The organism is Alkaliphilus sp. B6464, from assembly GCF_018141165.1.
In the GTDB taxonomy this organism is placed as follows: domain Bacteria; phylum Bacillota; class Clostridia; order Peptostreptococcales; family Natronincolaceae; genus Alkaliphilus_B.
On sequence record NZ_CP058557.1, the window covers coordinates 403,700 to 634,385 of the forward strand.

General features: G+C 32.8%; 195 protein-coding genes, 44 tRNA genes, 9 rRNA genes, 4 pseudogenes, 2 riboswitches and 1 other annotated feature (2 of these 255 cut by a window edge). Of the genes and pseudogenes, 32 read left to right on the forward strand and 220 right to left on the reverse strand.

The features are described 5' to 3' along the window. Positions 1–502: the 5' portion of a PhzF family phenazine biosynthesis protein gene (locus HYG84_RS01860; protein ID WP_212380268.1), read on the reverse strand. 389 nt of this gene lie to the left of the window's left edge; only the first 502 of its 891 coding nucleotides appear in the window; it begins with the start codon at positions 500–502; its stop codon lies off the left edge, out of view. A 178-nt stretch (positions 503–680) separates the two neighbouring features. Here HYG84_RS01860 and HYG84_RS01865 point away from each other — a divergent pair, with 178 nt between their 5' ends. From HYG84_RS01865 to HYG84_RS01870, 3 genes and pseudogenes are all read left to right on the forward strand, one after another. After that, complete coding sequence (locus tag HYG84_RS01865; protein ID WP_212380270.1) at positions 681–1,454, forward strand: YfjL-like protein; 774 nt, start codon at positions 681–683, stop codon at positions 1,452–1,454. Between the two features lie 144 nt (positions 1,455–1,598). After that, positions 1,599–1,725, forward strand: a pseudogene (locus HYG84_RS20220) (IS1380 family transposase); the annotation flags it as partial. A 161-nt stretch (positions 1,726–1,886) separates the two neighbouring features. Then, complete coding sequence (locus HYG84_RS01870) at positions 1,887–2,714, forward strand: polysaccharide deacetylase family protein (protein ID WP_212380272.1); 828 nt, start codon at positions 1,887–1,889, stop codon at positions 2,712–2,714. A gap of 99 nt (positions 2,715–2,813) precedes the next feature. On the opposite strand, the gene HYG84_RS01875 is transcribed toward HYG84_RS01870, so the two are convergent. The 11 genes from HYG84_RS01875 to HYG84_RS01925 form a co-directional block, all read right to left on the reverse strand. After that, positions 2,814–6,341 carry an AAA family ATPase gene (locus tag HYG84_RS01875; protein ID WP_212380274.1) on the reverse strand — a complete coding sequence of 1,176 codons (3,528 nt, stop codon included), beginning with the start codon at positions 6,339–6,341 and terminating at the stop codon, positions 2,814–2,816. After that, positions 6,331–7,551 carry an exonuclease SbcCD subunit D gene (locus HYG84_RS01880; RefSeq protein WP_212380276.1) on the reverse strand — a complete coding sequence of 407 codons (1,221 nt, stop codon included), beginning with the start codon at positions 7,549–7,551 and terminating at the stop codon, positions 6,331–6,333. The genes HYG84_RS01875 and HYG84_RS01880 overlap by 11 nt, the downstream gene beginning before the upstream one ends. After that, positions 7,548–11,141, reverse strand: a complete 3,594-nt coding sequence (gene addA / locus HYG84_RS01885) for a helicase-exonuclease AddAB subunit AddA (protein WP_212380278.1) — start codon at positions 11,139–11,141, stop codon at positions 7,548–7,550. Before addA ends, HYG84_RS01880 begins: the two co-directional genes overlap by 4 nt. Beyond that, entirely contained in the window at positions 11,125–14,523 is a 3,399-nt protein-coding gene (gene addB, locus HYG84_RS01890; RefSeq protein WP_212380280.1) for a helicase-exonuclease AddAB subunit AddB, read from the reverse strand. Before addB ends, addA begins: the two co-directional genes overlap by 17 nt. Before the next feature lie 270 nt (positions 14,524–14,793). Next, a complete protein-coding gene (locus HYG84_RS01895) occupies positions 14,794–15,951 on the reverse strand; it encodes an iron-containing alcohol dehydrogenase (protein ID WP_212380282.1) in 1,158 nt (385 codons plus the stop codon). 486 nt (positions 15,952–16,437) lie between these two features. After that, positions 16,438–16,755, reverse strand: a complete 318-nt coding sequence (locus HYG84_RS20800) for an ATP-binding protein (RefSeq protein WP_212382033.1) — start codon at positions 16,753–16,755, stop codon at positions 16,438–16,440. 317 nt (positions 16,756–17,072) lie between these two features. After that, positions 17,073–17,549, reverse strand: coding sequence for a CPBP family intramembrane glutamic endopeptidase (locus HYG84_RS01905; protein WP_212380284.1), 477 nt, complete (start codon positions 17,547–17,549; stop codon positions 17,073–17,075). A 358-nt stretch (positions 17,550–17,907) separates the two neighbouring features. Next, positions 17,908–19,572 (reverse strand): ABC transporter ATP-binding protein, encoded by a 1,665-nt coding sequence (locus HYG84_RS01910; protein WP_212380287.1) that lies wholly within the window; start codon positions 19,570–19,572, stop codon positions 17,908–17,910. Between the two features lie 79 nt (positions 19,573–19,651). Then, positions 19,652–20,950, reverse strand: a complete 1,299-nt coding sequence (locus HYG84_RS01915; RefSeq protein WP_212380289.1) for a radical SAM/SPASM domain-containing protein — start codon at positions 20,948–20,950, stop codon at positions 19,652–19,654. Positions 20,951–21,115: 165 nt separating this feature from the next. After that, positions 21,116–21,262: a hypothetical protein gene (locus tag HYG84_RS01920; RefSeq protein WP_212380291.1), complete on the reverse strand. Its 147-nt coding sequence runs from the start codon at positions 21,260–21,262 to the stop codon at positions 21,116–21,118. Between the two features lie 140 nt (positions 21,263–21,402). Beyond that, positions 21,403–21,549, reverse strand: a complete 147-nt coding sequence (locus HYG84_RS01925; RefSeq protein WP_212380293.1) for a hypothetical protein — start codon at positions 21,547–21,549, stop codon at positions 21,403–21,405. A gap of 865 nt (positions 21,550–22,414) precedes the next feature. Here HYG84_RS01925 and HYG84_RS01930 point away from each other — a divergent pair. Together HYG84_RS01930 and HYG84_RS01935 are read left to right on the forward strand one after the other, a co-directional pair. Beyond that, positions 22,415–23,746, forward strand: a complete 1,332-nt coding sequence (locus HYG84_RS01930) for a helix-turn-helix domain-containing protein (protein WP_212380295.1) — start codon at positions 22,415–22,417, stop codon at positions 23,744–23,746. A gap of 231 nt (positions 23,747–23,977) precedes the next feature. Next, positions 23,978–24,922, forward strand: a pseudogene (locus HYG84_RS01935) (IS982 family transposase). 245 nt (positions 24,923–25,167) lie between these two features. Here HYG84_RS01935 and HYG84_RS01940 read toward each other — a convergent pair. The 6 genes from HYG84_RS01940 to HYG84_RS01965 all read right to left on the reverse strand — a co-directional run bounded on the left by HYG84_RS01940 (position 25,168) and on the right by HYG84_RS01965 (position 32,765). Further along, a complete protein-coding gene (locus HYG84_RS01940) occupies positions 25,168–26,601 on the reverse strand; it encodes a HAMP domain-containing sensor histidine kinase (RefSeq protein ID WP_212380297.1) in 1,434 nt (477 codons plus the stop codon). Then, positions 26,594–27,280 carry a response regulator transcription factor gene (locus tag HYG84_RS01945; RefSeq protein ID WP_212380299.1) on the reverse strand — a complete coding sequence of 229 codons (687 nt, stop codon included), beginning with the start codon at positions 27,278–27,280 and terminating at the stop codon, positions 26,594–26,596. The genes HYG84_RS01940 and HYG84_RS01945 overlap by 8 nt, the downstream gene beginning before the upstream one ends. A gap of 29 nt (positions 27,281–27,309) precedes the next feature. Next, complete coding sequence (locus HYG84_RS01950) at positions 27,310–28,632, reverse strand: hypothetical protein (RefSeq protein ID WP_212380302.1); 1,323 nt, start codon at positions 28,630–28,632, stop codon at positions 27,310–27,312. Positions 28,633–28,842: 210 nt separating this feature from the next. Beyond that, entirely contained in the window at positions 28,843–30,729 is a 1,887-nt protein-coding gene (locus tag HYG84_RS01955; protein WP_212380305.1) for a M56 family metallopeptidase, read from the reverse strand. Between the two features lie 2 nt (positions 30,730–30,731). Next, positions 30,732–31,100: a BlaI/MecI/CopY family transcriptional regulator gene (locus HYG84_RS01960; RefSeq protein ID WP_212380308.1), complete on the reverse strand. Its 369-nt coding sequence runs from the start codon at positions 31,098–31,100 to the stop codon at positions 30,732–30,734. A 156-nt stretch (positions 31,101–31,256) separates the two neighbouring features. Next, positions 31,257–32,765 carry a DUF1846 domain-containing protein gene (locus HYG84_RS01965; protein ID WP_212380311.1) on the reverse strand — a complete coding sequence of 503 codons (1,509 nt, stop codon included), beginning with the start codon at positions 32,763–32,765 and terminating at the stop codon, positions 31,257–31,259. A gap of 255 nt (positions 32,766–33,020) precedes the next feature. Here HYG84_RS01965 and HYG84_RS01970 point away from each other — a divergent pair, with 255 nt between their 5' ends. Continuing rightward, positions 33,021–34,064: a YeiH family protein gene (locus HYG84_RS01970; RefSeq protein WP_212380313.1), complete on the forward strand. Its 1,044-nt coding sequence runs from the start codon at positions 33,021–33,023 to the stop codon at positions 34,062–34,064. Positions 34,065–34,134: 70 nt separating this feature from the next. Here the strand turns inward: HYG84_RS01970 and HYG84_RS01975 are convergent, their stop codons facing one another. The 7 genes from HYG84_RS01975 to splB form a co-directional block, all read right to left on the reverse strand. Then, positions 34,135–34,779: a site-2 protease family protein gene (locus HYG84_RS01975; protein ID WP_212380316.1), complete on the reverse strand. Its 645-nt coding sequence runs from the start codon at positions 34,777–34,779 to the stop codon at positions 34,135–34,137. Then, positions 34,776–36,647, reverse strand: a complete 1,872-nt coding sequence (ftsH, locus tag HYG84_RS01980; RefSeq protein WP_212380319.1) for an ATP-dependent zinc metalloprotease FtsH — start codon at positions 36,645–36,647, stop codon at positions 34,776–34,778. Before ftsH ends, HYG84_RS01975 begins: the two co-directional genes overlap by 4 nt. A 148-nt stretch (positions 36,648–36,795) precedes the next feature. Beyond that, positions 36,796–37,005 (reverse strand): hypothetical protein, encoded by a 210-nt coding sequence (locus HYG84_RS01985; RefSeq protein WP_212380322.1) that lies wholly within the window; start codon positions 37,003–37,005, stop codon positions 36,796–36,798. Positions 37,006–37,184: 179 nt separating this feature from the next. Beyond that, positions 37,185–38,222 (reverse strand): M42 family metallopeptidase, encoded by a 1,038-nt coding sequence (locus tag HYG84_RS01990; protein WP_212380325.1) that lies wholly within the window; start codon positions 38,220–38,222, stop codon positions 37,185–37,187. 268 nt (positions 38,223–38,490) lie between these two features. Further along, positions 38,491–39,030: a DUF5698 domain-containing protein gene (locus tag HYG84_RS01995; RefSeq protein ID WP_212380327.1), complete on the reverse strand. Its 540-nt coding sequence runs from the start codon at positions 39,028–39,030 to the stop codon at positions 38,491–38,493. Positions 39,031–39,619: 589 nt separating this feature from the next. Continuing rightward, positions 39,620–40,378: an exodeoxyribonuclease III gene (locus HYG84_RS02000; RefSeq protein ID WP_212380331.1), complete on the reverse strand. Its 759-nt coding sequence runs from the start codon at positions 40,376–40,378 to the stop codon at positions 39,620–39,622. Positions 40,379–40,525: 147 nt separating this feature from the next. Further along, positions 40,526–41,548: a spore photoproduct lyase gene (gene splB / locus HYG84_RS02005; protein WP_212380333.1), complete on the reverse strand. Its 1,023-nt coding sequence runs from the start codon at positions 41,546–41,548 to the stop codon at positions 40,526–40,528. A gap of 354 nt (positions 41,549–41,902) precedes the next feature. On the opposite strand from splB, the gene HYG84_RS02010 reads away from it, so the two are divergent. Both HYG84_RS02010 and HYG84_RS02015 read left to right on the forward strand, forming a co-directional pair. Beyond that, on the forward strand, positions 41,903–42,796 hold the full coding sequence (locus HYG84_RS02010; RefSeq protein WP_212380336.1) for an AraC family transcriptional regulator: 894 nt from the start codon (positions 41,903–41,905) through the stop codon (positions 42,794–42,796). A 95-nt stretch (positions 42,797–42,891) separates the two neighbouring features. Continuing rightward, positions 42,892–43,647, forward strand: coding sequence for a class I SAM-dependent methyltransferase (locus HYG84_RS02015; RefSeq protein WP_212380339.1), 756 nt, complete (start codon positions 42,892–42,894; stop codon positions 43,645–43,647). A 199-nt stretch (positions 43,648–43,846) separates the two neighbouring features. On the opposite strand, the gene HYG84_RS02020 is transcribed toward HYG84_RS02015, so the two are convergent. From HYG84_RS02020 to HYG84_RS02030, 3 genes are read right to left on the reverse strand one after another with little or no spacing between them, the layout of a single operon-like run. Next, positions 43,847–44,740, reverse strand: coding sequence for a hypothetical protein (locus HYG84_RS02020; protein WP_212380342.1), 894 nt, complete (start codon positions 44,738–44,740; stop codon positions 43,847–43,849). A 39-nt stretch (positions 44,741–44,779) separates the two neighbouring features. Continuing rightward, entirely contained in the window at positions 44,780–45,490 is a 711-nt protein-coding gene (locus HYG84_RS02025) for a hypothetical protein (protein ID WP_212380344.1), read from the reverse strand. 24 nt (positions 45,491–45,514) lie between these two features. After that, complete coding sequence (locus HYG84_RS02030) at positions 45,515–46,801, reverse strand: SPFH domain-containing protein (RefSeq protein WP_212380346.1); 1,287 nt, start codon at positions 46,799–46,801, stop codon at positions 45,515–45,517. Positions 46,802–47,168: 367 nt separating this feature from the next. Here HYG84_RS02030 and HYG84_RS02035 point away from each other — a divergent pair, with 367 nt between their 5' ends. Together HYG84_RS02035 and HYG84_RS02040 are read left to right on the forward strand one after the other, a co-directional pair. Further along, positions 47,169–47,723: a sigma-70 family RNA polymerase sigma factor gene (locus tag HYG84_RS02035; RefSeq protein ID WP_212380348.1), complete on the forward strand. Its 555-nt coding sequence runs from the start codon at positions 47,169–47,171 to the stop codon at positions 47,721–47,723. 3 nt (positions 47,724–47,726) lie between these two features. Beyond that, positions 47,727–48,767, forward strand: a complete 1,041-nt coding sequence (locus tag HYG84_RS02040; protein ID WP_212380350.1) for a DUF4179 domain-containing protein — start codon at positions 47,727–47,729, stop codon at positions 48,765–48,767. Positions 48,768–48,804: 37 nt separating this feature from the next. Here HYG84_RS02040 and HYG84_RS02045 read toward each other — a convergent pair whose 3' ends face one another. Next, the gene (locus tag HYG84_RS02045; protein WP_212380352.1) at positions 48,805–49,242 is read right to left on the reverse strand and encodes a MarR family winged helix-turn-helix transcriptional regulator; all 438 of its coding nucleotides are present in this window, start codon (positions 49,240–49,242) and stop codon (positions 48,805–48,807) included. A 157-nt stretch (positions 49,243–49,399) separates the two neighbouring features. On the opposite strand from HYG84_RS02045, the gene HYG84_RS02050 reads away from it, so the two are divergent. Next, entirely contained in the window at positions 49,400–50,401 is a 1,002-nt protein-coding gene (locus HYG84_RS02050; protein WP_249168694.1) for a YhdH/YhfP family quinone oxidoreductase, read from the forward strand. A 106-nt stretch (positions 50,402–50,507) separates the two neighbouring features. Here HYG84_RS02050 and HYG84_RS02055 read toward each other — a convergent pair whose 3' ends face one another. The 11 genes from HYG84_RS02055 to HYG84_RS02110 all read right to left on the reverse strand — a co-directional run bounded on the left by HYG84_RS02055 (position 50,508) and on the right by HYG84_RS02110 (position 63,064). After that, the gene (locus HYG84_RS02055) at positions 50,508–51,125 is read right to left on the reverse strand and encodes a hypothetical protein (RefSeq protein WP_212380354.1); all 618 of its coding nucleotides are present in this window, start codon (positions 51,123–51,125) and stop codon (positions 50,508–50,510) included. A gap of 308 nt (positions 51,126–51,433) precedes the next feature. Further along, positions 51,434–52,615, reverse strand: a complete 1,182-nt coding sequence (locus HYG84_RS20595; RefSeq protein WP_330655548.1) for an amino acid racemase — start codon at positions 52,613–52,615, stop codon at positions 51,434–51,436. 246 nt (positions 52,616–52,861) lie between these two features. After that, positions 52,862–54,595: a sigma-54 interaction domain-containing protein gene (locus tag HYG84_RS02070; RefSeq protein ID WP_212380356.1), complete on the reverse strand. Its 1,734-nt coding sequence runs from the start codon at positions 54,593–54,595 to the stop codon at positions 52,862–52,864. Between the two features lie 80 nt (positions 54,596–54,675). After that, positions 54,676–56,511 (reverse strand): HAMP domain-containing sensor histidine kinase, encoded by a 1,836-nt coding sequence (locus tag HYG84_RS02075; RefSeq protein ID WP_212380358.1) that lies wholly within the window; start codon positions 56,509–56,511, stop codon positions 54,676–54,678. Continuing rightward, the gene (locus HYG84_RS02080; protein ID WP_212380360.1) at positions 56,508–57,188 is read right to left on the reverse strand and encodes a response regulator transcription factor; all 681 of its coding nucleotides are present in this window, start codon (positions 57,186–57,188) and stop codon (positions 56,508–56,510) included. Before HYG84_RS02080 ends, HYG84_RS02075 begins: the two co-directional genes overlap by 4 nt. Before the next feature lie 82 nt (positions 57,189–57,270). Then, positions 57,271–58,059: a hypothetical protein gene (locus HYG84_RS02085; protein ID WP_212380362.1), complete on the reverse strand. Its 789-nt coding sequence runs from the start codon at positions 58,057–58,059 to the stop codon at positions 57,271–57,273. A gap of 184 nt (positions 58,060–58,243) precedes the next feature. Further along, positions 58,244–59,410 carry a bis-aminopropyl spermidine synthase family protein gene (locus HYG84_RS02090; RefSeq protein ID WP_212380364.1) on the reverse strand — a complete coding sequence of 389 codons (1,167 nt, stop codon included), beginning with the start codon at positions 59,408–59,410 and terminating at the stop codon, positions 58,244–58,246. Positions 59,411–60,088: 678 nt separating this feature from the next. Continuing rightward, positions 60,089–60,787 carry a transglutaminase-like domain-containing protein gene (locus HYG84_RS02095; protein WP_212380366.1) on the reverse strand — a complete coding sequence of 233 codons (699 nt, stop codon included), beginning with the start codon at positions 60,785–60,787 and terminating at the stop codon, positions 60,089–60,091. Positions 60,788–60,828: 41 nt separating this feature from the next. Next, positions 60,829–61,701, reverse strand: a complete 873-nt coding sequence (locus HYG84_RS02100) for a helix-turn-helix domain-containing protein (RefSeq protein WP_212380368.1) — start codon at positions 61,699–61,701, stop codon at positions 60,829–60,831. An 84-nt stretch (positions 61,702–61,785) separates the two neighbouring features. After that, complete coding sequence (locus HYG84_RS02105) at positions 61,786–62,019, reverse strand: hypothetical protein (protein WP_212380370.1); 234 nt, start codon at positions 62,017–62,019, stop codon at positions 61,786–61,788. A gap of 70 nt (positions 62,020–62,089) precedes the next feature. Next, positions 62,090–63,064, reverse strand: coding sequence for a 3'-5' exoribonuclease YhaM family protein (locus tag HYG84_RS02110; protein WP_212380372.1), 975 nt, complete (start codon positions 63,062–63,064; stop codon positions 62,090–62,092). A 287-nt stretch (positions 63,065–63,351) separates the two neighbouring features. Here HYG84_RS02110 and HYG84_RS02115 point away from each other — a divergent pair, with 287 nt between their 5' ends. Next, the gene (locus HYG84_RS02115) at positions 63,352–63,924 is read left to right on the forward strand and encodes a rubrerythrin family protein (RefSeq protein ID WP_212380374.1); all 573 of its coding nucleotides are present in this window, start codon (positions 63,352–63,354) and stop codon (positions 63,922–63,924) included. A gap of 224 nt (positions 63,925–64,148) precedes the next feature. Here the strand turns inward: HYG84_RS02115 and nagB are convergent, their stop codons facing one another. From nagB to asnS, 23 genes and pseudogenes are all read right to left on the reverse strand, one after another. Then, a complete protein-coding gene (nagB, locus tag HYG84_RS02120) occupies positions 64,149–64,877 on the reverse strand; it encodes a glucosamine-6-phosphate deaminase (protein ID WP_212380376.1) in 729 nt (242 codons plus the stop codon). 107 nt (positions 64,878–64,984) lie between these two features. After that, entirely contained in the window at positions 64,985–66,127 is a 1,143-nt protein-coding gene (gene nagA, locus HYG84_RS02125) for an N-acetylglucosamine-6-phosphate deacetylase (protein ID WP_212380378.1), read from the reverse strand. A 52-nt stretch (positions 66,128–66,179) separates the two neighbouring features. Beyond that, positions 66,180–67,013 (reverse strand): MurR/RpiR family transcriptional regulator, encoded by an 834-nt coding sequence (locus HYG84_RS02130; RefSeq protein WP_212380380.1) that lies wholly within the window; start codon positions 67,011–67,013, stop codon positions 66,180–66,182. A gap of 39 nt (positions 67,014–67,052) precedes the next feature. Next, positions 67,053–68,093: a DUF871 domain-containing protein gene (locus HYG84_RS02135; RefSeq protein ID WP_212380382.1), complete on the reverse strand. Its 1,041-nt coding sequence runs from the start codon at positions 68,091–68,093 to the stop codon at positions 67,053–67,055. Positions 68,094–68,207: 114 nt separating this feature from the next. Beyond that, complete coding sequence (locus HYG84_RS02140; RefSeq protein ID WP_212380385.1) at positions 68,208–69,566, reverse strand: PTS transporter subunit EIIC; 1,359 nt, start codon at positions 69,564–69,566, stop codon at positions 68,208–68,210. Between the two features lie 16 nt (positions 69,567–69,582). Continuing rightward, positions 69,583–70,485, reverse strand: coding sequence for an N-acetylmuramic acid 6-phosphate etherase (murQ, locus tag HYG84_RS02145; protein WP_212380387.1), 903 nt, complete (start codon positions 70,483–70,485; stop codon positions 69,583–69,585). Positions 70,486–70,681: 196 nt separating this feature from the next. After that, positions 70,682–71,581 (reverse strand): phosphatidylserine decarboxylase, encoded by a 900-nt coding sequence (locus HYG84_RS02150; protein WP_212380389.1) that lies wholly within the window; start codon positions 71,579–71,581, stop codon positions 70,682–70,684. Positions 71,582–71,646: 65 nt separating this feature from the next. Continuing rightward, a complete protein-coding gene (locus tag HYG84_RS02155; RefSeq protein WP_212380392.1) occupies positions 71,647–72,090 on the reverse strand; it encodes a hypothetical protein in 444 nt (147 codons plus the stop codon). A 103-nt stretch (positions 72,091–72,193) separates the two neighbouring features. Continuing rightward, positions 72,194–72,781: an orotate phosphoribosyltransferase gene (gene pyrE, locus HYG84_RS02160; protein ID WP_212380394.1), complete on the reverse strand. Its 588-nt coding sequence runs from the start codon at positions 72,779–72,781 to the stop codon at positions 72,194–72,196. 52 nt (positions 72,782–72,833) lie between these two features. Beyond that, positions 72,834–73,748, reverse strand: coding sequence for a dihydroorotate dehydrogenase (locus HYG84_RS02165; RefSeq protein ID WP_212380396.1), 915 nt, complete (start codon positions 73,746–73,748; stop codon positions 72,834–72,836). Continuing rightward, positions 73,741–74,514, reverse strand: a complete 774-nt coding sequence (locus HYG84_RS02170) for a dihydroorotate dehydrogenase electron transfer subunit (protein WP_212380399.1) — start codon at positions 74,512–74,514, stop codon at positions 73,741–73,743. Before HYG84_RS02170 ends, HYG84_RS02165 begins: the two co-directional genes overlap by 8 nt. Before the next feature lie 16 nt (positions 74,515–74,530). Further along, positions 74,531–75,457 carry an orotidine-5'-phosphate decarboxylase gene (pyrF, locus tag HYG84_RS02175; RefSeq protein WP_212380401.1) on the reverse strand — a complete coding sequence of 309 codons (927 nt, stop codon included), beginning with the start codon at positions 75,455–75,457 and terminating at the stop codon, positions 74,531–74,533. A gap of 44 nt (positions 75,458–75,501) precedes the next feature. Beyond that, complete coding sequence (locus HYG84_RS02180) at positions 75,502–76,791, reverse strand: dihydroorotase (protein WP_212380403.1); 1,290 nt, start codon at positions 76,789–76,791, stop codon at positions 75,502–75,504. A 60-nt stretch (positions 76,792–76,851) separates the two neighbouring features. After that, positions 76,852–77,022, reverse strand: coding sequence for a hypothetical protein (locus HYG84_RS02185; protein WP_212380405.1), 171 nt, complete (start codon positions 77,020–77,022; stop codon positions 76,852–76,854). Positions 77,023–77,121: 99 nt separating this feature from the next. Then, a complete protein-coding gene (locus HYG84_RS02190; protein WP_212380407.1) occupies positions 77,122–77,970 on the reverse strand; it encodes a metallophosphoesterase in 849 nt (282 codons plus the stop codon). Between the two features lie 83 nt (positions 77,971–78,053). Further along, a complete protein-coding gene (gene aroD, locus HYG84_RS02195) occupies positions 78,054–78,818 on the reverse strand; it encodes a type I 3-dehydroquinate dehydratase (RefSeq protein WP_212380409.1) in 765 nt (254 codons plus the stop codon). Positions 78,819–78,852: 34 nt separating this feature from the next. Beyond that, positions 78,853–79,929 carry an NAD(P)H-dependent flavin oxidoreductase gene (locus HYG84_RS02200; protein WP_212380411.1) on the reverse strand — a complete coding sequence of 359 codons (1,077 nt, stop codon included), beginning with the start codon at positions 79,927–79,929 and terminating at the stop codon, positions 78,853–78,855. Positions 79,930–79,957: 28 nt separating this feature from the next. Further along, positions 79,958–80,986 carry a low-specificity L-threonine aldolase gene (gene ltaE / locus HYG84_RS02205; protein ID WP_212380413.1) on the reverse strand — a complete coding sequence of 343 codons (1,029 nt, stop codon included), beginning with the start codon at positions 80,984–80,986 and terminating at the stop codon, positions 79,958–79,960. A gap of 29 nt (positions 80,987–81,015) precedes the next feature. Then, on the reverse strand, positions 81,016–82,341 hold the full coding sequence (locus tag HYG84_RS02210; protein WP_212380416.1) for a DEAD/DEAH box helicase: 1,326 nt from the start codon (positions 82,339–82,341) through the stop codon (positions 81,016–81,018). A gap of 415 nt (positions 82,342–82,756) precedes the next feature. Then, on the reverse strand, positions 82,757–84,478 hold the full coding sequence (locus tag HYG84_RS02215) for an FAD-binding protein (RefSeq protein WP_212380417.1): 1,722 nt from the start codon (positions 84,476–84,478) through the stop codon (positions 82,757–82,759). 158 nt (positions 84,479–84,636) lie between these two features. Beyond that, positions 84,637–84,804, reverse strand: a pseudogene (locus HYG84_RS02220) (amino acid--tRNA ligase-related protein); the annotation flags it as partial. A gap of 6 nt (positions 84,805–84,810) precedes the next feature. Beyond that, entirely contained in the window at positions 84,811–86,427 is a 1,617-nt protein-coding gene (locus HYG84_RS02225; protein ID WP_212380419.1) for an ATP-binding cassette domain-containing protein, read from the reverse strand. A gap of 508 nt (positions 86,428–86,935) precedes the next feature. Further along, positions 86,936–88,327, reverse strand: a complete 1,392-nt coding sequence (asnS, locus tag HYG84_RS02230; protein WP_212380421.1) for an asparagine--tRNA ligase — start codon at positions 88,325–88,327, stop codon at positions 86,936–86,938. A gap of 212 nt (positions 88,328–88,539) precedes the next feature. Further along, positions 88,540–88,785, reverse strand: a binding site (T-box leader). 215 nt (positions 88,786–89,000) lie between these two features. Here asnS and HYG84_RS02235 point away from each other — a divergent pair. After that, entirely contained in the window at positions 89,001–89,300 is a 300-nt protein-coding gene (locus tag HYG84_RS02235; protein ID WP_212380423.1) for a hypothetical protein, read from the forward strand. Beyond that, on the forward strand, positions 89,300–89,950 hold the full coding sequence (locus HYG84_RS02240; RefSeq protein WP_212380425.1) for a polysaccharide deacetylase family protein: 651 nt from the start codon (positions 89,300–89,302) through the stop codon (positions 89,948–89,950). The genes HYG84_RS02235 and HYG84_RS02240 overlap by 1 nt, the downstream gene beginning before the upstream one ends. Positions 89,951–90,084: 134 nt before the next feature. On the opposite strand, the gene HYG84_RS02245 is transcribed toward HYG84_RS02240, so the two are convergent. The 10 genes from HYG84_RS02245 to allC form a co-directional block, all read right to left on the reverse strand. Then, positions 90,085–91,707: a PucR family transcriptional regulator gene (locus HYG84_RS02245; protein ID WP_212380427.1), complete on the reverse strand. Its 1,623-nt coding sequence runs from the start codon at positions 91,705–91,707 to the stop codon at positions 90,085–90,087. A 285-nt stretch (positions 91,708–91,992) separates the two neighbouring features. Further along, positions 91,993–92,919: a carbamate kinase gene (gene arcC, locus HYG84_RS02250; RefSeq protein WP_212380429.1), complete on the reverse strand. Its 927-nt coding sequence runs from the start codon at positions 92,917–92,919 to the stop codon at positions 91,993–91,995. A 17-nt stretch (positions 92,920–92,936) separates the two neighbouring features. Next, complete coding sequence (locus tag HYG84_RS02255) at positions 92,937–94,154, reverse strand: dicarboxylate/amino acid:cation symporter (RefSeq protein WP_212380431.1); 1,218 nt, start codon at positions 94,152–94,154, stop codon at positions 92,937–92,939. 58 nt (positions 94,155–94,212) lie between these two features. Next, positions 94,213–95,055: a DUF2877 domain-containing protein gene (locus HYG84_RS02260; protein WP_212380433.1), complete on the reverse strand. Its 843-nt coding sequence runs from the start codon at positions 95,053–95,055 to the stop codon at positions 94,213–94,215. Between the two features lie 22 nt (positions 95,056–95,077). Next, complete coding sequence (locus HYG84_RS02265; protein WP_212380435.1) at positions 95,078–96,343, reverse strand: DUF1116 domain-containing protein; 1,266 nt, start codon at positions 96,341–96,343, stop codon at positions 95,078–95,080. Between the two features lie 16 nt (positions 96,344–96,359). Next, positions 96,360–98,111, reverse strand: coding sequence for an acyl-CoA synthetase FdrA (gene fdrA, locus HYG84_RS02270; RefSeq protein ID WP_212380437.1), 1,752 nt, complete (start codon positions 98,109–98,111; stop codon positions 96,360–96,362). 14 nt (positions 98,112–98,125) lie between these two features. Continuing rightward, on the reverse strand, positions 98,126–99,178 hold the full coding sequence (allD, locus tag HYG84_RS02275) for an ureidoglycolate dehydrogenase (RefSeq protein WP_212380439.1): 1,053 nt from the start codon (positions 99,176–99,178) through the stop codon (positions 98,126–98,128). A gap of 32 nt (positions 99,179–99,210) precedes the next feature. Further along, positions 99,211–100,002, reverse strand: a complete 792-nt coding sequence (gene allE / locus HYG84_RS02280; protein ID WP_212380441.1) for a (S)-ureidoglycine aminohydrolase — start codon at positions 100,000–100,002, stop codon at positions 99,211–99,213. A 35-nt stretch (positions 100,003–100,037) separates the two neighbouring features. Beyond that, positions 100,038–101,279: an MFS transporter gene (locus HYG84_RS02285; protein ID WP_212380443.1), complete on the reverse strand. Its 1,242-nt coding sequence runs from the start codon at positions 101,277–101,279 to the stop codon at positions 100,038–100,040. 17 nt (positions 101,280–101,296) lie between these two features. After that, entirely contained in the window at positions 101,297–102,523 is a 1,227-nt protein-coding gene (gene allC / locus HYG84_RS02290; RefSeq protein WP_212380445.1) for an allantoate deiminase, read from the reverse strand. A gap of 194 nt (positions 102,524–102,717) precedes the next feature. On the opposite strand from allC, the gene HYG84_RS02295 reads away from it, so the two are divergent. Continuing rightward, positions 102,718–103,587, forward strand: coding sequence for an alpha/beta hydrolase (locus tag HYG84_RS02295; protein ID WP_212380447.1), 870 nt, complete (start codon positions 102,718–102,720; stop codon positions 103,585–103,587). Positions 103,588–103,756: 169 nt separating this feature from the next. Here HYG84_RS02295 and HYG84_RS02300 read toward each other — a convergent pair whose 3' ends face one another. Next, the gene (locus HYG84_RS02300; protein WP_212380449.1) at positions 103,757–104,143 is read right to left on the reverse strand and encodes a hypothetical protein; all 387 of its coding nucleotides are present in this window, start codon (positions 104,141–104,143) and stop codon (positions 103,757–103,759) included. Positions 104,144–104,427: 284 nt separating this feature from the next. Here HYG84_RS02300 and HYG84_RS02305 point away from each other — a divergent pair, with 284 nt between their 5' ends. Next, the gene (locus tag HYG84_RS02305) at positions 104,428–105,828 is read left to right on the forward strand and encodes an MATE family efflux transporter (RefSeq protein ID WP_212380451.1); all 1,401 of its coding nucleotides are present in this window, start codon (positions 104,428–104,430) and stop codon (positions 105,826–105,828) included. Between the two features lie 210 nt (positions 105,829–106,038). On the opposite strand, the gene HYG84_RS02310 is transcribed toward HYG84_RS02305, so the two are convergent. From HYG84_RS02310 to HYG84_RS02345, 9 genes are all read right to left on the reverse strand, one after another. Continuing rightward, complete coding sequence (locus tag HYG84_RS02310) at positions 106,039–107,415, reverse strand: FtsW/RodA/SpoVE family cell cycle protein (RefSeq protein WP_212380453.1); 1,377 nt, start codon at positions 107,413–107,415, stop codon at positions 106,039–106,041. Beyond that, positions 107,399–107,737, reverse strand: coding sequence for a PadR family transcriptional regulator (locus HYG84_RS02315; protein ID WP_212380455.1), 339 nt, complete (start codon positions 107,735–107,737; stop codon positions 107,399–107,401). The genes HYG84_RS02310 and HYG84_RS02315 overlap by 17 nt, the downstream gene beginning before the upstream one ends. A gap of 141 nt (positions 107,738–107,878) precedes the next feature. After that, positions 107,879–108,028 (reverse strand): hypothetical protein, encoded by a 150-nt coding sequence (locus tag HYG84_RS20720; protein WP_334301092.1) that lies wholly within the window; start codon positions 108,026–108,028, stop codon positions 107,879–107,881. Between the two features lie 12 nt (positions 108,029–108,040). After that, positions 108,041–108,394, reverse strand: coding sequence for a hypothetical protein (locus HYG84_RS20230; RefSeq protein WP_249168696.1), 354 nt, complete (start codon positions 108,392–108,394; stop codon positions 108,041–108,043). Positions 108,395–108,572: 178 nt separating this feature from the next. Next, positions 108,573–109,112, reverse strand: coding sequence for a hypothetical protein (locus HYG84_RS02325; RefSeq protein WP_212380457.1), 540 nt, complete (start codon positions 109,110–109,112; stop codon positions 108,573–108,575). 281 nt (positions 109,113–109,393) lie between these two features. Continuing rightward, on the reverse strand, positions 109,394–110,671 hold the full coding sequence (locus tag HYG84_RS02330; protein WP_212380458.1) for an MFS transporter: 1,278 nt from the start codon (positions 110,669–110,671) through the stop codon (positions 109,394–109,396). 225 nt (positions 110,672–110,896) lie between these two features. Next, complete coding sequence (locus HYG84_RS02335; protein ID WP_212380460.1) at positions 110,897–112,147, reverse strand: MerR family transcriptional regulator; 1,251 nt, start codon at positions 112,145–112,147, stop codon at positions 110,897–110,899. Between the two features lie 34 nt (positions 112,148–112,181). Next, the gene (locus HYG84_RS02340; protein ID WP_212380462.1) at positions 112,182–112,550 is read right to left on the reverse strand and encodes a VOC family protein; all 369 of its coding nucleotides are present in this window, start codon (positions 112,548–112,550) and stop codon (positions 112,182–112,184) included. 3 nt (positions 112,551–112,553) lie between these two features. Continuing rightward, the gene (locus HYG84_RS02345) at positions 112,554–114,917 is read right to left on the reverse strand and encodes an ATP-dependent DNA helicase (RefSeq protein ID WP_212380464.1); all 2,364 of its coding nucleotides are present in this window, start codon (positions 114,915–114,917) and stop codon (positions 112,554–112,556) included. A 256-nt stretch (positions 114,918–115,173) separates the two neighbouring features. Between HYG84_RS02345 and HYG84_RS02350 the strand changes: the two genes are divergently transcribed. Together HYG84_RS02350 and HYG84_RS02355 are read left to right on the forward strand one after the other, a co-directional pair. Continuing rightward, entirely contained in the window at positions 115,174–115,740 is a 567-nt protein-coding gene (locus HYG84_RS02350; protein ID WP_212380466.1) for a LemA family protein, read from the forward strand. A 50-nt stretch (positions 115,741–115,790) separates the two neighbouring features. Continuing rightward, a complete protein-coding gene (locus HYG84_RS02355) occupies positions 115,791–116,588 on the forward strand; it encodes a TPM domain-containing protein (RefSeq protein WP_212380468.1) in 798 nt (265 codons plus the stop codon). Positions 116,589–116,674: 86 nt separating this feature from the next. On the opposite strand, the gene HYG84_RS02360 is transcribed toward HYG84_RS02355, so the two are convergent. The 10 genes from HYG84_RS02360 to HYG84_RS02405 form a co-directional block, all read right to left on the reverse strand. Beyond that, positions 116,675–117,616, reverse strand: coding sequence for a DUF4179 domain-containing protein (locus HYG84_RS02360; protein ID WP_212380470.1), 942 nt, complete (start codon positions 117,614–117,616; stop codon positions 116,675–116,677). Beyond that, entirely contained in the window at positions 117,606–118,130 is a 525-nt protein-coding gene (locus HYG84_RS02365; RefSeq protein ID WP_212380471.1) for a sigma-70 family RNA polymerase sigma factor, read from the reverse strand. The genes HYG84_RS02360 and HYG84_RS02365 overlap by 11 nt, the downstream gene beginning before the upstream one ends. A 134-nt stretch (positions 118,131–118,264) precedes the next feature. Next, on the reverse strand, positions 118,265–118,564 hold the full coding sequence (locus tag HYG84_RS02370; RefSeq protein WP_212380473.1) for an MTH1187 family thiamine-binding protein: 300 nt from the start codon (positions 118,562–118,564) through the stop codon (positions 118,265–118,267). Positions 118,565–118,845: 281 nt separating this feature from the next. After that, complete coding sequence (locus tag HYG84_RS02375) at positions 118,846–119,547, reverse strand: hypothetical protein (RefSeq protein WP_212380476.1); 702 nt, start codon at positions 119,545–119,547, stop codon at positions 118,846–118,848. A 1-nt stretch (position 119,548) separates the two neighbouring features. Next, complete coding sequence (locus tag HYG84_RS02380) at positions 119,549–120,304, reverse strand: ABC transporter permease (RefSeq protein WP_212380478.1); 756 nt, start codon at positions 120,302–120,304, stop codon at positions 119,549–119,551. Next, a complete protein-coding gene (locus tag HYG84_RS02385; protein ID WP_212380480.1) occupies positions 120,297–121,196 on the reverse strand; it encodes an ABC transporter ATP-binding protein in 900 nt (299 codons plus the stop codon). Before HYG84_RS02385 ends, HYG84_RS02380 begins: the two co-directional genes overlap by 8 nt. A gap of 313 nt (positions 121,197–121,509) precedes the next feature. Further along, positions 121,510–122,151: a pyroglutamyl-peptidase I gene (gene pcp, locus HYG84_RS02390; RefSeq protein WP_212380482.1), complete on the reverse strand. Its 642-nt coding sequence runs from the start codon at positions 122,149–122,151 to the stop codon at positions 121,510–121,512. Between the two features lie 228 nt (positions 122,152–122,379). After that, complete coding sequence (locus tag HYG84_RS02395) at positions 122,380–123,036, reverse strand: 3-oxoacid CoA-transferase subunit B (RefSeq protein WP_212380484.1); 657 nt, start codon at positions 123,034–123,036, stop codon at positions 122,380–122,382. Beyond that, positions 123,036–123,689 (reverse strand): CoA transferase subunit A, encoded by a 654-nt coding sequence (locus HYG84_RS02400; protein WP_212380486.1) that lies wholly within the window; start codon positions 123,687–123,689, stop codon positions 123,036–123,038. Before HYG84_RS02400 ends, HYG84_RS02395 begins: the two co-directional genes overlap by 1 nt. 262 nt (positions 123,690–123,951) lie before the next feature. Continuing rightward, complete coding sequence (locus HYG84_RS02405) at positions 123,952–125,349, reverse strand: sigma-54 interaction domain-containing protein (protein WP_212380488.1); 1,398 nt, start codon at positions 125,347–125,349, stop codon at positions 123,952–123,954. 88 nt (positions 125,350–125,437) lie between these two features. On the opposite strand from HYG84_RS02405, the gene HYG84_RS02410 reads away from it, so the two are divergent. The 3 genes from HYG84_RS02410 to ccsB all read left to right on the forward strand — a co-directional run bounded on the left by HYG84_RS02410 (position 125,438) and on the right by ccsB (position 127,970). Continuing rightward, positions 125,438–125,617, forward strand: a complete 180-nt coding sequence (locus tag HYG84_RS02410) for an ammonia-forming cytochrome c nitrite reductase subunit c552 (protein ID WP_212380490.1) — start codon at positions 125,438–125,440, stop codon at positions 125,615–125,617. A 207-nt stretch (positions 125,618–125,824) separates the two neighbouring features. Then, positions 125,825–127,108 carry a cytochrome c biogenesis protein ResB gene (locus HYG84_RS02415; RefSeq protein WP_212380492.1) on the forward strand — a complete coding sequence of 428 codons (1,284 nt, stop codon included), beginning with the start codon at positions 125,825–125,827 and terminating at the stop codon, positions 127,106–127,108. A 22-nt stretch (positions 127,109–127,130) separates the two neighbouring features. Then, positions 127,131–127,970 carry a c-type cytochrome biogenesis protein CcsB gene (ccsB, locus tag HYG84_RS02420; RefSeq protein WP_212380495.1) on the forward strand — a complete coding sequence of 280 codons (840 nt, stop codon included), beginning with the start codon at positions 127,131–127,133 and terminating at the stop codon, positions 127,968–127,970. A gap of 89 nt (positions 127,971–128,059) precedes the next feature. Here ccsB and HYG84_RS02425 read toward each other — a convergent pair whose 3' ends face one another. The 7 genes and pseudogenes from HYG84_RS02425 to HYG84_RS02455 all read right to left on the reverse strand — a co-directional run bounded on the left by HYG84_RS02425 (position 128,060) and on the right by HYG84_RS02455 (position 135,804). Continuing rightward, positions 128,060–130,000, reverse strand: coding sequence for an ABC transporter permease (locus HYG84_RS02425; protein ID WP_212380496.1), 1,941 nt, complete (start codon positions 129,998–130,000; stop codon positions 128,060–128,062). Continuing rightward, positions 129,987–130,754, reverse strand: a complete 768-nt coding sequence (locus HYG84_RS02430; protein ID WP_212380498.1) for an ABC transporter ATP-binding protein — start codon at positions 130,752–130,754, stop codon at positions 129,987–129,989. Before HYG84_RS02430 ends, HYG84_RS02425 begins: the two co-directional genes overlap by 14 nt. Before the next feature lie 181 nt (positions 130,755–130,935). Beyond that, positions 130,936–131,988: a sensor histidine kinase gene (locus HYG84_RS02435; RefSeq protein ID WP_212380500.1), complete on the reverse strand. Its 1,053-nt coding sequence runs from the start codon at positions 131,986–131,988 to the stop codon at positions 130,936–130,938. Between the two features lie 28 nt (positions 131,989–132,016). Further along, complete coding sequence (locus HYG84_RS02440; RefSeq protein WP_330655555.1) at positions 132,017–132,700, reverse strand: response regulator transcription factor; 684 nt, start codon at positions 132,698–132,700, stop codon at positions 132,017–132,019. A gap of 49 nt (positions 132,701–132,749) precedes the next feature. Further along, positions 132,750–133,247: pseudogene (locus HYG84_RS02445) on the reverse strand (prolyl-tRNA synthetase associated domain-containing protein). A gap of 31 nt (positions 133,248–133,278) precedes the next feature. After that, on the reverse strand, positions 133,279–133,758 hold the full coding sequence (locus tag HYG84_RS02450; RefSeq protein WP_212380504.1) for a DUF418 domain-containing protein: 480 nt from the start codon (positions 133,756–133,758) through the stop codon (positions 133,279–133,281). Between the two features lie 6 nt (positions 133,759–133,764). Next, positions 133,765–135,804, reverse strand: coding sequence for a methyl-accepting chemotaxis protein (locus HYG84_RS02455; RefSeq protein ID WP_212380506.1), 2,040 nt, complete (start codon positions 135,802–135,804; stop codon positions 133,765–133,767). 197 nt (positions 135,805–136,001) lie between these two features. Between HYG84_RS02455 and HYG84_RS02460 the strand changes: the two genes are divergently transcribed. Beyond that, positions 136,002–137,639: an MBL fold metallo-hydrolase RNA specificity domain-containing protein gene (locus HYG84_RS02460; protein WP_212380508.1), complete on the forward strand. Its 1,638-nt coding sequence runs from the start codon at positions 136,002–136,004 to the stop codon at positions 137,637–137,639. 167 nt (positions 137,640–137,806) lie between these two features. Here the strand turns inward: HYG84_RS02460 and HYG84_RS02465 are convergent, their stop codons facing one another. From HYG84_RS02465 to HYG84_RS02850, 78 genes are all read right to left on the reverse strand, one after another. Continuing rightward, the gene (locus HYG84_RS02465; RefSeq protein WP_212380510.1) at positions 137,807–139,120 is read right to left on the reverse strand and encodes a Na+/H+ antiporter family protein; all 1,314 of its coding nucleotides are present in this window, start codon (positions 139,118–139,120) and stop codon (positions 137,807–137,809) included. Positions 139,121–139,521: 401 nt separating this feature from the next. Continuing rightward, the gene (gene nagZ, locus HYG84_RS02470; protein ID WP_212380512.1) at positions 139,522–140,802 is read right to left on the reverse strand and encodes a beta-N-acetylhexosaminidase; all 1,281 of its coding nucleotides are present in this window, start codon (positions 140,800–140,802) and stop codon (positions 139,522–139,524) included. 332 nt (positions 140,803–141,134) lie between these two features. Continuing rightward, a complete protein-coding gene (locus HYG84_RS02475; RefSeq protein ID WP_212380514.1) occupies positions 141,135–141,869 on the reverse strand; it encodes a nucleoside phosphorylase in 735 nt (244 codons plus the stop codon). 1 nt (position 141,870) lies between these two features. Further along, complete coding sequence (locus tag HYG84_RS02480; RefSeq protein WP_212380516.1) at positions 141,871–143,187, reverse strand: FAD-dependent oxidoreductase; 1,317 nt, start codon at positions 143,185–143,187, stop codon at positions 141,871–141,873. Then, positions 143,177–144,088, reverse strand: coding sequence for an ABC transporter permease (locus tag HYG84_RS02485; RefSeq protein ID WP_212380518.1), 912 nt, complete (start codon positions 144,086–144,088; stop codon positions 143,177–143,179). The genes HYG84_RS02480 and HYG84_RS02485 overlap by 11 nt, the downstream gene beginning before the upstream one ends. Before the next feature lie 5 nt (positions 144,089–144,093). After that, the gene (locus HYG84_RS02490; RefSeq protein WP_212380520.1) at positions 144,094–145,146 is read right to left on the reverse strand and encodes an ABC transporter permease; all 1,053 of its coding nucleotides are present in this window, start codon (positions 145,144–145,146) and stop codon (positions 144,094–144,096) included. Continuing rightward, on the reverse strand, positions 145,146–146,681 hold the full coding sequence (locus tag HYG84_RS02495) for an ABC transporter ATP-binding protein (protein ID WP_212380522.1): 1,536 nt from the start codon (positions 146,679–146,681) through the stop codon (positions 145,146–145,148). The genes HYG84_RS02490 and HYG84_RS02495 overlap by 1 nt, the downstream gene beginning before the upstream one ends. A gap of 69 nt (positions 146,682–146,750) precedes the next feature. Continuing rightward, complete coding sequence (locus HYG84_RS02500) at positions 146,751–147,779, reverse strand: BMP family lipoprotein (RefSeq protein WP_212380524.1); 1,029 nt, start codon at positions 147,777–147,779, stop codon at positions 146,751–146,753. A gap of 50 nt (positions 147,780–147,829) precedes the next feature. Continuing rightward, positions 147,830–148,495, reverse strand: a complete 666-nt coding sequence (locus HYG84_RS02505) for a Crp/Fnr family transcriptional regulator (protein ID WP_212380526.1) — start codon at positions 148,493–148,495, stop codon at positions 147,830–147,832. 295 nt (positions 148,496–148,790) lie between these two features. Then, positions 148,791–149,009: a DUF1653 domain-containing protein gene (locus HYG84_RS02510; protein ID WP_212380528.1), complete on the reverse strand. Its 219-nt coding sequence runs from the start codon at positions 149,007–149,009 to the stop codon at positions 148,791–148,793. Positions 149,010–149,238: 229 nt separating this feature from the next. Beyond that, positions 149,239–150,588: a phosphoglucosamine mutase gene (glmM, locus tag HYG84_RS02515; protein ID WP_212380529.1), complete on the reverse strand. Its 1,350-nt coding sequence runs from the start codon at positions 150,586–150,588 to the stop codon at positions 149,239–149,241. 280 nt (positions 150,589–150,868) lie between these two features. Beyond that, positions 150,869–151,411, reverse strand: a complete 543-nt coding sequence (locus HYG84_RS02520) for a 2-oxoacid:acceptor oxidoreductase family protein (RefSeq protein ID WP_212380531.1) — start codon at positions 151,409–151,411, stop codon at positions 150,869–150,871. Position 151,412: 1 nt separating this feature from the next. Continuing rightward, on the reverse strand, positions 151,413–152,159 hold the full coding sequence (locus tag HYG84_RS02525; RefSeq protein ID WP_212380533.1) for a thiamine pyrophosphate-dependent enzyme: 747 nt from the start codon (positions 152,157–152,159) through the stop codon (positions 151,413–151,415). After that, entirely contained in the window at positions 152,159–153,220 is a 1,062-nt protein-coding gene (locus tag HYG84_RS02530) for a 3-methyl-2-oxobutanoate dehydrogenase subunit VorB (RefSeq protein WP_212380535.1), read from the reverse strand. The genes HYG84_RS02525 and HYG84_RS02530 overlap by 1 nt, the downstream gene beginning before the upstream one ends. A gap of 27 nt (positions 153,221–153,247) precedes the next feature. Next, positions 153,248–153,472: a 4Fe-4S dicluster domain-containing protein gene (locus HYG84_RS02535; RefSeq protein ID WP_212380537.1), complete on the reverse strand. Its 225-nt coding sequence runs from the start codon at positions 153,470–153,472 to the stop codon at positions 153,248–153,250. Between the two features lie 94 nt (positions 153,473–153,566). Continuing rightward, positions 153,567–154,238 (reverse strand): nucleotide-binding protein, encoded by a 672-nt coding sequence (locus tag HYG84_RS02540; protein WP_212380539.1) that lies wholly within the window; start codon positions 154,236–154,238, stop codon positions 153,567–153,569. Positions 154,239–154,249: 11 nt separating this feature from the next. Continuing rightward, positions 154,250–155,326, reverse strand: coding sequence for a butyrate kinase (gene buk, locus HYG84_RS02545; protein ID WP_212380541.1), 1,077 nt, complete (start codon positions 155,324–155,326; stop codon positions 154,250–154,252). Positions 155,327–155,495: 169 nt separating this feature from the next. Continuing rightward, on the reverse strand, positions 155,496–156,404 hold the full coding sequence (gene ptb, locus HYG84_RS02550) for a phosphate butyryltransferase (protein ID WP_212380543.1): 909 nt from the start codon (positions 156,402–156,404) through the stop codon (positions 155,496–155,498). A 386-nt stretch (positions 156,405–156,790) separates the two neighbouring features. After that, on the reverse strand, positions 156,791–158,515 hold the full coding sequence (locus HYG84_RS02555) for a sigma-54 interaction domain-containing protein (RefSeq protein WP_212380545.1): 1,725 nt from the start codon (positions 158,513–158,515) through the stop codon (positions 156,791–156,793). Between the two features lie 118 nt (positions 158,516–158,633). After that, positions 158,634–159,857, reverse strand: coding sequence for a CdaR family protein (locus tag HYG84_RS02560; protein ID WP_212380547.1), 1,224 nt, complete (start codon positions 159,855–159,857; stop codon positions 158,634–158,636). Further along, complete coding sequence (gene cdaA, locus HYG84_RS02565) at positions 159,850–160,677, reverse strand: diadenylate cyclase CdaA (protein WP_212380549.1); 828 nt, start codon at positions 160,675–160,677, stop codon at positions 159,850–159,852. Before cdaA ends, HYG84_RS02560 begins: the two co-directional genes overlap by 8 nt. A 189-nt stretch (positions 160,678–160,866) precedes the next feature. Next, the gene (locus HYG84_RS02570) at positions 160,867–161,013 is read right to left on the reverse strand and encodes a hypothetical protein (protein ID WP_212380551.1); all 147 of its coding nucleotides are present in this window, start codon (positions 161,011–161,013) and stop codon (positions 160,867–160,869) included. Positions 161,014–161,543: 530 nt separating this feature from the next. After that, on the reverse strand, positions 161,544–162,626 hold the full coding sequence (locus HYG84_RS02575) for a shikimate dehydrogenase (protein WP_212380553.1): 1,083 nt from the start codon (positions 162,624–162,626) through the stop codon (positions 161,544–161,546). Between the two features lie 4 nt (positions 162,627–162,630). Beyond that, positions 162,631–164,049, reverse strand: coding sequence for an aspartate aminotransferase family protein (locus HYG84_RS02580; RefSeq protein WP_212380555.1), 1,419 nt, complete (start codon positions 164,047–164,049; stop codon positions 162,631–162,633). 117 nt (positions 164,050–164,166) lie between these two features. Next, positions 164,167–164,255, reverse strand: a tRNA-Ser gene (locus tag HYG84_RS02585). An 82-nt stretch (positions 164,256–164,337) separates the two neighbouring features. Then, positions 164,338–164,412 (reverse strand) — tRNA-Glu (locus tag HYG84_RS02590). 4 nt (positions 164,413–164,416) lie between these two features. Next, positions 164,417–164,492: transfer RNA gene (locus HYG84_RS02595), tRNA-Met, on the reverse strand. Positions 164,493–164,567: 75 nt separating this feature from the next. Further along, positions 164,568–164,656, reverse strand: a tRNA-Leu gene (locus HYG84_RS02600). 7 nt (positions 164,657–164,663) lie between these two features. Further along, positions 164,664–164,738, reverse strand: a tRNA-Asn gene (locus tag HYG84_RS02605). Positions 164,739–164,743: 5 nt separating this feature from the next. Next, positions 164,744–164,860 (reverse strand): 5S ribosomal RNA (rrf, locus tag HYG84_RS02610). 171 nt (positions 164,861–165,031) lie between these two features. Then, positions 165,032–167,968 (reverse strand): 23S ribosomal RNA (locus tag HYG84_RS02615). 152 nt (positions 167,969–168,120) lie between these two features. Next, positions 168,121–168,197 (reverse strand) — tRNA-Ile (locus tag HYG84_RS02620). Between the two features lie 179 nt (positions 168,198–168,376). Next, a 16S ribosomal RNA gene (locus tag HYG84_RS02625) occupies positions 168,377–169,905 on the reverse strand. Between the two features lie 308 nt (positions 169,906–170,213). Further along, positions 170,214–170,289, reverse strand: a tRNA-Phe gene (locus HYG84_RS02630). Positions 170,290–170,305: 16 nt separating this feature from the next. Further along, positions 170,306–170,382: transfer RNA gene (locus HYG84_RS02635), tRNA-Ile, on the reverse strand. Positions 170,383–170,392: 10 nt separating this feature from the next. Continuing rightward, positions 170,393–170,467, reverse strand: a tRNA-Gly gene (locus HYG84_RS02640). Between the two features lie 83 nt (positions 170,468–170,550). Next, positions 170,551–170,633: transfer RNA gene (locus HYG84_RS02645), tRNA-Leu, on the reverse strand. 12 nt (positions 170,634–170,645) lie between these two features. After that, positions 170,646–170,730, reverse strand: a tRNA-Tyr gene (locus HYG84_RS02650). Between the two features lie 10 nt (positions 170,731–170,740). Beyond that, positions 170,741–170,817 (reverse strand) — tRNA-Thr (locus HYG84_RS02655). 58 nt (positions 170,818–170,875) lie between these two features. Then, positions 170,876–170,952, reverse strand: a tRNA-Asp gene (locus HYG84_RS02660). A 5-nt stretch (positions 170,953–170,957) separates the two neighbouring features. After that, positions 170,958–171,033: transfer RNA gene (locus tag HYG84_RS02665), tRNA-Val, on the reverse strand. Positions 171,034–171,039: 6 nt separating this feature from the next. Continuing rightward, positions 171,040–171,114, reverse strand: a tRNA-Glu gene (locus tag HYG84_RS02670). 85 nt (positions 171,115–171,199) lie between these two features. Then, positions 171,200–171,275 (reverse strand) — tRNA-Met (locus HYG84_RS02675). Between the two features lie 75 nt (positions 171,276–171,350). Further along, a tRNA-Leu gene (locus HYG84_RS02680) sits at positions 171,351–171,439 on the reverse strand. A 7-nt stretch (positions 171,440–171,446) separates the two neighbouring features. Continuing rightward, positions 171,447–171,521, reverse strand: a tRNA-Asn gene (locus HYG84_RS02685). A gap of 5 nt (positions 171,522–171,526) precedes the next feature. Then, positions 171,527–171,643: ribosomal RNA gene (gene rrf, locus HYG84_RS02690) — 5S ribosomal RNA — on the reverse strand. 171 nt (positions 171,644–171,814) lie between these two features. Beyond that, positions 171,815–174,751, reverse strand: a 23S ribosomal RNA gene (locus HYG84_RS02695). Positions 174,752–174,971: 220 nt separating this feature from the next. Beyond that, positions 174,972–175,047 (reverse strand) — tRNA-Ala (locus HYG84_RS02700). Between the two features lie 61 nt (positions 175,048–175,108). After that, positions 175,109–176,637, reverse strand: a 16S ribosomal RNA gene (locus HYG84_RS02705). The 16S, 23S and 5S rRNA genes sit together here with 43 tRNA genes alongside, the layout of an rRNA operon. Before the next feature lie 205 nt (positions 176,638–176,842). Beyond that, positions 176,843–176,918, reverse strand: a tRNA-Lys gene (locus HYG84_RS02710). A gap of 59 nt (positions 176,919–176,977) precedes the next feature. Next, positions 176,978–177,051 (reverse strand) — tRNA-Gly (locus HYG84_RS02715). Positions 177,052–177,063: 12 nt separating this feature from the next. Continuing rightward, a tRNA-Tyr gene (locus HYG84_RS02720) sits at positions 177,064–177,148 on the reverse strand. A gap of 10 nt (positions 177,149–177,158) precedes the next feature. Continuing rightward, positions 177,159–177,235: transfer RNA gene (locus HYG84_RS02725), tRNA-Thr, on the reverse strand. A 35-nt stretch (positions 177,236–177,270) separates the two neighbouring features. Then, positions 177,271–177,347 (reverse strand) — tRNA-Asp (locus HYG84_RS02730). Between the two features lie 5 nt (positions 177,348–177,352). After that, positions 177,353–177,428, reverse strand: a tRNA-Val gene (locus HYG84_RS02735). A 19-nt stretch (positions 177,429–177,447) separates the two neighbouring features. Beyond that, a tRNA-Met gene (locus HYG84_RS02740) sits at positions 177,448–177,524 on the reverse strand. A gap of 4 nt (positions 177,525–177,528) precedes the next feature. Next, positions 177,529–177,604: transfer RNA gene (locus HYG84_RS02745), tRNA-Phe, on the reverse strand. 13 nt (positions 177,605–177,617) lie between these two features. After that, positions 177,618–177,694: transfer RNA gene (locus HYG84_RS02750), tRNA-Ile, on the reverse strand. A 5-nt stretch (positions 177,695–177,699) separates the two neighbouring features. Continuing rightward, a tRNA-Pro gene (locus HYG84_RS02755) sits at positions 177,700–177,776 on the reverse strand. Between the two features lie 4 nt (positions 177,777–177,780). Further along, positions 177,781–177,856: transfer RNA gene (locus tag HYG84_RS02760), tRNA-Trp, on the reverse strand. A gap of 33 nt (positions 177,857–177,889) precedes the next feature. Next, positions 177,890–177,966: transfer RNA gene (locus HYG84_RS02765), tRNA-Ile, on the reverse strand. Positions 177,967–177,991: 25 nt separating this feature from the next. After that, a tRNA-Pro gene (locus HYG84_RS02770) sits at positions 177,992–178,068 on the reverse strand. Positions 178,069–178,077: 9 nt separating this feature from the next. Next, positions 178,078–178,169 (reverse strand) — tRNA-Ser (locus HYG84_RS02775). Between the two features lie 52 nt (positions 178,170–178,221). After that, positions 178,222–178,310, reverse strand: a tRNA-Ser gene (locus HYG84_RS02780). Between the two features lie 8 nt (positions 178,311–178,318). Beyond that, positions 178,319–178,394, reverse strand: a tRNA-Lys gene (locus HYG84_RS02785). A 4-nt stretch (positions 178,395–178,398) separates the two neighbouring features. After that, a tRNA-Gln gene (locus tag HYG84_RS02790) sits at positions 178,399–178,475 on the reverse strand. A 3-nt stretch (positions 178,476–178,478) separates the two neighbouring features. Further along, positions 178,479–178,555 (reverse strand) — tRNA-Arg (locus HYG84_RS02795). An 8-nt stretch (positions 178,556–178,563) separates the two neighbouring features. Beyond that, positions 178,564–178,637 (reverse strand) — tRNA-Gly (locus HYG84_RS02800). A gap of 5 nt (positions 178,638–178,642) precedes the next feature. Beyond that, positions 178,643–178,719: transfer RNA gene (locus HYG84_RS02805), tRNA-Thr, on the reverse strand. A 58-nt stretch (positions 178,720–178,777) separates the two neighbouring features. Then, a tRNA-Asp gene (locus HYG84_RS02810) sits at positions 178,778–178,854 on the reverse strand. Positions 178,855–178,859: 5 nt separating this feature from the next. Then, a tRNA-Val gene (locus HYG84_RS02815) sits at positions 178,860–178,935 on the reverse strand. A 6-nt stretch (positions 178,936–178,941) separates the two neighbouring features. Then, positions 178,942–179,016 (reverse strand) — tRNA-Glu (locus HYG84_RS02820). Positions 179,017–179,021: 5 nt separating this feature from the next. Continuing rightward, positions 179,022–179,096 (reverse strand) — tRNA-Asn (locus tag HYG84_RS02825). Between the two features lie 5 nt (positions 179,097–179,101). After that, a 5S ribosomal RNA gene (gene rrf / locus HYG84_RS02830) occupies positions 179,102–179,218 on the reverse strand. A gap of 171 nt (positions 179,219–179,389) precedes the next feature. Beyond that, a 23S ribosomal RNA gene (locus tag HYG84_RS02835) occupies positions 179,390–182,326 on the reverse strand. A gap of 220 nt (positions 182,327–182,546) precedes the next feature. Next, a tRNA-Ala gene (locus HYG84_RS02840) sits at positions 182,547–182,622 on the reverse strand. Between the two features lie 61 nt (positions 182,623–182,683). Continuing rightward, positions 182,684–184,212: ribosomal RNA gene (locus HYG84_RS02845) — 16S ribosomal RNA — on the reverse strand. Positions 184,213–184,681: 469 nt separating this feature from the next. Further along, positions 184,682–185,989, reverse strand: coding sequence for a DUF1576 domain-containing protein (locus HYG84_RS02850; protein WP_212380557.1), 1,308 nt, complete (start codon positions 185,987–185,989; stop codon positions 184,682–184,684). A gap of 229 nt (positions 185,990–186,218) precedes the next feature. Beyond that, positions 186,219–186,321: riboswitch (THF riboswitch) on the forward strand. A 75-nt stretch (positions 186,322–186,396) separates the two neighbouring features. Between HYG84_RS02850 and HYG84_RS02855 the strand changes: the two genes are divergently transcribed. Beyond that, on the forward strand, positions 186,397–186,972 hold the full coding sequence (locus HYG84_RS02855; protein WP_212380560.1) for a folate family ECF transporter S component: 576 nt from the start codon (positions 186,397–186,399) through the stop codon (positions 186,970–186,972). A 17-nt stretch (positions 186,973–186,989) separates the two neighbouring features. Beyond that, positions 186,990–187,247, forward strand: coding sequence for a glutaredoxin 3 (grxC, locus tag HYG84_RS02860; protein WP_212380562.1), 258 nt, complete (start codon positions 186,990–186,992; stop codon positions 187,245–187,247). 49 nt (positions 187,248–187,296) lie between these two features. Here the strand turns inward: grxC and HYG84_RS02865 are convergent, their stop codons facing one another. Both HYG84_RS02865 and HYG84_RS02870 read right to left on the reverse strand, forming a co-directional pair. Next, entirely contained in the window at positions 187,297–187,677 is a 381-nt protein-coding gene (locus HYG84_RS02865; protein ID WP_212380564.1) for a DUF4363 family protein, read from the reverse strand. 15 nt (positions 187,678–187,692) lie between these two features. Beyond that, entirely contained in the window at positions 187,693–188,373 is a 681-nt protein-coding gene (locus HYG84_RS02870; RefSeq protein ID WP_212380566.1) for a YetF domain-containing protein, read from the reverse strand. 325 nt (positions 188,374–188,698) lie between these two features. Here HYG84_RS02870 and uppP point away from each other — a divergent pair, with 325 nt between their 5' ends. Next, positions 188,699–189,526, forward strand: a complete 828-nt coding sequence (uppP, locus tag HYG84_RS02875; RefSeq protein WP_212380568.1) for an undecaprenyl-diphosphatase UppP — start codon at positions 188,699–188,701, stop codon at positions 189,524–189,526. Between the two features lie 271 nt (positions 189,527–189,797). On the opposite strand, the gene HYG84_RS02880 is transcribed toward uppP, so the two are convergent. Both HYG84_RS02880 and HYG84_RS02885 read right to left on the reverse strand, forming a co-directional pair. Further along, positions 189,798–191,057, reverse strand: coding sequence for a hemolysin family protein (locus HYG84_RS02880; RefSeq protein WP_212380570.1), 1,260 nt, complete (start codon positions 191,055–191,057; stop codon positions 189,798–189,800). Between the two features lie 222 nt (positions 191,058–191,279). After that, complete coding sequence (locus tag HYG84_RS02885; RefSeq protein ID WP_212380572.1) at positions 191,280–192,044, reverse strand: L,D-transpeptidase family protein; 765 nt, start codon at positions 192,042–192,044, stop codon at positions 191,280–191,282. 136 nt (positions 192,045–192,180) lie between these two features. On the opposite strand from HYG84_RS02885, the gene HYG84_RS02890 reads away from it, so the two are divergent. Further along, positions 192,181–193,125 carry a VanW family protein gene (locus tag HYG84_RS02890; RefSeq protein ID WP_249168697.1) on the forward strand — a complete coding sequence of 315 codons (945 nt, stop codon included), beginning with the start codon at positions 192,181–192,183 and terminating at the stop codon, positions 193,123–193,125. Positions 193,126–193,240: 115 nt separating this feature from the next. On the opposite strand, the gene HYG84_RS02895 is transcribed toward HYG84_RS02890, so the two are convergent. From HYG84_RS02895 to HYG84_RS03010, 24 genes are all read right to left on the reverse strand, one after another. After that, positions 193,241–193,951, reverse strand: a complete 711-nt coding sequence (locus HYG84_RS02895) for an ATP-binding cassette domain-containing protein (RefSeq protein ID WP_249168698.1) — start codon at positions 193,949–193,951, stop codon at positions 193,241–193,243. After that, positions 193,885–194,568 (reverse strand): molybdate ABC transporter permease subunit, encoded by a 684-nt coding sequence (gene modB / locus HYG84_RS02900; RefSeq protein WP_212380574.1) that lies wholly within the window; start codon positions 194,566–194,568, stop codon positions 193,885–193,887. The genes HYG84_RS02895 and modB overlap by 67 nt, the downstream gene beginning before the upstream one ends. A gap of 16 nt (positions 194,569–194,584) precedes the next feature. Continuing rightward, entirely contained in the window at positions 194,585–195,376 is a 792-nt protein-coding gene (gene modA / locus HYG84_RS02905) for a molybdate ABC transporter substrate-binding protein (RefSeq protein WP_212380576.1), read from the reverse strand. 429 nt (positions 195,377–195,805) lie between these two features. After that, on the reverse strand, positions 195,806–197,470 hold the full coding sequence (gene hcp, locus HYG84_RS02910; RefSeq protein ID WP_212380578.1) for a hydroxylamine reductase: 1,665 nt from the start codon (positions 197,468–197,470) through the stop codon (positions 195,806–195,808). A 223-nt stretch (positions 197,471–197,693) separates the two neighbouring features. After that, complete coding sequence (locus HYG84_RS02915) at positions 197,694–198,044, reverse strand: hypothetical protein (protein ID WP_212380580.1); 351 nt, start codon at positions 198,042–198,044, stop codon at positions 197,694–197,696. Beyond that, entirely contained in the window at positions 198,045–198,662 is a 618-nt protein-coding gene (locus HYG84_RS02920) for a peptidoglycan recognition protein family protein (protein ID WP_212380582.1), read from the reverse strand. A 4-nt stretch (positions 198,663–198,666) separates the two neighbouring features. Then, a complete protein-coding gene (locus HYG84_RS02925; RefSeq protein WP_212380584.1) occupies positions 198,667–198,891 on the reverse strand; it encodes a BhlA/UviB family holin-like peptide in 225 nt (74 codons plus the stop codon). 56 nt (positions 198,892–198,947) lie between these two features. Continuing rightward, positions 198,948–199,094, reverse strand: coding sequence for a hypothetical protein (locus HYG84_RS02930; protein WP_212380585.1), 147 nt, complete (start codon positions 199,092–199,094; stop codon positions 198,948–198,950). Between the two features lies 1 nt (position 199,095). Further along, on the reverse strand, positions 199,096–199,428 hold the full coding sequence (locus tag HYG84_RS02935) for a hypothetical protein (protein ID WP_212380588.1): 333 nt from the start codon (positions 199,426–199,428) through the stop codon (positions 199,096–199,098). A gap of 24 nt (positions 199,429–199,452) precedes the next feature. Continuing rightward, on the reverse strand, positions 199,453–200,757 hold the full coding sequence (locus HYG84_RS02940; protein ID WP_212380590.1) for a hypothetical protein: 1,305 nt from the start codon (positions 200,755–200,757) through the stop codon (positions 199,453–199,455). Position 200,758: 1 nt separating this feature from the next. Next, positions 200,759–201,304: a putative phage tail protein gene (locus HYG84_RS02945; RefSeq protein WP_212380592.1), complete on the reverse strand. Its 546-nt coding sequence runs from the start codon at positions 201,302–201,304 to the stop codon at positions 200,759–200,761. Beyond that, complete coding sequence (locus HYG84_RS02950; RefSeq protein ID WP_212380594.1) at positions 201,301–202,374, reverse strand: baseplate J/gp47 family protein; 1,074 nt, start codon at positions 202,372–202,374, stop codon at positions 201,301–201,303. The genes HYG84_RS02945 and HYG84_RS02950 overlap by 4 nt, the downstream gene beginning before the upstream one ends. After that, a complete protein-coding gene (locus HYG84_RS02955; protein WP_212380596.1) occupies positions 202,367–202,777 on the reverse strand; it encodes a DUF2634 domain-containing protein in 411 nt (136 codons plus the stop codon). Before HYG84_RS02955 ends, HYG84_RS02950 begins: the two co-directional genes overlap by 8 nt. Beyond that, the gene (locus HYG84_RS02960) at positions 202,774–203,133 is read right to left on the reverse strand and encodes a DUF2577 domain-containing protein (protein ID WP_212380598.1); all 360 of its coding nucleotides are present in this window, start codon (positions 203,131–203,133) and stop codon (positions 202,774–202,776) included. Before HYG84_RS02960 ends, HYG84_RS02955 begins: the two co-directional genes overlap by 4 nt. Next, positions 203,133–204,080: an XkdQ/YqbQ family protein gene (locus HYG84_RS02965; RefSeq protein ID WP_212380600.1), complete on the reverse strand. Its 948-nt coding sequence runs from the start codon at positions 204,078–204,080 to the stop codon at positions 203,133–203,135. The genes HYG84_RS02960 and HYG84_RS02965 overlap by 1 nt, the downstream gene beginning before the upstream one ends. Before the next feature lie 4 nt (positions 204,081–204,084). Next, positions 204,085–204,741: a LysM peptidoglycan-binding domain-containing protein gene (locus HYG84_RS02970; RefSeq protein ID WP_212380602.1), complete on the reverse strand. Its 657-nt coding sequence runs from the start codon at positions 204,739–204,741 to the stop codon at positions 204,085–204,087. Beyond that, positions 204,734–206,662, reverse strand: a complete 1,929-nt coding sequence (locus HYG84_RS02975; protein WP_212380604.1) for a tape measure protein — start codon at positions 206,660–206,662, stop codon at positions 204,734–204,736. The genes HYG84_RS02970 and HYG84_RS02975 overlap by 8 nt, the downstream gene beginning before the upstream one ends. A gap of 257 nt (positions 206,663–206,919) precedes the next feature. Next, positions 206,920–207,345 carry a phage tail assembly chaperone gene (locus HYG84_RS02980; RefSeq protein WP_212380606.1) on the reverse strand — a complete coding sequence of 142 codons (426 nt, stop codon included), beginning with the start codon at positions 207,343–207,345 and terminating at the stop codon, positions 206,920–206,922. 94 nt (positions 207,346–207,439) lie between these two features. Then, positions 207,440–207,913, reverse strand: a complete 474-nt coding sequence (locus tag HYG84_RS02985) for a phage tail tube protein (RefSeq protein WP_212380608.1) — start codon at positions 207,911–207,913, stop codon at positions 207,440–207,442. Positions 207,914–207,928: 15 nt separating this feature from the next. Then, on the reverse strand, positions 207,929–209,251 hold the full coding sequence (locus tag HYG84_RS02990; RefSeq protein ID WP_212380610.1) for a phage tail sheath family protein: 1,323 nt from the start codon (positions 209,249–209,251) through the stop codon (positions 207,929–207,931). A gap of 1 nt (position 209,252) precedes the next feature. Next, on the reverse strand, positions 209,253–209,435 hold the full coding sequence (locus HYG84_RS02995) for a hypothetical protein (RefSeq protein WP_249168699.1): 183 nt from the start codon (positions 209,433–209,435) through the stop codon (positions 209,253–209,255). Between the two features lie 5 nt (positions 209,436–209,440). Beyond that, on the reverse strand, positions 209,441–209,941 hold the full coding sequence (locus tag HYG84_RS03000) for a phage tail terminator family protein (RefSeq protein WP_212380614.1): 501 nt from the start codon (positions 209,939–209,941) through the stop codon (positions 209,441–209,443). Positions 209,942–209,961: 20 nt separating this feature from the next. Continuing rightward, a complete protein-coding gene (locus HYG84_RS03005; RefSeq protein ID WP_212380616.1) occupies positions 209,962–210,342 on the reverse strand; it encodes a phage scaffolding protein in 381 nt (126 codons plus the stop codon). Positions 210,343–210,733: 391 nt separating this feature from the next. Further along, on the reverse strand, positions 210,734–211,153 hold the full coding sequence (locus HYG84_RS03010; RefSeq protein ID WP_212380618.1) for a helix-turn-helix domain-containing protein: 420 nt from the start codon (positions 211,151–211,153) through the stop codon (positions 210,734–210,736). 243 nt (positions 211,154–211,396) lie between these two features. Here HYG84_RS03010 and HYG84_RS03015 point away from each other — a divergent pair, with 243 nt between their 5' ends. From HYG84_RS03015 to mgtA, 3 genes are all read left to right on the forward strand, one after another. Then, positions 211,397–211,750 carry a helix-turn-helix domain-containing protein gene (locus tag HYG84_RS03015; RefSeq protein WP_212380620.1) on the forward strand — a complete coding sequence of 118 codons (354 nt, stop codon included), beginning with the start codon at positions 211,397–211,399 and terminating at the stop codon, positions 211,748–211,750. 34 nt (positions 211,751–211,784) lie between these two features. Beyond that, positions 211,785–212,243, forward strand: a complete 459-nt coding sequence (locus tag HYG84_RS03020; protein WP_212380622.1) for an ImmA/IrrE family metallo-endopeptidase — start codon at positions 211,785–211,787, stop codon at positions 212,241–212,243. A 212-nt stretch (positions 212,244–212,455) separates the two neighbouring features. Next, positions 212,456–212,615: riboswitch (M-box (ykoK) riboswitch) on the forward strand. A 458-nt stretch (positions 212,616–213,073) separates the two neighbouring features. Next, positions 213,074–215,719 carry a magnesium-translocating P-type ATPase gene (gene mgtA, locus HYG84_RS03025; RefSeq protein WP_212380624.1) on the forward strand — a complete coding sequence of 882 codons (2,646 nt, stop codon included), beginning with the start codon at positions 213,074–213,076 and terminating at the stop codon, positions 215,717–215,719. A gap of 561 nt (positions 215,720–216,280) precedes the next feature. Here mgtA and HYG84_RS03030 read toward each other — a convergent pair. From HYG84_RS03030 to HYG84_RS03045, 4 genes are all read right to left on the reverse strand, one after another. Next, positions 216,281–216,520, reverse strand: coding sequence for a hypothetical protein (locus HYG84_RS03030; RefSeq protein ID WP_212380626.1), 240 nt, complete (start codon positions 216,518–216,520; stop codon positions 216,281–216,283). 184 nt (positions 216,521–216,704) lie between these two features. Further along, positions 216,705–216,920, reverse strand: a complete 216-nt coding sequence (locus HYG84_RS03035; protein ID WP_212380628.1) for a hypothetical protein — start codon at positions 216,918–216,920, stop codon at positions 216,705–216,707. Positions 216,921–217,355: 435 nt separating this feature from the next. After that, positions 217,356–217,586 carry a hypothetical protein gene (locus HYG84_RS03040; RefSeq protein WP_212380630.1) on the reverse strand — a complete coding sequence of 77 codons (231 nt, stop codon included), beginning with the start codon at positions 217,584–217,586 and terminating at the stop codon, positions 217,356–217,358. Positions 217,587–217,801: 215 nt separating this feature from the next. Further along, positions 217,802–218,083, reverse strand: coding sequence for a hypothetical protein (locus HYG84_RS03045; protein ID WP_212380632.1), 282 nt, complete (start codon positions 218,081–218,083; stop codon positions 217,802–217,804). 360 nt (positions 218,084–218,443) lie between these two features. On the opposite strand from HYG84_RS03045, the gene HYG84_RS03050 reads away from it, so the two are divergent. After that, a complete protein-coding gene (locus HYG84_RS03050) occupies positions 218,444–218,635 on the forward strand; it encodes a hypothetical protein (protein WP_212380634.1) in 192 nt (63 codons plus the stop codon). Then, the gene (locus HYG84_RS03055) at positions 218,635–218,976 is read left to right on the forward strand and encodes a hypothetical protein (protein WP_212380636.1); all 342 of its coding nucleotides are present in this window, start codon (positions 218,635–218,637) and stop codon (positions 218,974–218,976) included. Before HYG84_RS03050 ends, HYG84_RS03055 begins: the two co-directional genes overlap by 1 nt. 53 nt (positions 218,977–219,029) lie before the next feature. On the opposite strand, the gene HYG84_RS03060 is transcribed toward HYG84_RS03055, so the two are convergent. From HYG84_RS03060 to HYG84_RS03090, 7 genes are read right to left on the reverse strand one after another with little or no spacing between them, the layout of a single operon-like run. Beyond that, a complete protein-coding gene (locus HYG84_RS03060) occupies positions 219,030–219,251 on the reverse strand; it encodes a YdbC family protein (protein WP_212380639.1) in 222 nt (73 codons plus the stop codon). 29 nt (positions 219,252–219,280) lie between these two features. Then, a complete protein-coding gene (locus tag HYG84_RS03065) occupies positions 219,281–220,000 on the reverse strand; it encodes a M48 family metallopeptidase (protein ID WP_212380640.1) in 720 nt (239 codons plus the stop codon). Between the two features lie 8 nt (positions 220,001–220,008). After that, positions 220,009–223,113, reverse strand: coding sequence for a type I restriction endonuclease subunit R (locus HYG84_RS03070; protein ID WP_212380643.1), 3,105 nt, complete (start codon positions 223,111–223,113; stop codon positions 220,009–220,011). 35 nt (positions 223,114–223,148) lie between these two features. Then, positions 223,149–224,372 carry a restriction endonuclease subunit S gene (locus HYG84_RS03075; RefSeq protein ID WP_212380645.1) on the reverse strand — a complete coding sequence of 408 codons (1,224 nt, stop codon included), beginning with the start codon at positions 224,370–224,372 and terminating at the stop codon, positions 223,149–223,151. Continuing rightward, on the reverse strand, positions 224,353–225,201 hold the full coding sequence (gene dinD / locus HYG84_RS03080; RefSeq protein ID WP_212380647.1) for a DNA damage-inducible protein D: 849 nt from the start codon (positions 225,199–225,201) through the stop codon (positions 224,353–224,355). The genes HYG84_RS03075 and dinD overlap by 20 nt, the downstream gene beginning before the upstream one ends. 13 nt (positions 225,202–225,214) lie before the next feature. After that, complete coding sequence (locus tag HYG84_RS03085) at positions 225,215–226,738, reverse strand: type I restriction-modification system subunit M (RefSeq protein WP_212380649.1); 1,524 nt, start codon at positions 226,736–226,738, stop codon at positions 225,215–225,217. Next, on the reverse strand, positions 226,722–227,333 hold the full coding sequence (locus HYG84_RS03090; RefSeq protein ID WP_212380651.1) for a restriction endonuclease subunit S: 612 nt from the start codon (positions 227,331–227,333) through the stop codon (positions 226,722–226,724). Before HYG84_RS03090 ends, HYG84_RS03085 begins: the two co-directional genes overlap by 17 nt. A 542-nt stretch (positions 227,334–227,875) precedes the next feature. Here HYG84_RS03090 and HYG84_RS03095 point away from each other — a divergent pair. After that, complete coding sequence (locus HYG84_RS03095; protein WP_212380654.1) at positions 227,876–228,217, forward strand: tyrosine-type recombinase/integrase; 342 nt, start codon at positions 227,876–227,878, stop codon at positions 228,215–228,217. A gap of 101 nt (positions 228,218–228,318) precedes the next feature. Here the strand turns inward: HYG84_RS03095 and groL are convergent, their stop codons facing one another. The 3 genes from groL to HYG84_RS03110 form a co-directional block, all read right to left on the reverse strand. Continuing rightward, positions 228,319–229,944 (reverse strand): chaperonin GroEL, encoded by a 1,626-nt coding sequence (gene groL / locus HYG84_RS03100; protein WP_212380656.1) that lies wholly within the window; start codon positions 229,942–229,944, stop codon positions 228,319–228,321. A gap of 59 nt (positions 229,945–230,003) precedes the next feature. Continuing rightward, positions 230,004–230,288, reverse strand: coding sequence for a co-chaperone GroES (gene groES, locus HYG84_RS03105; protein ID WP_212380658.1), 285 nt, complete (start codon positions 230,286–230,288; stop codon positions 230,004–230,006). 247 nt (positions 230,289–230,535) lie between these two features. Beyond that, positions 230,536–230,686 carry the 3' end of a DUF554 domain-containing protein gene (locus HYG84_RS03110; RefSeq protein ID WP_212380660.1) on the reverse strand. Its footprint extends 560 nt past the window's final position, so the window shows 151 of its 711 coding nt (coding positions 561–711); its start codon lies beyond the right edge, outside the window; its stop codon occupies positions 230,536–230,538.

The following is a 230,686-nucleotide window of genomic DNA, read 5'->3' on the forward strand; positions in this document are numbered from 1 at the left end:
CTGTAGATACTATTTCTGGAACAAGATCAAAATTTTCAACACCAATATGGTCTATATTTAATCCCATAATTTTGGCCAGATCATCTATAATTTTGATTTTTGAAATAAACTTAGGTTTGGTCTGAGTCATTAATACTTTTTCAACTCTACTATCATTAAAATGCAATTCTACAGGAAGTACACCTGCATTTGTTTTTTGTCTAACAATTTTTATGCCATTATCACTTTTTATTAGTCCTTTTGTACCTAATAGAAAAAATGATGCAATGGTAGCATGTCCACATAAATCTACCTCCTGAGTTGGAGTGAAAAATCTTATAGTATAATCTGCCGTATCATCATCTGATGGAAAAATAAATGCTGTTTCTGATAAATTCATCTCTTTTGCAATTTTTAGCATTTGTTTTTCATCTAATCCTGTAGCATCAAGTACAACACCAGCTGGGTTACCACCAAAATCCACTTCTGAAAAAGCATCTACTGTATATATTTCTTTTTCCAATTAAATCACTCCTCTCAACCGTCCCTTTGTTCTGTATATTTGTTTTTGTTAGTTTATTTTATATAAAATATTTAACCATCATAAATAGTGTATCATATATATATACTTTAAAATATTTTTATATTATTTGTAACAAAACATGAATTTTTGTGACTAATTAGTTGAGAGGGGGATATTAATGACTAAAAAAAAGTTAATACTAAAAATCATTGCTGGTCTTGTTTCAGTTGCTTTAATTTTACTAATTCTATTTATAACTAATTCCTTTACTGGTAATCCTATTTCTGCCGCTATTGCAAATAAAAATATAAATAGATATTTGGAAGATAACTATTCTTTTATAAATGATCTTGACTATAAGGATAAAAAAACAACTTATAATTTCAAATTTGGTCAATATGGAAAATATGTCCAGTCAAAGTCTAGTCCAGATACAGCTTTTTATGTGACTTATAACAGAAGTGGTAAAATTAGTGATGATTATGATGGTTATGTTGTAGGCAGGTTTAACACCTATACTAGACTTGAAAAAGAGTTTGATTCAGTTGTGGAAGAGATTTTTAAGAAAAATTTTCCTTATGAGACAGATATTTTGATTGCAGGTTTTTCTTTTGACGAGAATGATAGAGATAAACTAGCCCTTAATATGAAATTAGATTTAGATAATTTACCTCTGGAATCTAATCTTTCTGTTTATATATTTTCCGACAAGATTAATTACGAGATTTTATGTGACAGATTGATTGAGGTTGATGAATTAATGAAGAATAATTCCCTTCAATTTAAAAACTACTCTGTTGTAATACGACAACCTAAATCTGATGCGAAAGATTCTCCTCTTGGCGAAAGTCTTCATCTACTAGATTTTCCTGTAGAAAAGATGGAATCTGAAGACTTGATTACTGTCATTAAAGACCATCAAGCTCAATGGGAAATTGAACATGAAAAGTAGTTTACTACCTAAAAAGTAGAGAAGTGAAATACCTCTCTACTTTTAATTTTGTTTGAAATAGATAGAACCACCCCTGCAATTTTTGTTACTCGCTAATATCTATCTCTAGTATAGATTGTTCTTTCGTTAATTACTATCTGTGTAAGTGCAAGTATCGATAGTGATAGTAGTGTAATCAATGTAGAAGGACATCAAGGAGGAGCAACTAAAGACTATAATTCTAAAAAATTAGGAAATCCTTATTATAACATCCTTTGCTTTCTGCAATAAAAATGGTACAATATAGAAGAATTTTGCTAGATTCTACCTAAATTAACTGTAAATCAAGGTAATTTAAATTTGACATGGGGTCTAGGTATTACATAGTTTTAAATATAATAGATGCTATATGATTTTAAAAAATTAAATATTATTTCAAAGGGGTATGTAAAAATGAAATTCAAAATTCTACTGGTTGTTATTTGTCTTTTACTTATAAATCCACTATCAGTTTTAACTTCTAAGTCAATAGTTAAAGATAAGGAGCAAGAGGTAGTAATCCCAATACTGATGTATCATCACTTTGTGGAAGAAACTGTAGTCGAAACAGGAGTTAGTGAGATTATATCTGCCGAACTTTTTGAAAATCAGCTTAATTATTTAAAACAAAAGGGATTCAATACTATTTCAATATCACAATTAAGGGATTATTTGTTTCATGATGAAAAACTACCAGATAATCCTCTAGTAATTACTATTGATGATGGTTATGAGAGTAACTATACCATTGCTTATCCTATATTAAAGAAAAATAATATACCAGCAAATATTAATATAGTTGTAAGCTCTAGAGGAAAAAAACCAGGAAATTATCAACATTTTTCCTGGGAACAAGCTAAAGAAATGCTAGATAGCGGATTAGTTGAAATAGGAAGTCATACATATAATCTGCATAATGAAGATATAAAGCTTAAAGAAACTGATGATACAGATGAATATTATAAGAGAGTTTATGATGATTTTCAATTATCCAAAAATTTAATGGTCCAGAATCTAGAAAAGGAGCCCTTTATTTTTTGCTTTCCTTATGGAAGCTATAATGCATTTTCACAATCTGCTGCTCTTTCATTAGGTTTTGATATTCAATTAAGTGTTGACTATGGAGTTGTAACAAAAAACAGTGATCCTTTAGCATTAGAACGTATAAATGTTAGAGGAGATCAATCACCTGAAGATGTTTATAATAACATAATGAATGCAATAAATGCTGTAAAGATGTAAAGAACGGCTAATATTTTTTTGTTTTAAATGTTTTACAATATTAACTATAAAGGTCAACCGCTGTTTAAGTTGACCTTTATCTTATTAATCAATAAGGAATCATAATACTATCCTAACAGCCGTCCCCTCTCCACCAAACTCTGGAGGTGAAACAATTAGCTTAATAGGAACTCTACTTTTAAGTTCTTCTACATGGCTTATAATTCCAACACTTAACTTTTCTGAGTGTAGTCTTTCTAGGGCATTCATAACAACTTCAAGTAGGTCACTATCGAGTGTACCAAATCCCTCGTCAAGGAAGAAAAACTCTAATGGTGCACTTCCCTTTAGTTGGATATGGGAGGATAGGGCTAATGCAAGTGATAAAGAGGTTAAAAAAGTTTCTCCGCCAGAAAGTGTATTTGTTGCCCTTCTAATTCCACCGTTAAAATCATCTCTCATTATAAAGTTACCGCTACTATCTAACTCTAGCGCATATCTACTTCTTGTAATTTCTTTTAGCCATTTTGAAGCTTCTTTTGCAATATACTTTAATTGGTTAATAGCTACATACTCTACGAACCTATTACCCTCCAGCATTTTGCTTAATTCTAAAAGAAGGTCCAGCTTATGGGTTATTTTCTTTTCCTCTTTTTTAAGCTCTTTTATGGTTTCCAGCTTTTCTTTAACATCCTTAACAACTTGCTGAACTTCTCCAATTTCCTTGGATTTTTCCTCTTGAGTTTGCTTTTTGTTAGCCAATAACTCCTGTATTTGAATCCAAGCCTCCTCTGTTAAGAGCCTACCATCTAAAGCCTTATTAATTCTGCCTAAGTTATGATCAATATTTTTAACCTCATCGTCATAAGCCATAATTCGTTTTTCTAATTTCTTTAATTGTTCTTCTTCAAATAAGTATTCTTTTATTTCCTCTATGGAACCAAAACCCTGTTCCTTAGTATTTTCTTCTAGTTCTAGTTTTTTTAGACCGTAATCATTTGCTAAATTAACTCTGTTATTCTCTGCAATAGCCTTTTCTTCTACCATCTTTTGCTGCAGAGCTTTACCCCTTTCAACCCTTTCTTTAAGCGCTTTTTCTGCTTCTTCTACCTCTTTTATTTTGTTTTCTAAGGCTACCTTATACTCTTTAGGATTCTTGTTTTCAGCAAGTTTTTTTATTCTTTCAATAGATAAAGCTAGTTGTTTTTTATTTTCTTCTAACTGCTGTTTATTTTTTACTATTTCTAAATTTAAGGAATGTAGCTTCTCTTCTAGGCTCTCTCTTTGTCGATTTTCCACTTCTACAATTTCTCTCAATTTTTTTAGTTCTTTTTCTTTTTCCGATCTTTCTCTATCCCAACTTTTCATTTGATTATATTCGACAGCAATATTTTCAATTTTGAGTTCATCTTTTAATTTTTCATATAATAAGGACATATCCTTGATACTTTGCGATAGCTTATCAATCTTATTGCCTAGTGTATTATAGCTTCCACCATCTTTTTGCAGTTCTATATTTAATCCTGCAATTAATGTATTCGTAGTATTTATATTTTCTTTGTTTTTTTCTATTTCCTCTTCTACTTTAGTTTTACTACTAATATATTCTTCTCTCTTCTTAGCTAATTTCTCTAATTCTTCTTCTAATTCTACAACTTCTTTTCTAATATCCTCAATAGACTGATCTTTAACTAGCTTTTCTATATCTTCTAAATTAGTCTTCTTTATATCTTCTTCTTTAACTATCTGGGCTATGGAAATATCTAGCTTTGTTTTCTCTTCCTTTAAAGCAATTAACATTGTCTCAATTCCATTTAACTCATCGGTTTTATCTATTAAGAACTCTGCTTCTTTGTCCTGTGCAGGATGTGGATGCTCTTTTGAGCCACATACGGGACACGACTGATCTTTATGTAAATGTTTAGCTAGTTGTGCTGCAAAGGATTGCATCTCTAAATTTTTAACTTCTGTCTTTAATACTTCTAGATTTCTTTCCGCTTCATTAATTTGTGAAATATACTGTCCTTGCTTTTTTTCCAAGGAGGATTTTACCATTAATAAGTCTTCTATATCTTTAACTAAAGCTGATTTTTGAATTAAATGTTCTTCCAAGGAAGTTAATTCTCCTTTTTTCTTCTCCAGCTCTATCTTATTTGTAAAAATAAAATTTTCATCCTTTAAAGGAGTTTTCTCCAATAACTTTCCATCTTCAATAAATTTACGTAATACTACTTCTAGCTTTTCTTTTTTATCTAATTCTTCCTTTAGTTTTATTTTATTATTTTCTATAATCTTAGATAAGTCCAAAAGAAGTTTATCATTTTCCTTTTTCTCTAATGATACTTTTTCCATATCCTTTTCCAGCCTATAGGCTTCTTCTAGCCCTTCTCTAATATGGGGCCCTATGTATATTTCCTCTAAATATTTCTCTATTTCCTTTGCTTTTAACTGAAGTTCCAACCTTCTGGCTCTTAGTTTTTCTAATATTTTGGATTTATCTTCATTATGTTTAGTGTTACTTATATAGATTTCTTCAAGGACTTTAATTTCTTTTATTAGTATCTGATTTTGTTCCGCCATCTCCTGGGCCTGTTTACAGTTTTCTATTTTAGCTATTAAATTTGGAAACTGTTCTTCTTTATATGCTAAGGCTTTTTGATGATTTTCTTCTACCTCTTTTAGTTTTTCATTAACCCTTGGTAAGTCTTTTTCTAGTTTTTCTAAAGCTAGATTATTAATACTTATTTTTTCGTCTATAGATCTTAAATTTGTAATGTAAGGCTTTAGTAGGTTAGCCTTTTCACCCATTACAAACCTTCTGCGACTTTCCTCTATTTCTAGCTTCTTTTCTTCTAATATCTTTTTAGTAGCTTCATATATCTTTAGTTCTTCTTGCAAACTCCAAATTCTTTTACTATCTTCATATTCCTTATCTAGCCTTTGTATTTCAGTCTTAAGCTCCTTCTCTTCCTCTAATAACAAAGCGAGTTTGTCTGATACTTCTTTATAATAATCCTCAGTAATACCTTCGTAGCCCTTAAGCTGACCTTCTAAATCTATTCGCTTTACATCATATTTTTTTCTTTCAGCATTAATTTTGTCCATTATCTCTTTACCATACTGCTCTAGCCCGAAAATGCGCTCCAGCATATTTCGTCTTTCCCTGCCAGTTAGCTTTAAAAACTCACTAAACTTTCCTTGTGGAAGAACTACAGATCGGGTAAAGTCATCAGAATTAAGACCTATAACCCTTATTACTTCATTGTTAACACTGGTAACCCCTTCAGCAAGTATGTTTATTTCCTCTCCGTCTATTTCCATTATTCTGGCTAGGGAGGTCTCTATACCGCCACCTTTTTTCCGTCTAATTCCTCTTTCTAAGCGATAGATTTTTCGAGCTTTCCCATCTAAAATTTGAAACTCAAAGCTTACCTCTCCTCTGTCAGCTTCTGTATTAATAAACTCTTTAGAGTCTCTTGCAATATTTCCATATAGGGCTAAGGTTATAGCATCTAATATGGAGGACTTACCACTGCCGGTAGGGCCGAAGATTCCAAATAACCCCTTTTCTACTAACCTATCAAACTCAATTATCTGCTCATTATTAAAGCTATTTATTCCCTTTATTTTTAATAGACTAGGCCTCATCTTCTTTCATCTCTCCCTGTACAATTGTACTAAATAGGTCCATTAGCTCCTCTGTAGGATTAACACCATTTCTATATATGTAGTAGTCCTTAAATAAATCTTCAATCCTCATGGATGCAATATCCGCTATATCCTCTTCTTCCTTCTCCATTTCTTTAAATACGGGTTTAATCTCTACTATGTGAGGACGTAGTTTCTTCATTTCCTTAATTTCTGACTGGGTCATTACCCTATCCGTTTCAATCTCTAAATAAACCCAAATATCCCTTTCACCATCATCTTGACATCTTTTTACGGCATCTTCTATACTTTTACATTTCCACACTTCTATAGGCTTGTAGTTTTTCAAATAAACCTCTTCTACTTTTACCTCTTTTCCCACATTAACATCCACCATATATACACATTTACTATAATGGATTTCCTTTTTACTATATTCAATGGGAGAACCCGAATAATAGGCCTTTAATTTTCCACTGCCTACAACTTTTTGTGGCTTATGTAAATGCCCTAGAGCCACGTAATGGGCATTTTGTGGAAGATGATTGGCATCAACTGTTAAGGAGCCTCCTAGTTGGATTGGTCTTTCGGAGCCAACCTCCTCTCCACCCATAACAAAGAGATGAGAAACAGCTAAATTAATAGTATCCTCCCTATATTTTTCTGATAGATTACTGAAAATCTCCCCAATACGTTCTGAATAGGATCTTCTTCTAGCTTCTTCTTCTATTTCCTCTGAAAGTAGCTCGTTAAGTCTTTGTTCACTAGGGTAGGGAAGGGTAAGTACAACTACCCTTTCCCCTTTAACTTCCATCTCTAAAAATCCTTCCCCAGCATCTACAATTTGAAATGAACCATATTTTCCTATTTCAATAGTGCTTTTTGGCTTCCCAAGTAATACAACTCCATGATCATAAGCTAGAGGGCTGGCAGCCACTAGTCTATCTGGGTTATCGTGGTTTCCTGCAACTATAATTACTGGCCTTTCTCCGTTTCTGGAAAGCCTTTTTACACTGTTATAAAAAAGCCTTTCTGCTTGTGCAGGGGGATTGCTGGTATCATAAATATCTCCAGCAATTAAAATAAGATCTATCTCTCTTTCCTCAACTATATTAACTAATTCATCTAAAAATCTTTCCTGTTCTGCAAGCCGACTATTACCCTCTAGGTTTTTACCTAAATGCCAGTCGGAGGTGTGTAGTATCCTCATATTCTCACCCCTTGATCCACATCAAATAAATATAAATAGGTTTCCTTTACCTTTCTTTCTGTAACTCTCTCCAAGGCTTCCCTATAAAGAGATAGCTGTACTTCATATTTTGCCGCTACACTATGGATATCTCCATTAATTACAATATCATTTTTATAATCCACTAGAACTAGACCATCCTCTTCTTCAAAATAGCAGTCAATAATCCCTTGAACAAGAAGCTTTTCCTCTAGTTCTTCCGAGGATCCATTAATTACATCAACAGCAGATTTTTCAATAATAAAAGGAGATTCCCTATATACTTTCTTTGCCATAAGCATTCTTTTGCCTATCTCACTGTTAAAGTAGTTAAGTATTTTCTCCACATTTACTACCTTAGCTTCCTCTTCTGTAATAAGCTCTCTAGCCACCATAAAATTCACCTGTTGATGAATATTATCTTCACTATCAACATTATTCAAATCTAAATGCTGAAGAACAAAGTGGATAATAGTACCTCTTTCCGCCGCTGTAAAGGCCTTTTTACCTTCCATAAACTTAGGGGACTTAACCAAAATCGGTATTTGATGGACAATGGAATCCATCTCATGAAAATTAGCTCTTTTAATATCCGATACGGATAGCTTAGATGGTATAAATATTGCCTGAGGATATTCATACTGCCAGTTTAATCTACTGTCAATTTCATCTTTATATCCAGTATAGCTATTTGGAGAAAAGTCTTCCCTATTAAAATTAATAAGCTTTTCCTTATATTCCTCTTCCTTTAATAGTTTTTCTTGCTCTTCCAGTATTATGGCTTGTCTTCCTAAAATATTTACTGTCCATTTAGAATCCTCATCTTTATATTTAAAATCATCAAAGTCGAAATCTCCAAGCTGTCTTAAAACCTCACCATCAGGATGTTTTATAAGGGCAGCACCTATCCAATCTAAATAATTCCTTGCATTCATTAAGGAATAGGTGTTATCTACCTTATTCCAATTTTTAACTAATTTATCTATGTTTCGTAAAGAACCTACTACAATAAGCTTATCCTTTGGTCTGGTAAATGCAACGTATAAAATCCTCATTTCCTCCGATAAGCTTTCTATCTTGATCTGATCCTTCATAGCAAGCTTTGCAATTGTATCTCTATAGGTTCTTAACTCAGGGTCTACAAACTTTGGCCCTAGGCCTAGGTCCTTATGAAGTAAAACATCTGCGCTGGTATCCCTAAGGTTAAAGTTCTTCCCCATCCCCGCAGCAATTACTACAGGAAACTCTAAGCCCTTACTTTTATGGATACTCATTATTCTAACCACATTATCATTTTCACTAAGTATTTTTGCCGCACCCATATCGCCCTTACTGCTTTGGAGCTTTTCAATAAACTTTATAAAGTTAAACAAACCCTTAATAGAGGTCTTTTCAAACTGACTAGCACGATCAAATAAAATTCTAAGGTTAGCTTGACGTTGAAGTCCACCAGGCATAGCTCCTACATAATAGTAGTAGCCAGTGTCCATAAAAAGCTTCCAAATAAATTGGTCTATTTTTATATATCTAGCCTCATTGCTCCATTTATTTAGCTTTTCAATAAAGGAAGTAAGTTTACTCTTCAAGTTATCATCATTTTCTTCAATATACTTCTCTATTGCATCGTAATAGGTACCACTTTTGTCGTTTATTCTAATGTTAATTAGTTCCTCTGTAGTAAAGTCACCAACAGGAGAACGCATAACACTTAGTAGTGGAATATCTTGCCTTTTATTATCGATTACCCTTAATAAATTAAGAAACATATTTACTTCTATAGCTTCAAAATATCCTGTGTTGGCATCGGCATAGGCAGGTATTCCTTCCCTAACAAATACCTCTAAAAAGCTTTGGGCCCAGTTTTGTGTTGTTCTTAAAAGCACTACAATATCTTTGTATTCTAGTTTTCTATATGCTCCAATTCGTCCGTCATAAATTTCTTCACTTAGTAACTCCTTAATTCTTTTAGCTACAATACGAGCCTCTACCTCGATGTCTGCCAACTCCTGCAATTCCTCTTCTATATCCTCATCTATTTCCACATTTTTTTCTATCAAATTAACTTCTATAGAGGGATCTTCTATAGGCTCAAAACTAACTCCTTGATATAGGGCAGCTCTATCATCATAGTCTATTTCTCCTAGTTCCTTAGACATAATATGCCTAAATATATAGTTAACACCTCTTAAAACCTCACCCCTACTTCTAAAGTTTTTAGCAAGGTCTATTCTTCTATTAATATCTCCTTCTTTTTCTCCAAAGGTCTCGTACTTTTCAATAAATAGGGTAGGATCCGCTAGACGGAAGCGGTAAATACTTTGCTTAACGTCTCCTACCATAAAAAGATTGTTATCTCGCTTAATTGATTGGATAAGAGTTTCCTGCACAATGTTACTATCCTGATATTCGTCTACAAAAATATATTCAAATCTTTCCTTATACTCTTTAGCCACCAGATCATTAGCTAAAATTTTAAGGGCATAATGCTCTAAGTCGTTAAAATCAACAATACCTCTGTCCGCCTTCTTTTCAGCATATATATTTGTAAACCTTGTAATAAGTTTATATAAATAATCCATTAAAGGGGATAGTCTATTTAAATCATCCACATATTCCTCTGGACTAACAGTAAAGATATTGTCTTTTATATCCTTAATAATATCCTTAGCCTTATCCCTTAGCCCCTTAGCCTCTTCCCTTAAAACTTGATCACTTTCCTTTGAGGTCTTTAATCTATCGTGCTTTACGCTGTTTAACCTATCATAAAATGAGATAATAGGCATATGTAAATTACCATAAAGCTCCCTTATTTGGCCTAAGTCCGAAAGTATGGCTTCTTCGTAGACCTCTGGTCCAGTAGGTTGTTGGGCAATAGTAAGTGCATCGTTTAAAAGATCTATAGCACCCTTTAACTGAATTTCAATTCTACCTTTAATAGTTTTAATCCAAGAACTATCATTAAAGCCTTCAATAGATAGGGAAAATTCCTCTACCTTTTCCTTTAGCCATGCTTCTGGATAGGGCTGACTTTGAATAAAACCATATACTTTTAACACTAAATCCTGTAGTGGTCTATCTTCCCTTGTTCCTCCAAAGGCTTCAACTAATTGAAAAAATACATCATTTGCCCCTTCATACTCATCTTCAAACAACTCTTCTAAGGCTTCTAATCTCATAATGCTGGTTTCTGTAACATCTCCAATTCTAAAGCCAGGGTCCACATCAATAATATGAAAGTGCTTTCTTACCACATCTATACAAAAGGAGTGGATAGTGGTTATAGATGCTCTGTTAAGAAGGTTAATTTGTCTTCTTAAATGTTCTTCTTGATTGGTTTTCTTCTCCATTTCCTCCATTATAGCCCCTGCTATTCTTTCCCTCATTTCCCCAGCAGCAGCATTGGTAAAGGTCACTATCAAAAGCTTATCTATATCAATTTTATCCTTTAAAATAATTTGAATAATCCGCTCAACAAGTACAGCAGTTTTACCAGAACCAGCCGCAGCAGCTACTAAAAGATTACTTCCCCTAGCATCTATGGCAGATTGTTGCTCTCTAGTCCAGTTTCTCATCAGCCTTTCCCTCCTTTTTTATCTTTTCAAGGACTTCATCGGGCTTTAATTCCTTAACATTTTTATATTGATTTTCATGGAAGCTATTATCAAATTGACATATGGAAATATAGGTACAATATTTACAAGAAGTATCTTCACCTTTTTTAAAAGGTTCTATTTTAACATTTCCCTTTAGCATTTCCTCTCCAATTTCCTTAATAAGTCCCCTTACATGCTTAAGTAGGGCTTTAAAATCCTCTTCTGGAAGGGCAGAGGATGTCTTAGATATTTCTCCATCCTTTGTTAATCCTGCTGGAATAACATCAGAGGATCTACCTATCTCTTCATCTATCTTTTTAATAATATTTACATCCTTTAGTACTAATCCTCTCATCTTTAGCTTTTTATTTATTTCCTTTTCTACTTCCTCAACTGCCTTTTCTGTAGTTTTAATCATTGGATCATCTATTTTAAAGTAAAATATACCTCCAGGGTGAACCTCTACCTTATGTTTTTGAGATTGACTAGACAATATTGCATCTAAATAAACCATTAACTGAATTTGAAAGCCATAATAAACATCAGAAAGACTAAAATCCTTACTTCCAGATTTATAATCAATTATTTTAACATAATTTCCTTCTTCATCATTTAATATATCAACTCTATCTATTCTACCTTCTAAATAAATTTTCTCTCCAGTTTCAAGTTCAATCACAATAGGAGGTATATCTCCATCAAGACCAAAATTAATTTCATGGCCCATAGGAACAAATTCACCTTTCTTTACATGCTCTGTTAAGGTCCATATAGCCCTTTTGCTAATTCTTTTTAGCCTAGTAACCAAGTACTTATACCTGTGGGTGCTGAGCATAATACCATGTTCAAACTCTGGTACCATTTCGTCTATAACCTTTTCAACTAAATAATCGCTTTGCTTCCTAGTTAACTCCTTCCACTGGATTTGTTCTGCCATCATTTCCTTGGTAAACTGCTCCATAGAATCGTGGAATAATCTCCCTATATCTGGATTAGACAGCTCATATTCTTTCCTCTCCTTTGGTCTTAAGCCATAGGTCACAAAATGAGAGAATGGACAGTTTGCAAATCTTTCAAGCCTAGAAACACTGGATTTAATAGGATTATCATAAAGACTTCTTGCCTTTTTCTCTCCTATGTAGGTGATTTGATTTTGATGGAATAGTCCCTTAACCATAAGATTACGTCTTTCTTCCCATTTAGAATTGTCAGTGTACCAACCATATACATCCCACCAAACATCTTCCATTGGTTTATCGTCCATTTTTAGTCTTATGTTTTCTGTCATATATTTAAATGTACTAACTGGTGTTGTTATAAGATGAAGCTGTCTATCCAAAGTATTTACAACATCACTTTTTATATTTAAATTTTTAAATAGCTTTTTAAAACGGTCTGCTAAAATAGAAGGCCTCATGGCTCTACCTTCCTGATCTGCCAAGGCATAGCTTATCCACAAATATTCTGTAGGCTTTGAGAAGGCAGAGTATATCATAAACTGTTCTTCTAGTAGTGAAGTTTCTAAAGTAGTGCCTATGGGAAGCCCCTTTTTCTCCAAAGATTCCCGCTCATGATCCAACAGTATTCCACCGTCCTCTTTGCCAGAAGGAAGTATTCCATCGTTTACTCCTACTACAAATAAAGCTTTAATATCATGACTTTTTGACCTTTCTATACTACCAACTAGTACCTGATCTACAGTGGAAGGAATAACCCCTACTTCACATGCTGAAAATCCAGCCTCCAAAATCCTCCCATATTCTTTTAATGTAGTGCTTTCCTCAGCTAATATTTCTGTTAACTGGTCAAGTATCTCCATAATTTTATTCCATATTTGGGTGTTTTCATTTACATACTCAAAATATTTTTGTTCTCTAAGCTCTTCAATCCAGCTATCTAGTTTTTCTTCTATGTTAAGGTTCTTCATAAACTCGAACAACGCCTTTGTAATATCTCCAACCTTCTTTTTACGATAAATCTTTTTTTCAAATTTAGTGAAGTTAGAAATAAATCTTTCTCTTAAATCGTTGTATTTTTCAAGTTTCTCTTCATCGCCTTTTGTAAATGCTTCAGAATAAGCCCTTCCTTTAATGCCATATTGAAGAACATAGTTTTCCAGCTCCTCTACCTCATCCTTTGTTAAATCACTAAAACCGGTTTTTAGAAATCTGAATACGTCCTCATACTGATATCCCCTAGCTAGAATTTCTATGCTAGAGAAAATAAGCTCTATCATAGGATTGTTCATAATAGACCTTTTTTCGTCCATAAAATAAGGTATATTGTACTCTTCAAATACCCTTTTCAATATCATACTATATTGATCCAGTCCACCAGAAACGAGGGCTATGTCCTTCCATCTATAGCCTCTATTACGTACTAAATGAATTATTTGAGCAGCCACGTTTTCCATTTCTGAATAAAGGTTAGAGCCAGCAAAAACCTCTAAATTAATAATTTCATCAGTATATTGCTTATATGGATAGCTATACAACTCTCTTTCTATATGCTCAATCTCTTTAACCTTTGGCAATACCTGTCTTTCAGTTATATCTAAATTGATTACCTCTTCCTCTAATCTTAATTTCTGAGCTATTGCCTTTATTTTTAAATATGTTTTTTGGTTAATCTGGAATAAATCCTTATCTTTTTCCTTAGAATTTAACTCCATAGTAAAGGTAATGGTAATGTTTTTTACCTTCTCTGCTAATTTTTCAATAACCCTAAATATTTGGGGAGTAAAAGTCTGAAACCCATCTATCCAAATTTCCGCACCTTCTAAAAATTGAACTCTCTCAATATTCTCAATAAGTAAGTCCACATGGTCTTCATTATCTACATATCTCCCCTTTAAATAATTATTAAACCTTTGATATAGAAGGGTAATATCCTCTAGCTTTCGCCTTAATATTGTATCTTCCTCCATTTCATTAAGCTCCATAGTCAGCTCAATGGGAGTTATATCGTGCTGTTTCATTTCACATATAAGCTCACTTAATTTTTCAATAAATCCATCTTGCTTGGCAATGGATTTATAAATAGAAAGATCCTTAGAAGATTCATCGGCAATCTTTCTTAAAATCATATTTTTACCTAGATCATTAATTAGCACCCTAGTAATTCCACCAACTTCGCTAAATACATGATGGGCAAGTCTAGTAAAGCTCAATACCTCTGCCCTCATAATACCCTTTAGCTCCTGCTTGCCTATTAAGTCCCGTTCTGCTTGTAGGGTAAACTGTTCTGGAACTAAAAGAAATAACTTATTATCCCCTTCTTCTTGTAATCTCTCTTTTATTTCCTCAAGAGCTAAGTAGCTTTTCCCTCTACCTGCCCTACCAAATATGTATCTAATCGCCATTATATTGCACCTCGTTTCAGTACTGTGTATTAACATAATTATATCATATGTAGAACAGATGTTTTAAATAGAAAATAATCCCTAGAAACTAGTGTTTTAGTTTCTAAGGATCGAATCTTACTGTAGATAATGCCATCATTTATTGTATTGTTAATAGCTTCTTCTATAAACTTCCAAAATAGATACCTACTCAACTTCTTGTCTTTATATTAATGCATTTATAATCATTTCCATGTTCTTTTGCGATATAAAAAACCTCATATTTTTCTCTTAAATATTTTTAGCTGTTGTGCCATAAAATGCTGCTTTATAGATTTCTTTTACATTTTCTGGAGAAGATTGTCTTGGGTTGGTTAATGTACATGGATCATTAAAGGCATTTTGACTCATTCTATCTAATACCTCTAAGAATTTTTCTTCAGTGATTTCAACTTCTGTCACTTCTTTTAAAGTTAATGGAATACCTACTTTCAAGTTAAGAGCCTTCAACTCTTCTACGATATTTTTTATTCCAAGACTATTTTCAATTTTAGTAAATTTATCTGTGGATTTTCGATTATATTCTATAATATAAGGCATTAATATTGCATTGGCTAGACCATGAGTGATCCCAAATTCTCCACCGATCTTATGAGCTAAGCTGTGTATAATCCCCAAGGAAGAATTGGTAAATGCCATTCCTGCGATACAAGAAGCATTGTGCATATCTTCTCTTGCTTGGATATTATTTCCATCGATATAAGCGGTTGGAAGCTGTTTGAAAACCAGTTTGATGGCTTCTAATGCTAATGGGTCAGTATAGCTTGAAGCGTTAGTTGATACATATGCTTCTAAAGCATGTGCCATTACGTCCATTCCAGTATGAGCTGTAATGTGAGGAGGCATTTTTGCTGGTAGGTTTGGATCTAATAAAGCAATATCTGGAGTGATTTCGTAAGAAACCAGTGGATATTTAATATGATTTTGCGTATCTGTTATTACAGAAAATGCAGTGATCTCTGAAGCTGTACCACTAGTAGAAGGAATAGCGATAAATTTTGCTTTTGTTCTTAGTTTAGGGAATTTTCCATTTACTAAATCTTCAAATTTGGTTTCTGGATATTCGTAATAAATCCACATGATTTTGGCTGCATCTAAGGCTGAACCTCCGCCGATGGCAATGATCCAATCTGGGTTAAATGCTGCCATCTCTTGACCACCACGAATGACTGTTTCTATAGATGGATTCGGTTCAACACCATCCACGATAGAGACTTCCATTCCTGCTTTTTCTAATTGTTTTTTAGCCTCATCTAAAAATCCAAACCTTTTCATAGAACTTCCACCCGTCACAAGGGTTGCTTTCCTTCCCTCTAAAGTAGATAAATATTCTAATGCTCCCTCTCCAAACACAATATCCCTTGGTACTCTAAACCATTTTAATGACATAATTTTTCATCCTCCTATTTTTTTAAAATTATTTTATAATCTTGCATCGATGATTGATGAATTAGCAACAAAAACATTGGTTTTAATATCATATTTTTTACTCAACCATATCATTTAATTTTTCTTTATACACAATTTGATATATTATGCACAATTTGATATGTTATATACCTTAAAATTATATTATAATAATACAATAACATATAGTTAAAAATATAACAACGTGTTATGTTATAAGTACCAGTTGTTATTTTAAGTATAATGGGCTTAACACAAAATCGCCCCCTCAAAATAAATAAAGGAACGATTCGTTTAATGATTTATATACTTTTAATTTAGATATTGACTATTGCTTGTATCTCTAATAATTTTATCTATATATTCTCTTATAACTAATTTAATTGTAAAATACAATATTCCTAAAAAACAGCTAAGAAAAAATAACTTAATAGACCCTTATCTTTTTTTCTTCAATGAAAAGTCCAATTAACATTGGTAATTCATAAATTCTATACTAAAGCAAATGTTATCTTCTACTATACTGTAAGTTATTTCGGCCTTATTTTTAGATAGTAGCTCTTTACAAATAAATAGCCCCAGACCTGAACTTACCAGTTGTAAGTCTTCATAATTGTATTTGATAAAAGGCTCTAACAAATGGTTCTTTAACTTCTCTGGCATAGGTCTGCAATTATTACATACGGTTATTTTAAAAGGATTTTCATTGTATGATTTAATATATATGTTTTTATCACTACTATATTTAATACCATTTTCTATAAGATTTTTAAAGGCGATTCTAATTTCTTCTTTTCGTTATAAAAAGCATAGTTAAAAAGGTGTGAAGGCGTATAAAAGGGGTAGCTAAAGATACCCAGTAGTACTTAAACTTAATTCTAAAGCTAATTATTAAATATAAATCTAATCCTTCGATTACTGTAATAAAATCCTTTAAATTATCTACTTCTTTGATAGAATATTTACAGGCCCTTGGTATATGTTACCATACCATCATGATTTCGTGATGATAATTAATGATAGGTTAACATAATTGTTAGAGTTTTCTTATTAGTAAGTTTTACTAGCATAATAGGTTATAAATTATACAAATAATATTATGATTAAACATAAGATATTGACAGTCCTATTAAGTCACAAAATCCATGTAGCAAAACACAAGCAGTTAAGGATTTACTCTTTAAATATAAGCTCCCATATAAAAATCCGCTTAAAGTTTGTATACTAACCATAAGTAAGGACCACCATCCAAAATCTTTGTACAAATTTAAATGCATAAGTCCAAATAAAATAGATTGGATCATATTAACATATGTTATATTTAAATTTAAACTATTTAAACCATGTATAAGAAACCCTCTGAATAATACCTCTTCACTCAGAGCAGGATGAATAAAAATGAACAGAACACTTTTTATTGCAATCTTAGATAAATATATATCTCTAAATAAAAAATATCTAGGAATAACTATTGATATTCCAATAATAATAGAAATAATAAATATAAATAAAAATAGATGAAAATTTAATTTCCAATTATAATTTTTAATTTTATCAGTTATTACAATAAAAATTATCATCAGCATTATCATGATGCCAGTAATAAGTTTTTCATTCACTAAATAATTTAGTGAATATAACATTATTACTGCAACCAATAGTAATAACCAAATGAAAGAAATAAATAGTTTTTTCCTACTAGGATTTATGTTGGTATTATCAACAGTAGGACAATAAATTCTTATTATAAAAATACAAAATATTAAAGCAAATAGGTGTACTGTGCTTAATATGAAAAATTTGAAATCAAATGAAAAATGAACTGTCCCTTTTTGTATATATAAAAATGAAACTATTAAATCCGCACATGATAAAAAGATTATAAAAATTATTTCAGATAACGAAAATTTTGATTTTAAATTCACTAAAAATTCCCCCTTAGATATATGAACTAAGAATATTATTTTGTTTTTCTACATCAATATCTATGACCTTATCACAAATATTTATAATTCTTTTGTCATGGCTAATAAGAATAATGATTTTAGATTTTTTAAGATGTAAAATAATACTATTTAACACTGCTACACTTTCTTTATCTAGAGCTGAAGTTGGTTCATCTAAAATAATAACACTTGAATTTTTATATAATGTTCTGGCTATAACAATCCGTTGCTTTTGACCTCCAGAAATGCTCATGTTTTTCTCATCTATTAAGGTTTCTAGACCATTCTCAAGATTTTTTACAAAATCATCTATTTTACATATTTTACATATTTTATCTAATTTAATATTATCTAAGGGTTGATCTAAAATAATATTATTTATTATTTTATCTCTAAACAGTATTGGTTCCTGATCTACAATAGAAATATGCTTATGTAAACTTTTTCTATTAAGTTTTTCTATTGGAATTTTGTTAAATAGTATAGTTCCTTCTTGACTATAGTAATTACCAACTATTAAATTCTTAAGTGTTGATTTACCAGAACCATTTTTGCCAATTATGCAATAGACATTACCTTTTTTAAAACTGCAATTAAAGTTGTCAAATATCTTTACATGCTGATTAGAATCGTAGCTGAATGTAACATTAGATACATCTATTTTTTCTATATCATTTATGCGGCCTATTCCGTTAATTTCTCTTGGAATTTCAAATAATTCTTTTATTCTTTCAAGTGAAACTAAAGATATATTAAAAGAACTAATAATTGTTAATATTGTAATTAGTGGCTCTGTTACATACATTAAAAATGTATTCAAAGCAACAAAATCTCCAAGTGTAATACTGCCAATTATTACTTTGTTTCCGCCTATATATATTAGAACTAATAACCCTAATGATCCAAATAAATTATTTAAAATAGTATATTTAGAGTTTAAGAATAGATGTTGTTTAAATGTGCTAAAATATTTTCTGAATTTTTTTAACAACTGTATTCGTTCTTTAGTTTCCCATGAGTTTGAACGTATAATATTTATCAGATATAAACTTTGTTGTATACCTGAATTAAAATGAGCTGTACATTCTTGTAAATCTTTAAATATACACTTTATTTTAGGAGTAAAGTATTTATAGTTTAAGTAATTAATTATCACTATTATTATGTAGATAAGGCCAATTGTCCTATCTATAGAAAAGGTCATAAATAAACCTAAAATAAGTTTTATTGTAGAAGATATAAGAGACAGGAAACTATCTATTAATATTTGTTTTATTATTGAAGTATCATTAATAATTCTATTAGATACATATGATGCAGAATTATTCTTATGGTAATTAAGGGATATATTTTGTAAATGTTTAAATAAATCCATTCTAATATTGAAAATAGTCATTTCTGAGTACTTACTTGTCATTATATTTGAAAAAAATGAAGATAGGTGATTTAAAAGTAAAACAGAACTTAATATAAGGGAATATTTTTTCAATATGATAATATTTCGGTTTATTAAAGCTTTATCAATGATATCTCTTATTAATATAGGTGTTATCAAGCTAGTTACTGTAGAAAATAAAAATAATACAGTTATGATTCCAATCTGCATTTTATTTTTTATAATGTATTTATTGTAAAATTTAATAAAATAGCTTTTCATTATAATACCTCATTTTCAATAATATGCTATTAATGTATTAAGCGTATATAACAGGTGCATTTTATGCACCTGTTGTATATCAAGCTGATACTTCGGCTTCTTTTTTCTCTTTATGTTTAGCATAAAATATATTAAATATTGCATCTTTCATGTACTTTCTATAATCACATTGATTATCTATATTTCTAATTCTATAATAAGGACATCCACCGCTACATATAGGTAATGATTCACATTCATAACATTCATCTGGAATCTCATGGCTTAACCACTTAGCATTTTCGCTGTTTAATTGAGCACCTGTTTTAATATTACCAACCATATACTGTTCCAAACCAATTTCATTCCAGCATTTAAATAAATCACCTTTTGGATCTATAACATATGCATTAGGAGTTATTGCTCCACAACTTATGATACTTTGTGACGGATATGAGTATAGTGGAAAATCATAACCTTTTTCCCACGCTATGGTGAGTATTTCACTATTAAATGCAGCAAAATCAACTTGTGATAAGCATAGATTTTCTACATGAGAACAGGCTTCTGTATCAGGTCTAATTGGAGCAAAGTATATACTAACCCTATTTTTAAGATTATTTTTTTCGAAGTAATCCAATAATTCATATGCGTCATTTATATTGTTTTTTTGTATATTCACTCTTAAATGTATTTCTATGTCCTCTGCAACCAAATCTACATTTTTTATTATAGTATCAAAACTTCCTACACCTTGATCCTTTAGTCTTCTGCTTTTATCATGTGTATATTTATTTCCATCTAGAGTAACTTGACAATACTCAAGATTTTTATGTTTATTTAATTTATGAACATTTTCTTTTGTTAAGAGTACACCATTTGTAACTATAGCTTGTCTATACTCAACTTCCTTTGATGCGCATAATTCATATATTTTATCATTCAACATAGAAATTTTATCAATTTCTAACAATGGTTCTCCTCCATACCAAGTTACATTAAGTAGTTTTAAATTAAGTTCATCTATTAAACCTTTGATATAATCCAATAGATTAGATATAATTTCCTCGTCCATAGAAATATCTTTCTTCTCTTCAAAACAATAGTAACAGTTCATATTACAATTTAATGTTGGAGCAATCGTAAGAGAAATTGAGTGTCTACCATATCGTGATAAGTTATGTAAAGCCTTAAAATATTGAATTTCATCTAAATCATCTTCAATTAAATATTTTCCATGTATTAAATCCTCTTTTAGTTTATCATCATAAAAGTTGTTATTAAGATATTGTTCATATGATTTTTCATCAATTAATGCTAAAGCCCCTGAGTAGGAGTTAAATATTAGTTTTTTGTCATCCTTAGCGTTAACAATTATATTAAATTTTGATTTTTTCATTAAGTTATCCTCCTTTACATTTCATCTTAAAATGATTGTATATAATTAAAATCTTATTCAATATGCATTATTTATGATGGAAAGAGTTAGTTAAAACAAATACAAAATAACCATTAAATAACAAAAGGCTTGTTAAAGCCTTTTGTTATTTAATGCTTAGTGATTTTAGAAATGAACATAACATGTCTTTGATGCTGCTTTACAACTGCATGTGTAAGATGAGCTATTACATGAACATACATTTGTTTTACCACAATAACCACAGCTACCTCCACCATCATCAACTTGCATTGGTTTTACAATAAATTCCATATTCTGTATCCCCCTTTCATATGTATTTTATGAATATTTATATTTGAAAATAAAGAATATTCATAATGTAAATAAATAATATCATATAACTTACATTATTGCAATAAAGATTTACATTAATTAGCAAATGTTTTTTAAAATCATATTATAAATCTATTATCAATATAGATATTAATTATTAAACCAGTACATAGTGACCACGCACTTACAAGAAGGTATATGGTTTGACAATAACCACAGCTTCCACCACCATCATTAAATGAATTAGATTTTACAATAAACTCCATAATATCTCTCCCGCTTTCTTGTATGTATTTTAAATAATTTTACTAGCAAGAAAATATAATGTAAGTGCGGTTCAATATTATATTTATTTAGTATGAACCATACAAAAATTCCCTGGACATGGATTAAATGTTAAACAATAACCACAACTTCAACCCCATCATCAAATGAATTAGGTTCTATAATAAATTCAATAATTTATATCTTCTTTCTGCATATATTTTTTAATAATCCTATTAGCAATAAAATTATTAGCAATATAAATACACTACGATATTATACTTATTTAAAATAAAGAAACATGCAACCGTGGCCTGGGTCGTTGTCTAAACAATAGCTACAGCTACCACCGTCATCATCAAATGAGTTGGGTTTTATAATAAACTCCATATTACCTCCCCTTCCTTTTCTGAATATATTTTCAAAATATATTCACTTAAAAACAAAATCTATTTTGAATATAAACAAATAATATTACATTTACATTGTTTTAACTACACTTTGTATAAAATTACCATAAATAAAAATAGACTAAAGCAAGATTAAAATGTAGAAAATTGGACTCAATCTTAATTGATAATGCTGCTTGAATAGTAAAATACTAGTTAAAAAATAATTAGAATTTATCCAAGTATAAATATAGTAGATATAGTTATTTCTGATATGGAATATTTTATTTAAATTTGTTGAAATTTGTTGAAATTTGTTTAAATTTCTTGTTACAGGATGTATAATAATATTATACATATAGTTAGTAATCTATATTTTCAAAAAATTATGCTGAATATGCATGTAAATAGGATGAGAACATTTACTTACATAAATTAACGCTTATGATATATTGATTATAATAAAAGGTGGTTTAAGATGGACATATTAAAGGAAAGTATTCTTTCACAAGGAGAAAGAATAAAGAAAATAAGACAAATGCTTGGTGTAAGACAGCAAGAATTAGCAGGTGAAAAAATTACTAGAAGTTTAATAAGCTATATTGAGAATGGAAAAACAAAATTAGTAAAAGAAACAGCAGAAATAATTGCGGATAATATTAATAAAATAGCAGAAGAAAAGAATATGAATTACTTTACAAGTGCTGATGAGCTTATGAAGGATAAAGACCAACAAGCTATTGAAATATTAGACAATATTATATTGAAGCTAAAGACTTTCAATAACGATCAAGAAAATTTTAATATGGAATTTGAAAAAGCGAGGACAATACTGAGTGAATGGGAATTGCCAAATCAAAAAGCTGCTGTATATACTATTGTAGGGGATTATTATTATGGTTTATTTGATTATTATACAAGTTACATTAACTATATGATAGCTTTAGAATCATATATAAGAATTCCTGATTATATATGTATAGTGGAAACATTTTTGAATTTAGCTAAGTGTAATTTAAATCTTAAACAATATGAACAAGTTATAAACATTAATAATTATGTATTGACTTTACTTGAAAAGCAAAAACAACACTTACATCCATTTGTAAAAAAGGCTATATTTAATAATGCTATAGCTTACAACGAATCAGAGATGTATGATAAATGCATTTCAGAGTTGTGCAAGTTAGAAATTCAGTTTAATGATTTATCTGATCATCAAATAATAGATATATTAACTTTAAAGGCTAATAGTTATGTAGAAAAAGGAGAATTAGAAATAGCTCTTACTATTTACCAAGATATTATTAAAAGGATAGATGGAGCCAATTATGGCGCGTCACTAATATTAACATATGCAAATTTAGCTGAACTATATATAAAAAAGCAAGATATAGATAGATCGAAGGAATATTTCTATAAAACTATGAATTTATCTAAAAGCGTTAAAACTGAACTATATGATACTATGTTATATAATTTAGGTGTTGCTTATAGAAAGGCATACTATTTTGATTTAGCAAGAGAATGTTTAAATAATGCAAAGAACTCAGCAATAAAAAATAATAATATTCAAATTGTTATAAATATATATGAAGAACTAATAAAGATATATATGCAAGCAGACTTAGATAAATCAATAATGACTATGATAGAAGAGGTTAAAAATCTAGCTGTCCAATATAAGGATGATGTAAGAATTAAAAATTTAGATAATATTTTTATAATGACTGGATATTATTTTATTGAAAAAAATACATCGCTAAGTAAATCTTTTTTAGATTTAGTAATACAATCTAAAATTAAATAAACTAGAATAATAAGGGGGATAACTAGAATTAAAAAACAAAAAACTTTTTATTTTATTAACATTAGTTTTAGGATTTAGTGTAGTAAGTATTACAAATCCAGTACCATGGAGTATTGACAGAAATATAATTTAACCTGTTGTGCTAGTAAAACTTACAAATAGAAAAAGCTCCAACAATTATGTTAATCTATCTTTGATAGCCATCACGAAATCAAGATAGGAGGATAACATATGCTGGAGCTTACTAAGAAATATTCTATCAAAGAAATTGATGATTTAAAAGACTTTTTTACTCTCACCTATATATTAATTGACGATATTTATCAGAAAGTTACCCCAACACATATTAAAAAACGTAGAAATATCAACGAGTCTATCTTAAGTGATAGTGAAATAATTACCATTAGTATTGTTGGTGAACTACTCACTATTGATTCCGAAAAAGCATGGTTAGGATTTTGTAAAAAGAATTTAAATGACTTATTTCCAAGATTTAGCCATAGAACTCGCTTTAACAGAACCCGCTGAACACTACATTCAGTTATTGATGTAATACGTAAAGAACTAACTTCCATGCTAGGATATCGAGAAAAATCCGTCAGGATCGTGGATAGTATTCCTATACCTGTATGTAAGTTCGGTAGAGCACGCTTTCATAAATCTTTTAAAGTTGATTCAGATTATGGATATTGTGCTTCTAAAAAAGAAACTTACTATGGGTTTAAGCTACATGCTATCACCACCGTGGAAGGTTTTATTACTGATTTTGTGCTTACCCCAGCTAATATCGATGATCGAGAAGCTGTATGGGAATTAGTAGATACCTATAAATCGATAACGCTTATAGGTGATAAGGGCTATACTAGTAAATATTTACCTCAACAGTTACAGTCTGAAAAGGAAATTCAGCTAATATTTATGAAAAGAGATAAATGTAAGGATCCTTATCCAAAATGGCTTCGCCAATATATTTTCAAGGTTAGAAGGCGAATTGAGACTACTTTCTCTCAGTTGACAGAACAGCTAAATGTCAATAAAGTCTTAGCAAAATCTTTATGGGGACTTATGACAAGACTTAGAACAAAGATATTAGCTCATAATTTGTGTTACTGTATAAACATTATGCTAGGTAAGGACATCAACTTAGGGCATATCAAAGAACTAATATTTGGATAATATATCCAGTGTTTATTCTTAAGGGAAACATTTTTTTCAAAAAATAAATTGGTAAATTTATCTTAGAGTAAATTTACTAGCACATGAAGTTAATTTAGATATTGACTATTGCTTGTAGCTCTAATAATTTTATCTATATATTCTCTTATAATCAATTTAATTGTAAAGTACAATATTCCTAAAAAACAGCTAAGAAAAAATAACTTAATAGACCCTTATCTTTTTTTCTTCAATGAAAAGTCCAATTAACATTGGTAATTCATAAATTCTATACTAAAACAAATGTTATCTTCTACTACACTATAAGTTATTTCAGCCTTATTTTTAGATAGTAGCTCTTTACAAATAAATAGCCCCAGACCTGAACTTACCAGTTGCAAGTCTTCATAATTATATTTGATAAAAGGCTCTAACAAATGGTTCTTTAGCTTTTCTGGCATAGGTCTACACTTATTACATACTGTTATTTTAAAGGGATTTTTATTGTATGATTTAATATATATATTTTTGTCACTACTATATTTAATACCATTTTCTATAAGGTTTTTAAAGGCAATTCTAATTTCTTCTTTAATAGCGTATATATATGCATCTTTAATATCTATTTCAATTTTTACTTGCTCTCTATTTAGAACAAATTCAAGTTCTTCTATCATTTCTAATATTAAGGTTTTTATATTAAAGCTTTCATATTTTTGATTAGTTTTTTCTTTACCACTTGCTACAATTAGCATATTTTGAACAAGCTTATGAATTCGATCTGCTTCTAGCCTAATTCTCTGATATATCTTTTTTTGTGTTTCTTCGTCTATTTCTCCTTCTTCTAATAGCTCCCCATAGCCTTTAAGAGCTGTAACTGGAGTCTTCATTTCATGGGTTGCATAATTAAAAAAGTTTTTTGTGTTTTTTTCTAATAATTCTATTCTATTTTTTTCTACACTAAGCTGCTCCATTTGATTTATTATCTTATGCTGCATCTTATTAAAGTGTTTAGTTAAATTAGCGACTTCATCATTACCCTTTATCTCTAATTCTCCTGTATAATTTCCCTCTCCAACAAGTTCCATACCCTTAGCTAAATACTTTAATGATTTAGTTGTCTTTGTAAGCCAGATTAGAAGGACTAGGAGCATTATTATATACAAAACACCTTCTACTACCAATATTTGATTCATTATTTTCTTATATTCTGTATAATCCTTCGTATAATTTTTTTGGAGTACTAGAGTTCCCTTATAATTATTTTCTATATATATAGGATATGCATATGTAGCAAAGAAAACTTGCTTGTCTAAAACCGTATAAAGTATTACATCCTTTTTTCTACTTTCTATTAGAATATCACCTTTATAGTTATTATTTAACTCTCTACCAGTAAAGGCGATATTACTCTTTTCATCCCAATCAATAGATATGTAACTATCATATTTCCTATTCATTGTATTTAATATAGGTAGTAGTGATCCCTCAATATCCTCACTATCCTCAATAAAATCTGATGTATACTGCTGATAAATCTCTTTAAATACCATACTTTTTATTTTATCCGTATCATTAATGATGTATTTTTCTAAATTATCTTCGAACACTTTCCATATCATAGCATTGGTGATTACATGAACTACTAAGCTTGTTAATACTAAGCCTCCAATAATTTTACCTTTGATTGTTTTAATCATCACTGTACCTCATTACATAACCTCTTCCAAACACGGTTTCTATAAAGGAATCTCTTTCTAATCCTAGTTTTGCTCTAAGTCTTCTAATATGTACGTCTACAGTTCTTGTATCTCCACAGTATTCATAACCCCATACCTTATTCAATAATTCCTCTCTAGAAAATACTTGATTTCTATTCATTAGTAGATAGAATAATAGTTCCCACTCTTTTCTTTTAAGTAATACTGCTACTGAATCCTTGAAGACCCTCTCACCTTTTACATCTACGGAGATACCTTGACCTAGTTTAATTATAGATTCTCTCGACCCGCTAGTTTCTTTCTCTAGGCTTCTAAATAAGGCTTTTACCCTAACCACTACTTCTTTAATCTCAAAGGGCTTTGTAATGTAATCATCTGCCCCCAGCTCTAAACCTAATACTCTGTCAAAAATCGTATCTCTAGCTGTAATCATTATAACTAAATGTTTATCTGAAATTTGCTTGCAAATTTCAAATCCGTCACAGTCTGGAAACATAGCATCTAACAAAATCATATCCGGGTTAAATTTTTCTATTTCATCCAAAGCTCTTTTTCCATCAAATATGCTTCTCACTTCATATCCTTCTTTTTTAAAAGTCAAAGTAAGTATGTCATTAATAGAGTATTCATCCTCTACTACTAATAGTTTTTTGTTCATTTTATATCCTCCAAATTATTTATATTAAATCATTGGAAAGTATATTTCTTGTAAATAGTATCTTTACTAGTTTCTATTCCATCCTCCATTGTAGAAATATCTTTTTTCAAAAATATTTCTTTTCCATCCTCACTTAATAAAGTATATAGATATGGGTTTAATGTAATTCCTTCATCCTCTATATTCTCTTCATATATTGTGTTTAATTGTCCATCTGCTATAATTTTAAAAGTTCTTTTTTTAGGGACTATATTACCATCACTTTCTTGGAATTCATCGATAATAAATAAATCTCTTCCTATTGATTCTACAGTACCAACATAATTAAAATCGACAGACTGCCCCTCTTTTGCAGCAAATAATTCCTCAAATTGATTTGTTTTAAAATTAAACGTACTAATAGCTTTTGTCTGATAGCTAGGATGATAATCAAAATATCCTCCTAACCTAAATGGTTCTGAGATCCAAATTAAAACTTCCTCATCGTTTATAGGAAAGAAGCCCACACTCGCTTTAGAATCTATTTCTTTCAGATTATCCGTATACTTATTTAAATCAATATATTCTATGAAGTCATATTCATTATCTTTAAAAACAACTTTATAACTTTTTAAATCATCATCTATCCATATAAAAGATTTTAAAGCTTGTATATATTTAGCCTCTCCACCACAAGATAAATTTCCCTTTCCTCTGTAAAGTTGTTTCTTCTGTATATCATAAAAATATAAATCGTATCCTTCATATGGTACGTGAGCCATAATAGTCAAATAAGTTGTATCTTCATCAATAACCGTTTCCTTTATGAATGTATTATCATTTTTATCAAACATAGGCGTATTAGTATCTTTCTCTAATGTACTTAATGTATTATCTAAATCCTTCATCTCCAATGGTTCATCCTGTTTTAGATAATCTATAGCTAAAAGTTTTGGTTCATCTTTATATGATTCATAACCAATGGTTTTAGGGCCATGTATATTAAACTTGAATACCTTTTTTGTAGTTTCTTTTAATGTATTATCTTGTTGTAATCTATATAAATGTTCTTTTAATTGTCCTGATATAGGAAATTGATCAGTTGGCTGTACACTATCTATGATACCAGATCCATTATGTATATAGCCGTATATATCTCCATCATAATAAAATGAAGGCTCAAAATACTCCCCTTCCTCTAATTCTAAATCTATTTCTTCCATTACTATTTTAATTTCATCTTCTTTTATTAAGTCCTTGGATATATCTTTTTGTAGTACGACTTTCTTTATATCTCCTTCTTTTCTATAATTACAGCTAGTATTTAATGTTATAAGACTAAGCAGAATTATGATCATTATTCGTTTTTTCATTGAATATTCCCCCCTTGGCTTAATTTTATCACATTCTTGTTGCCAAGTAAGACCTACTTGTTGCCAAAATGTTAAATTTTTATCCGTTTATAGAAAAGCTTAGGACTGTAACTAAAGGTTAAAAGGCTAAATAAAGAATGAAATCTCTAGGTAATACATCTAGAGATTTCTTTTACTTTAAATTATCTAACTTTTTAAATCTTATTCATTCTAATTATCAAATTTCCCATCCGTTGCAAAAACATACTCACATATATTTTCGCCCCATGTGGCACTAATGCTAAATACTCTACCTGATGTAGGAATTGAGCTATCTGATGCAGGTGGGTTAACAAATTCGTAAATACCCTCCACATTACTGACAGGGACATCTACTATAGGTAGTAGTGATTCATCAAAGCTATCTGTTAGGTAAGCCATTTTTACCGATACTTCATCAGGCAGATAATCTCCAAAATCAATTTTAAATTTTTCTCCTGGTTTAGGTCTATGTAGTCCTGTTAAAATACTAGGTTCACTATTCCAAGCTGCTTGATAAAAAGAGAGTCTATCATACATAGTACCATTCCAACTTGTTTTAAGTATTGCATAGTTATCAATTGTATGAGGATTTGTTTCATCTATTATTATAATAGGTGGTGGCTCAATCGGATGTTTGCCCGATAACTTTTTAGAATTATTTAGTCCATTAACCCTCTTTATCTTAAAAGTCTTAATAACGTCTCTAAACTTTTCTTCCAAATTCCTATATTTATCCTTTAACTGGTTAGATGCTTCAGTTGGAACTTGAACATCTGTAGCAGTAGCCCATCCAAAGTAATATTTATCATTTTCTCCTAAATATTTTAAGTTATATATTTCTTCTAACTCCTTTAAATCTTCTTTTGCAGAATCTTTTTTATAATAGATTTCAATTCTTCCAATTACCCCCAAGACTTCTTCAGGAAACATCTCTTCCACATCTTTGCTTGTAAAATATATAACGTCGCTATTCTCTATTATATTTATATCATCGGATATACTCTTTGGTAGGGTTAATGAAAATCCGTATTCATCATTTTCATATAGTATATGTGGAGGCCTATTTGTTAAAGTAAATATCATTGTTATCAACAATATTGTTATTGCTAAACCTGACAAAAACAATGTTGGTTTTTTATATTTCATAATACCCTTCACCCTTTTATTAATATTACTTTGACCAAAAGCTAAAATTCCTCCACCGAATATACCATTTTGAATTGTAGCTGTATTTATTAAGGAAGTGGCGTACTCCGCTCTTATATCATCTTCCCATATCCTTATTACTTTCTCGTCACATGAAAATTCCATATCCTTACTAGCTAATATAAATGATAACCATATTATTGGATTAAACCAGTGAATACTTAGAACAATTATCATAACTGGTTTTATAATGTAGTCAAATCTTTTAATATGAACTATTTCATGAGTAATTATATAGGAAAGGGTTTCCTTATCATAAGTATCCAGCATCAATTTTGGCATAATAATTTTAGGTCTTACTAAACCAAAGACTACAGGACTTTGTACAATTTCAGATGTATATATTTTTATTTTCCTTTTAAAATTAAGTCTTTTACTACATTGCTCGATAATATCTATAATAGTTTTGTCTTTATTAATTATTGCGGTTTTAAGTTTTGATGATGTTCTAATATATGCTATAACTAATAATAAAAGCATGGAGATAGCTATTATAAACCATATTCGAGAACCAATAAAGGTTACTACCTGTACGGGGTCTATAGATACCGTGGGATTAGGTGCTGGAAAAATCGAGTTGGCAGTTGGATTTTCCAAAATTTCTATACCATTTGAAATGTATTTTATTCCTCCACTGTCTTTATTGATTTTAATTATCTGTGAAGGTACTGAGGATATATTGAAAATGCTAAACTTGGAATAATAGGAAAAAGGTATAATGAGTCTTATTAGAACAACTATCCATAGTATATAACTAAATGTTTTTGAGAGCTTTTTATCTAAAATAAGCCTTATCACTATTACAAATAAAGCTACTATGGTTGCAGTTATGCTCGTGTTAAATATAGATAAAAATATATTTTCTAACAACGTCACTCACCTCTTTTAGAATTCAGTTCGACTATTTTTTTAAGCTCTTCAAGTTCTTCTTTAGATAATTTTTCCTTCTTAAGAAATGATGTAAAGAACATCTTTAATGATCCATCAAAGACTTTATCTATAAATTCATATGCTTCAGCTTTTTGAATTTTGTCTCTTTCTTTAAGTACTATAACTATAGAGTTTTCATTCTTGATAATTCCTCTATCGCTGAGTCTGCGGATAACAGTATAAGTTGTTGATTTTTTCCATCCCAGCTCATCTTCAGCAAGCCTTACAAGCTCAGAACTCTTTATAGGTGCTCTGTCCCACACTAAATTCATAAACTTAAATTCTGCATCGAATATTTTTGTACTTTCCATAAAAAACACCTCCTTGGTTTAATGTATTAGACCTTAGTTTCAGTTTAATGCGTTAAACCTCTAGTGTCAAGTTATTTTATAAAAAATCCCTAGAAATCATTTCTTGATCTCTAGGGATTTTTGATTTATATGCAATTTCATTAAGTGCATAATTTCCTATGCATTATAATAAAGACTTTCCGTAGCATATTCAGGGTCGCTGGTTATGTCTATTCCCAGTTTGTTGAATATCTGCTCATCATTTGAACTTAAAATAGTAGTTGAATGTGCCTGGCATCCCTTTAGCATAGATAACTTTTCCATAGCTACCTGTGCTGTTGGATTAGTAGCTGCGCATATACTAAGGGCAATTAGTATTTCCTCGCAGTCTAAAACTCCATTTCTATTTCCTAATGTTTTAGATTTTAGGCTTCTAATCGGTTCAAGTATAACTGGAGAAATTAGATAAATTTCATCAGATATATTAGCTAGGTATTTAACAGCATTTAAGATCACAGCCGCTGTTGCGTCCATTAGCTCAGAATTCTTACCTGTTAAGATTGTCCCATTGTTAAGCTCTATTGATACCGCCGGACAGACTTCATTTTTATTGGATATTTCTTTTAATCTAGCAGATCGTTCTCTTGCAGGGCCAACCACTGTTCTATCTTCCGGTCTTAGTTCTAGCTCCTCCATAATTAGTTTCGATCTTTCAAAGGTTTCTTTTTCTACATAACCTTTTTTATACTCACACCCTGTTTTAAAATACCTTCTAATAATTTCTTGCTTAGATGCTTCTTTTACTGCTTCATCGTCAATTATACCAAAACCTACTCTGTTAACTCCCATATCCGTTGGAGATTTGTATACTGATTCTGTTCCTGTTATTTTTTCTATAATTCTTTTAAGTACGGGGAAGGTTTCTACATCACGATTGTAGTTAACTGCTACCTCATTGTAGGCATCAAGATGAAAGGGGTCTATCATATTTGCATCTTTCAGATCTACTGTTGCTGCCTCATAAGCTATATTTAAAGGATGCTTTAAAGGAACATTCCATACAGGGAAGGTCTCAAATTTTGAATATCCTGCTGCCCTACCTCTTTTATATTCATGATATAACTGACTAAGACAGGTTGCTAGCTTACCACTTCCTGGCCCTGGAGCAGTTACAACAACAATGGGCTTTGTTGTCTCAATATATGGATTCTTACCATATCCTTCATCACTTACAATTGTATCTACGTCTGTAGGGTATCCTTTAGTGGTTCGATGAGTATATACCTTTATCCCCCTGCGCTCAAGCTTATTAATAAAAACAGTAGTTGCTGGTTGTCCATCATATCTTGTAATAACAACACTATTTACATCCAGCTCATAAGCCCTTAAATCATCAATCAATCTTAAGGTATCCATATCATAGGTGATGCCGAAATCTCCTCTTATTTTATTTCTTTCAATATCACCTGCGTATACACAAATAACAACTTCAATTTTTTCTTTTAATTTCTGTAATAGTTTCACTTTTGCATTTTCGTCAAATCCAGGCAAAACTCGTTTTGCATGAAGATCAAATAGGAGTTTCCCTCCAAATTCTAAATATAGCTTATCATAATTATTAACTCTTTCTAAAATATACTTCGACTGCTCTTCCAAATATTTTTCATGATCGAATCCTATTTTCATTTGTCTTCCTCCCCTTATGAATTATTATTTAAATATTTATAATTAAATTGTTTTAATAAATACTAGACCAAAAAAACTTTGACTCTCTATTATAACATTATTTTAGTTTAAAATAAACAAAATAGCTTTAATATTATCTAATATTTTGTTCTTGTTTCTATAAATTTATATTATAGATATATAAATATTTATAAGTAGAAATTATAGTTTATAGATGATAAAATCAAGAAGACATTTAAATAAGGAGTTGATTTTATGGAATTTATTAAAAAATATTCCTCAGGAATATTAGTTACCGTTACACTTGCAGTTGCCTCAGTTTTTTTAAGTGGACTTATACCATATAATCTTATAGGTGCAGGGGTCTTTGCCCTAATTATAGGTATGTTATTAAATCCTTTAACAGCGAAATATGAAATCCTTGAAAAAGGCTTTAACTTTACATCTAAGCAAATATTACGCCTTGCCATTATTCTAATGGGAGCTACCCTAAGTTTCTCTCAAGTAGTAGAGGTCGGAAAATTTTCCTTGTTTGTTATGATATTTACACTTATAACTGCCTTTGGTGGTGGATATTTATTTGGTAAGCTTTTTAAAATGAATTGGAAATTATCAGGACTTATATCAGCGGGAACAGGTATATGTGGTGGTTCTGCCGTGGCTGCTATTGCACAAGCTATTGATGCTGAAGATAGTGATATTGCATATGCCATATCTGCTACATTTATATTTGACATTGTTATGGTAATTTTATTCCCTATTATGGGTAAGTACTTTGGTATGTCTGATTTAGGATATGGTCTTTGGACTGGGACAGCTGTAAATGACACTTCTTCAGTAGTTGCTGCGGGCTATGCCTTCTCAGATATTGCAGGGAATTTTTCTGTAATAGTTAAGCTTACACGGACTTTATCGATTGTTCCTGTTGTGCTTATATTCTCTTATATCAACGAAAGACTTATTAGAAAAGCAGAAGAAATATCTGTGGCCGGAGATGGTACTGTAGCCAGCCATGAAAAGAAAAAGGTTGATATTAAAAAGATTTTCCCTTGGTTTATTCTAATGTTTCTTGGTATGGTTGCTATTAAAAGTATTGGAATTCTTCCTGAAGGGCTAAGTTCTTCCATATCTAAGATAAGTAAATTTTTTATGGTTATGTCTTTAGGTGCTATAGGACTTAAAACTAACTTTAAAAAACTTTCGAAATCTGGATTTGCTCCAATGTTTCACGGATTTATTATTTCTGCACTAGTAGTTATAGTTGCATTTTTAGTGCAAATGGCGATAGGACAAATATAAAAGTCATATTGAATAGTTTACAAAAATCCTCTCACCCAATTTCCTGTGAGAGGATTTTTATAAATCTTGTTTAACCTAATCTAAAGATAAAGCTTACAACTGTCCACATAACCTTACTTAATGAACTACGGACAATAGTAAGTGGTACATCTAAAATTCCTAAATATAGAAGTCCCATTAAGATAAGGGTTCCATATCTTTCGTACTGCATATATTTAAAGTATTTATCAGAAGGTAGAACTGCCCCTAGAACTTTAGAACCATCTAAAGGTGGAACTGGTATAAGATTAAATGCACCAAGCCCAATATTTATGATAAATAAATAATTTAAAAAATTAAATGTATATCTTATAAATGTCCCAGCATATCCTTCCGTAACCTTTAAAATTAATCCCATAGTAAAAATACTTATAAATGCAATAAAAAAGTTCATAATAGGCCCAGCAAGGGCCACCATTACCATACCTTTTTTTCTGTCTTTATAATAATAGGGATTAACACCTACAGGTTTTGCCCATCCAAAATGAAAAATTAATAGACAAATAGTACCTACAGGATCAAGATGGGCCAAGGGATTAATCGAAAGTCTACCCATATGCTTAGGGGTAGGGTCACCCAGTCTATATGAAACATAGCCATGTGCAAACTCATGCATAGATATTGCAATAAGTATTGCTGGTAAAGTGTAAATTAATTGACTTATAATATTATTCATTCCACACCATCCTTGGAAACAATATCACCGTCCTTAGAAATAATATTACTATCTTTAGATAGAATATCCATAAATTCTTCGCCAGTAATAGTCTCTTTTTCTAGTAAATAGCTTGTCAATTCGTGTAGTTTATCTTGGTTTTCTTTTAAAATGCCTATAGCTTTTTCATGGGCATTCTTAATAATAGATAGAACTTCTTCGTCAATCCTTGCGGCTGTTTCTGGAGAGCATATTAGAGATGCATCTCCTCCAAGATACTGATTATTTACCGTTTCTAAAGCCATCATATCAAAGCTTTTGCTCATTCCAAAGCGTGTAACCATGGCACGGGCAATTCTTGTCGCTTGTTCTATATCATTAGATGCTCCAGATGTAACAGTATTAAATATCAATTCTTCCGCAGCACGTCCTCCTGTGAAGGTGACTATCTTATTAAAGGCTTGTTCTTTGCTCATTAATGTACGTTCATCCTCTTCCACCTGCATAGTGTAGCCTAAAGCACCAGAGGTTCTTGGGATAATAGTAATTTTGTGAACAGGGGCAGAATCCGTTTGCTTTGCAGCCACCAAAGCATGGCCTATTTCGTGATATGCAATAATCTTTTTTTCTTTTGGAGATATTACTGCACCTTTCCGTTGATAACCTGCTATAACAACCTCAACAGATTCTTCTAAATCTTCTTGAGCAACTAAGCTGCGCCCCGATCTTACTGCACGTAGGGCCGCTTCATTCACAATATTAGCAAGCTCTGCACCAGAAGCTCCAGCAGTAGCTCTTGCAATGACATTAAAATCAATTTTAGATTCCATTTTTACTTTTTCAGCATGCACCTTTAGGATTGCTTCTCTCCCTGCAAGGTCTGGAAGTTCGACTGGAATACGTCTATCAAAACGTCCTGGACGCAATAAGGCCTTATCTAGTGTTTCTGGGCGATTAGTTGCAGCAAGGATAACGACTCCCTTTTTACCATCAAATCCATCCATTTCTGTAAGAAGCTGATTCAAGGTCTGTTCCCGTTCATCGTTGCCACCAATACCACCACTATCACGTTTTTTACCGATAGTGTCAATCTCATCTATAAATACTATACAAGGAGCTTTCTCATTGGCTTGTTTAAACAAGTCACGAACCTTTGCTGCACCCATACCTACAAACATTTCAACAAATTCAGATCCAGATATTGAAAAGAATGGTACATTAGCTTCACCAGCAACTGCACGAGCTAACAACGTTTTACCAGTACCAGGAGGTCCAACCAGTAACGCACCCTTAGGTAATACAGCTCCAATTTCTGCATATTTTTTAGGATTATGCAGAAAATCTACAATTTCGTTCAATGCCTCTTTAGCTTCATCCTGTCCTGCTACATCTGCAAAGGTTTTACCTGTTTTCGCCTGAACATAAATTTTGGCATTACTCTTGCCAAATGTCATAGCACTTGGGCCACCCATGCGCTTTCGCAGTTGTCTTGTTAAAATCTGTCCGATTCCGATAAATAAAACCATAGGAAGTATCCATGTAATAAGAAAATTCTGCAGCGGTGACTTTTCCTTTGGAATATCCTTGGTAAATTTCACATCTGCCTTATATAGACGATTTACTAAGTCTGGGTCTTCCATAAGTCCAGTAACATAGATATTGTTTTTTTCAGCCTCATTTTTCACAAGAAAAGCAATCTGATTACCTTCTATTTGAACCTGACTTACATCTCCATCTTCAACACGTTTTAAGAAAGTTCCATAATCAACTTCTTTTATGTGTTGATTTAAGAATTCTGGAAATACAAGCGCATTAAGCACCATCATTACTAGCATGACAATTACATAGTAGTAAATCAAAGGTTTTTTAGAATTTTTCTGTTTCTTCAATATTTTACCCCCTTTAAATTTTATAATAAATTTAAATTATCTTAATTAATTACATTGTAAATACATATATACTATATAACATAATTAATAATGTCAATATATTAATTTTAAAATAGCAAAATACCCTATAGAAAGGATACCCCTTCTTCTATTTTAAATTAAACTCCTTGCTTAAGAGTAATATTGCATAAAATGCGACTACATACTTTAAAATCCACCCATCTACTATTTGAAGCATTACGTAAAGCTCTCCAAACTCTAAAAACCTCATATAACTTACCTGTTGAGCTTGTCTAAGCTTTGGATAGGGCATTGGCTTAACATAATATTTACGTTGTACAAAAAGATCCCATGGCAATAGACTTTTTTTATTGTCTATTCCATAGGATCCATTATATATGTACGTTTTTTTATTAATATGTTTATTCTAATGTTTAAATCTCGAAACAGTTGTCTGTAACCCTTGGCTTATGTTACTACTTTTGCCATAATTAAAATATACACTAAAACTATTTTATACTCTACCTCTTTATATAATTACCTAGTTAAGTATAAATACAATAACTTAATTGTACTTTCTAGAGCATTATAATGAGTTCTTTCCATACCATGGGATGCATGTACCCCTGGTCCAATTAAAGCTCCTCTAATATTATTTCCTCCTCTTAGAGCTGCTACAACATCAGAGCCATACATAGGATAAATATCAACTGCAAAATTAATATCATTTTCTTTAGCAAGATTAATTAACTGAGTAGTCATATTATAATCATATGGTCCACCTGAATCCTTAGCACATATAGAAACATCATACTCGCTGCAGCTAAGATCATCACCTATACAACCCATATCTACAGCTATCATTTCCGTTATATCTTCTGGTATGTAGGAAGCCCCATGTCCAACTTCTTCGTATGTAGAAATCAATATTTTAGTAGTATACTCAGGAACTATATTTTCTCTGCTCATAAGCTCTAACAGAGATATTAAGCAAGCGACACTGCCTTTATCATCTATAAATCTAGACTTTACAAATCCACTTTCAGTTATTGTTGTTTTAGGATCTATAAATATAAAATCGCCAACAGCTATGCCTAGATCTTCTACATCTTTTTTAGATTTTACTACTTCATCTATCCTTATTTCCATGTTTTGAGTATCTCGCTTTTTAGAAGAACTATCTTCAAACACATGGGCAGCAGGACTTGTACTTAAAAATGTTCCTGTATATATTTTTCCATCTCTTGTCCTAATCGTGCAATACTCACTATCTAATGTAGGTACGATAGGTCCTCCAATTAGAGTGAATTTTAATGTACCATTACTAGTAATAGATCTAACCATAGCTCCCAATGTATCTACATGGGCAGATAAACCAATTACCTTATCACTACTTTTACCAGGTATATTAATTATTCCACAACCTTTATTAGTTGTTTCAAAGGCATATCCAAACTCTTTTACCCATACACTAATCTTGTCCATAATCTCAAAGCAAAATCCACTAGGACTGTCGAACTCCAATAATTCCTTTGCTTTCTGTAGTACGTATTCCCTATTAATTGTGATTTCCATCTTTGCTCCCCCATTATATTTTATTTTCGAACCAAATTTGTTACCTTCAGATCATTCTTTTGCGAAAAACAATTCAGACTATTATAATTAATATATTTTAATTATAACATTTATTCTTTATATTTCACATTTATCTCTTAGTACTATTTATATGAAATAAAAAATACTACATCTCTAAAGGTGTAGTACTTTTTAAAATATTATTTTTTTCCCTAACTGCATAGAATTCATTTTTATCATTCCTTTGCATTAGATTATATTTAAGTTTTTATGTCGTTTGAACTCGTGTTGTAGTAATTTTTCCATTTACTTTACTTAGGTTTTTAATTTTAAGGGTTGGGTTACTTACACCACATTCATTCAAAATATCTTGAAATACATGAAACTCTTTTCTCTTAATAACAACTTCAACTTTGTACCTTGTATCTTCATTATTACCTTGAGCACGAAAGTTATTAACTGTATAGCCTTCTATTCTAAGCTTTTCTGCAATTTTCATCATTTTGTTTTCATCGCTTAAAAATAAATCAACTTCTAAGATACCTAAAGCTAACCTATTTTCGATTATACCACCAATAATTACTCCTGCTGTTTTTCCTAAAGCATAAGAAATAGTAAAATGCATTCCATTAGAACTAGTTACTTTACTTACAATTGTTGCAAAAATCATAGAATCTATAAATACTAGAACATATACTGGATTCATGATGTTTTTTGACATTAGCATAGTTTTTAATGTTGCTAGTACATTAGTTAGAGAAGTTATTAAAAATAAACCTACAAGCGAAAATATAATTTCTTTTGTCACCTACACACCCCCTTCTTTTTTATTGTAATAAAATATGACACAACAAAAAACTAATATATTATATTAGTCCATAATCAGCTATTTATCTCGATTTCATGTATAAAAATAAACAGATATACTTTGTGAATCAAGTCACTTAAAAACTTTTAATTTAAATAGTTTATATTGGAATTTTAGAGTTTCTAGTGTAAGACAAGATAAGAATTGTATTCTTGTAGCACTTTGAAATAGAATGAAAAGTATCTTAATAATAATTTTGGAATTAGAGATAAGGTTATTTCGAAAAATTATTTTCTATACTTCTGTTCAGCTCCAGCCGATTATTTTGCCAATTTGCTTATTATATCACATTGTTCCGATGGATGTCAATATATAATTAATGTAAAATAAAAACATTCATCTTATTCCTGGTAGCAATTTACCTCATGTAACTAGCTCCCATGATATACTTGCTAGAAATACAACTGCATCTAGAAATGTTGTAATGGAAAGCTTAAGCTGTAGAAGTAGCAAGAAGAATATAAAGGTAATTCAATCTCCTAAATATAAACTATGCTATACCTTATAAGGTATAGCAAGTTTGTTGTTTTTAAATGTCTAGTACAAGCTCCACTGGACAATGGTCTGAGCCTAATATCTCATTATGTATATCTGCACTTGCTAGTTTATCCTTTAATCTTTCCGAAACACAGAAATAATCTATTCTCCACCCCGCATTATTTTTTCTAGCATTAAACATATAGGACCACCAAGTGTAAGCTCCTTCTTTCTCTGGGTAGAAATATCTATATGTATCAATAAAACCACTTTGTAAAAGTTTAGTAAATTTTCCTCTTTCTTCATCACTAAAACCAGCATTTTTTCTATTGCTATTTGGATTTTTAAGATCTATTTCATTGTGTGCAACATTTAGATCTCCACATACTATTACAGGTTTCTTTTTATCAAGATTATTTATATACTCCCTAAAGCAATCTTCCCACTGCATTCTGTAATCTAGTCTTGCCAGTTCTCTCTGAGAATTTGGAGTATATACAGTTATAACGTAATATTCCTCAAATTCTACTGTAATAACTCTTCCTTCATTGTCATGCTCTTCTATACCTAGTCCATAGGTCACAGAAATTGGTTCTTCCTTAGTAAAAATAGCAGTACCAGAATAACCTTTCTTTTCTGCATAGTTCCAATATTGGTAATATCCTTCAAGCTGTAAGTCTATCTGTCCTTCTTGAAGCTTGCTTTCCTGAATACAAAATATATCTGCATCTACTTCATTAAAATAATCTAAAAATCCCTTAGTAACACAGGCTCTTATTCCATTAACATTCCATGAAATTAGTTTTTTCATTCTGCTACTCCTCCCCTTAATTAATATATGTAGATATATTGTACCATTATTTTTTATATTAACCTAGGAATTATCATCTGCTTATAATAATCTAATTTCTTAAGAAACTGAAAGTAATGTTAAATTATGACTTATTATAATGTCTATCTATATTATATACTTTATATTCTTATTTTTAAATTTACTATCTATCTCTAGTTGAAAAAAGTCCTTCATATCCTGCAGTTCTTCTTTTGTATACACAAATTTACCATATCCAAATTGACCATATTTATATTTTCTTTCTTCATCATTCATAGGTAATGTGGTTTCTGGGAAAATTTGTAATATAGTATTTTTAGCTTTAGTAGTATATCTATGGGAAATAACCTCAAAGCCAATAGGTTTATCTATCCCCTTTGGTAAAGTTGTATATAGCATATCTATAAGTTTTCTATAGTCTTCTTTCCAATTATCATACATAAATACTGGAGCTATTATAAATCCTATAGGATACCCACTATCTGCAAGCTTTGCAGCAGCTTCTATTCTTCTTTTTACTCCTGCTGTATAATGCTCATAATCTTTTATTATTTTATCCGTATTTATACTAAATCTAACTTCCGTATGTCCATTATGTTTTGCATCTATTAAGCTATCTACATCATTATATTTAGTAACAAATCTAAACCTAGCAAATTCTTCTTTGCCAAAATATTCTATAGTTTTCCTCAGAGAATTAGTATATGGCTCTACTGGAATAGGATCAGAAGTGGCAGCTCCTTCAAATATAGTTATCTCTGGTTTTCTTTCATCTATATATTTTTTAGCTTGATTTAATATATCATCTACATTTACATGTACCCTTACAAAAGGTTTGTCACCTAGTTGAGTGTTTAAATAACAATATTCACATTGTCCCATACAGCCACTAACCAATGGAAGCTGATAATGGGCCGATGGCTTACAGCTTTGAAACTTAAGGCTCTTTTTTGTACCCACTACTAGAGTTTTTTTACCCTCCCTATATTTTTTATACATATCTTCCCCTGGTATATATTGATTAATTTTATTTGATGTAAGTTTTATAATTTCGACCTCTGGATCATTTCTAAATTTATCATATAATTCTTTACCTAATGGATAATCTAAGGATTCTTTTTCAAACAATACTCGATTTGGTATAAACATAAAAACAACTCCCTCCTAGTTTAAATATATTTTTACCTATGGAGAGGGTTATTATTAATTTAAATTTAGGATGTCTTAGCGCTATAACTATAAGGACGGAGTAAAATTGTTTGGCAAAATAAATATCACTTACTTATGTTGAGATTCACCTTAAAGTTTTACGAGCATTGTTTATAAACTGAATAACAAATATATTCAACAGTAAAAATTTTTAATTCTATTTTAACTCTGTGCTAAAATGGGATGTATCGTGATGTAGTTTTAAAAAGCAACAAAATAGGATAAGAAAATTTTACTTTTTATTGATATTATATAATTAACCTAGGTAAGCTTTTACTTGGAAGGAGGCCTCTGATGCACTATTTAAATTTAATACAGAAAACTTTAGACTATATTGATGATCATATACTAGAAAAAATAACCGTGGATGAACTAGCCAAAATATCAGGATTTTCAACATATCATTATTATAAAGTCTTTAACAGCTTTGTTGGCATGCCTGTAATGGAGTATATAACTAGGCGTAAACTTCAATATGCCCTCTATGATCTTAGTAATGGACAAAAAGTATTGGACATCGCCTTAACCTATGGTTTTGAAACCCATGCTGGTTTCACAAAGGCTTTCAAAAAATCCTTTGGATATCCTCCAAGCTTTTATAGAATGCACGCACCAATTGGTCTACTTAAAAGGATTGATCTAAAAAAATTAAGGGAAAATAAAACTGGAGGTATTATAATGCAGCCTAAAATAATTAACAGAGATTCCTTTAAAATAGTTGGATATGAATTTAAAACAACTCTACGAAATAATGCCCATTCTCGAGATATACCAGCTTTTTGGGATAACTGTAATCTTGAAGGTAAGGAAGCTACACTATATGAAACACAGTTACCCCCTAGACATGGTGAGTATGGTATTTGCGTGAATACCAATATGGAGACCGACGAGTTTTCCTATATTTTAGGAGTAGAAGTGACCAGCTTTGATAATGCTATGGCAGATATGTATAAGCTTGAGGTTCCATCGGCAACCTATGCTGTATTTACTACCCCTTCTGTTGAGGACCCTGATTTTGTAGATTCTATTCAAGGTACTTGGAAATATATACTAGAAGAGTGGTTTCCAAACTCTGGATATGAAATTGATGATACAAAACTAGATTTTGAGTTCTACGACGAACGTTGTCATCCTTGGGAATATAACAAAGTTTCTATGGAAATTTACGTTCCTATTAAAAAGATTTAATCAATATATTCTTAAGTTGACACTCTATTTTTATTAAAATAAAAATTTAATTATTGTATTATTAATATATTAACTTAGATTAGAGGTGGAATACTATGTTCAGCTTTTATAGTAAACTTTCTACAGAAGTATATGATATAGATAAACCTATTGGTCACTCTTTTGGAGATGTTGAATTTTATAGGGAAAGACTTGAAAATTTGGATGGAAGAATTCTTGAGCCAGCAGTTGGAACAGGTCGTATCTTAATTCCTCTATTGGAGGCAGGACTTACTGTAGACGGTATAGATGTTTCTTGTGAAATGCTAGATTTATGCAGATCTTATTGTAAAGAAAGGGAACTTAAATCTGAGCTTTATCAGGAAAATATGCAGTCTTTTTCTCTGCCACATAGATATGAAGCTATTATTGTTCCTACTGGTTCTTTTTTACTACTAGAGAATAGAAATGATTCTATTAATGCATTGAAATGCTTTTATGAACATCTTTCCCTAGGTGGCCGACTTATCATTGATATTTTTGTACAAACGAATTTTAAAACTGGGGTTACTTCAACAAGAACCTGGACCACTCCTACAGGAGATTTAATCACATTAAATGAAACACTTGTAGAAGTTAACTTTATAAATCAATATGCTGTATCTCACATGCGATATGAAAAATGGCGTAATAAAAAATTAATACAAACTGAATTAGAGCGTTTTCCACTCAGATGGTATGGAGTTGAAGAGTTTAGATTAATTCTCGAAAGTATCGGTTTTTCAGATATTATTATCTCCTCAGATTATAAATTTGGACAATATCCAACAAAAGAGGATCAAATTATTACCTTTGAAGCATATCGGAAATAGAGTTGATATCTAATATGAAGCTAATTGGTATATGCGTAATGATAATTGGGCTACTTATGCTATCACTAGCATAAGTAATATGAGATTTTGACATATTAGCAAATCTAAATTCATTAAACAAACATTTTTAACAAATAAAAAACATCTTTTCTAATAGAAAAAGAAAAGATGTTTTTTTATTTACTTATTTCTCGCTTTCTTAATTGTCAATGGGAGAACCACAGTATTGGCATTCAGCTAAACTACCTCTAATAACCCTATTATTAGCGCCACAGCCTTTACAAGCAACAACAGTCTCTGATGTATTAGTATTGGCATTCATGTTCCTGTTAGTATTCGTATTAATATTAGAATCAGTATTAAATGCCATATCCATTAAAGGCTGTAAGTTTTCAAATACTCTCCTTGCAGTATCAGGGTCAACATTACCACTAGTAGTAGTGGTAGAATGCACACTTGTATATACATTACTACGTGGTGCTTGATTACTATGTGATTGATGATTACTACGTTGTGCCTGATTACTACGCGTTTCTTGATTACTATGTACATTTCCATAATTTAATCTTTGCTCTCTAAGAAAAATAATTTCTCCTGTTGCTTCGTTAATATACATATCAGTTAAATGACCTTTATTAATCAAGTTTTGTATATCCTTTTTTGCAATCTTATATGATGTAGGTATTGTTGTCGCTATATTATTAATAGATGTTTCTTTATTACTTAAAATAATTGGTATGTATTTTCTAAGCTTATCTGCATTTTTTCTTCTTCTTTTTCTTCCGAAAAAAATAATGATTATTCCTGTAATAAAAATAGGTGCCAACCCAGAATAAGCACCTTCGGGAAGACCTCGAACCACAGTTTGAAACATAATAAGCCCCATAACCACAAATGTACCACCAACTACAATTGTTATAATGCCTGTGGAATTCGTATCCATTTTTTTTCGTTTCCAAATTAGAAATATTCCAACGGGGAACAGAAAAAAAGTTATTATACTGATTGCTGGAAAAGACAGCCACCACGGTATTTTAGGATTTGTAAAACTTTCTTGATTGTTACTATTATAGCTAGTAGAGTTTATTCCCATTTTATTTTCCTCCTTGCTTTTAATTCTACTAAAATTATTTTAATAACCTCCTCGTTTTGACTGAAGAGTTATCATATTTCTTTCTTTAATCATGGAAATAATATTATCTATATATTGTTTTACTTCAACTTCTTTCATTTCTTTATCGTTTAAATAGCTAGATAATAATGTTATTTTATTATTGATTTCTTTATCTAAAGCAGCATTTGTAGAAATCTTATCACTGTATTTTAAAATTTCATATAATTCATCAAGGTGGTTTCTATAAGATTGAAACTCTATGTTGCTTTTAAGAGAGAATGCAATATTTTCTCCATCCTGTAAACAACCTCTCTTATTTATATTCTTATTATTAGAGCCTTGGACACTAGATGATACTATAAACAAAGTTATACAAATAATAGCTGTAATACCCATTATTATAATTTGTACTGTAATAAAGCCGCCTATGTTATCATTAAATACTCTTTTTAAAAATAAGGAGACCAATGTAGTTAATATCCAATAACCACTCAATGCTGTAATTATTCCTGACCTAATAAGTGCCGTCTTCATATAAGCACTATTCATAGATAGTAACATCAATCCAGCAAACAAAGCAAATTCTGAAATCAATATAAAAATCAAGCTCGCATAATCAAGGCTTGTTCTTTCACCTTTTGAGAAGCCTACGAAAAAAATCACTAATGTAACAGTTGCTATTATTAAACATATTATAATATTTGCAACCAACCTTTTATTATTTTTCATCTGATCCCTCCTCATAGCTAAAAACTACATTTTATTACCACATTCCGGACAAAACTTAGGACTACCTTCTATTTCAAAATTACAGCTTGCACATCTTTTCATTAAGCTTATTCCACATTCTGGACAAAATTTATTTTTCCCTTTTATTGATGTGCCACAGTTAGAACATGGCTTTGGCATTGAAGTCCCACATTTATGACAATTATCAGCACCCATATTCACATCTGCTTTACACTCTGGACAAGGATTGTATGGGTCACCACATTCGGGACAGAATTTTACATTTTTATCATATTTATAATTACACTTACTGCACGTAATTAGTTCTTTATCTATTGAATTTTCGAAATTATATCCACATCGACCACAAAACTGTTTTTCTATTTTAAGAGTAGCATCGCAGTTAGGACAACTTTTTGTTTTAGCTGTTATATTTATATTTTCGACTATCCCACCAAATTGAGAACCAATAGCACCTCCCATACCAGCACCCATTCCTAAACCAATTCCAGCCCCTATTAGTCCAGATTGAGCTGAACCAGGATTAGTAGCAGCTCCCTCTAAAGTATCAAAGGAACGTTCTTGAGCATAGTTATATCCTACAATGTCCATTTCAGCTCGCTTTGCTAAAGCGTCTTTTAGTTTGGCCACCCCAGAATCATCTTCTGGAATATTTATGTCATTTACATAGAAATTAACTAGCTTTATTCCATATTCCGACATTATAGGCGCTATTTTTTCCTTTATATGTTCAGATAATTCATCAAGATATGCATTTATCTCCAAAACACTTACTTTTTTATGTACTAAATATGAAGATATAGCATCTCTTGCCTTTGTAAGATATATACCTCTAAAAAACCTTGTCAAATTATCTTTGTCAAATACAGGAAGGGTACCCACTAACTTCATTAAAAACTTTCTTGAATCTTCAATTTGAATCCCAAATTGACCAAAAGATCTCAGTGAAATAAATATTCCATATTTAGGATCCTGAAGTTGAATTGGTGTAGGTGTGCCCCATTTTACATCAAGGGAGACAATCTTGTTTATATACCAAATCTCCGCAATAAAAGGTGAACGTCCACCAAATGGAAGATTTATTATTCTATTTAAAAGTGGAATATTTGCAGTTTCCAAAGTATGTCTTCCAGCTGAAAATGAATCTAGAGCTTGCCCGCCTTTAAATAAGATAGCCTCCTGAGATTCATTAACAATAAGCTGTGTCCAAGTTCCCAGCTCTTCATTCGGATATTTCCAAGCAAATACATCTGGATTTCCATTATATTTTACAACATCTACTATTGCCATTATAAACACCTCTCTATATTAATTCTGAGATCTTAATTTAAATAAATATTAGTTTATTTTTACTTTATAATCTTTATTCAAATACCTTTGACTCTATGTAGTTTTTATAGTTAATTTCATTATTATATGTACTACTGTTTTATATTGCAATCTATACTTTTCGACATATTTTCATTTTATTCCTTCATAACCCTAAAATTCATCATGAATTTTAAACCGCAAAATTCGACAAAATATACCTGCCTATTTGGTAGATATATTATTACTAAAAATTTTTACAATTTCTTGATAGATAATATATTATAGAATACGAAGTATTAAGTGTCCGGACAAATTAAACAGTAAACCTATGAAAGGAGGGAACTGAATGAGGAGGATTACAGAAGAAAATTTTATTGATCGGCTAAAAAGCAGGGACGAAAAAGCTCTAGAATATGTTATAGATACTTACGGATGGGTTATTAAATCCATTGTTAGGAAACATTTATATAACTTAGAAAGTCATCAAGAAGAATGTATAAACGATATACTTTTAGGAATTTGGAACAATATATATAGTTTTAATAAAGATAAAAGTACTTTTAAAAGTTGGGTAGCGGCAATATCAAAATATAAAACTATTGATTATAGACGTAAGTATTTAAGAGATTTAAAAAATGAAAATATAGACAATATAAAAATAATATCAGATGATGACGTTTTTAAAGAAATTACTAAAAAAGATTTAGACAGAGATTTAGATGAATTATTAAATTGCTTAAAAAATGAAGATAAAAATTTATTTCTTAGATTATATGTTGAAGAACAAGATGTTTCCCATATAAGCAAGGTAACAGGATTGAAAAAAGATGTAATTTATAACAGAGTATCTAGAGGAAAAAGAAAACTTAAAAGTATGTTTAATGTTATAGAGAGGAGATAAAAAATGAAAAAAAATATATATGATCTGTTAAATGAGGTTGAAATAGATTTAAATGAATACAATAAAGAGGAATTTACTGATATTGAAAAAAGAAAAATAAAGAATATCTTTAAAAAATCTATAAAAAGAAATACTACTCTATATAAAAAATATGTATCAACTGCTTCCATAGGTCTATTAGTAGTAACATTATTTACAACTAATTTAGGTCATAATGTTTTAGCATATGCAAATACCCTTGCTTACGATATAGCCAGTTACTTAGGAATAGAAAAAAGCTTAGATGAATATAAAACAGTTGTAAATCAGTCAATATCTAAGAATGGTCTAACTGTTCAATTAAACGAAGTTGTTTTAGACAATGATCAGTTAGTGGTTTCAGCTACTTCCAAATATAATGAGAAATTAGAAAATGGTTCATTTTCGTTAGATTCTAGTATTTATATAAACGGAAAAAGAGTAATTAGTGGAGGCAACGGAAGTTCAAAACAAATAGATGATTATACCGTAGAAGAAGTGATGTTTCATAACGTAAAAAATGATATCGATGGTGACTTAGATTATTTAAATGGTGACTTAAATGTTAAAGTGGTATTCTCAGATCCAATTATTAATGAGAAAACAATTTCAGGGCAATGGGTGTTTGAATTTAAAACTAATGGCGATGAATTAGCTTTAAATACTAAGGAGATTTTACTTGATTATAGTTTTAAGCTTGATAATGACCAAGAGATTATACTAAAAAAATATACTAGTAATAATTTAGGACAAAAAATCTATTTCTCAAAAGGATCAGAAGGTATTTATTACGATATGCTGTTAAAAGGACATGATGATTTAGGAAATCAAGTCGAATTTTCTATGACTAGTGCAACTGCCCATAATGGAATGTTTCAATTAGAAACTATTAATGGAAATCTTGATGAAAATGCAAAAAAACTATATCTTACTCCTTATGCTGTTAAATTTCCTGATAAAAGTGGCAGAATGAGTAATGACTTCAAAAAAGTTGGAGAAGAGTTTACAATAGGTTTATTAAAATAGTTAATAAATAATAGTAGGGCAATGTTATAATATTGCCCTACTTATTTAAATCAAAATTATTGTTCATTTTCTTTAACAGCTTAAGAAATATATCTTTTTCTTCTTTAGAGAAGTTCTTATATGCTGTTAAATATACTTTTTTAGAAATATCATTGAATTTATCTTCTATTGACTTGCCTTTTTCGGTAAGTACTATGTAAGTTACTCTTCTATCTTCTTGACATTTTTCCTTTTCTACATATCCTAATTTTGATAACTTATTGATTAATACGGTAATAGTAGACTTGTCTTTTCCTATTAATTCTCCTATTTCCTTCATGCTTAATTTTCCATCATTGTCGTACAGTACTGTAAGTATATTCCCATAGGAAGGTACTAAATCATCTAGCTCTTCTTCTTTAAGTTCTCTTTCAATAAATTCAGTCATTTTTTTCTTAGTTTTGCTTATGAAATATACTATATATTTATCATTCATAACTAGACTCCCATTCTAATGTATAATTTAAATTATATATTTAATTATAATATTGTATAAACTATAAAGCAATTTACTTGATATAGTTTGATATCCAACTATATTTTTGTTATAATTAGTTTTATATAAAACTATATTTTATAGGAGGATTTTTAAAATGATCAATAATACATATAATGCACTGTTAGTATCAGAAACGGAAGAAAAAAAATTTAAAAGAGAAATTGTAGCTAAACAAATTGAAGACCTACCAGAAGGAGACGTAATAATAAATGTAAAATATTCTTCATTAAACTATAAAGACGCTCTTTCTGCTACAGGTAATCGTGGAGTTACCAAAAACTATCCGCACACTCCAGGAATTGATGCGGCAGGTATCGTAGCTGAAAGCACTAATGATAACTTTAAGATTGGAGACAAGGTGATTGTAACAGGATATGATTTAGGAATGAATACGTCCGGAGGATATGGAGAATATATTAGAGTTCCTGCTGAATGGATTGTAAAACTTCCTGAAAATCTTTCTCTTAGAGAAAGTATGATATATGGAACTGCTGGATTTACAGCTGCTCTATCAGTCTATAAACTAGTTAACTCAGGTGTAAAACCTAATGATGGACCTATATTAGTAACAGGATCAACAGGAGGAGTAGGTAGTATAGCTATTTCAATCTTAAGTAAGATTGGATATAATGTAATTGCTGCCACAGGAAAAGCTTCTGAAAAAGAAATGCTATTAGGAATTGGTGCAAAGGACATAATTGATAGGAAAGAAGTAGATGACGATTCTCAGAGAGCACTTTTAAAGGGTAGATGGGCAGGAGTAATAGATACAGTAGGCGGAAATATGTTAGCCACAGCAATTAAATCAACTAATTACGGGGGTGTTGTAACATGCTGTGGGAATGTTGCATCTCATGAATTGTCAACATCAGTCTATCCCTTTATTCTACGAGGAGTAACATTATTTGGAATCGATTCTGTTCAATGTCCTATGGATATTAGACTTAAAATTTGGGATAAATTATCCTCAGATTGGAAGCTTAATAATTTAAATGATAATGTAGATGAAGTTTCCCTAGAAGGATTAAGTAAAAAAATAGATATGATCTTAGAAGGTACACATAAAGGTAGAACTATAGTTAATCTTAATTTATAAATTAATGCCTACTATATACCAATGTATATTAAAATTGATGGGCCTCTAAAAACAATGATCCACCAGCTAAGTTGGTGGATCATTATTTCTATTTTGCTTTTGACCATTATTCAAAATGTGATAAGAAAACTTTCATTTCAACAGTTCTTACTTCTTTCGTTTCATAATCAAAACTTACACTCATATAAACCTTATTTATATCAAATGATATAATAGCAACACTTCCATCTGGATTTGTAAATTCCTTGTAGTCTTCCATTTTTTCTTCAAATGCTTTTTTTACATCTTCTAGCTTCATTCCTTTAAGGTTAACATTATCTACTAAAATATTGTCTGTATCATAGCTTCCACTCCAGGAAGGATCTTTATATACTATTTCATATTCATTAACAATACATTCTTCCAAAGGAATAGTATTCTTAGTATTATTTAGAAAACTTACCATACCTACTATGCTATTGTCCTTGCTCACATAAGCAGCTACATCATAGGTCATAGTTGGCATTGCTTCTCCCGCAATATCCTCTTCTAAGCTTTTGTCTAAGGTTACTCTATAACCTGCATCAATAAAGGTTTGCAATGTTGACTGCCCAAGTAAAATTTCAGTACCATCCACATTTATATTCAGTGGTTCAAAAGTAGGTCTTTTCTCGCCACAGCCTACAATTGAAAATACTAAAAACATACTTAATAAAATCATTAATCTTTTTTTTGCTTTTAACATATGACTATCCCCTTTGCTGAAATAATATTATAAGCTTGGATATTTAGATAGTTAAAATATCCACAAGTACAATCATACTAAGTTATAATGGAAAAATCAAGAATATAAATGGAAAAACCAAGAATATAAATCGTAAACAAATTTAATAAAGAAGTGTAAATATACTTCTTTAAAACTACCGCAAAAAACCGCATTGCACATAATAAAAGCCCTACCTCACCTTATAAATCAAGGAGAAATAGGACTTTCTATACTGGACTAGTCGGTATTCGTCGCCACGACGCACTGATTATGAGTGTCTACTTTAATTACACTCCAAGAGAATATCTTAATATCTTATTTACATGAAGTTCTACAGTGTTTAAAACTTCTATTTCAAGATCTGCTTCAGAAATAATTAGTGGTAATTCTGTGCATCCTAATATTACACCTTCTACATCATACTTCTTGATAATATTAATAAGCTTTTCTTTGCTATTATCACGAAATATATCTATAGCCAACTCATCAAAAATAATATCATTGATTAATACTCTTTCATCTTCAGATGGAACAATTACATCTATTCCGAACTGATTTAAGTAATTCTCATAAAAACCATTTTCCATTGTGTATTTTATACCTAACAACAAAATCTTTTTCAATCCTTTTTTCTTTGCCTTTTCTCCAACAGCCTCTACAATGCTAATCATAGGTAGTTTAGTAAGATTCTTTACTTCATCATATACTGAATGTGGTGAATTTGCAGACATAATTATAAAATCTGCCCCACTATTTTCTAGTGAATATATGCCTTCCATTATATACTTAATATAGCCCTCTTTATCTCCATTATCCTCAAAGTCGGTAAATTTTTGAAAGTCTAAGCTGTATATAATTATTTCTGGATAATAATAATCCCCTTTAAGCTCATAATATTTCTTTAATATAAGCTCATAATACTTAATAGTTGACTCATGACTTATTCCACCTAATATCCCAATTTTTTTTGGCAGTTTAGTTTCTACGGTTTTAAGTCTAAAAGAATGATCATCTATTGCCTTTGAAATAGCTAACACTCCGTTTAAATGATCGTATTCATGCTGCAATAATTCAGAAATATCTCCTTCGACTTCCATTACGTTATCGTTCCAATCCAAATCTTTATAGTGTATTTTGCAACGATTATATCTTTTTACTTTTATAAGTAAATTGGGGAAGGACATACAATCATCCCATACCTCTATCATTTCATTATCTAAAAACTCTAATTTAGGATTAATAAAGATGGTTTCACAGTCATTAATGTTCATGTAGATGATTCGTTTAAAATATCCAAGTTGAGGAGCAGCTATTGCTCTTCCATATTCATATTTTTCTCTAAAATCCATTAAAGTATCGTGTAAATCTTTAATAATGTGTTTAACATCTCTAATCTCTTCATATCTAACTTCCTCAGATATTTTGTATAAATCTTCGTTACCTAATAATAATACTTGCTTTACTGGCATATTATCTCTCCTTCACTTATAAAATTGGTTACGTAATATTAATAAGCAAATATTATGCCAAATGTAAAATTTCATATGGAGTCTTATTCTATGCTAATTTAAAACCATATTAGTACATTCTAATCTTTAAGACTTTATCATTATTGAGAATTATCATTTATTAAAATACCATATATACATGATTTCTGTTGTAATTAACAATTTATCATTTTTGATAAATTTATCATTTCTGATAACTTATCTATCCTATATATTATACTTTTTAATTTTTCTATATAAAGTAGCTATACTGACACCTAATTTTTCAGCTACCATTTTCTTTCCTTCTACGCTCAAACCATAGGTATTTAAATATTCTTTAATCAATTGTCGTTCTACGTCATCCAAATTAGTATTTATTTCTATGTCAGATTTTTTATTAATTAATATCTTATTAGGTAGATGTTCAACAGAAATAATTTCATTGCTATTTAACATATTTACACTATACTCTGCAACATTTTCTAACTCACGTATATTGCCTGGCCACTCATATGTATATAAATATTTCCAAATTTCCTCAGAAATCACTGTAACTTTCTTATCAAAAATAATTCCATATTTTTTTAGAAAATGAAGGAATAAAGTTTTAATATCCTCTTTTCGTTCTCTTAATGGTTTAATATTTATTGGAATAACATTTAACCTGTAATACAAATCTCCTCTAAATACATTTTCCCTAATCATTTCTTCTAAGTTTTTATTTGTAGCAGCTACAATCCTAATATCAAGTAACTTCTCTTGAAGATCTCCAAGCTTAACTATGCTTTTATCTTCAATTACTCTCAAGATCTTAGCTTGCATATATAAAGGCATATCACCAATTTCATCTAAAAACAGTGTTCCCCCATCTGCCAGCTCAATTTTCCCAATTTTGCCCTTTGGATTTGCCCCTGTAAATGCTCCCTTACTATATCCAAAAAGTTCGCTTTCCAATAATGTATCCGGTATAGCAGCACAATTGACAGCAACAAATGGATTGTTAGAACGATTACTTTCATTGTGAAGAGCTCTTGCTACTAATTCTTTTCCTGTTCCACTCTCACCTGTTATCAATACTGTTGATTCTGATGAGGCAACAGTACTAATTTTTCTCTTTAATTCCTTTACTATATTTGAATTTCCAACAATATCATCCAATCCAATATTATGCTTAGAACCTGATAACTCTAAAAATTGTTCTTTAAGAGTTTCTTTGGATGTGAAAACAATTACTTCATTAATTTCTTGATCTCCATAATTAACATCATATCTTTCTCCAACCACTATAAATGTATTACCATTATATTCAATCTTATATTCCTGTAGTTTTAATACCATATTTCCAGTTTCCTTAATACTTATCCTATTACTTAAATGATTATTGATATTTAGTATTTTTTTAGCATAACTATTATAATTTACAATATTATGATTACTATCTATTGTTATAACACCCTCGTTAAGTTTATTTAAAACATTATCCAATAAATCCAAAACCTTTAATTTTTTTCTTTTCTCCAGCTCTTCAATTAGCCTTGATTCCAATAATTTAGCCATCTGTTCAATAAATATTATATATGTGGTTTTATTATTTACTATATGTTCTTTCTGTTCTTTATTAATACATACACATTCTATAGTACCAATAATTCTTTTACCAAATCTTATAGGAATTGAAATTTCCATTGTTTCTTTACAAAGCTCTTTCTTATTACAATTATTACAGATCAAATTTTCTCTAGGATTCTCAATAACTGCATTTTTTCCTGTCCTAAAGACTCTCTTAGTAATATAAGCATAGTCCTTTATATTTTCATTTATTTTGTTTTTCCAATATCCTGTTCCTGCAACACGATTATATTGATAATCTATAATCTGTACGTCCACTTTTAACACTTCAGATATTGCTTGAACAAAATAAATCAATTCATTTTGAACAAATGAAAATAATTGTTCCATTCCTATCACCTCGTAATTCTTCTATAGTTTGGATTTTTTCTAAAAAACCTACTCTAATAGAGTAACCATAATACCTATACCTATAAATCAGCTTTTATATAATTTTTTTCAACAGCTAACCTTAGTGTAAAATACAACATCACACCATTCTCCGTATTCTTCACACCATAATCACTATTATGAAGTTCTAAAATATTCTTCACAATTGATAATCCAAGTCCTGTTCCTCCAAATTCACGATCTCTTGATTCCTCTACACGATAAAATCTATCCCAAATATGATTTAACTTGTCTTCTTGAATCCCATCTCCTTCATTTTCAACAGTGATATAAATTTCATCTTCATTATATTTCCTTATGCCGATGTTAATAAAACCTCCTAATTTCGTATGTCTTATGGCGTTACTAATAATATTGGTTATAACCTGCTCTATTCTTTTTTTATCTGCCCTAACCATAATTTCTTCGGTACTATACATGTAATTAACTTTAATATCTTTTTCCTTTAACTGTTGCATAAACCTATTTTCTACTAATTGTATTAGTAAATCTATATAAAAGTTTTCCTCTACCAATAGATATGCTTTAGACTCAAGCTTAGACAAATCTAGCATATCTAATACAAGAGTATCCATTTTTTCGATCTCTTCTAATATAACATCTATATAGTAATCCTTTTTCTCAATTGCAACCTCATCTTTAAGCCCTTCTGTAAAACCTCTCATAATTCCTAATGGAGTTTTTAATTCATGTGAAGCACTAGATACAAATTCTTTTCTCATTCTCTCTAAGGTCCGTTCTTTTTCTATCTCAACTCTAAGCTTCTCGTTTGTATCCTGCAGAGTTTTCATGTTTTTATTTAGATTTGAAGCCAATATATTTATACTATTAGCTAGATTTCCAATTTCGTCATTAGATCTAACATTGCATTCTACTGAGAAATCTAATTCCGCCATTTTTATGGCTGCATTATTTATTTTTATTAGGGGATTAGCTATAAGCTTAGAATAAATATAAGACAAAATAATAATTATTAATATTGCTACTAAAAATCCATAAATATAATAGTCCTTCATTACTCCTATTGCCTCACCTACAGGCTGTAGAGAAGACATAGTAAATACCATTTCCTTTAATTCGCCCTTATCGAAAATAGGTTTTATCATAACAATATTATCTATTCCATTCATAGGACTTTTGTATTTATAGCTAATTATTTCTTCATTTTCTATGGCAAAACCATCACTCTTTGAAATCCAAAACCAATTATCCATTGCAGACCAAAACATATCTTCTCTATATGGCATAATAAAATCCTTCTGTGTTGGAAAATTTAATTCTACTATATTTCCTTTAATTTCTCGCATATCTATCCGGATCGTTTCTTTCCTAAGGTTACTGATATTAACGGCGAAACTAGTTGGTGTTTTTTTTAATACTTCCAGACTATTTTCCTTACCTTGAATACTAGATGGATATATAATATTATGTTCATTATTTGAATAAACTCCTTTAATTACGATTGGATCTCCTATTGAAAGATTTAATTTTTGTATTGTCTCCATTAAAATCATATTGTTTAAAGGAACCATTACTTCATTTTTATCTTCTGTTTCAATAATTAGATTAAATAGTGGAATATGCCTAGTTATAGCCTTATCATCTAATATTGCAATTTGAGCATTATTATTATTTATAAAATTACTAATATTTTTCGTTATTGCTATTTGGTCCCAACCCTCTTTATTATATTTTTTAGCGAACTCTTCTAAATTCTTTTCCAATTTACTGATTTTGTGATTTATATAAAATTTTTCAAAAAACATGGATTGGCTAATTACTACAATCATAAAAAATAATATAAAGAAGATAGTTGTTATTATAAAAAGCTTAAAGGTAATACTATTTCTTTTCATTCGTTCACCTCAAATTTATAGCCTACTCTATTAACCGTATTAATATATTTCGCCTTATCCTTTAGTTTGTATCTTAGCTTTTTTATATGAGTATCAATAGTACGCAAATCTCCAAAGTAGTCATATCCCCAAACATGATTTAAGATATTCTCCCTTGTTAATACCATTTCTTTATTTTGAATCATATACACTAGTAAATCAAATTCCTTCGGAGCAAGTTCTATTAGCTCATTATCTACTTTAACCGTACGGGATAATTTATTAACTTCAATATCTGCACATAAAATTAAACCATTATCATTAACTACATTTCCTTCAGCTCTTTTAAGAAGCATTTTTGATTTTGCAACTAATACTCTTGGGCTAAAGGGCTTAGTCATATAGTCATCTGCCCCTAACTCGTATCCCATAAGCTTGTCATCTTCATCAGATCTAGCAGTTAGCATAATAATAGGTACTCCCGATTCCTTTCGAATCCTTTTACATACAGACCATCCATCTATTTCTGGTATCATTATATCTAGAATCACTAAATGAATACTGTTAGTATCAAATATCTCTAAGGCATCTCTTCCATTAGCTGCTTCAAATATTGTAAAATCTTCACGTTTGAAATAGTCCACTAATATTTCTCTCATTCTTTTTTCATCTTCTATCAATAATAAATTTCTATACATAAAAGCTCCTCCTAAATTTCGAAAAAAATACCTACTTATAATTATATCGTATAAGTAGGTATAAACTTCATTTTATATTATACTAATTTATGGTTTTAGCAGTTTCTATACTTTTTGTCATCATAGGTAATTTTATAGTTACTTCATTAATAGTAATTTCTTGAGGTATAAACATATTATCACTAAATGGAGTAACTTTTACAGCCATGCCTTCTGTACCTTCTGAATCTATCATTACAGCTTTGCCAAATTGCACTTGATCCTCACTGGATATGTTTTTACCCTTTTCAAGTATACCTATGTTTCTTAATTCTTGTACTTTATTTTCATCAAAATCCGACTTTGATTTTATGCGTACAGCTCCACTGCTCTTAGTTTTCATATCATCTAAATCTGCTTCATCTATTGCTGTTGCAGCTTCTGTATCTAGTTGTTTTGTTATTTTAAAATTCGGTATAACCTTATCTCTAAATTCATCTGTTTCAACAATTTCTAAATCATTAGTATCAAAATGTATAATATCATCAGCATGAATTGCCTTTACTAATATACCAGGTTTTGATTCAGAAAGATCTATTCCTTTTAACAAGATTTTCTGTCCTACTTCAACATTAGCAGTTTGGTACTCCTCTAGATTTTTAAAGCCTAATATTGGTACAACATACTCTTTCCCCTCAGAATCTTCTACTACTAAATCAAATTCCCTAATATCTTTAATCGTACCTTCTAGAACATGTAGATCCATTTCTTGATTTGCATATAAAACATTGGTTGACTTTACATTTTGATTTGCCTCATTCGCAAATACAGGTGTAGCAATTAATGAACTTGATAAAGTTAATAGTAACGCTGTTGATAAAATTCTTTTCATGTTTATTCCTCCTAATATTTTTTTATTGTTTTACACTTTTTAGTTTAATACTTTGTTGTGTCTTTTCTGTGTACTAATATAGAACTTTTAATGAAATATTATAAAGTTACAGACAAACTAAGACTCAATTTAGAGTCAGCTTTTACTCCCACTGAACGTTAAGACGCTTATGCTCTTAGCTTTATTAAAGCTTATTTTTATCAATTAGATTGAATGTTTGATTACTACATTTACTACAACCTTTTGATTTTAGTTCTTCTATCGTTTTAATCTTCTCTGAAAGACCCACTTTAATAGTTTGGCCACAACTCTTACACTTATAAAGTCGAACTGTTTTTTTAAGTTCTCCAGTATAAAGAGGACCTTGATAAAAACTTTCCATTAATGTCTTGCTCTTACTAGTAGTTTTAAGAACTATCATCTGCCCCGTATTACCAATTATTTCAGCCCCCTCATAGGTATTGAATCTAGTCATAACCTTAGAAACTATAAGTCCCATATCTACGAAGCATTGCTGCATAGCAAATTCAAAATCTGGTGACTTGTGGGCATAAGAAAGAAAAATAGGAAGACCATTTTGTTTTTTCAAAGCTTCAATCCCTCTTGAAAGAAATAAATTCATTCCATCTAAAGTATAAGGAGGATCAGTAAAAAAACAATCAAATTGTTCTGTAAAATCCTTTGATAATGGCTTTCTAAAATCTGAACATACACATTTAATAGGCAGCCTTTCTTTCTCAGCAATATCTTTTATATAGGTAAGGACTCTATTATCAATATCCACTACATAAATAGTTGTATTACAGTGTTCTATATTAGCAAATAGCTTCTTAAGTAAAAAACCTAAAGCAACACTTACTAAGTCATCGTCTCCTACACATAAAATGTTTCTACCTACTAGTGCGTAATTTTGTAGACATAACACTGCTCTTTTTACAGCTGTATCTAAAGTACATTTTGACTGATCTATAGTAACATCCGCCAAGGGCCGATTTATAAACACTTCACTTAATGTCCTTTTAACTTCAGTAATCTCTTGTTCTTCTTCCCATGTTTCCTTCAATAATTTCATATATAGGTCCTTTCTTATTCCACGAAAGCCTAGCCTATTTTCTATGAAACTTAATCCTTCTTTAGTTAGTCTTACTCCTCTGTCTTGAACTAGTAAACCATATTTAATGAATTCTTTTTTTATGGCTACAATCACAGGTATAGGTAAAAGATTATTTCTTGACAATTCTTTATTAGAAATACCCTCTTTGAAATATATATTTAACAATATATTTTCTATTGCCTGCTTTCCTTCTTGTATATTTACATTTTTATTTACCTCTTGTATATAGTTAATCATTAATATCACTCCATTTTATATTGATTTTAGTTTTTTCACATATATTCTAGAAATTTCAGTTGCTTAATACTCTTATTACTACATTTAAACCTATAAAAAATACTTTATTAGACAATAAAAAAGGCCATAGCAACACAAAGTCACTACAGCCTTTTATATTTTATAATATATGTCAAAACAATATTCTATTTTAACCTTAATCTGAGTTATTAAATCCTTCATAAAAATTTTTAATAGCTATATTCATGATTAAAAATAAGCCAGTAAAAATTTAGAATGAGTAAATTATCAGTAAAGGATAATATAGTATATAAAATTTATTTTTTGACATAAAAATACCGTACAAAAGCACGGTTTATTAATATATTATAAGGTTGAATTCTATCCGTGTTCCTAACTTCTTCTTAAAAAACTCATCAAGAAATAGACTTGATGTAAATCAAGTTTAAAAGTTTTTTAAGAAACAACTATTCAGTTGATTAGTTAAGAACAACCTCGGACATCAAATTCTCTCCCTTTATTTTTTGCTTATTTCTAACTTGGATTATAACATATAGAAATAAATATTGCAAATATTAGTTCATTATCATATTATTACCATATTTAATTATTCTGCATTTAGTATTTTAAAATTTATATCAATAATATTTGAGCCCAATTCTATATTGTCCTTACACATTATCTATCACTTCTAATTAAATCTAATCTTTTATTTATTCTTTTTCGTAAAATGTTAAATAAGAGACTTTTAATTTTGTTATTAGTATTGTTATATTGGATAAAAAAGTCATCAGGGCTATTGAATAAGCCTAAATCCTCCATAATAGAAAAGCTTTGAATATATGTGCTTTCTCCTTTCCAACAAAGACTTATCTTTTTTTTATCCTTTACAGAAATACCATATCCTATATATCCATCATTAACATTACAAAGTTTATTTCTTACTTGATCAAGATATTTATCGTCAATAATAACGCCTTCCAAAGCTATCCACTGATTATTAAAATATACTTCAGTCCAAGCATGAACAATCTTTTTAGGAGCAAATAAATAAGTAATTCCTGTTAATGCACCTTTCTGCATCCTTTTATCAATAAAGAAACCATGAATTCTACATGGGATACCTAAAGCCCTCAGCAATGCCATTAATAAAGTACTCTTTGTATTACATTGCCCATATCCATCTCTTAATACTTCAGAGGCAGATATATCATCTCCACTATTATAGCCAAATTTAATTTCATTTCTTACAAAATCATATGCTAGCGCAATCTTTTCTTCCTGGTTTAAATAATTCCATTTTCTTTTTTTTATTAAATGCTCAATATCTGGAGTATTAAAGTCTAATAGTTTTGTTGGTTTTAAATATGTTTCCATTTAATCACCCTTTTTATTTAATTATAAAGGGTTTCTCATTATCATACTTGCAAATATCTGCTGTTTTTTATAATTGCGCTAGGAGTCATTCCCAGTTTATCACGAGCACTATTCGTAAAATGAGAAGAACTGCTAAATCCAGCTTCAATAGCTGCATCAGTAATACTTAACCCTTTAAATATCAAATGAAAGGCTTTTCTTAATTTTTCATGAAGTATATAGCTAGATAAAGATATACCAATTTCTTTCTTAAATAAATGGGATAATCTACTCTCTGATAAAAAAATCCCATTGCTTAGGTCTTTAACAGATAACTTATCTAAAGGGTAGGTTTCTATATAGCTTAAAATCTCTTGTATACGAGTATCTATCTTGCAATCTGAATTATAAATTGGTATGTTTAAAACTTCTTTTAGTCCTTTTATAAATTTACTATATTCTTCCGAACTAATAATTCTTGGTACTGACTGAATATCTAGTAAAATAATTTTATCTATATCTTCTTCTTCTAAAACATAGATTTCTTTTTCTTGTAAAAATTTTAATCTTAATGTTTCTCCAAAAACAGATTCTGGATTAATTAATAAATATAATTGCCACTCATTATAACCATATAACTTATGACTAGTATTGGAATTCAGAATAACTCCTTTTGTATAAAACTCATTTTTCTCTGTATAAATTTTAAAATTTTTATCTGATGACTTACAATTCCTAGATATACCCGCAGGGCACTTACACAACTTTGAGTTGGGGGCAAAAGCTTTATCTGAACTGAGCCTTAGTTTATCTAACCCAATTGTAATCTGAATATAGTTGTGACTATGATAATCAGTATCCACTTTATTTGTAAGAAATGTAATATGATCTTCGGCATCAAATAAAACTAATTTTTCATTAGAATTATGAATCAATATGAATTATCCCCTTTCAAAATACTATCTCTTATATTTTCTATATAATAAATCAGTGTTATAGGCAATCTAAAAAAGGTGAATTTATAATAATAACTTTATAAAACTTATTATTATTACAATTGTCATAAACACAATTCCTATAATAGCTGTTTTTTTATAGTATTCTATAAGCTCTTCACTTGGTTCAGGTTCTTCTTCATACATCCATCTTCTACCCCACAAAAAACTTTCTTCAGGTTCTATATATTGCCATATTAATAGTCCATATATAGGTATTGAAAATACTATTAATATGAAAAAACTAGCTATATCCAATGCTATCCCCCCTACAACAATTCTATATCCTCTATAACTCTATACCCCTAATAATCCATTATTATAGAAACTATTTCATACCTTTTTTATAATAATCCGTTCCCATATTCCATAGCTTAGTTGTAAATGTGTCCTCTTCGTTTTCTTGATCTGTCATAAATGACATTATACTTTCAATATCCCCCGACATTTTATCTGCTTGGTGTAGAATTTGAGCCTCTACTGTTTTAGGCAGTACTGGTGAACCAAACTCCAAATGCCCATGATGTGATAAAATACCATTTAAAATAATAAGCTTATCATCTTGATCAAAATCTTCTATTTCATTTATAACATTTAGAGTAGTATGAGCACCTAAAAATATATGACCTAGCATAGTGCCTTCTTCTGTAAAACCAACACTTGGAAGTGCTTTATACTCTATAATCTTTGCCCAGTCATGAAGCATTGTCATAACAATTAAGCGTTCTATTTGTCTTTCAGACAGTTTTTTAGTAGTAGCCACTGTATAACCAAACTTTAATACTTCTAGAGTATGTTGCAGTAGCCCATGATAGAAATTATGATGAACTTGCCTCGCGGCAGGATGGGTGGAAAACTTTTTAAAATAGTCGCTAGAGAAAATCATTCTATCAATTAACTTCTTCATATGAGAACTCTTTACTTTTTCATAGAAAAAGTCCAGTCCATTTTTCATACTATCTATTCCCCAATTACTAGTTGGAATAAGGTCCCCTATATTTACATTATCCATATTAGCCTTTTCAATCTGTTTAATAGTAATTTGAATTTGACCTTGATACTCTCCTACAACAGCTTTTATATTGATAGCATCTTCTGGGGATAGTGAATTTATAAACTCTTCATTTTCTTCATAATCCCAATATTTTGCTTCCATAGCTTTAGAAGAATCCTGTATTATAAGGTCAGCATACCGCTTTCCATTTTTTGATGCCTTAACCTTTATATCACTCATTAGAACTGTAGTTTCAAAGGTTTGACTTATATAACTTTTATTAATATCCTTTAATTGTTTTATACTCATGTTTACCTCCTATAATAAATTACGTCTTATCTTTTCTAAAATCGCTGCCAATATTAACACCGTAGCAGCTCTAATAAAATTCTTTAATATACTACCATATCTTTCTGACCTTCTATATTTATTCTATATAATATGCCTAAATCCTGCCATGGTACTTTGATATTTGGAAGTTTAAGTAAATGATGTTAATAGTAATAATTTATTTGATTAATAAATATTAATTAGGGTAGATATGTTTATGGACATATAAGAAAAACATATGTAAATTTATTTTAGGAGGAGATTATATGAACGCAATGACATCATCAAACTTAAAATCTGCTTTCGGGGGAGAAAGCATGGCGCATATGCGCTATTTAGCATGGGGAGAATTCGCTAAAAAAGAAAGATTTCCAAATGTAGGAAACTTATTTATAGCTACTGCTTATGCTGAGCAAGTACATGCCCATAACCACTTTAGAGAACTTAAAGATCAAGTAGGAGATGCAGATGTTACTGCTGGTGCAGGTTTTGGATTAACAACTACATCTGAAAACCTTCAAGGTGCTATTAATGGTGAAAAACATGAAGTAGAACAAATGTATCCAGCTTTTATGGCTGTTGCAGAACTACAAGGTGAAAAAGGAAGCTTACGTTCATTTAAATATGCTATTGAAGCTGAAAAAACTCATATTACATTATTCTCAGCTGCTAAAGCTGCTGTAGATAGTGGAGTAGATTATGATCAAGATACAGTTCATGTATGTAATGTTTGTGGTCACACATTAGCAGGTGACTTAACTGATTCATGTCCTGTATGTAAAGTAGGAGTTAATATGTTTAAAACATTCGCAACTGAAGCTGTCTGTGCAGAAGCTTAATATAAATTACTAACATATTAATACATAAAAAAGCATCTTCGATGCTTTCGCTAGGAAACCCTAGGTTTCCTTCGACGACAGCAAAGCTGTCTGAGCACCTTCCTTAATACGGGCAGGGGATTTCATCCCCTACAACCCCTACTTTTTATAGTATAAGAGAGTATACTCTCTTATACTATAAAAAACCTTCCTATTTAATTTAATGTTTATAGGAAGGTTTTTTCTTATTTAATTAACTTTGCCGCATCCTTGTCAATAATTAAAGTAACGTCTGGATGAGCCTGTAAAATAGAAGCTGGTACTTTAGTATTAATGTATCCATTAGTCATATCTCTAATGGCTTCAGCTTTGCCTTCTCCACTGGCTAATAGTATTATCTTTTTAGCTTTCATTATTGAACCAATCCCCATAGAAATAGCTTTTTTAGGTACATCTTCTTCATTATCAAAAAATCTACTATTATCTTTAATAGTTTTTTGTGTTAAATCAACTATATCAGTATCCACACTTAACTTATATGCAGGCTCATTAAAGCCTATATGTGCATTTCCACCTATACCTAGCAGCTGCATATCAATACCGCCTGCTTCTTTAATCTTTTCCTCATAATTTTTACATTCTTCTTCAACACTTTCAGTCATTCCATTAGGCAGATGGATATTTTCCTTCTTTACATTGATATGATTAAATAGTGTATTCATCATAAATGAATAGTAGCTATTTTCATTTTCTATTGGAAGTTTATAATATTCATCTAAATTAAATGTAGTCACATTAGAAAAATCTATTTCTCCTCTTTTGTACATAGCTATTAATTCTTCATACATTCCTATTGGAGTACTACCTGTGGCTAAACCTAGAACACTGTCTGGTTTCAAAACAACTTGACTAGCCATAATTAAGGCCGCTCTCTTACTGACTTGTTCATAGTTTTCTTCTATATAAATCTTCATTGAAATACGCCCTTCTTTCCTATTAAACTTTATTCTTCTTGCAAATTTTATTTAAAATCACTTTAATTATAACATGAAATTAAAAGTGGACAAAAACATTTTAAATATTACCTATTATATTTTTCTTCTCCTTGTACATAAGCTTTTTGTATTTCTATATTTTCATCAAATATAATAATATCAGCATCTTTTCCTATATCTAAGCTCCCTTTAACATTATCTACACTTAATAGTTTAGCTGGATTTAGGGTTGATAACTGTATAACTTCATTTAAAGGTAATCCAGTAGCCTCTTTAAAGTTTTTAATAGCCTTATTTATTGTTAAAATACTCCCTGCTAAACTACCATTTTCAAGCCTTGCACTGCCGCCATTAACAGTAACTTTTTGTCCACCCAAATCATACTCTCCATCCTTCATACAACCTGCTCTCATAGCATCTGTAATTAAAATCAATTTATCCTTACCCTTTATATTCATTAGAAGCTTAAACAATTCGGGATGAATATGAATCTTATCAGCAATCAATTCACAAGTAATATTGCTATTGAATATTGCTCCAACAACTCCTGGATTTCTGTGATGCAATGGAGTCATTGCATTAAAGGTATGGGTAGCATGGCGTATTCCTCTCTTTATGGCTTCCATTGCTTCTTCATAACTAGCATTAGTATGCCCAATGGATAAAACAATTTCTTTCATCTCTAATACTCTATCTATGAACTCTATTCCACCCTCAACCTCAGGAGCCATTGTAATAATTTTTATAACATCTAAATAGTCTTGTAAATACTTGATATGGGGTGACAATACATAGGTTTCATTTTGTGCTCCTTTAAACTCTGCATTAATAAATGGTCCTTCCATATGAGCACCTAAAATCTGTGCTCCTTCCATATCTATATTCATTCCTTGTCTAATTACATCCAAAGCATTATAAATATCTTCTATATCCATAGTCATCGTTGTAGGTAAAAAGGAGGTTGTTCCATTCTTAATAATAGTTTTACTTATTATATTAAGGGCATCTATATTTCCATCCATAGTATCGCATCCACCAGAGCCATGTATATGAATATCAATAAACCCCGGCGAGATGTAATTTCCCTTTGCATCAATCAATTCTAAGTCAGTGCGATTAACGAGTTGACTTTCATCTATTATTTCTACTATTTTATTATTAAATAATAAAACCTTTCCTTCATCAATACTATCACCTAATATTAGCTTTCCATTGTGCAATGCTTTCATATAAATCACCTACTTATTTTATATTACAATAATTTATCCACATACTTTTCTTCTATAGCTTAAGATCATCCACAATTTCACGGGTGTGTTGTAGATATCTTGTAATTTCCCCAAAATTATCCTTAGCAACACCTATAAATAATATATCTACTACTGTTAGCTGGGCAATTCTAGAAGCAATTGCACCAGTTCGTAAATGTTTTTCTACACTGGCAGTATATATATTAATATCTGCCAAGTCACTAATAGGATGTTTACCGTACTTAGTAATAGAAATAGTTATTGCACCTTGTTTTTTTGCTGCTTCTAATGCCTTATATACTTCTAATGTTCTTCCACTATGAGAAATACCAATAGCAACATCACCTTTCTTTATATGAATAGCTGATGCTAATTGAGTATGACTGTCTAAAAACATATTTGCCTGTTTATTAATTCTCATAAGTTTGTATTGTAAATCTAAACCTACTAGTCCGGATGCACCCACTCCATATATATTTATTTTTTTAGCCATATTTATAGCTGTAATAGATTTAGAAATTGCTTCCTCATCTATTACACTTACAGTTTCCTCTATTGCCTTTATATTACCTAGTGCAATTTTTTGTATTATTTCTCTAGTATTATCATGGATCCTTACTGCCTCGTATACACTGTCATCTCCAGTATTTCCATTTATAGCTACAGACTTTGCTATATCTATTTTGAGCTCTTGAAAACCATCAAACCCTAGTTTTCGGGCAAACCTAGTAATACTAGCAGCACTAGTCTTGGATACCTCAGCTAATTCTCCAGTAGATAATTTTGAAACATTTTCACTATTGTTGAATATATAATTAGCAATTTTTTTCTCCGATGGTGTTAATTCATTAAATACTTCCCTCATTTTTAATATGGAACTCAATCTATCAACTCCGTTCTACTGTTACTCTATGATTGTGAATTCAAAGCTATCCCCTGGCTTAATTAAATCAATGAGTAGTCCTGCATTCTTACAATCACCTACAACATTTATTCTTTCATCTCTTTTCATATCTTTCTTCAGAATTTGCAATTCTCCTTCATATCTTAAATAACCTTTATTATCTATAGTAACACAGTATTTCTCTCTCTCTATTGTATTTCTTGGATCAATTACAGACTTTTTCTTAATTCTAGCTTCTTGAGAGCGGATAACAAATTCGCCAGGGTCCATTCTATTAGTATGAATACCTTTTAATATTTCTTCTTCTGATGATGATAATTTTCCAAATAGTCTTATTGGTAGAGTTATTATATCGCTTTTAATTTTGGATAATCTCTCTAGCTCTTCTTTAGATGCAAATGGATCACCTATTAAAACCTCATCTACATATCCTTTCAATAAATGCTGAGTCGATATGATAGGATCAATATCTCTATGGGATTCTATAGTCGGTAGCCCTTCATATATAGGGCCTCTTTTTCCTACTTGAGATGGAATAAAGGCCATTACATTCATGCCATGAGATTTAAACACTCTATTGCGCTCAAGCATTAGTTCATAAGAAATACCAGTATCTCTTCTAGGATAATAATTGTGACAAACCTCCATATTTTTAAGATTAGCCTTAAGCTCTATTAATTGATTTAAATACTCTTCTGAAACAGTACTAGCATTAAGCTGTACTTTAAATAGAAGTGTATTTGAAAGATTAGCTACTTCTTCAATAGTAAATCCGAAATCCAATCTTAGAGCATGTATAGAGTATTTTTCTATATCTATTTTATCCATATAACCCTTAGATATATCAATTATTAGCTCCATTCCTAGTTCTTTTGACTTGTCTAGTATCTCATTAAATTCTTCGTATACATTATTATTAGATTCTGGAATATGAAAGGATGTAAATACTTTTTTAATTCCATAGCTACTAGCTAATTCCATATATTTTAAGTTTTCTTCCAATGTAGAGTTCATTCCATTGTAAATTGAAATTCCTATCATAATTAGTAAACCTCCTCAAAATTTGGTTTTATTATATTATAAAATAATACAGAAGAGATTTGATTTCTCGTTCTGTATTATTTTAAATAATTATTTAAATTTATATTTTAAAATTTACTCAACTGGATCTTCAAAACCTAATAAAGAAGTTGCAATAAATCCTGCTACATAAGCTATTACAACACCTAGAAGATAGAATACAATTTTATTTGGAGTTATTAAAGTTGCTAAAGGGAGACCTGATAATCCCATACTAATAGATCCAACTTTAAACATTGCATTAAATGCTCCACCAAATGCGGCTCCTATACAAGCTCCAAGGAATGGTCTTCCTAAAGGTAAGGTAACACCATATATTAAAGGTTCTCTTATTCCTAAAATACCAACAGGTAAAGCACTTTTTACTGTTCTCTTTAATCTCTCATTTTTAGTTTTCACATATACTGCAAAAGCTGCTCCTACTTGGCCTGCCCCTGCCATAGCTAATATAGGAAGAAGTGTGTTTACACCAAGCTTAGTAATTAAATCTGCATGTATTGGTGTTAATCCTTGGTGTAGTCCTGTCATTACAAGTGGCAAGAAAGTACCAGCTAAAAGAGCTCCAACAACAGGTCCACCTGTTTCTATGGCACTTGTAACAACATTACCTATACCATCTGAAATCATTCCTCCTAAAGGTTGGAGTACTATCATTGCAACAAAGCCAGAAATTAGTATAGTTAAAAGAGGTGTAAATATTAATTCTAATGATTCCGGTATAGATTTTCTTAATTTCTTTTCTATAAAAGATGAAAATGCAACTACTAATAAAACTGCAATGATTCCACCTCTACCAGGTACTAGTGCCTTACCAAAAAGTTCAACATCTGCTAAGCCTGGTGCAAGAAGAATACCAGCCATAACTCCACCTAGAGCTGGAGAACCACCAAATTCTTTTGCAGCATTCATACCAACCATTATAGCCATATAAGCAAATACTGCATTACCAAATATACCTAATAGGGCGGTTAATGTTCCTGGTTGTACCCATTCCCACTTTGTAATTAGGTTATTAATACCCATAATCAAACCAGAGCCTATAAAAGCAGGAATAAGAGGAATAAAAATATTAGAAATCTTCTTTAATGGTCCACTTAATGAACTTCCATATTTAGATTTCATTTCACTCTTTACTTTGTCAGCTTCGCCAAACTTGATATTTTCTGATACACCAGCAATTTTTCTTACTTCTTCAGCAACTTTAGTTGCTGTTCCTGGACCTACAATTACTTGTAGTTGCCCATCAGATTTTACTACCCCCATAACACCTTCCACAGCTTTTAGAGCATCCAGATTAACCTTGCTTTCATCCTTTAAGGTCATTCTTAATCTTGTCATACAATTTACTGCAGTTTTAATGTTACTACCTCCACCTACCTCGTTGATAATACTTCTAGAAAGAATATCAATTTTGTTTGGAGCTTTACTACTCATATAAATTCTCCCCTCTTTATATATTTGTTAAAGCCTTTCTAATATATCCATGATTTACATCTAAAAGCTTTCTTGCATCTTCCTTTGAAAGCTTAGATTCAATCATAAGTATTGCCAACTTCACATCATACTCAGTATTTTGTAATACTTCTTCTGCTTCTTCTCTAGATATAGCAGTTGCTTGTGTTACAATTCGAATAGCTCGTTCAACTAATTTTAAGTTTGATGCCTGCATATCTACCATAAGGTTTTGATATACCTTACCTAATTTAATCATGGCACCTGTAGATAGCATATTTAATACCATTTTTTGTGCTGTAGCCGCTTTCATTCGTGTGGAACCCGTTACTACCTCTGGACCAACAATTGGTGCTATCGAAATTTGTGAAGCCTCTGCTAAGTCTGAATTTGGATTACAGCTTACTGCAATTGTAATTGCACCTATATCATTAGCATATTCTAAAGCAGCTACAACGTAGGGAGTTCTTCCACTAGCAGCAATACCCACAACTACATCTTTAATATTAAAATTAATATCTTTTAAATCTTGTACTCCCCTTACTCCATCATCCTCTGCTCCTTCTACTGCCTTTAGTATAGCGCTTTGTCCTCCAGCAATTAATCCTTGCACCATAGAAGGATCTGTTCCATAGGTTGGTGGACACTCAGATGCATCTAAAATTCCAATTCTTCCACTGGTGCCTGCACCCATATAAATCAGTCTTCCACCTTCCTTTAACTTCTCTGCAATTGCATCTACTGCTCTTGCAATATTCGAAATTTCATTTTCTACAGCTAATGCTACCTTTTTGTCTTCTTCATTAATCATCTTAATCATTTCATCTGTGGACACACAATCAATATTCATAGTATTAGGGTTTCTACCCTCAGTTATTAATTTTGATAAATTGAGTTCCATATTTCATCCTCTATTCTAAAAATTTAGTCTCTTTGTATATTAATATTATAATACCCTTGAAAATATATTTCAAACTTTATTTATAAAATTGATAGTTTTTTTCATAATTGCATATTAATATTCATTTTTCGACAAAAACTATTTACCTAACTCTAATTTTTAACAAAAAAATAATGGCTAAGTCAGCCATTATAATTTATGCCAAATAAATTTTTCCTATCTTATCTCCCATATCTACCTTAGTCTCTATTTCATCATTTGTATTTTTAATAATATCATCATCAATTTTCACACTATCTTTCTGTAAAAACATAATGACTGTGGAACCTCCAAACTTAAAGTAGCCCTTCTCCTCTCCTTTTTCAACCTTCTTACCTTCTTCATAGGTTTGAATTATAGACCCTACACATGTAGCTCCTACTTCAATAAGTACCATTTGTCCAAAATTATCTGAGTTAAATAGGGTAATTTCTCTTTTATTTTCACAATAAATTTTAGCTATCTTCTTTAAGGCTATAGGATTAACAGAATAATAGTTACCATCTATCTTTTTACTGTAATAGGATATTCCACTGTCTGGAAAGTGAAACCTATGATAATCTGAAGGACATAGTCTTACAACAACACATGTACCTCCATCATACTGCTGAGCTAACTTAGTATCTTGAAAAAGCTCTTCTAATCTATATACAGAACCCTTAACCTGAATTATTTCATCCATCTTAATATTCTCATAGGCTAAAACCCTGCCATCGGCGGGAGATACTAAACTACCTGCTTCATTGCAAATAGGCCTTGCATCTTTTTTAAGTCTACGAGCAAAAAAATCATTAAAGTTTTTATATTTTAATATATCTTCTATTTCAGCCTCATCCATTTGAATATTTAATTGGTTAACAAAAGATGAAATTTTATTTTTGCTAAAAGATATATCCTGAAGTTTACCATATAAAGATGAAAATAACTTCTTTTTTACAACTAACCGTAGCATAGAATTCCCAGAATATGTATTATACATCCATCTTAAAAATCTATCACCTGCTACAACTTCCTTTTTTCTTTCTCCTGTTTTCCTATCAATATAATATATATCCATACTCCAATCACCCTTTTTATGTCTTATATTTAATCTAGCCTTGAAAGTATAAGATCTTTATTAATTTAGTAAAATGCAAAATGCCATCGACGATTTTTATAAACTACAAATTCCCTTGTATATAGCTTGCCATGTTGCGCATCAATAATATAAGTATATTTATTGTTTTTTAATTCGTCTAATAATTTTATATCTATATAATATAGTTCACGGTTTCCACTCAACTTATTTTCTGTAAAAAATAAATTTAAATCTTTCTCCTTAGCCCAATTAATTGGCTCTCCTAAAGGATATCTACCATATTCCTTATTGTGTTGTTCAACTACTTCAACAACAGTATTATATTCTTTTTTATATTTTGTATAAGTATAATCTTCATATTTAAAGTAAGTAGGTAAAACAGCTACACCAGCTAATACTATAATAAAGGATATAAATCCCTTTGTATAGGTTGTTTCTTTTCTATTAATAACAAATAGATTTTCTATTTTTTCTAATAGCCTATTCATCCCCTTTTCCTCCCCTTACAATTTAATACAATTTTATACTATTAATGCTCACTTAACAACAAAAAATTATAATGGGGATGATATTTAACCATCCCCATTATAATTAATCCTTTTTAATTCCCCTACTACCTGGTTTTACAAGAGGAATATTTCCTTCTTTACAGATAGGGCATTCTTCAGCACCGTATGACAAGACCTCCAAGCTTAAGCCTGCCCTTAGCTTAGTTCCAAAATCAATTTTACCATTACTCCTATCTACCAAAACTGCAACCCCTACTAGCTCTCCTTCTGCCTCTTTTACTAGCTCTATAACTTCCTTTACAGAGCCACCTGTTGTAATTACATCTTCTGCAACTAAAACCTTCGCTCCCTTAGGTATAGCAAAATTCCTTCGTAAAACCATCTTTCCATTTTCTCTTTCTGTAAACATAGTTGGTGTTTCCAGTTGTCTAGCTAGTTCATAGGCCATAATAATTCCTCCAGTAGCAGGTCCTACTACAATATCTATCTTATCATCCTTAAATTCTTTAGCTAATCCTTTGCATATTTCTCCTGTATATTCAGGATACTGTAATACTTGCGCACATTGCATATATTGATCGCTATGTCTTCCTGATGTTAATAAAAAGTGTCCCTTCTTTAAGGCACTTGTATCTTCTAGAATTTCTATAACTCTTTCTCTCTTTATCATATTAATTTCCTCCATTTATAATTATTTTGAATTAGATTGAATAAATTACTTATTAATATTGCAAGCTTTTCCTTATTTCATCAATACTACTAAACCCATGCTTCTTCATATACTTTTCAATACCATCTACAACCTCAATTGTAGCAGTAGGACTTGTAAAATTAGCCATACCAACAGCTACTCCAGTAGCTCCTGCCAACATAAACTCTATGGCATCATCTCCATTCATAATTCCACCCATACCTATAATAGGTACATCTACTGCCTTTGCTACTTCGTGCACCATTCTAATTGCCACTGGCTTAATAGCAGGGCCCGATAATCCGCCTACTATATTAGCCAAAATAGGCTTTCTTTTATTTATATCTATTGCCATTCCTAGTAACGTATTTATCATTGATAGAGCATCAGCTCCGCCAGCTACTGCACCTTTTGCAATTGATACTATATCAGTTACATTAGGAGTAAGCTTTACTATTAAAGGTTGCTTGGCTACCTTTTTAACTGCCTTTGTTACATGCTCTGCCATAAAAGGATCTGTACCAAAGCATACACCACCCTCCTTTACATTAGGGCAGGAAATATTAAGTTCTATCATATCTATATCTGCTTCCCCTAATCTTTCAGCTACCTGGCAATATTCCTCTACAGTTTTACCTGCTATGTTAACTATTATTTTGGTGTCGTATTGTCTTAAGAAAGGAATATCTTCCTTAATTAATACTTCTATTCCTGGATTTTGTAAGCCTACGCTATTCAACATTCCACCATAGGTTTCTGCAATACGTGGACTTGAGTTTCCCTTCCAAGGTTTCATAGATATTCCTTTTACTACTACTGCCCCTAACCTATTAAGATCTACATAATCGCTGTACTCCTTACCACTTCCAAAGGTGCCCGAGGCTGTCATTACAGGGTTTTTTAGCTCTATACCTGCAATATTTATCTTCATGTTTAGCTTATTCATTCCAGACTACCTCCTCACTCCAAAACACTGGTCCATCGGTACAAACTTTTTTATTTTCCCAATCTTCTTCCTCATTTTTCTTGTGTTTACAAGTACAACCTACACATACGCCTATTCCACATGCCATTCTTTCCTCCATAGATACTTGTGCTTTTATACCCATCTCCTCTGCCCAAATACTAACAGCCTTTAACATTGGTTTTGGTCCACAACTGTATATCATATCTCCACTAATATTTTCGTTTTTAATAAGGTCAATCACATTGCCCTTAAAGCCTTCTCTTCCTTTATCTGTAGCTACAAATACCTTTGCTCCATAATTTTCTAGCTCTTTAACTAAAATTGGACTCTCTGCAAAACCTAAGAAGGCATATATCTCTCCTGTTAAATGCTTTGCTAACTCTATTAAAGGCGGCACTCCTATTCCACCACCTATTAAAATATGTTTTTCTATACTTTTATCTATTTGAAATCCATTTCCAAGGGGACCTAATACTTTTACATTTTCACCCTTTTTTAAAAGTGAAAAACTATTAGTACCCTTTCCAACTACTGCATATACTAGAGTTACAATTCCTTTTTCTTTATTAACTTCACAAATACTTATGGGTCTTGGTAGAAGATTTTCGCCTTCTTTACAATATAGATTTATAAACTGTCCAGGTAAGGCTACTTTTGCAATTTCATCTAATTCCAATTCCATACGAAATATATTTTCTGCTATTTCTTCTTGATTGATTATAGTTGGATAATATACTTTTTTCATATATCTCTCTCCCATTTTAGAATAAGTTTTTTTGTAAATCTTCCTTCATACAAAGAGCGGCTTCTCTAGCTGCTAAAGAAAATTCATGCTCTGAAAACCTTGATCTGTTTTCTTCTTTTAAATAAGCTGCTATAATTCCTCTCGATGAGTTAATTATTGCACCTAATCCATCTTTATTAAAATATGCTTTTAAGTCCTCTGCCTTTCCTCCTTGTGCTCCATAACCTGGTACTAAAAAATATGTGTTAGGCATTATTTTTCTAAGCTCTTTTGCCTGTTCTGGATGGGTAGCACCTACAACTGCTCCTATTTGGCTATATCCACTTTGTCCAATTAGTTCTTCTCCCCACTTACTCACAAATCTACCAACCTTTTCATAAAGCTTACCTTCATTTGTTTCTAAATCCTGTATCTCTCCACTATTTGGATTCGATGTTTTTACAAGTATAAACAAGCCTTTATCATATTTTTTACAATACTTAATATATGGCTCTATAGAGTCAAAGCCTAAATATGGATTTAAGGTTACAGCATCCTGATTATAAATATCCTGGGATTTTTCTTCGATTTCTACTCTTCCTATATGCCCCTCGGCATAAGCCTCCGCTGTTGAAGTTATATCTCCACGCTTAATATCTCCAATTACCATTATTCCCTTTTCTTTCGCATATTCTGTTGTCCTAATATATGATTCTACTCCTTCTGGGCCATATTGTTCGTACATAGCTATTTGAGGCTTAACTGCAGGTACTATATCATAAATACTATCTATAATTTCCTTATTAAATCTATAAAATATTTTTCCAACTGCCTTAGGGGTTTTCCCATACTTCTCAAAATACTCTTCTTTTATAAAAGTCGGTATCATTTCTAATCTAGGGTCCAAGCCTATAACCGTAGGATTTTGTTTTTTATTAATTTCCTTTATTAGTCTATCTATCATTTTTTACCCTCCATATAAAGTTTATTTTTACTCCAAAATTTAATTTACTTACTATCCTTTATCCTATCGTACACAATTTCTCCATTAACTATGGTATATTCCACTCTTCCATTTACTAATCTATTATGAAAAGGACTGTTTTTACTCTTTGAAGCAAATCCTTCAACATCTATTTTGTATTCAACTGAAGGGTTTATAATAGTTATATCTGCTACTTTTCCTACCCTTATATCCCCCTTATCTATATTTAATATTTTTGCTGGATTAATTGTAAACTTTTCTATTAACTCCATCGGTGTAAGCCAACCTTCCTTAACTAATTCTGTAATAGCAAGGGGTATCGCTGTTTCTAGACCGACTATTCCAAAGGGAGCATTACTAAATGAAAGACTTTTTTCATCCTTATGATGTGGTGCATGATCCGTTGCTATTACATCTATAGTTCCATCTTTTAGTCCTATTTTTATAGCTTCTACATCATCTTTTCCTCTGAGAGGTGGGTTCATTTTCATGTTAGTATCTAAGGATAATACGTCTTTATCCGTTAAGGTAAAATGGTGAGGACATACCTCTCCTGTTACATTGGCTCCTATAGACTTTCCAAATCTAATAAGGTCTACACCAAGGCTTGTACTAATATGGCATATGTGAAGCTTTGCACCTGTACCTTTGGTTAATACAATGTCTCTTGCAATTATTACATCCTCGACTTCTGATAAAATTCCATCCATTCCTAATTCTTTAGATACTTCTCCACTATTCATAACACCCCCACATAGCAATGTTTCATCCTCACAGTGTGAAAAAACAGGTATATTTAAATCTTTCGCTATTTTCATACCTTGACGCATAAAATAAGAATTTTGAACTGTTCTGCCATCATCACTTATGGCGCAAATACCTATTTTTACCATTTCTTCTATGTTCGCTAATTCTTCACCCCTTAGGCCCCTCGTAATACTTCCAATTGGCAGAACATTAACTACAGCTTTTTCTCTAGCTCTACTTTTAACAAAATCTACAACTTCTTTACAGTCTATTGCAGGATTTGTATTTGGCATACAGCATATAGTAGTAAATCCGCCTTTTGCAGCGCTTTTGCTTCCTGTTTCTATAGTTTCCTTATGTTCAAACCCAGGCTCTCTCAGGTGTACATGAAGATCTATTAATCCTGGTGTCACCCAAAAATCCATTGCATCGATTATTTTATCTGCCTCATCCAATATTTCATCCTCAATTTTTGCTACCAGTCCATCTATCAAAAGAATATCCTTTATTTCATACAGGTTTGTACTTGGATTTATTACTCTTCCGCCTTTAATCAGTAATTTCATATTTATCTCCCTTCTTATCTCAGTTTTTAACAAAACAAAAAGAGACAACAAGAAGGCATTCTACCATCTTATTGTCTCTAATAAATTAAATATTAAATTATTTAACAAATTGCAAATAAAAGCAAATAATACTAAGAAATTTCCTTTGCTATTATCAGTATTATTTACTTGTATATTACATTTTTCTGTACAGTTCAAAAAAGTATTTGGATATACTTTAAGTGTAATCATCTAAATTCCTCCCTTGCTGGTCTCACGGGACCAAATTAAAGGCACTAGGCTATAATAGATTATTGTTATTTAAATTATGTTAAAAGAAGTCTACCATAGTTAAAGTGTATTGTCAATATTTAAAGTAACTACAATTAATTCAGGCCTATTAAACAGTCTTTGGGGAAAAATACTGTTGCCTAATCCCCTACTAACAATCATTTTTGAGTTTTCTGATTGATATACACCTGATGTATATTTTGGTAAAAACCCCTGACCTGGTACCCATATACCACCGATACCTGGAATTCGGAATTGTCCTCCGTGGGCATGGCCTGAAAAAATTAAATTAACCCCATATCTAGAATAAGTTTTAAACTTTTCAGGTCTATGAGCTAATAAAATAGAAAACTTATCTCTATACTTTTCTTCTATTAGTGACTTTAAATCTCCTTCTAAATAAACGTCCTTTTCATAATAACCTCCACTATATTTTGCTGGATCATCAATTCCAAATAATAAGATAGATTTTCCTTCTTTCTCAATAACCTCAGCAGAGTTGCTTAATACTTTTACTCCATACTGTTCTAGCTTTGGATGAAGGCTATTCCATTTACCGGACCACCACTCATGATTTCCAGTAACAAAATATACTGGTGCTAGTTTTACAATTTGTTTAATAAGCTGTAAACTTATTTCCTCATTGTATCTTCTTCGATCAATTAAATCTCCAGTAATAACTATTAAATCTGGGCCTATATCAACAATTTCTTTCATAAGCTTTTCTTGATTTTTTCCAAAACGCTTATTATGCAGATCAGATATATGAAGTATTTTATAATTTTGAAATTCAGATGGTAGTTGACTATCCTTAACTTCTATAGAAGAGATTCCTATTCTATTATTCTGATCAAATAAGAAAAGTATTGCAGCAAGCAACAATGATGCAATCCAAAGAATCTTTTTCATTTTACACATCCATTTCAAATATCTATTCTAAAATATATAAAAATTCACTGCTAACAAACTAAATCTATTAGCAGTTTACAATTCTACAGGTTATTATGCAATAATTGAATTGTTTTACGCAAATCTGCTACTGAAATCTGCCCTGGTGCTGAAGTCTTTTTAGCTGCACCAAATGTTAAATCAGAACCAAATAATTCACCTGTTAATCTACTAATAACACCTTTTCCATCCATGGACACAGTAATAATAGGTCTATTAGCATATTTCTCCTTCATTATACGCGTTGCATCTAATAATGTAATTACGTCCTTAGCAGAATTGGGCATTACTGCTATTTTAGGAATATCTCCACCTAATTCAGCAGCCCTACATAAACGTGATATTATTTCCTCTTTTGGAGGTGTTTTATCAAAATCATGATTAGAGATAATTACTGCTACATCGTTTTTACGAGCCACATCAATTAATGTCTGTATTTCTTCTTCCTTATTAAATAGTTCAATATCTACAATATCAATAAGCTTTGTACTAGCAATTGTTTTGTTAAGTTCAAAATAAAATTCTTTACTAACTTCTCTTTCTCCGCCTTCATTAGCACTACGGAATGTAAATATAATAGGCATATAGGCTAAAACCTCTCTAATTGCTTGTAGAGCTGTTTTTACTTTATCTATATTTTCGGCATCTTCAAAAAAATCTACCCGCCATTCTACAATATCTAAGTCAAGACTTTGCAAAAAGTTAGCTTCCTCTAAAAGTTCATCTAAAGTTCTACCTACCATAGGTACACAAATTTTAGGTAAACCTTCCCCTATTGTAATACCTTTAACTGTAACCACTTTTTTCATCTATATGCATCCTCGTGTTATAATATTATAACTTCTATACTAAAGCAGCCTCTGCATCACTAACTAGCTCACTTATCAATTCTTTTACAGTTACAATCTTACTTAATCTATGGGCATTGCTTCCTGCAAATATAAGCCCTTCTTCTAACTCTCCTTTTACAGCCTTGATAAGAGCCGTTGATATGCAATAAGGTGTTTCTTTAGGATTACACGGCTGTAAGCAATTATAGCACTTAGTTACTGGAATTCTTTCTAATTCTACTCTTTCTATTAGCCTGTTTTTAATAGCTCTACCTGGCATACCAACAGGACTTTGTACAAGCTGAACATCGCCTTCTTTTGCGTTTAAATATGCTTCCTTAAAACCTACATGAGCATCGCACTCTTTGGTAGCTACAAATCTAGTTCCTATTTGGACACCAGAAGCTCCAATTTTGATGTATTTAGCTATATCTTCACCACTAAATATTCCACCTGCTGCTACTACAGGGATTTTTTTCTCGTACTTTTCCTCAAAAGGCTTAATAGCCTCTATAACTTCTTTTACTATAATCTTTAAATCAGGCTTAGTTTCAGCATTCAGTTGATCCAGTGAGAACCCTAAATGTCCTCCAGCATCTGGACCCTCTACAATTATTAAATCTGGTATATAGGAAAATCTTCTATCCCATAGCTTTGATATTAAAGCCGCAGCCTTACCAGAAGAAACAACAGGTGCTATTTTAGTTTTAGTTCCTTTAATTAACTCTGGTAAATCTGTAGGCAGACCTGCACCAGAAATAATTAAGTCTATTTTTTCCTCAACTGCCGCCTTAACCATATCTTTATAGTTATTAATAGCAGCCAGTAGATTAACACCTAGTATGCCCTTTGGACTAATCTCTCTTGCTTTTTGTATTTCTTTTTTTAAAGCTCTTATGTTAGCTTCTCCATTATTAGTTTCAAAATCAGGTTCCCTAAATCCAATTTGAACTCCAGATATTACTCCAATACCACCTTCATTTGCAACAGCGGATGCGAGCCTGGAAAGAGACACTCCAACCCCCATGGCTCCTTGAATTATTGGAACTGAAGCCACCAATTCTCCCAGTTTTAAATTGGGTAATCTCATTTTATCTACTCCTTATTAATTATTCTGCTTACTTGGATAATACTTCTTCTAAAGTATTTACAACATAAGAAATTTTTTCTTTTGTTATCCAATAGTGGGTTACAAAACGCATTACTCCATTCTCTGGTGGATTTATCTTTATTCCTTTACTATATAATATATCTACAAGATTTTCTATATTATAACCAGTATTCTTAATGTTAAAGAATACCATATTAATATGAATGTCCTCAAAGTTTACTTCAATTCCTGGTATTTTACTTAACTTTTCTCCTAATAAAAGGGCATTTTGGTGGTCTTCCTCTAATCTTTTGGTCATTTCCTTAAGGGAAATAAGTCCAGCAGCACCTAAAAACCCAGCCTGTCTTAATCCTCCTCCCATTAACTTCCTGCCTTTTCTTGCCCTATCTATAAATTCCTTTGTTCCTGCCAATATAGAGCCTACTGGAGCGCAAAGTCCCTTTGAAAGACAAAACATTACAGAATCACAATTTTTAGTTACTTCCTTAACATCTACCCCTAAATTGGTAGCAGCATTAAATATCCTAGCCCCATCTAAATGTACTGGAATATTATGTTCTTGTCCTATTTTATAAATTAGCTCCATATTTTCCAGTGGAATTACCCTTCCATTTGAATGGGCGTTTTCAATACATATTAAACCAGTCTCTGGATAATGAATATCCTCTTCCCTAATCTTACTTTTTATTTCTTCTGGGTTTAAAATCCCTTTATTACTTTGTAATGTTCTTAATTGAACTCCTGCAATAACAGAAGCCCCTCCTACTTCGTGAGCGACAATATGACAATCATCTCCTAAGATAACCTCATCGCCCCTCTTACAGTGAGTAAGTAATGCTAACTGATTGCCAAAGGTACCACTCGGTACAAATAGAGCTGCTTCTTTACCAACTAGCTTTGCTGCATATTCTTCTAACTCTACAATTGTTGGATCATCTCCATAAACATCATCTCCAACAACGGCCTTAAACATTTCTTCACGCATTTTATCAGTTGGCATAGTTACTGTATCACTTCTTAAATCAATAAATTTCATTTTAATCTGCCCCCTTGTATATTTTTAAACTATCTTTGTCCTCTCCTACTTGACCTATTTATATCTTTTCTATTAGAACCCCCAAAATCCTTCTTACTCTTGTTCTTACCCCAAGATTTACCTTTGCCCGAACTTCTACCTCTGTTTGCATCTCTATGCGTATCCTTTTCTCTACTATTCTTAAATTCCTTTTTCTTAGCTTCTCTCTCAAAGGTAGCCTCTATAGATTCCGCTCTACCCTCTGGCTTATATATAGTTTTTTCGATTCTTTGATTAGTTCCTTTTTCAATCATATTTAAAAAGTCTCTATCCTTTGGAGCTACAAAAGTAATAGCCACTCCCTTTTCTCCTGCACGACCTGTTCTGCCTATACGATGGATATAGCTTTCTACATCATTTGGTATATCATAGTTAAAAATATGAGTTATACCTTCTACATCTAATCCTCTTGCTGCCACATCAGTAGCTACTAAAATTTGCAACTTGGCGTCTCTAAAGGTTTTCATAACTTTTTCTCTTTTAGCTTGAGTCATATCACCATGTAGCTCATCTGATAAAAAACCTTTCTCTATTAAAGCTTCATTTAACGCTTTCGCTCTACGCTTTGTACGACAGAAGGCTATAGCTAAAAAAGGATTTTGTTGCTTTATCATTTCAATTAGAGCTTGTTGCTTATGTCTATCAGTAGTTTCTACTACTAGCTGTCTAATTTCTTCTAATGTTATCTTATTACTTTGAATACGTATTTCAATTGGATTGTTCATATATCTATTGGTCAAAGCTCGAATTCCCTTTGGAATAGTAGCGGAATATAACATTAATTGTCTTGTAGGTGGAGTCTTTTTAATAATAAACTCTACTTCTTCCAAAAATCCCATAGTCAACATTTGATCTGCCTCATCTAAAACTAGCTTACTTACACCTTTCAAATGTATAGTTCCTCTTCTTAAATGATCTAATAATCGACCAGGTGTGGCAACTACAATATGCATTCCACCCTTTAACTTATGTATTTGCTTTTCTACATCTTGCCCACCATAAATAGCAATAACATTTGCTCCTACTCCAGCTGCTACTTTTTTAGCTTCTGTCGTAATTTGTAGTGCTAGCTCTCTTGTAGGTGCAAGTATTAATGCTTGTACATCTTTTTGATTCGGATTAATCTTCTCTAATATTGGAAGTATAAATGCAAAGGTTTTTCCTGTACCAGTCTGTGCCTGAGCAATTATATCCTTTCCATCTAACGCAATAGGAATAGTCTTCTCTTGTATCGGTGTTGGCTCAACTATTCCCTCTGTATTTAGTTGCTTTAGTATTTCTTCTCTTATTCCTAAGCTTGAAAAATCTAATTTCATTATGTAATCTCCTTTATAATTTTCATATTATATTTCTTATGCACAATATAACTTTTAATTAACTATGCAAAATAACTTTTAATGCTTAAACATAGCTTACTCGTTTAATTATATAATAATCTATCTTTATGTAAAATAATATGTAAAATAATCTTTTTTGAAAATAAATAAAGTATTATATTACTTATTTATAAATTTATCAGCTTATTTTTTGTGATAAAACTAAACTTTGAAATAATAAGCTAAATTAAAAACCTCCAAGTTAATTTTATTTTACCTTAACTCGGAGGTTTTATTTATAAATTATTTTACAGTCTAAAACCGACCATTTGCCTTTATTCTCAAAAGCCTATTGGTCAGCCTTTAAATTCTATAAATCTTATATGTTGATATATTTAAATATCTTTATATTATATTAATTTTTATTCTTTATAAATTCGGCAGCTTCCTTACCTGATATTCTACCAAATACTACAGCACCACTGTATGCAGCACTTGTAGCTGTAACTTCACCTGCAGCATATAATCCTTCTACTACTTCTTTGCTAGTATTCAGAACTTCAGTTTTTTCATTAGCTAAAACTCCACCTTTTGTCATATGTATAGCAGACTCTACTTGTACACCATAGTAAGTTCCTTTTTCTCCAAACTTTTCAGCAAAAGATTTTTTTCTAAAAGGATCTTTTATTTCACCGTCAATAGCCTTATTGTATGTATCTACTGATTTAACAAGGTTTTCTCCATTAACTCCAAGTTTTTCTGCTAATTCTTCTAAAGTATCAGCTTTTTCATGATAACCTAAATCATTATGTTTCTTTAGTCTATAAAAAGATTCATAAAGTCTTTGGTCATAAATGTAGTAAACTTTTCCATTAGGTTGCTCTAATATTGTATAAGCTAATTCAAGACCACTAGATGTTTCGTCTACAAATCTCTCGCCATTTTCATTCACGAAAATAAACCCATCTCCTGCTCCAGTAAGATCTCTTCTTCCTTTAATAATCATCTTGAATACAGAAAGTACATCCATATTTTCTAATTGAAGATTATTTTTTTCAAATACTGAGATAAAGTCTCCTGTAGCTCCCATTTGATTTGAGGTTTCAACTATTTCAGCACCAGGTGCATACTTTGCTAATAGTTCTTTATTAGCTGAAAACCCACCAGTTGCAAGAATTACAGCATCAGCTAAGATGTCATAGCAATCATTTTTATGTTGAACCTTAACACCAACAATCTTATTGCCATCAAAAATTAAGTCTAAACCTTTTGTACCAGTACGAACATCTATACCAAGTTCTTTAACTCTTTTTTCCATGCCATCTTGAATATGTTCTCCAGCATAGGCATCACTTTCTGCCATATGGTTAGTTTCGCCATAACTATAGTTTAAATTAACGCCAAAGCTTCTTAACCATTCATCTACCTCACTTGCACCTTGTGCCCATACTGTCACACGTTCTTTAGAGTCGGCAACTGATTCTTTTCCTTTTATAAAATCCTCTGCTGTAATATTAATTCCATTTTCTTTTTGTGCTTTTGAATTAATCATATCAAAGAAGTTCATATCAAATTTACCATTACCACTTAAAATATCTAATTTTTCAATCAATATAATATCATCTACTCCTGATTCCTTTGCACTTATTGCAGCTGCAAGTCCAGCAGGACCACCTCCTACAACAAGTAGTTTAGTTTTTACTGGTTCTAGTTCCCTGCGCTCAGTTTCTGGTCCTTGGGTATCAAAAGTGATTTTACCAAAATCTTGTCCATATCCTTTAGCAGCTTCAGCAACAGCCGTTTTAATTCCCAAAGAAGTATAAGTAGCTCCACTTACACTATCTACTATAGGACTTTGAGCTTCTAAAATCCTTTCTTTTATAACAGGAAATGCTCTAGTCATTACAGGGCTAGTTTCTGCATCTGATGTTATTTTTATATCAACCATCTTATTTCCTTCTGTAATTAACTCAAGCTTAATTTCACCGCCATAGCCCGTACCCTTACCTTCATATGAATTGTTTGAACTTCCAGAATTTGATTCTGTATTGATTTCATTTGAGCTAACCTTATTTGACGTACATCCAACTGTAAAGATTAAAGAAATTGTAAGTAACCATAGAATAAATTTTTTCATGTCTATCCTCCTAGTCATTTTTGTTAAATTTATATCAATATCATTGTAACATGGTTAACTTTAAATTTCAACAACACCTACCAAAAATTCCAACAGCACCCTTTGTCTATTTCACAATATTAAAAATAAAAAAACACCCTGATTTTTCAGAGTGCTTTCTAATAAAAAAATTTAAACTCAGCCGATTTAGGTGTTCTAGGGAAAGAAATAACGTCTCTAATGTTAGTCATTCCTGTTAAATACATAGTAGCTCTTTCAAAACCTAGATCATATCCAGCATATCTTGTACTACCATATTTTCTAAGTTCTAAATACCACCAATAGTTCACCCCTTATTCATTCGTTGCAACTTCAGCAATAATTTTATTATCAATTTTATACTTTTTATTACATTTTTCGGCTATATTTTCATTATGAGTAATTATAAAAATTATTTTATCGTTAAAAATTTCAAAAACTTTTTGAATTAATTCATCTGATGTTTCTTCATCGATTGAATTAGTGGCTTCATCTAAAATAATTACATCATAATTAGAATTCATTAAACGTCCTAATACGATTTTCTGTCTATCGCCACCAGAAAGGTTTGCTGCCCCTTCTACAACTAAAGTATCTAATCCATTTTCTAAATTGTTAAATTTTTCAAAGGTTTTTAATGATATGACTTTATCTGCTAAATTAGTATTTTCCAAACACAAGTTTTCTTTAATAGTTATTGGAAATATATTAGGTGTTTGAGATAAATAAAGTATTTTTTTTCTTAAAGAAGTTAACGTGATCTGCTCTATTTGTATATTATTTATTAATATACGTGTAGTATTACTACTAATCAAACGCGGTATCATTTTTAATAGAGATGATTTGCCTACTCCAGAGGCTCCTATTATAGCTACTTTATCTCCTTTTTCTGCATTTAAATTTCCTGATTGTATCAATAAATTTTTTCCATATTTTAAATCATTCACATCAATTCTAATACTTTCAACTTCTTGTAATACTAGATTTCCATTGTCTACCTCTTGATTTTGTAATATAAGATCATTAACAAAATTAAAAGATGCTTTTATATCTCTAAGATTAATATTTACTTCATTTATTGATTTTAAAGAAGAATAAAATATACTATTCAATAAATTTAACATTATAAAAACAGATACATCAATTGTCCCCTTAGTGAACAGATACACTATAAACATAAAAATGCATACTTCTACTAATTTTAGAAGATACTCCAAAAATAAGCCAATAGTTTTTGCATAATGTTGAAGCTTAGAGTTTTCATTTTCTATACGAGTTACATACTCGCTCAAATATTGATATAAAACCTCATCACTTTGTGCTTGTTTTATATACTCATAGTTTGACATAAAAGATATTATATTTTTGAAATTATCTGCACAAACATGCTGTAACTCTGAGCTTCGAGCAGTGAGTTTCTTATTAATTCTCTTAAAACCCAAAACATTAATTGGAATTACTATTATATATAGTAATGCAAGGTATTTATTATAAGTTGACATTATTATAATAATTGTAACTAATGTTATTCCCAATGCTAAAATTCTTGAAAGTCCTTGCCCAACAATAGAAAAAAAGCTATCTACCACAGATTTTATCCTTGAAACTAAATATGTCATTTGGCTTTTTAATAATGTTTCATAATCCATTTTGAAAACACTTCTATATAGCTCTAAGGTCTCTTGTTCTTTAAATTTTTTTGAAAAATTAGTTTGTAGCTTTGAAAAAATATACAAACTTAAATAATACAATGTAATAATCAAAAAATATATTAACAAATTAAATAATTCTATGCTATCTGAATCATTCTCCGAAATTAATCGTTTTAAAATTATTGGACCACTTATATTTAAAACTGTTGATACTACAATTAAAATTGTAATGAGAATAATTTTATTTAAATGTTTTATAATTAACTTTTTTGGGTTCATTATAGCACCTCATTAAATTTTATCTTAACATCAATTATTTTATTTAATAATTTAATTTCTAAATGATGAGTACATAACTCATAAAATTTGCATTTTTCACATTCATAATAAGATAAATTCACTTCCCATACAACTTTATCGTTTAATTTAAAATCAGAAAACACTTCATTAACAGTTTCTTGTTTATATAAAAGATTTAATACAGAAAGTGCATTTCTTTCATCGTAATTAAAATTTAGTTTTTTGTTTTAAAGAATACATGATAACCATATTTAATGTTAAATATTCAACTTAATATCTATACTTCCTTTTAAAAGCGTTCGTCAAATTACCTTAAACAACGACATGTTTTATTCTATATGCAGACTATTCCACCACTAATCTTCTTTATAAAAAAGAAAAAAGGTCACCACTAAATAGATTTTAGCAGTAACCTTATTAAAATTATCTTATTTTATTGTATATTGATTTAACATATTATATTGCTTAAAGATGTATAATAGAAGGATTAAAATTCAGCTGATTTAGGTGTTCTAGGGAAAGAAATAACGTCTCTAATGTTAGTCATTCCTGTTAAATACATAATAGCTCTTTCAAAACCTAGACCATATCCAGCATGTCTTGTACTACCATATTTCCTAAGTTCTAAATACCACCAATATTCTTCCTTATCGAGACCCATAGCGTCCATTTTTTCTTCAAGTATCTTTAAGTTATCTTCTCTTTGGCTTCCACCAATAATCTCTCCAACACCTGGTACTAATAAATCCATTGCTGCAACTGTTTTGCCATCTTCATTTAGCTTCATATAAAAAGCTTTAATATCCTTTGGATAATCTGTTACAAATAAAGGCTTTTTAAATACTTTTTCTGTCAAATATCTTTCATGCTCTGTTTGTAGATCACTACCCCACTCTATAGGATATTCAAAGGCTTCTCCAGATTTCTTTAAAAGCTCAATAGCCTCTGTATAAGTAATTCTACCGAAGTCTGAAGTTGCTACATTATTTAGTCTATCTAATAACCCCTTATCAACAAAGCTATTGAAAAATTCCATTTCTTCTGGTGCATTTTCCAATACGTAGTTAATAATATATTTTAGCATTTCCTCTGCCATTTCCATGTTATCATCTAAATCTGCAAAGGCCATTTCTGGTTCTATCATCCAAAATTCTGAAGCATGTCTAGTCGTATTAGAGTTTTCTGCTCTAAATGTTGGTCCAAATGTATATATGTTTCTAAATGCTAATGCATAAGCTTCTCCTTGTAGCTGGCCACTAACTGTTAAATGCGCTTCTTTTCCAAAGAAATCCTTTGTAAAGTCAACATTACCCTGTTCATCCACTGGAGGGTTTTTAGCATCTAATGTTGTAAGTCTAAACATCTCTCCTGCACCTTCCGCATCGCTAGCTGTAATAACAGGAGTATGTGTGTAAACAAAGCCTTTTTCTTGGAAAAACTTATGAGTTGCAAAAGCAGCTAAAGAACGAATTCTAAATACTGCTGAAAAAGTATTACTTCTAGGTCTTAAGTGGGCAATCTCTCTTAAAAATTCGAAGGAATGTCTCTTTTTCTGTAGGGGATAATCGTTATCTGAATTACCTTCTACAACAATACTTGTTGCCTTAATCTCAAAAGGTTGTTTAGCATTAGGCGTTACCTCTAGTTTTCCTTCTACTCTTATAGATGTACTAATAGAAAGCTTTGATACTTCAGCAAAATTTTCTAAACCTTCCTCAAATACAACTTGAATATTTTTTAGAAAGCTCCCGTCATTTACTTCGATAAATCCAAATGCCTTTGATGCTCTTAATGTTCTAATCCAGCCTTCAATTACTACTGTTTGACCTGCATATTTGTCTGTGTTGCGATAAATATCCTTAATAAGTATAGATTTCATAATTCTTCCTCCTCTTTCAATTATATTTATTATTGTAAACTTATTTTTTAAGATATAATACTCCTCTAAGCTCATATAATACGCAGTTTCGCATCTCAAATTTATTTGCTCCCTGTAGTCGCATAAATTTGGTGCTCATTGCGTTTGACCTACCAGCAATTTGCCTTGCAAATTGGGTTAGGTCATAAAAAAAACCCTCATCCCTCTAGTAATAAAGGGACGAAGGCTATATCTTCGCGGTACCACCCTAATTGTCATATACATGACCGGCTCCATATCAGTACAACAATTATACTGTCCACCAAATAACGGTGTGGTTCCGTCTAAGTCTACTTGCAATAAGCTTTCGGTTAGAAACTCAGAGATGTTCTTCCATATAGGGCTTAATATCGGTCTTCCACCACCACCGACTCGCTAAAATTGTTTCCTATACTTACTCTTCTCTTCATAGTTTTTTTATATTATATTTTGTGTTACAAATATTATAATCATAAAGAAGTAAAATGTCAAAGGATTTAAAATATATTATATCCTAAAATTCGATTATATATGCTACTATCTATAAACTAATCATAGTATATCTAAATTATAATAGCTTGTCATAGTTCAGCATTGTTATGAATAAACTTCTTATTAGGTGTATACAACTAATCATATATCTGGGGGAATAGATGTGCTAAGAGAAAATTTTATTTTAAAGGATAAAAACTATATACTATTAGTGTTATTTATATTTGTAATACTTTCATTTCAAAACTGGTACTTTGGTAGTCTAACTAGCCAAAACCAAGAGTTAATAAATATAAATAAAGAAGTGCTTTCAAGCTATAAGGAATTAATAGATAATCATTTAAAATATAGTGAAGATGTCCATTATATGAGAATAACCGCCGAAAACCTAGAAAAACAAAACAAAGAGCTAATGGAGAAAACAGAAAGGCTGAATGAACTTTTTTTCGACCAAATGTACTAATGACAACCCCATCAACTAAGAAAAATGTATATCTAACCTTTGATGATGGCCCTAGTATAAATACAGCTAAAATACTTGATATATTAAAGGAATATAATATTAAAGCTACTTTTTTTGTAGTTGGTGCATCAAATGAGCACTCTAAAAACCTATATAAAAGAATTGTAGATGAGGGCCACACTTTAGGAAACCATACATATTCCCATAACTACAAAACCATATATGCATCCGAAGAAAATTTTATACAAGATTTTAAAAAGCTGGAAGATTACATATATGATGTAGCAGGAGTAAAAATGGATATTATGCGTTTTCCCGGAGGGTCAAATACAAGAATTCCTCATAAATACTCGGATGAAAAATTTATGAAGCGCATTACTACAAAGATGCTTTACAATGGTTATCAATATTTCGACTGGAATGTAGACTCAAAGGATGCTAAAGTAGTGAAACAAAGTAAAGATGTAATTATAGAATCCGTACTAGACGGTGTTAGAAACAATGACCCGGCCATAGTTTTATTTCACGATAGTATTCCAAAAACGACTACTGTAGAAGCTTTGCCAATTATAATTGAAGAACTATTAAAAGAAGATTATACTTTTGATGTACTCCATAAAGATTCTTTTTATGTGCAGTTTAAAAAATAATTACTCTAACCTTTTAACTTAAATATAACTAATACTTCTAGTCAAGGTGGCAAGAATACCACCTTACTTCTTTGCAGATTACATATTATGCATAAGTGAAAACCCAGCATAGAATTAATATCTTTTTAAGTCTGTTATTGATTTTCCAATAGCATTAGCCCCAATTGTAATTGGAAGCAGTAATCAAAATCTGATAAATCATTACCCAATATATCTTCACATTTTTTTATCCTATACTTTATGGTATTTCTATGCAAAAACATCCTTCTTGCTGTAGCAGTTATACTGCATCTGCATTCTAGATATACTTGCAATGTCCTACGCAATTCTAACATCATTTCATCTGTGCTATATGCCAATTCCTTTAATATGTGTAAGCAGAAACCTTGAACTTGCTCATTTGATACGGATTTTAATAATTCAGAAGCGTTCTTGGGTCTATAGTATTTGATATATGAAATGTTTCCTTTACATTCACCGTATCTATAGCCTTCTATTGCTTCTTTATAGGAAAACTTAATAGAATTGATATCTACCATACTATTTCCATATGAAAAGATGATATTAATCTTGAATATCTTCTGTACCATATCATGAAAATCTGACAATATATCAAGCATATCTGGACAATTCCCTTGCAATAGAATTAGAAATCTAAAATTTGAAGCTTCAGGAAACATAATTATCCTACCATTAAAAATTCTATTTATTTCTCTATCCATCCAATCATATATTGCTACATATTGTTCCTCCTTACTGGAAAAATTGGTATAGTTGAATTTTTGGCCTTCAAATGTTTCTAATGTCCCCAAGATAACAGTATAATCCTCAGAATCTAACAACCCATACTTCTCACCAATTACCATCAGCTGATGAGATGTCCAAGACTCATCTTTATATCTGTTTAACAAAATATTCAGAAATTCTTCTTTGTTTTTAAGAGCATTACCCAACATATACAGATTCTTATACATTGACACTCTGAAGATTAGAAGTACCTGTTCAATTACCATTTCAGATAAGGCAGCAACCTTATTTTTGCTATCAAAAACAAAAAGATAATAATAATTTTGCCCCACATTTTTAATGGTAAATATTGAAGTTTTTTCCACTTGATTATCCTTGATCGATGCGAACTCGCCGCTCTTTCGATTATATAATTCATATTTATGGAAGGTTTTTTCTGCTAATGCTACCTTCTCCTTTGTACAAGTAGAATTATAGCTGATAATTTGGCCAAAGGGGTTCATTAATGCAACAGGCTTTTTTAAGGCATGACCAAGGTTGTTGAGCATAGTTTTTATGGGAGTACCTTGAATTACAAGATTTGAAAACTTTTTTTGAGTATTTAGAGCTGATAACAATTCTTCATTTTGATTGTTCCAAAGGTGGGATAGTAGATTATGATAAACTTCTCCTAATGTCATTTCTAATGGAATTTGTAATAGTGGAAATCCCAATTCATCAGAAACCTGGATTACCCTTTCATCTAATTTGTCAATAAATCTTCCAAGCTTAATAGCAAGCCCCGCGCAAGGAAGATTATTTAATGTGTATATTAAATCTATTAAACCTTCTTGGTTATTTTGGTAGGACATAGCAGTAGTTATAAGTAACGAATTGGGTGTAAGATAATTTACTACATCTGGTGTTTCAGTGGATTCAACAGTTATAATCCTTCTAGTTAAATCAGCATTATTATTTATTACTTTAAACTTTTTAAAACTTTCTATTTCAAATAATTCTTCAACTGTCATTTAATTAACCTCCAAATCCTAATTTGGTACAAGTAATCTTTAACGACACATTTTATTAGCCATATAAACTTTCTTGAGTAATATCATACTTGTTTTTATTTTAGTATAATCTATAATAATAATCAATAAAAAAGTAATCCGACTGTTTCATAAACCTCTATATTATCACGTTTTATGTCACAACATCCAGTTATTAACAATAATTAATCACATAAAAAGGTAGATTTTCATCTATTGAAAATCTACCTTTTAAACAATATACTTTTTAATTGTTATATTTTAAAACTACATATGAATTCTAGTTCCAGTTTCTCCGTTTATGCCTTCCTTAGCTTTCTCTAATTGGGTAATAAGTGCAGCTCTTCCCTCTTTAGAGCCTGCAAAGTCTAGAGCAGCTTCAATCTTAGGTAGCATAGACCCTGGTGCAAAATGACCTTCTTCTATATATCCTTTAGCTTCCTCAATGTTTAAGTCAGATAACCACTTTTCATTTTCTTTGCCAAAGTTTATTGCTACTTTCTCCACAGCAGTTAGAATTATTAAAAAGTCTGCATCTAATTCTTTTGCCAATAAACAACTTACAAAATCCTTATCGATTACTGCCTCAACACCAATTAAGCTATTTCCTTCTTGTATAACTGGTATACCACCTCCGCCACAACAAATTACCAATTGTCCTCTTTCAACTAGAGTATTAATTGAGTCGATTTCAACTATCTTTTTAGGTGATGGTGATGGAACAACTCTTCTATATCCTCTACCAGAGTCTTCTACTATATCATATCCATGTTCTTGTTTTGCTAGATTTGCCTCTTCAAGGGACATAAATCTTCCAATTGGTTTTGTTGGGTTTTCAAACGATTTATCTTCTTTGTCAACTACAACCTGTGTCATTACTGTAGCTACTGGCATATCTTTTATTCCTCTATTTAATAATTCATCCCTAAGTGCATTTTCCAAATCAAGACCTATATAAGTCTGACTCATTGCTCCACTAACATATAATGGTATTGATGAGATACTAGACATAGCACTGTGTATCATTCCCACTTGTGGGCCATTTCCATGTGCAATCACCACATCGCAACCTTCTTCTATCAAATCAACTATGGCAATTGCTGTTGTTTTAACAGCCATTTTTTGCTCCTCCAGATTATTTCCTAGGGCATTGCCACCTAAGGCTATTACTATTTTCTTTTTCTTATTCATCATATCTCCTCCTGGTTTACCTAATCGCTATTTAGTATATCATAATTTAATTCTTTCGTATCCTTTGCCATAAGCATTGAAATCAAAGCATCAGTGTCAACATTTAATACTGTTCTAAACATTCCTGAAAACCAATCTATACCAGATATAAGAACAATACCTTCTAGTGGTAATCCTATACTTGGCATTACAATAGCTAATGCTACTAATCCCCCGCCAGGAACCACCACTGTTCCTAAACAAGCTAATGTAGATAATGTTACGATTTTAATAATGGATGGGATATCTATTTCTATTTTATATATTTGTGCTACCGTAATACATGCTAATGTTAAAAACATAGATAGTCCATTACTATTTAGTGTCATCGCCAAAGGATTTACAAGATTTGAAATCCTACTACTTACACCTAGTTTTGTTTCACTGTCCTTCATTTTTATTGGTAATGTTACAGCTGAAGAGGTGGTGGTAAATGCCATAACTGTCATATTTGTAAGCTTTCTTGCTATACGTATAGGACTTGTCTTACAATATATTGCAGTAAATATAACACTTATAAAAAGATGGATAATAGTACCAATTCCGAATACAATTAAGAATTTCATCAATGGGAGTATTACACCAATACCCATTGTTCCTGTTGTATATGCTAAAAGTGCACCAATTCCGATAGGTGCAATCACCATAATTTTACTAATCATATTTATGATAACTACATTTAAATCTTTTACCCAATCAAGAATCATATTTGTCATATTCTTCTCTCTGAGGGTGCTTAGAGTTGTACCAAATAATACAGCAAATACTATTACTTGAATCATATTTCCACTTGCCATGGAATTAATTATATTTGTAGGAAAAAAGTCCACTATTATTTGACTAAGTTCTTGTGTAGGCTGCTCTACTACTGGTCCACTGGCCTCAAACAGTACGCCAGCTCCAGGTTTTAAAAGTAAACCTAATCCTATCCCTATAGTAGCTGCTATAGTAGTGAAAAACATGAACCAAAATATCATCTTTATTCCAAGCCTTCCTAAGTCCTTTGTATCCAAATTTCCTACTGCTTCTATAACTGCACCCATTATTAGAATGACCACTGACATTTGAATCAATCTTAAGAAAATATCCCCTATAATTTTAAGACTTCTTGCATTCTCTCCAAGTAATATTCCAGCTATTATCCCAATAACCATTGAAATTAGAATTTGTTTTATCATTGAAAGTTTTTTTATTTTCATTATGATCTCCATCTTAAATTTTGACTTAACTTCTGAATTATATTTTTTATACGAATATCTATATATGATACTTTAGCGCATAATTTATCCCTGTTAAAATTCCTGCTAAAATATCTGATCCTGAGGTATTCCCAAATTCCAATAATTCATCTATAAATCTTTTAATTGCTTTAGAATCACCTATAATAATAGAGTCCTGAAGATATATTAATGTACTTGAATACATTTTACAAAGGGCACATTGAAAGTAGTTGTTACTAATATCAGTTGTATATTCACCAATATTAATTAAAATTTTTAATACTTCCATAAATTCAATTCCTAGGATAGGAACCATCTCATTTATATATAATATTCCTTGTAAGAAGTCATCTCCAGAAGGGGTCAATCCAATTCCTCTCCCAATCCACTTCTTCAATGTATTCTCAATCTCAATGGGATTTAAGCAGCTAAATTTTAAACACAGATCCTTTACAAAGTCATCTTCTATACTTGATAAATATCCAATTGTCTTCCCAAACCCTGTAACTATGTCACTATCTACAATCTCTACAAGCTTTTCTAAATTATTAAGAGTAATCATATTTAAATTGCCAGAAAGTCTATTGTCTATCACATCAATATTGCTTAAATCAATAATAATTTCACTTGATTCAAATCTATTAAGTTTTTCATTCCAATATAAGTGATCAATTCCAATATCAGTGAAATCATTATCCCCATCACTTTTTAGCGACACTCCAATAGGTGGAATATTGGTATTCCCCATACCAATAAAGCCAAGTTTATCACATATCTCTATATTTATACCATTTTTAAATTTGCTATGAATCCTATAAGGGCCAGGAGATAGTAATTCAAGTATTTGTTTTGATGCCTTTTTTCCTTCCAATACCTTCATTACAATCTCCCCATTCCCCATTTTATTCTTTAAATCCTAATTTTTTTGCATAGGCTACAATAGCCTTTTCAAAGCAAGCGATTGGAGGATTTACTGTACCTGCTCCTATTTGTCCAAATCCTGCTATTTTATGTGCAATACCTGTATTTATTACAGGAGTTATACCCTTTTCAACTACTTTTCTAGCATCTATTCCAAGACAAATTCCTTTAAAGCTCCATGTAGGAATTATAAAGTTTGGATTATGACCAATACATATTTCTGCCATTTCGTTGCTTATTCTATTAGCATCATCAAAGCCACCAGTTCCTACAAATCTAGTAACAGCTGGTGCTGCTATCATTGCCATTCCACCTACTCCAAATGCCTCTGTTATGGCGCTGTCCCCCATATCAGGACTTGCATCTTCACTATCATATCCTGTAAAGTATAATCCTTGTGGAGTATTTACTGGCGCAATAAACCACTCATCACCCATACCACTTATTCGGATTCCAAAGTTTTCTCCATTCCTACACATTGCTGTGACTACAGTACCTTCTTCTATCATTCTTGCCCCATCCATAATTGCCTTTGAGCAAGCCATCATGATATTTAAGAAAAATTGGTCTGTATCAGCTAAAAATTGAATTACTTCTTGTTTTTCTTTGTCATTAATATCAAGCTTTGTAATTACTGGGCTTATTTCTTTTAAAAATACCAGTGAGGCAGCTATATTTCTTTGATGGAATTCATCCCCCATAGCTATTGATTTTGCAATAATTGGGTTTGCACTTAATCCACCTTCAAATGTACGTAGAGCCTTTCCAAGCACTGGTCCAAGTACATCGCGCATCCAGTTTAATCGATTTACTACCTCTTCAGAATATGCCCCAAATCTCAATACTTTTCCGATTCCCTCGTTTAGTGTGCAATATGCATAATTTCCGTCCGTTGTATTTTTTACTACAAATACAGGCATATGTGCAGAAGTTATACCGCCCATTGGTCCTACTGCATTTACATGATGGCATGGAATAAAGTCCACTCCTCCAGATGATAATAATTCACGAGCCTCATCCTCATCTTTAGCCCATCCTTCAAATAGAACTGCACCTATACAAGAACCCTGCATAGGGCTTGTCATATTCTCCCACAGAATAGGAGGCCCTGCATGCAGTAAAACCTTCTTGTTTTCTAGTTCCTTAATTACAGTATGTGCTGGTACAACATCTAAGATTACAGGTAAGGCAGCTACAATTTTTTGGATAACCGCCTGGTTTGCTTCATCTATTGTTTTATATTTCATAGTAATCCTCCTTTTCTTATAATCCATAGCCTCTAAGAAATTGTAGTACCTTAATTAATTTGACATCGCCCCCAGCAGGTGGTGCCCAATTGTACTGAACAACTTCGCACTTAAAGTCTTCTAAAACTTCAGAAAAGCTCTTCAATCCGATATTTATAACTCTAGGCTTATGCTCAATCAATTCCTTTAATTTCTCAGATACCTCTGGGTTATTTTCTTTTCTAACCTTCCTTGGAAGTATCTCCTTATTTAGTTCTTGGTACTTATATCCAATAAGATGCATTGCCATTTCTACAGCAGCTTTGTTGCTATCACATACTATAACACCTAAGTCTTCCATTTGTTTCTTCTGATAGTCATAGTTTTGAACATCTTTCTTCGTACCACATATAGTAGTTACAAAATAAAGTTTGCGGTTTTCTTCTTCAGCTTTTTTCTGTAATAATTTAATACCCTGGGATAGTTCATTAGCCATATCAATATGTGAGCCATACCCTAGAACTAAATCAAATAGAATAACACCTGTAGATTTATCATTTGCAGCCTTTTTCATGTATTCAACTCTTGTACTAGCATCAATCATAGGATGAGGCTTACCTTGGGTATAAATATCATCCCCTAAATCGATTACTTCATGTCCAGCAGCATCTAGAATATATCCTTCTCTCACTTCAGAACTTGAAGATAATTTCATTGTATCCTTAATCAATATAGCTGCCTCATATGCAAGGGTTCCTCCTGAATAAAATGCTTTAATAGTCATTTCTTCAGTCTTATTAAATCCACCATCTTGATTAATTACATAATCACCTAACTCTATAGCTTCATTTCTTATAAGTTTTACAGCTATTCTTGCTGCCTCATCTAAGGTATATGCATGATAAAAGCCCTTCTCATGAGTTTCAGGTTTTTCTCCTAAAAATAGTGTGATTACAGGCTTTTCAACAGATTCTAGCCTTTTTACTATCTTATCTCTGACTTGTTTTGCAGGTGGTTTTGATACTATTATCATAACCTCCACACTTGGATCCTGCTCCAGTACATTGATAGCATCAAGCATTGTAATACCACCAACTGTAGTAGATAAATCTCTTCCTCCAGTTCCAATTGCATTTGTTACTCCTTCACCAAGTCTATCTATAATTGTAGTTAATTCTTGAATACCTGTACCTGACGCACCAACTATTCCAATTTTTCCTTTTTCAACATAATTGGCAAATGCGACTGGAACACCATGGATTATACCTGTACCACAATCTGGACCCATCACCATTAGTCCCTTTTCATGTGCTTTTTTCTTTAAACGAGCTTCATCTTCTAATGATACATTATCACTAAACATAAATACATTTAAATTTTCATCTAAGGCTCTATCAGCCTCTATTGCAGCATAAGCTCCAGGAATAGATATTAGAGCTAGATTTGCCCCAGGTAATATATCTAATGCTTGTTCCCAAGACTTTGCTGATTTATCTTTTGCTGCCCCAGATTTTGAGGATTGTTTATTTAAAAATTCATCTGTTTCTTTTTGTAATATTTCTTCAATATTCTCTAAGTCAGAATCTACTACTACTACCATATCATTAGAGCTTGCTTCCATTAATTCAGGAGTTTCCATTCCCCCTGCCTTAAAAATATCCTTATTTGCAGGGGTACCCATCATTATGGATACCTTATTTACTCCATCTATGGAAGATATTTTACCTGTAAGTAGCATTAAAACTACTGAATCCTGATAACTTCCTTTTTTTACAAAGGTTCTTAACATATCTAAATCACTTCCTATTCAGCAAATTTATTTTTATGGTCGTATCTGTCATAATGAACATCATCACTAATTAAATACTCATAGATATCATCTACTATTTCTATTCCACCTGTATCTTCATATTTTTTCTTTCTTAATAAGCCAAGTTCACCAGGATAATAAACCTTATCAACTCCTTGAGCAGGTTTACTTTCACTAAGTTCATCTAAAACTGTAGCCATGTTTTCTTTGAACATATCTATATCTATAAATCTTGATGGATCAATTACAATATGCAGCTGTCCAAGATCTCTTCCTTTTGATAAATCCTCATACATTGATGACACATGTTTACCAAATGGTAAGCCTAGCATTACACCGGATAAAATATCAACCATCATCATTAATCCATATCCTTTTGGACCTGCAGCTGGAACCAAGGCATTTACCTTACTTGGATCTGTAGTTGGATTTCCATTTTCGTCAACTGCCCAAGTATCTGGAATAGGTTCTTTTTTAGAACGAGCATGCAGGACTTTACCCCAAGCTTGCACAGTAGTTGCCATGTCAAATACAACTCTTCTTTCATCTGAAGTTGGTGCAGAAAAGGCTATTGGGTTAGTTCCATAATAAGGCTCACTACCACCATATGGTACTACCATTGGATCTGATTGACATACTGATATTGCTACCAGGTCATTCATAGCTGCCTTTTCTACATAGTAACCTAGACTTCCGCTATGGGAGATATTTTTAATTCCTACAACGGCAATACCTGATTCCTTAGCCATCTTAATAGCTTCATCCATAGCATTGGAAGCTGCTACAAAACCATTTCCGTTTTCCCCATGGTAAATTCCACTTGCTGGTCCAGTCTTTTCAAATCTAAAGTTTGGATTTGTATTAATTCCACCCTTTGCAATTCTTTCAGAATAATATTCCACACGAACAGCACCATGGGAATGAATTCCCCTGGCGTCTGCCCATGTTAAAATTTCAGCTGCTTTTTCTGAGTGTTCTTCAGATAGTCCTGCTTTTATAAATTTATTTTTCATTAAATCCTTTAATTTATTTTCACTAACCTTCATTATTTTTACCTCCTTTAGCCTTCTAATGACATTTACAGTTTAGCATCCCTATTGCAATCCTTTGAATAAATATAAGCAAATTCTTCATCTCTTCCTATGCCATATGCTGCCTGTGGGCAGTATGCACTCATAAATATATAATCTCCTTTTTCTACTGGTACCCACTCATTGTCAAGGTTGTACATTCCTTGTCCAGAGAAAATATAAGCACCATGCTCTTGGAAGTGGGTTTCTATATATCCATGGCTTGCTCCAGGCTTAAATGATAAAATATGGAAGTTCATATCAAATCCAAAGTTATTTGCAGCAGGTAAAAAGTCCTTTACTATTACATCTGTCATGCCTTCATACGCTATTTCTTCTAGATCATTACTATTTCCAATTACTGTATGAGCTTCATAACCCTCTATCTTGTCATAAACTCTCTTATATAAAAATCCTTTTGCTGGCTCACTACCAATATTTTCAAAATATAGTTTCTTTCCAGCAGGACTAAAGATATATCCACCATCAGTTAAATTTTCAGACTTATCATCATTCCATACCTTTACATTTCCTTCAAATATATAAAAGAAAATCTCTATATCTTCTCCACCAAATCCTAAATGATTTTTTCCATCTTCTTTAATGGTCAATAAATAATCTACAAAACTTGCACCAATTTTAGGTGAAGACAAAATTGTAACATCACAGTTTTCAAATCCTATAATTGCATTTTTAACAATTCCATCAGGTTCAATTAATGCATAGTTATTCTTTTTTACAATTGATCGATTTGCTAATATACCTTCTCTATAGCCCATTACTCCATTTTTATAACTCAATTTAACATCCTCCTAATACAATATTTTTTAATTAACTAAGCTACTTGTTCCTTATGTTTCTTAGCATTTACAAATATAAATACAGTTGTACCTATAAGCAATAATCCTGCTCCAATATAAAAACCTAGCTCACCTGAACCTGTTTTATCTATGATATAACCTGTAAAGGCAGGTGCTACTATTGATGATGACATTCCAAAGAAATTGAACATCCCTAATTTTGTAGCAAGATCTTTCTTACTTGCATTATCAGATATAAAGGAAATTAATACTGGATCCACTGCCATTTTTCCTAAGAATCCATATAATAGTAGGATAATAGCTAGGAATGTTGCATTTGGTGCCATCATAGATAATGCTATTAAAACAAAGGCAGCTAATTCTAACCCCATGATTATTTTAGATTTCTTATCTCTTTTTTTATCTGACATATTCGCAAAGTATAGTGCTCCTGGAACTGCTGTTACCGAAATCATGGATACTATTAGACCTATCATTCCACCTGAAATTCCTCTTTCAGATTCTAGGAATTTTGGCAGCCATGTTACTATTAGGTAATATGTGTAACAAGTTGTAAAGTATAAAAGATAGCAAGAAATCATCCTTAAACTGAATAGTGAGCCTGTTTTAATATCTTCATTTACTAATTCTGTTTCTTTAACCTTAGCTTTTCTAACTACAGATGTATTTTTAATAGCTACAGCGAACCATATTATTAGTAAAACTATCAAAGAAGCTGAGATCATAACCATGGTTTGCCAAGGTAGTTGTAAAGTTTTTACTACATAACTTGAACCTGTCATACCAATAATCATACCCAATGCTGATCCACTATTTACGATCGCTGTTGATAAACCTTTTTTCTCTGCTGGAACGTGTTGTGCAGTTAAAGAGAATGCTGCTCCATAATAAGTACCACAACCTACCCCTGCAAATACACTACCAACATAAATCATCATTAGATTTGTCGCTTGAGAAATAGAAAATGCACCTAACGCAAATAGAATAAATCCTGGAATCAACACCTTTTTTTGACCAAATCGATCGACTAGGAAACCTGAAGGAATCTGCATTGACGTATATCCGAAGAAATAACAGCTTGCGATTAGACCCATGGCTGCATTCGTCTGAGTTCCTATAGTACCTTGAATTTCTGAATAAATTGGTGATAGCATAGCCCTATAGATCCAAATAACAACCCAACCTAAACAGAATGTAAAAACAATAGTCTTCCAATAATTCTTTGGCAATACATTAACATCTTTATTACCTTCCATAATAATATCCCCCTTATTTAGTATGCTAATTTGTAAATCGCTGCTGCCAATGCTTCTATACCTTGCTTTAAGTCTTCAAGTTCTGTGAACTCTTTTGGATTATGACTGATTCCCTTAACACTTGGAACAAATATCATACCTGTCTTAATATGTGGTGCAATAATCTGTGAGTCATGTCCAGCACCACTATGCATTAATTTATAGTTTAAACCTTTCTCCTTGCATGCTTCTTCAATCATACTAATAACGTTTTTATCCATTGGAACAGGTTCTTCATCCATCCATCTATCAATTTCAATTTCAACGTTTGCATCCTTAGCTATACGTTTCATATCTTCTTCAATTTCTGTAGTAAATTCTTTTAAGAAGCTACCATCTGTATGTCTACAATCCATAGTAAACTCTGCAAAACCTGGCACTACGTTTACAGTATTTGGTTTAATATTAATTTTTCCGAAGGTTAATACAAGTGGATTTCCTTTTTCTTTAGCCTTATTAATGGATTCATTTACAATCTGTGCAAATACTTGAATTACATCCTTACGGTATTCCATAAGAGTAGTACCTGCATGATTTGCTTCACCTTTTAATGTAATATTGTATCTTCTTTGTCCAACTATATCTGTAATTACACCTACAGACTTTCCTTCCATCTCTAATGAATTACCTTGTTCAATATGAAGCTCTACAAAAGCCTTTACATGGGATAAAGATGATTTATTATCGGATTTAAATTTAAATCCGTGTTTATGCATAGCATCAACAAATTTAGTACCATTTTCATCAGTTATATTAAGCACATCATCTTTATTAGCTAAACCTAACAGGTTTTTACTTCCCCAAAATACATATGGAAATCTACTTCCTTCTTCTTCCGCCATAGAAATGATTTCAATATTTTTTTTCGGTTGTCCATATGTTTCAAGAAGATGTTTAACTGCTAAAAATCCTCCGAATATACCTAGCTGTCCATCTAATTTACCACCATTAACAACAGTGTCAATATGGGAGCCTGTAGCAATGGTTTCCTCTGAATTTTCTGAACCTTTTAAGTGTCCAATAAGGTTTCCAATATCATCAAAATTTGCTCTCATTCCTATACTTTCAAATTTTTCCTTTAGTCCATTTTGGACATCCATCCATTCTTGGGAATATAAAAGTCTAGTTATTCCCCCTGTTTCAAGTAATCCATAGGAAGATATCCAATTCATGATGTCACTGATTTCATTTGTACTTATGTTCATGCTATCCATCCTTTCAATTTAAATAGAGCTAATTATATATAAAACCTGATTTCATAGTATATAATTGATCTAACATTATCTATGTCCATATTAAATAATAATTATTATGATTTTTGTCGATATTGTACAATGATAAAGTAAAAGTTTTTTATATACTTGAAATATACAAAATATATAAATAGGATGGTAGATTAATGATAGATTGTATTTCTAATAAAATTGATATTGAAATAAACAATTATCTATATAGGGAAAATTTATATGCCTCCCTTTATAGGCAAAAACAAAAAAAACCTAAGGCTGTAATTTTATATTTCCATGGTGGAGGTTTATTGTTTGGAAGTCGAAATGATTTACCACAAACTCATATTAAGAAATTTTGTGAGAATAACTATGCAATTATTTCTTTCGATTATAGATTAGCACCTGAGTTTAAAATACCCGATATATTATCAGACGTTATATCCGGCATTAACTGGTATCTTGACAATAGGTATGATATTTTTAACGCCGATATACCTTATTGTCTATGGGGTAGATCTGCTGGTGCCTATCTTTGTTTATTAGCAGGAAAGGAGAAATACGCGGAAAATCCCTTTGGGATCTTATCTTATTATGGATATGGACTTTTAGAAAATTTCTGGTCAACTGAGCCAAATCCTCATTACGATAAACTACCTAAATTGGATTATAATTCAGTAAGTAATATATTGTGTAAAAAGGATAAATCTGCAGATGACCGTTATGCTCTTTATGTATATGCCAGACAAAGTGGTAATTGGTTATCACTAATCTATGATGAACCAATAAAATATTTATTATTAAAATACTCCCTAAGGGTACTTAACAATTCAAGTGAATACCCACCTCTATTTCTCACTCATAGCTTCTACGACCCTGATGTACCGGTTGATGAATCTAAATCCTTGAATAGATTAATCCCTAATTCAGAGCTATTTCTTGTATCGTCTGATATGCATGACTTTGATAGAATGGAAAAAAGCTCTAGTACAAATGAATTATTAGAAAAAAGTATAAATTTTCTAGATAAACTATTGGATTAGAGCGCTTGGATATTTAAAATTTATGAAACTGCCTAAACTATAAATAAAAAATAGCTTATATGTAAGTATAAGCTATTTTTCCTTATTATTTTTAGTTAAAACAATAATATCATTCCCGGTATATGTGCTATATGCTTCATATCTTCCTTCACTATATACATATTTTCTTTTATCGAATAGCCTTTAAATCCTCTATTTCGTAAGAGTGCTTTATTGTTACAACCTTAACAAGACTTAAATCAGTTTTTAATTCTTTTATATCTCCTTTTATAATTGCAGTATCTCTTTTTAAAACTAAAGCATCTTCTTTTAAAATTGTAACGTCTTCCCTTAATCTTACTACCTCGTCAGTTATGCTTCCTAGCATTTTAGTATGATTCTGTTGAGTTACTTTCATTTCTTGTATATCCAGCTTCATTTCTTGAATCTCTGATTTCGTTTCTTGTATATCCAGCTTCATTTCTTGAATCTCTGATTTCATTTCTTGTAGTTCTGTTTTTACCCCTTGCATGTCCGATTGCATAGCTTTTAGTAACTCTAATATCTCTTTATCCATGGTATCACCACCTCGAAATTATTATATCATCTAAGTTGATATTTACACTTAAGTAAAATCTACTACAAGTGACATACGCTCTCCGCTTTTCCGATTAGATTATATTAATGATACCATATTTATTAATTCTATTCCAATAATATTGTTAAAAATAGTCTATTCTTAATCTTGATGTATACAAATTTACAAGATATAGTAATTAGTATAGCCTAAACATTATTTATGTTAGGACTAGTTTATCATATATTTTTACAGCTTGTTAAGTTCATTTAGGAGGTAGGGATATGGCGAAATTTAATAAATTGTTTTCTCCCAAAGATTTAACTGAGGGCACGCCTTGGAAACGGATAACAGAGTTTGCAATACCCATGTTAATTGGCAATATAGCTCAACAATTCTATAACACTGCTGATTCTATTATTGTTGGTAAGTATGTGGGTGACAACGCACTTGCTGCCGTTGGTAGCGCATCCCCTATATTAAATCTTTTACTTGTGCTTTTTGTAGGAATATCAGTAGGTGCTGGTATTATGGTATCACAGTATTTTGGGGCTAAGGATCGAGAAAGGCTTTCTCATACCATTGGTACATGTATAACCCTTACAGCTATTGCATCAATAATAATTATGGTTATTGGCCCTATTGTGACCCGCCCTATGCTTTCTTTTCTTAATACACCGGATAGTATTATTGATTGGTGCACCGATTATCTTACTATTTATTTCGTAGGTATTTCGGGTTTTGCTTATTATAATATTTTGGCTGGTGTCTTACGTGGTCTTGGAGATTCCATATCAGCACTTGTATTTTTACTTATTTCTACAGTTTTAAATGTAATACTTGATATTTGGTTCGTTGCAGAATTTAACATGGGAGTTCCAGGTGTTGCGCTGGCAACTATAATAGCACAGAGTATATCAGCAATATTTTGCATTTTTAAATTAATAAGAATGAAAAGTAACTTTGATTTAAATCGTAAAATGCTAAAATTAAATAAGGAATATTCTTATAGATTAATAAAACTTGGATTACCATCAGGTATTACACAGGCAATATTCTCCCTTGCAATGATTGTTGTACAATCTCTAACCAATAGTTTTGGAGAAATGGTTATAGCCTGTAATGTAATTGTTATGCGTGTAGATGGATTTGCTATGATGCCAAATTTCTCTTTTGGAACTGCAATGACTACATATACTGGACAAAACATCGGAGCTAAAAAAATGGATAGAGTAGAAAAGGGAACTAGACATGGTCTTATGATTGCTGTTGGAGTTTCTACTATAATAACAATCTTAATTTTAATTTTTGGCAAATATCTTGTAGGAGTTTTTACCGATACCGAAGAGCTAGTTAATTTAAGTATGCATATGATGAGAATCCTCGCAGTAGGTTATATTGCTATGGCTGTAACCCAGAGTTTATTCGGAGTTATGCGAGGTGCAGGCGATACAATGACACCTATGTGGATTTCACTTATTAATACTATCGTTATTCGTGTACCTGTAGCCTACAGTATTGCCTATTTAACAAGAAGTGAGGCGTATCCTACAGGAAGACCTGAATCCACCTTTGTGTCTTTACTGGTTTCCTGGACAATGGGAGCAATTATAACTACATTTTTCTATAAAAAAGGTAAGTGGCGCGAAAAAGGCCTTACTAGCGAATCATATGAAAATGCATAAACTAAAAGGGAAACTGATAATTATTATGACTTTAGTAAATTAATAACAAAATAAGTTGAAGAGAGTTTGGATCTATATCTTAAATCGATTTAATTTCATTTTAGAGACTATGTCATATTTTGCAAGTAACTTAAATAATGTCTAGGATTAATTTAATCCTAGACATTATTTATTAATTCTATTTCACTAATCTTGTAAATAGTAGTATATTTAACTGCCTGACCTCTGACAATATCCTTTCTCTATTGTAACTAAATCCTTCCTACGATATACACTCAGTAATAGCCCCATTAAAGCCATATTTATAACAAAATTAATTCCACCATAAGAAATAAATGGCAGCGAAAAACCTGAAATAGGTAACCTACCTGTATTAATTAAAATACTTGCCAGTGCTTGTAGTGAAAATACTGATACTATTGCACTTGCTAAATACCTACCGTACTGATGATTAATTTTTCGTACTGCTAAAAACATACGAGTAACAGCTAATACTATAACTATTATAGTTATAATTCCTACTATCCAACCAAATGCGGAAACGATATAGGCAAAAACTAAATCTGTATTTGCTTCAGGTAATACTATTCTATCAACTCCTTGGTGATTAAAATATAAATTGTCACTTTTCCCAAATAGTTTAGCATTTGGAAGCATAAAATATTTTAAAAGAGTACTAATAAAGCCTATTTCATAAGGATCTAAATGAGGATTTAAAAATATAAATAATCGGGTAGCCTTATAATTTGATCCTACTGCATTATTTACCCATAATAACATACTTATTAATGTAATTCCTCCACCATAAATTGAAAATAGAAATCTTTTTCTGTTTCCTTTAAATCCTTTATTTAAAATTGCTTTTGTAATAATAATTAAAAATCCTGCACTAAGCAATATAGCAGTTGTAAAGGATATATAAAGCGTACATATGACAGCTAAGGCCGCTAATGTTAATAGTTTTAACATATCTTTTATACTTCCAGTAGACCACTTATTTGCAAGTCCTGAAAATGATGTAAGAAAAAATGGTAGTGCTATAGTAGAATATGCAAATCTAATTTTTACAATTCCTATAAATTGTGTCCCGCTTAATTCACGTCCAAATATTGCACTTGCAAATAAAAAGGCAATAATTGATATAAAGATATAAATTGAATACTTTTCAAGCTTAGTATAATCGAAAAAGTAACAAGATATAAATGCTCCAATTCCTATTAATGTATAAACTAAGTAAAATTTAAAAAATTGATCAAAATTAATTGATGAAGCTGTGTCACTTGCAACTGAAAATAAGGTAATACCACCAATTAGAACCATAGCGCCAATTAATAATATTATTGACCACTCTGTTTTAGGCCTATGAGTTTTATTTAACTCCTTACCTATTCCAATAGGGTCCCCCATTTGCTCCACTGCTTTTTGTATTGCCCTATCTTTATCCATTCCACTTTCAATGTAATTTTCCATTATTTCATAGATGTGTCCCTGCAGTTCTGTAGAAATATTTCCATGTACCCCTTTATATTTTATTTCTCCACATACCTTATTTAAAAAGTCAGAAATATATTTACTCAAAGCAAGCACCACCTATCACCTTATTTACAGTACTGCTGTAAACCTCCCATTCCTTTTTCTTTTCATCTAATAATTTTTGCCCTTTATTTGTAATGTGGTAATATTTTCGTTTACGGGCAGAAGCGCCTTCATCCCAATAGGATTCAACCATACCTTCACTCTCTAAGGAATGTAAAATTGGATACATAGTTCCCTCTTTTAATGTAAAGGTATTGTCAGAGCGCTTCTCTAATTCCTTTACCATCTGATAACCATACATATCGCTAGTACTAAGTAGATTAAGTATTAGCATTGTTGTACTACCTTTCATAAGATCCTTATCAATCTTCACTAGTATACCTCCTTAATCTATACATCGGATATCTATGTATAGATTATATTTAATTTATTGTTCTGTCAAGGTATTAATATATTAGCTTCTGCAACCTCTTCTAAAGTTGAGTGAAATGTTTTTACAAGTTGGTGAGGTAATTTATTTATAAATCCTACCGTATCTGTTAGCAAGAATGTCTAATTTTGTTTCCCCAGCACCTCTATTTTTAAGACCACTACCTCGTCCTTGGCGACCCAAGGATTCCCTAATACCAATTAACCGGGGCAGCCTATATTGTAATTTTGCTATTTCTACCTGAAGCTATGCCTCTTTCGTTTTAGCCCTCTTAGCAAAAATATCTAGAATCAGAACAGTTCGATCTATTACTCTGCATTCTAAAACCGCCTCTAGATTACGAATTTGTGAAGGTGTTAATTCATCATTAAAAATTACTAGGTCTGTATTTTTATCTTCCAGTAGTGCTAATACCTCTTGAATCTTCCCCTTACCTAAATAATGTAATTTATTAACTCGATTCAAGTTTTGAGTAACTTCGCCAACTATATCGATATCACATGCACCTGCTAGATTAGATAATTCCTCCATTGAATCTATAAAGTTTTTCTGATTATTAACATTAATACCTACTATTATTGCATTTTGTTTTTGCTCCATATATCTTCCTCCATTCAAATATAATAAGAACCCCACCAATCAACACAATCAAAGATTGCTGATGGGCCCCAGGAACCTTGTTGTATTCACAATAAAAAAACACAGGCTTCTACCTGTGCTTTGAGTAAACGAAAGATATGTTGCAAAAAATGAAAAATACCCTATTGATATTAATACCTTAACTTATCCATGCATCTCCTAATTTTGTTGTATCCCATTTATCATTTATATACTCTATAACTAAACCGTCATAGCCAATTGCACCACGACCTGAGCGCCACTTAGATATATTCATAGTTATAGAATTATTTTTTATAGGTTTATCTTCAATTTTAAATAATATCCCTTCTTCAAAATATAGATCTTTAATGTATCCTTCCTTTTCAAGCTCCTCAAAGGTCATATCTAAAACCTTAAAACCATAGCTTTCAATTTTCTTTAACAGCTCAGTTTTTCCTTCATCAGTTAGATTTACCATTTTTGATGTATCTATAGCAATATATTTTATATTACTATTAAGCCCAATGTCTTCTTTATACAACTTTTCAATAACTGTCACATATGCCTCAACTATATGAATATCTTGTTTTTCAGTACTTACAGAAGGGTTATCTCTATTATGCTTCTCTAGTCCAACTATATCAGCATCTCGGTTTCCAGTACAGCCTATCGAAAATACTGTTATAGATAAAATAACCAGTATTAATATCTTTTTCATAATATTCCCACCTTACTTTAAATTTACATAATTAGACGAAGTATTATTGAATTTGTTCCAATTATCTATATCCTACATACTTAGACTATTATCACAGTTCAAGGTATATATTAAATAGTAAAAACCTAAGTTCTTAAAAATTCTAGAACTTAGGTTTGTTTTTATATATATAGTATTATTCTACCTATAATTTACTTGCAACATATTATAGCAGAATTAAATGTTTGTTTATTCAATACTTTTTTAGATTTTCTAAAATAATTAGCTCTCTCGTCAGCTAACTATAATAATTTTTTTAATTCCTCATCCCTTATAAAAAAAATCAATTTTACTATTAATAATACTCCTGCACATATAGGTAAAATCCATGTAGGAATATGATCTATTAAAATACCTGCCAGTAATAGCCCTATGGGGGCTATACCTACAGCCATAGTACCTACTAAGCTGAATACTCTACCCCTAACTTCATCTGGTATAAGTCTTTGAAAAACCACCATAATAGGAATGTCAATAAATGCTACAACCATGCCACCTAGTCCCATAACTATCATATAATAAACAAAATATACACCCTTAGAATATCCACTAAATATTGGTATTACAGGCAGTGCTACGGCCATTAGTATACATATAAATATAGTAAACATTACAACTGTTTGTTTAAATATCTTATCCCGTTGGGGTAAAAAAGATAATAGTATTGAACCTACTAACATTCCCACAGGCCAAAACCCCTTAACAGTACCATATTGACTAGAAGATAGCTCTAAAGTATTTGTTAGTATATAGGGTAGTGGTACTGTAATCGAAAGTTGCATTGAAAAGTTAATAAGCAAAGAAAAAGACATAATGCTAAACAACACTTTGTTATTTCTAAAAAATTGAACCCCTTCCTTTAACTCTTGTAACATAGGCATGGTGTCTCTTTCCTTATTTCGCTCTTTTGGCCTATTATACTCAAAATCTATAAAAGCCTCAGATATTGCAGATAAAATAAAACAAATACCATTAAAGAATAGAAAACTCTGTATATTAAAAAGTCCATATACTATACCACCTAAAAATGGCCCACTAATAGACGCTATAGATGTTATACTTTGAGATAAGGAGTTAAGTCTAGTTAAATTTTTATTATCAACTAAATTTGGCTTACTAGCTTCCATAGCCACATCAAAAAATACATTAGCTGTTGACAATAAGAAGGAAAATAGATAAACATAGTGAATTTTTATTCCATCAAATTTACTCAGTATAAAAAATGATAACATCAATATACCACATATAAAATCCATTCCAACGGAAATTTTTTTACGATCAAATCTATCAGCAATTACCCCTGCAATAGGCCCTATAATAATTCTCGGTAGCATACTAAAAATAATGCTACTAGCAAAGGTTAAACCCGAGTTTGTTTTTTCTAGTACATATAGACCTATGGCAAAACTATATATCTGTGTTCCAAAAAGTGAAACAAACTTTCCTGCAACAAATAAAATTAAATTAGCTTTGTCTGAAGTAGTAGACTTCTCTAGTAATGTATCTTGTCTAGCTTCCATAATATTACCTCCAAATTAAAATTTATAATTTTTAAAAAGTTGTATGTTGTATTTTGAAATATTACATAAGGTTTATCCTTAATACTACAATCTCTTCCTTACTTATATTTTAACTTAGAGCGTATACACAAGCACAATACCAATTATTCTATTTTTTTCATTATAAAAAATAGAAAGGTTGGGTTAACCCCATCTTTCTATACGAGTATATTATTTTAAAATGTTCTACTTTTCTCCACAGTAGACAAGAGTATAGAACTCGTGTCCTTCCATCATAACTTCGTACTTAGATTCTATAATAATGGCTCCTACTTCCTTTACTTCAATGTTATTCAATGCTAAGTTTTTTATCTCGGTTTTATATGCTCTTTCTTCAAAAAACTTTCTAGAAGTAGGTGGTGCAGATTTTAATAGCTTAGAGCCAGATTTTACATAATAAGAGCATCCTATTAATTTGCCTCCCTTTTTTATTTTAGGAATTAATATGTTATCTAAAAATTGGTCACTCTTTAAGCTATAGTTTAAAGAAGTCAAATAGTTTACAATGTAGTCAGCACTTTCATTCTTAATAGGTAATTTACTAAGATCAGAACAAATAAAAACAAATTTACAATCTAAAAAGTGCTCCTCTAGATACGCCTTTATAAACCTAATTCTATCAATATCATGATCTGTTACTATATAAATACTATTTGGTTTTACATAGGACAAAAATTGTCTCATAAAAAAACCTGATCCAGTTCCAAGCTCTAGTATTATTCTATTGTCCAAAGCGTCAATATCCATAAAATTAATAATTGAATCTATAGACTTATATATGTGATTTATCAGGGAAGCATCTGTTCCCTCCACATATTCCCCTAATGTAGCTGCTGGTTTTACTGTACTATCTAAACTCTCTTTGTGAATCTTTTTTCTATCTTCATCATCTAAAGATACATAGATTCCATCTTCTATATTACCTCTATAACCACATTTGCACCTAAAATATCCTTCCGTTATCATATTACTTGTAACTTTCCCATCCTCTAATTCTAGCGGAATATCACATATAGGACAGCTAAGGTATTGGATAAATGATATATGAATTCCTGTTTTAACTCCACTAACCTCTAAGATTTCATCAATACTATCAATTTCATTAATTCTGTTTTTTAATATCTCTAATGCCTTTTGAATTTCGCGTTTCTCTTCATCTAAAATATTTTTTTTATCTAGTAAAATACCTCTAATATAAATTTTATCTTCCTTGTATCTTAATTGAGATAGTCTTGAATATCCAATGATTCTCTGAATTTCAGATAGTGTAAATTTCAATTCTTTTAGTTGTAGAATTTCTTTTAAATCCTTTTCTTCTTTCTCTCCAAAGAAATAATGTCCTCCACTTTTTTCCGGAAGAAGAAGTTCTATATCCATGTAGTGCCTAATAGTATCAATAGTAAGGTTATATTTTTTGGCAAATTCACCTATTCTCATCCCAGTATCCCCCTAAATAGTATTTAAACCTATACTATCTTTTCTCCACAAACTCTAGTCTTTCTCTATCAGGACCTTCAAAAAATATAATTCTCATATTTTCTGTTACTTGAATAGGTTTATCTCCTAAAATATTTACACCAGATTCTTGGAGCTTTTTAATTTCCTCATCTAAGTTATCTACAGTAAAGGCAATATGATCTACTACACCAGCACCTCTCTCTTCGTACTGGTTAAATTTATTAATCAACTCAATAACACCATCGCCAGATCTTAAAAATATGAGCTCTCTTTCTTCATTTTTAAGTGTGCCTACTACTTCGCAACCAAGAATATTACAATAAAATTCAGTTGATATTTTACTATCCTTAATCCTAACACCCACATGATCCATTTTATACATTTTTTATTCCTCCAATCTATCTTTTTTATCCCAGAATTCATCTATATGATATGATAAGTTCTTGCCATTATTCGCCCTTTTAAAATGTTTCCATTCTGGTGGAAATAACCTTTGATAACTATGAGACGTAAATCTATCATCAATAAGGCAAACTATACCTTTATCTTTTTCTGTACGTATTACTCTACCTGCTCCCTGCAATACCTTGTTCATACCTGGAAATAAATAGGCATATTCATATCCCTTATTCTTTTTATCATTAAAATAATCCATTATGAGATTTACCTCTAGAGAAAGTTGTGGAAGTCCAACACCTATAATTATTGCACCAATCAATCTATCTCCTACAAGATCTATTCCCTCAGAAAATATTCCACCTAAAACCCCAAAGGCAACTAAGGTATTATCGAATTGTATTTCAAATCTATTTAAAAATTCTTCTCTTTGTTCCTCTGTCATAGTAGACTCCTGCGCAATAACAGCAATATGAGGATATTTTTCCATAAATAGATCAAAAACCCTTCTTAAATACTGGTAAGATGGAAAAAAAACAAAATAATTTCCTTTTCTACCTTCCACCACATTAGCAATAGTATCCACTATAGGCATATAACTATTATCACGATCTCGATATTTAGTGGATATATAATCTGCTACAATAAGACATAGATTGTCAGAATCAAAGGGCGAACCTAATCTGACACAATAATCTTCTTCATTACCACCAAAAATTTCTTTAAAATATTGTAACGGAGTTAATGTAGCAGAAAAGAAAATTGCTGACTTTCCTCTTTTAATAGCCTCACCTAATAGGTAGGAAGGATCTAAACAAAATATTTTTAAAATAACATCTCTATTCTTTTTTTCCACATATGTAAGGTATCTTTCGTCATAAAACTCTGCAATTTTCAAAAATGTAAAAGTATTAAAATATAACTCTAATAAGTCTTCATAACCTTCTTCCTTATTTCCTTCTTTAAGCCATTCCTCTGCTTCCCTAATAAAATTACCTAACAGCGGATAAATTTCTTTCGGTTCCTCCTTTTGCATATAGAACGAAGCTTCTCCACACTGTTTATTCATACTAATCATAAATGTATTTAAGTGATGTAGCGCCTTAGATATTTTAGGGCTCTTATCCTTCATAATACGCTTTTGATCCAAAAATGCTTTTTTATTTAATTCAGCTGAAAACATTGTTCTCGAACGATCAACTAGGTTATGGGCTTCATCAATTAAAAAAGTATAATCTCCCTTTTCATCCATAAAAAATCTTTTCAAGTATACTCTAGGATCAAAAGCATAGTTATAATCACAAATTACTCCATCAGCCCATAAGGCAATATCTAAAGAAAATTCAAAGGGACATATATTATGTTTTAGGGCATATTTTTCAATTACTTCTCTTGTAAAGCCATCCTCATTATTGAATAAATCCTTCAGCCCATCCCGTAACCTATTAAAATGACCTTTAGCAAAGCCACATTCCTCTGGAGTACACTTCTTCCCCTTCTCAAAACATATTTTATCCTTAGCAGTTAGTGTAACGGTTTTAAACCTTAAGCCTCCATCTCTCATTTTACTAAAAGCTTCCTCTGCCACCTGTCTAGTAATGGTCTTAGCAGTTAGATAAAATATTTTCGATGTAATGCCTTCACCAATTGCCTTAACCGTAGGAAATAAAGTGGATATGGTTTTACCTATTCCAGTTGGAGCCTGGGCAAAAAGTCTTTTTTCTTCCCTAATCGTTCTATAAACTGCTACAGCTAATTCTCTCTGTCCTTTACGGTAATCTAAAAATGGAAATTGTAACTCTTTAATACTTATATCTCTTTTAAGTTTCCAAGTTTCTAATGTATCAACCCAGTTATAGTAATCTTTAATTAATTGGTAGAAAAAGACTTCTAGCTCTTCAAAATTAAAGGATTTACGAAATTTTTTTGTCTCATCTGTATCTAAATTATAATAGGTTAATTGAATATCTATTACTTCTAAGTTTTTCTCCTTAGCATAAATATATCCGTAACATTTAGCCTGTCCCCAATGAGTTAGACTTTTGTTTTCATCTAACAGGTCTAAGGATATGGTAGTTGATTTTATCTCATCTACTACAACATTATTTTCCTCAATTAAAATTCCATCTGCCCTTCCCTGCACAGTCATTTTATAGCTTTCATACTCAAAACTGTACTTTAATGTAACCTCTGGGGTATATTCCTCACCATAGGATTTTTGTATCTTCTGATGGGCCCTTGTACCCTCTAATGCCCTACTACTTCCAGTAAATCTACTATCTAAATCCCCCGACATCAATACAAATTCTACTAAGCTACGGATAGATATTACTACTTCCTTATGCTTACCCAATATTATCAATCCTTTTCATTATACACACATATTTGTCTAATTCTATTTTAGCTTATTTATCCCATAGCTAACAGTTCTAAATATTTAATAATATATTTTTCAATTAAATCCAAGCTTTATGTCCTCCTAAGATTTTATATTTTTTATCAGCTTATATCATTATCATGTGTATATTTCTATATAAACTAAATATTATATAGAAGGCTTTAAAATACTAGCTTGTATGCTAAATATTAATTTTGTTAGGGGGATTGCTATGAAAAGATCATTAACAGCTTCTGTAATTGTTTTTATCATTATACTCGTATCCTTATTTTCTGTTATTAGTAGTTACAACAAATTAGTTACCATGGATGAGCAGATAACTTCTAGCTGGAAGCAGGTAGAAAATTTACTACAGCGTAGATATGACTTAATTCCTAATCTAGTTGAGGTTACTAAAGGTTATGCAAAACACGAGGAGGAAATCTTTACACAAATAGCAAAAGCTAGGGCCAGAATTCAAGACGGAGGAAGTAGAGAGGATTTGATTAATGCTAATAATGAGCTTTCTGGTGCCCTTAGTAGATTACTTCTTGTCGTAGAAAATTATCCAGATCTTAAGGCTAATGAACAATTTATACGACTTCAAGATGAATTGGCCGGTACAGAAAATCGTCTAGCAGTATCTAGACAGGATTATAACAAAACTGTAGAGACATATAATAAGAAAATCAGAAAATTTCCCACAAGTATTATAGCTAAGGGTTTTAATTTTGAACGTCATCCTTACTTTGAAATGGATCAAAATGCAAAGGAAGCTCCTAAGGTAAAATTTAATTAATTAACTCAAGCTAAAACCATCTAATTAATAATTTTTAGAGGGGGATTTTTATGCAAAGTATATGTACAAAGCGAAGTAAATTAATATCACTGTTTATATTAATTTTTATTATATCAATTGTTCCATCCTACGGAATATCTATCCCTAAAGTACCTACAAAAGATATATTTGTTCAGGATTATGCTGGAATTCTTTCAAAAGAAGTTGAAAATAATTTACTTAAATTAAGCAGTATTTTAAAAGATAGAACTTCATCAGAATTGGTTGTTGTAACTATTTCATCTTTAGAAGGCCATACAGTAGAAGATTATGCCTTAAGCCTTTTTAGAAAATGGAATATAGGTAGTGGGGCAAAAAATAATGGTGTTTTACTTTTAGTTGCATATGATGAACGTGAAACCAGAATTGAGGTAGGCTATGGTTTAGAAGGCGCTATAAATGATGGCAAGGCTGGTGCTATTTTAGATAAAATGATACCCTATTTTAAAGATGGTAACTATGATGTTGGAATCACTGTAGCTCATGGGTTAATATTAGAAGAAATAGCAAAAGAATATAATATAGATATGTCGGATGTTTTTATAAAAAATGATATTTCCTATTTTGATCTAGAAAGTACTAACAATCCTATTCCAATATTAATATTGCCACTTATTTTTTTGTTTTTTATATTTATATTTTCTAGGATAATGGGCATGGGATTTTTTCAGGTTTTATTTATGCTTTTAAGTATTTTAGGAAGGGATAACCATAAACACCGTGGTGGCCGAAAACCCCCTGGTGGCTTTGGCGGAGGAGGTTTTGGTGGAGGTTCCTCTGGTGGTGGAGGTGCATCTCGGAAATGGTAAAAGTCCACTGATGCTACCTGTTCTTATAAAAATACAAACCTAAGTCCTCAATTTTGAGAACTTAGGTTTTATTTCATGATGACTTACTATTCAGTAATAGCTCTTGGTATAGCTACAGCTTCCCTTTCTTCTACATGTAATTTTATGCTATCCCCTATCTTGTCTATTACTTCTTTTAATTCTGCCTCTGCTTCTTCTTTAGAGCTAAATTGGCCTATTTCAATTAAAAAGCTTCCCTCTTTATCCTTTAATACTCTTACATCCTCAAATCCGTAAAACATTTCTTCTAACTGTCCAAATTCTTCACCAAATGAATAGGAGTTTGTTCGTACTGAATATATTGGAGATACATTACCCTTTGTGCCATCTTCTGATAAATTGACTACTATTTGACCAGGCTCCTCATATTCTTCTACTGTAAAGTCTACTGGTTGATTAAATACTATATTAAACCTAACGGCTGAGTCGTCTAATGTAATTAATTTATATACATCCTCAACATATTTACTGTTAATTATTTCTTTAAAATCTTTTTCTGCCGTTAAACTTCTAGCCCCGCTAATGGTAAAGGTCATTGTATAAGGATTTTCATTATAGGAAACTTCAAAGTGTGGAGCATTTTCCATCTTTTCCTCCCCAGCTGAAAAATCGATAATTATCTGTTCTCCATTTTTTATTTCTTTTAATGTAATAAATTTAACATCAGCACCATCAGTAATTTGACCACCTTGGCCTATACCCTTATTAATTTGTAGAATTTGAACTAAGTTGCCGAGTATTGGTATATTCCCCATACTATCTGCAAAACTAGGAACCGTATTAACACCTGTAGTAAAGATTATAAAACCAGCTGCGATTCCTACCATTGCTTTTTTCAATCCATTGTTTCGCTTTTTATTTTTTACATTTTGACTATACATTATTTCATTTCTCCCCTTTCTAAATGCCTCATCAATTACTTTATCTAATTCATTAGGAATTTCTATATCATCATATATCTTTTTTAAATCGGATGTTTTATTTTTCAATTGCATCGCCCTCCTCCAGCTGAATTTTTAGCCTTTGTAATCCACGATAAAGCTGAGCCTTTATTGTATTTATAGGTAAATTTAATGTGGCAGCAATCTCCTTCAGTGTTAAATCCTCAAAATAACGAAGAATTATTACTGTTTTATATTTTATATCTAATTTTTCTAAGTTCTGCCTCAAATCCAAGATCGCTTCCTTATCATTTTCTTCTACAGGAAAATTTTCTAGTTCACTTTTTTCTATAGAAATTACTTTTTTACTTTTATTTAAATGGTCAATAGCACAGTTAATAGTAATTTTGGTTAACCATGTACTAAAATATTGTGGATTTTTCAAACTTCCAATAGCAGTAAAGGCCTTATATACCGCATCATGAACAACATCTAGAGCGTCCTCTTGGTTGTGTACATAACTATAAGCAATTTTATAAATATGCTCCTTCTTTATTTGAATAAGCTCATAAAAACTATCTCCATCTCCCTTAATTGCTTTTTGTACAAGTTCATTTAACATAGTAACCTCCTTATAAAAAACTTTAGTTTGCATGGCCATGTTAACTTTGTTTCTAATAATTAGACATAAATCTATATCAAAAAGTTGCATTGTATGCAAAAAAACTCCTATATTATATTAGGAGTTTTTTGCAACTATAATTTGCTTTTAACCGATAAAATCTTTCCATCTATAGTAGATTCCTTATCTCGTCTATCATCGATTTTCATACTAGTGGAAACTCTCATAGCTCCTTCGCCAAACGGAACATTGTGAAGCTTTTTAGCAACTTCAAATAGCTTATCTATGTCACCTTCTATAACTGTAGACATAGGAGTTAGTTGATACTTTATACCTTCCTCTAATTCTAACAATTTATGACATGCAGCTACATATTTGCTAACGCTAGTATCTCCTGTACCTAAAGGTGCTACTGTAATTTCTAAAAGTGCCATAATACCCCTCCAAAATATATTATTAGTATAACTAAGTTATACTAATAATATTATATCAGAACTAAGCATTTAATTATTTTATTAGGTTGTTGAATAACTAAAATTACCAGTATAAAAGTTACCCATTTTTTAATATTATGTTAAACATTATACAAAAAAACACCCCGAAAGGACGACTGTAATGATTATAACACTTAACAAACTACTTGATAACTACGTTTATTTTCTCTGTAAAAAATTATAAAATATACGATAATATTGAGTATGTATATTAGAAACTATTAACTGTATATTTTTCTATTTGTATATATTTTAAAAATATAGGATATGACCAATAGTAGAAATAATCTAATCAATATACTTATATCTACTCCTACTGTTAATACCCTAGAAACTTTTGAAAATATCATATTGGAAAAAATATTATTAAAGTTAAAAACCATTCCACTTAAAAATAGTACAAAGGTCATAAACAAAGTTGCAAAAGTCATTATTCTCTCGAAAATAAGAGTTAATGATATCATAGTACAGTAGATAATGATATTTAACACTGTACTCAAAAAGATATAATATAAAATATTAATTACTTTTAAATCTGAGTTCAGTTCAATTGGAATGAAAATACTCATAAACAAAAGAGATACTATTAATACTAAAATAGATTCTATACTATAAACAAAAAACCTATATAGATATATTTTCCAAATACTAGTTTTAGTGTAAATAAGATTTTTAAAATAATCTGCCCTTATTTCAGATTCTACATCACTTACAGCATTTAACATAGAATTATATAATATATACCAAGTTAGAAACCTCAAGACCATACTTAAATTAATACTACCAGCACTATAATACAGAGCAAAAAGTAGCCCTGATAAATAAATCATATCTCCTATCTTTCCGGATATAAAATCCATTCCATAGTTTTTGGACTCTAATGTATACCTTACAAATTCGTTTTTTAAACTATATAAAATCATACTAGACATTATAAATCAGTCCCTTCTCAATACTATATTTAACGGCCTTCTTTAGAGTAAAGGAACCTAAACAACCCCAAATAATACATTGTAATATTAATAAACCAAGATAAGTAATATCAAAATTCCCTAGAAACAGATTACTTATTAAATATCTTAGATTACTGAAAGGTAGAATTCTGTTAATAATATTTAAAAATATATTGTTAGAGATTTCAACGGTTATTCCTGAAAAAAATAGTATGAAATAGTCTAATAGTCCTATAAAATTACCAGCTCTTTGATAAACCGTAACTAGACTACAAAACAAAAATCCCATACCATATGATGTAAATATAGTTAGAAAGATACCCAGAATAATATATATCCAACTTAAAATATTTAAGCTACTAAAATTATAATTGCCTAATAAATAGAGTAAAAAAAATACAGGAACGCCCTTTACTATGTCTATTATTATTTGAACTATACTCCTATGGAATAAAACATTCACAATAGATGTTTTACTTTGGATTACGCTTACTAGAGTTCTATCAAAAACTTCATTTTCTAAATTATATGTAGGAATACTCATGCCATGAGTAGCAAAATACCAACAAAATAACATAAAAAAAATAATTTCTTTATCCTCTACAAAAAGATATTCTGTTAATGTATAGAATAGTATAATCAAAGAAGTATTAGCAAATATAAGATTAAACTTATATTTTATACTTTCACCCAGTTTTCTTTTTACCTCCAAGAATATGTTATTCATAACTAATCACCCTATAATATATATCTTCTATATCTAAGTTCTCACTATAAAACTCTTGAATATTAAGATTTTTTACTATTAAATCCTTATCATCTTCCTCATAAACTTGAGCTACTACCCTATCCCTATCATAAGCATATCTAATATTGTCAATTTTCAACTCTTCTAGACTATTTAAGTCGCTCATAGGGATTACGATCTTGTATTTTTTGCTTCCTTTATCTTCTATCAAATTGTAAATATAATCATCGGCTATAATTAATCCATCTTTTAAAATGATACATCTTACATCTAAATTTTTGATAAAAGCAAGGTCATGAGTAGTTAAGATAATTGTTCTGTTCTTTTTATTAGAAATCTTCTTTAAGTTATTTAACAAAAAATCAGAAGTTACTAAGTCTAAGCCATTGGTCGGCTCATCTAATAGTAGAACTTTCGGATCTGTCAATAAACTTATAATAATAGATAACTTTTGCCTATTACCTTGTGAAAGCTCAGAAACCTTTTTGTCTAGATGTTCCCCAAATTCAAATCTGTTGATTAAATCCTCTAATTCCACCTTCACTGCATCCATCTTGATCTTATTTAATCCTAAGAAATATCTTATATTTTCCAACGAAGTTAAATAATCATAATACCCCTTACCACTTTCTTGAACAAATTTTGTGATATTCCTCATCTTTTTATCTTTATTATCTATATCAAATACACTAATTTCTCCAGTATCTTGATACAGTAAACCAGAAATTATCTTTACTAAAGTACTCTTACCCGAACCATTTTTTCCTAGAATCGCTACAATTTCTCCTTCCATTATTCTCAAATCATCTATTTCTAGTACAGTTTCAGTATTATATAACTTTTTTAAATTGCTTATTACAATACTATTCATAGTAAATTCCCCCTAAATCTAAAAGCAAGTTTTCTATTTTTTTTAATTACTTATTAATATTAATGTCCATGAGACACAGAATTATTTCTCTTGCCTTCCATTGGCTTTGCTGATATAGGTTTAATAATTAATTACATGTTATAACCTTTAATGAATATAAATCGATTTTTTACATATATTTACCATATCATCCCCCATTGTAGTTTAACATTTTTTGAAAGTCAAGTACAATTTCGAATTGGGATAATATTCTGATTATGTATAAAGATAGTACTATAAAAAAGAATAATTTACCTATTTTATTTGCTCCCTCTTAACAAATTGCACCACCTTGTACATTTATATCCTGATTATTATTAATAACTGCTTGTATAGCAACTGTAAGTCCTTTAACAATATCCTGCACATTCATACTTGGAGTGTTAGCTTTCTCTAGTACTTGTTCAACTATATATGGAATGTGTATAAATCCTGCCTTCATATCTTGTTTATACTTATTTACATAGTATAGAGCACCATACATTAAGTGATTACATACAAAGGTTCCAGCTGTATTAGACACAGCAGCAGGAATATTTGAACTTTTCATAGCTTGTACCATTGCTTTTATTGGAAGATTTGAAAAATATGCTGGTGCACCGTCTTCAAAAATAGCTGTATCTATAGGTGCATTGCCTTCATTATCTTTAATTCTTGCATCATCAATATTAATAGCTACTCGCTCTACAGTTATTTGGAACCTTCCTCCTGCTTGTCCAATACAAATGGTGATATCTGGATTTTCTCTCTTTATAGCATCAAATAATACATCAATACTTTTTCCAAATACTGTAGGAATTTGGGTAGTAACGATTTCAGCTCCATTAATCTCTTTGGGTAATAATTTTATCGCCTCAGTAGCTGGATTAATACTCTCTCCACCAAATGGATCAAATCCTGTAACAAGTATTTTCATTTATTTGCACTCCTTTTTTTCTAAATATATATTAAAATGCCATAATTTTAATTAAGAGAATATGAAAGCCTCTTACTTTTATCTATAGCATATACTACATTTTTATAATATATTTTAATTTTTTATAAATTTCAACAAAAACAATCCTCTACATACCTATAAATATTTTTCTGTCAATAATTTTGACAAATTTCATAGATATGTAGAGGATTAACTGCTTTATAATTTTTATTCCATATCCTTCAAGTCTTCAGCTATAATTAGTTGCGCTTCTGTAGCCGTTTTAACTTCGTCTAAAGTAAACTCAGGATTTAATTCCTTTAAGACTAATCCTTCTCTAGTCACTTCCATTACACCCATTTCAGTAATAATTAAATCTACCTGGGCTACTGCAGTTAACGGAAGGTTGCATTTCTTCAATATTTTTGGGTTACCTTTAGCGGTATGTTCCATAGCTACTATTACCTTTTTAGCTCCAACCACTAGATCCATAGCTCCACCCATACCTGGAACCATTTTACCTGGTATCATCCAGTTAGCAAGATTACCTTCCTGATCTACTTGAAGTGCTCCTAATACTGTAGCATCCACATGTCCACCTCTAATAATAGAAAAAGACATTGTACTATCAAAAAATGCTCCACCTTCTTTAATAGTTACGGGCTGACAACCGGCATTAACTATATATGGGTTTTCTTTACCTACTTCTGGTGCAGGACCTAAACCTACAAATCCATTTTCGGATTGTAGTATAATATCTACATCCTTATCTATATAGTTAGCTACCATTGTAGGAAGTCCTATTCCTAAGTTAATTACATCACCATCTTTAAGCTCCTTTGCTACTCTCTTTGCGATAAATTCCTTTATTTTATTTCTATCCATTATTTTTCACCCCTAACTATATAATCTATAAATATGCTAGGTATAACTACTTCCTGTGGTGCTATTTGTCCAACATCTACAATTGTTTCTCCTTCAATAATAACTGTATCCGCCGCCATGGACATTACTATATTAAAGTTTCTAGCAGCTCCTTCATAGTATACATTTCCTTTTTTATCTACCTTGTTACCAAAAATTATCGCTATATCTGCTTTTAGCGGTAGTTCCAACAAATATGTTTTTCCGTCTATCTCTATTTTCTGTTTTCCTTCTTCAACTAAGGTTCCTACTCCTGTAGGTGTTAAAAACCCACCTAGGCCTGCACCAGCCGATCTTATTTGTTCTACTAGTGTTCCTTGTGGAACTAATACAACCTCAGTTTCACCTGCATTCATCTGCCTGCCTGTTTCTTGATTTGTCCCAATATGAGATACAATAATCTTTTTAAACTGCTTGCCTACTACCATTTTCCCTACGCCCAAATCTGGAAATGCAGTATCATTACAAATTAAAGTTAAATCTTTTACCTCTTTTTTTACCAAAGCATCGATAATCTTATGAGGACTACCTGATCCTAAAAATCCGCCCACCATAATAGTCATACCATCTTTAATATGACTTATGGCTTCTTCTATACTTACAATTTTAGTCATAACGCCACCTCCAAATTTTTATGATAATATCATTTTAGAATTAATTATTTAATCATCTATGGCAACTATATTTAATTAAAAAGCAATTGTTATGCCAAAGTTACATATTATGATTAAATTAAAATAAATCTTTAAATTTCAATATTATATAGATTAGTTCCTTATAATAAACTAAATTTTAAAATTCATAAGATTCTAGTAACTTAATATATGTATAAAAAAATCTACAACTTTATATTAGTTGTAGATTTCTTGTACAGTTTTACCAATCTAATCCGTATATCTCTAGTTTTTTATATAATGCGGTTCTATGTATACCCAATGTTCTGGCAGCCAAAGTTTTATTGCCTCTGCTTTCCTCAATCGCCCTTTTAATAGCTTCTTTTTCCACTCTAGCAACTATGTTTTTTAAAAGTAAAGAATCTTCTTCACCATATTCATCTTCTTTAAAAGCCTTTTTATTTAAATATTCAGGTAGATGTTCTATTCTAATGATGTCATCCTTGCATAGTGTAGATGCTCTCTCAAGTACATTACGGAGTTCCCTTACATTACCAGGCCATGTATGGTTTTTGAGGGCTTCCTTAGTCTCAAATTCAAGTATTTTTTTAGGGACAGATAAATCCTCTGATAGACTATGCAATAGACTTTCGGCCAATATAGGAATATCCTCTATTCTATCTCTTAAAGGTGGTATCTCTATTTGTATTACATTCAGTCTATAGTATAAGTCCTGTCTAAACTTTCCTTCCTCTACAGCCTTTTCAAGATTCTCGTTAGTACAGGCAATTAACCTTATATCTATTTCAATTCTTGTATTTCCCCCTACCCGTTCAAATTCTCTAGTTTCAAGTACCCTTAGAAGTTTTGCTTGCATCTCCATTGGCATAGAACCTATTTCATCTAATAGTATTGTTCCGCCATTAGCAAGTTCAAATTTTCCGATCTTTCCTTCTCTTCTTGCCCCTGTAAAAGCTCCACCATCGTATCCAAATAGCTCTGACTCTAATAACTCTTTGGGAATAGCAGCACAGTTGATTGTAACAAATGGTCCATGCTTTCTTAAACTTGCTCTATGTACTCCATGAGCAAATAATTCCTTGCCTGTACCACTCTCACCTTGGATAAGCAAAGTTGAATTAGTTTCTGCTGCTCTCTTAGCAATCTCTTTTAAATATATCATCTTTTTATTTTGTGTAATAATATTATCGAAGGAGTATTTTGTTTTATGAAATCTTTTAATCTCTCCCTTATATTTATGTACTGTATCTTCTAACATTTCTAGTTTCTGTACTAAAGATTTTAACTCCTTAACATCCTTAAAAAGCACTGTTCCTGCTGCACCAATAATTTTACCATTCTGTATTATGGGCACTCTACTAGTTATCATATCTCTACCTTGTATTTTTTGAACCTCGAATAATTCTTTTTCGCCTGTTTTCGCTACAATATGTAGTCTAGTATTTTCTATTATATCTTCAACATTCTTATCCAGCACATCTTCTTCTTTAATCCCCATTAATTTTTCATAGTTCCACTTAACAATCTTTCCATCTATATCTACTATTGCCATTCCATAGTAAGCAGTGTCCAGCAGATCCTCTAGCATTTCCATGCTCTCTTTTAGCCTTTTTAGTTCTTCTGCAACATTCTTCTTCATAAAAACACCCCCTAATGACAATACTCTTTACTATATATTATCACGAACTAAGTAAAAAAATCTAATATTTAAATAATAAATTGGTAAAATGCTTGTACAACTAATTGAAAATTTTGGAACTGTTATGGAGGACAGTCAGTTAGATGATGCAGTAGTCAATGAGTTATGGGATCTACATAGAAAAGCTCAATATAGATGGGATTTCGTGTTTGTAGAAAATAGTACAGGCTTCCACAATACACCAAAGGCAAAAAAAGCTTTAAGTTAAGCAAGAAACTATGCTCAACAAGCCTTAGATAAGCTGGCAGAATTTCAATAAAAATCCTCTGATGTTATCCTATCAATAACTTTTATCAAGCTACTACTTCTTTAAAAAACTTCAGTTATTAGAAAATCTATATTTTCTTAAGTAACTACCACTATACATCACCTAGTAGTGGTAGTTACAATTAAAATTGCGTAAGGAAGTGAATAAATGAAATTATGGTTTAAAAAAATATTTGCTTTTTTAAGAACTATGAAATTTGGATTAATCCTACTAGGAATGTTATGTTTAGTATCTGTAGTAGGATCTGTTGTACCACAGGGTAGAGAAGAGGCATTTTATCTAAATAACTACCCACCATTATGGTCACAATTAATTATTACCTTTAAAGCCTACAATATTTATCACTCCAGTGGATTTATTGCGCTTTTTATTGCTCTAGCCCTTAACTTATTTTTATGTAGCACTGTTAGACTTAAAAATGTTATTAGCAAAATGAAAAAATTATCATTAGCTCCTAGTAAAACACAACTTAAAAATCCTGTTGAGTGTATAAATTGCCTTAATGCCGATAGTATTAAGGATATTTTTAAAAGTGAGGGTTTTAAAAATATAAAGTGTACAACATATGATTCCACAGAAATATACTATAGTAATAAGAATAAAATAGGCTACTTAGGATCATGGCTTATTCACATCGGTATACTTGTAATAATCGTATTTTATAGCTATGGACAGTATACATTTTTTGATACAGCTGTATTTGGTACACCAGGAACAAAGCAACAATTAGATGGCACTAATTATACAATGAATATCGAGGACTTTGAAATAATCTATAGAGATGATGGATCTGTTCAGCAATATATTACACAAGGCACCTTAACTGATAAAGATGGGACTAGTCTTGTATCTGGCGAAATATATGTAAACAACCCGATGAGATATGATGGTTATACTTTCTATCAACATAGCACTGGATGGGCCTCAGAAGTTAATGTCTTTAAAGATGGAGAAAATCTCGGGAGTGAAATAGTATATGATGGAACCGCTTATATAAATAATAAGGAATTTATAGTTATCCAAATGCACCACTTATATCCAGATTTTGTAGCAACTGAAACAGGATTTGCTTCTATATCTAATGATTTAAATAATCCTAAAATACTATACTCTCTACTTTATGGAGGGCAAAGAGTAGATATGAATCTAGTTTCTCCAGGCGAGGATGCGCATTGGCGGGATTTTACCTTTAATTTTAATAATCCAGAGCGTTATACATATTTATCAGTAAATAAAATGAGTGGGAAATTTGGAGCACTAATTGGTTCTATAGTAATAATGCTAGGGTTATTTTTAGCATTTTATATGAAACCAAAACAGCTTATAGTTGAAAGAAAAGCTGAAACTATTTATATATATGGAGATTATTCATCCGATAAGAAAAATAGCCTTAAAGGAAATTATCAAACAAAAAAAGATATTTCTATTTAGATAATAAAAAAGGAGAATTACTATGTTTGGAGAAAATCAAAGTTTTATTATTGCACTAATACTCTATAGCCTATCTACAATAGCATATTTTATTTTTTTTATTTTTATAAAGGAAAAATTAGGTAACTATGGAAGCATACTTGTTAAATTAGGATTAGCTTTTCATACTGTTTCTTTAGCAACTAGAACTGTACAAGCCAGCAGATTGCCTATTAGTAATCAGTATGAATTTGCTACAAGCTTTGCATGGGGAATTAGTTTGTTTTATCTCTTGTTTGAAAAAAAATATAGATATAAAATCTTAGGAGCCTTTGCCACCCCAATTATACTTATACTTATTTACTATGCAGCTATGCAATCTAAAGATATAAGGCCATTAATGCCAGCACTTCAAAGTAATTGGATTGTAATCCATGTTCTAACTGCCATATTTAGTTATGGTGCATTTGCAGTGGCCTGTGCAATTTCTATTATGTATGTTCTTCGAGATCATCTAAAAGAAGATACGTTTACACGGAAGCATATGCCAAGTCTAGATCTACTTGACGCCATGAGTTATAGATCTATCGCTGTAGGCTTTATAACTCTTACACTGGTAATTGTTACTGGCGCAATTTGGGCTGAGAAAGCTTGGGGTAGATATTGGCAATGGGACCCTAAGGAAACCTGGTCATTTATAACATGGGTGATTTATTCTATCTATCTGCATGTAAGATTAACTAAAGATTGGAAGGGCAAAAAAGCAGCTTGGTTTTCAATAATAGGTTTTGCTTCTATATTATTTACATATATAGGTGTTAATACTATTTTAGTTGGATACCACTCATATTCTTTTATGTTATTTCCCTTTTATTTTAATTAAAAATCAAATATAAGAAAGTTATAAAAACAACCTATTGGATATAATCCGCTAGGTTGTTTTTATGTGCTTTATATAAGCTATATTGTTAGCTAAAACGTTTTAACTTGTCTTGCATACATGGTCTTTGCAAAAATATAGTAAGATAATTGTAATACAAAGTAAATGGCTACAATAACAAATAAATACAGATATAGACTTTGCATTAAAAGATTACTTAATGCTTTAATTGCAAACAAAGCATGGATAACTGCTACAATAAATGGTAGGAAAAATACAAGTAATGTCTGGGTATTTATAATTTTTTTCATTTCTCCATCTGTCATACCTATTTTCTTTAAGGAAATAAACTCCTGCTTATCTTTTTGAATTTCATTAAATAATTTAAAGTATATAATACTTCCTGTTGCAATAAAGAACAATATAGCTATAAAAGCTCCAATAAATAGGAATAATGTTGTTTCTTCCATTACGGCATTATAATTTGTAATTCTTTCCTTAAAGTGTCTTGCCTCAATATCTTTTTCATCTATAAATTCAGCAATTTCATTCACTGTATTTGTTGATTGCTTCCAGTTTTTAAAATTATAACTGTAATATACTACTTTTTTATTTTCAGGAATAGATTTATTTAATTGACTATATGCTTCATCACTAACAACTATAACATTAGGTGTTTTATAATTCAAATTAATAACACCCTCATTTATCTCTTTAACTATATCATAAGATTCTACATTATCATTAACATTTAAGTTTAATGTGCTATCATCAATAAAGTTATCTTTTACATTTGATCCTATAGTCTTAGCTTTATATTTATAAACTAAGGCTTCTTTGCTATCTAAGTCAATATTCTTTTTCCTCTGCTGTTTGGCTAAAATATTAAAATCAGAATTAGACATAACATAAAAGGAATGTGCAGAATGATTTATATCATTATTTTTTGCGTCAAATAACACAATTTCATTTTTATATTTAACTTCTTCATTATTCTTTTTAGCAATCTCCTCTACTTTATCTAACTCAATTACATTATGAGATGTAATACCTTTTTCCAATATACTTATATCGTGAGGATTCTCACTTAAGAAGCCTGAAGCAAAGCTTTGTTGTAAAGAATAAACAGTTCCTGAGGCTGTCAATGCCACAGCTCCTGATACGGCTACAATAAATAAAACCTTAGCATTATCCTTTAATTTATATATGATCTGAGATAAGGTTATCATATTTACCCCATTGTAAAAGAGGCTATTGTTTTGCTTTAGCTTTTCAGTTATTAGTATACTAAACTGAGTAAATAATAAGTAGGTTCCTGCCACAGTTACAATAACAATAGGAATCATAGTTACTATAATTGCCATTCCTGAAAATACTGCCATTCCATAGCCTAAACCTATTAATAAAATTGATAATATAGCTTTAAAAATAGAAAACTTAGGAATTGGCTTTGGCACTCTTGCACCTTTTAATAACTCTATAATATTATTATTTTTAATTCTAAAGCTACTAATATAGTTAACTCCCTGAAATAATAAAAGAAAACTAAATATAGTAATAATTAGAGCTTTAATTGATACGATAAAAGGAATTTCTACATTTAATGCTATAATAGCACTTATTGCCATGAAGAATAGCTTTGAAAACAAAATACCAAAACCTAAACCCGTAGCAATAGATATTAATGACACTATCATATTTTCATATATAACATATCTTCGAACTTGAGATTTCGTCATACCGAACATAGATAAAAGCCCAAATTCCTTTTCCCTAGACTTTAAGAAACTAGAGCTTGAATAGGAGGTGAAGAAAATTGAAAATACAATTATTACAAATTCACATACTATTAGAGCATTAGTAGCTAAAGCGCCCTTTGTCCCCATATACTTTATGTCACTTACGGCAGGATTAAATATAAAGTTGGCAAAAATAAAGAATACCATAACTACTAATGTATTACTTAAATAATACATTACATATTTATGAAAGTTACCTTTCAGATTTTTGTAAGCAATACTACGCAATGTCATTATAGTTACCCCCTAACACTGAAAGAGAATCTAATATTTGCTTAAAAAATGCCTGTCTATTTGAACCCTTAACTATCTCTAAAAAGAACTTTCCATCTTTAATCATAATAATTCTGTCGCAAAAGCTTGCAGCAAATGGATCGTGGGTTACCATTGCGATAGTAGCTTTTTTAGTTTCATTTAATTTTCTTAAGGATTCCATAACGTCATTAGAAGCTTTTGAGTCTAAATTTCCTGTAGGCTCGTCAGCTAAAATAATAGAAGGATTATGAACTAATGCCCTTGCGCAAGCAGCCCTTTGTTGCTGTCCTCCTGATACCTCATAGGGTCTTTTTTCTAATATATCTACAATATTTAAAATTGAAGCTATATCCATTACTCTTTGATTAATCTCCTTAATCTTTAACTTATCCAACACTAAAGGAAGTATTATATTCTCCTTAATAGATAGTGTGTCTAATAGGTTAAAGTCTTGAAATATAAATCCTAACTCTCTTCTTCTAAATAAGGCTGACTCCTTTTCTCTTAACTTACTAGGATTAGTTCCATTAATAAACAATTCTCCAGATGAAGGAGTATCAATAGTTGCAAGAATATTTAAAAGTGTAGTTTTTCCACTACCGGAAGGTCCCATTACACCTACAAACTCCCCATCCTCTACAGACATATTAAATTTGTCTAATGCTTTAACAGTTAAACCACTCTTTTTATTTCCATAAACCTTAGTTAAGTTTTCTACCTTTAAGATTGACATAGTTTCTACCTCCGTTTTTTCTATAGTATAATAAAATATATTTTTAGATTATAAGGAACTTACACTCTCTTACTTTCTTCTTATATTATAAAAAAATAAGAGAAATCCTAGTATCGATTTCCCTTTCACAACTTATTATTATTCTTACAATTTTGAAAGAAACTTTTTAATAGTTGAAAGACTACATTTTAAATATACTTCCTCCACTATAAAATACTATAGAAAACTGTGTCCATTTTCCTTCCTCAGATTCTACAGTAATGCGATGGCCTAAATTAGAACATATTTTTTTAGCTAAATACATTCCCATACCCGTAGATTCTGAAAATTTCCTGCCATTTTCTCCTGTAAAAAACGGGTCAAAAACCCTTCTTAAATCATGCTGTGGAATACCTACACCCTCATCCATAATGGAAATAATATAACGATTATGTTCTTTCTTTGCTTTAATTATAATTGACTTATTATCCTTATTTATATCCTTTGAATATTTCATAGCATTATTTAAAATCTGATTAATAACAAATCGAAGCCATTTCCTATCGGTCTCAACTATTAATTCCTTTTCGCCTTCTAACTTAGGAAAAATATAATACCTAATTAATAGTCTTTTATTCTCATTAATAACCTCTCGAACTATATTTAAAACATCAACCTGTTCTACTTTAAAATCTAAATTAAACTGGCTTAATCTAGTGTTATACAGCATCATTTCAAGGCCCTGAGAGAGCTTTTGGTTTTCTTCCTCTATACTTTGTAAAGCTTCATTAAAATTCTTAGTATTTTTATCTTGTAGAAGTAAATTAATAACGGATACTGGAGTTTTCATTTGATGCACCCACTGATTCGTAAAATATATATACTGTCTTTGGTTCTCCTCATACTTATCCAGATAGTCTTTATAGTATTTATAATTACTCAACAAAATATCCCTATATATCAAATGTTCTCTACTACGTATTTCGCCTATTCCTAGCATATTTTCTATTCCATTACTAGAACTTTTAATGTTGTTTAAGCTCTTATAAAATGGTCGCTTTCTACTATAATCAATTATAAGAAAAAGTATCAAAAATACGGTAGATAAAATAAACGCATAACTAATATTCTCTATTGGATAATGACCCAAGGAAATTGTTAAACTTAAATGCATAACTAAAATAACAACAATAATGTTTATATAAAAGAACAAAATATATAATAGTTTATCCATTAAATATTTTTTAAAGTTCACCTACACACCTGCTTTCGAGAGCTTTCTATTAAATATCCCAATTAACTGTAATGGAATAACCCTGCCCCCTTTTTGTCTCTATAGCATTCCTAATTCCTAGTTCCTCTAATCTTTTTCTAACCCTAGTAATGTTAACAGATAAAGTATTATCATCAACAAAATCTACATCATCCCATAATATTTCTAAAAGTTCATCCCTTGAAATAATAGTATTAGGCTTCTTAAGCAAAGAATGTATTAAAAGAAATTCCTTTTTACTTAGCTCTATTTTAATCTCATTAAACTCTAAGGTGTTTTGATTAATGTTTAGATACAAGCCTTTTACTTCATATACCTCACTATTATTGTTCTCCGAATATTCCCCATAAACTCGTCTTAATGCACTTTTAATTTTTGCAATTAAGACATCATAGGAAAATGGCTTTGTAATATAGTCATCTCCGCCATTTTCAATTGCCATAACTTGATCCATATCAGAACTTCTTGCAGATATAAATATAATAGGTGCCTTAGAAATAGTTCTAATATCTCTACACCAATAAAAACCATCATAAAATGGAAGGTTAATATCCATTAAAACAATATGGGGATTATGTTTTATAAACTCACTCTTAATATTAGAATAATCTTCAACTATATATGCCTTGTAGCCATATCTCTCTACATGACTTTGAATTAAACTAGCTATCTTTTTGTCATCTTCTACTATCATAACATGATACATAGTCTATCTCACAACCTTAACCTTACTAATATTTTTACTATTTAACTTCGACATATTTAACGCTATTACTACACCATTTAACATATTTTTGAAAATCGTCATAGCTTATAGTTACACTGGCAGTATTAATATTGGGATGAAATGTAATCTTTTCCCTTGTGGATAGATCCTTATCAATTAATAATTCTACTTCTTTATTTTCATCATTAATTAGTCCGAATGGTCAAACTGAACCTGGTTCAAGCCCTAAATATTTTTCCATTCTCTCTGGAGATGCAAAGCTTAATCTTGTGCTTTCAATCTGCTTCGCTAAATCTTTAGTGCTTGACTTTTTATGACTTTCAATTACAACTAAATAGTGTTTATCTCCCTTAGAATTACGTAAAAATAAGTTTTTACAATGGGCAATATTATCACCCTTTATATCGTATTCTTCTATTTCTGCAATAGTACTTACGGCCGGATGTGTATATCTATCATAAGGAATGTTTAACATATCTAAAGTTTCATATACCTTTTTTTCTTTTGTATCCATAATTATTTACCTCCTAAACAAATCTGTTCTATTAATTGCTTTTTCCTAATTTATAATCCTTCTTGAAGTAAGTCGCATATCTCCAAACCCACTCTAAAGGCCCCGTACTATGCTTAGAAAGCCACCACTTACTAAACTTAATCTGTATTATATAAAACAGTGGACAGTATAAAACACTTACCCATAGTGGAATTATTGCCGTGTTTTTAAATAATATAGAAAAAATAACAGCAGTAGAAATAGTTTGCCCTATATAGTTTGTTAATGCCATTTTACCAACATAGCTAAACGGTTTCAACATATTTTGACATTTCTCTTTTCTAAGAAGCAATAATATTGTGGAAATATAGAAGATAGCCATTGTCTTGCCACTTAACCAAACGAAGAAATACGAACTTTGAAGCTGATAGTCTGTTGAATTTAAATATAGATTAACCATTGGTATAAATAATACAAATGATAATATCAATGAAAATACAGAAAGACCCACTTCAAATGAGTCTTTCTTCATTAAATATTATACTCTAAACTTAGAAATGGATTCCAATAAACCTTCTGCACCTTTTTTTATATCCCAAATTTGATTAACAATTTCATTTGATCTATGCATAACATCAGAGTTTCTTTGGGCAATATTGGTGGTACCTTCTGCACCTTCATTAGTAGCCATAGTTACCTCATTAATAGCTGTCAACATAGATTGGATAGATAGTAAGAAATGTTCTGCTGTCACATCAAAGTTATATAATAATTCTTCAATATAGGCAGCATCTTTACTATATTGTTCTCCTGTTTCTGCTAAAACTCCATAGTCTTTAATAACCTGTTCGTCCATAAACTCTAATATTTGCTTTGAGCTTTCTACTAGATTATCAACAGCAGTTAAAACTACATCTGTAGTATCTTGAATCTCTGTAACGGCTTTTTCAGAGTCTTCTGCAAGCTTTCTAATTTCATCAGCTACTACTGCAAATCCTTTTCCAGCCTCTCCAGCTCTAGCTGCTTCAATAGCTGCATTTAATGCTAAAAGATTAGTTTGTGATGTTATCATTAAAATAGCATCCGAAAGCACTCTTATTTCATCAATGGCTCTAGAATCCGAAATAGCTTTTAGTAGTTTTTCCTGTGTGCCTACATACATATCATTTGCTGTTTTGGAAGAAGTTATAGCATTTTGCTTTAGCTCATTGGCCCTATTACTTATTTCCTTAGCAGATATAAGTCCATCTTCTACTTGTCTTGTCATAGTTTGTATAGCATTTTCAATCTCCATAGAAGTTGCGCTCATCTCCTCCATGGATGCAGCTGTCTGCTCCATACCTGCTGAGATTTGCTCTGTTGTAGCAGATACTTCTTCGATACTTCCATTTAATTCGTAAATATTTTTTTCTGCATTGTTAAACACATCTATAATATTGTTTGTTTCATCTACTACTTTTGTAATAACATTTCGTTGAGATTCTATCATTTGATTAAAGCCACTTGCTAATTTGCTAATCTCATCATTTGAAAATGTTTTAGCCCTAACTGTTAAATCTCCTTCTTTAGCCTTTTCGTAGGATTCTAAAAGAGTAGGTATTTGTTTTAAAATATTTTTTGTTAATACATAAAGCATAATCGATAATATAATAATAGCGGAAAACATAGAAATAATAAAAATATTACGGAATGATATTAGACTTCCCTCTGCTTCTTTAACTGGTACTACAAGAATAGCACCCCACTTACTATTGCCTACTGGTGTGTAAGATATGTAAGTTTCCTCTCCGTCTATAATAAATTTATCCACATAAGGATTTCCCGCTGAAACAACTTCTGAAACATTCTCCCATCCGTTTTCTAAATCATTAATATCTTTCTCCAGTATCATATCTTTATTATTATGATAAACAAATCTTGACTGACTATCTAACAATATGGCATGTCCACTTTCGTTATAAGTAAAACTGCTTAAAATTTGTGAAATTCTATCTAGAGTGATATCTACCCCTGCAACAGCAATAATCTTTCCATCTTTACTATATATAGGAGTGCTTACAGTAAGAACCAATTCTCCAGTTATAGCATCTATATATGGATCAGTAATAACAGTATTATTACTTGCAATTGCTTGTTTATACCAATCCCTATCCTTAGTACTATAGTCTGATGCTGTTTTAAATTCATCATAGGTAATTAAATGATTAATCTTTCCAACCCCAACATAAACATTCAATAAATCCTCATTGCTATCCTTTATGAGTTTTAATGTGTTAACAAGACTTCTATACCCATCAACTGTATAAATAGTGTCTTCATTCATGTCTTGCTCCAAGAAATCTTTTATGTAATGGTTCATATTCAATTGATGAATATTTTTTTCTGCCGTAGATAGAACATCTACGGTTCTAACCGCAATATTTTCTCTAGCATACCCTAACTCATTTTTAATATGATTTACTAAAATATTTTCTGTATTAGTATAAATAACTCCAGAAACAACTGAAAAGGCTAAGCTAACAGTAAGTATAACAACTAAAAATATCTTTGTCCTAATACTCATTTTCATATCCGTCATTTTCTCAACCACCTTCTCTTTTATTTATGTTAGAATATTAATAATATTTCTTTATTATATCATCTTTAGGGGCAAAAAAATAGACATTTTGGCTTAAATTGGCATAGGAGGTCAAGAAGCTTTTTATCCTGTATTGTGATTTTAGAACTTATTTTTGGGATATATATTATATTAGGTAGAGAGGAGAGAGTGTAATTATGAAAATTCAATTTTTAGGAGCTGCAAAGGTTGTTACTGGATCTAGTATATTAATTACATCAAATAAGTATAATATTTTATTAGACTGTGGATTATTTCAAGGAAGTGAGGATTTAGAAACTTTAAATAAGGATGATTTTCCATTTAATCCATCTGAAATAGACTTCCTGCTTCTAAGTCATTCCCATATAGATCATAGTGGGAGGACCCCAAAGCTTGTTAAAGAAGGCTTTAGGGGAAAAATCCTCTGTACTAAAGCAACCAAAGACCTTTGTGAAATTATGCTAGTAGATAGTGCACATATTCAAGAAAGTGATACAGAGTGGGAAAATCGCAAAGCAAAAAGATCTGGTAAGCCACCAGTTAAGCCCTTATATACTATCGAAGATGCTCTTTTAAGCCTTCGCTATTTTGAATCTGCCCTATATGATCAAAAAATAAAATTAAATGAAGAAATATCTATACGCTTCCGTGATGCAGGGCATATATTAGGATCTTCAATAATTGAAATATGGATTGAGGAAGATAAAGATACTGTGAAAATAGTATTCTCAGGAGATTTAGGTATGAAAAATAAGCCTCTTATTCGTGATCCACAAATAGTTGAAGATGCAGACTACCTTATTTTAGAATCTACCTACGGTAATAGGGTTCATGAAAATGTGGAAAAGCGAATGGAAAAGCTTACGGATATTATAAATAAAACAGTATTAAGGGGAGGAACAGTGCTCATCCCTTCATTTGCTGTTGGACGAACTCAAGAATTAATTTATGAACTAAAACAATATTATGAAAATAACAATGATCTAGATACATTTATGAAAGTTCCCATATATATAGATAGTCCTATGGCTATTTCTGCCACTCAAATTTTTAAAAAGAATTCCTATTCTTTTGATGAAAAAGCTAAAGATATTATTTTAAGTGGCAATAATCCATTAGACTTTGAAAACCTTTACTTTGTTAGGGATCATAAGGAATCCATGGCTTTAAACAATTCAGATTTTCCTAAAGTTATCATATCCGCTAGTGGAATGTGTACAGCTGGTAGAATACGCCATCATCTAAAGCATAATTTATGGAAAGCTAAAAATAGTGTTGTATTTGTCGGTTATCAGGCAAATGGAACATTAGGACGTATTTTAAAAGATGGTGCTAAGTCTGTAAAACTACTAGGAGAGACAATAGCTGTGCTATCTGAGATATACAGCGTTGAAGGCTTTTCTGGTCATATAGATCAGCCTGGAATTTTAGAATGGCTACGAGGTTTTAAGAAAAAACCTAAAAAAGTATTTTTAGTCCATGGTGAAGAAGATTCATTAAATACACTTTCAAAACTTATTGAAGAAAAGCTAGATATGTCTACTACAATTCCTAATATGGGATATATGTTCCAAATAGAAAACGAAGTGCTAAAAGCTTACTCTGGTGAGGTATTAGAACCGATTAAAAGAAAGGAAAATATTAAAAAGGAACTACAAGAAGTCTACGACCAATTTGAGAATCTCTCTTCCCAAACTAATAAATTTATAAATGATAGCTTATTAGAAAAAGAATATGATACATTGAAGAATAAGCTCATAGATCTTCAAAGAGAACTTTTAGACTTAGGTATGATACTAGGCAGTAGAAAGTAATAAATATATGCTAAAGTAATGTAAACAATCTGTATTAAACAAAATAATGCTCTTATCTGGCAAAATTATAAATAATAAGCCACATAAGAGCATTTTTGATTGTTATATTAACTAATGATATTTTAAGAATCATTTCTGATTAATTATATACATTAAGATAAATATATTTAAAAAATCATAGCTCCTAAAATACCTGCGATTAGTAATGGTATATTGTAGTGAATAAAAGTCGGCACACATGTATCCCAAATGTGATCGTGCTTACCATCCACATTTAATCCTGCAGTTGGTCCTAGAGTACTGTCAGAAGCTGGCGATCCTGCATCACCTAATGCAGCAGCAGTACCAATTAATATAATAGTTGCAGGTATACTAAATCCTATTATAGATGCTAAGGGAACATAAATGGCAGCAATTATTGGAATAGTACCAAATGAGGTTCCAATACCTATTGTTATAATAAGCCCAACTAAAACCATTATGGATGCAGCTATTAGCTTACTTCCTCCCATAAGACCTGCGGCACCTTCTACTAAAGCTTGGACTCCTCCAGTTTCTCTTAGTACTGCGCCATAACCAGAAGCAGCAAGCATAACAAATGCAATAAATCCCATCATACCTATGCCGCTATTAATTATGCTATCAATATCCTTCCATCTAATAGCTCCAAATATAACCATAATCGCTAGACTTACAATAGCACCTAGAGGTAGTGATTCAAATTTTATTTGAATCACTAGAGCTGATACTGCTCCAATTAGTGAAACCCAATGAGTTCTATTCATTTTAATTATAACTTCTGTTTCCTTACTTGTACCCTTATCAACTTCTCCTTCCAAGTCTACATATTCTCTAGGCTTTCTGTAGGTAAATAGAATTGCTATTAATAAGCCTATTACCATAGAAAGTCCTGGTAACCACATTACTCTCCATATATCGCCAGTAACTACCGGCATTCCATTTGCAATCATCTCATCTCTTATAATGTTATGAAACATAAGTCCAAAACCAACTGGGAGTGCTACATATGGAGCCTTTAACCCAAATGTTAATGCACATGCAACAGCTCTTCTATCTATTTTTAGCTTATTCATTACCATAATCAATGGAGGTATTAATATTGGTATAAATGCAATGTGTACAGGAATAAGGTTTTGCGAGAATATACTTACTATTGCGATAATTCCTACTAAGATAATTCCTTTTCCCTTAACCCAGCCAGAAATTTTCTTTGCTAATATTTCTGCAACACCAGTAGTATGAATAGCGGCAGCCAAAGCTCCTAACAGAATATAACTCAGAGCTGTTTCTGAATTCCCCCCCATACCACCTATTAAAACTTTCATAGTGTCAGCAATAGGCATCCCTGCTGCTAACCCACCTACTAAAGCTGCTATTAGTAGAGAAAGTATTACGTTTAACTTTAGTAAACATAAAATTGACATAACAAGAACAGATAAAATAACTGGGTTTGTTAACATTTTCTCCTCCTCCTTATTACTTTTTGATATAATTACTAATACATGCTTTTATGGTGTATTTATTCACATCCTTTCATTAATATTCTAAACTGAAATGTTTAACTATGGCAAAATAAACATTACGCCCTACTGATAATGCATAATTAGTTATAGTTTGAATTTTATTATAATATACATATTAACAATAGTCTATATACCAAATTCTAGATTTATCTTGGTCAAAAGGATAATTTTATAATTTATATTATGTGCAATTAACATTTTAAATTACTACCTTATTTTTTTAAAGCAGTAATATAAGAAATCATACTTACTTAAATTATAAAAAATAAAATAGAGATCTACACCTTATAGTGTAGATCTCTATTTTGAGCTTTAAAGGTAGCATTGTATTTACAATTTTACTTCACCTTTTCTATTAACTTACCAATATCTCTATTAATTTCTTCAACATTCAGATCCTCAATAACTGAATCTTCCAGCCCATACTTTTCCTTTAGTTTTAATATTTTATATACACTTTCATCTATTCTATCTATTGAAATAACACCAATATCGATCCCTGCCTTTATTGCATTAAACACAGTTACCGCTTTTTCGTAATTATGACCTACTAGAATTATGTCTGTCCCTGCTTTAATAGATCTAACAGCTGCATCACCTATGTTATAATTCTTTTCTATAGCCCCCATCGTCATATCATCTGTAATAACTACACCTTCAAATTTTAACTTATCCCTTAATATGTCGTTAATAACCATACTAGACATAGAAGCAGGGTACTCGGGATCTATCTGGGACATAAGAATATGAGATACCATAACCACATCTGCTCCATTATCTATAGTGTGTTTAAATGGTACAATCTCAAAATCCATTATTCTTTTTAAATCATGATCTACAACTGGTAGTCCAATATGTGAATCAACACTAGTATCTCCATGCCCTGGAAAATGCTTAATTACAGGTATTACACCTTCCTCATTAATTCCCTTAAACATTTCAAATCCCATAGTTGAAACAACTTCTATTGTACCTCCAAAGGATCTATTCCCTATTACAGGATTTAATGGATTACTATCTATATCTAATACAGGTGCAAAATTCATATTATATCCAAACTTTTTTACTGTCTGCCCTAATAATCTACCAGCTTCAAAGGCTAAACTACTATCCTTTGTTTTACCTATGCTTCTTGCTGTAGGAAGTTTTTTAACCTCATTAGGATTTCTGCTGACAGATCCACCTTCCTCATCTACTGAAATAAACAAAGGCGCTTTATTAGAAGAATTGCTACTTTTTAAAGAGTTTATTAAAGATAATAGCTGATTGCTATCCTTCACATTTTTCCTATACAATATTATTCCACCTACATGGTAAGATTGTATAAGTTCCTTTATATTATCATTTACATCATAGCCATCCATACCTACTAAAACTAATTGTCCAATTTTTTCGTCTAATGTCATTTCTTCTATTCGCAATCCTACTTGATCTATAGGCTCTTCTTTCTCTTGATTATGGCTTTCCATTATTTTCTCTTCCTCTTCATTATTTTCTTCTACTTGCTTTGGATTATCGTTATTTCCAGCTTCTATTGGTGTGTTTATACTGGTGCAACCAATTGATAAAACTATTGTCATCGCAAGTACAGATGTCAGAACAGCTTTTTTATTAATCATTTTTATCCCCTCTAATTCAAGTATCGTGTAGTCTTTCATAAATATTTATCCGATGACTTTGCGTTCTGTCGGAGTAAAAACTCCTCTGAACTGATTCTTAGTTTATAGCTAACTAATTTACTGTTAATAATATTGACGATAAATGGTAAAAATAAGTTTTTTTATTGCATTATATCAGAACACCCTATTATACTTACAATACACTAAAAATTCAAATAAAAAATTAAAATTTCATTAAGAAATTTACTATTAATAATGATAAAAAACGCCCTCAGATTTATCCTTATCCATAAAATTGGCAAAGGTAAATCTAAGGGCTTTAAAATATTAAGCTACAGTTTTGAAATTTCATAGAAGGTTTCTAGGGCTAAAATAATCTCGTTTTCCTCACCCTTCATTTCCTCACTACCTTCATCAACTAAATTATTAATACTATCCTTAGTACTTTCCTCAAATAACACAACATTGTTCAATATACTTGCGACCTTAATACCTCTTAAATTTCCTAGGGTAAATAGGGTTGCAGTTTCCATATCTGACCCTAATACTTGTTTCCTACTCCAATATTTCGATAGTTCCTCACAATCATCTATGTAAAAGGAATCATGACTTCTAACTATTCCACTATGAAACTTATAATTCAATTCCTTTGCCTTCTTCACCATAATGCTGATTAATTCTAAGTCACAGGATGCAGGATAAGTAGATTCAACATACATTTTAGATGCTCCTTCATCCCTAACAGCAGATATAGGAATAATAAGATCCCCAATATTAATATTCCTTTGAAGAGCTCCACAGCTTCCAACTCTAATTATATATTTAGCTCCTATAGCACAATGCTCCTCTATAGCAATAGCTGCAGAAGCCCCACCTATTCCCGTTGATGTGGCAGTAACTTTTACTCCCCTATAATATCCGGTTATAGTCTTAAACTCTCTATTGTAGCTAACTTCTCTTACTTCTTCTAGAAAAGTAGCTATTTTGTCTACTCTTTTAGGATCTCCTGGCATAATGACCATAGTTGAAACATCTTCTTTACTGCATCGTATATGAGGTTGTAACATATCATTCATCTCCCTTAATACTTTTTAAATATAATTCAGGCAATACTTCCAATAGGCTAGGATTAATAAATAAAGATTGGGATATTTTTTCTAAAGTACATCCTCCATCAAACCATAATGCACTATCTGCCATTAAATCGCTAGAATTATCACTTACAATCCAATATCCTAACAATTCATTATCACGGTATATCAACTTAGCAAAACCATCTAACTCTTTGGCATAACCCCTATATAAATTTCTTAAATTAACCTTTGAAACCTTATAATCTTCAGTTTTTAAATCATTTTCATTTTTTCCTATACCAGATATTTCCTGTAGAGTAAATATACTTCTAGGAAGTGAGCTATAGTTTTTATTAATTTCTTTTCCTGTACATAGATATTTTGCTAAAGATAGCCCTTGATTATATGCAACATGGGCCATACCTAGCATACCATTAACATCGCCAATAGCATAAATATTTTCTACAGAAGTTTTTAAGTTATTGTCTACATGGATTTTATTTTCATCACAGATTATCGCTAAATCCTCTAGACCGTTTATCTTATTTAGCTTTCTAATGGAAGTGTATAATAAATAATCTGCTTTTATAATATTCCCTTTAGCAGTTATAGCCTTTATCTTATCTCCATCTTCCAAAGCGTCTGTAATATCATCTTCACAGTAAAAATTAACATTTTTAGTTCTAAGTCTTTCTACCAAGCTATTCTTTAAGTCTGTATCTGAATCCTGTAGAATATCTACTTCACGAAAGACCATATCTATCTTTACCCCGTAGGAAGAATATATATCTGCAATTTCTACAGCTTCTACCCCGCCACCTACTATTAATAATTCTTGAGGTAAATTTTCTAGATCTATTAATTCCTTATGACTAATTGCTCTTTTACAATTTTTAAGTACAACTGGAGATGTACCTGTGGCGAGTACAAAAATTTCAGAAAGCAAATGTTCTTCTCCTACTTTAAATGTATTTCTATCTAAAAATTCACCATCTCCAAAATATAAATCTATTCCTTCTAATTCATCCTCTATACAGGCTTGCAGACCTAATATTTTTTCGCGACCTCTTTTATATACATCATTTAAATTAATATTTAAATCTACTCCATAGGATTTTACAACTTTTTTACTCTTTAAAAAGTCTAATAAATTATCTTTATGTACCTTTACAGGCAGACAACCTGTAGAAATAGCTGTCCCACCTAATCTTGATTTTTCCACTATAGCGATCTTTTTCCCATATTTGTTATAAGTTCTTGCAAAGGTTATTCCTGCTATTCCCGATCCTATTACTACTGCATCATACTTCACTGCTTTTTCTCCTTTGGAATGTTTTTTGAGATACTATAAATAATACAACAATTGTCGCTATATATGGGATCATTTGAGTAAATTGTGACGGTATTCCAACACTTTGAAGTCTAATGCCAAGAGCATCAAAAAATCCAAACAATAGGGCTGCAAAAAAAGCTTTTATTGGATGAGAAGAACCAAATATAATAACAGAAAGTGCTATAAAGCCTTTGTTAGCACTCATGTTTTCAGTAAATAGGGTCAAATATCCAAGAGATAAATGGGCTCCAGCAAATCCGCAAAGTATTCCACAGAGTATAGAACTAATATATTTCATTTTCTTAGGGCTAACTCCTGCTGTCTCTAAAGCCGCTGGGCTTTCACCAGATGCTCTAAGCCAATATCCCATAGGTGTCTTAAATAAAAATATGTAAACTAATATTACTAATATCCAGCTTATATAAACGAAAATTGAGTGATTATTAAATATTGCATCTAAAACCGGAAACTTTGCTAAAAAACCTATGTTTATGTCTGGTAGTGGAATAATATCTGGAGATGAAAATGCTCCCTTTACACCAAAAATTGTTCTAAGTAAAAATACAGTAAGGCCAGCACCTAATATATTAATAGCAACCCCTATAACAAACTCGTCAGATTTTAGCTCTATAACAAATATACCAAATAAAAGCCCTATTAAAATTCCTGAAATAACCGCTAAGCCTACTCCCATTGCAGAACTGGCAAAGAAATAACTCCCAACAACAGCAAAGAAGGCACCAAGAAGAATCATTCCTTCCATCCCTATATTTAAAATACCAGACTGCATGGTTAATAGCCCTCCCAATGCGGCTAATATAAGTGGTGTAGCCGTCCTTATCATGTTTTGCAATAAAGATAAGTTAAAAATATCTTTCATATAGTCTATGCCCCTTTCTTACTAAGATTTTTTCTTTTGAAAAATTCCTTAAATCCAGTTTCACCTGCCATAAATAAAATAATAAGTGCTTGGATAACTGCTACAAGCTCGGATGATATACCAGTTTCCAATTCCATTACTACAGAACCTGTTTTTAAAGCGGCAAAAAATATGGACATAATAATAATTCCTAAAGGATTGTTTTTTACAATTAAAGCTATTAACATTCCGTCAAAGGCATATCCTTTTGAAAGATTTGGTAAAAATCTATAGTGAAGTCCATACACTTCAAAGGCTCCTGCTATACCACATAGTGCACCCGAGATTAACATTGCTACTATCATATACTTTTCTGTAGCAAGACCCATATACTTAGCAAATAGGTTATTCTCTCCGATCATTTTAAAATCATAGCCATAGGAAGTTTTCTTAATTAAATAATAAATAAATATGGCAATCATAGCTGTATAAATAATACTAGTGTTAAGCTTTGACACATCCATAAGCTTTGAGAATTTATACTGATCCGCAATAAGGTTTGAGCCTCCCATACTACCATCTGTTGCCTTAAAAGGATAATTAACTAAATATCCAGTAAATAGCATAGCAATACTGTTAAGCATAACACACACAATTACTTCATCAATTTTAAATTTAACTTTAAGTATAGCGGGTATGTAGCTTAAAGCAGCACCAGCAATAGCAGCACATATTGTGGCTAAGATAACACCTAGGGATACAGGTAAACCTTTAAATGTAAATCCTATGTATGTTGCAGCAAAGGCACCAAGATATAGTTGACCCTCACCTCCAATATTGAAAATCCCCGTCATAAATGCTATAGCCGTAGCAAGACCAGTTAAAATAAGAGGTACTGTTTTTGTAAAGGTAGTCGCCAATGCATATTTACTACCAAATGCTCCAGTAATAAGTGCACCATAGCCTTGAATAGGGTTTTTACCATTAAAAATCATAATGATACCCCCTAATATTAGTGCTAATAATATAGAAGCTGTTATAGACAAAATATATTCACCATCTAACTTAAATTTATTCATTAGGAATTCACCTCTTTCGATCTATTTCCAGTCATATAATAGCCTATATCACTTTTATCTATTTCATCGGTATTAAACTCTCCTGTAATTTTTCCTTCATACATAGTTATAATTCTATCTGATAATCTAAATATTTCATCTAACTCTGCAGATACTAGCAATACTGCACAGCCTTCATTTCGTTTTTTTATAATTTCCTCATGTATAAATTCTATAGCACCTATGTCTACTCCCCTAGTTGGTTGGGATATCAATAATACTTTAGAATCAAAAGAAAACTCCCTAGCAATGACTACTTTTTGCATATTTCCTCCAGATAGATTTTCTACTTTTACATTTTCACTGGCTGTTCTTACATCAAACTTATCTATAAGTTTCTTTGAAAAGTTTCTTACAATATCAGATTTAAGATGTATACCTTTCTTTGCAAATGGCTCAGTATGCTGTTTACCCATAAGCATATTTTCCATAATAGAACCTTTTCCATTTAAACCAGTAGACATTCTATCTTCAGCTATATGAGAAACCCCTATATTTCTAATTTGATTAGTATTGAATTTAGTAGTATCTGTATTTAATATTTCCACCCTTCCGCCTTCTATAGGAGTCATACCACTTATAGCTTCTATTAGCTCCGTTTGTCCATTTCCTTCTATCCCTGCAACTCCGAGAATTTCACCAGCTTTTACTTGAAATGAAACTCCATTTAAAGCCATAAACCCTCTTTTATCCTTAGCTTTTAAATTATCAACTTGTACAAGCACTTCTCCCTGTTTATTTTCCTTGTGTAGTTTATCGAATAAAACTTCTTTCCCTACCATCATTTCAGATAAAATCTTTTCATCAACCTCATTAGTATTTTTAATTCCTATAAGCTTACCTGCCCTCATAACTGCTACTCTATTAGATATAGCAAGAACCTCATTTAGCTTATGAGTAATTATTATTACGGTTTTACCCATCTCTTTTACTAATCGTCTAATTACAACAAATAATTCTTCAGTTTCCTGGGGTGTAAGTACAGCAGTAGGCTCGTCTAATATAAGCACATCTGCACCTCTGTATAGGGTTTTTAATATTTCAACTCTTTGCTGAATACCAACTGATACCATCTCTACAGGAAGTTTAGGGTCTACTTTAAGTCCATATTCCTCACTAATCTTTTTAGTGTTTTCAATAGCTTTTTTTTCATCAACAAAAATATTCTTTTTTCTTATTTCCATACCTAATACAACATTTTGCGCTATTGTAAAGGATGGAACTAGCATAAAGTGCTGATGAACCATTCCCACTCCTTTATCTATAGCAGTTTTTGGATTAAAATTCTGTATTTTTTCTCCCTTAATGTATACTTCACCAGCAGTAGGTTTATAAAGACCATACATAATTTTCATCAATGTTGATTTTCCAGCCCCATTTTCTCCTACGATGGCAAATACTTCACCTTTATTAATTTCTAGGGATATATTATCATTTGCCAGCACTCCTGGAAATTGTTTAGTAATATTTTTTAATTCTATTACAGTTTCTGCCATATGCTCCCTCCTTATCAATCTATGTATGAAAAACGAAGAAGCCTTCAGACTTCTTCGTTATAAATTATCTTATCTGGCTTCTGTTACCTTTATTTCTCCACTAATTATTTTTTCTGTAATTTCTTCTAACTTAGCTTTCATTTCATCATTAACAAATTGTTTCATATCATTTGTACCATACCCAATTCCTATACCATTTTCTTTAATTCCATAGGTTAATATTTCTCCACCCTTTACAGATCCATTTCCTATATTCTCAATTGTTTCATAAACAGATAGTCCCACATTTTTAATCATGCTATACATAATAACATCTGGGTTAATATATCTTTGGTCAGAGTCAACACCAATAGCGAACTTACCAAGGTCTTTCCCAGCTTCAAACACACCTTCACCAGTCTTTCCTGCAGCATGGAATACAATATCTGCTCCCTTATTATATATAGCTATTGCAGATTCTTTTCCCTTTGTTGGATCTTCGAAATCCCCTGCGAAAATAACATCTGCTTTAATATCAGAGTTAATATATTTCGCTCCTTCTTCATATCCGACTTGGAAGTTTCTAATAACAGGAAGATCTACACCACCAACCATACCAATATGTCCTGTCTCACTTAACATTGCAGCTAGAGCTCCAGCCAAGAAAGAACCTTCATTTTCTTTATATTGTATAGACACAATATTATCTACTCCTGTAATAGCATTATCTACATATACATATGTTTTTGTAGGAAATTGTGGCGCAATCTCTTGAATTACTTCATAGAATTCAAAGCCAACAACAACTATAATATCGCCATAATTTGAAGCTTGTACTAATTGGTCTGATAATAAAGAAAGGTCATTTTTACATTCTAATACTTTGCCTTCAACACCTAAATCTTTTTTTGCCAACTCTAGGCCTTCATTACTTGAATCGTAGAATGATCTATCTCCTAATCCACCTGAAACTACTAATCCTACCTTTACCTTTGATTCTTTAGTTACATTACCTTCATTGTTATTACCTTCATTGCTAGCCGGTTTGCTTGAACATCCTACAAATACAAGCATAGCCACCATAAGTAGGCTTATTACTTTAACTATCTTATTTTTCATTTAAAACGTCCTCCTTCATATATTAATTTTTTAAAGCACACAAATTAAAATTAGAGCATTTTTTCAAGTTCTATTTCTAACTTAATTCCTTTAACATCTAATATTTGAATGGTGTTTTCCCTATTAACTATTAACTTTTTTTCAGCAAGCTCTTTTAATACTCGATTAACACTTCGTTGCGTAACTACAAATTTTTCACTTAAATATTTCTTGCTAATTTCAACTTCATATTTGTAATTTTTTTCCCAAGACTCTAATAAATATAGACATACTCTGTATTTCAATGAATAAAGGGTATCATTGATGGCTTTTTCGGATAAATTATAGAAATTTTCGCAGATTGATCGTAAAATATATAGATTGATTTCTTTATCCTCTTCTACCCATTTTAAGAAAAATTGCCTTTCTAGCCTCATTACTGTAGTATCTTCTAAAGCTTCAATTTGACATACATATGGTCTTAAATCAAATATCTCTAATTCACCAAAATAATTTCCCTCTTTGTAAACACTTTGAGAGTAACTCTTACCTTTTTCTGAAGTATGATATATATTTGTTCGTCCATTTAATATGACATAAAAATAAGGATATATATCTCCCTGATAACATATAACTTCATTTTTATGGTAATGTAATATCTTCCAATCCTGTAAATTAGGATATTTATATACATACTTTAAAATCTCTTTATCTTTACTGTTCGCTGCTTCTTTCATTTTCATTCTCCTAACTCTATTTTGCATTAAAAAATTCTTTTGATTAAGGACATATGTCCTCTAATTAAAAGAATTTTCTAATGTAATATTATAATGTATATATGCAAATTTTGTCTCTTTATTATTTCTATATTCAATCCAATTTTCCCTTTTTTTTATCAACTTTTCTTTGTACTATTTTTAACCCTATAAATACAATGTTTTCTGCTGAAATTAATCTTATCACTAACCTTTTCAATATCAGAATATATAACCTTTAACTCTATATTTATAACTCCATATTTTATATTAAATACTATTCACATTCTTCAAATCTATTTACTAATATTCCATTTACTTCAACCTGATCTAGAAACATATCTAGAGGTCTTACCCATATACCCATCTCACCATAAAGTGGCTGGTAAACAACAATATCTTCTAGTGTTTCAGAATGCTTTGCTAAATGCAATACTAAATATTCATTCCCTTTGAAATGTCTATATTTCTTGCCTATCTTTATATTTCTTTTCATATTTTACACATCCTTATTATATATCTAAAATTTATTCCTACATTAATGTATTCACCATTAGACATTCTATTATTGTAATAAAAACCGTGAATAATGACAGAAATTGTATCTGTAATATTTCACGGTTTCTATGCAACCATATTTCGACAACAATTATTACCCGGGAAATCTATAATCCGACAATAATTATTATTTCTTAAACTTTTCCAGCAATTTTTTTCGAGGAAAATCAATCTAATCTTTCTTCAATCAACTTAGCAAGGTTTGTTGCCAATGTATTTAATTCTTCTTGATTTTTTCCTTCTAACATTACCCTTACTAGTGGTTCTGTACCAGAAGGTCTAATTAGTACCCTTCCCTGTCCAGCCATCTTTTCTTCAATAGCTGTAATTTCCTTCATTATTACTGGGTCTTCCTTATATGCTCCTTTGTTTTCCTTTTTAACCTTTGCATTAATCAGCACTTGTGGATAAGAGGTCATAATACTAGCTAGTTCAGATAATTTCTTTCCTTCTTCCTTCATTGTAGCAATTAACTGAATAGCGGTTAGAAGTCCATCTCCTGTAGTATTATGATCAAGAAAAATTACGTGTCCAGACTGTTCCCCACCTAATGAGTAACCACCCTTTATCATTTCCTCTAATACATATCTATCGCCAACCTGTGATTTTATAACACTACATCCATACTCCTTCATAGCAATTTCAAGTCCAATATTGCTCATAACTGTACCTACTATAGTATCCTTTTTTAGTCTGTTATGTTTTTTTAAGTTAGCACCACATATAGCCATTATATGGTCCCCATCTACTATTTCAGCATTTTCATCCACTGCAATTAATCGATCTGCATCTCCATCAAATGAGATACCAATATTTGCTCCAGTCTCTTTTACAAGTTGTGCAATTACTTCAGGATTTGTAGATCCACAACCTTTATTAATATTTGTACCGTCTGGATTATCATTAATAACAATAATTTCAGCACCAAGATCCTTCAGCAGCTTCGGTGCTGATTTATAGGCTGCACCATTACCAGCATCTACGGCAACCTTTAAACCTTTAAAATCACAGCTTAAGGTTGTTTTCAAAAAATCAGTATATTCATCTATACTATTATCATCATAGATAATTATACCAACATCCTTACCTTCAATTTTAACATTAACATCACGGTCATTCAAAATATATTCTTCTATTTCATCTTCAACTGCGTCAGGTAACTTATACCCCTGACTATTAAAGAATTTAATACCATTATATTCTGACGGATTGTGGGATGCTGAAATAACTACCCCAAAATCCGCTTCTAAATATCTAGTTAAGTAGGCTACAGCAGGAGTTGGAATAACTCCTAGAGAAATAACATCTACCCCCATTGATAAAAATCCTGCAGTCATTGCAGATTCCAGTAAATCTCCCGAAACTCGAGTATCCTTCCCGATAACTACCTTTGCCCTTTTATTATTATCTTTACTTAATATATATGCACCTATACGCCCTAGTCTATAAGCTAATTCTGGAGTTAAGTCTCTATTTGCGATTCCTCTAACACCATCGGTTCCAAATAATTTTCCCATTCCTTACTCTCCCTTCAATCCAAGTTTCTAGATAATTTTCCTATACGTTACTAAAAGTATACCCATTTTTATATTATATCATAGTAGTAATAATAGAAAAAGTCGTCTGATGCTATCTCGCTTAAATTTTAAGATTCTGCTTTGAAGGTTTACGTGTTTAAAATATTTCTGACCTACTTCTTATTCAGATGTTCTTAATAATTATGAAATTTATACTTCCCAGAAAAATAAAAAACTCTCACCATTAATTGATGAGAGTTTTTCTATTATTATCTTAAAACTATCTAACTGCAGCTGCTCCTCTTTCAAGAGCTTCTTTGTTTAATGGAACTAAATGCTCTTTGCTAGGACCGTATACTTTTTTGAAAGCTTCAAGTACTGAATCAACTTCTACAGCCTTTGTAAGTTCTAAGTGAGCTCCTAACATTATCATGTTAACTACTCTGCTATTTCCCATTTCATTAGCAATTTCGTTAGCTGGAACATAGTAAGCTTTAACATCGTCTCTAGATGTTTTTCTTTCTATTAAAGAGCTATTAATTACTAAGATTCCATCTTTTACTATGCTATTTTCGAACTTATCAAGAGAAGGTGCGTTCATTATAATAGCAGATGTTGCATCGTTTGTAATAATTGGAGATCCAACTGGTGTATCAGATACCATAACTGCACAGTTTGCAGCTCCTCCACGCATTTCTGGACCATAGGAAGGTAACCAAGAAACTTGTTTATTTTCGATCATTCCTGCATAGGTTAATAATTGGCCTGCGGACATAACACCTTGACCACCGAATCCTGCTAATACTATTCTTTCTGTTGCCATATTATTTCCCCTCCTCTGGTGTACGGAAATTTCCTAGTGGATAGTAAGGAATCATATTATCTTCTAACCATTTCATTGCTTCTGGAGCTGTTAATCCCCAGTTTGTTGGACATGTAGAAAGTACTTCTACAATACCAAATCCTTTACCTTCTAATTGTACTTCAAAAGCTTTTTTAATAGCTTTTTTAGCTTTTCTAATATTTGCAACGTTATGAACAGATACTCTTTCTACGAAAGCTGCTCCATCAATTGTAGCTAACATTTCAGCCATTCTTATAGGTCTTCCTGATAATTCTACTTGTCTTCCTTGTGGAGCTGTTGTAGCTTTTTGTCCAACTAAAGTTGTTGGAGACATTTGTCCACCAGTCATACCGTAGATGCAATTGTTAACAAAGATTGTAGTAAACTTTTCTCCTCTATGTGCAGCATGAACAATTTCTGCTGTACCGATGGAAGCTAAGTCTCCGTCTCCTTGGTATGTGAATACAACATTTTCTGGAAGAACTCTTTTAATACCAGTTGCTACGGCTGGTGCTCTACCGTGAGCTGCTTCGTGCATATCACAGTTAAAATAATCGTAAGCAAGTACTGAACAACCTACTGGAGCTACACCGATAGCTTTTCCTATTACTCCTAGTTCTTCTAATACTTCTCCTACTAATCTATGAATAATACCGTGGGTACACCCTGGACAATAGTGAGTTTGTTTTTCTGCTAAACCTTCTGTTTTCTTAAATACTACAGACATTATTTTACACCCCCTAAGACTTCCTTAGCTTTTGCGATGATTGCATCTGGTGTAGGAACCATACCACCTGTTCTTCCGTAGAAGTGTACTGGAAGTCTTCCTTCGTTTGCAATTTTTACGTCATCGATCATTTGACCTGTACTCATTTCTACAGATATTAAAGCTTTTGCACTTGCTGGAATTTCATCAAATGCTTTTGTAGGATATGGCCATAAAGTAATTGGTCTAATAAGTCCTGCTTTAATTCCTTCTGCTCTTAATGCTTCAACTGAGTTTTTAACAATTCTTGAAGTTGTACCATAAGCTACGAATACAATTTCTGCATCGTCCATTTTGTACATTTCATACATTGTTTCATTTTCTTCTATTTCTTTGTATTTTCTATCTAATTTCCAGTTATGGTCTTCAAGTGCTTGTGGATCTAAGAATAAAGAGTTAATGATATTTGGCTTTCTCTTACCTTCTGTTCCTGTTGTTGCCCAATCTTTTGCAGGTAATTCTCTTTTCTTAGGCTCGTTAAACTCAACAGGCTCCATCATTTGACCAATCATACCGTCTCCTAGTACGATTACTGGAGTTCTATAATAATCAGCTACGTTGAAAGCTTCCATTGTTAAATCAACAGCTTCTTGAACTGTAGCTGGAGCGTATACTGGGTGTCTATAGTCTCCGTTTCCTCCACCTCTTGTAGACATAAAGTAATCCGCTTGAGAAGGTTGAATACCACCTAGTCCTGGACCACCTCTAGAAATATTTATAATAACACATGGTAGCTCAGCACCAGCGATATAGCTTATTCCTTCTTGCTTTAGAGCAACTCCTACAGAAGATGAAGATGTTAGTACTCTTGTTCCTGTACCAGCAGCACCATATATCATATTGATAGCAGCTACTTCTGATTCAGCTTGAACAAATGCTCCGCCAACTTTTGGTAATTCTCTAGACATAAATTCAGGTAATTCACTTTGTGGTGTAATTGGGTAACCGAAGAAATATTTACATCCTGCCTTAATAGCAGCAGCACCAAGAGCTTCGTTTCCCTTCATTAATACTTTAGCCATGGGTATGTCCCTCCTTACAATTTTATATTAATCTTCTTTTTCTACAGTAATAACAACATCTGGACAAATAGTTGCACAGCTTGCACATGCAATACACTTATCCATTTCTTCCACTGTAGCTGGATGATATCCTTTAATATTAATTCTGCTTGTATCCATCTTAATTATTTTAACTGGACAAACAGTTGTACATAGAGTACATCCCTTGCATCGATTTTCATCAAATGTAACCTTACCTTTAATCTTTGCCATGTTTAACCCTCCTTATTATAATTATCAAATAAACTTGAGGTAATATATCTAATGCCTTCATCGACCACTGTCTCCAGCAATAAGAACTTATTTTCTACATCCAATCTTCACGCATAATCATTTTAATAGGCATTATTTGACCTTCCAAATCCTTTGGTATATCCTTTGCAACACTTTCAATAGCACTAATATACTTAATTGGTATATTTAGTTCCTTAGAAACTGCCTTGCAAAGTTCTTGACCTTTTAAAACATCTTCAACAGTAGTATATCTTAACAAATGTGTGTTGTTAATAAGCCCTGTTACTTTAGCCCTTGATGTTCTTTCAATAGACTGAATATGGTGTATAATACCCTCTATTGTTTGGGTCTCAGGTCTATTAGCATTTACTACACAAAACATATCATAGTTACCTTCTACTAAATATTCCTGGTATCTACCCAAAGTCCTTGCGCCCATTGAATCTCCACCAACATCCATTACAAAATCATAGCTTTCATTTTGCATTGGTCCTAAAATACCAGCAGATATAGAAGGCAGGTCAGTTCCAGATCCCTCTACATAGCTTGATTCTACTTCAATTCCATAACTCTGTAAAAGTTTAAATTTTTCTCTACTTCTAAAATATGGATTAACAACATCTAAATCAGCTAATGCCACTTTTTTACCTTCCTGCGCTAAGTTAATAGCATAGTTTACAGAAAACTCGGTTTTACCGCTTCCATAATGTCCTATTATTATACGGACTCTATTATCATTAAGCATTTTTATCACCTTTATTGGTATTTTTTTGCTTCTTCTTCTCCACGTAATACTCTTAATCCACCTTCAGCTAAGGCTATCATTTCATCTTCCCCTGGGTAAATTAAAACTTCTGAAATAAATTCAACATCTTCTTTAATCCATGCTGTAAATTCTTTATCATATGCAATTCCGCCAGTTAGGATTATAGCATCTACTTTACCTTTTAATACAGCAGCACAAGCACCAATTTCTTTAGCTACTTGGTAAGCCATTGCTTTATATACAAGTTCAGCTTTTTTATCGCCTTTTTCTATCATAGCAACAACTTCTCTACCATCATTGCTTCCAACATATGCAACAAGTCCACCTTTACCAGTGATTAACTTTTTAATTTCATCAAGAGTATATTCTCCAGAGAAACAAAGTTTAGCTAACTGTCCTGCTGGTAGTCCACCAGATCTTTCAGGTGAGAATGGTCCATCTCCATCTAAAGCATTATTAACTTCGATAACTCTTCCATTTTTATGAGCTCCTACAGAAACTCCACCACCTAGGTGAGCCACAATAACATTTATATCTTCATATCCTTTTCCCATATCCTTTGCTGCTCTTCTTGCAACAGCTTTTTGGTTTAATGCATGGAATATGCTTTTTCTATCTAATTGCGGGATGCCAGAAATTCTAGCAATTTCATTTAATTCATCAACAACAACTGGATCAACTATAAATGATGGGATATTTAATTGTCCAGCTATTTCGCTAGCAATTATTCCACCAAGGTTAGATGCATGTTGTCCCATAACTCCTACCTTTAAGTCATTAATCATATTTTCATCTACTGAGTATGTTCCACCTTCGATAGGCTTTAAAAGACCGCCTCTACCTACTACAGCGTCTAATTTAGTTAAATTAATTCCTTTTTCATTTAATGTTTCAAGAATAACATTTTTTCTAAATTCATATTGGTCAAATATAGTTGCATATTTTCCAATTTCCTCAGATGAATGTCTTAATACCTCTTCAAATACATTTTTCTCATTATCAAAAATAGCAATTTTTGTTGATGTAGATCCTGGGTTAATCGTTAATATTCTATAAATTTCGCTCATTAATTTTTTCCGCCTCTCTAAACTAAAAATAAATTTTATTCACTTATGTTCATAATATTTATGGCACACTCAATTTTTAGCTACACTAAAATTACGCAGCTTTAGCTGCTCCATAGCGCACTCAGTTTTAGTTAGCTAAAAACTTCAAGTGCTTAAAAATTTCAAGTGTTTAAAATAATTTAGCTGCACATAATACTCCAAGTGCAATTGAATATAATTTTGCTTCGTCGCTATCTGCTCTAGAAGTTAATACAACAGGTGCCTTTGCTCCCATAATAAGTCCAGCATTTTTAGCTCCAGCAAAGAATACCATAGATTTATATAAAATATTACCTGCCTCAATGTCAGGTACTAATAATATGTCTGCTTGTCCTGCAACAGGATGAGTTATTCCTTTATGCTTAGCAGCTTCCATAGAAACAGCATTATCAAGCGCAAATGGTCCACCTACAATACATCCTGTAATTTCACCATTTTTATTCATTTCTTCTAGTGCTGCTGCATCTACAGTATCCTTCATCTTTGGATTAACTTTTTCTACTGCACAAACTGCTGCAACCTTTGGTTCATTTATATCAAGAGCATGAGCCACTTGAACAGTGTTTTCTATAATTTGTTTTTTAGCATTTAAATCTGGTGCTAAATTCATAGCAGCATCAGTTACAAAAAATAATCTATCGTATTCTTTAACATCAAATACTGCAACATGGCTTAATACATTACCTGTTCTAAGTCCAATTTCAGCATCTAATACAGCTTTTAAAATAATAGAAGTATCTACTAGACCTTTCATTACCATATGGGCTTTTCCAGTAGAAACCAATTCTACTGCTTTTCTAGAAGCTTCAGTTAAATCTTTAATATCAATAATTTCAAATTTAGCTACATCAATATTCTTTTCAGCTGCAATTTCTTCAATTTTTTCTTTATCTCCTACTAAGATAACATCAGCAATACCTGCATCTTTAGCTTGATTAACAGCTGATAAAACCTCAGAATCTTGAGCACAAGCTACTGAAATTGTTTTAGGTCCTCTTTGTTTAGCTATTTCCATTACATCTTGAAAGTTTCTAATCATAACAGCTTCACCTCTTATTCACATGTTTTTATATTTTAATATACAAATAGTAAGTTGCATATTAATTAAGCCATAATTATGGCTAATATATTATCCAATTAAATTTCCATCGCTAGATTTTGAACACTTAAAAGTTACCATAAATTTTAAGTACTGTAGAAGTCAATATTATAATTATATCATTATACGACTATTTTCTCCATATATTTAACGTGCAAGACTTATGCCAAATCCACTATTGAAAAATAATAATTATCCTTTGTCGAAATTTGAAGCATAGAATAGTGTGTTATATATTTAAATCTAGAAATATTTCTAATTTTTATACGATCATGCAATTAATTGCATGAAATATATTGCATGATATCATGCAATATATTTCATGTTTATATTTCTATAGCATACTTTTCAATTTTATAATATAAATTTCGTACTGAAACTTGTAATTCCCTAGCAGTAACAGTACGATTACCATTATTCCTCTTTAACGCACTTGTAATTACTTCTCTTTCTAAACGATCCATTATTTCCTTTAGTCCTTCATTATTCTCATATTTTATACGACTACTAATTCTACTATCTTTATTAAATTGTAGCTTATCATTATAAAAAAGTTTTGGAAGATGTTCTTCTTTAATTATAGTTTCACTATATTTCATATTTATCATAGATCGTCCAATAATATTTTGTAACTCCCTTACATTACCTGGCCAATCATAAGTTTTAAGTTTATTTAAGGCTTCTATATCTACTTCTTCTACACTTCTACCATACTCCTGATTAAATTTCTTTATTAAATGTAATATTAAGTGATAAAAATCATTTTTCCGTTTTCTTAGAGGTGGAATATGAATTGGTAATACATTTAACCTATAATAAAGATCCTCTCTAAATCTACCTTCTTCTATTGCCCTTTCTAAAGGAGCATTAGTAGCAGCAATTACACGGACATCTATATTGATATGATTGGCGCCGCCTACCCTAACTATCTCTTTCTCCTGTAATACTCGTAATAGCTTAACTTGAGTACTCAGTGGAATTTCGCCAATTTCATCTAAGAAAATAGTTCCACCATGAGCCTGTTCAAAAAGTCCAATTTTTCCTCCCTTAAGAGCTCCAGTAAATGCGCCCTCTTCATAACCAAAAAGTTCACTCTCCAATAGGCTCTCACTAATAGCTGCGCAGTTTACTCTAACAAACTGATTGTACTTTCTATAGGATAGATTATGAATTGCATGGGCAAAAAGTTCTTTCCCGGTTCCGCTCTCACCTCTTAATAGTACTGTAGCTGGTGTTAATGCTGCCTGCTTTGCCTTTTGCATAGCAGTAATCATAAGTTCATCATTACCTATAATATCATCAAATGTATACTTTGCTTCTAGGTTACGTATAATTTGTTTTGCCTGCATTAACTCGCTATTTAACCTTTTAATTTCAGTTAGATCATGGAGTACACCGACACTACCTTTTAGCACGCCGTCTACAATAATAGGAGCAGCACCTGCCACTACTTCTTTGTTACGTGGACCTACCTTTAACCTAACATCCTTTACAGGTTTTTTTGTTCTAAGGACTTTCATATGGACACTTTCACCTTGGACAATATCCGTAGTTGCAGGCTTTCCTATAATATCCTTTTCTGAAAGTCCAATTAGTTGAGTGTAGGCAGGATTAATTAAAACTCCTATTCCATTCTCATCACAAACTGAAATGGCATCTTGAGTAGAATGAAAAATTCCCTCTAATAAGCTTTGCATCTCTTTCAACTTATAAATTTCATCATTTAAATCCATTATTTCACTAATATCCCTAAATACAGCCACAGCTCCGATAGTATTGCCTTGTTCATCCTTTACAGGCATTCTGCTAGTAATTATTGATATATCTGAAACAATTTGTCTACGATTAAGCTCTGATTCGCCTGTTTCTAATATATAAGGAAGTCTTGTGCTTGGAAGGATTTCTTCTATATGTTTACCTAATACATCTTTTTCATTAAAACCTAGAATTTTCTCTGCCGCTTTATTAAATAATGTAATGTTACCATTCATATCTACAGCAATAGTGGCATCGTGGGTGCTATTTAAAATAACATCTATCTCCTTTAACATACTATCACCTTCTTCTTTCCTAAAAGTCGTCTGATAATACCCTATTAACTACACTTTCCTATACTGTGAAGAAACCGGATACTCTTTAGTTATCCGGTCTCCATATACTAGCTTTTTATTATTTTTTTTCAACTAATTTTATATTAATAGTTTCTGGGCTTAATTGGACTTCCTTCACATCTCTTTCAATAATAAAAGGAAGTTGTACCACCGGTTCAATTGTATATTCATTTGCATTTAATTCATTTAAGTCCACTTCTATACTAATATCACTTTCTTTAATACTATCTAATACATTTCTTAAAGCTACGACTTTTACATCTACACTTTCAGGAATATTATTCTTATCAACTTTAAGTTTTTCATTTAAATTATTAAATATTATTTTATCCTTAGGAATCTTAAAGGTCTCTTCCTCTACCTTTTCTAAAGATATACTAACAGTAATAGGTACTTCCTCTTGCAAAGTTACTCCTTGAGGTAGCTTTAGTTTTGTTTCTATTACTTGATCGGTAGCCAAGTTTTCAACTTGAACTATATCCGTTGTAATTTCAGTAATTCCTTTAAGAATTTCTTCTTGTCCCTTTAGTATAACTTCCTTTGGATTAATTTCTACATTACTAATTACATGTCCATCTCCTGTAGTAACCTGCAAATCTGGTTTAATCGGTACAGATTTTAATAAGTCAATAGATAAAGATACATCTACATAGGCAGTTTTAACCTCCACACCTGGCACTTCTTCTCCTCTACTGTTAACCGGCTTTAATGGTAAACTTAATAAAAGATTTTTTGTTTCTCCAGTAACATCTAACTTTGCAACTACATTTTCTACAGAATTAACGTAGCTTTCAGGCCCTTCAATCCATATTGCTGTAGGTTTATAGTCTAGATTTCCTACAACATAGTTTTTCTTAGGACTACCAGTAATTGAAACCTTTACATCTCTTTGTTTCTTTATAATTCCTTCTAATTCTACACGAATAAATCTTGGGCTCACATCTATCCCTATATTATTTAAAGCAGAAATCTCTAAAGGAACATTGTTTACTCCTAACTTATATCCCCTTAAATCTGCTTCTATTTGAATTTGCTCTGGAGATATTTTAAATACCTCATCTCTCCGTCCAGTTAATCTAACCCTCACTCTAAAATCCTCACTGCCAACAATTACAATGCCTTGTTTTTTAAGTTCTTCTAAATTTACAAGTTTTACTGGCACGTTTACTAAATCACGACTAACCCTTGGATTAATTACACTCATTACATAAATCCATAAAACAAGAGCAAAAAGAATAGAAATAATCTTAGGCGCCAAATTTCTAATACCTGTTTTATTCATCCTTATTCCTCCATTTCATCTTTAAAAATTGCCACTGACGATTTTCCTCGGCCTTATAGCTTTGAAGTAATATATCAGACAATTTTTTAGTATCAAGAAATCTTTTAAGTTTCCCGTTTTCTGCAACTGAAATAACTCCAGTTTCTTCTGAAACAATAACTACCATGGAATCCGATCTTTCGGTAATACCTATAGCAGCCCTATGTCTTGTGCCTAAAGCTTTACTGATATTCGGATTGTCGGTTAAGGGAAGTAAACAACCTGCAGCTAATATTTGACTCTTTCTAATAACCACAGCTCCATCATGCAAAGGAGTATTTGGAATAAAAATATTTATGAGTAATCCACTGGAAATTCTACCACCAATTTGTGTTCCAGTTTCGACTACTTCACTTAGCCCTGTTTCTCTTTCAATAACAATAAGAGCACCAATTTTTTGTCTCGAAAGTGATCCTACAGCATCTACCAATTCCCCTACCGTATTTTTTATTTCTTCCTCTTCTATATCAACTATGGATTTTGTTAAAAATTTTGTCCTACCTATATATTCAAGAGCTCTTCTTAATTCCGGTTGAAATACAATAAGTAGAGCAATAAATCCTACAGTCATTGTGTTTTTTAAAATCCAATTAATTACATGTAGTTGAAGCCATCCACTTAATGGTGTGGCAATTAATAGTACTAATATTCCTTTTATAAGCTGTTCTGCTCTTGTTTCTCGAATAAGCATATACAGTTTATAAAAAACAAATGCAACTATAACCATATCTGCTACATCTCTTATACTTATATTTCTAAATAACTCTAGAACTTGTTCCACTCAAAACACCCTCTTGTCTTGAATTTTATATATTAAGATATTAATCCTTATTTCTGTATTTTACCCATAATATTATATTATCCTAATTTTATAAAAAAAGAAATGGTAATTAATAAAATGCAAACTAGAAAGTAGGATTCTTAAGAATCCTACTTTCTAGTTATAATCATTTTAAAGAAAATTATAAGTTTATTCTACATTATTTATATAATCAAATTTTAATTTAGTCATCTCAACATATTGCTCATAGGTTATTTGTCCATTCTTATATAATATGTTTACAATCTCAATAAAATCCTTACATATCTCTACGATATCTTCTCTTAACATATTCATATGATACTTCCTCCTAATTTCCAGTATCTAAACATACTTAAATAATATAACAAATACCAAAAAATGCAAGTAAATAATATAATACTAGGACTAAGTAATCCTATAGTCCTATAATATTATAATTTCATGACCTTAATATAATATAATATGATATGTTAGATTAAAATATGATTAGAAATCAAATAAAAATTTCTAACAAACTATCTTTGTTTTATAGTTATTCGCTATTAACAATTAATATTATATCAAATATTTATGGTAAATAAGTTATTTTACAAAAAAATCAGGTGTTCTAACCTGATTTACCTAGAATAGAATCCACAAAATAGAACAACTAATAATAAATAGAAAAATAAGAAGCTAGTATCATCTTTATCAAACAGACCACTTTTCATAAATATTATAGCTAAGAGTAAAAAGAAAAATAATAAGCTGCTTTTAGTTTTTTTATTTTTAATAATCATAATTTCTCCTCTCAAAACACTTATATTATTATCTATATTATTCAACAGGAGAAGAAAAGTTCTTAACTATATATTGTGTACTTTTTTCATGTTCTCAATAACACTTTCAATATATTTTTCGTCTATTACTTTTTCAAAACTTCTAAGCCCAGCAACCTTAAAACCATGTTTTTCTGCTAACTTATTTATTTCATCTACCTTTTCAATTTGCATTTCTCTGCCTAAGCTAAAATTTTCATATTTACCTTCTAAAGCTAAAATCATTGTTTCAGCCATACATGCATAACATAGCCCTTCAGGAAATCCAAAATTAAAATTAAAATTTACTTCCTTAGGAACTTCAATTACTCCACCTTCTATAACTAGCACATCTTTACGCTTTTCTTGTACTAACTTCGAAACATCTCTAGGTCTAGCTACATCACAAACAACAGCACCACTTTTAATATATTCTGCCTTAATAACATCATCAACACTGCTGGTTACAGTAATAACTACATCTGCGTTCTCAATACCATCACTTACATTAGTACAGCACTCTACCTCTACCCTATAGCCATACTTTTGATGGAATTCCAGTTTAATCCCAATAAGCCTCTGTATATTTCTACCTACTAAAATAACCTTTTTTGCTTCTCTACATGCTAGTTCAGCACAAACCTTTCCAATAGAACCTGTAGCGCCTACAATAGCAACTTCACTCTCTTGTAAATTTTTCCCTAATAAATTGCATGCATTCCTAGTAGCTTCAAAAGCAGCGGCCACTGTATAGGTGTTCCCAGTAGTTACAGCAATATTTAAGTTTTTAGCAACTGTAACTCCCGCATCTCCTACAACGGATGTATATGCTCCTAACCCTATTATTCTTGCACCTAATTTTTCAGCTATTCTTCCTGAGTCAATTATCCTTTTAAGAACATACTTATATTGCATATTCATCATCATACTAGAAGTTAATGGTACACCAATAAACCAGCCTTCAGCTTCTTGAGATTCACTTTTTATATCTGTGATCTTTGAGATAACTGAAGGTGATACATTACTAACTACTTTTTCAGTCATCATTTTTGGTAGTATCTTTAGATATTTATATTTTCTATAAATATCATCTATTTCTATAGGATGGATTAAAAATGCGAATCTGTTCATATTATTATCTCCTTCCACTAAAAACAGATTTAATTAGATTTTTAGTATTATTTAGTGCTATGGTTCCAATACTTCTGTTTTTCATCAATATTTCTTCTAATGAACTAACTAACTTATCTAATTGCTCATATGTAACCGTTAAAGGTGGTTCAATTCTAATTACATTCGGATTATTCAAAGTATAAGCAGTAATAATATTATAATTATTAATTAACTCACTAGCTACTATGCCTCCAGTATATTCATCAACTAATTCTCTTGTATTGTTAGTAATTACTCGATCCATTAGAGGTATATTTATAGTGTCAAACTCCAATCCAATCATTAGACCTCTTCCTCTTACTTCCTTTAATAAAGGATACTTATCCTTTAATCTTAGTAACTTACTAATTATATAATTTCCTTTTTCCAAAGCTTCGTTTTCTAAGTTATTCTCCGCAATAAATTCTATAGTAGAAATACCTGCTGCCGATGCCCATGTATTGCCACCAAATGTGGAAGTATGGAGCAAACATCTATCCATAGTTCCATATCCTCTCTTCCATACATCCTCATTCGCGATATAGGCTCCTATTGGGATAATACCTCCTCCTAAAGACTTGGCCATACACATAATATCTGGTACCATCCCTTCGGCCTCACATGCAAACCAGTATCCTGTTCTTCCAAAGCCCGTTTGTATTTCATCTGCAATTAAGAGCACGCCATATTGTGAGCAAATATCTTTTGCCTTTCTTAAGTATCCAATTGGCGGAACAATAATTCCACCCTCTCCTTGTATAGGCTCGACAATAAATGCTGCTATATCATCATATTTTTCTAATACAAGTTTAAGTTCATTAATATCTCCATAAGATACCTCTACTGCCAATGGAACCATCGGACCAAAGTACTTTTTATATTTATTTCTTCCAGTAACAGATAAAGCTCCCATTGATTTACCATGAAATGCCCCTTTACAATAAATAATCCTAGATTTTTCAGTTGCAATCTTAGCTAATTTTAATGCTCCTTCTACAGCCTCCGCACCACTATTGCAGAAAAAAGTATACTTTAAATCTCCGGGTGTTATCTTAGCTAGATTTCGTGCTAAAACACTTGGTAAGCTATGCATTCCAGATTGTAATAAATTGGGTAGATGACTTACACTATTTATGGCATTAATTACAGCATCGTTGTTATGACCAATGTTTAAAGCACCGTAGGCACCAAGAAAATCTAAATATTCTTCTCCATTTTTGTCCCAAACCATCATATCCTTTGCTCTTACAAAAGTTTTATTAAAACCTAACATTTTTAAAAGTCTAGTTAAATGCAAATTAATATGTTGTCGATAGTTTTCTTCAATATCTTTCTGTTCCAGATTTAAAGCTTCATCTAAAGAAATAAGCTCCTTTTCTTTACTCATGACTTCTTGTACCATAAGCTACACCCCTTATAATATATTTATTTGTATATTTAATGAGTTTTTCCAGCTTATGGTTTTTCTATTCCATATAATAAAAAAACAAGAGATAATATTATCTCTTGTCAATAGTTTTGGCGGAAAGGGTGGGATTCGAACCCACGGCCCCTTTTGGAGTCACTGATTTTCGAGATCAGCTCCTTCGACCACTCGGACACCTTTCCATTATTAAATTTAATAAAGCTGGCAGCAAGACTTTCCTTGTTTTAAGGTAAGTTCTACTCCAGCTTTATCTATATATTATTTTGGTGACCCCTAGGGGAATCGAACCCCTGTTACCGCCGTGAAAGGGCGGTGTCTTGACCGCTTGACCAAGGGGCCAAAATGGTTGCGGGGACAGGACTTGAACCTGTGACCTTCGGGTTATGAGCCCGACGAGCTACCAACTGCTCCACCCCGCGATATGTTTCAATCATCTAAATCTTTGATTTAGTTTGATTGGAATACTCAGCATTAGCTGAGTTTCATTTTAAAAATGGTGCCGAAGACCGGAATCGAACCGGTACGATCTTGAAGGACCGCAGGATTTTAAGTCCTGTGCGTCTGCCAGTTCCGCCACTTCGGCACACTTATGGCTCCAGAGAGAGGACTCGAACCTCCAACCTACCGGTTAACAGCCGGGTGCTCCACCATTGAGCTACTCTGGAACATAATATCGCAGCGACCTACTCTCCCAGGCAGCTTCCCGCCAAGTACCATCAGCGCTGAAGGGCTTAACTACTGTGTTCGGTATGGGAACAGGTGTGACCCCTTCGCTATTGCCACGATATTGCAATCACCCAAATCTTTGATTTGGTGTGAATGGAGTACTCAGCGTTAGCCGAGTTTCCTTCAAATTAAAATCAAGTTGTATTTCAACTGGATTTTAATCATACCACTTTAATAAGTAATATGTCAAGAGAAAATTATTCCCTCAAAACTATACAATGTTAGAATATATTTGGTCAAGCCCTCGACCTATTAGTACCTATCAGCTAAGTACATTGCTGCACTTACACCCTAGGCCTATCAACCAAGTAGTCTTCTTGGGGTCTTACCTCCTTACGGAGTGGGAAATCTTATCTTGAGGGGGGCTTCGTGCTTAGATGCCTTCAGCACTTATCCCTTCCGCACTTAGCTACCCAGCGATGCTCTTGGCAGAACAACTGGTACACCAGAGGTGCGTCCATCCCGGTCCTCTCGTACTAAGGACAGCTCCTCTCAAATTTCCTGCGCCCGCGACGGATAGGGACCGAACTGTCTCACGACGTTCTGAACCCAGCTCGCGTACCACTTTAATGGGCGAACAGCCCAACCCTTGGGACCTACTACAGCCCCAGGATGTGATGAGCCGACATCGAGGTGCCAAACCTCCCCGTCGATGTGGACTCTTGGGGGAGATAAGCCTGTTATCCCCGGGGTAGCTTTTATCCGTTGAGCGATGGCCCTTCCACTCGGAACCACCGGATCACTAAGCCCGACTTTCGTCCTTGCTCGACCTGTATGTCTCGCAATCAAGCTCCCTTTTGCCTTTACACTCTACGCACGATTTCCGACCGTGCTGAGGGAACCTTTGGGCGCCTCCGTTACTTTTTGGGAGGCGACCGCCCCAGTCAAACTGCCCACCTGACAGTGTCCCAAGACTGGATTCACAGTCTATGGTTAGAACTTCAGTACTACAAGAGTGGTATCCCAACGATGACTCCACTGAGACTGGCGTCCCAGCTTCTAAGTCTCCCACCTATGCTGTACATGTAGCACCGAAATCCAATGTCAAGTTGCAGTAAAGCTCCACGGGGTCTTTCCGTCCTGTCGCGGGTAACCAGCATCTTCACTGGTATTACAATTTCACCGGGTCTATTGTTGAGACAGCGCCCAAATCGTTACGCCTTTCGTGCGGGTCGGAACTTACCCGACAAGGAATTTCGCTACCTTAGGACCGTTATAGTTACGGCCGCCGTTTACTGGGGCTTAAGTTCATTGCTTCGCAGATGCTAACAATTCCCCTTAACCTTCCAGCACCGGGCAGGCGTCAGCCCCTATACGTCGTCTTTCGACTTAGCAGAGACCTATGTTTATGGTAAACAGTCGCTTGGGCCTATTCTCTGCGGCCGGTTGAGGCTTACAGAGTAAATCTTTAACCAAAACCGGCTCCCCTTATCCCGAAGTTACGGGGTCATTTTGCCGAGTTCCTTAACAATAGTTCTCCCGATCGTCTTAGGATTCTCTCCTCACCTACCTGTGTCGGTTTGCGGTACGGGCACCTAGAAATCTCGATAGAAGCTTTTCTCGACAGTGTGGAATCAGCCAGTTCGCTACTTAAATTTCGCTCCCCATCACTTCTCAGGATTAATGTTAAAAGGGATTTGCCTCTTCTAACTCCCTACCAGCTTAGACGCACACAACCAACGGTGCGCTGAGCCTATCCTACTGTGTCACTCCATCTCTCAAACGATTTTAGGTGGTACAGGAATTTCAACCTGTTGTCCATCGCCTACGCCTTTCGGCCTGGGCTTAGGTCCCGACTAACCCTGAGCGGACGAGCCTTCCTCAGGAAACCTTAGGTTTTCGACGGGCAGGATTCTCACCTGCCTCTCGTTACTCATGCCAACATTCTCACTTCTATACAGTCCACTGCTCCTTCCGGTACAGCTTCAACCTATATAGAACGCTCGCCTACCATCCTTACGGATCCATAGCTTCGGTGATACGTTTGAGCCCCGGACATTTTCGGCGCAGAATCACTCGACCAGTGAGCTATTACGCACTCTTTGAATGAATGGCTGCTTCTAAGCCAACATCCTGGTTGTCTATGCAACTCCACATCCTTTTCCACTTAACGTATACTTTGGGACCTTAGCTGATGGTCTGGGCTCTTTCCCTCTTGACTACGGATCTTATCACTCGCAGTCTGACTCCCGAGTAAAAGATAACGGCATTCGGAGTTTGATAGGTTTTGGTAACCGGTGAAGGCCCCTAGACCATTCAGTGCTCTACCTCCGTATCTCTTAACCTCGAGGCTAGCCCTAAAGCTATTTCGGCGAGAACCAGCTATCTCCGGGCTCGATTGGAATTTCACCGCTACCCACAGTTCATCCGGTGACTTTTCAACGTCAATCGGTTCGGACCTCCACGAAATTTTACTTCCGCTTCATCCTGACCATGGGTAGGTCGCCCGGTTTCGGGTCTACGGCATGAAACTAGACGCCCTATTAAGACTCGGTTTCCCTACGGCTTCGCACCATAGGTGCTTAACCTTGCTCCATACCGTAACTCGTTGGCCCGTTCTACAAAAAGTACGCGGTCACACATAAAAAGTGCTCCCACAGTTTGTAAGCAGAAGGTTTCAGGTTCTATTTCACTCCCCTTCCGGGGTTCTTTTCACCTTTCCCTCACGGTACTATGCGCTATCGGTCACCAGGTAGTATTTAGCCTTGGGGGGTGGTCCCCCCTGCTTCCCACAAGGTTTCACGTGCCTCGTGGTACTCTGGATCACGGTCTAGAATATCATCGTTTCATGTACAGGACTATTACCTTCTATGGTGAGTCTTTCCAAACCTCTTCTATTACGATGAGTCATCATATATGACCGGTCCGCAACCCCGATAGAGAAAACCCTATCGGTTTGGGCTTATCCCCTTTCGCTCGCCGCTACTTAGGGAATCGATTTTTCTTTCTCTTCCTCAGGGTACTTAGATGTTTCAGTTCCCCTGGTATGTCTTCTATTACCTATTGATTGAGTAATAGATACTTAGGTATTAACCTAAGTAGGTTTCCCCATTCGGAAATCCCCGGATCAAAGATTGCTTGCATCTCCCCGAGGCTTATCGCAGCTTACCACGTCCTTCATCGACTCCTGGTGCCAAGGCATCCGCCTTCTGCCCTTATTAGCTTGACCAAAGCTATTCGCAGTTTCGCATTACAAATTTGTTTACTCCCTTACGGTCGCACAAATTTGATGCTCATTGCGTTTGACCTACCTTCGACTTGCTTTGCAAATCCGGTTAGGTCATAATCTAACATTGTGTAGTTTTCAAGGAACTATTTTAGTGGTGGGCTCAAGTGGACTCGAACCACCGACCTCACGCTTATCAGGCGTGCGCTCTAACCACCTGAGCTATGAGCCCTGATGCTTCAATCTCCCAAATCTTCAATTTAGCGTGATTGGAGTACTTTTAGCACTTGAATTTTTAAGTTTAAGCTTAAAAATGAGTGTGATAGACGACTTTCGGCAATAGCCGAGTTTCATCTTGAAAGACAAGAAGTCTCTCAAAACTAAACAGTATAGATTGCCAATTCTCCTTAGAAAGGAGGTGATCCAGCCGCACCTTCCGATACGGCTACCTTGTTACGACTTCACCCCAGTCATTGGCTTCACCTTCGACAGCTTCCTCCAATAAAGGTTGGATAGCTGGCTTCGGGTGCTTCCGACTCCCGTGGTGTGACGGGCGGTGTGTACAAGACCCGGGAACGCATTCACCGCGACATTCTGATCCGCGATTACTAGCAACTCCGACTTCATGTGGGCGAGTTTCAGCCCACAATCCGAACTGGGACCGATTTTGTAGGATTCGCTCCGGATTACTCCTTGGCTGCCCGTTGTATCGGCCATTGTAGCACGTGTGTAGCCCTGAACATAAGGGGCATGATGATTTGACGTCATCCCCACCTTCCTCCGAGTTATCCCCGGCAGTCTCTCTAGAGTGCCCAGCCGAACTGCTGGCAACTAAAGACAAGGGTTGCGCTCGTTGCGGGACTTAACCCAACATCTCACGACACGAGCTGACGACAACCATGCACCACCTGTCACCTCAGTCCCCGAAGGGAAGGCTTCGATTAAAAAGCTGTCCGAGGGATGTCAAGTCCAGGTAAGGTTCTTCGCGTTGCTTCGAATTAAACCACATGCTCCGCTGCTTGTGCGGGTCCCCGTCAATTCCTTTGAGTTTCATTCTTGCGAACGTACTCCCCAGGCGGAGTGCTTAATGCGTTAACTGCGGCACCGAGGTTTGACCCCCAACACCTAGCACTCATCGTTTACGGCGTGGACTACCAGGGTATCTAATCCTGTTCGCTACCCACGCTTTCGTGCCTCAGCGTCAGTTGCAGTCCAGAGAGTCGCCTTCGCCACTGGTGTTCCTCCTAATATCTACGCATTTCACCGCTACACTAGGAATTCCACTCTCCTCTCCTGCACTCAAGCCCTACAGTTTCAAAGGCTTACTACGGTTGAGCCGTAGCCTTTAACCTCTGACCCATAGGGCCGCCTACGCACCCTTTACGCCCAATGATTCCGGATAACGCTTGCCCCCTACGTATTACCGCGGCTGCTGGCACGTAGTTAGCCGGGGCTTCCTCCTAAGGTACCGTCATTATCTTCCCTTAGGACAGAGCTTTACGACTCGAAAGCCTTCATCGCTCACGCGGCGTTGCTGCATCAGGGTTTCCCCCATTGTGCAATATTCCCCACTGCTGCCTCCCGTAGGAGTCTGGACCGTGTCTCAGTTCCAGTGTGGCCGTTCACCCTCTCAGGCCGGCTACTGATCGTCGCCTTGGTGAGCCATTACCTCACCAACTAGCTAATCAGACGCGGGCCCATCCTATACCGAAATTCTTTGACCTTTTAGGGATGCCCCTAAAAGGTATTATGGGGTATTAGCAATGGTTTCCCATTGTTATTCCCCTGTACAGGGTAGGTTGCCCACGCGTTACTCACCCGTCCGCCGCTAAATTAAAATCATTCCACCCGAAGGCTTCCTGAAAATAACTCCGCTCGACTTGCATGTGTTAGGCACGCCGCCAGCGTTCATCCTGAGCCAGGATCAAACTCTTAATAAAAAATTTCTGGGTACCATCTTTTAAAGATGGATTTATTATTTGCTGGCTTAATCTATACTGTTTAGTTTTCAAAGACCTCTTCAAGGGCTTGTGCCCCCTCGCCTTGTTTCGGCGACTTATTTAATATATCACATCTGAAATATTATGTCAACGTTTTTTTAATTTATTTTCAAACTTTTAAATTCCAACTATATAACTACTTTTTACTATGACAACCTTTGAAATATAGATATACTATATAAAATAAAAAGATAATTATAATTTTAGTGAAAATAAAAAAAGAGACTTGTATCATTCAATCTCTTCATTGGTGCCCAGAGGCGGAATCGAACCACCGACACGGGGATTTTCAGTCCCCTGCTCTACCGACTGAGCTATCTGGGCCTGTTTATTATTTAAATGGTGGGCTCAAGTGGACTCGAACCACCGACCTCACGCTTATCAGGCGTGCGCTCTAACCACCTGAGCTATGAGCCCATAAATAAATTGGAGCGGAAGACGGGACTCGAACCCGCGACCCTCGCCTTGGCAAGGCGATGCTCTACCACTGAGCCACTTCCGCATGCTTCAATCACCCAAATTAAAAATTTGGTGTGAGTGGAGTACTCAGCACTAACTGAGTTTCCTTGAAATATTTTAATATAATGGTGCGGGTGAAGGGAGTCGAACCCCCACGGTTGCCCGCTAGATCCTAAGTCTAGTGCGTCTGCCAATTCCGCCACACCCGCATATTAAATTAATGGTGGAGGGAGAAGGATTCGAACCTTCGAAGTCGTTGACAACAGATTTACAGTCTGCCCCCTTTGGCCGCTCGGGAACCCCTCCGTACAAATAATGGAGCTGGTGATGGGATTCGAACCCGCGACCTGCTGATTACAAATCAGCTGCTCTGGCCAACTGAGCTACACCAGCATACTGTGATTACAGTACTCAGCAAATGCTGAGTTACCTTTTGAAAATATATTAAAATTGGCGACCTGGAAGGGACTCGAACCCTCGACCTCCAGCGTGACAGGCTGGCATTCTAACCATCTGAACTACCAGGCCAATTTTGGTGGGCGCAACAGGACTTGAACCTGTGACCCCCTGCTTGTAAGGCAGGTGCTCTCCCAGCTGAGCTATGCGCCCGAAATTTGGTGACCCCTAGGGGAATCGAACCCCTGTTACCGCCGTGAAAGGGCGGTGTCTTGACCGCTTGACCAAGGGGCCAAAATGGTTGCGGGGACAGGACTTGAACCTGTGACCTTCGGGTTATGAACCGAACGCTCTAGCCAACTAAGCTATGCCGCCAAAATGGTTGCGGGGACAGGACTTGAACCTGTGACCTTCGGGTTATGAGCCCGACGAGCTACCAACTGCTCCACCCCGCGATATGTTTCAATCATCTAAATCTTTGATTTAGTTTGATTGGAATACTCAGCATTAGCTGAGTTTCATTTTAAAAATGGTGCCGAAGACCGGAATCGAACCGGTACGATCTTGAAGGACCGCAGGATTTTAAGTCCTGTGCGTCTGCCAGTTCCGCCACTTCGGCACACTTATGGCTCCAGAGAGAGGACTCGAACCTCCAACCTACCGGTTAACAGCCGGGTGCTCCACCATTGAGCTACTCTGGAACATAATATCGCAGCGACCTACTCTCCCAGGCAGCTTCCCGCCAAGTACCATCAGCGCTGAAGGGCTTAACTACTGTGTTCGGTATGGGAACAGGTGTGACCCCTTCGCTATTGCCACGATATTGCAATCACCCAAATCTTTGATTTGGTGTGAATGGAGTACTCAGCGTTAGCCGAGTTTCCTTCAAATTAAAATCAAGTTGTATTTCAACTGGATTTTAATCATACCACTTTAATAAGTAATATGTCAAGAGAAAATTATTCCCTCAAAACTATACAATGTTAGAATATATTTGGTCAAGCCCTCGACCTATTAGTACCTATCAGCTAAGTACATTGCTGCACTTACACCCTAGGCCTATCAACCAAGTAGTCTTCTTGGGGTCTTACCTCCTTACGGAGTGGGAAATCTTATCTTGAGGGGGGCTTCGTGCTTAGATGCCTTCAGCACTTATCCCTTCCGCACTTAGCTACCCAGCGATGCTCTTGGCAGAACAACTGGTACACCAGAGGTGCGTCCATCCCGGTCCTCTCGTACTAAGGACAGCTCCTCTCAAATTTCCTGCGCCCGCGACGGATAGGGACCGAACTGTCTCACGACGTTCTGAACCCAGCTCGCGTACCACTTTAATGGGCGAACAGCCCAACCCTTGGGACCTACTACAGCCCCAGGATGTGATGAGCCGACATCGAGGTGCCAAACCTCCCCGTCGATGTGGACTCTTGGGGGAGATAAGCCTGTTATCCCCGGGGTAGCTTTTATCCGTTGAGCGATGGCCCTTCCACTCGGAACCACCGGATCACTAAGCCCGACTTTCGTCCTTGCTCGACCTGTATGTCTCGCAATCAAGCTCCCTTTTGCCTTTACACTCTACGCACGATTTCCGACCGTGCTGAGGGAACCTTTGGGCGCCTCCGTTACTTTTTGGGAGGCGACCGCCCCAGTCAAACTGCCCACCTGACAGTGTCCCAAGACTGGATTCACAGTCTATGGTTAGAACTTCAGTACTACAAGAGTGGTATCCCAACGATGACTCCACTGAGACTGGCGTCCCAGCTTCTAAGTCTCCCACCTATGCTGTACATGTAGCACCGAAATCCAATGTCAAGTTGCAGTAAAGCTCCACGGGGTCTTTCCGTCCTGTCGCGGGTAACCAGCATCTTCACTGGTATTACAATTTCACCGGGTCTATTGTTGAGACAGCGCCCAAATCGTTACGCCTTTCGTGCGGGTCGGAACTTACCCGACAAGGAATTTCGCTACCTTAGGACCGTTATAGTTACGGCCGCCGTTTACTGGGGCTTAAGTTCATTGCTTCGCAGATGCTAACAATTCCCCTTAACCTTCCAGCACCGGGCAGGCGTCAGCCCCTATACGTCGTCTTTCGACTTAGCAGAGACCTATGTTTATGGTAAACAGTCGCTTGGGCCTATTCTCTGCGGCCGGTTGAGGCTTACAGAGTAAATCTTTAACCAAAACCGGCTCCCCTTATCCCGAAGTTACGGGGTCATTTTGCCGAGTTCCTTAACAATAGTTCTCCCGATCGTCTTAGGATTCTCTCCTCACCTACCTGTGTCGGTTTGCGGTACGGGCACCTAGAAATCTCGATAGAAGCTTTTCTCGACAGTGTGGAATCAGCCAGTTCGCTACTTAAATTTCGCTCCCCATCACTTCTCAGGATTAATGTTAAAAGGGATTTGCCTCTTCTAACTCCCTACCAGCTTAGACGCACACAACCAACGGTGCGCTGAGCCTATCCTACTGTGTCACTCCATCTCTCAAACGATTTTAGGTGGTACAGGAATTTCAACCTGTTGTCCATCGCCTACGCCTTTCGGCCTGGGCTTAGGTCCCGACTAACCCTGAGCGGACGAGCCTTCCTCAGGAAACCTTAGGTTTTCGACGGGCAGGATTCTCACCTGCCTCTCGTTACTCATGCCAACATTCTCACTTCTATACAGTCCACTGCTCCTTCCGGTACAGCTTCAACCTATATAGAACGCTCGCCTACCATCCTTACGGATCCATAGCTTCGGTGATACGTTTGAGCCCCGGACATTTTCGGCGCAGAATCACTCGACCAGTGAGCTATTACGCACTCTTTGAATGAATGGCTGCTTCTAAGCCAACATCCTGGTTGTCTATGCAACTCCACATCCTTTTCCACTTAACGTATACTTTGGGACCTTAGCTGATGGTCTGGGCTCTTTCCCTCTTGACTACGGATCTTATCACTCGCAGTCTGACTCCCGAGTAAAAGATAACGGCATTCGGAGTTTGATAGGTTTTGGTAACCGGTGAAGGCCCCTAGACCATTCAGTGCTCTACCTCCGTATCTCTTAACCTCGAGGCTAGCCCTAAAGCTATTTCGGCGAGAACCAGCTATCTCCGGGCTCGATTGGAATTTCACCGCTACCCACAGTTCATCCGGTGACTTTTCAACGTCAATCGGTTCGGACCTCCACGAAATTTTACTTCCGCTTCATCCTGACCATGGGTAGGTCGCCCGGTTTCGGGTCTACGGCATGAAACTAGACGCCCTATTAAGACTCGGTTTCCCTACGGCTTCGCACCATAGGTGCTTAACCTTGCTCCATACCGTAACTCGTTGGCCCGTTCTACAAAAAGTACGCGGTCACACATAAAAAGTGCTCCCACAGTTTGTAAGCAGAAGGTTTCAGGTTCTATTTCACTCCCCTTCCGGGGTTCTTTTCACCTTTCCCTCACGGTACTATGCGCTATCGGTCACCAGGTAGTATTTAGCCTTGGGGGGTGGTCCCCCCTGCTTCCCACAAGGTTTCACGTGCCTCGTGGTACTCTGGATCACGGTCTAGAATATCATCGTTTCATGTACAGGACTATTACCTTCTATGGTGAGTCTTTCCAAACCTCTTCTATTACGATGAGTCATCATATATGACCGGTCCGCAACCCCGATAGAGAAAACCCTATCGGTTTGGGCTTATCCCCTTTCGCTCGCCGCTACTTAGGGAATCGATTTTTCTTTCTCTTCCTCAGGGTACTTAGATGTTTCAGTTCCCCTGGTATGTCTTCTATTACCTATTGATTGAGTAATAGATACTTAGGTATTAACCTAAGTAGGTTTCCCCATTCGGAAATCCCCGGATCAAAGATTGCTTGCATCTCCCCGAGGCTTATCGCAGCTTACCACGTCCTTCATCGACTCCTGGTGCCAAGGCATCCGCCTTCTGCCCTTATTAGCTTGACCAAAGCTATTCGCAGTTTCGCATTCTAAATTTGTTTACTCCCTTACGGTCGCACAAATTTGATGCTCATTGCGTTTGACCTACCTTCGATTTGTTTCACAAATCGGGTTAGGTCATAATCTAACATTGTGTAGTTTTCAAGGAACTATTTAACCGTCTTTAAGACGGAATAATATAATACCAAATAAAATGTTTTATGTCAACCTTTAAATTGGTATTCTATGGTGGAGACGAGGAGAGTCGAACTCCTGACCCCCTGCTTGCAAGGCAGGTGCTCTCCCAACTGAGCTACGCCCCCATGTATTGAAAGACAAGAAGTCCCTCAAAACTAGACAGTATAGATTGCCAATTCTCCTTAGAAAGGAGGTGATCCAGCCGCACCTTCCGATACGGCTACCTTGTTACGACTTCACCCCAGTCATTGGCTTCACCTTCGACAGCTTCCTCCAATAAAGGTTGGATAGCTGGCTTCGGGTGCTTCCGACTCCCGTGGTGTGACGGGCGGTGTGTACAAGACCCGGGAACGCATTCACCGCGACATTCTGATCCGCGATTACTAGCAACTCCGACTTCATGTGGGCGAGTTTCAGCCCACAATCCGAACTGGGACCGATTTTGTAGGATTCGCTCCGGATTACTCCTTGGCTGCCCGTTGTATCGGCCATTGTAGCACGTGTGTAGCCCTGAACATAAGGGGCATGATGATTTGACGTCATCCCCACCTTCCTCCGAGTTATCCCCGGCAGTCTCTCTAGAGTGCCCAGCCGAACTGCTGGCAACTAAAGACAAGGGTTGCGCTCGTTGCGGGACTTAACCCAACATCTCACGACACGAGCTGACGACAACCATGCACCACCTGTCACCTCAGTCCCCGAAGGGAAGGCTTCGATTAAAAAGCTGTCCGAGGGATGTCAAGTCCAGGTAAGGTTCTTCGCGTTGCTTCGAATTAAACCACATGCTCCGCTGCTTGTGCGGGTCCCCGTCAATTCCTTTGAGTTTCATTCTTGCGAACGTACTCCCCAGGCGGAGTGCTTAATGCGTTAACTGCGGCACCGAGGTTTGACCCCCAACACCTAGCACTCATCGTTTACGGCGTGGACTACCAGGGTATCTAATCCTGTTCGCTACCCACGCTTTCGTGCCTCAGCGTCAGTTGCAGTCCAGAGAGTCGCCTTCGCCACTGGTGTTCCTCCTAATATCTACGCATTTCACCGCTACACTAGGAATTCCACTCTCCTCTCCTGCACTCAAGCCCTACAGTTTCAAAGGCTTACTACGGTTGAGCCGTAGCCTTTAACCTCTGACCCATAGGGCCGCCTACGCACCCTTTACGCCCAATGATTCCGGATAACGCTTGCCCCCTACGTATTACCGCGGCTGCTGGCACGTAGTTAGCCGGGGCTTCCTCCTAAGGTACCGTCATTATCTTCCCTTAGGACAGAGCTTTACGACTCGAAAGCCTTCATCGCTCACGCGGCGTTGCTGCATCAGGGTTTCCCCCATTGTGCAATATTCCCCACTGCTGCCTCCCGTAGGAGTCTGGACCGTGTCTCAGTTCCAGTGTGGCCGTTCACCCTCTCAGGCCGGCTACTGATCGTCGCCTTGGTGAGCCATTACCTCACCAACTAGCTAATCAGACGCGGGCCCATCCTATACCGAAATTCTTTGACCTTCTAGGGATGCCCCTAAAAGGTATTATGGGGTATTAGCAATGGTTTCCCATTGTTATTCCCCTGTACAGGGTAGGTTGCCCACGCGTTACTCACCCGTCCGCCGCTAAATTAAAATCATTCCACCCGAAGGCTTCCTGAAAATAACTCCGCTCGACTTGCATGTGTTAGGCACGCCGCCAGCGTTCATCCTGAGCCAGGATCAAACTCTTAATAAAAAATTTCTGGGTACCATCTTTTAAAGATGGATTTATTATTTGCTGGCTTAATCTATACTGTTTAGTTTTCAAAGACCTCTTCAAGGGCTTATGCCCCATCGCCTTGTTGCGGCGACTTTGTTTAATATATCATATCTAAAATATTATGTCAATATTTTTTTCGTATCTTGTTTTTAAAACTTTACTAAAAATGTTTTATGAAAAATGGTGACCCATCCGCGACTCGAACGCGGGACACCCTGATTAAAAGTCAGGTGCTCTACCGACTGAGCTAATGGGTCAAATATTTTAATCACTCAAACCCCTAAACTGATATGAGCAAAATAATACAAGTTTTCAATGGAGCGGGTGAAGGGAATCGAACCCTCGCGATCAGCTTGGAAGGCTGACGTTCTACCATTGAACTACACCCGCATATTAAATTAATGGTGGAGGGAGAAGGATTCGAACCTTCGAAGTCGTTGACAACAGATTTACAGTCTGCCCCCTTTGGCCGCTCGGGAACCCCTCCGTACAAATAATGGAGCTGGTGATGGGATTCGAACCCGCGACCTGCTGATTACAAATCAGCTGCTCTGGCCAACTGAGCTACACCAGCATGAATATTTGCTATTTAATGTATTATATTGAAATTGGCGATCCGGAAGGGACTCGAACCCTCGACCTCCAGCGTGACAGGCTGGCATTCTAACCAACTGAACTACCGGACCAAATTTGGTGGGCGCAACAGGACTTGAACCTGTGACCCCCTGCTTGTAAGGCAGGTGCTCTCCCAGCTGAGCTATGCGCCCTTATAGATAAGATTAAACATGGTAGCGGCAACAGGAGTCGAACCTGTGACCTTTCGGGTATGAACCGAACGCTCTAGCCAACTAAGCTATGCCGCCATTATGGTGCCCAGAGGCGGAATCGAACCACCGACACGGGGATTTTCAGTCCCCTGCTCTACCGACTGAGCTATCTGGGCTTGTACAATCAAATGGTGGGCTCAAGTGGACTCGAACCACCGACCTCACGCTTATCAGGCGTGCGCTCTAACCACCTGAGCTATGAGCCCACAATTGGTCCGGGTGGAGGGATTCGAACCCCCGGCCCCATGGTCCCAAACCATGTGCGCTACCAAACTGCGCTACACCCGGAAACTGGCAGGGGTGGCAGGACTTGAACCCACGACACGTGGTTTTGGAGACCACTGTTCTACCAACTGAACTACACCCCTATATTTACACATTACTTTAAATTATTTTTAAAATGGTGGGCCTTCAGGGACTCGAACCCCGGACCTGCCGGTTATGAGCCGGATGCTCTGACCAACTGAGCTAAAGGCCCTCATTTTTTTAGTATTTTATATAACTGGTCCGGGTGGAGGGATTCGAACCCCCGGCCCCATGGTCCCAAACCATGTGCGCTACCAAACTGCGCTACACCCGGAAAGTATAATGGCGGAGAAGGCGGGATTCGAACCCGCGCGCCACTTACGCGACCTAACGGTTTAGCAAACCGTCCTCTTCAGCCTACTTGAGTACTTCTCCATTTTTAGAATACCTATATTATACACCCATTTTATATATAATGCAATAATAATGGCGGAGAGGGTGGGATTCGAACCCACGGCCCCTTGCGGAGTCACTGGTTTTCAAGACCAGCTCCTTAAACCACTCGGACACCTCTCCTTGATTGTTGGTGACCCATCCGCGACTCGAACGCGGGACACCCTGATTAAAAGTCAGGTGCTCTACCGACTGAGCTAATGGGTCAAAATGGCTGGGATAGCAGGACTCGAACCTGCGGAATGACGGAGTCAAAGTCCGTTGCCTTACCGACTTGGCTATATCCCATTATGGCGTACCTACAGGGATTCGAACCCCGGACACATGGCTTAGAAGGCCATTGCTCTATCCTGCTGAGCTATAGGTACATGTTTAATGGAGCGGGTGAAGGGAATCGAACCCTCGCGATCAGCTTGGAAGGCTGACGTTCTACCATTGAACTACACCCGCATATATGGAGCTGGTGATGGGATTCGAACCCGCGACCTGCTGATTACAAATCAGCTGCTCTGGCCAACTGAGCTACACCAGCATACTGTGATTACAGTACTCAGCAAATGCTGAGTTACCTTTTAAAAATATATTAAAATTGGCGACCTGGAAGGGACTCGAACCCTCGACCTCCAGCGTGACAGGCTGGCATTCTAACCATCTGAACTACCAGGCCAATTTTGGTGGGCGCAACAGGACTTGAACCTGTGACCCCCTGCTTGTAAGGCAGGTGCTCTCCCAGCTGAGCTATGCGCCCAAAATTTGGTGACCCCTAGGGGAATCGAACCCCTGTTACCGCCGTGAAAGGGCGGTGTCTTGACCGCTTGACCAAGGGGCCAAAGTTGGCTCCAGAGAGAGGACTCGAACCTCCAACCTACCGGTTAACAGCCGGGTGCTCCACCATTGAGCTACTCTGGAACATAATATCGCAGCGACCTACTCTCCCAGGCAGCTTCCCGCCAAGTACCATCAGCGCTGAAGGGCTTAACTACTGTGTTCGGTATGGGAACAGGTGTGACCCCTTCGCTATTGCCACGATATTGCAATCACCCAAATCTTTGATTTGGTGTGAATGGAGTACTCAGCGTTAGCCGAGTTTCCTTCAAATTAAAATCAAGTTGTATTTCAACTGGATTTTAATCATACCACTTTAATAAGTAATATGTCAAGAGAAAATTATTCCCTCAAAACTATACAATGTTAGAATATATTTGGTCAAGCCCTCGACCTATTAGTACCTATCAGCTAAGTACATTGCTGCACTTACACCCTAGGCCTATCAACCAAGTAGTCTTCTTGGGGTCTTACTCGCTTACGCGATGGGAAATCTTATCTTGAGGGGGGCTTCGTGCTTAGATGCCTTCAGCACTTATCCCTTCCGCACTTAGCTACCCAGCGATGCTCTTGGCAGAACAACTGGTACACCAGAGGTGCGTCCATCCCGGTCCTCTCGTACTAAGGACAGCTCCTCTCAAATTTCCTGCGCCCGCGACGGATAGGGACCGAACTGTCTCACGACGTTCTGAACCCAGCTCGCGTACCACTTTAATGGGCGAACAGCCCAACCCTTGGGACCTACTACAGCCCCAGGATGTGATGAGCCGACATCGAGGTGCCAAACCTCCCCGTCGATGTGGACTCTTGGGGGAGATAAGCCTGTTATCCCCGGGGTAGCTTTTATCCGTTGAGCGATGGCCCTTCCACTCGGAACCACCGGATCACTAAGCCCGACTTTCGTCCTTGCTCGACCTGTATGTCTCGCAATCAAGCTCCCTTTTGCCTTTACACTCTACGCACGATTTCCGACCGTGCTGAGGGAACCTTTGGGCGCCTCCGTTACTTTTTGGGAGGCGACCGCCCCAGTCAAACTGCCCACCTGACAGTGTCCCAAGACTGGATTCACAGTCTATGGTTAGAACTTCAGTACTACAAGAGTGGTATCCCAACGATGACTCCACTGAGACTGGCGTCCCAGCTTCTAAGTCTCCCACCTATGCTGTACATGTAGCACCGAAATCCAATGTCAAGTTGCAGTAAAGCTCCACGGGGTCTTTCCGTCCTGTCGCGGGTAACCAGCATCTTCACTGGTATTACAATTTCACCGGGTCTATTGTTGAGACAGCGCCCAAATCGTTACGCCTTTCGTGCGGGTCGGAACTTACCCGACAAGGAATTTCGCTACCTTAGGACCGTTATAGTTACGGCCGCCGTTTACTGGGGCTTAAGTTCATTGCTTCGCAGATGCTAACAATTCCCCTTAACCTTCCAGCACCGGGCAGGCGTCAGCCCCTATACGTCGTCTTTCGACTTAGCAGAGACCTATGTTTATGGTAAACAGTCGCTTGGGCCTATTCTCTGCGGCCGGTTGAGGCTTACAGAGTAAATCTTTAACCAAAACCGGCTCCCCTTATCCCGAAGTTACGGGGTCATTTTGCCGAGTTCCTTAACAATAGTTCTCCCGATCGTCTTAGGATTCTCTCCTCACCTACCTGTGTCGGTTTGCGGTACGGGCACCTAGAAATCTCGATAGAAGCTTTTCTCGACAGTGTGGAATCAGCCAGTTCGCTACTTAAATTTCGCTCCCCATCACTTCTCAGGATTAATGTTAAAAGGGATTTGCCTCTTCTAACTCCCTACCAGCTTAGACGCACACAACCAACGGTGCGCTGAGCCTATCCTACTGTGTCACTCCATCTCTCAAACGATTTTAGGTGGTACAGGAATTTCAACCTGTTGTCCATCGCCTACGCCTTTCGGCCTGGGCTTAGGTCCCGACTAACCCTGAGCGGACGAGCCTTCCTCAGGAAACCTTAGGTTTTCGACGGGCAGGATTCTCACCTGCCTCTCGTTACTCATGCCAACATTCTCACTTCTATACAGTCCACTGCTCCTTCCGGTACAGCTTCAACCTATATAGAACGCTCGCCTACCATCCTTACGGATCCATAGCTTCGGTGATACGTTTGAGCCCCGGACATTTTCGGCGCAGAATCACTCGACCAGTGAGCTATTACGCACTCTTTGAATGAATGGCTGCTTCTAAGCCAACATCCTGGTTGTCTATGCAACTCCACATCCTTTTCCACTTAACGTATACTTTGGGACCTTAGCTGATGGTCTGGGCTCTTTCCCTCTTGACTACGGATCTTATCACTCGCAGTCTGACTCCCGAGTAAAAGATAACGGCATTCGGAGTTTGATAGGTTTTGGTAACCGGTGAAGGCCCCTAGACCATTCAGTGCTCTACCTCCGTATCTCTTAACCTCGAGGCTAGCCCTAAAGCTATTTCGGCGAGAACCAGCTATCTCCGGGCTCGATTGGAATTTCACCGCTACCCACAGTTCATCCGGTGACTTTTCAACGTCAATCGGTTCGGACCTCCACGAAATTTTACTTCCGCTTCATCCTGACCATGGGTAGGTCGCCCGGTTTCGGGTCTACGGCATGAAACTAGACGCCCTATTAAGACTCGGTTTCCCTACGGCTTCGCACCATAGGTGCTTAACCTTGCTCCATACCGTAACTCGTTGGCCCGTTCTACAAAAAGTACGCGGTCACACATAAAAAGTGCTCCCACAGTTTGTAAGCAGAAGGTTTCAGGTTCTATTTCACTCCCCTTCCGGGGTTCTTTTCACCTTTCCCTCACGGTACTATGCGCTATCGGTCACCAGGTAGTATTTAGCCTTGGGGGGTGGTCCCCCCTGCTTCCCACAAGGTTTCACGTGCCTCGTGGTACTCTGGATCACGGTCTAGAATATCATCGTTTCATGTACAGGACTATTACCTTCTATGGTGAGTCTTTCCAAACCTCTTCTATTACGATGAGTCATCATATATGACCGGTCCGCAACCCCGATAGAGAAAACCCTATCGGTTTGGGCTTATCCCCTTTCGCTCGCCGCTACTTAGGGAATCGATTTTTCTTTCTCTTCCTCAGGGTACTTAGATGTTTCAGTTCCCCTGGTATGTCTTCTATTACCTATTGATTGAGTAATAGATACTTAGGTATTAACCTAAGTAGGTTTCCCCATTCGGAAATCCCCGGATCAAAGATTGCTTGCATCTCCCCGAGGCTTATCGCAGCTTACCACGTCCTTCATCGACTCCTGGTGCCAAGGCATCCGCCTTCTGCCCTTATTAGCTTGACCAAAGCTATTCGCAGTTTCGCATTCTAAATTTGTTTACTCCCTTACGGTCGCACAAATTTGATGCTCATTGCGTTTGACCTACCTTCGATTTGTTTCACAAATCGGGTTAGGTCATAATCTAACATTGTGTAGTTTTCAAGGAACTATTTAACCGTCTTTAAGACGGAATAATATAATACCAAATAAAATGTTTTATGTCAACCTTTAAATTGGTATTCTATGGTGGAGACGAGGAGAGTCGAACTCCTGACCCCCTGCTTGCAAGGCAGGTGCTCTCCCAACTGAGCTACGCCCCCATGTATTGAAAGACAAGAAGTCCCTCAAAACTAGACAGTATAGATTGCCAATTCTCCTTAGAAAGGAGGTGATCCAGCCGCACCTTCCGATACGGCTACCTTGTTACGACTTCACCCCAGTCATTGGCTTCACCTTCGACAGCTTCCTCCAATAAAGGTTGGATAGCTGGCTTCGGGTGCTTCCGACTCCCGTGGTGTGACGGGCGGTGTGTACAAGACCCGGGAACGCATTCACCGCGACATTCTGATCCGCGATTACTAGCAACTCCGACTTCATGTGGGCGAGTTTCAGCCCACAATCCGAACTGGGACCGATTTTGTAGGATTCGCTCCGGATTACTCCTTGGCTGCCCGTTGTATCGGCCATTGTAGCACGTGTGTAGCCCTGAACATAAGGGGCATGATGATTTGACGTCATCCCCACCTTCCTCCGAGTTATCCCCGGCAGTCTCTCTAGAGTGCCCAGCCGAACTGCTGGCAACTAAAGACAAGGGTTGCGCTCGTTGCGGGACTTAACCCAACATCTCACGACACGAGCTGACGACAACCATGCACCACCTGTCACCTCAGTCCCCGAAGGGAAGGCTTCGATTAAAAAGCTGTCCGAGGGATGTCAAGTCCAGGTAAGGTTCTTCGCGTTGCTTCGAATTAAACCACATGCTCCGCTGCTTGTGCGGGTCCCCGTCAATTCCTTTGAGTTTCATTCTTGCGAACGTACTCCCCAGGCGGAGTGCTTAATGCGTTAACTGCGGCACCGAGGTTTGACCCCCAACACCTAGCACTCATCGTTTACGGCGTGGACTACCAGGGTATCTAATCCTGTTCGCTACCCACGCTTTCGTGCCTCAGCGTCAGTTGCAGTCCAGAGAGTCGCCTTCGCCACTGGTGTTCCTCCTAATATCTACGCATTTCACCGCTACACTAGGAATTCCACTCTCCTCTCCTGCACTCAAGCCCTACAGTTTCAAAGGCTTACTACGGTTGAGCCGTAGCCTTTAACCTCTGACCCATAGGGCCGCCTACGCACCCTTTACGCCCAATGATTCCGGATAACGCTTGCCCCCTACGTATTACCGCGGCTGCTGGCACGTAGTTAGCCGGGGCTTCCTCCTAAGGTACCGTCATTATCTTCCCTTAGGACAGAGCTTTACGACTCGAAAGCCTTCATCGCTCACGCGGCGTTGCTGCATCAGGGTTTCCCCCATTGTGCAATATTCCCCACTGCTGCCTCCCGTAGGAGTCTGGACCGTGTCTCAGTTCCAGTGTGGCCGTTCACCCTCTCAGGCCGGCTACTGATCGTCGCCTTGGTGAGCCATTACCTCACCAACTAGCTAATCAGACGCGGGCCCATCCTATACCGAAATTCTTTGACCTTCTAGGGATGCCCCTAAAAGGTATTATGGGGTATTAGCAATGGTTTCCCATTGTTATTCCCCTGTACAGGGTAGGTTGCCCACGCGTTACTCACCCGTCCGCCGCTAAATTAAAATCATTCCACCCGAAGGCTTCCTGAAAATAACTCCGCTCGACTTGCATGTGTTAGGCACGCCGCCAGCGTTCATCCTGAGCCAGGATCAAACTCTTAAATAAAATTTCTGGGTACCATCTTTTAAAGATGGATTTATTATTTGCTGGCTTAATCTATACTGTTTAGTTTTCAAAGACCTCTTTAAGGGCTTGTGCCCCATCGCCTTGTTGCGGCGACTTATTTAATATAGCATATCTGAAACATTATGTCAACAACTTTTTTAAAATTTATTTTTTAAATTGTTGTTTTCCTAAAACCTATAGCTTCATTTTCATATCCGCTTGTTTTGAGGACTTAATTACTTTAACATCTTTTTTATGCTATGTCAATATACTTTTTTCTCTTTAAAATTTTTGTTGCCCTATTTATATAAACAAAGGCCCCTCCCCTCTTATTTAGAGATGTGCACTTCTTTCATATCCCTACCTTATTATATCTATAAACATATACTTTTTATTTATACATATTTAATAATCCTAAGGCTTTATTCAAATAAACTAAGTGTCTATTTATATACAATTATAATATAAATCATTCATCTCTTTTCATTATTCCATTAACAATAGGAACTAAGCTCGCTGCAACAATACCACCAGCAAAACCGTTATTATATAAGTTCATTCCGCCATGTAGATACCCTGTATTCATTACTAATGTCATATGCGTAAATCCAGCTAAAGTTCCAATTTTCCATCCATATTGTCCAGCGATTGGAGCTAATGTAGTTCCAAACAGCGCCGCCAATAAAGGTCCAGTGGCATTTACATCCCATACTTGGGTCGCGCATGCTAGAAAAACGCCTAAAAAAATTGGTAAAATATTTCTAGCATGTTTACCAAATGCAGCAAAAGCTACTATAGTAAGAATGCCGCCAATTGTTGGTCCATTTAACTCACCTTTTACTAGTATTACATAGGCTAAAGCTAAAAATCCAACCAATCCCATGTTGACCATAGTTAACCCAAATCCTTCTAATGCAATAAAATCCGAACTGGCTCTACCTGATCTTTTTAATAGTTTTCCATATCCAGCAAAGCTTCTATTATTTAAAATATATCCTAACATAATCATAGTGGTAAATATTATAGACAAGTAAATAGTAAAAACTAGATTATTACCTTTACTTACTATCGCTAGAGCTTCATTGTTTTTTCCATAGCCTCTAAGTATAGACATAAATAGTGACCCTACAATTCCAGCAGTAAAACCCATATTATATAAATTAAATCCTTGATGAAACTTACTAAAATGTGTAGCTAATGGAGGCATAATAAACCCTGCCATGACTCCAGCTATATTCCCTAAAATAACTCCATATATTATTGGAAAGTCCAACCCAAAACTAATCTGACTAACTAAGGGTCCAAGGGCTGTCCCAAAAAAAGCAACAATTATATATTTACTAAACTTCTCTTTACGTAATAAAGCATAAAAGTATACTCCTAAAAATATAGACCAAATATTGTATATATTCTTACCGAAAAACGCAAATGCTCCTATAGTAAAAATTGCTGCTACAAGAGGACCATTCATTTCTGCATTGCTAATTTTAGCAATAACTATTGATGCAATCATAACAAGTCCAGAATTAACTAAAGTGGACCCAATATTACCTATGACTATATAATCTGAAACTAATATACTCGGCGCAACAATAATTCTACATATTCCACCTATAATTTCTGCTATATTATTAAAATAAAAAGCAGAAATTAATATAAATACAGCATAAAATAGTACAACACCATACTTAGTTACGTCAGATACAATTATAGCATTATTCAATGTGGATTGTTTTTCGCTTTTGTTATCCATTATATGTTCTATAGGATTCTGCATCCTAAGCCTCCTTATTAAAATTAAATGCCAAAAGATAATTTTAAAATTTAGCATTCTATAATCCCTATAATTATAATATCTTTTCTAGACATCTACAATTGTTTTTTGTCAAAGTAATTATAAGGTTATTATGTAATAGTGCAATGGGTATACTATATTACCAAGTACAATTCTTTGATGGTTCGTTAATCTTTACAATATTTTGAAAGTATTATATCATTAGAGTACGGTCAGAGTAGGTATTACGCGTTAAGTGTTGAGGGATGGGAAGTTGCCCTCAAACGAAGAATAGTAAAACATACTATTCGCGGTGTAATATTGCATCCGCTGTCACATTTAAGAGAAACTACACCATACTTCTCTTATGTGGGGCGTTTTGTCCGACTTAAGAGAAAGGAGGTGGCGTTATGGATAACAACGAGAAAATTTCGTCTAGGAGACCCATGTATAGCAATCGTTTATCAACAAAATCCCTAGTTCTAGCTGCTATCTTTGTAGCTATGAATATTATTCTATCGAGGCTTGGTGCTATTATGCTATTTAATGGCAGTGTACGCTTTAGCTTTGGTAATATCCCTTTAATATTATCTGGATTAGTTTTAGGACCAGGAGCAGGAGCTATGACTGGTGGAATAGCCGATTTACTAGGTTTTTTTATTAATTCCCACGGTGGAGCATTTCATCCCGGTTTTACACTCAGCTCTATATTAACAGGAACAATTCCAGGAATAGTTATGTTTTTAAGTCCTACTAAAAAATCTTCTCTATTAAATGTAGTTGTATCTAATATATCTATATTAATTGTAGTAAGTCTTCTTTTAAATACTTATTGGCTTTCACAACTACAAGGAAATGCATATTTAGTATTATTGCCAGCTAGAGCTGCTACTAGCATAATTATTACTATATTGAATATATTAATAACCTATCCATTAATTAAAAGTTTAGAAAAAACTGGATTAATATTGGATAAGACAAAATAAATTAGAGGAGTGGTTGTTTGAAGGATATCATTATATATACGAAAAATTACTGTCCTTATTGCAAAAAAGCAGTATCTCTTTTATCTTCTAAAGGAGTTCCATTTAAAGAAATTGACATAACATATGATGATCTAACTTTTAATAAAGTTATGGAAAAAACAGGTTGGGATACAGTGCCTCAAGTTTTTATAGACGAAGAGTTCCTTGGTGGTTGTGATGATATCCATGCTTTAGATGAGCAAGGATTACTGGACAAAAAGTTAGGTTTAAATTAAAATCCATAAAGCCCTATCTAATTAATTAGATAGGGCTTTATGGTAAGTGTTATAATACATTTACTAACTTTAAGCTTCCTTTGTCTTTAATATGACTAATCAATAACCTGAATTCCCCCAGTTCTCCTAACGCCGATGTTCTCTCCTCTATTTCTACATATTGACTTAATCTTGCAATAGCAATATCTATAGCATCCATTTCATAATGCTCCAAAAATAGTTGCCATATCTTTTTAGTATCTTTCCATTGAGCTTTAAGGCCTTCAAGACGATCTTTAGCCTGACTCCACTCATTTTCATTTATAGACTTATTTAATATTTTTATATCTTCAAGTAATTTTTCACAACTACGATTAATATATTGATTAATCATAAATGTACCTACAATAAAAATTACTAGAATAAGCAAAGTAACTACTACAGTACGCATATAATCACCCTTCCCCTAATTTTGCTTCTCTTGTGCGTAAAAAATCTTGTCAGAGGATAAAAAAGCAAAAAATACATTTTCTATGTTATCTATATTCTGTTTTCCGAGCTGATTCATTAACCAATTTTCGTCATACCCTGCTTTTCTTAGCTTAGTATCATTTAATTTCCCATCAACAATTAGCGTCACAGGTAGTTCTTCATATTGAATATGATCATACGAGTATAAGTCTGATGTTATAACAGGTCTTTTATCTGCTTTGGGAAGTATACTCATCTGCCCATTGGTTTCTAAGATTGCATAATCTATATCACTAATATTGAAATAATCCTTATTTCTAAGTGCTTCTAAAAGATCATTCATATTAACCCTCTGTCTACGCAATTCAGATTGGTCTATTCTACCCTTATGTATTAATATACTAGGTTTTCCACAAATGATCTCCCGAAATTTTTCACTTTTTAATGAAAAGTATGAAATTAAAACCTGCATAGATAATAGAGCAATTATCGGAATAACTCCATTTATTAAAGGGATTCCAACATCCTCCATTGGTGTAGCTGCAAGTTCTGCAATCATTATCATTATTACTAGCTCAAATGGCTGCATTTCTGCTACTTGTCGCTTACCCATCATTCTAATAACAACAACTACTAGAGAATATAATAGTATTGCTCTTACAAATACAACAAACATATTTTACATCCCTCATTTCTTTTTACATTATTATATTATTGCCCTATAAAATTTTTATATTAGCTTTATGTCATAGAACTTGCTTATATAGTAAATAATCTTACAAAAAAGTAATGTAGACGTTCACCTACTTGTAAGGTTGATTATTTAAAATAATATTATAATGCTTAACAAAGAAAGATTGATACAAGTGAAATTTATGGAAGTTATAAGCTTATGTAAAATCTTTTAAAATATGTGATAGTTTTAAAGATTAAAACTATCACATATTCTACTAATGTATGTTATAATCATTCTTGTTAATATTTTATTAGGAGGTGGTAGGATGACAGTCATAAAAGCTATTATATTAGGTGTCATTCAAGGGCTTACAGAATTTTTGCCAGTCAGTAGCTCTGGTCATTTAGCAGTTGCTCAGCAGCTTTTAAAGGTTCCTGAGGATCGAATTCTTTTCTTTACAATAATGATGCACTTAGGTACATTATTTTCGATATTTGTTGTTTATGCTAAAGACATAGCTATGATTATTGTAGAATTCCTTCGTCTATTAGGTGAATTAATTACAGGAAAAGGTTTAAGGCTCAATAATGAATATAGAAAGCTTGGTGTTTTTATTATTATTGCAACAATACCAACAGGATTGATGGGAATATTCCTCGACGATCTATTTGCTAGTTTCTATACATCTACCATAGTAATTGGTATTGCATTAATGATAACAGGTACACTCTTATGGATAGCTGAAAAATCTAATTCTGGGAAAAGAACCATCAAAGATATGCATGGATTAGACGCTTTAATAGTAGGTATATTCCAAGGACTTGCTATTACACCTGGTATTTCAAGATCTGGATCTACCATTGTAGGTTCTCTTTTTAGGGGATTTGATAAGGAGTTAGCTACTAAATTTTCCTTTTTAATTTCTATTCCTGCTATTCTTGGAGCAACTGTATTTGAAGTTAAGGATGTTCTTGAGGTGGGTATGGGAGATATCACTATAGGTATTTTAGTAGCTGGTGTACTAGCCGCCTTCATATCTGGTTTGTTTGCTATTAGGACTTTAATTAACTTTATAAAGAAAGAAAAGTTATATTACTTCTCTTTTTATACTTGGATTGTAGGAGCAGTTGTAATATTAACATCAATATTCTAATTAAACAATGCGTAATTTTAAAACCCTCCATATTTGATGGAGGGTTTTTCTGTAAATTATTTCCTTAGAACCACTGGTCTTGGAAATATAATATTATTTTCTAAGTGTATATGCTGAAATATATCGGATTCTAGAAACTCAAGTCCTTTAAATGTTAAATCGTAAGATTGGCAACCATCGCTAGGTACTGTATAGTCATTAGTAATTTTTCTTAAATACTATATAGACTAAATAAATACTTTTATCTAAATCACATTTTTAAAAATAATAATTATTGATTCTCTGGTAAAATTTGAGCTCTTATTTTTTGTATCCTATGGTTAGAAATAGATTCTACAGTAAACTTTACATTTTCATGTACAACAGCTTCCCCTACTTTAGGTAGCCTTCCCAGTTCACCCATAATAAACCCTCCCAAGGAATCAAAATCTTCCGATACCATATTAAGACCAAGGAACCCATTGATAAATACAATCTTTGTACTACCATCTACAACATACTCTTGCTCATTTATTTTTTCAACTTCTTTTTCAACTTCATCATACTCATCTTCGATTTCGCCAACTATTTCTTCAATCAAATCTTCTATAGTTACAATACCAGCAGTACCACCATATTCATCAATAACTATAGCCATATGTACCCTGTTTTTTTTCATTTCTTTAAAAAGCTCAGTTATTCTTTTAAACTCATAGGTATAATAAGACTCTCTTATATACTTAGTAATATTAAAATCCTCCGTAGTATCTTCTGCATAAATTAGATCCTTTACATTTACAATACCAATTATATTATCAAAGTTTCCATCATATATAGGATACCTTGAGTATTTTTCCTTTTTAATAAATTCCATAACCTCATTAAAATCCGAATCAATATTTATTGCAGATATATCAGTTCTTTGAATCATAACATCTTTTATTTGTAGATCTCCAAATTCAAATACATTATAAATCATTTGCTTTTCTTCTATTTCCAAAACTCCTTCTTCATGGCTTACATTAACTATAGATTTTAATTCCTCTTCAGTAATATAAGGAGCATCTTTATCATTTTTTCCGCCTAATATTCTAACTAAAAAATTAGTTATTTTAGTAAGTACAATAACAATAGGATTAATTATCGTAACAATTAATGAAAGAGGCTTAGCCACAATTAGGGCCACCCTCTCAGCATTTTGTGCAGCCAAAGATTTTGGAGTAATTTCAGAGAATATCAAAATTAATACTGTCATTACTATAGTTGCTATAGCAACAGCATTTCCTTTAAACAATTCCATAGTAAGAGCAGTAGCTAGAGCCGAACCAGCAATATTAGCAATATTATTACCTACTAAAACACTACCTATTAACTTACTAGGGTTTTCTACCAACCTTTGGACCAACTTAGCACCTTTAACATTTTCATCTACCATATATCTAACTCTGATTTTACTCAAAGACATAAGAGATGTTTCTGCGGCTGAGAAAAATGCTGATATTATAAGCAGCAAAACTAGCATTAGTAATTGTATCAAAATATTTGAAGTCATATTAATCACATCCCCAATTAAGTAGTACGCATCTTAACTATACTTTTTCAGATACATAACTTAATTATACCCTCTTTTTGTATATTTCATTTTAAAAAACAGCAAAGTTGTCCAAGAACTCTCCTGAATACGAAAGAGGAATACCTTCCATTTTGACTCCTGCTTATATAGCCTAGGAAAGTATACTTTCCTAGACTATATAAAATTTAATATTAATTAGAATTAATCCATAATTATAATTCCTAATTTTTTATAGGTTTCATAGCTAATATGAGGATCCTTTGGAAGGTCATGGTTTTTTTGGAAATCATATAGGGCCTGTTCCATATGTGGACCGTACTTACCATCTAAATAGTCTACATCATAATATCCATACGCTCTTAATCTAGCTTGAACTTCCATTACATCTGCTCCTATATCTCCTGGAGATATAGTACGAAGTCCATAACCAAACGGTCCAAACATTCCATTAATAATAGCAACTGGAGTCTCGTGCTTAACATATTTATAAAGGTCCTCTACATCCTTATTGTTCATTCGCACACACCCAGCAGAAGCATTTGAACCAATAGAATTTGGCTTATCAGTACCATGAATTCCATATGTACCCCAGGGTACGTTAAGTCCCATCCATCGCGTTCCAAATCCGCCTCCCCACTTAGCCTTATTAATTATTTTCCATGTACCTATAGGAGTTGGAGTATTTAATTTTCCACTAGCAATTGGATATATCTTTATTGTTTCGTTTCCATTAACTAAATATAACCGTTTTTCAGAGATATCAATTAATATCTTTAAATTCTCATATTCCGGATTTTCTGTAATCATTTTGCTTTCCCATGCAATATACTCTATGTATTCACTATATCCCAAAACCTCTTTATCCCTTTGTGTTTTATTTCTTATTAGGTTTATATTTTTCCCAATTAAAAGAATAGTTATAATGCAAAACATAGATGTTACTATTAAAATCCCTTTCTTTAACATTTTATCCCCCCCACATTCCAATTATATGCAAGGGGACAATCTTGTCATACAAATAAAACGTACATATTTTCTAACAATATATCTAAAAATATATTGTAATAGTATTAATAGATTAATTTAAAATAGGGGTGATAATTTGAAGATAAAAAATTATATATTACTGATTCTAACAGTAATTTTATTAATTTATTCAACATCATGCAATTTTAAAAATGTAGAAAAGGAGCTAGAAGAAAACCCTGAAAACCTAGGAGCCCAATTTAACATTTCAAAGACAGAAGACCATACCAGTAATGTTGAATTTGATGTGCCTAACGAGTCTATCCCTATTCTTAATGTTCCATGGGAAAATGACAGTAAGTTTAAAGAAGCCCAAAAGCAGCATGGAACTGATGTGTTATTATCTGCATTTTGTACCGTTATAAAAACTACATCGCCAGGAGAACAGCATAATGTGCATTTAGCGGCTAAATCTGTCAGTGGAATTGTTGTACCTCCAGGTGGAGTATTTTCACAGAATAACAGCATAGGCCCTTATGTTGAATCCAAAGGATATCAGGAAGGCTCTGCTTATATAGGCGGAAATGTAACACCATCAATAGGTGGCGGAGCATGCAAAATAGCATCTACTTTATATAATGTGGCAATACTTAGTAACTTGGAAATTGTAGAAAGATACAACCATAGTATGCCTGTTCACTATTTGCCCTATGGACAAGATTCAACAGTAGCTTATGGTGTCAAAGATCTTAAATTTAAAAACACTACAAATGCGCCTATTCTTATTTGGGCGGTTCCTATAGAAAACAGAGTTTACATGGGTTTTTACGGTAAAGAAACGCCTCCTAAGGTAGAGTGGCATCATAATATTTTAGAAAGAAGAGTAGCTCCTAAAGAATATAAAATAAATTACAATCTGAAGGACGGAGAAGAGAAAGTAATTCTTGAAGGAATGGATGGAGCAAGGGTAGAGTCATTTATAACCATTGAGTATGAAGATGGTAGATTAGAGAAGAAAGATCTTGGAATTAGCAATTATTGGCCTATGCCACATATAATTGAAGTAAATAAGATAAACTGATAAAAAATTCAGAAGGAGTAAAACTCCCTCTGAATTTTTTATCAGTTTATCTGTGATTAATTACACTCATTAATATATAAAAATAAGACTAATACAAATTAACCTTATCCTCTTATCAAAGCGCAGTATCATTAACTAAACATCCATTTGATATCCTTATAATTCTATCCCCCAAATATTGTGCTTCTCCTTCGTCATGGGTAATCATTAATATTGGGATGTTCCACTTTTCCTTTATCTCTAAAAATTCATTATATAGTATTTGTTTTGTACGCTTATCTAATGCCGCAAAGGGTTCATCTAATAAAAGGACCTTTGGTCTAATAATTAATGATCTAGCCAAGGCTACCCTCTGCTTCTCTCCCCCTGAAAGCTGATATGGATATTTCTTAAGAAGCTTTTCAATTTTAAAGGCTTCTGCAAATCGATACACTTCATCATTAGTACCGGCTTCCTTATAATTATTAAGTCCATACTGAATATTTTTAAATACATTTATATGCGGAAACAAAGCATAGGACTGAAAAACATATCCGACTCTTCTTCTATGGATAGGCAAAATATGGCCTTCCTCTGAGTCAAAATAGACATCATTGTCCATTGCTATCCTTCCATTGTCTGGTTTAGCTACACCTGCAATGCAATTTAATATTGTAGATTTACCAGAACCAGATGGACCTAAAATGACAGTTACCTCTCTATCAGCAGCGAAGTTAACATCTAATTTAAAGTCTTTATAGGCTTTATTTATATCAATGGTTAACATTTTTCTTCCCTCATCATTTTTATATAGTGTTTTCTCTTTAGCCATTGGTTTAGTAGCCATATGACTAAAAAACTAAATAGGGTCATAATTATTACTAATCGATTAGCCATCTCTTTATTTCCTGTCTCCACTGCTGAATATATAGCTATAGGTATTGTTTGGGTTTTCCCAGGAATGTTTCCGGCAATCATTAAAGTAGCACCAAATTCACCAAGAGCTCTTGCAAAGGACATTACCAAGCCACTAACAATGCCTGTCCAAGACAGGGGTAAAATAATTGTGAAAAACACCTTAAATTTGTTTGATCCCAAAGTAGCAGCAGACCTTTCATAAATAGGGTCTAAGTTTCCAAATGCAGATTTAACACTTTGTATCATTAATGGTAATGCAACTACGGTAGCAGCAATAATAGAACCTGTTACCGTAAACACAACCTGTATTCCAAATATGTCCTTAAGCATTCTGCCTAATAAAGAATTTCTTCCAAATAAAATTAATAGTCCATATCCAATTACCGTTGGTGGAAGCACCAACGGTAATGTCAACAGAGTCTCTAATAGTGTTTTACCTTTAAAATCTTTATTAGTTAAGGAATATGCTAATGGTATGCCTATTAGCATGGCAAATACTGTAGCAATTGATGCTACCTTCAATGAAAGTAATACTGGCTTTAACATTTGTACGCTCCTTTAACTAATTTAAAACAAAGCCGTGCTTTTCAAGAATAGCGCTACCTTCCTTGGATACAAGGAATTCAGCAAATTTAGCAGCTGCATCTTTATATTCTGTTTCTTTAATAATAGCTGCAGGATAAATTATTTTTTTATGTGAATCATCAGAAACTTCAAATAAAGTAACACCGTTTTCTAAAGCTAGAGCATCACTAGAATATACAAAACCAACATCAGCATTTCCAGTATCAACATATGTCAATGCCTGTCTTACGTCTTTAGTAAATACAATTTTATCACTTAATTTTTCCCATAAATCATAATGTGTTAGAGCCTCCTCTGTGTACTTTCCTACTGGAACTGTTTCTGGAGTACCTACAGCAATATATTTTACATCTTCAGATAATAAATCTTCTATTTTATACACTTTACCTTGCATATCCTTAGTGCCTACAACAACTAATTTATTCTTTAATAGATCTTTTCTATCTTCAATAAGGCCCTTTTCTTCTAGAGCATTCATTTGAGAAACTCCAGCTGAAATAAAATAATCCGCTGTTGCCCCTTCTTCAATCTGCTTTTGAAGAGTTCCAGAACCAGCAAAGTTAAATTGTAATGTGATTCCATCATTTTCTTTTTCGTAAATATCTTTCATTTCATTAAAAGCATCTGTTAAGCTAGCTGCTGCAAAGATATTTAATGTTATTTCTTCGTTACCCCCCGGTATCTCTCCTTCTGTAACCTTAGGTTTGTTGGTACATCCAGCTAAAACTAGAGAACAGATTAATAAAAGTAACACTATTTTTTTCGTCATTGTTCATCTCTCCATTTCGGTATGATTTATTTGGTAAAGAATTATCGAACCACAAAACATACCTCACCATTAGTATGATAGCCATACTAAACTCTATTAAGAAGCTAGCCTAAGAAATAAGCATTCTATTTACCTATTTCACCTTGAATTATATATTTTTTGTTGTAAAATTTCAAGTGTGTTAAAAAAATATTAATTCACATAAGAAAACATACTAATTATTGACAGTTATATACCTATAAAGTATACTGAATTATGACGAACCAAAATTAAGAATGAGATTGGACAATCCTTATTTATACCTAACGCAAAATAACTATAAAAAAATAAATAACTACTTGACCCAATCAGTGGTTATTTCTATACAATAATAAAAAACGAGGCTACCCTTTAAAGGATAGTCTCATTTTTTATATATTTTTGTGTATATTATGCTTCTGCTGTTGCTCCTAAGAACATTGCCATATCATCTTCTACATTTGTAATTCCACCAATACCAAAATTTTCTACTAAAACATTAACAACATTTGGTGATAAGAATGCAGGAAGTGTTGGTCCTAAGTGAATATTTTTAACACCTAGATATAGTAATGCAAGTAAAACGATTACAGCTTTTTGCTCATACCATGCAATGTTATATGAAATTGGTAATTCATTAATATCATTTAACTCAAATACTTCTTTTAATTTTAACGCGATTAATGCTAATGAGTAAGAATCGTTACATTGTCCAGCATCTAATACTCTTGGAATACCACCGATGTCTCCTAGATCAAGCTTGTTGTATTTGTATTTTGCACAACCAGCTGTTAAGATTACTGTATCCTTTGGTAGTTTTTCAGCAAACTCTGTATAGTAATCTCTGCTCTTCATTCTACCATCACAACCAGCCATAACAAAGAATCTCTTAATGGCACCAGATTTAACTGCATCTACAACTTTATCTGTAAGTGCAAATACTTGCTCATGGGCAAAGCCACCTATAATTTCGCCTCTTTCAATCTCTGTAGGAGCGGCACATTTTTTAGCATGTTCAATTATGTCTGTGAAATCTTTTGTTCCATCTGCATTTTCTTTAACTCTCTTTAATCCTTCGAATCCTACTGCACCTGTTGTGTAAACTCTATCTTTGTAAACATCTTTTGGAGGAACTAGACAGTTTGTTGTCATTACAATTGGTCCATTAAATGTTTCGAACTCTTTATCTTGTTTCCACCATGCATTTCCGTAGTTTCCTACAAAGTGGCTATATTTTTTGAATGCAGGATAGTAGTTTGCAGGAAGCATTTCAGAGTGAGTATATACGTCTACTCCTGTTCCTTCAGTTTGCTCAAGTAATTGCTCCATATCTCTTAAATCGTGTCCACTAATTAAAATAGCTGGATTATTTTTAACACCGATATTTACCTTTGTAATCTCTGGATTACCATATGTCGAAGTATTAGCTGTATCTAATAAAGCCATTGCTTTAACACCAGTTTCTCCAGCTTTCATTGTAAGAGCAACTAGATCATCTGCTGTTAATTTATCATTTAAAGTCTCAACAAGAGCTGTTTGCATAAATGTATAAATTTCATCGTCTTCGTATTTTAGGTTATATGCATGCTCTACATATGCAGCTAAACCTTTAACCCCAAATACAATTAAGCTTCTTAAAGATCTAACATCTTCATTTTCAATTGCTAAGTATCCAGCTTCTACAGCTTTAGCTTCGAATTCCTCAACTGTGCTTCCAGTCCAGTGGGCTGCATCATGTGTAATGTGATCCACATTTATTCCAGCATTAATTACTGCTGCTTTTGTTTCTTCCCTTAATTCAATAGCTTTTTTAATTCTGTCAACAAATACAGCTTTATCAAAGTTTGCATTTGTAATTGTAGCAAATAGTCCATCAGTTATAAACTTATCTGCTTTATTTGTGTTTAATCCTGCTTTTCTAGCTTCTAAGTTGTAAAATGAAATTCCTTTTAGTATATAAATTAGTAGGTCTTGTAAGTTAGCTACATCACTTGTCTTTCCACAAACACCTCTTACAGTACATCCTGTTCCTTTTGCGGCTTCTTGGCATTGATGACAAAACATTGAAGCTGACATAATTCACATCTCCTTTTCAGATTCGTTTTTCTTTCTGTATATATACTATCATCATTATTATAGGTAGACTGTGATATATGTCACTAGGATTATTGATTTTTCTCACGAAAATTCTCTAATGCTATTCCATCAACTCCTGTTCCACTCAAAACCTGTGTCATCTCGATTGTATTGTTGAAGTATAAGTTTTGACGTACAGAATAAAAAAATAGGATAGCTTAAACTATCCCAATACTTCTTTATCATATCCTAATAAAGTTTTGCCACTTGCTAAATATCTTTTTAAATAATCTACAGCATCCTCAATCATCTCATCAATCTGCTTCTCACTATATAACAATTTTAAAATACCAGGAATAACCTCATAGATCCTTTCAACTACCATTACATACTTTAATTCACCTGTACCACTTCCTAATTGTTTTTCAGCTTCTGTTACAAGTGCTAGTACTAACTTTCTTAGAAAATCTTCTTTTCCTCTTTTATATAGCAATAATCCAATTGAAATAACAATAGTTGTACAAATTATGTCAATTAAATTAGTCATTATATAAGTTTGTATTAATTCAATCATCTATTTTATCTCCTTCATTCTATATAGCATTGTTACTAGTTCCTCCCTAGTAGCAAAGTCCTTAGGTCGTTGTCCATCCGTAATACCTTTTTGTTTCCCCCACTCCCATGCTTCAATTGCCCATTCACTTACTCCCTGCTCCCTAATACTATTCAGCTTCCATAATTCTTTTTCAATATCACCTATAAACTCATTCCATCTAGGTAAGATTAATCTTGGACAATTCTTTCCATTCCATCTTTGATGTGTAGTTACTCTATCTACTCCCCAACCACGATCGAATAATAGTTCTGCAACTAATTTGACAGCATTGTCCCATACCTTTTCTTGGTTACCACTCTCACAAACCTCAATTCCTATAGAAGTTAAATTCCCTTGTTTGTTTCCTGAATGATGGGCTACCTCATCCAAGGGGATACACTCGACTACTTCTCTTTCATCTATTGCAATATGAAAACTTGTTGGGTTAGTATTATATGGGTTAGTAAGCCATCCTCGTTCATTTCTAGCTGTACTGGTAGGATTGCCTGTGTTGTGTATGGTGATCGTTTCAGGTTTCAATTTAGTCCCAGGTCTTTTATTTCCTTTTGGAATATGATCTATTATATAGTTGTACATTTAATTAACTCCTTAATACAGCTTTTATTTCGTGTACATCTTGCTGTATATTATCTACAATCCCGAATTTCTCTGTAAGGTTTTTAATTACTGATTGATTTTCACTTATAGTTTCTTGATACTTTTTCTCTCTATGTCTGCTATCGTATAGTACATAAATAAAAAGAAATACATATAGTGATGCCCAAAGTCCATTTCCTGCCGCTAGTTTAAAAAGTGTTTGTTCCATATAGCACCTACTTTCTGATAAATTAAAGAAGGGCATAAAAAAAGCCCTTCTTGGGGTTACATTCTGACTATTAAATCTACTCTACCTTCTGCAACGAGAATAGCATCAGCTTCATCTTGATACCTTTTATATATACTAATACTAAATACCTTAGTGTAGTCTTGTCTACCTAACATTATTTTTTTAGCTATATAAGCAGCCATACTATTCACCTCCTATTAAACTTGGTACTATTTCAAACATTAATTCTTCTATTACTTTATCTTGTTCAGCTATTCTATTTTCTAATAATTCAATTTCAGTTGGTGGTTTAGGTTGATTTTTTATTTCATCAGCCCAATCTGCATATTGTTGCTCAGTTAATATTGTAATATCTTCATGTTCTGGGATAACTTCTTCTATCGTTTTAACCAATATTTCAGTATGGTTATTAAAATATACTTGGGTATTCGTTACAAATAAATCTATATCCAAGCCTTTATAGTCAAAATTTCCTCCACTTGAGTCTACTAATTTTTTAATGTGTAAAGATTTCATAGTATCTCTCCTTTAATTGTTTTATTACACTGCTAGTATAGAGCTTATCATGGATGTAAAATGATAATCTAACGACCCTCCTCGCATTGAACTTGTTCCATTATTATATGCTACAGTCAAATATGCTCTTTTATAATAAATATAACATATATAATCTGTTCCTGATTTTACGATATACGTAGCAGCTCGTCCATCAGAATAACCTCCTAAATTTGAAAGTTGTATGCCTGTTTTATTACATATATAGGCGAAACTTTCTGTAGTATTACTAAATCTTAGGTAATTACCATTAGGCCATACAAAATTAAAATTTCTTATAAGTTCATAATTAGTAATATCGCCTGTAGAACTTAATACAATACCATTAAAATTGACTCTCAACCCATTATAAGGTGAGTTATAACGTTGTATACACCAACAATCTCTGGACGCCGAATGATAAATTAACCGATAAGAATTACCATCATCCATAAAAGGCGTAGAACTTATTAGTATTCCATTTGGGCTATAAATATACTTGGTTAATTTCCAGCCTTTTTCTATAATCCCTACTATTCTATTATTTTCTATAACAACATTTCTAAGTGAAGCTACATCATCATTAGTGCTGGCAGTTATTAATGTAGTTATCATCGGTTGAGTGTAATCCGCAATATTATCATAATTCCCAGTTACGCCACCAATATTAACGCCTTTCTTAACATTAGCTGCTGTTAGATTTGGAAGGTTAGCTGTCACTTTACCAGCTCCACTATGGTATCCAGCAGGTATTGTATATTGTCCGCCTTGAGTAGTTATCGTATTAGTTACAGTACCTCTATTTGACATAGTACCTGTTAATTTGCTTCCTTTTACATAAGCTGTTTTACCCGATAGTATATCGCTTGCAACTGCATTAGCATCACCAGTTTTATCTGTTTCAATTGATTTGATGCCTAAATCTAATTCATTGAAAGTTGCCACTTCACTTTGTTTAGAAACCGTACCCCCCTTGGACTTAATGGAGGTTTCTAGTAAATTCTTGCCATCAAGCCCAGATTGCTTTACCGTATCAAATTCCTGTTCAGTATTAAATTTAAATGTCGCATATTCTGCCTTATACGATGTAATTCTTTGACTAACAGTATCCATTGCTTGTGTCGTTTCTTGAGTCAATGTTTCAATTTTCTGATCTGTGTATGCATTAGCTCTCTGTTCTGTGGCATTAGCTTTTTCATCTATCTTTTTAAGCTCAGTATCAATAACTTCTGCGTTTGAATTTAAATCTTCTATATTATAAAAGTCATCTTGATCTGGCTTCTTTAAATTATAATTAGTAGTATATTTCATATTATATTAACACCTCATTTCTTAATTGATCGTTGGTAAAAGGTTGAAGTTCCATATGTCTTAAATTTCTTAAATATGAGTATTGATTATATCTGATTTTAATACTAATATTCATATTAACAGGTACAATTTTTTTCGTTAAATCAGATATTGCATTTACCATGTTTTTAGATTTAAGTTCTACTAAAATAGATAATTCATATTGATCATGGTTAATATTTAGAACGTATCCATCTGAACCACATAACTGACTAAGTAACTGTTTAAGTACTTTATAGGTATAAGGTAACTGTTCATTAAGTCTAGTTAATATTGTAAATGCTCTATCTTCTAAGGTATGATTAGCCTTAGGAACTATCTTAAGTATCTTTTCCCATCTTTTAATTCCATTTACAGTAGCTGTATTTACAAACTGATCGTCAAATATATTCTGTATGCTATCCCACATTAGGTTAATCTCTGCATTCTCTGTATTTGAAATATGTTGGAACTCTGCAATCTCTTTTACTATATTAGGCAGATAATTAGCTATATTTACTTTTCTCATGCTATTATCACATCCAATTTAGGTATGCTATTAGATTCCAATACTAAATTCTGCTGTGCTCCGTTTATAGATGTATCTTGAATATCGAGAATTCCAGTAATATCAAGAAGTCTTACTTCTATTTGGCTTATACGAACTACTAAATTACTATTATCAGCCCATTCTTTAGCTAAATCGTTATAATATTCGTTTATTTTAGCTTCAACATAAGGTTTTATATCTTCCCATACATATCCATCTTGGAAGGTTATATTAGTAGTTATATTAGTTAATGTTTCGGATACTCCCTCTACAGTTACCTTATGTCCTATAGGAGCTATGCCTACACCTTGTCCAGAGTTATCAATTGGATCTATTATAGTTTGTACTGTGCTGATTAATGATGTAGAAGGCACTTTAAATTCACTGTCTATTATGGTGAGTTTTACACTACCACCACCATTCCACACAGGATATACCTTTACTCCACCTACACCTTGTATCTTATTTATCTTGTCTTTATAATCTGCAATATTACCACCAAAAGCCTCAGACTCAAGAGAATTAAAATATCTCTGCCTTAAACTTTCTGTTTCTTCCTCATCTTCACCTGGGATTAATATTTCAGTTAACTCCGCGGTTGCAAGACGTGGTATATACTCAATAGGAATAATACTTCCAAAATACTGATTACCTATACTTCCAGCAGTTTCACATTCCATCTTGTATTGACCTATTTCTATTTTTTCTATTGCAACATAATTAAGATTATCTAGAGAAAGTCGACTCCCTATAGGAATATCAAAGAAATTACCATCACTGTTTTTAAATACACCTTTTAGTACTGTTTTAGTAGCAGGATTAGGATTTATACCTCGCTCTGCTGCTCTTCTTATTAAATATTTTCTAGATGCTGTATCTGCAAAAGTTTCATTGAGTATTACATCCATTTGTATATATGCCATAGCTAATTCTGCAGCTGCAGGAGCTAAAGCATCATATATAATAGATCCTTCTCTTTTATCCACATTATTAGGAACTCGTGCTAACATTCTCCCAAGTATTGCTTCGAAGGTTTGCTTTTCATACAATATTATTCATCCTCCTTTCTACCTGCACATCTCCAAAAACTGTATTTACTGTAAAGGTTACAGACACATCCCCTTTATTAGAACTGAACACAAAATTATCTATGGAATTTATCCTATCATCTTGAAGAAGTGCTTCTGTTATTCTTCTCTCCAGATCAGAATATACAAAGTCTTTAGGTTTTCCAAATAAATCTTCAAGCTCTATTCCATAATTCCAGCTATATATTGCATAATTATATCTTTCTGTAAAGATAATCTTATATATAGCCTGCTTAATAGCTTCAATACCATCTGTATATCCTAATATTTTCTTCTTGTCTAAATCTAATCTATAGGTATTGCTTGGTTGTTCTACAACTTCAAAGCCTATATCATTATCAATTACAGTATTTTTTGGTATCATGCACTCACCACCCTATTAAGAACTATAAACTGTTGTCCTCCTTGCACCCTTAAAAGTAAGACCATCTCTCCCACTTTAAGATTTTTATGATGGATATGTGTCTTCTTACCTATATATCCATGTTTATGTGGTTCAAGTGATCCACTTTGCTCTACTTCATCATCTACAGTAATTTCTACTTCTTCATCAATTACATTGTCTGTTAAAAGAAGAAAACTAGCTGGAATAGCTAGTCTTTGCTCAATTGTAATTACTAAAGGCTCTATGGAAGTAACAGTGCCTATTAAAGTTTTCATAGGAGAAGCAGTATCTACTGCCTCAACTCCTGCTCTTTTCATCAATTTTAATAGCTGCATTATAATCGCCCCCTTAGTTTTAAATCCATAAAATGCTCATTATTAGAAAATCTATGTGTAGCTCCCTCAATAAGCATATAATTTTGAATACTGATGTCTCCAATATTAGGCAAATTAATTACTAAGCTACTTCCTGCTCTGACTCTAATATCACCTATTGCATTTTTGATACTTAAACTTTTGTTTTTTCTATTGAATAATTCAAGCAGTGTATCTGCTTTAACTTTACCATTGGTTTTTTCGTCTATTTTATCGAAATATTGAAGTCTACCCCATCTATCAATATTGTTACTGTCTTTAGCGATATAGATTTCTCTTTTTCCTGTATTCTTATTATCAAAAGCTAATTTTATTTGATTGTATACGTCATCAAGAGAGGTTTTATAGTCAAAATCTTCAGCAGTATCTTCACCTACTACTAGGTTTATTCTCATAGACTCCATACTCTTTAAGGTTAATTCTCCAAAATCATCATAAAGAACGTAAAGCTTTTTAGTATTATCGAAGGTAAGATTTAGAGCATCATATATAATATCAAAGAAGGTTTCATTATCTCTAAGTCTTTCGGCAATTACATATCCTGTATCTTCAATATCTCCTAGCTCAAGGTTCTGATCTGATGCAATCATTTTAACTACATCAGAGGCCTTTTTGTCTTTATAGACATAGGTGTCTTTATACTTTAAATACCTTAGCTGATCATATGCTGTAACTTTTATAATCTGATCTTTGTTCCTTGTCTTATCCCATACGTAACCCAAGAATACATTCTCACCATTCATTTTAAAGCTTACTCGGTTACCTTCTTGAAAATTAATTACATCATCTTTTAAAACATTGAATTCTAATTTTCCGGGAGAGCCTAATCTTTCAGTAGTCCAGGTAATGTCTCCTTCAATTAAAGGTACATATTTTACTCCTTCGTTCTCTATATTTAACTCATACATTAAATCACCTCAATTTTAAAACCTGACCTGGAAAAATTAAATCAGGGTCCTCAATATTGTTTAAAGCAGCTATTTCTTTGTACTTGCTGCCATCTCCTAACTGCTTTTGACAAATGTCCCATAATCTATCACCTAAAATTACCGTATATGATTTTGCTGGCTCTTTTGCAGGTCTTTTTTCTTCAATTACAGCTTTAGGTGTTTCATCATGAGAAGAAGTTTGCTCTATTTTTATAGTTTGGGTAGTATATCTCTTATATTCTTTCAATTCCAGTGAAACAACAATATCCATTCCATTGCTAGTGTCTTCTATGATACTATAACTTTCTAAACTTACTTCCATACGTGTTATAAATAAAGAATACCCAGCAGGAGTTAGGCTATTTACTTCAAATATAAAAGGTTTTTTTTCTTTTACAAGTCTTTTAAAAAGATCTAAATAATAAAGAGGCTCTTTAAACCCATTATCGTATACAGCAAAAGGATATTTTACTGAAGGAAGTAATGCTTCGAAATTTATATCTGTAAGCCCTGGCCCTTTCAAAATATTTGCTTCCCCAAGGTTCATTAAATCTACTTTTTTACTCTTAGTATTTATTTTACGAGTAATCTTGGAAGGTGCTACTGGAAGCCTAACACCATCAATGAGACAACTATACATTATAATCACCCTCCGCTTCACTATCTATTGCTTCTACTAGACGTTCTTCTATTCGTGTTATAATACCATCAACATCAGCTGTTTCTCTTACGTCTCCGAAGCTATTAGATACTTCAAGTTTTACATCCCTAAGCACTGTTCTATCTATTACTTCTCTCTCAGCTATGTCTCTCATATACTTTAAATCTTCCTCAGAAATCTCCATGGAATCACGCATGTCTGTAGTATTGGCTGCTATTTCATCAATTCCCTCGCCTATTCCTTCTGGAACTTCAAATCCTTCAAAGACTTGAGGAGCTACTCCGCCTAGTACACCTTTTACACTAAATTTGGATCCCCAGTCATAACCTTCCTTGTAGGCCTCTCCATAGTCAACTCCATCAATTCGATAGGCACTAGCATCTAATCTATCCACCTTAATTTCTGCCTCTCCAACTAAATCATCTGTCATATTTTGAAGTTCACTTCTCCACCCAGCAACTGATGCTGCCAAATTAGAACCAAATAGTGTATCTGCTGCACCGGCTATACCCTCCAATACTCCAAGTATTGCATCCGCCATATTAGAGAACAATCTAACAATTGAGCCTACAGGATCGTTAAATACATTTTTGAAGAATTCCGCAAAACTTAAAATAAAATTCCACAATGTAATCCCCCAAGTAATAAGAAGGTTTATTACACCTATAAATATATTTAAAACAATAGCCGCTGCCACCATCAAGACTCCTACTATCATCCCCGTAGCACTAACTGATTCCTCTGCAAACTTATTATAAATAGCTATGCCTGCATAAACCAGACCTATAAATAACATTACGATCATAGCAACTGCAGCTATAGGATTAAGAACCATAACCGCATTAAAAGCTGCTTGTGCTGCTGTCCATGCTTTAGTAACTAATTCAGCACCTTTTGTTACTGCTTCAGCACTTTTTGTTACTGCTAGATAAGTTAGTATTGCAGCGCCAACGCTTAAAATTATTGGCTCTAATATAGACCAGTTACTAGCAAGTAAACTTATAAATTCTAATAGCGGCTGGGATACCATGATTACTTTGTTTATAACAGAAGTAAATATCTGTGCCCAAGTCATAGGCATACTCTCCAAAGCTGCATTGGTTTCATTTGCTGCACTAAACATAGCATTTTTAAAAATATCTGCTGTTATTTGACCTTCCTGTGCCAAATTAATAACTTCTTCAGTACCTATTCCCATATAACCAGCAATCGCTTGAATTATTGTAGGTACTTCGATAAATATACTGTTTAATTCTTCACCACTTAGAACACCTTGAGCCATTGATTGTGTTAATTGACTCATTGTGGAATCAATATCTTGTGCTGATGTGCCTGAGATTACAAAATGTTTATTTAGCTGCTCAGTAAAAGCTATTATTTCATCATTACCGCCAAAAGCATCTTTAGCCATCGTTCCCATTTTAGCAATTGCATCAGCCATAGCCAGATATGATCCCCTTGACCTTTCTGCGGATTGGAATATCTTTTTCTGTAATTCTTCAACTGTATTAGACTCGTCTACCATGGATGCAAGACTTGCTTTTGTAGTAGCCATTTGATCGGACAATGCCAAAATATTTTCTAAACTAAAATCAAGACCTATTGTGCCTGCCATTCCTTTAAAAATATTTAAAAGTCTATCAGCAGCATTTTGACCATCTTTTATATCTTCATTCAAATCCTGTTGGGCTGTACTAGCATCTATTATGTACTGCTCCATCACATAGAAATTCGATATATTGTTTGATATATTATTATTTACTGTGTTGTACAATCTTGTTGAAGTATTATTTATAGAATTGGATAACCGCAAATAATTATTATTTGTTTCATTGTATAGCTGCATATAATTACTATTTGTTTCATTATATAATTTTATAGAATTATCAACTGTTGCCAAGCTATCACCCCCTTTCATTAAAAAATATTATAAGAAAAGTGTTAGTAATTTTAATTTCATTAAATATTTTTATCTCTTTGTTCTAGATTTGCTATTTATTTTTTTAGCTTCTTTTTTATCATTTTCAGCTTTAATCTGAATAAAACCTATAATTACAGCCTTTTCTTTTCTATCTAAGTTTAAATATTGGGAGGGGAGCATTTTAAGCTTATGAAAACAATAGTAAGCATAATTAGCATCTGCATCCCCTTCCCTTATTAGTTTTTTGCTTCTTCAACCAGTTCTTCCATTCCTACATCAAATCCATTGATTTCTTGAATATGTCTTAAAAACTCAGCATATTCCCCTGGAAGTAGCATTTTCTTAAGTAATTCTTCAGATCCCATAGCTTTATAGCTATCTTGTAAAGCTACATCATGTAGATTCGGATATACAGTACAAGCTACAGCTAATTTACCTAAGTATTTAGAATAATCTATTTCAGGAACAAGGATGTTCTTTTTGCCTGGTACTGGCACTTTCTTAGTACAAGCCTTTTTTATAGCCTCATCTTCATCACTGGTTATCGGTTTAATTTTCCATTCAATAGGCTTTCCATTCTCCATAAATCTTTTCGACACAACTAATTTAATATCATCTGCAATTTGAACATTATCTGCCATAAATGCGCTTAATCCACTCATTAATTATCATCCTTTCATATTTAAAAAATCCATCCTATTACTATACTTAAACTTACATACTCTTTAATTGAAAAGGGTTCCAAAAGGAACCCAATTATATTTTCATACCTGGTAAAATATTAAATTTTTCAGGCATCTCGAAATCTTCAAATGTAAACTCAAAATCTTCGCTCAGGTACTCCGCTTCTGCATCAATTTTTGCTAGAATTCCACCATCAATATTGCAATCTTTTAAGATTACAGTCTGTCTTCCAACCGCACTTGTAGGATCTTCATTCGTTATTTGCATATCGAAATAGAAATCTTGTCCTGTTTTAGCGTATCTGTATAAAAGTTCTCTAAAAATACTGGTGTTATAATGGAAAGTAGCACTTCCTGTACCTTCCCATCCAGTAGATTTATTTCCTTTTCCAGTCCTACCTAATATAGGCACTTTAACCTTTGTTTTGCTCATCTTTACTTCGATATTAGTAGCCTGCATAAAGTTGTATCTATTTCCTTCTACAGTAATAAAACATTCTGCTAAAGAACCACTCATTGCATCCATTGCATTCATAGTTTCAATCATAATTTATCCCTCCATTTATTCAACGATAGTAGTAACATACAGCTTAGTCATAGCTGTTATCGGCTTTATATACTTAGTTACTACTACTGATTTTTTATCATTTCCTGCCTCTACGGTTATATCATCCGCTTTAAAATCTTCTATGGCTGATATTTTTTGCATCTCTTTTCCTAACTCTACAATATCATTCCAAAATGCTATTCTACCTGCATCATTGTTTTGCACCTTTCCTAGATATCTGGTGTTGAATATTAATGCTGTATCTATAGCATCTTGATCTATAGTTCTTATAACTTGGTTAGAGTTAAAATCCTCACTCTTGTCTACAGTAAAAGAAGTAAATGTATTAATATCATCTAAAACATTTACTTTATCACCTACTTTATGGAACATAAACTTACCAGTTTTTAATCCAGTTTCAAGTTCAGATTGCTTATAGTTTACATCAATAATATGCTCTCCATCATAGGACTTGTTAGCTATGGACTTGTTAACAGGACACCCTGCTGCTTGACCAGCTACCCAGTAGATTAAATCCGCTTCTTTTGCTCCTTCACCTAAAACTTTATTTTCCACAGATATGATACCTTCATAATCAGCCGCATTCTTTCTATATACTACAGTTTGGAATTTAACTCCATGTTCATCTCTCATTCTCTTAGTGAATTGAATAAATAGATCTTTAATTAAATCATCAGTACCGGCATATCCTAAAGTATTAAAGCTAAAAGCTTCTATTTTATCAAGGAATGCACTATAAGAGTCACCATCTGCAGCTCCATTAGTTCCACCTGTTAGCGAAATTCCTGCACTAACTGTAGGTGCACCAGTACCGCTGAATACAACAAAGTTATTAGCTTGTAATTCTTCAATAGTAGCTACAGTTTGCTCATCAACTTTCTTTCCTTCAAGGTAAGTAATTATATCGAATTTAGTTTCATCATCAATATTAATTTGTACTGCTACTTTAATGTCATTTCCTCTAGTCCCACCATATTTAGCTGTTATAGTTAAAGGTTCTGCTACTTTACTAGCTTTAGTTCCTCCAGAATTAATTCTATATACATATGCAGTTTTAGCACCTTTAAAAATTTCTCTTAAAGGTTTCATTTCTGGAGCTGTATATGCATATCCAAATATATCAAAACTATCTTTTTGCATATTTGCTGATTCAACAGTGATAACTTCGTTTTCAGCGCCCCAATTCAGTTCTAGAGGAATTGCAACATAACCTCTGTCACTTAGATTAGCAGAAGCTCTAGTTGCTGAAATAAAGTTAATATACGAACCCGGTAAAATTTTATTTTGAGTTAAAAATGTACCTCCACCTAATGCCATATTACTTCACCTTTCTTTCTTTAAATTTTTTCACTAAATCATCAACTTCAGCTAGTGAATATGTTTTTTCTTCTTCTAGTAGAATATTTAATATATCCTTAGCATAATTAATATTTTTGCTTCTTAAAATTTGTTCTTTTGTGAATAATGTCTTAGAACCTTCACTATTCTTTTTCTTACTCAAATGAATCACCCTTTCGTTTTGCTCAATTGTTCAAATTCTCCCATAAACTCGTGTTTATTAGAAGTTTTTAGTATTTGGAAGTTAAATTCTATAGAAAAACTCAATTCTGCATCGGTTACCTCTAAGCTCATTTTACTGCCTCTCAATAGCACATCATTACTTTCAATGTACTCTAGGCAATTTAAAAGTTTATCTCCTACTTCATCACATTGAGCCAGTTCACTTCCGTTTTTTCTAGGATAAAATTTTATTACAAAGGAATTGTTCTTGTAATATCTTTGTCCTATCTTATGAATCTGAGAAGATTTAACATGCCTAATAAAAAAAGCAGGTAGATTTAAATCCTGCTTAGTTTCTTCCATTTCAGTATAAATAGAATATTCTTCTCCAAATACGGTCTCTAGCCTTTTATTAATACCAACTTTAATATCTTCAATTCTAGTCAGTGTCAAACACCTCCTTAAGATATCTAGCATTACTTTTCTAACTGTAAATATATGCTTCATTTTTATGAATATAGTAATTATCAATCAAGTAGAAAATCTAGCATAGCTTTTGCAGTCTTTATACTTTTTATCTTTTGATCTCTTAAATAAATTTCTGTCAATTTTTCTTTTTGTAATGCATCAATCTTGCTTTCATAACATTCTTTATTAATTTTGTTTAATTCCTCTAATGCCATTATTTTAGTTACTAATTCTTCCTTTTCTGTAGCTTTAATCTTTAACTTGTTGATTTGATTCTCTTTGTTTTCTACTATCAGCTTTAATTCTTTATATTTGCTATTTACCTCTGTAAATCGCCATATAGGCACATATTTATCTTTAATAGTAGATTTGTGAATCTCCAATACTTGTTTTGCTACTTCGTTTGTAACTCCTAACTTTAATAATTGCTGTAATGTCATTATTATTTCTCCTTTTAAATTTACGCTTTTTTACGTGGGTATCGTCCACGAATTAAATATGATTTATCATAAGCTTTGATTGTAGAGCTTATAATTGTTTGATGTTTTCATTTGCCTTTTATTTAATTTAGATAATAAAAATCCCCGCTATATTTAGCAGGGCATCTAATTATAATAAGTCTTGTACATCTCTTTTTCATACTATCATATTAACACGATTTTTCTGACATTGTAATGACATGTTATTATTAAATTATAATTTAACCTAGATAGTAAAAATCCCTACTATATTTGGCAGGGCATCTAATTATAATAAGTCTTGTACACTTCTTTTCCATACTATCATAATAACATGATTTTTATGACATTGTAATGACATGTTATTATTAAATTATGTGCTGCACTCTTTTAATATACGGTATATCTGTCTTTCTGAATACCCTAAAGTTTCTGCTATATTTTCTACTGACATATTCTCTTTTAATTTTAGGTACATTACTTTATATTGTATGCCATCAAACTTTTTAAGCAGGCTCTCTATTTTTTCCTTATACTGTATTTTTTCTTCTAATATCTCCTTGAAAATAACTAATTTATCTTCTAACTTTTCTACCCTATCTATAAGTATATCTAAAGGTATATGTACTATATTTTTATTGGATTCCTTTGAATAGTCTATTGCGGTAATGTCCTTCGGTCCTTGAATCATAAGTTTTCTAAGGTGTTTTATTTCTGCTTCTATAGACTCTATTCTTATTTCTAATACTTCTATCTCTCTGCACAGGTCTTGATAACTATTAATGCTATTCAATTTATGTCCCCCTCTTCTTTTCTATATACTCATTATTCAACCGCCTTTTTAATTTACAATTCCATTTTGGAATTAATTCTATTTTAAATTCATTTTATCTTATAATCAATTCCGTTATAGAATTATTTAGCCGAATTATATCTATAATTCTCAATTTATCTTTTATTATCTTGCAATTATTCTATTTTTGAATTATTATATAAGTATATTAATTCTATTTTTGAATTTTAAGAGGTGTTAAAAATGAATGTTCACGAAAAAATAAAAGAAATTCGTAGTAAGAAGGGTTTATCAACTTACCAACTAGCAGAATTAACAGGCATATCACAATCTACAATTAGCAAATTAGAAAACGAAAAAAGAAAGGTCGACATAGAGACATTACAAAAAATAGCTGATGCTTTAGAAATATCTATAGAAGAGTTTTTTAAAGAAGATACAGATAATAAAAAAACACTTGATGATATCAGTAAAGTTGCTAAAGAAAATAAAATAGAAATATTAGCAGCGCATTTTGAGGGTGAAAATTTTACTCAGGATGATTTAGAAGATATTGAAGAATTTATTAAATTTGTTGTTTCTAGAAAGAAAAAATAGACATATTATCGCAGTCAAAAGGGGGACAGCTGAGATGGATTACGAGCAAATGATAATAAAAGCTGATGAGAAAGGTATAGAGGTTTATGAAGTTAACTTTAAAGGGAATGGTAAGGGATATTATTCTGATAATGTAATTGGTATTTCTAAGAAGTTAACAACTAATAGCGAAAAGAGATGTATCCTTATTGAAGAAATTGGACATTTGAAAACTACCTCTGGATATATTATAGACCAATCTAAAATAGAAAATAGAAAGCAAGAAAGAAAAGCTAGAGCTTGGGGATATGAAAGATTAGTTGGAATTATTGACTTAATTAGTGCGTATAAATATGGAGTTAGAAATAGATTTGAATTAGCTGAATATCTAGACGTAACAGAAGAATATATAGAAGATGTTATAAAATATTATAAAGAAAAGTATGGACTTTATTGTGAAATAGATAATTACATGGTTTATTTCGAACCTTTAGTTGTATTAGAAAAATTTTAATAATACATATATTTTTTTAATTTTTCAACCGAACATACGTTTCTAGAGAAGGCAAAAAATACGTAGAAATGCTAGACGAGAAGCTGTAGAGTTCTAAAACTCCCGCTTACAGAAGAGGAAGTTTTAGAACCATTAGCCATCGGATAAAATCTTTTTTTTACAAATAGCATTGACATTTAATAATATATGCCATAATATAATAATGTAAATTTAATATACCTCGGTAGGTGAGGTTACTACAAGGATACGGGTTGCTGCCGTGAAAGGATGGAAACATTCTTAACAGGTTAGCAGGTTTAGCCGAATAAAGAAGGCTTAATCTAATGCAACTTCATCGCCTTGCAGAGCCAAAGCTTGAACGAGACTAAATCTGTATTTACTATGCATTTTATGTGTATTATACCTTTGTCGAATTCAAGTTTTCGGCGAAGGTTTTTTGTTTTAAAAAAATTTTTAAAAAATTGGAGGTGACGGTAATGGACCCGAGTAGTATGAGTAATAAGGACAGTGGTGATGATAGCATATATTGTAGGAAAAATAAAATATCAATAATATTGGGTTCTATTCTTCTCAACCAAAATTTGATAAATAAAGACTCAGTTCAGATGGAATTTTAATTTCACCTAAACTAAATCATATTTTCCCTTCATAATACTATTCATTTAATTCAAATCTTTTAATACTTTCCACTGTTTCTTTGATTACTCTAATTCGCAATTAGTTATTTATTGATGTATTTTTTATTTAATTTAAAGGTAACATAGCTTATAGGAAGTAAAACTCATATTTACTACCTTTAGTTTTTTGTTGCCATTTTGGAGGTGTGAATTATGATGAAACAAAGAAATATCATTAATCAAAATAATGAAGCATTAAAACAAAATTTAATTGATTTTAGTAAAAACGATATGGATACAATCTATAAAATATTTAATACAGATATTAATGGCATTACCGAAGAAGAAGCAGGAAATAGAGTAGAAAAATATGGCCTTAATCAAGTAGAACACGAAAAACCAACACCATGGTATATTCAATTTGTAAAGGGCTTTATAAACCCTTTCATTATAGTATTAATTGCCTTAGCCGTAATATCCTATATTACTGATGTGGCTCTTGCAGCCCCTGGCGAAAAAAGCTGGGAAGCAGTCATTGTAATTACTGCTATGGTTACAATTAGTGGCATATTACATTTTGTCCAAGAATATAGATCTGGAAAAGCAGCTGAAGAGTTAAAAGCTCTAGTGAATACCACAGCTACAATAGTCCGTAAAGATACAGGGACTTATGAAATTCCAATGTCACAAATTGTGCCTGGCGACATTATCCATCTTGCGGCTGGTGATATGATACCGGCAGATTTAAGAATTATACATTCAAAGGATTTATTCATAAGCCAATCTGCCTTAACTGGCGAATCTGAGCCAATTGAAAAATATAGTACTATAAAATCTGAAATAAATAACAATATAAATCCATCAGATTTAGACAATATTTGCTTATTAGGAACCGATGTAATCAGCGGTAGTGCAACTGCAATTGTTATAGGCACAGGAAATGATACCTACTTTGGTTCTATGGCTAAATCTCTAGTAGGAAAAAGAGAACAAACAAGCTTCGAAAAAGGGGTAAGTAGTGTTAGTTGGCTACTTATCAGGTTTATGTTTATAATGGTTCCTGTAGTATTCCTTATTAATGGGATTACAAATGGAGATTGGCTAGAGGCTCTATTGTTTGCGATTTCTATTGCTGTTGGATTAACACCTGAAATGCTTCCAGTTATAGTAACTACAAACCTAGCTAAAGGTGCAATAGCCATGTCAAAGCGAAAAACAGTTGTTAAAAGATTAGATGCAATCCAAAACTTCGGTGCCATGGATATATTATGTACAGATAAAACCGGAACTTTAACACTAGATAAAATAGTAGTTGAAAAACATCTTGATATTCATGGTAATGAGGATGACAGAGTATTAAGACATGGCTATTTAAACAGCTTTTATCAAACAGGCTTAAGAAATTTAATGGACAGAGCAATATTAGAGTTTAGTGATAAAAAGAATTTCTTTGAATTAAAAGAGCATTATACAAAGGTTGATGAAATCCCCTTTGATTTTACAAGACGTAGGATGTCTGTAGTATTAAAAGACCATGTTGGAAAGAGACAACTAATTACAAAGGGTGCCGTAGAAGAAATGTTATCCATTTGTACCTTTGCAGAGTACAAAGGTGAAGTAGTTCCATTAACTGAAGAAGTTAAAAATGAAGTTATGGATATGGTAAAGAAGTTAAATGAAGATGGAATGAGAGTTGTTGCTATTGCACAAAAAAACAATATTCCAGATGAGAATTCCTTCGGTGTAAAAGATGAAAGCGATATGGTTCTTATGGGATATATAGGTTTCCTCGATCCGCCAAAGGAATCAACAGCTGCAGCGATTAAAGCTCTATATGAACATGGAGTTAAAGTTAAAATACTAACTGGAGACAATGAAGTTGTTACTAAAAAAATATGTAAAGAGGTTGATTTACCTGTAGATAATATTTTACTTGGCAGCGATATAGAACACCTAACCGACGAAGAGTTAGCAATACAAGCAGAAAACACTACTGTTTTTGCTAAGCTATCTCCAATTCAAAAATCTAAAATTATAAAAGTACTTCAAGGTCAGGGACATACAGTAGGTTATATGGGAGACGGAATTAATGATGCTTCAGCCCTTAGAGATGCAGATGTTGGAATTTCTGTAGATACAGCAGTAGATATAGCAAAGGAATCTGCAGATATTATACTTTTAGAAAAGGATCTTATGGTGCTTGAAGAAGGTGTAATTGAAGGACGTAAGATTTTTGGAAATATAGTAAAATATCTTAATATGACAGCAAGTTCAAACTTCGGAAACGTCTTTAGTGTTTTGGTTGCTAGTGCATTTTTACCTTTTTTACCTATGCTTCCAATTCATTTGCTAATTCAAAATTTGTTCTATGATTTTTCTCAAATTTCAATACCTTGGGACACCATGGATGAAGACTATATTAAAGAGCCAAGAAAATGGGATGCGGATAATATAAAGAAGTTTATGATCTATATTGGACCAATAAGCTCAATATTCGATATAATTACCTACTTGGTAATGTGGTATGTATTTAAAGCTAATACACCAGCCCTTCAGTCTCTATTCCAATCTGGATGGTTTGTTGAAGGACTATTATCTCAAACCCTTATTGTTCATATGATTAGAACTAAGAAAATACCATTTATTCAAAGTAGAGCAACAGCCCCAGTCTTACTTCTTACTGGAATTATAATGGTAGCAGGTATATTTATTCCATTTACTGCATTTGGAGCATCTGTTGGATTACAGCCATTGCCATTAGCCTACTTCCCATGGTTAATCGGTATTCTATTAGCCTACTGCTTATTAACGCAAGTAGTCAAAAAATTATATATTAAGAAGTTTAATACTTGGCTATAGTTTGATTTTATAAATTATTAAATAGTAAAAAACCAAGTAGCAAATTGCTACTTGGTTTTTTACTATTTATAACCTATTTGTTACATCATTGGCATATGATAAGCTAATGATTTTATAGTTTTAATTAGCCTTTATTGCACCTAATTAACCTTTAAAATACTTGTAATTTCAGCAACCTCATATTTTATTAAATTTTATACCCCTTTACATAATTTTATAAGTTTGCTAGGATCCCTTTGCAAGGTGTTATAACTCCTTAATTTCTATACTTAGTTATAGTAGCAACGTCAACTTGCCACTTTTCAGCTAAATCTTTTTGAGTTAATAGTTTGTCCATTTAGTTGCCTCCCTTACTTTTAAATTTATTTGAGTTTAGATTGGTTGATACTTATATTATCTAAACTATATAAAAAAATATTTTAAAATACATATTTCTAATGTATTTCATTTTTACAAATATAAATACAAATTAATTTTTGACAGCAACAAAAAAGTAAGATACGTAATTGAATTGGTATATTTATTAAAATCCATTACGGATCTTATAAATATATTTAACTCTCAGTACAAACTAGAATCTAAGTCTCTATTTGAAGTGTTTAAGTTGCTATTTTGGTTAAGAATCTCCATATCAATATATTCTAATATGTTATTTATACTTTTAAACACCGATTGTTTTGAATCTTCAAAGGAATTACAACGCTCCCATTCCTCTGGATTTTCTAAAAAGCAATTCCCATCATCTAATTCATTATATAAATAGTCAACTGTTATCTGTATTGTATTATCGTAAAAATTCATATATCGTTTTCATGTTGCAAAATAATTCCTTTAGATCATATAATGTATATTCTCTCATACAACCAATCACCTTTTATAGAAATAAAATTTCTTTATCTTACTATTCGTTGCCTTAACAGAAGATCCTTCAAAAAAAGAAAAAAGGTAGAGCCTAAGCCTTACCCCAATTCTGTTAATCTTCTTTTTAGAAGAATAAGAATCCTTCACGTCCGCATCCACAAAATAGTATAACAAGTAATAGGAAGAAGAATAATAAGCTATCTCCTGATCCCTTAAAAATACCACAGTTACAGAAAATTATCACTAAGATCAAAAAGAAGAAAAGTAAACTACTTCGATTTCCAAAAATACCACCAAAACCGCCGTCGCAACCTCCACCCTTTGCAAAAATTTCGCCCATTTATGACATCTACCTTTTTTTATTTTAAATGCTACTAAATACACAACATAATATAAATAATTAAGAAGATAAAAGAAAGCATATATTTTACTACCTTTTGAAAATGAGTGAGGTGTGATATACTAGAAAAGTTAAAAATGACTCAACCATTTCTCTACGAAATCAATTGTTTGAAGTACCATTAAAATATATGAAAAGTATCTACAAAAATAAAATTTCCCACGGAAATTGATATACTTTCGCTTCTGTGGGAAAACACTTTCTTTAGATAGAAAAGGTGATAGTCTTATTAGATTATCACCTTTTCCTACTTTAGATATAGTTAGATATTATTAAAGTCTCATTTCTACTATAATTCAAAGATGATGCTCTATACTAATATATATTTTATTATGCTTTTCATTTAAATAAATAGATTATTTCAATCTAATTAGTCTATCCATAAGCTTTAATTAACCTTTCATCAATTATACACTTTTCATCATTTGTAATTAACCCTATTTTATGAAGAAATTTTATATTTTCGCAAATTGTTTCTCTATAATCATCAGTATTACTAATCTTCTTTAATTTTCCACCACAATACTCAGTCTCATCAACTAACTCCTGAATTTTGCGTTTAATTAGCGAATAGAAGTTATTGCCTTCGATGATTTTGATACACATAGTTCACTTAATTTTGATACCATTCCAACATCAACAGATTTATCATTCATATTTTTACACTCACATATGATTTTTGCATTAGTGTTACATATAAAAGGTATCGGGATATTTTCATTTAAATTAACGTACAAGTCTACCTCATTATCACCTGTCAATTTATCTCTAGTTATATCCTTAACTATTTGAAATCTCTCAAAGACTAATAGCATTAACTTTTACAATGCAGTTCCTTTTTCTTTATTTCTTTCTTTTTCCCATTGTGCTGATTGCTCTACAAGTAAACAACTTTCGTTGAATTGCTTTAGAATATCTTCATCGACCAAAAACTTAAGTATATGATTAGATTGCTCTACAGTAATTTTTTGTTTTCTTGACAATAAAGTTGCTGTTATTATATCGCTACTCATTAAGTTATCTATTTGTGTAGCTATACTAGTAGCCTTTTCATCATCACAGTTAAGTAAGCTCTTTATAACTTCCAACTTTTTTGATAACATTATAAATCCCACTCTCTTTCATAAATTTAGAGGTATCTGTTTTTACCATGTAAAAACCTAACGTATTATTAATTATATCAACTTCTCTTACTATTACTTATAATCAAAACTTTATTTTCATTATATGAAGTAGAAGTACCCCTATCCCCCCAACTATTCACTAAATAGCATTTAGGGAAAGCGTAGCGTTAGTTGGGGTTACGAACGAAGGTAGAACATTATGGGTGAATGATTTTTCTACAAAAATAGACCTAGTGAGTGGAACAATTTGTTTTGACCCTAAATAATAACCTTATATGAAAACAGTTTAGAGAAAATAAACAAAGGTACATCAGTAATAAGTCTTAATAAAGAAAACATTTGAAAAAAATATTTATCAACATTCTTAAACTATTTTTATCCTTTATTAGCCTAGCATCGGTGCATAACTATGTTCTTAATGTGGAGAAAGCAAAAGGCTCTAAATCTAAAAATAAACATAGCGTAGCACTAAGTAAAAATACTAATATAAAATCATCTTCTTCTGTACTAGTTAAAGAAGGTATTAAATAATGTTAGTTTCAGTAGAGGATATTCTTCTCTTTGCTTATATTTATCTCTTTTATTTTCTAGGGGCTTTCTCTAAAGATATGCTAGATACTTTTTTAGATAAAATACCAAAGGTTTTAATATTTAAGGTTCTTACATCCTCTTTTGCAGTAAGCATTTTATTATATGGCCGCTCAGAGTATTTACTAAATAAATTATCCTATAGGCCATTTACAGCTGTTTGCTATGTTTTAGGTATTGTTAGTTTCGAAGGAATGGTTAAGTACAATAATATTAAAGATATAGGATCTTTAATAGAAGCAATATATAAAATTAAATATGACAAAAATAAAGATAAAGGGTAATGCTACCGTATAGTCCAATAACATTCCCTTTATCTCTTTATATTCTTAACTGTTTATAAATCCATACCATTCAATATATCTCTCAATTTCTTTAATTCCTCTTTACTAAGAGTAACACCCTTACCCATCTTCACGTGCTCTGGGTCCCACTCTCTAATATCGTATTTAGGCTCCCTATTATTCCAGCTAATAAGATTTAGCTCCTTTGTCCACCCTTTACTACCTTCAGATAATACACCTACATTTTCTTGTATTTCAAACTTTATTTCTGCCATCAACTACTCTCCTTTGCTAAAAGAATATATTATAAATCTCTTACCACTTCTTCGTCTAAAATTTCTTTTCGATCTCTCCAATCTGGCATTAGTACAGTCATTAAACTATAAAAGTCTTTACTGTGGTTTCCTTCTATAAAATGAATTAATTCATGAAGTACAACATAGTCAATACAGTATTTTGGAGCTTTAATTAATTCATAGTTTAAAAGGATTATATTTTTCTCCTTAATACAAGAACCCCATCTAGCCTTCATTATCTTTATCATAACATTAGGTTTTGAAATATTATGTTTTTGGACTAAAGAGTATACCTTATCCAACGACTCATTAAAAATTATTTCTGCTCTTTGTCTAAACCAGGCTTCAACTAATTTCTCTTTTCTTTCGTAATTTGTTTTATCCTTTACATAAAGATGAATAAATCCCCTAAAGTACTTTACTTCCTCTTTTTCAGATTCAAATACCTTTAATCGATACTGTTTTCCTAAATATTTAAAGGTCTCACCACTAACGTATTCCTTTAAATTTTCATAAGGCTGAGTTTCTTCAAAATGCTTTATATTTTTCAATATCCAAGGTGCATTATTCTTTACAAAGTTTTTAATAAAATCAATTGGAACATTTTCATTTGCAGAAATCATTATTGCCATGTCTGGTTTTACATTTAAGTTAACATTTTTTACATTTTTCCTATTTAGCTCAAACTCTATGACCTTTCCACCATAGGAAATTTCATGTTTTTCCATCTTATCACCTAATACCTTCTAAGCGCAACTGTTTTTATGTTCTCTATCATTTTGTCAATTTGCTCAAAATCAAGCGTAATTCCATGTTGTTTTGTAAAATTATATATTAAGTCATCGATCTCTTGTTCTATACGATTATGAACTTCAGGATTTTCATGCCAATCTACTTTACTATGCTCATCTATAATCTTTGTAACTCCCTTAGAAAACTTAGCAAGTAAAATATCTAATCCATATATTTCATTAGATTCTTTTACAATTTCCTCGGCTACACCATAAAAAGCTTGTGCATGAATATCATTTCTAATATCTTCCGGATAAGTCTTTCCAGAATATCCTTTTCTAAAATCTTTCATAATATCTGACATACGATTTAAATATTCTGCTTCTGAAATTCGTTTATCTTTATACTGCTGAAGTGCTTCCTCGATTCGCTCTGAGAATTTTTTATAATATGAAGGATTTTCATCCCACTTAGCATTAATTCGCTTTGCCATCCTCGTTCTAATGGCATCGGCCTTAGCCCTTGGAGTTTCAAGTCTATTAAGCTCTTCCTGAAATCCCTTTTCATCTAAAATATCTACAGGATTTGTAATTCTTATAACATCTTCTGCAGCAATATAATTATCCATTAACTTTTGCATCTTGCCTTCATATTCTTTATGATCAATAGAATCTGAATAGCGAAGCTTTACAGATTTTCTAAGTTCTTGGAAAAACTTTAAATCCCTTTTATATTTTGCAAGTTCCTCTGGTCCCAAAGCATTGTAAATCTGTTCAGATTCAAGAGCAATACCTAAGTTTCTACCAAATTGACTTAGTATATTATAAAAATTCTCTCTTATTTCTTCATTTTCTAGTAAAACCTCATACTCTTCCATATCTTTTTTGTTTTTAATCCTAGCAAAAATATTCATCAGCTCTGTATGATAATGTCTTAGAGTTCCAATAATGCTAATAACATCATGAATAGCTCCTTTTAAATCCTTTGGATCGAAGTTTTCAAGACCTGCCCCCAAATACATTTCCATAGCCTGATCTAGCTTACTCAATAAACCTCTATAATCTATTATAAATCCATAATCTTTTCCTTCATAAAGTCTATTTACCCTAGCAATAGCCTGCAATAATGTATGTTCCTTCATAGGCTTATCTACATACAATACCGTTGCCCTAGGAGCATCGAATCCAGTTAAAAGCTTATCTACAACTATAAGCAGATCAATTTCATCTCCATAAACAAATTCATTTTTTATGGCATCTTCATAAGATTCCTCTTTGCCATATTTGCTCATCATTCTATCCCAAAATTTTCTTACTCTATCTTTAGATTCCTCATCTACTGCATCATAGCCTTCTCGCTGGTCTGGTGGCGATATAACTACTGCTACATTTAAATCACCTAAATCTTCAAATGCTTCCAAGTAACGAACTGCTTCTACTTTACTATTGGTAGCCAGCATAGCTTTAAACTGAGAGCTTTCCATTTTATAATTCTTTAAATAATGTTCATTAATATTAAATGCAATTAGCTTTATTCTCTGGTCACTAGAAGCGATTCTTTCAAAGTGACTCCATTTTTTCATAACTTCTTCTTTTTGCTTTTCATTTAAATGTCTAGTAATAATATCTAACTGTTTATCTATGGCTTTTCGATTAACGCTTTGCTCCACCATTTTGCCTTCATAAAGAAGAGGTACAATAGCCTTATCTGCCACACCATCAGCAATAGTATATTTATGAATCAGCTTACCGAATTTAATCATAGTATTTTTTTCATTTTTCATTAAAGGAGTTCCTGTAAAGCCTAAATAACAAGCATTAGGAAATACTTTCTTCATTTTAAAATGAAGCTCTCCATATTGAGTTCTATGGGACTCATCTACCAATACAAAAATATCTTTAGATCTAATAGGATCTTGATGGCTGGATGCAGTATCAAACTTATGAACCAATGTGGTCACCACATCTGCATTGTTGTTATTGATTAGCTGCACAAGATTTCTTCCAGATGTAGCTCTACTTGCCTTTAGTCTTGTATGGTTAAAAGTATTGTTAATCTGTTTATCAAGTTCTACACGGTCAGTTACAACAACTACTTTTGGGTGGTGTGCTTCTAATTCAGTTAATATATATTTTGCAAGCATAACCATAGTTAAAGACTTACCAGATCCTTGTGTATGCCAAATAACACCGGACTGACGATTTCCATTTCTATCAGTTTCCTCTATGCTTTTCATAATTTCTTTAATAGCAAAATATTGTTGGTAACGGGCTACCCTCTTCACGTCTTTATCATATATAATGAAAAACTTAGTTAGCTCCAAAAGTCTATGTGGATGAAACAAAGATATCATATTTTTATCTTGAACTGTTGGTATCCTATGGGTTACTACCTTCCCTAATTGTTTATCAAGCCATTCTTCTTTTTCTTCTTTCCAAAAGCTCCAAAACTTCTTTGGCGTATTACAGGTAGCATACATAGTTTCATTTTTATTAGTAGCCATTACTAATTGAACAAATTTAAATAAATTAGGTGCATAGTCCTTCCCTTGATTCCGAATCATTTGACTAATTCCTTGATTAATAGAAATAGAGGATTTTTTACATTCAATAACAGCAAAAGGAATGCCGTTTACAAATAAAACGATATCTGGTCGAATGGTACCATTACCATCTTCACGCTCAACCTTAAATTCCTCTACAACATGAAAAATATTATTCTCTGGCTTTTCCCAATCTATAAAATTAATTGTAAAGGATCGATTTCCTTCATTGTTAGGAAGAGTTTCCACATAACTTCTTCCTAACATTAAGGTGTCATATATTTTTTCATTGGTTTTTATCAAACCATCAGTTAAATCTTCATTTAAATCTTCTACAGCCTTAAGAATATTTTTTTCGCTAAATTTATATTTCTTACCTTTATATTCATAGGAGTTTAGTTCCATTAACTTATTAAACAGAATATCTTTTAGAAGTACATTGTACAAATTCCCTCGTTTTTCCTCTGCATTCTCTGAAGAAATATATATATACTCTAATCCCTTTAACACTTCAATGGCAGGAATTTGAGATATATTCATTTCGTCATAATCCTTTGCCCTTGGCATGTTGTCACCTCTTTCCTAAAATGAGAGTGAAGTGATTAACACTCCACTCGAACTTTTCCTGTTAGTAAAAGATTCATTAGACCTTTTTTTTGCTCTTGTAGGTTTTCTAATTCTTTTTCGTGTAATTCTATTTCTTTGTCTACAGTGCTTAAAATTTTAGCTATTTCATTTTGCTCTTCTAAATCCGGTATTGCAAACTTCATTTCTTTAACAAATTTAAAGTGTCTATTGTAGCCTGTATTTGGGATTTCTTTCATTAATAATTGATAGTATAGAAATCTTATATCAAAATTTGATTTATTTGTTATTATTTGAGTTCCATCTGCTCCAACTATAAAATCAAAATCTATAAACTTTACTTCTCTTGTATGATCACCAAATACTATAATTCCTGTATTTAAAGATTTGAATACCTTTTCAAAATCATTTGAATAGGCTACAATTTTGGATTTTCCTTGATCTACAACTGGGTATTTGCCACTTTTTAAATATTCACTAGTTTTTATTTGATATTTTTTTACAGGAATAGTTTTACAACATTCTGCAAAAGAGAATTCTTCCCACTCACCATCAAAATCATCTAATCTTACCTTTCCAGTTAAAAGATTTTGCATTAAACCTTTTTTCTGTTCTTTCTTCTGCTGGATTAGTTCTTCTTTTAGTTCTATGGCTTTGTCCCATGTGGAGAGGATATTAGCAATTTTGTTTTGCTCTGTAAAATATGGTATAGTTATTTTTTGTTTTAACCAGTCATTGGTTTTAAACAGGAGCTTTTCTATATGAACTCCATCACTAGTAATATAAAAATATCTCTTCATAAAAGGTAGTTGTGTATAGTACTTAAAAAACTGCACGTTTAACAAGTCTTTTTTACAGTTCATTACATTATATTCATTAGAAACTATTGATCCTTCAAATTCCTTAGGTACAATAGCACAAGCACCGTGTGCTATCTGTCGTTTTGAAATAACAAAATCTCCTTCATGAATTTCAAATTGGCTTTTTACTAAAATCTTTTCTCCATGCAGGGTGCCTCTACTTTGAATCCCACCAAAATTTCTTTTAACAGTTATCAGGTTATATTCTTTATCATCTTGCAGTTCTATTGGTCTTAGAACGATCTTAAGTAATTTACTAAGCTTAAATTCATTCCAATCATTCGGATAGATTCCATCCTTCATCTTCTTATACCCCTCCGGCACTTCCCCACGATTAATCTTCTCTATCTTTTCCTTAATATCAGCTCTCACTACTTCCACCTGCCAATCGTTTCTTCTCCTGCTCTTTTTCAATCTTTTTTACACTTTTTTTCGGAGTAGGTAAATCTTCTGGCATTGTTCCACCTAGTTCTGCAATAGTTTGTCTTACTTTGCTTCCTACTTCTAAGTGAGTTTGATTTGCTTTTTCTTTTCCTTTTATATTTTCACGTCTTAGTTTTTCATCCGTTTGAGTTGCCCTAAAAAGGTTAGCGGCAAGTTCAGTACTTCCCATGTGGTCTAATATGTTTTGACTTCTCTTTAAATTCTTTTTTGCATGTATTTCTTTCGCACCTAAGCCTCCATACAGTCCTTGATAGCCTTTATTTTGAAAAATGGCATAATCCTTTGACGTTTCTACACCTGCCATTTGTGCTGCCTCTGCCAATGATTTATTGTGGTTCTTTAGCTCATTTCTAATAGATAGTCTTTTTTGCTCTTCTGTTAATTGTTCAAAGTTTTCTTCAATCTCTCGCTCTCTTGTTTTTACAGCGAAATAAGTCTGTCCAAGAGCTATAACTTCTTTGCGAGGATCTCCGTTTTGAACTATCAGATAACAGGCATAACGCGAAAGCATTATATCATCAATCTCGCGTTCCGCTCCTGAACCTAGTTCCACCATTTTCCCGACGTCGGCAAAATGGTCAGATACGCTATTTTTACTGTTTTTACAAGCTTCTTTTGCTTTTTCTATTACTTTTTTGAAGTTATCCCACTTTGCATATTCTAATACTACCTGTAGTTCCCTAGCATACCAAAACTCTATTCCTTCTTCAGTAAAATGCTTTATTTCTTCAAAGGTACTTTCTGAATATTTCTTTACATCTCTCATATTGATCCCCCTTTTAAAGCCCTAGTTCTTGAAGATACTTAGCCATTTGTGCTTCAACTTCCTTTAGCTCTGCTTGAATATTACTAATGTTTTCTTTTACGGCCTCCATATCCACTGGCTCTTCTTCTTCAAAAGTATCAACATATCTTGGGATGTTTAAGTTATAATCATTTTCCTTAATTTCTTCATACTTTGCCATATAAGAATATTTATCTATTGATTCATATTTATCATAAGTTTCTACTATTTTTTGAATATCTTCTTCTCTTAGGTTGTTTTGGTTCTTCCCTTTTTCGTAATTACCTTCTGTAGATGCGTCTATAAATAAAACATCTCTTGTTGTTCTTCCCTTTTTAAAAATTAGTATAGATGCTGGAATACCTGTTCCAAAGAATAAATTAGAAGGTAATCCAATAACAGCATCTAGAAGATTTAAGTCAATAATTTCTTTTCTGATTCTTCCTTCACTAGCTCCTCTAAATAATACTCCATGAGGCAGAATAACTCCCATTCTTCCTTCTTCTGCTAAGGAATATAGCATATGCTGTACAAATGCAAAGTCTCCTTTACTAGTTGGCGGAACTCCCCAATCAAATCTACCATATTGGTCACGTGAAGCTTCCATCTTAAAGTTTTTATCATTAGCATCTGCAAAGCCCATAGCCCATTTATCTAGTGAGAAAGGAGGATTAGCAACTACTACTTGAAATTTCATTAATCGATTATCTTCTAAATGAAGAGGATTAGATAATGTATCTCCCCACTCTATTTTTGCATCATCAACTCCATGTAAAAACATATTCATTTTACATAGAGCGTAGGTTTGTCCATTTCTCTCTTGTCCGTAGATTTGTACTTTTTGTCCTGGTACTTGTTTTGCAACTTTAAGAAGTAGCGATCCAGATCCACAAGTTGGGTCATATACACGATCATTTTCTTTAGGTTTTACAAGTCTTGAAAGTAGTTCCGATACCATTGAAGGTGTAAAGAACTCACCACCTTTTTTACCAGCATCAGAAGCAAAATAACCGATCATATATTCGTAGGCATCTCCAATAACATCATTACTTCCTACTACGGAAGGTCTAATATCTAAAGTAGCAAAATCCTCTAAAACTTGTCTTAACATAGGATTTCTTTCCTTTGGTTTTCCTAGAACATTTTCATTGTTAAAATCTATATTTCTAAATACTCCTCTTAATTTCTTGCTGTTTTTTTCCTCAATTTCTGAAAGAACCTTATTGATCTCTTGCCCTATTTCACTGCTATTTCTTTTTTCATATAGAGTATCAAAGGTGCAACTTTCGTCTAAAATAAATCTTTCACGACTTAATTGTCTTTCAACCATTCTCATATCCCCATCATACTTTTTGATGTATTCCTCTTTATGCTCCTGATATGTATCATTAATGTATTTTATAAAAAGCATAACAAGAACATAATCCATATATACAGATGAATTGATTTTTCCTCTAAAAGTATCACAGGCCTTCCATAGTACACCATTTACTTCATCACGTTTATCTTGAGCTATCATCTTTTCTTCCTCCTTCAATAACTTGATCTATAATAGCATGGTACATTTTTTCTTTATCCTCTAGTAATTGCATGTAAAGCTTTCTTTCTCTTTGAATCAGACTATGAAGCTTAACTACTTTCTGTTGATGCTGGATACTTGGTACCTGTATTTCTAGTTCCTTTAAAGTACTAGTTTTGACTATAGATATTGCTGATCCAATAGATGCCTGGCTTAATCTTTTCTTAGTTTTTTGAGAATTTAAATAAATAGCTAAAAAATCCGGAATAATTTTATTATTCTTAGCTCTTATGACAGCAAATAAAGATGTTATAACTAGGCCAGACTCTTTTTCTTCAATATAGATGGTTGTATTGGGTGAACTTAATCTAATTACTACATCACCGTTTTGAGTTAAATATTGTTCTGACAAAACTTCTAAGCTATCAAACTTATCTAGCTCCTTTTTGTTGACCCATCCATTCTCTTCAAAACTTTTTAGTGTAAGCATTTTATATGTTTTAACGGGGCTAAAATCTGCTTTTTTTCTAGATACTACTACTCCTGTTGATATAGTTGCAATATCACCTAATTTCAGTGTTTCGGTGTTTTTCAAAAATTCACCTTCTCTCTTAATGTATAAAAAATTTTAAAAAACTATTAAAGGAATACGGCCACTCTCCATATTCCTTTAATAGACTAGTACAATTAATACTTTTTCTTTATTTTAAATGCTTTCTTTCCATAATCTGAAGCTCTATACGTCTTCCCATTCTTAGTATAAGAAGTAATAAATATATTCCGTTTCATCTTCTAGTACTGCTTCGTTTGTAACTAATATTGAGAGTGGGTCATAGGTATATACCATAGGAACCTGCTAATTCCTTTAAGAGATAGTTGCAGCTATCTCTTTTTTATTTACTTACAAATTGATTATATACAATATTTTTCCATAAGTCAAATATTTTTTGTTGTAATTTAAAAATGACGTTACGACATTGTGCAACTACTGATTCTTTATAGTTTATGATTAAGTTATTGTTAAATTCACTTATTACAGTGGCTATATCTATTACTAAATAATTAGCTATGGTCAGCAAACTTTTAAAACATCTATAGTAGAAGCTTCTACAGCTGGTACTTTAAAAGATTGCTCTCTTGAAGAACAAATTAAAGTATGGAGAATATTATACTGAAAATGATTTTATCTGTATTTTTGAGAATGGAGAAATAGTTACAACTAAAGCTATAGGTCGTATGAGTAAAATTATAAAAAGAGACTTAAAGATTGATTTTAACTTTCATATGCTTAGACATACACATGCTACTATGTTACTTGAAGCAGGTGTTAATCCTAAGGTAGTACAAGAAAGGCTAGGTCATTCCTCCGTATCTATTACACTAGACACTTATTCTCACATCACAACAGAGTTTCAAAAAGTTGCAGTTTCTGAATTTGAGAAGTATCTACAAAAAAATAAAGTGTCCAATCTAAAATAATGAATTTTATCTTAGATTGGACACAGATTGGACAGTATGGATTTTCAAGGCTAAAAAACCTATCAAATCAAGTATTTAACCCATTTAATATTCAGATGTTGTTACATCATTGGCATTCCGCCGCCCATGCCTCCTGGCATCATTGGCTCATCTTCTTTAATATCTACAATAGCACTTTCTGTTGTTAATAACATAGCTGAAATAGAAGCTGCATTTTGTAGTGCTGATCTTGTTACCTTAGTTGGGTCAACAATACCTGCTTCAATCATATCTACATATTTTTCATTTAGAGCATCAAATCCTATGCCTTTTTCAGAGTTAATTACCTTCTCTACAATAACTGAACCTTCAAGTCCAGCATTTTCTGCAATTTGTCTTAATGGCTCCTCTAATGCTCTTCTAACGATTCTAACCCCTGTTCTTTCGTCTCCTTCTGTTGTTTCAAGTAAAGCTTCTACTGCTGAAATAACGTTTACAAGTGCTACTCCACCACCAACTACAATACCTTCTTCTACAGCTGCTCTTGTAGCGTTAAGGGCATCTTCAATTCTTAGCTTTCTTTCTTTAAGTTCTGTTTCTGTAGCAGCACCAACTTGGATAACTGCAACTCCACCAGAAAGCTTAGCTAATCTTTCTAGTAACTTTTCTTTATCAAAATCAGAAGTTGTATCTTCTATTTGGTTTCTAATTTGACCTACTCTATCTTTAATAAGCTGTGAATCACCAGCACCCTCAACAATTGTTGTATTATCTTTATCAACCTTAACAGTTCTAGCTGTACCTAACATATCAATTGTTGCAGTTTTTAGATCATATCCTAATTCTTCAGAAATAACTGTAGCTCCTGTTAAAATTGCAATATCATCTAACATTGCCTTTCTTCTATCTCCAAAGCCTGGTGCCTTAACAGCAACACATTCAAAGGTTCCTCTTAATTTGTTTACTACTAATGTTGCTAATGCTTCGCCTTCTAGATCCTCAGCAATGATTAATAATCTTCTACCTTGTTGTACTATTTGCTCTAATACTGGAAGAATTTCTTGTACATTTGTAATCTTTTTATCAGTTACCAAAATATATGGATCGTTAAATACAGCCTCCATCTTGTCGGTATCTGTTACCATATATGCTGATAAATATCCTCTATCAAATTGCATACCTTCTACAACTTCTAAAGTAGTTCCCATAGATTTAGATTCTTCTACAGTGATAACTCCATCATTACCTACCTTTTCCATAGCATCTGCAATTAGATTACCGATTTCTTCATCCGCAGCTGAAATTGAACCAACTTGTGCAATAGCTTCTTTACTTTCTACTTTTTTAGAAATATTGTTTAATTCAACAACTGCCGCATCCACAGCTTTTTGAATACCTTTTTTAATGATCATTGGATTAGCCCCAGCTGCCACGTTCTTTAATCCTTCTCTAATAATAGCTTGAGCTAATAAAGTAGCTGTTGTTGTACCGTCACCAGCAACATCATTAGTTTTAGTAGCTACTTCTTTAACTAATTGAGCACCCATATTTTCATAAGCGTCTTCTAATTCAATTTCTCTAGCTATAGTTACCCCATCATTTGTTATTAATGGAGAACCAAACTTTTTATCGATTACTACGTTTCTTCCCTTTGGTCCTAAAGTTACCTTAACAGTATCCGCAAGTTTATTAACACCGATTTCTAATGAACGACGAGCCTCTTCAGCAAACTTAATTTCCTTAGCCATAATAATACCCTCCTAGTCCTTATTTATATTAATTAAACCCATTATGTAATACTATTTTACTATTCAACAACAGCTAAAATATCATTTTGTCTTAATATTGTGTATTCTTCTCCATCAAACTTAACTTCTGTACCAGCATATTTAGAGAAGATTACTTTATCTCCTGCTTTTACTTCCATAACAATTTCTTTACCTTCAACTACTCCACCTGGCCCAACTGCCATAACCTCTGCTAACTGTGGTTGCTCCTTTGCGCTACCTGGCAGTACAATTCCACTTTTTGTGGTTTCTTCAGCTTCTACTCTTTTAATAACTACTCTGTCTCCTAATGGCTTAATGTTCATAAATCAAACCTCCTTGGAAATTTTTTATTTTTTTAATACATTGTTTTTTGCTCATTATTAGCACTCGTACTAAGTGAGTGCTAATTACATTTATAATGTTATCTAAAAGTGATTTTGCTAGCAAATGCCAATATTGGCTATTATATTCTATTATCTAAAGATATATTCGCTTTTTTCTTTATATCTCTACATTTCACTGTTTTACTAATTTTTTAATATTTTTTTAGTATCTTCTAAATATTTTTGTTTAAAGGCCTATTAATCCTACTAATTTTAATATATAAGGCTGTACTATGTAATATATTATAGGTATAAATACAGCTGGTAGCATATTACCTACCTTTATTCTTTTCACTTCCATTATATTAGATGCAATACCTATAATTAATAGTCCACCT

Bases quoted from the DNA above. Each gene is read 5' to 3' on its own strand.
- HYG84_RS01865 (WP_212380270.1), top strand. From the start codon at position 681: ATGACTAAAAAAAAGTTAATACTAAAAATCATTGCTGGTCTTGTTTCA.
- HYG84_RS01870 (WP_212380272.1), top strand. From the start codon at position 1,887: ATGAAATTCAAAATTCTACTGGTTGTTATTTGTCTTTTACTTATAAAT.
- HYG84_RS01875 (WP_212380274.1), bottom strand. From the start codon at position 6,341: ATGAGGCCTAGTCTATTAAAAATAAAGGGAATAAATAGCTTTAATAAT.
- HYG84_RS01880 (WP_212380276.1), bottom strand. From the start codon at position 7,551: ATGAGGATACTACACACCTCCGACTGGCATTTAGGTAAAAACCTAGAG.
- addA (WP_212380278.1), bottom strand. From the start codon at position 11,141: ATGAGAAACTGGACTAGAGAGCAACAATCTGCCATAGATGCTAGGGGA.
- addB (WP_212380280.1), bottom strand. From the start codon at position 14,523: ATGGCGATTAGATACATATTTGGTAGGGCAGGTAGAGGGAAAAGCTAC.
- HYG84_RS01895 (WP_212380282.1), bottom strand. From the start codon at position 15,951: ATGTCATTAAAATGGTTTAGAGTACCAAGGGATATTGTGTTTGGAGAG.
- HYG84_RS01905 (WP_212380284.1), bottom strand. From the start codon at position 17,549: ATGATAATTTTTATTGTAATAACTGATAAAATTAAAAATTATAATTGG.
- HYG84_RS01910 (WP_212380287.1), bottom strand. From the start codon at position 19,572: ATGAAAAGCTATTTTATTAAATTTTACAATAAATACATTATAAAAAAT.
- HYG84_RS01915 (WP_212380289.1), bottom strand. From the start codon at position 20,950: ATGAAAAAATCAAAATTTAATATAATTGTTAACGCTAAGGATGACAAA.
- HYG84_RS01920 (WP_212380291.1), bottom strand. From the start codon at position 21,262: ATGGAATTTATTGTAAAACCAATGCAAGTTGATGATGGTGGAGGTAGC.
- HYG84_RS01925 (WP_212380293.1), bottom strand. From the start codon at position 21,549: ATGGAGTTTATTGTAAAATCTAATTCATTTAATGATGGTGGTGGAAGC.
- HYG84_RS01930 (WP_212380295.1), top strand. From the start codon at position 22,415: ATGGACATATTAAAGGAAAGTATTCTTTCACAAGGAGAAAGAATAAAG.
- HYG84_RS01940 (WP_212380297.1), bottom strand. From the start codon at position 26,601: ATGATTAAAACAATCAAAGGTAAAATTATTGGAGGCTTAGTATTAACA.
- HYG84_RS01945 (WP_212380299.1), bottom strand. From the start codon at position 27,280: ATGAACAAAAAACTATTAGTAGTAGAGGATGAATACTCTATTAATGAC.
- HYG84_RS01950 (WP_212380302.1), bottom strand. From the start codon at position 28,632: ATGAAAAAACGAATAATGATCATAATTCTGCTTAGTCTTATAACATTA.
- HYG84_RS01960 (WP_212380308.1), bottom strand. From the start codon at position 31,100: ATGGAAAGTACAAAAATATTCGATGCAGAATTTAAGTTTATGAATTTA.
- HYG84_RS01965 (WP_212380311.1), bottom strand. From the start codon at position 32,765: ATGAAAATAGGATTCGATCATGAAAAATATTTGGAAGAGCAGTCGAAG.
- HYG84_RS01970 (WP_212380313.1), top strand. From the start codon at position 33,021: ATGGAATTTATTAAAAAATATTCCTCAGGAATATTAGTTACCGTTACA.
- HYG84_RS01975 (WP_212380316.1), bottom strand. From the start codon at position 34,779: ATGAATAATATTATAAGTCAATTAATTTACACTTTACCAGCAATACTT.
- HYG84_RS01990 (WP_212380325.1), bottom strand. From the start codon at position 38,222: ATGGAAATCACAATTAATAGGGAATACGTACTACAGAAAGCAAAGGAA.
- HYG84_RS02000 (WP_212380331.1), bottom strand. From the start codon at position 40,378: ATGAAAAAACTAATTTCATGGAATGTTAATGGAATAAGAGCCTGTGTT.
- splB (WP_212380333.1), bottom strand. From the start codon at position 41,548: ATGTTTATACCAAATCGAGTATTGTTTGAAAAAGAATCCTTAGATTAT.
- HYG84_RS02010 (WP_212380336.1), top strand. From the start codon at position 41,903: ATGCACTATTTAAATTTAATACAGAAAACTTTAGACTATATTGATGAT.
- HYG84_RS02015 (WP_212380339.1), top strand. From the start codon at position 42,892: ATGTTCAGCTTTTATAGTAAACTTTCTACAGAAGTATATGATATAGAT.
- HYG84_RS02020 (WP_212380342.1), bottom strand. From the start codon at position 44,740: ATGGGAATAAACTCTACTAGCTATAATAGTAACAATCAAGAAAGTTTT.
- HYG84_RS02025 (WP_212380344.1), bottom strand. From the start codon at position 45,490: ATGAAAAATAATAAAAGGTTGGTTGCAAATATTATAATATGTTTAATA.
- HYG84_RS02030 (WP_212380346.1), bottom strand. From the start codon at position 46,801: ATGGCAATAGTAGATGTTGTAAAATATAATGGAAATCCAGATGTATTT.
- HYG84_RS02035 (WP_212380348.1), top strand. From the start codon at position 47,169: ATGAGGAGGATTACAGAAGAAAATTTTATTGATCGGCTAAAAAGCAGG.
- HYG84_RS02040 (WP_212380350.1), top strand. From the start codon at position 47,727: ATGAAAAAAAATATATATGATCTGTTAAATGAGGTTGAAATAGATTTA.
- HYG84_RS02045 (WP_212380352.1), bottom strand. From the start codon at position 49,242: ATGAATGATAAATATATAGTATATTTCATAAGCAAAACTAAGAAAAAA.
- HYG84_RS02050 (WP_249168694.1), top strand. From the start codon at position 49,400: ATGATCAATAATACATATAATGCACTGTTAGTATCAGAAACGGAAGAA.
- HYG84_RS02055 (WP_212380354.1), bottom strand. From the start codon at position 51,125: ATGTTAAAAGCAAAAAAAAGATTAATGATTTTATTAAGTATGTTTTTA.
- HYG84_RS20595 (WP_330655548.1), bottom strand. From the start codon at position 52,615: ATGCCAGTAAAGCAAGTATTATTATTAGGTAACGAAGATTTATACAAA.
- HYG84_RS02070 (WP_212380356.1), bottom strand. From the start codon at position 54,595: ATGGAACAATTATTTTCATTTGTTCAAAATGAATTGATTTATTTTGTT.
- HYG84_RS02075 (WP_212380358.1), bottom strand. From the start codon at position 56,511: ATGAAAAGAAATAGTATTACCTTTAAGCTTTTTATAATAACAACTATC.
- HYG84_RS02080 (WP_212380360.1), bottom strand. From the start codon at position 57,188: ATGTATAGAAATTTATTATTGATAGAAGATGAAAAAAGAATGAGAGAA.
- HYG84_RS02085 (WP_212380362.1), bottom strand. From the start codon at position 58,059: ATGAAAAGAATTTTATCAACAGCGTTACTATTAACTTTATCAAGTTCA.
- HYG84_RS02090 (WP_212380364.1), bottom strand. From the start codon at position 59,410: ATGATTAACTATATACAAGAGGTAAATAAAAATGTAAATATACAAGAA.
- HYG84_RS02095 (WP_212380366.1), bottom strand. From the start codon at position 60,787: ATGGAAACATATTTAAAACCAACAAAACTATTAGACTTTAATACTCCA.
- HYG84_RS02110 (WP_212380372.1), bottom strand. From the start codon at position 63,064: ATGAGTATAAAACAATTAAAGGATATTAATAAAAGTTATATAAGTCAA.
- HYG84_RS02115 (WP_212380374.1), top strand. From the start codon at position 63,352: ATGAACGCAATGACATCATCAAACTTAAAATCTGCTTTCGGGGGAGAA.
- nagB (WP_212380376.1), bottom strand. From the start codon at position 64,877: ATGAAGATTTATATAGAAGAAAACTATGAACAAGTCAGTAAGAGAGCG.
- nagA (WP_212380378.1), bottom strand. From the start codon at position 66,127: ATGAAAGCATTGCACAATGGAAAGCTAATATTAGGTGATAGTATTGAT.
- HYG84_RS02130 (WP_212380380.1), bottom strand. From the start codon at position 67,013: ATGAGGGAAGTATTTAATGAATTAACACCATCGGAGAAAAAAATTGCT.
- HYG84_RS02135 (WP_212380382.1), bottom strand. From the start codon at position 68,093: ATGATAGGAATTTCAATTTACAATGGAATGAACTCTACATTGGAAGAA.
- HYG84_RS02140 (WP_212380385.1), bottom strand. From the start codon at position 69,566: ATGAGTAGTAAAGCTCCAAACAAAATTGATATTCTTTCTAGAAGTATT.
- murQ (WP_212380387.1), bottom strand. From the start codon at position 70,485: ATGGAACTCAATTTATCAAAATTAATAACTGAGGGTAGAAACCCTAAT.
- HYG84_RS02150 (WP_212380389.1), bottom strand. From the start codon at position 71,581: ATGGATATATATTATATTGATAGGAAAACAGGAGAAAGAAAAAAGGAA.
- HYG84_RS02155 (WP_212380392.1), bottom strand. From the start codon at position 72,090: ATGAATAGGCTATTAGAAAAAATAGAAAATCTATTTGTTATTAATAGA.
- pyrE (WP_212380394.1), bottom strand. From the start codon at position 72,781: ATGATAAAGAGAGAAAGAGTTATAGAAATTCTAGAAGATACAAGTGCC.
- HYG84_RS02165 (WP_212380396.1), bottom strand. From the start codon at position 73,748: ATGAATAAGCTAAACATGAAGATAAATATTGCAGGTATAGAGCTAAAA.
- HYG84_RS02170 (WP_212380399.1), bottom strand. From the start codon at position 74,514: ATGAAAAAAGTATATTATCCAACTATAATCAATCAAGAAGAAATAGCA.
- pyrF (WP_212380401.1), bottom strand. From the start codon at position 75,457: ATGATAGATAGACTAATAAAGGAAATTAATAAAAAACAAAATCCTACG.
- HYG84_RS02180 (WP_212380403.1), bottom strand. From the start codon at position 76,791: ATGAAATTACTGATTAAAGGCGGAAGAGTAATAAATCCAAGTACAAAC.
- HYG84_RS02185 (WP_212380405.1), bottom strand. From the start codon at position 77,022: ATGATTACACTTAAAGTATATCCAAATACTTTTTTGAACTGTACAGAA.
- HYG84_RS02190 (WP_212380407.1), bottom strand. From the start codon at position 77,970: ATGAAAAAGATTCTTTGGATTGCATCATTGTTGCTTGCTGCAATACTT.
- aroD (WP_212380409.1), bottom strand. From the start codon at position 78,818: ATGAAAAAAGTGGTTACAGTTAAAGGTATTACAATAGGGGAAGGTTTA.
- HYG84_RS02200 (WP_212380411.1), bottom strand. From the start codon at position 79,929: ATGAGATTACCCAATTTAAAACTGGGAGAATTGGTGGCTTCAGTTCCA.
- ltaE (WP_212380413.1), bottom strand. From the start codon at position 80,986: ATGAAATTTATTGATTTAAGAAGTGATACAGTAACTATGCCAACTGAT.
- HYG84_RS02210 (WP_212380416.1), bottom strand. From the start codon at position 82,341: ATGAAATTAGATTTTTCAAGCTTAGGAATAAGAGAAGAAATACTAAAG.
- HYG84_RS02215 (WP_212380417.1), bottom strand. From the start codon at position 84,478: ATGAAAAAATTTATTCTATGGTTACTTACAATTTCTTTAATCTTTACA.
- HYG84_RS02225 (WP_212380419.1), bottom strand. From the start codon at position 86,427: ATGAACCCAAAAAAGTTAATTATAAAACATTTAAATAAAATTATTCTC.
- asnS (WP_212380421.1), bottom strand. From the start codon at position 88,327: ATGAAATCTATACTTATTAAGGATATTTATCGCAACACAGACAAATAT.
- HYG84_RS02240 (WP_212380425.1), top strand. From the start codon at position 89,300: ATGACAACCCCATCAACTAAGAAAAATGTATATCTAACCTTTGATGAT.
- HYG84_RS02245 (WP_212380427.1), bottom strand. From the start codon at position 91,707: ATGACAGTTGAAGAATTATTTGAAATAGAAAGTTTTAAAAAGTTTAAA.
- arcC (WP_212380429.1), bottom strand. From the start codon at position 92,919: ATGATGAATAAGAAAAAGAAAATAGTAATAGCCTTAGGTGGCAATGCC.
- HYG84_RS02255 (WP_212380431.1), bottom strand. From the start codon at position 94,154: ATGAAAATAAAAAAACTTTCAATGATAAAACAAATTCTAATTTCAATG.
- HYG84_RS02260 (WP_212380433.1), bottom strand. From the start codon at position 95,055: ATGAAGGTATTGGAAGGAAAAAAGGCATCAAAACAAATACTTGAATTA.
- HYG84_RS02265 (WP_212380435.1), bottom strand. From the start codon at position 96,343: ATGAAATATAAAACAATAGATGAAGCAAACCAGGCGGTTATCCAAAAA.
- fdrA (WP_212380437.1), bottom strand. From the start codon at position 98,111: ATGTTAAGAACCTTTGTAAAAAAAGGAAGTTATCAGGATTCAGTAGTT.
- allD (WP_212380439.1), bottom strand. From the start codon at position 99,178: ATGAAGGTTAGTGAAAATAAATTAAAGGATTTAATGAAAAATAAATTT.
- HYG84_RS02285 (WP_212380443.1), bottom strand. From the start codon at position 101,279: ATGGAAGGTAATAAAGATGTTAATGTATTGCCAAAGAATTATTGGAAG.
- allC (WP_212380445.1), bottom strand. From the start codon at position 102,523: ATGAACATAAGTACAAATGAAATCAGTGACATCATGAATTGGATATCT.
- HYG84_RS02295 (WP_212380447.1), top strand. From the start codon at position 102,718: ATGATAGATTGTATTTCTAATAAAATTGATATTGAAATAAACAATTAT.
- HYG84_RS02300 (WP_212380449.1), bottom strand. From the start codon at position 104,143: ATGGATAAAGAGATATTAGAGTTACTAAAAGCTATGCAATCGGACATG.
- HYG84_RS02305 (WP_212380451.1), top strand. From the start codon at position 104,428: ATGGCGAAATTTAATAAATTGTTTTCTCCCAAAGATTTAACTGAGGGC.
- HYG84_RS20230 (WP_249168696.1), bottom strand. From the start codon at position 108,394: ATGGAGCAAAAACAAAATGCAATAATAGTAGGTATTAATGTTAATAAT.
- HYG84_RS02325 (WP_212380457.1), bottom strand. From the start codon at position 109,112: ATGAAAAAGATATTAATACTGGTTATTTTATCTATAACAGTATTTTCG.
- HYG84_RS02330 (WP_212380458.1), bottom strand. From the start codon at position 110,671: ATGGAAGCTAGACAAGATACATTACTAGAGAAGTCTACTACTTCAGAC.
- HYG84_RS02335 (WP_212380460.1), bottom strand. From the start codon at position 112,147: ATGAGAATAGGTGAATTTGCCAAAAAATATAACCTTACTATTGATACT.
- HYG84_RS02340 (WP_212380462.1), bottom strand. From the start codon at position 112,550: ATGTATAAAATGGATCATGTGGGTGTTAGGATTAAGGATAGTAAAATA.
- HYG84_RS02350 (WP_212380466.1), top strand. From the start codon at position 115,174: ATGAAAAGATCATTAACAGCTTCTGTAATTGTTTTTATCATTATACTC.
- HYG84_RS02355 (WP_212380468.1), top strand. From the start codon at position 115,791: ATGCAAAGTATATGTACAAAGCGAAGTAAATTAATATCACTGTTTATA.
- HYG84_RS02365 (WP_212380471.1), bottom strand. From the start codon at position 118,130: ATGTTAAATGAACTTGTACAAAAAGCAATTAAGGGAGATGGAGATAGT.
- HYG84_RS02370 (WP_212380473.1), bottom strand. From the start codon at position 118,564: ATGGCACTTTTAGAAATTACAGTAGCACCTTTAGGTACAGGAGATACT.
- HYG84_RS02375 (WP_212380476.1), bottom strand. From the start codon at position 119,547: ATGATTTTATATAGTTTAAAAAACGAATTTGTAAGGTATACATTAGAG.
- HYG84_RS02380 (WP_212380478.1), bottom strand. From the start codon at position 120,304: ATGAATAACATATTCTTGGAGGTAAAAAGAAAACTGGGTGAAAGTATA.
- HYG84_RS02385 (WP_212380480.1), bottom strand. From the start codon at position 121,196: ATGAATAGTATTGTAATAAGCAATTTAAAAAAGTTATATAATACTGAA.
- pcp (WP_212380482.1), bottom strand. From the start codon at position 122,151: ATGAAAATACTTGTTACAGGATTTGATCCATTTGGTGGAGAGAGTATT.
- HYG84_RS02395 (WP_212380484.1), bottom strand. From the start codon at position 123,036: ATGGATAGAAATAAAATAAAGGAATTTATCGCAAAGAGAGTAGCAAAG.
- HYG84_RS02400 (WP_212380486.1), bottom strand. From the start codon at position 123,689: ATGACTAAAATTGTAAGTATAGAAGAAGCCATAAGTCATATTAAAGAT.
- HYG84_RS02405 (WP_212380488.1), bottom strand. From the start codon at position 125,349: ATGAAGAAGAATGTTGCAGAAGAACTAAAAAGGCTAAAAGAGAGCATG.
- HYG84_RS02410 (WP_212380490.1), top strand. From the start codon at position 125,438: ATGCTTGTACAACTAATTGAAAATTTTGGAACTGTTATGGAGGACAGT.
- HYG84_RS02415 (WP_212380492.1), top strand. From the start codon at position 125,825: ATGAAATTATGGTTTAAAAAAATATTTGCTTTTTTAAGAACTATGAAA.
- ccsB (WP_212380495.1), top strand. From the start codon at position 127,131: ATGTTTGGAGAAAATCAAAGTTTTATTATTGCACTAATACTCTATAGC.
- HYG84_RS02425 (WP_212380496.1), bottom strand. From the start codon at position 130,000: ATGACATTGCGTAGTATTGCTTACAAAAATCTGAAAGGTAACTTTCAT.
- HYG84_RS02430 (WP_212380498.1), bottom strand. From the start codon at position 130,754: ATGTCAATCTTAAAGGTAGAAAACTTAACTAAGGTTTATGGAAATAAA.
- HYG84_RS02440 (WP_330655555.1), bottom strand. From the start codon at position 132,700: ATGATAGTAGAAGATGACAAAAAGATAGCTAGTTTAATTCAAAGTCAT.
- HYG84_RS02450 (WP_212380504.1), bottom strand. From the start codon at position 133,758: ATGAAGAAAGACTCATTTGAAGTGGGTCTTTCTGTATTTTCATTGATA.
- HYG84_RS02455 (WP_212380506.1), bottom strand. From the start codon at position 135,804: ATGACGGATATGAAAATGAGTATTAGGACAAAGATATTTTTAGTTGTT.
- HYG84_RS02460 (WP_212380508.1), top strand. From the start codon at position 136,002: ATGAAAATTCAATTTTTAGGAGCTGCAAAGGTTGTTACTGGATCTAGT.
- HYG84_RS02465 (WP_212380510.1), bottom strand. From the start codon at position 139,120: ATGTTAACAAACCCAGTTATTTTATCTGTTCTTGTTATGTCAATTTTA.
- nagZ (WP_212380512.1), bottom strand. From the start codon at position 140,802: ATGATTAATAAAAAAGCTGTTCTGACATCTGTACTTGCGATGACAATA.
- HYG84_RS02475 (WP_212380514.1), bottom strand. From the start codon at position 141,869: ATGTTACAACCTCATATACGATGCAGTAAAGAAGATGTTTCAACTATG.
- HYG84_RS02485 (WP_212380518.1), bottom strand. From the start codon at position 144,088: ATGAAAGATATTTTTAACTTATCTTTATTGCAAAACATGATAAGGACG.
- HYG84_RS02490 (WP_212380520.1), bottom strand. From the start codon at position 145,146: ATGAATAAATTTAAGTTAGATGGTGAATATATTTTGTCTATAACAGCT.
- HYG84_RS02495 (WP_212380522.1), bottom strand. From the start codon at position 146,681: ATGGCAGAAACTGTAATAGAATTAAAAAATATTACTAAACAATTTCCA.
- HYG84_RS02500 (WP_212380524.1), bottom strand. From the start codon at position 147,779: ATGAAAAATAAGATAGTTAAAGTAATAAGCCTACTTATGGTGGCTATG.
- HYG84_RS02505 (WP_212380526.1), bottom strand. From the start codon at position 148,495: ATGAAAGAAGCAGCGAACAGTAAAGATAAAGAGATTTTAAAGTATGTA.
- HYG84_RS02510 (WP_212380528.1), bottom strand. From the start codon at position 149,009: ATGAAAAGAAATATAAAGATAGGCAAGAAATATAGACATTTCAAAGGG.
- glmM (WP_212380529.1), bottom strand. From the start codon at position 150,588: ATGGGAAAATTATTTGGAACCGATGGTGTTAGAGGAATCGCAAATAGA.
- HYG84_RS02520 (WP_212380531.1), bottom strand. From the start codon at position 151,411: ATGGCAACAGAAAGAATAGTATTAGCAGGATTCGGTGGTCAAGGTGTT.
- HYG84_RS02525 (WP_212380533.1), bottom strand. From the start codon at position 152,159: ATGTCTGTAGTATTTAAGAAAACAGAAGGTTTAGCAGAAAAACAAACT.
- HYG84_RS02530 (WP_212380535.1), bottom strand. From the start codon at position 153,220: ATGGCTAAAGTATTAATGAAGGGAAACGAAGCTCTTGGTGCTGCTGCT.
- HYG84_RS02535 (WP_212380537.1), bottom strand. From the start codon at position 153,472: ATGGCAAAGATTAAAGGTAAGGTTACATTTGATGAAAATCGATGCAAG.
- HYG84_RS02540 (WP_212380539.1), bottom strand. From the start codon at position 154,238: ATGCTTAATGATAATAGAGTCCGTATAATAATAGGACATTATGGAAGC.
- buk (WP_212380541.1), bottom strand. From the start codon at position 155,326: ATGAGCGAAATTTATAGAATATTAACGATTAACCCAGGATCTACATCA.
- ptb (WP_212380543.1), bottom strand. From the start codon at position 156,404: ATGATTAGAAACTTTCAAGATGTAATGGAAATAGCTAAACAAAGAGGA.
- HYG84_RS02555 (WP_212380545.1), bottom strand. From the start codon at position 158,515: ATGTTAAAGGAGATAGATGTTATTTTAAATAGCACCCACGATGCCACT.
- HYG84_RS02560 (WP_212380547.1), bottom strand. From the start codon at position 159,857: ATGAATAAAACAGGTATTAGAAATTTGGCGCCTAAGATTATTTCTATT.
- HYG84_RS02570 (WP_212380551.1), bottom strand. From the start codon at position 161,013: ATGAATATGTTAAGAGAAGATATCGTAGAGATATGTAAGGATTTTATT.
- HYG84_RS02575 (WP_212380553.1), bottom strand. From the start codon at position 162,626: ATGAACAGATTCGCATTTTTAATCCATCCTATAGAAATAGATGATATT.
- HYG84_RS02580 (WP_212380555.1), bottom strand. From the start codon at position 164,049: ATGGTACAAGAAGTCATGAGTAAAGAAAAGGAGCTTATTTCTTTAGAT.
- HYG84_RS02850 (WP_212380557.1), bottom strand. From the start codon at position 185,989: ATGCAGAATCCTATAGAACATATAATGGATAACAAAAGCGAAAAACAA.
- HYG84_RS02855 (WP_212380560.1), top strand. From the start codon at position 186,397: ATGGATAACAACGAGAAAATTTCGTCTAGGAGACCCATGTATAGCAAT.
- HYG84_RS02865 (WP_212380564.1), bottom strand. From the start codon at position 187,677: ATGCGTACTGTAGTAGTTACTTTGCTTATTCTAGTAATTTTTATTGTA.
- HYG84_RS02870 (WP_212380566.1), bottom strand. From the start codon at position 188,373: ATGTTTGTTGTATTTGTAAGAGCAATACTATTATATTCTCTAGTAGTT.
- uppP (WP_212380568.1), top strand. From the start codon at position 188,699: ATGACAGTCATAAAAGCTATTATATTAGGTGTCATTCAAGGGCTTACA.
- HYG84_RS02880 (WP_212380570.1), bottom strand. From the start codon at position 191,057: ATGACTTCAAATATTTTGATACAATTACTAATGCTAGTTTTGCTGCTT.
- HYG84_RS02885 (WP_212380572.1), bottom strand. From the start codon at position 192,044: ATGTTAAAGAAAGGGATTTTAATAGTAACATCTATGTTTTGCATTATA.
- HYG84_RS02895 (WP_249168698.1), bottom strand. From the start codon at position 193,951: ATGGCTACTAAACCAATGGCTAAAGAGAAAACACTATATAAAAATGAT.
- modB (WP_212380574.1), bottom strand. From the start codon at position 194,568: ATGTTAAAGCCAGTATTACTTTCATTGAAGGTAGCATCAATTGCTACA.
- modA (WP_212380576.1), bottom strand. From the start codon at position 195,376: ATGACGAAAAAAATAGTGTTACTTTTATTAATCTGTTCTCTAGTTTTA.
- hcp (WP_212380578.1), bottom strand. From the start codon at position 197,470: ATGTCAGCTTCAATGTTTTGTCATCAATGCCAAGAAGCCGCAAAAGGA.
- HYG84_RS02915 (WP_212380580.1), bottom strand. From the start codon at position 198,044: ATGATTGAATTAATACAAACTTATATAATGACTAATTTAATTGACATA.
- HYG84_RS02920 (WP_212380582.1), bottom strand. From the start codon at position 198,662: ATGTACAACTATATAATAGATCATATTCCAAAAGGAAATAAAAGACCT.
- HYG84_RS02925 (WP_212380584.1), bottom strand. From the start codon at position 198,891: ATGGAACAAACACTTTTTAAACTAGCGGCAGGAAATGGACTTTGGGCA.
- HYG84_RS02930 (WP_212380585.1), bottom strand. From the start codon at position 199,094: ATGGCTGCTTATATAGCTAAAAAAATAATGTTAGGTAGACAAGACTAC.
- HYG84_RS02935 (WP_212380588.1), bottom strand. From the start codon at position 199,428: ATGAAATCTTTACACATTAAAAAATTAGTAGACTCAAGTGGAGGAAAT.
- HYG84_RS02940 (WP_212380590.1), bottom strand. From the start codon at position 200,757: ATGAAATATACTACTAATTATAATTTAAAGAAGCCAGATCAAGATGAC.
- HYG84_RS02945 (WP_212380592.1), bottom strand. From the start codon at position 201,304: ATGAGAAAAGTAAATATAGCTAATTATCTGCCTAATATAGTAAAAGAG.
- HYG84_RS02955 (WP_212380596.1), bottom strand. From the start codon at position 202,777: ATGATACCAAAAAATACTGTAATTGATAATGATATAGGCTTTGAAGTT.
- HYG84_RS02960 (WP_212380598.1), bottom strand. From the start codon at position 203,133: ATGCAGCTATTAAAATTGATGAAAAGAGCAGGAGTTGAGGCAGTAGAT.
- HYG84_RS02965 (WP_212380600.1), bottom strand. From the start codon at position 204,080: ATGTATGAGTTAAATATAGAGAACGAAGGAGTAAAATATGTACCTTTA.
- HYG84_RS02970 (WP_212380602.1), bottom strand. From the start codon at position 204,741: ATGTATAGTTGTCTCATTGATGGTGTTAGGCTTCCAGTAGCACCTTCC.
- HYG84_RS02980 (WP_212380606.1), bottom strand. From the start codon at position 207,345: ATGAGTGGATTAAGCGCATTTATGGCAGATAATGTTCAAATTGCAGAT.
- HYG84_RS02985 (WP_212380608.1), bottom strand. From the start codon at position 207,913: ATGATTGAAACTATGAATGCAATGGATGCAATGAGTGGTTCTTTAGCA.
- HYG84_RS02990 (WP_212380610.1), bottom strand. From the start codon at position 209,251: ATGGCATTAGGTGGAGGTACATTTTTAACTCAAAATAAAATTTTACCG.
- HYG84_RS03000 (WP_212380614.1), bottom strand. From the start codon at position 209,941: ATGAAGCATATATTTACAGTTAGAAAAGTAATGCTAGATATCTTAAGG.
- HYG84_RS03005 (WP_212380616.1), bottom strand. From the start codon at position 210,342: ATGACATTACAGCAATTATTAAAGTTAGGAGTTACAAACGAAGTAGCA.
- HYG84_RS03015 (WP_212380620.1), top strand. From the start codon at position 211,397: ATGAATGTTCACGAAAAAATAAAAGAAATTCGTAGTAAGAAGGGTTTA.
- HYG84_RS03020 (WP_212380622.1), top strand. From the start codon at position 211,785: ATGGATTACGAGCAAATGATAATAAAAGCTGATGAGAAAGGTATAGAG.
- mgtA (WP_212380624.1), top strand. From the start codon at position 213,074: ATGATGAAACAAAGAAATATCATTAATCAAAATAATGAAGCATTAAAA.
- HYG84_RS03030 (WP_212380626.1), bottom strand. From the start codon at position 216,520: ATGAATTTTTACGATAATACAATACAGATAACAGTTGACTATTTATAT.
- HYG84_RS03035 (WP_212380628.1), bottom strand. From the start codon at position 216,920: ATGGGCGAAATTTTTGCAAAGGGTGGAGGTTGCGACGGCGGTTTTGGT.
- HYG84_RS03040 (WP_212380630.1), bottom strand. From the start codon at position 217,586: ATGTGTATCAAAATCATCGAAGGCAATAACTTCTATTCGCTAATTAAA.
- HYG84_RS03045 (WP_212380632.1), bottom strand. From the start codon at position 218,083: ATGTTATCAAAAAAGTTGGAAGTTATAAAGAGCTTACTTAACTGTGAT.
- HYG84_RS03055 (WP_212380636.1), top strand. From the start codon at position 218,635: ATGTTAGTTTCAGTAGAGGATATTCTTCTCTTTGCTTATATTTATCTC.
- HYG84_RS03060 (WP_212380639.1), bottom strand. From the start codon at position 219,251: ATGGCAGAAATAAAGTTTGAAATACAAGAAAATGTAGGTGTATTATCT.
- HYG84_RS03065 (WP_212380640.1), bottom strand. From the start codon at position 220,000: ATGGAAAAACATGAAATTTCCTATGGTGGAAAGGTCATAGAGTTTGAG.
- HYG84_RS03070 (WP_212380643.1), bottom strand. From the start codon at position 223,113: ATGCCAAGGGCAAAGGATTATGACGAAATGAATATATCTCAAATTCCT.
- dinD (WP_212380647.1), bottom strand. From the start codon at position 225,201: ATGAGAGATGTAAAGAAATATTCAGAAAGTACCTTTGAAGAAATAAAG.
- HYG84_RS03085 (WP_212380649.1), bottom strand. From the start codon at position 226,738: ATGATAGCTCAAGATAAACGTGATGAAGTAAATGGTGTACTATGGAAG.
- groL (WP_212380656.1), bottom strand. From the start codon at position 229,944: ATGGCTAAGGAAATTAAGTTTGCTGAAGAGGCTCGTCGTTCATTAGAA.
- groES (WP_212380658.1), bottom strand. From the start codon at position 230,288: ATGAACATTAAGCCATTAGGAGACAGAGTAGTTATTAAAAGAGTAGAA.